This window comes from Ideonella sp., from assembly GCF_041287625.1.
Lineage (GTDB): Bacteria > Pseudomonadota > Gammaproteobacteria > Burkholderiales > Burkholderiaceae_C > Ideonella.
Genome location: NZ_JBGGNH010000052.1, coordinates 57,672 through 235,623 on the forward strand (window position 1 = coordinate 57,672; position 177,952 = coordinate 235,623).

The 177,952-nt window shown below is 67.8% G+C and carries 133 protein-coding genes and 1 tRNA gene (1 of these 134 running past the window's edge); 85 read left to right on the top strand and 49 right to left on the bottom strand.

Going from position 1 to position 177,952, the window contains the following annotated elements:
- From ACAH41_RS19480 to ACAH41_RS19520, 9 genes are all read left to right on the top strand, one after another.
- Window positions 1–1,411, top strand: the end of a protein-coding gene (locus tag ACAH41_RS19480) for an SDR family NAD(P)-dependent oxidoreductase (protein WP_325651673.1). The gene continues 3,071 nt to the left of window position 1, outside the view; the window shows 1,411 of its 4,482 coding nt (coding positions 3,072–4,482); the start codon falls outside the window, past its left edge; its stop codon occupies window positions 1,409–1,411.
- Between the two features lie 16 nt (window positions 1,412–1,427).
- The gene (locus ACAH41_RS19485; protein WP_325651671.1) at window positions 1,428–4,727 is read left to right on the top strand and encodes an amino acid adenylation domain-containing protein; all 3,300 of its coding nucleotides are present in this window, start codon (window positions 1,428–1,430) and stop codon (window positions 4,725–4,727) included.
- Between the two features lie 460 nt (window positions 4,728–5,187).
- Window positions 5,188–9,063 (top strand): hypothetical protein, encoded by a 3,876-nt coding sequence (locus ACAH41_RS19490; protein WP_325651669.1) that lies wholly within the window; start codon window positions 5,188–5,190, stop codon window positions 9,061–9,063.
- A 2-nt stretch (window positions 9,064–9,065) separates the two neighbouring features.
- Complete coding sequence (locus ACAH41_RS19495; protein ID WP_325651667.1) at window positions 9,066–10,013, top strand: phage exclusion protein Lit family protein; 948 nt, start codon at window positions 9,066–9,068, stop codon at window positions 10,011–10,013.
- Between the two features lie 741 nt (window positions 10,014–10,754).
- A complete protein-coding gene (locus ACAH41_RS19500) occupies window positions 10,755–30,512 on the top strand; it encodes a non-ribosomal peptide synthase/polyketide synthase (protein ID WP_325651666.1) in 19,758 nt (6,585 codons plus the stop codon).
- Window positions 30,513–31,066: 554 nt separating this feature from the next.
- Window positions 31,067–33,649: a TonB-dependent receptor domain-containing protein gene (locus ACAH41_RS19505; RefSeq protein WP_325651664.1), complete on the top strand. Its 2,583-nt coding sequence runs from the start codon at window positions 31,067–31,069 to the stop codon at window positions 33,647–33,649.
- A gap of 71 nt (window positions 33,650–33,720) precedes the next feature.
- Window positions 33,721–34,527 (top strand): hypothetical protein, encoded by an 807-nt coding sequence (locus ACAH41_RS19510; protein WP_325651663.1) that lies wholly within the window; start codon window positions 33,721–33,723, stop codon window positions 34,525–34,527.
- Window positions 34,528–34,855: 328 nt separating this feature from the next.
- Window positions 34,856–35,614 carry a hypothetical protein gene (locus ACAH41_RS19515; protein WP_325651662.1) on the top strand — a complete coding sequence of 253 codons (759 nt, stop codon included), beginning with the start codon at window positions 34,856–34,858 and terminating at the stop codon, window positions 35,612–35,614.
- 118 nt (window positions 35,615–35,732) lie between these two features.
- Entirely contained in the window at window positions 35,733–37,712 is a 1,980-nt protein-coding gene (locus ACAH41_RS19520) for a hypothetical protein (protein WP_325651660.1), read from the top strand.
- Window positions 37,713–37,739: 27 nt separating this feature from the next.
- Here the strand turns inward: ACAH41_RS19520 and ACAH41_RS19525 are convergent, their stop codons facing one another.
- The 4 genes from ACAH41_RS19525 to ACAH41_RS19540 all read right to left on the bottom strand — a co-directional run bounded on the left by ACAH41_RS19525 (window position 37,740) and on the right by ACAH41_RS19540 (window position 43,499).
- Window positions 37,740–39,914 (bottom strand): TonB-dependent siderophore receptor, encoded by a 2,175-nt coding sequence (locus tag ACAH41_RS19525; protein ID WP_325651659.1) that lies wholly within the window; start codon window positions 39,912–39,914, stop codon window positions 37,740–37,742.
- A gap of 118 nt (window positions 39,915–40,032) precedes the next feature.
- Entirely contained in the window at window positions 40,033–41,337 is a 1,305-nt protein-coding gene (locus ACAH41_RS19530) for a lysine N(6)-hydroxylase/L-ornithine N(5)-oxygenase family protein (RefSeq protein ID WP_325651658.1), read from the bottom strand.
- A 10-nt stretch (window positions 41,338–41,347) separates the two neighbouring features.
- Window positions 41,348–42,424, bottom strand: a complete 1,077-nt coding sequence (locus ACAH41_RS19535; protein ID WP_325651656.1) for a GNAT family N-acetyltransferase — start codon at window positions 42,422–42,424, stop codon at window positions 41,348–41,350.
- Window positions 42,425–42,551: 127 nt separating this feature from the next.
- Window positions 42,552–43,499 carry an alpha/beta hydrolase gene (locus ACAH41_RS19540; RefSeq protein WP_325651655.1) on the bottom strand — a complete coding sequence of 316 codons (948 nt, stop codon included), beginning with the start codon at window positions 43,497–43,499 and terminating at the stop codon, window positions 42,552–42,554.
- Between the two features lie 130 nt (window positions 43,500–43,629).
- Here ACAH41_RS19540 and ACAH41_RS19545 point away from each other — a divergent pair, with 130 nt between their 5' ends.
- Complete coding sequence (locus tag ACAH41_RS19545) at window positions 43,630–46,080, top strand: penicillin acylase family protein (protein WP_325651653.1); 2,451 nt, start codon at window positions 43,630–43,632, stop codon at window positions 46,078–46,080.
- Between the two features lie 69 nt (window positions 46,081–46,149).
- The gene (locus tag ACAH41_RS19550; RefSeq protein WP_325651651.1) at window positions 46,150–47,832 is read left to right on the top strand and encodes a cyclic peptide export ABC transporter; all 1,683 of its coding nucleotides are present in this window, start codon (window positions 46,150–46,152) and stop codon (window positions 47,830–47,832) included.
- An 84-nt stretch (window positions 47,833–47,916) separates the two neighbouring features.
- Here ACAH41_RS19550 and ACAH41_RS19555 read toward each other — a convergent pair whose 3' ends face one another.
- On the bottom strand, window positions 47,917–48,993 hold the full coding sequence (locus tag ACAH41_RS19555; protein WP_325651650.1) for an alkene reductase: 1,077 nt from the start codon (window positions 48,991–48,993) through the stop codon (window positions 47,917–47,919).
- Between the two features lie 61 nt (window positions 48,994–49,054).
- On the bottom strand, window positions 49,055–49,843 hold the full coding sequence (locus ACAH41_RS19560) for an SDR family oxidoreductase (protein WP_325651649.1): 789 nt from the start codon (window positions 49,841–49,843) through the stop codon (window positions 49,055–49,057).
- Window positions 49,844–50,019: 176 nt separating this feature from the next.
- On the opposite strand from ACAH41_RS19560, the gene ACAH41_RS19565 reads away from it, so the two are divergent.
- Window positions 50,020–50,640 (top strand): TetR family transcriptional regulator, encoded by a 621-nt coding sequence (locus ACAH41_RS19565; RefSeq protein WP_325651915.1) that lies wholly within the window; start codon window positions 50,020–50,022, stop codon window positions 50,638–50,640.
- Between the two features lie 161 nt (window positions 50,641–50,801).
- On the opposite strand, the gene ACAH41_RS19570 is transcribed toward ACAH41_RS19565, so the two are convergent.
- Together ACAH41_RS19570 and ACAH41_RS19575 are read right to left on the bottom strand one after the other, a co-directional pair.
- A complete protein-coding gene (locus ACAH41_RS19570; protein WP_325651647.1) occupies window positions 50,802–51,152 on the bottom strand; it encodes an RNA-binding protein in 351 nt (116 codons plus the stop codon).
- Between the two features lie 102 nt (window positions 51,153–51,254).
- Window positions 51,255–51,464 (bottom strand): hypothetical protein, encoded by a 210-nt coding sequence (locus ACAH41_RS19575; protein WP_325651913.1) that lies wholly within the window; start codon window positions 51,462–51,464, stop codon window positions 51,255–51,257.
- Between the two features lie 575 nt (window positions 51,465–52,039).
- Here ACAH41_RS19575 and ACAH41_RS19580 point away from each other — a divergent pair.
- From ACAH41_RS19580 to ACAH41_RS19710, 27 genes are all read left to right on the top strand, one after another.
- Window positions 52,040–52,726: a response regulator transcription factor gene (locus ACAH41_RS19580; protein WP_325651646.1), complete on the top strand. Its 687-nt coding sequence runs from the start codon at window positions 52,040–52,042 to the stop codon at window positions 52,724–52,726.
- Window positions 52,727–52,744: 18 nt separating this feature from the next.
- Entirely contained in the window at window positions 52,745–54,592 is a 1,848-nt protein-coding gene (locus tag ACAH41_RS19585; protein ID WP_370538425.1) for a hybrid sensor histidine kinase/response regulator, read from the top strand.
- Between the two features lie 199 nt (window positions 54,593–54,791).
- Window positions 54,792–55,805 (top strand): type VI secretion system protein TssA, encoded by a 1,014-nt coding sequence (gene tssA, locus ACAH41_RS19590; protein WP_325651642.1) that lies wholly within the window; start codon window positions 54,792–54,794, stop codon window positions 55,803–55,805.
- A gap of 67 nt (window positions 55,806–55,872) precedes the next feature.
- Window positions 55,873–56,376, top strand: a complete 504-nt coding sequence (gene tssB / locus ACAH41_RS19595; protein WP_325651640.1) for a type VI secretion system contractile sheath small subunit — start codon at window positions 55,873–55,875, stop codon at window positions 56,374–56,376.
- A gap of 24 nt (window positions 56,377–56,400) precedes the next feature.
- Window positions 56,401–57,900 carry a type VI secretion system contractile sheath large subunit gene (gene tssC, locus ACAH41_RS19600; RefSeq protein ID WP_325651639.1) on the top strand — a complete coding sequence of 500 codons (1,500 nt, stop codon included), beginning with the start codon at window positions 56,401–56,403 and terminating at the stop codon, window positions 57,898–57,900.
- A gap of 70 nt (window positions 57,901–57,970) precedes the next feature.
- On the top strand, window positions 57,971–58,450 hold the full coding sequence (locus ACAH41_RS19605) for a type VI secretion system tube protein Hcp (protein ID WP_325651638.1): 480 nt from the start codon (window positions 57,971–57,973) through the stop codon (window positions 58,448–58,450).
- 28 nt (window positions 58,451–58,478) lie between these two features.
- Window positions 58,479–58,982: a type VI secretion system tube protein Hcp gene (locus ACAH41_RS19610; protein WP_325651637.1), complete on the top strand. Its 504-nt coding sequence runs from the start codon at window positions 58,479–58,481 to the stop codon at window positions 58,980–58,982.
- 5 nt (window positions 58,983–58,987) lie between these two features.
- A complete protein-coding gene (locus ACAH41_RS19615; protein ID WP_325651635.1) occupies window positions 58,988–59,800 on the top strand; it encodes a type VI secretion system accessory protein TagJ in 813 nt (270 codons plus the stop codon).
- Entirely contained in the window at window positions 59,800–60,306 is a 507-nt protein-coding gene (gene tssE, locus ACAH41_RS19620) for a type VI secretion system baseplate subunit TssE (RefSeq protein WP_325651633.1), read from the top strand. Before ACAH41_RS19615 ends, tssE begins: the two co-directional genes overlap by 1 nt.
- A 39-nt stretch (window positions 60,307–60,345) precedes the next feature.
- A complete protein-coding gene (locus ACAH41_RS19625) occupies window positions 60,346–60,735 on the top strand; it encodes a hypothetical protein (RefSeq protein WP_325651631.1) in 390 nt (129 codons plus the stop codon).
- 11 nt (window positions 60,736–60,746) lie between these two features.
- A complete protein-coding gene (tssF, locus tag ACAH41_RS19630; RefSeq protein WP_325651629.1) occupies window positions 60,747–62,648 on the top strand; it encodes a type VI secretion system baseplate subunit TssF in 1,902 nt (633 codons plus the stop codon).
- Between the two features lie 27 nt (window positions 62,649–62,675).
- Window positions 62,676–63,752 carry a type VI secretion system baseplate subunit TssG gene (gene tssG, locus ACAH41_RS19635; RefSeq protein ID WP_325651627.1) on the top strand — a complete coding sequence of 359 codons (1,077 nt, stop codon included), beginning with the start codon at window positions 62,676–62,678 and terminating at the stop codon, window positions 63,750–63,752.
- Window positions 63,749–66,400, top strand: coding sequence for a type VI secretion system ATPase TssH (gene tssH, locus ACAH41_RS19640; protein ID WP_325651625.1), 2,652 nt, complete (start codon window positions 63,749–63,751; stop codon window positions 66,398–66,400). Before tssG ends, tssH begins: the two co-directional genes overlap by 4 nt.
- Window positions 66,401–66,444: 44 nt before the next feature.
- Entirely contained in the window at window positions 66,445–67,161 is a 717-nt protein-coding gene (locus tag ACAH41_RS19645) for a Rhs element Vgr protein (protein ID WP_325651624.1), read from the top strand.
- 23 nt (window positions 67,162–67,184) lie between these two features.
- Entirely contained in the window at window positions 67,185–67,676 is a 492-nt protein-coding gene (locus tag ACAH41_RS19650; RefSeq protein WP_325651623.1) for a hypothetical protein, read from the top strand.
- 99 nt (window positions 67,677–67,775) lie between these two features.
- Window positions 67,776–70,088 (top strand): type VI secretion system tip protein TssI/VgrG, encoded by a 2,313-nt coding sequence (locus ACAH41_RS19655; RefSeq protein ID WP_325651621.1) that lies wholly within the window; start codon window positions 67,776–67,778, stop codon window positions 70,086–70,088.
- A 19-nt stretch (window positions 70,089–70,107) separates the two neighbouring features.
- Window positions 70,108–70,590 (top strand): DUF6484 domain-containing protein, encoded by a 483-nt coding sequence (locus tag ACAH41_RS19660; RefSeq protein ID WP_370538426.1) that lies wholly within the window; start codon window positions 70,108–70,110, stop codon window positions 70,588–70,590.
- A 13-nt stretch (window positions 70,591–70,603) separates the two neighbouring features.
- The gene (locus tag ACAH41_RS19665) at window positions 70,604–71,662 is read left to right on the top strand and encodes a DUF2169 domain-containing protein (protein WP_325651618.1); all 1,059 of its coding nucleotides are present in this window, start codon (window positions 70,604–70,606) and stop codon (window positions 71,660–71,662) included.
- Window positions 71,663–71,664: 2 nt separating this feature from the next.
- On the top strand, window positions 71,665–72,693 hold the full coding sequence (locus ACAH41_RS19670; protein WP_325651616.1) for a beta-ketoacyl synthase N-terminal-like domain-containing protein: 1,029 nt from the start codon (window positions 71,665–71,667) through the stop codon (window positions 72,691–72,693).
- Between the two features lie 11 nt (window positions 72,694–72,704).
- On the top strand, window positions 72,705–73,793 hold the full coding sequence (locus tag ACAH41_RS19675; RefSeq protein ID WP_325651614.1) for a DUF4150 domain-containing protein: 1,089 nt from the start codon (window positions 72,705–72,707) through the stop codon (window positions 73,791–73,793).
- 53 nt (window positions 73,794–73,846) lie between these two features.
- Window positions 73,847–74,800: a type VI immunity family protein gene (locus ACAH41_RS19680; RefSeq protein ID WP_325651612.1), complete on the top strand. Its 954-nt coding sequence runs from the start codon at window positions 73,847–73,849 to the stop codon at window positions 74,798–74,800.
- Window positions 74,800–75,579 (top strand): hypothetical protein, encoded by a 780-nt coding sequence (locus tag ACAH41_RS19685; protein WP_325651610.1) that lies wholly within the window; start codon window positions 74,800–74,802, stop codon window positions 75,577–75,579. The genes ACAH41_RS19680 and ACAH41_RS19685 overlap by 1 nt, the downstream gene beginning before the upstream one ends.
- 12 nt (window positions 75,580–75,591) lie before the next feature.
- Entirely contained in the window at window positions 75,592–75,738 is a 147-nt protein-coding gene (locus tag ACAH41_RS19690; protein ID WP_325651609.1) for a hypothetical protein, read from the top strand.
- Window positions 75,735–75,899, top strand: coding sequence for a hypothetical protein (locus ACAH41_RS19695; protein ID WP_325651607.1), 165 nt, complete (start codon window positions 75,735–75,737; stop codon window positions 75,897–75,899). The genes ACAH41_RS19690 and ACAH41_RS19695 overlap by 4 nt, the downstream gene beginning before the upstream one ends.
- A 74-nt stretch (window positions 75,900–75,973) precedes the next feature.
- Window positions 75,974–77,935 carry a protein kinase gene (locus ACAH41_RS19700; RefSeq protein ID WP_325651605.1) on the top strand — a complete coding sequence of 654 codons (1,962 nt, stop codon included), beginning with the start codon at window positions 75,974–75,976 and terminating at the stop codon, window positions 77,933–77,935.
- 8 nt (window positions 77,936–77,943) lie between these two features.
- Complete coding sequence (locus tag ACAH41_RS19705) at window positions 77,944–78,984, top strand: polysaccharide deacetylase family protein (RefSeq protein ID WP_325651603.1); 1,041 nt, start codon at window positions 77,944–77,946, stop codon at window positions 78,982–78,984.
- Entirely contained in the window at window positions 78,981–79,910 is a 930-nt protein-coding gene (locus tag ACAH41_RS19710) for a hypothetical protein (RefSeq protein WP_370538427.1), read from the top strand. Before ACAH41_RS19705 ends, ACAH41_RS19710 begins: the two co-directional genes overlap by 4 nt.
- A 46-nt stretch (window positions 79,911–79,956) precedes the next feature.
- Here the strand turns inward: ACAH41_RS19710 and ACAH41_RS19715 are convergent, their stop codons facing one another.
- Entirely contained in the window at window positions 79,957–80,925 is a 969-nt protein-coding gene (locus ACAH41_RS19715; RefSeq protein WP_370538428.1) for a LysM peptidoglycan-binding domain-containing protein, read from the bottom strand.
- Between the two features lie 135 nt (window positions 80,926–81,060).
- Between ACAH41_RS19715 and ACAH41_RS19720 the strand changes: the two genes are divergently transcribed.
- The 3 genes from ACAH41_RS19720 (at window position 81,061) to ACAH41_RS19730 (ending at window position 84,815) form a co-directional block, all read left to right on the top strand.
- On the top strand, window positions 81,061–82,359 hold the full coding sequence (locus tag ACAH41_RS19720; RefSeq protein ID WP_325651599.1) for a TIGR02270 family protein: 1,299 nt from the start codon (window positions 81,061–81,063) through the stop codon (window positions 82,357–82,359).
- 63 nt (window positions 82,360–82,422) lie between these two features.
- Window positions 82,423–84,048, top strand: a complete 1,626-nt coding sequence (gene tagH, locus ACAH41_RS19725) for a type VI secretion system-associated FHA domain protein TagH (RefSeq protein ID WP_325651598.1) — start codon at window positions 82,423–82,425, stop codon at window positions 84,046–84,048.
- Between the two features lie 14 nt (window positions 84,049–84,062).
- Window positions 84,063–84,815 (top strand): protein phosphatase 2C domain-containing protein, encoded by a 753-nt coding sequence (locus ACAH41_RS19730; protein WP_325651597.1) that lies wholly within the window; start codon window positions 84,063–84,065, stop codon window positions 84,813–84,815.
- A gap of 213 nt (window positions 84,816–85,028) precedes the next feature.
- Here the strand turns inward: ACAH41_RS19730 and tagF are convergent, their stop codons facing one another.
- Genes tagF through tssJ form a run of 5 tightly spaced genes read right to left on the bottom strand, consistent with a single transcriptional unit; the run spans window position 85,029 to window position 92,471 of the window.
- Complete coding sequence (gene tagF / locus ACAH41_RS19735) at window positions 85,029–85,733, bottom strand: type VI secretion system-associated protein TagF (RefSeq protein ID WP_325651596.1); 705 nt, start codon at window positions 85,731–85,733, stop codon at window positions 85,029–85,031.
- Entirely contained in the window at window positions 85,733–89,290 is a 3,558-nt protein-coding gene (gene tssM, locus ACAH41_RS19740) for a type VI secretion system membrane subunit TssM (RefSeq protein WP_325651594.1), read from the bottom strand. The genes tagF and tssM overlap by 1 nt, the downstream gene beginning before the upstream one ends.
- Window positions 89,287–90,636 carry a DotU family type VI secretion system protein gene (locus ACAH41_RS19745; RefSeq protein WP_325651593.1) on the bottom strand — a complete coding sequence of 450 codons (1,350 nt, stop codon included), beginning with the start codon at window positions 90,634–90,636 and terminating at the stop codon, window positions 89,287–89,289. The genes tssM and ACAH41_RS19745 overlap by 4 nt, the downstream gene beginning before the upstream one ends.
- Before the next feature lie 15 nt (window positions 90,637–90,651).
- Window positions 90,652–91,989, bottom strand: coding sequence for a type VI secretion system baseplate subunit TssK (gene tssK / locus ACAH41_RS19750; RefSeq protein ID WP_310742449.1), 1,338 nt, complete (start codon window positions 91,987–91,989; stop codon window positions 90,652–90,654).
- A complete protein-coding gene (tssJ, locus tag ACAH41_RS19755) occupies window positions 91,986–92,471 on the bottom strand; it encodes a type VI secretion system lipoprotein TssJ (protein ID WP_325651584.1) in 486 nt (161 codons plus the stop codon). The genes tssK and tssJ overlap by 4 nt, the downstream gene beginning before the upstream one ends.
- Before the next feature lie 315 nt (window positions 92,472–92,786).
- Here tssJ and ACAH41_RS19760 point away from each other — a divergent pair, with 315 nt between their 5' ends.
- Window positions 92,787–93,362 (top strand): pseudouridine synthase, encoded by a 576-nt coding sequence (locus ACAH41_RS19760; RefSeq protein ID WP_325651582.1) that lies wholly within the window; start codon window positions 92,787–92,789, stop codon window positions 93,360–93,362.
- Between the two features lie 9 nt (window positions 93,363–93,371).
- Here the strand turns inward: ACAH41_RS19760 and ACAH41_RS19765 are convergent, their stop codons facing one another.
- Complete coding sequence (locus ACAH41_RS19765) at window positions 93,372–93,971, bottom strand: hypothetical protein (RefSeq protein WP_325651581.1); 600 nt, start codon at window positions 93,969–93,971, stop codon at window positions 93,372–93,374.
- Window positions 93,972–94,112: 141 nt separating this feature from the next.
- Here ACAH41_RS19765 and ACAH41_RS19770 point away from each other — a divergent pair, with 141 nt between their 5' ends.
- A complete protein-coding gene (locus tag ACAH41_RS19770) occupies window positions 94,113–94,898 on the top strand; it encodes a heparan-alpha-glucosaminide N-acetyltransferase (protein ID WP_325651580.1) in 786 nt (261 codons plus the stop codon).
- 183 nt (window positions 94,899–95,081) lie between these two features.
- Window positions 95,082–95,840 carry a 23S rRNA (guanosine(2251)-2'-O)-methyltransferase RlmB gene (rlmB, locus tag ACAH41_RS19775; protein ID WP_325651579.1) on the top strand — a complete coding sequence of 253 codons (759 nt, stop codon included), beginning with the start codon at window positions 95,082–95,084 and terminating at the stop codon, window positions 95,838–95,840.
- Window positions 95,841–95,864: 24 nt separating this feature from the next.
- Here the strand turns inward: rlmB and ACAH41_RS19780 are convergent, their stop codons facing one another.
- The 7 genes from ACAH41_RS19780 to ACAH41_RS19810 are packed head-to-tail and all read right to left on the bottom strand — an operon-like array spanning window position 95,865 to window position 105,034.
- Entirely contained in the window at window positions 95,865–96,401 is a 537-nt protein-coding gene (locus ACAH41_RS19780; protein WP_325651577.1) for a response regulator, read from the bottom strand.
- A 34-nt stretch (window positions 96,402–96,435) separates the two neighbouring features.
- The gene (locus ACAH41_RS19785; protein ID WP_325651576.1) at window positions 96,436–97,377 is read right to left on the bottom strand and encodes an ATP-binding protein; all 942 of its coding nucleotides are present in this window, start codon (window positions 97,375–97,377) and stop codon (window positions 96,436–96,438) included.
- Window positions 97,378–97,420: 43 nt separating this feature from the next.
- Complete coding sequence (locus tag ACAH41_RS19790) at window positions 97,421–98,281, bottom strand: HDOD domain-containing protein (protein WP_325651575.1); 861 nt, start codon at window positions 98,279–98,281, stop codon at window positions 97,421–97,423.
- The gene (locus ACAH41_RS19795) at window positions 98,274–98,486 is read right to left on the bottom strand and encodes a hypothetical protein (protein WP_325651574.1); all 213 of its coding nucleotides are present in this window, start codon (window positions 98,484–98,486) and stop codon (window positions 98,274–98,276) included. The genes ACAH41_RS19790 and ACAH41_RS19795 overlap by 8 nt, the downstream gene beginning before the upstream one ends.
- Entirely contained in the window at window positions 98,483–101,473 is a 2,991-nt protein-coding gene (locus tag ACAH41_RS19800) for an EAL domain-containing protein (RefSeq protein WP_325651573.1), read from the bottom strand. Before ACAH41_RS19800 ends, ACAH41_RS19795 begins: the two co-directional genes overlap by 4 nt.
- Complete coding sequence (locus ACAH41_RS19805; protein WP_325651572.1) at window positions 101,473–103,638, bottom strand: PAS domain S-box protein; 2,166 nt, start codon at window positions 103,636–103,638, stop codon at window positions 101,473–101,475. Before ACAH41_RS19805 ends, ACAH41_RS19800 begins: the two co-directional genes overlap by 1 nt.
- A complete protein-coding gene (locus ACAH41_RS19810) occupies window positions 103,631–105,034 on the bottom strand; it encodes an HD domain-containing phosphohydrolase (RefSeq protein ID WP_325651571.1) in 1,404 nt (467 codons plus the stop codon). Before ACAH41_RS19810 ends, ACAH41_RS19805 begins: the two co-directional genes overlap by 8 nt.
- 212 nt (window positions 105,035–105,246) lie before the next feature.
- Between ACAH41_RS19810 and upp the strand changes: the two genes are divergently transcribed.
- Entirely contained in the window at window positions 105,247–105,888 is a 642-nt protein-coding gene (gene upp, locus ACAH41_RS19815; protein ID WP_325651570.1) for a uracil phosphoribosyltransferase, read from the top strand.
- Between the two features lie 18 nt (window positions 105,889–105,906).
- Here upp and ACAH41_RS19820 read toward each other — a convergent pair whose 3' ends face one another.
- The 8 genes from ACAH41_RS19820 to ACAH41_RS19855 form a co-directional block, all read right to left on the bottom strand.
- The gene (locus tag ACAH41_RS19820) at window positions 105,907–106,914 is read right to left on the bottom strand and encodes a D-2-hydroxyacid dehydrogenase family protein (RefSeq protein ID WP_325651569.1); all 1,008 of its coding nucleotides are present in this window, start codon (window positions 106,912–106,914) and stop codon (window positions 105,907–105,909) included.
- A gap of 111 nt (window positions 106,915–107,025) precedes the next feature.
- On the bottom strand, window positions 107,026–107,553 hold the full coding sequence (locus ACAH41_RS19825) for a hypothetical protein (protein ID WP_325651568.1): 528 nt from the start codon (window positions 107,551–107,553) through the stop codon (window positions 107,026–107,028).
- A complete protein-coding gene (locus ACAH41_RS19830; RefSeq protein ID WP_325651567.1) occupies window positions 107,531–108,016 on the bottom strand; it encodes a hypothetical protein in 486 nt (161 codons plus the stop codon). The genes ACAH41_RS19825 and ACAH41_RS19830 overlap by 23 nt, the downstream gene beginning before the upstream one ends.
- Window positions 108,017–108,137: 121 nt before the next feature.
- Window positions 108,138–108,776, bottom strand: a complete 639-nt coding sequence (gene nth / locus ACAH41_RS19835) for an endonuclease III (protein WP_325651911.1) — start codon at window positions 108,774–108,776, stop codon at window positions 108,138–108,140.
- A 74-nt stretch (window positions 108,777–108,850) separates the two neighbouring features.
- Window positions 108,851–109,564 (bottom strand): electron transport complex subunit RsxB, encoded by a 714-nt coding sequence (gene rsxB, locus ACAH41_RS19840; protein WP_370538429.1) that lies wholly within the window; start codon window positions 109,562–109,564, stop codon window positions 108,851–108,853.
- 40 nt (window positions 109,565–109,604) lie between these two features.
- Window positions 109,605–111,047 carry a polyhydroxyalkanoate depolymerase gene (locus ACAH41_RS19845; protein ID WP_325651566.1) on the bottom strand — a complete coding sequence of 481 codons (1,443 nt, stop codon included), beginning with the start codon at window positions 111,045–111,047 and terminating at the stop codon, window positions 109,605–109,607.
- Window positions 111,048–111,286: 239 nt separating this feature from the next.
- The gene (locus tag ACAH41_RS19850; protein WP_325651565.1) at window positions 111,287–111,979 is read right to left on the bottom strand and encodes a DUF6445 family protein; all 693 of its coding nucleotides are present in this window, start codon (window positions 111,977–111,979) and stop codon (window positions 111,287–111,289) included.
- 127 nt (window positions 111,980–112,106) lie between these two features.
- Window positions 112,107–113,318, bottom strand: a complete 1,212-nt coding sequence (locus tag ACAH41_RS19855) for an amino acid aminotransferase (protein ID WP_325651564.1) — start codon at window positions 113,316–113,318, stop codon at window positions 112,107–112,109.
- 185 nt (window positions 113,319–113,503) lie between these two features.
- Here ACAH41_RS19855 and uvrB point away from each other — a divergent pair, with 185 nt between their 5' ends.
- The 8 genes from uvrB (at window position 113,504) to fdx (ending at window position 121,686) form a co-directional block, all read left to right on the top strand.
- On the top strand, window positions 113,504–115,633 hold the full coding sequence (gene uvrB / locus ACAH41_RS19860) for an excinuclease ABC subunit UvrB (RefSeq protein WP_325651909.1): 2,130 nt from the start codon (window positions 113,504–113,506) through the stop codon (window positions 115,631–115,633).
- A gap of 288 nt (window positions 115,634–115,921) precedes the next feature.
- Entirely contained in the window at window positions 115,922–116,455 is a 534-nt protein-coding gene (gene iscR / locus ACAH41_RS19865; RefSeq protein WP_141284715.1) for a Fe-S cluster assembly transcriptional regulator IscR, read from the top strand.
- A 123-nt stretch (window positions 116,456–116,578) separates the two neighbouring features.
- Window positions 116,579–117,799 (top strand): IscS subfamily cysteine desulfurase, encoded by a 1,221-nt coding sequence (locus ACAH41_RS19870; RefSeq protein ID WP_325651562.1) that lies wholly within the window; start codon window positions 116,579–116,581, stop codon window positions 117,797–117,799.
- A 119-nt stretch (window positions 117,800–117,918) separates the two neighbouring features.
- Complete coding sequence (iscU, locus tag ACAH41_RS19875) at window positions 117,919–118,338, top strand: Fe-S cluster assembly scaffold IscU (protein ID WP_325651561.1); 420 nt, start codon at window positions 117,919–117,921, stop codon at window positions 118,336–118,338.
- A gap of 1 nt (window position 118,339) precedes the next feature.
- On the top strand, window positions 118,340–118,663 hold the full coding sequence (iscA, locus tag ACAH41_RS19880; protein ID WP_325651560.1) for an iron-sulfur cluster assembly protein IscA: 324 nt from the start codon (window positions 118,340–118,342) through the stop codon (window positions 118,661–118,663).
- A gap of 235 nt (window positions 118,664–118,898) precedes the next feature.
- On the top strand, window positions 118,899–119,417 hold the full coding sequence (gene hscB, locus ACAH41_RS19885; RefSeq protein ID WP_325651559.1) for a Fe-S protein assembly co-chaperone HscB: 519 nt from the start codon (window positions 118,899–118,901) through the stop codon (window positions 119,415–119,417).
- 27 nt (window positions 119,418–119,444) lie between these two features.
- A complete protein-coding gene (gene hscA / locus ACAH41_RS19890) occupies window positions 119,445–121,304 on the top strand; it encodes a Fe-S protein assembly chaperone HscA (RefSeq protein WP_325651557.1) in 1,860 nt (619 codons plus the stop codon).
- A 43-nt stretch (window positions 121,305–121,347) separates the two neighbouring features.
- Entirely contained in the window at window positions 121,348–121,686 is a 339-nt protein-coding gene (gene fdx, locus ACAH41_RS19895; protein ID WP_141284680.1) for an ISC system 2Fe-2S type ferredoxin, read from the top strand.
- Between the two features lie 133 nt (window positions 121,687–121,819).
- Here fdx and ACAH41_RS19900 read toward each other — a convergent pair whose 3' ends face one another.
- A complete protein-coding gene (locus ACAH41_RS19900; RefSeq protein ID WP_325651933.1) occupies window positions 121,820–122,245 on the bottom strand; it encodes a hypothetical protein in 426 nt (141 codons plus the stop codon).
- Here ACAH41_RS19900 and tsaD point away from each other — a divergent pair.
- Window positions 122,232–123,269 (top strand): tRNA (adenosine(37)-N6)-threonylcarbamoyltransferase complex transferase subunit TsaD, encoded by a 1,038-nt coding sequence (gene tsaD / locus ACAH41_RS19905; RefSeq protein ID WP_325651555.1) that lies wholly within the window; start codon window positions 122,232–122,234, stop codon window positions 123,267–123,269. The two genes, ACAH41_RS19900 and tsaD, sit on opposite strands and share 14 nt — an antisense overlap.
- A gap of 11 nt (window positions 123,270–123,280) precedes the next feature.
- Here the strand turns inward: tsaD and ACAH41_RS19910 are convergent, their stop codons facing one another.
- Window positions 123,281–123,730, bottom strand: a complete 450-nt coding sequence (locus tag ACAH41_RS19910) for an Hsp20/alpha crystallin family protein (protein WP_325651553.1) — start codon at window positions 123,728–123,730, stop codon at window positions 123,281–123,283.
- A gap of 463 nt (window positions 123,731–124,193) precedes the next feature.
- Here ACAH41_RS19910 and rpsO point away from each other — a divergent pair, with 463 nt between their 5' ends.
- From rpsO to ACAH41_RS20025, 23 genes are all read left to right on the top strand, one after another.
- Window positions 124,194–124,463: a 30S ribosomal protein S15 gene (rpsO, locus tag ACAH41_RS19915; RefSeq protein ID WP_325651551.1), complete on the top strand. Its 270-nt coding sequence runs from the start codon at window positions 124,194–124,196 to the stop codon at window positions 124,461–124,463.
- A 212-nt stretch (window positions 124,464–124,675) separates the two neighbouring features.
- Window positions 124,676–126,955 carry a polyribonucleotide nucleotidyltransferase gene (gene pnp, locus ACAH41_RS19920; protein ID WP_325651549.1) on the top strand — a complete coding sequence of 760 codons (2,280 nt, stop codon included), beginning with the start codon at window positions 124,676–124,678 and terminating at the stop codon, window positions 126,953–126,955.
- A gap of 10 nt (window positions 126,956–126,965) precedes the next feature.
- Window positions 126,966–127,958 (top strand): NAD(P)H-quinone oxidoreductase, encoded by a 993-nt coding sequence (locus tag ACAH41_RS19925; RefSeq protein ID WP_325651547.1) that lies wholly within the window; start codon window positions 126,966–126,968, stop codon window positions 127,956–127,958.
- A gap of 39 nt (window positions 127,959–127,997) precedes the next feature.
- Window positions 127,998–128,738: a triose-phosphate isomerase gene (tpiA, locus tag ACAH41_RS19930; protein WP_325651545.1), complete on the top strand. Its 741-nt coding sequence runs from the start codon at window positions 127,998–128,000 to the stop codon at window positions 128,736–128,738.
- A gap of 59 nt (window positions 128,739–128,797) precedes the next feature.
- A complete protein-coding gene (gene secG / locus ACAH41_RS19935; RefSeq protein WP_325651543.1) occupies window positions 128,798–129,187 on the top strand; it encodes a preprotein translocase subunit SecG in 390 nt (129 codons plus the stop codon).
- A 278-nt stretch (window positions 129,188–129,465) separates the two neighbouring features.
- Window positions 129,466–129,550 (top strand) — tRNA-Leu (locus ACAH41_RS19940).
- Window positions 129,551–129,719: 169 nt separating this feature from the next.
- Window positions 129,720–130,079: an NADH-quinone oxidoreductase subunit A gene (locus ACAH41_RS19945; RefSeq protein ID WP_325651541.1), complete on the top strand. Its 360-nt coding sequence runs from the start codon at window positions 129,720–129,722 to the stop codon at window positions 130,077–130,079.
- Window positions 130,080–130,154: 75 nt separating this feature from the next.
- The gene (locus ACAH41_RS19950) at window positions 130,155–130,631 is read left to right on the top strand and encodes an NADH-quinone oxidoreductase subunit B family protein (protein ID WP_325651539.1); all 477 of its coding nucleotides are present in this window, start codon (window positions 130,155–130,157) and stop codon (window positions 130,629–130,631) included.
- A 21-nt stretch (window positions 130,632–130,652) separates the two neighbouring features.
- Window positions 130,653–131,252: an NADH-quinone oxidoreductase subunit C gene (locus ACAH41_RS19955; RefSeq protein ID WP_325651537.1), complete on the top strand. Its 600-nt coding sequence runs from the start codon at window positions 130,653–130,655 to the stop codon at window positions 131,250–131,252.
- Window positions 131,253–131,265: 13 nt separating this feature from the next.
- Window positions 131,266–132,519: an NADH-quinone oxidoreductase subunit D gene (locus tag ACAH41_RS19960; protein ID WP_325651536.1), complete on the top strand. Its 1,254-nt coding sequence runs from the start codon at window positions 131,266–131,268 to the stop codon at window positions 132,517–132,519.
- Window positions 132,516–133,049, top strand: a complete 534-nt coding sequence (gene nuoE, locus ACAH41_RS19965) for an NADH-quinone oxidoreductase subunit NuoE (protein WP_370538430.1) — start codon at window positions 132,516–132,518, stop codon at window positions 133,047–133,049. The genes ACAH41_RS19960 and nuoE overlap by 4 nt, the downstream gene beginning before the upstream one ends.
- A gap of 3 nt (window positions 133,050–133,052) precedes the next feature.
- A complete protein-coding gene (gene nuoF / locus ACAH41_RS19970) occupies window positions 133,053–134,399 on the top strand; it encodes an NADH-quinone oxidoreductase subunit NuoF (protein WP_325651535.1) in 1,347 nt (448 codons plus the stop codon).
- Window positions 134,400–134,415: 16 nt separating this feature from the next.
- A complete protein-coding gene (nuoG, locus tag ACAH41_RS19975; RefSeq protein ID WP_370538431.1) occupies window positions 134,416–136,731 on the top strand; it encodes an NADH-quinone oxidoreductase subunit NuoG in 2,316 nt (771 codons plus the stop codon).
- Between the two features lie 23 nt (window positions 136,732–136,754).
- The gene (gene nuoH / locus ACAH41_RS19980) at window positions 136,755–137,810 is read left to right on the top strand and encodes an NADH-quinone oxidoreductase subunit NuoH (protein ID WP_141285357.1); all 1,056 of its coding nucleotides are present in this window, start codon (window positions 136,755–136,757) and stop codon (window positions 137,808–137,810) included.
- A gap of 15 nt (window positions 137,811–137,825) precedes the next feature.
- A complete protein-coding gene (gene nuoI, locus ACAH41_RS19985; RefSeq protein ID WP_325655542.1) occupies window positions 137,826–138,323 on the top strand; it encodes an NADH-quinone oxidoreductase subunit NuoI in 498 nt (165 codons plus the stop codon).
- Between the two features lie 60 nt (window positions 138,324–138,383).
- Window positions 138,384–139,022: an NADH-quinone oxidoreductase subunit J gene (locus ACAH41_RS19990; RefSeq protein WP_325655543.1), complete on the top strand. Its 639-nt coding sequence runs from the start codon at window positions 138,384–138,386 to the stop codon at window positions 139,020–139,022.
- The gene (gene nuoK / locus ACAH41_RS19995) at window positions 139,019–139,333 is read left to right on the top strand and encodes an NADH-quinone oxidoreductase subunit NuoK (RefSeq protein ID WP_141285363.1); all 315 of its coding nucleotides are present in this window, start codon (window positions 139,019–139,021) and stop codon (window positions 139,331–139,333) included. The genes ACAH41_RS19990 and nuoK overlap by 4 nt, the downstream gene beginning before the upstream one ends.
- Window positions 139,334–139,358: 25 nt before the next feature.
- Window positions 139,359–141,410, top strand: coding sequence for an NADH-quinone oxidoreductase subunit L (gene nuoL / locus ACAH41_RS20000; RefSeq protein WP_325655544.1), 2,052 nt, complete (start codon window positions 139,359–139,361; stop codon window positions 141,408–141,410).
- 19 nt (window positions 141,411–141,429) lie between these two features.
- Window positions 141,430–142,905: an NADH-quinone oxidoreductase subunit M gene (locus ACAH41_RS20005; RefSeq protein WP_325655545.1), complete on the top strand. Its 1,476-nt coding sequence runs from the start codon at window positions 141,430–141,432 to the stop codon at window positions 142,903–142,905.
- Window positions 142,906–142,924: 19 nt separating this feature from the next.
- Window positions 142,925–144,427 carry an NADH-quinone oxidoreductase subunit NuoN gene (nuoN, locus tag ACAH41_RS20010; RefSeq protein ID WP_325655546.1) on the top strand — a complete coding sequence of 501 codons (1,503 nt, stop codon included), beginning with the start codon at window positions 142,925–142,927 and terminating at the stop codon, window positions 144,425–144,427.
- Window positions 144,428–144,440: 13 nt separating this feature from the next.
- A complete protein-coding gene (locus ACAH41_RS20015; RefSeq protein WP_325655547.1) occupies window positions 144,441–144,785 on the top strand; it encodes a DUF2818 family protein in 345 nt (114 codons plus the stop codon).
- Window positions 144,772–145,404 carry an NUDIX hydrolase gene (locus ACAH41_RS20020; RefSeq protein ID WP_325655548.1) on the top strand — a complete coding sequence of 211 codons (633 nt, stop codon included), beginning with the start codon at window positions 144,772–144,774 and terminating at the stop codon, window positions 145,402–145,404. Before ACAH41_RS20015 ends, ACAH41_RS20020 begins: the two co-directional genes overlap by 14 nt.
- A 7-nt stretch (window positions 145,405–145,411) precedes the next feature.
- The gene (locus tag ACAH41_RS20025; protein ID WP_325655549.1) at window positions 145,412–145,930 is read left to right on the top strand and encodes a DUF1178 family protein; all 519 of its coding nucleotides are present in this window, start codon (window positions 145,412–145,414) and stop codon (window positions 145,928–145,930) included.
- 18 nt (window positions 145,931–145,948) lie between these two features.
- On the opposite strand, the gene ACAH41_RS20030 is transcribed toward ACAH41_RS20025, so the two are convergent.
- Both ACAH41_RS20030 and ACAH41_RS20035 read right to left on the bottom strand, forming a co-directional pair.
- Entirely contained in the window at window positions 145,949–147,355 is a 1,407-nt protein-coding gene (locus ACAH41_RS20030) for an FAD-binding oxidoreductase (protein WP_325655550.1), read from the bottom strand.
- A complete protein-coding gene (locus tag ACAH41_RS20035) occupies window positions 147,352–147,765 on the bottom strand; it encodes a DUF2069 domain-containing protein (protein ID WP_325655551.1) in 414 nt (137 codons plus the stop codon). Before ACAH41_RS20035 ends, ACAH41_RS20030 begins: the two co-directional genes overlap by 4 nt.
- 19 nt (window positions 147,766–147,784) lie before the next feature.
- On the opposite strand from ACAH41_RS20035, the gene ACAH41_RS20040 reads away from it, so the two are divergent.
- Window positions 147,785–149,029, top strand: coding sequence for a YihY family inner membrane protein (locus ACAH41_RS20040; RefSeq protein WP_325655552.1), 1,245 nt, complete (start codon window positions 147,785–147,787; stop codon window positions 149,027–149,029).
- A gap of 6 nt (window positions 149,030–149,035) precedes the next feature.
- Here ACAH41_RS20040 and ACAH41_RS20045 read toward each other — a convergent pair whose 3' ends face one another.
- The gene (locus ACAH41_RS20045; RefSeq protein ID WP_325655553.1) at window positions 149,036–149,611 is read right to left on the bottom strand and encodes an XRE family transcriptional regulator; all 576 of its coding nucleotides are present in this window, start codon (window positions 149,609–149,611) and stop codon (window positions 149,036–149,038) included.
- A 145-nt stretch (window positions 149,612–149,756) separates the two neighbouring features.
- On the opposite strand from ACAH41_RS20045, the gene kbl reads away from it, so the two are divergent.
- Window positions 149,757–150,959: a glycine C-acetyltransferase gene (gene kbl / locus ACAH41_RS20050; RefSeq protein ID WP_325655554.1), complete on the top strand. Its 1,203-nt coding sequence runs from the start codon at window positions 149,757–149,759 to the stop codon at window positions 150,957–150,959.
- Between the two features lie 17 nt (window positions 150,960–150,976).
- Window positions 150,977–151,933, top strand: a complete 957-nt coding sequence (locus ACAH41_RS20055; protein ID WP_370538434.1) for an NAD-dependent epimerase/dehydratase family protein — start codon at window positions 150,977–150,979, stop codon at window positions 151,931–151,933.
- A 24-nt stretch (window positions 151,934–151,957) separates the two neighbouring features.
- Here the strand turns inward: ACAH41_RS20055 and ACAH41_RS20060 are convergent, their stop codons facing one another.
- Together ACAH41_RS20060 and ACAH41_RS20065 are read right to left on the bottom strand one after the other, a co-directional pair.
- Complete coding sequence (locus tag ACAH41_RS20060) at window positions 151,958–152,764, bottom strand: alpha/beta hydrolase (RefSeq protein WP_325655556.1); 807 nt, start codon at window positions 152,762–152,764, stop codon at window positions 151,958–151,960.
- On the bottom strand, window positions 152,764–154,095 hold the full coding sequence (locus ACAH41_RS20065) for an O-acetylhomoserine aminocarboxypropyltransferase (RefSeq protein WP_325655557.1): 1,332 nt from the start codon (window positions 154,093–154,095) through the stop codon (window positions 152,764–152,766). The genes ACAH41_RS20060 and ACAH41_RS20065 overlap by 1 nt, the downstream gene beginning before the upstream one ends.
- A 77-nt stretch (window positions 154,096–154,172) precedes the next feature.
- Between ACAH41_RS20065 and ACAH41_RS20070 the strand changes: the two genes are divergently transcribed.
- Window positions 154,173–154,640, top strand: coding sequence for a CBS domain-containing protein (locus ACAH41_RS20070; protein WP_325655558.1), 468 nt, complete (start codon window positions 154,173–154,175; stop codon window positions 154,638–154,640).
- 24 nt (window positions 154,641–154,664) lie between these two features.
- On the opposite strand, the gene ACAH41_RS20075 is transcribed toward ACAH41_RS20070, so the two are convergent.
- Window positions 154,665–157,055: an EAL domain-containing protein gene (locus tag ACAH41_RS20075; RefSeq protein ID WP_325655559.1), complete on the bottom strand. Its 2,391-nt coding sequence runs from the start codon at window positions 157,053–157,055 to the stop codon at window positions 154,665–154,667.
- 197 nt (window positions 157,056–157,252) lie between these two features.
- Here ACAH41_RS20075 and aroC point away from each other — a divergent pair, with 197 nt between their 5' ends.
- Window positions 157,253–158,347, top strand: a complete 1,095-nt coding sequence (gene aroC / locus ACAH41_RS20080; RefSeq protein ID WP_325655560.1) for a chorismate synthase — start codon at window positions 157,253–157,255, stop codon at window positions 158,345–158,347.
- Window positions 158,348–158,427: 80 nt separating this feature from the next.
- Here the strand turns inward: aroC and ACAH41_RS20085 are convergent, their stop codons facing one another.
- Both ACAH41_RS20085 and ACAH41_RS20090 read right to left on the bottom strand, forming a co-directional pair.
- Window positions 158,428–161,643 (bottom strand): efflux RND transporter permease subunit, encoded by a 3,216-nt coding sequence (locus ACAH41_RS20085; RefSeq protein ID WP_325655561.1) that lies wholly within the window; start codon window positions 161,641–161,643, stop codon window positions 158,428–158,430.
- A 3-nt stretch (window positions 161,644–161,646) separates the two neighbouring features.
- Entirely contained in the window at window positions 161,647–162,810 is a 1,164-nt protein-coding gene (locus ACAH41_RS20090; protein WP_325655562.1) for an efflux RND transporter periplasmic adaptor subunit, read from the bottom strand.
- A gap of 392 nt (window positions 162,811–163,202) precedes the next feature.
- Here ACAH41_RS20090 and ACAH41_RS20095 point away from each other — a divergent pair, with 392 nt between their 5' ends.
- Complete coding sequence (locus ACAH41_RS20095) at window positions 163,203–164,384, top strand: efflux RND transporter periplasmic adaptor subunit (RefSeq protein WP_325655563.1); 1,182 nt, start codon at window positions 163,203–163,205, stop codon at window positions 164,382–164,384.
- 23 nt (window positions 164,385–164,407) lie between these two features.
- Window positions 164,408–167,647: an efflux RND transporter permease subunit gene (locus ACAH41_RS20100; RefSeq protein WP_325655564.1), complete on the top strand. Its 3,240-nt coding sequence runs from the start codon at window positions 164,408–164,410 to the stop codon at window positions 167,645–167,647.
- A gap of 55 nt (window positions 167,648–167,702) precedes the next feature.
- On the opposite strand, the gene ACAH41_RS20105 is transcribed toward ACAH41_RS20100, so the two are convergent.
- The 9 genes from ACAH41_RS20105 to ACAH41_RS20145 all read right to left on the bottom strand — a co-directional run.
- Window positions 167,703–168,452 (bottom strand): hypothetical protein, encoded by a 750-nt coding sequence (locus ACAH41_RS20105; RefSeq protein WP_325655565.1) that lies wholly within the window; start codon window positions 168,450–168,452, stop codon window positions 167,703–167,705.
- Window positions 168,449–169,432, bottom strand: coding sequence for a GSCFA domain-containing protein (locus ACAH41_RS20110; protein ID WP_325655566.1), 984 nt, complete (start codon window positions 169,430–169,432; stop codon window positions 168,449–168,451). The genes ACAH41_RS20105 and ACAH41_RS20110 overlap by 4 nt, the downstream gene beginning before the upstream one ends.
- 203 nt (window positions 169,433–169,635) lie before the next feature.
- A complete protein-coding gene (locus tag ACAH41_RS20115; RefSeq protein WP_325655567.1) occupies window positions 169,636–171,966 on the bottom strand; it encodes a methyl-accepting chemotaxis protein in 2,331 nt (776 codons plus the stop codon).
- Window positions 171,967–172,162: 196 nt separating this feature from the next.
- Window positions 172,163–173,410, bottom strand: coding sequence for an AGE family epimerase/isomerase (locus tag ACAH41_RS20120; protein ID WP_325655568.1), 1,248 nt, complete (start codon window positions 173,408–173,410; stop codon window positions 172,163–172,165).
- Between the two features lie 64 nt (window positions 173,411–173,474).
- Window positions 173,475–174,551 carry an ABC transporter ATP-binding protein gene (locus tag ACAH41_RS20125; protein ID WP_325655569.1) on the bottom strand — a complete coding sequence of 359 codons (1,077 nt, stop codon included), beginning with the start codon at window positions 174,549–174,551 and terminating at the stop codon, window positions 173,475–173,477.
- Between the two features lie 18 nt (window positions 174,552–174,569).
- Window positions 174,570–175,445, bottom strand: coding sequence for a carbohydrate ABC transporter permease (locus tag ACAH41_RS20130; protein WP_325655570.1), 876 nt, complete (start codon window positions 175,443–175,445; stop codon window positions 174,570–174,572).
- 3 nt (window positions 175,446–175,448) lie between these two features.
- Window positions 175,449–176,327, bottom strand: coding sequence for a carbohydrate ABC transporter permease (locus tag ACAH41_RS20135; protein WP_231012979.1), 879 nt, complete (start codon window positions 176,325–176,327; stop codon window positions 175,449–175,451).
- Window positions 176,328–176,453: 126 nt separating this feature from the next.
- Window positions 176,454–177,695 carry an ABC transporter substrate-binding protein gene (locus tag ACAH41_RS20140; protein ID WP_325655571.1) on the bottom strand — a complete coding sequence of 414 codons (1,242 nt, stop codon included), beginning with the start codon at window positions 177,693–177,695 and terminating at the stop codon, window positions 176,454–176,456.
- Window positions 177,696–177,813: 118 nt separating this feature from the next.
- Window positions 177,814–177,952, bottom strand: a 139-nt coding sequence (locus ACAH41_RS20145) for a carbohydrate porin (RefSeq protein ID WP_370538298.1), incomplete at its 5' end; no start/stop codon positions are given.

Below are 177,952 nucleotides of genomic sequence, written 5' to 3' on the forward strand. Positions count from 1 at the left end.
GGCTGCGAAGCTGCGCGTCACCGTGCTGGCCAGCCAGCTGGACGACATCACCGGCATCGAGCCGCTGCACCCCGCCAAGGCCGCGCTGCGTGGCCCGTGCGCGGCGCTGCCGCAGGAGTGGCCGGACATCGAATGCCAGCTGATCGACGCGCTGGACCCGGCTGGCGACGGGCGTGCGCAAGCCCAGCTGGCCGCACAGGTGCTGGCCGAGCTGCAGTCGCCCGCGGCGCTGCCACAGCTGGCGCTGCGCGGCCCGCATCGCTGGGTGCAGCAGGCGGTCGCGGTCTCTCGCCCCAAGGCCGCGCCACCGCTGCGGCGTGGCGGCGTGTACCTGGTCACCGGCGGCCTGGGCGGCGTTGGCCTGGCGCTGGCCACGCACCTGGCGCGCCACTGGCAGGCCAGGCTGGTGCTGCTGGGCCGCTCGGCCTTGCCGGCGCAGGGCGACTGGCCGGCACTGCTGGCCGATCCGGCCACCCCCGCCGCGCTGCGCCAGCGCCTGCAGGCGCTGGCAGCGCTGGCAGGCGAGGGCGGCGAATGGCTGGCACTGCAGGCCGACGTGAGCGATGCGGCCCAGCTGCGCAGCGCGCTGCAGGCGGCGCGGCGGCGCTTCGGCACCGTGCACGGCGTGATCCACGCCGCGGGCCTGGCGGGCGGCGGCGTGATGGCCCAACGTGACCCTGAAGCGGTGGCTGCCGTGATGGCACCCAAGCTCGGTGGTGCCCGCGCGCTGGCGCAAGCCTGGGACGGGCCCGCGCCGGATTTTGTCGCCCATTGCAGCTCGATGGCCGCCATGGTCGGCGCCTTCGGCGATGCCGATTACGCAGCCGCCAACGCCTGCCTCGATGCCCACGCCCAGTGGCTGCGCCGCGAGCGCGGCTGGCCGGCCTGGTCGCTGCTGTGGGACAGCTGGCGCGAGGTCGGCATGGCCGCGCACCGCCACCTGGATGTCGCCACCAGCCTCTCGCCCGCGCAAGGCGCCGAGGCCTTCGAGCGCGTGCTGGCAGGGCCGCCCGCGGCGGTGCTGGTCTCGCCGCAAGGCCTGGCCGCCAAGCAGGCCGCAGCGCGCTCGCTGGACTTTGGCGACGCGCTGCCTGTCGCCACGCCGCGAGGCTCGGCTTCCCATGCGCGGCCCGCGCTTGCTGCGCCGTTCGCGGCGCCCGAAGGCGAGCTGGAGCAGGCGCTGGCGGCTTTGTGGGGCGAAACCCTGGGCTTCCACGGCCTTGGCAGGCGCGACAGCCTGTTCGAGCTGGGTGGCGATTCCTTGACCGCCCTGCAACTGCTGACCCAGGTGCGCCAGCGCTTCGGCGTCACGCTGCATCCGGCCGAGCTGTTCACCGAACCCACGGTTGCCGGCCTGGCCGCGCTGGTGGAGCTGCGCCTGATCGAACAGATCGGCGCCGACCTTTCCTGAAGAAACGCCTTTTCGCATGAGCACTTTGCACAACATTGCAAGCCGCCGCGCCAGCCTGACCCCCGAGCAGCAGGCCAGGCTGGCCGCGCAGCTCGCCGCAGGCCTGCGTGGTGATGCTGCGCCGGTGGCCGCCGGCATTCCGGCGCTGCAGCTGGCGCGTGCGCCGCTGTCGCATGCCCAGCAGCGGCAATGGTTCCTGTGGCAGCTGGACCCGCAGGCCACCACCGCGCACATGGCCGAAGTGCTGCGCCTGCAAGGCGTGCTGGACGCGGCGGCGGTGCGCGAGGCGTTCCAGTCCCTGGTGGCCCGGCACGCTTCGCTGCGCACCGTGTTCGAGGCAGGTGAAGACGGCTTGGCGCAACAGGTGATCCAGCCCGAGATGGCGATTGAGGTGCCCCTGATCGACCATCTCGGCGAGGCGCCCGATGCCGCATGCGTGCAGGCCACGCTGCAGCGCCTGCTGCTCACGCCTTACGACCTGGCGCGCGGCCCGCTGCTGCGTGTGGCGCTGGTTCGCCTGGGGCCAGAGGATCACCTGTTGGTGCTGGGCATGCACCACATCGTGTCAGACGGCTGGTCCATGCAGCTGCTGCTGCGCGAGTTTGGCCAGCTGTACGCGGGGCAGGGCGCGCTGCCGGCTTTGCCCATCGCTTATGCCGACTACGCCGCCTGGCAAACCCGCTGGCTGGCCGACGGTGAAACCGCGCGCCAGCTGGCCTACTGGCGCCAGCAGCTCGGCAGCGAACACCCGGTGCTGCAACTGCCGGCGGACCATGCGCGCCGCGCGGAAGCTGCCCACCGGCTGGCCCGCCTGGAACACCCGCTGCCACCCGCGCTGGTGCAGGGCTTGCGCCGCCTGGCGCAGCAGCAGGGCGGCACGCTGTTCATGGCCTTGCTGGCCGGGCTGCAGGCACTGCTCTACCGCTACACCGGCCAGCGCGACATCCGCATTGGCGTGCCCATCGCGAACCGGCACCGCGCGCAGACCGAGGGCCTGGTGGGCCTGTTCGTCAACACCCAGGTGCTGCGCAGCCAGCTGGACGGCAGGATGCGCCTGCACCGGCTGTTCGCCCAGGTGCGTGAAGCCGCGCTGGGCGCGCAGGCGCACCAGGACCTGCCGTTCGAGCAACTGGTCGAGGCCTTGCAGCCCGAGCGCCAACTCGGCAGCAGCCCGCTGTGCCAGGTGATGTTCAACCATCTGCGCGCTGACGGCAGCGCCCGCCCCACGCTGCCGGGTCTGACCGTGCAGCCGCTGGACCTGGCGCTGGACAAGCCGGCCCAGTTCGAGCTGAGCGTCACCGCGGTCGAAGACGCAAACGGCGGCCTGCGGCTGGACTTCGGCTACCCGCAAGAGCTGTTCGAGCGCGCCACCATCGCCCGGCTGGCCGAGCATGCCGAAGCGGTGCTGCGCGCCTTGGCCGAGGCACCCGAAAGCCGCCTCGCCGAGCTGCCGCTGCCGCATGTTGACGAACAGGCCTGGCAAGCTGCCGCCCACAACCCGCGCCGCTTCGCCGATGCGCCGCCGCTGCACACGCTGTTCGCCCGCCAGGCCGCAGCCACGCCAGAGGCCATCGCGCTGCGCTGCGCCGGCCGCAGCCTGCGCTACGCCGAGCTGGAAGCCCACGCCAACCGGCTGGCCCATGCGCTGGTCGCCCGCGGCGCCGGCCCCGAAACACTGGTGGCCATTGCCTTGCCACGGTCCATCGAGATGGTCGTGGGCCTGCTCGCGATCCTGAAGACCGGCGCCGCCTACCTGCCGCTGGACCCTGGCCTGCCGCCTGAGCGCCTGGCGCTGATGCTGCGCGACAGCGGCGCCAAGCTGCTGCTGGCCGCCCAGCCGGCGCCACCGGGCGCGAACCTGCCTGTCTTGATGCTGCAGGACCTGGAACTCACGCACGGTCCCGCTCAAGTGCCTGTCGCGCCGGTGCATGCCGAGCAGCTCGCCTATGTGCTCTACACCTCCGGCTCCACCGGCCGGCCCAAGGGCGTGATGGTGCGGCACCACGCGCTGTCGCACTTCCTGCTCAGCATGCGCGACGAGGCGCCAGGCCTGGGTCCGCAGGATGTGGTGCTGGCGCTGACCGCGCTGTCCTTCGACATTGCCGCGCTGGAACTCTGGCTGCCGCTGATCAGCGGCGCGCAGCTCGTGCTGGCCGATGCCGACACCTTGGGCGATGGCCGCGCGCTGGCGCAGCTGGTGGACGCGAGCGGCGCCACCGTGGTCCAGGCCACGCCTTCGGGCTGGCGCCTGCTGCTGGCCGCCGGCTGGCCCGCGAGTGGCCAGGCCAGGGTGAAAGCCTTGTGCGGCGGCGAGGCGCTGCCGCCGGATTTGGTCGCTTCGCTGCAGGCGCTGGGCGTGTCGCTGTGGAACCTCTACGGCCCCACCGAAACGACGATCTGGTCCAGCGCCGAGGCCGTGCCGCCGGGCGGCGAACCTGGCATCGGCCGCGCCATTGCCGGCACCAGGCTGCACGTCCTGGACGCGGACCTGCAGCCCGTGCCGCTGGGCGCCGCCGGCGAGCTGTACATCGGCGGCGTCGGCCTGGCCCGCGGCTACCTGCAGCGCCCCGGCCTCAGCGCCGAGCGTTTCATCGCCGATCCTTTTGGCCACGACGGCGCGCGCCTCTACCGCACCGGCGACCTGGTGCGCGCCAGCGCCGATGGCCGGCTGGCCTACCTCGGCCGCAGCGACCACCAAGTCAAGCTGCGCGGCTTCCGCATCGAGCTGGGCGAGATCGAAGCCCAGCTGCTGGCCCAGCCCGGTGTGCGCGCCGCAGTGGTCATGGCCCGCACAGGCCCCACCGGCCTGCGCCTGGTGGCCTACATCGCGCAGGGCGGCGAGCCGCTGGACGACGCGATGCTTCGCGCGGCCCTGGCCCGCGTGCTGCCCGAATACATGCTGCCCTCGGCCCTGGTGCAACTCGCCGCGCTGCCGCTGAACACCAACGGCAAGGTCGACCGCCACGCCTTGCCTGAACCCGGCGCTGCGCTGGACGCCGCTGCCCACGAGGCACCCGAAGGCGACACCGAACAGGCGCTGGCCACGCTCTGGCAAAACCTGCTGGGCCGGCCCCGCGTGGGCCGTCGCGACCACTTCTTCTCCCTGGGCGGCCACTCGCTGCTGGCCGTGCAACTCGTCGCACGCCTGCAGCAGGCCGGTCATGCTGACTTGGCGCTGAAGGACGTGTTCCGGCTGCCGGTGCTGCAAGACCTGGCTGCGCACCTGGATGGCCTGCGAACTGCGGCGAAAACGCAAGGACGAGATGCCGATCAGGCGCTGGCCGCGATGGATGCGTTTTTGGACAGTCTGGCTTGAACGGCTGCGTCAAAGGCGGGTGTTGCTTCGTGGAAATGACGCGAGTCAACGGCGCGCCTTGAGCCAAAAAGTGGATTGCCGACAGCTTCAGGCTGAATGCGGCCGGTCACCCGTCTGCGCGTAAATGACAGCTGCCAGAAACCTTCAGCTTCGAAGAACTACTTTTGCCGATACCGGACGCTGGGCGACTGGCGGCACGAGCGATCGCGATTGGTCTAAATCAGACGTCAGTCTCCACCTTGAGTGCAGGCGGGCTAACTACGCACCGCCACGACTCGGAGTTAGGGTTGGCGATTGAACGCCGACTCTGCCTTACTCAAGGCACTGACCATCTGCTTGGCTCCATCACCGCCCGCCACTCCGCACAGAGGCCGTCCCGACTTTGACACTGCCAAAGTCGCGAAAGCCGCTGCGGAGCGCGGCGCTCGGGAATGCGCCATACGTACGAAAATGGGCGTCGATGAGTACTCCAGAAGACCAACGTTGGGAGCAGACGCGCGCCGGAGCACGTGCTGGCCGCGGCTTCCGCTATCAGGATGCTGCCGCAGCCTTCCTACTTGTGGAGCAATGGAATCGGGGCACTACCGCCGAACTCGTGCCTGAAGGTCTGGACGACCTGGCCCTGTTCGTTGACGGAGTAGAGACCCGGATCCAGGCGAAGTCCATGCACGATCCGAAAGGCATGTTTCGCGCTTTGCAACTCGCCGAGTACCTGGCGAAGACTGCGGCCCTACTGTCGCAGGAAGAGTGGGTTCAGGGCAGTGTGCGTATCGCTGTGATCCTTGAGCGCGCTGTCATCGGCCTGGAGGCCAAAGGATGGGAGGTGCCTCTGTCGTCGTACGAGGATGTTGCTGTAGTCCGTCAGGCCCTGGACGCGCTGCCTCCCTCGGCGAGAAGCTTCACAGTGGAGCAGTTGCTTGAGCGTTCATTTCTCCTGGTCGAGAGCACTCCAATTGAGTGCTGCGTTCAGCTCCTCACCGAAAAGCAAGGCGCGCCCGCCTTCGCCTGCAGGCTCGTGGCACAACAACTTCGCGTGGACGCCGGCCGCTGCTCTGATGAGAACTATTCTGCGAAGGCATCCAACGCCGCAAACGTAACGACTGCCGACGTGGCTGGGGCAATGGAGCGCGTTCTCCTCGCCACTCAGGAAGGCGGACTGCAGCGCGCCATCCAGGACGGCATCTGTGAAATCGTCGACTTCTCCGTCAGGGTTCATGACGAAGCGTTCTACGCAGGCGTGAACGTAGTAGCTGGCCATGTCGCGGCCGGCCTGGTGTTCGAGCGTCCAGCCGTCACTGAGCAGGTCGAGACCGCTGTCGAAAGCGGAAGAGCGACCCTCATCGCCGGCCAATCAGGCAGCGGAAAGTCGGCCAGCGCATGGCTGTATGCGAACTCTACGCGGCACGATGTGATCTGGTACAGAGTTGCGAGACTCGCGTCGGATGAGTCCGCTCTTTTGCTACGTCTTGCGAGGGCCAATGAGGCGAGTCGGACTCGCAGGGTCGGATTCATCCTGGACGACGTAGGCAGAAACTTCGCCGACACCTGGGACGAGGTGGTCCGCATGGCCGGGGAGTCTGAAGGCGTCATCCTGATTGGCACGATTCGAGAAGAAGACCTCGATCTCCTATCTGACCTTCGGAGCACCACGGTCGTCAGGCCACAGCTGGACGAAGAACTCGCGACTCGGCTTTTCACTCAGTTGCCATCGCCTGAGGCGCGTCGCTTTCATCACTGGCGCGAACCATTCGAAGAGAGCAAGGGGCTGCTACTCGAATTCACGCACCTAGTGACCCAAGGGCAAAGGCTCGAAGCGGTGCTTCGCGACCAGTTGCGCCAGCGCGTCAAGGAGGCTCGTGACGATGAGCTATTGATCTTGCAGGCGGTCTCATTCGCCTCACGCTTCTCCGCAGCTATCGACAAGGAGCGTCTACGCGAAAAGACTGGCCTGACCCCAATCGCATTTGCCAGAGCTCTAAACCGCTTGGTTCAAGAGCACGCCGTCGCGTTAGTGGGCGACGACTCCATCGGCGGGCTCCATGAAATCAGGTCACGGCATCTGGACATCCTGCTTCGGGAGATAACACATCAGACTGAGCTATCCTCTCTGCACCTTGCTCTGACGTGTATCAGATTCAAGGATCTCGCCAGCTTTATTGCCAGTCTTTATCGCGAGCTACCCACAGTTCATGACGCCGTAGTACAAGACTTGGCCTCCTTGCTCCCAGGCTCCAAGATTGAGGCTTGGACTGCGGCGTTTCACGGCTTGGGATTGGTCACCTGCGATCTCGTCGGCAAGGCCTGGATGGAGATCTGCAAGGACGAGAAGATCGACGAACGCTTCGCGCACACGGTATTCGGGCTCACTATAGCGAATGCGAACCTGGAAGGGATGGACTTTTGGGAGAGGATTCGCGGTGCGATGAGCCGCTTCTCGGGCATCGGCATACCGGACAAGCGATTGCAGTTGTCAATGCAGCTCTCCAGCTCACCGCCACCTCCCCCCTGGAGTTTGCAACAGGCGGTCGAACTCGCAGCTGCACTAATGCCCCTACATGGCACAACGCAACCGCCGGCCACCCCCCAGTGGCTGGTGAGCACCCCTTTCAGCGAGCCCGCATCGGCTTCACAGGTGCTTGGCTTCATCAGCGTGCTGCGCGAGTTGAGCGAGCAACTTGCAGCGGAAGCTCTCACAACCCAGGGCGGCTCGGCTCACCTACTCGAGAGATTGCACAGTGATACCGCTTGGCTGACGAAGCCCACCCTTGAAGACAATGGCGAAGGTGTATCCGTCATCCGGGCCAACATCCGCCTGGTGAACGACACAGTCCAGTCTAATCTGCACGAACGCGCGGTTTCAATCTGCGACATGCTCATTGCCGCCGAGCCGGTCGCGCAAGCGGCCGCTGTCTCCGCAGTGCTCGGAGATGGCAGCGTTCTGAAGATAGGTGACTATCCGGTGGCTGACGTCCGATTAGACCGCAGCCGCATAGTCGTTCCGGCGCGGGTGGCTTGGAACCGGGCACAGCTTCGCAGCGTTCAGCAGGTTCAGGAGACGGACGGGGAAACGGCTCGCGCCAATAGCCTGGCGACAGCGCTTAGCGAGACGCTTTCGAATTTGCGCCGTGCCGCAGAGTGCTTCTGTCGCTTGGAGCCAGCACCCTCGAAGCTGCATGCGCTTGCTTCCATCCGACAGCTTCTTACAGGAATGATCCTCCCTGGTCGCGTTCGCTCGTCCGTCTCCGGAGTTCTGGACCAAGGAAGTTACGACACTTCAGATACCGTCGCCGATGTGGTGCAGGGAATCCAGGAAATCACAACAGACCTCGTGTCAGGGAAGGTCGAGCGACCTCTGCTAAAGGCGATCAACACGATAAAGATCTCAAACAAGATGCGTGCGGTGGCCTCTTCTGAGCTTTGGCGGTACACAGACCTGGCGAGCGATGTCGACTTCGAGGGTGCCGCACAGTTGCTCAAAGAGATTTCCTACGTGCTGGCGGATATGCACACGTGCCCCACCGAGTCGCACTCAAGTAGAGCCGCGCTATCGAAGCGGTCACGCAAGCACTCAGCTCTTGGCGCCGCTAGTGCTCTGGCCCTCTCCCGTGGTCAAGGCCTGATTGAGGCGCGTCGTCGAGAGCTCGAAGTCCAGTTTCGAGGAGCTGAGCCAGGATGTGTGGTGGTGGCCCGCAATGACCCGTTTGATCACCTGTGGCCTCCCGCATCGTTTGCCATTCTTTTGCCGTGCAACGAAATCGTCGAGTTTTTTCAAGCGATCGAGCGCTTTGCGAGCGAGCACACCTGGGACGGCCCTTACCTCCGCGTAGCGGCTCCTTTGTTACGCGGGAAGGTCGCCGCTCGGTTTGCCATGGGCGGAGTTTCGACTGTCTTTCCCCAATTCGAGTTCACGAAAGAATGGCAAGCGCTGCTTCAGTATCCTCTGCTCGATGACGTTGCGACTGCGGCATTCGACAGAATCCTTGGCGACTGCACCAGTATTTCTGCGGTGATGACGGGTCTTGACCGGGACCTGAACTCCGAGGAAGCGGACTACCTCAACGAACTCGTGGCACCGCTTGCAGGTCGTGTGGGGAGTTTTCTGACGCTCAGGAAGGGCGACGACGATGAAGTGATAGTGGCCACGGGCACGTTTCTCGCCGAGTGTGCGCAGAAGGCGATTAGCCAGGTCCAAGAGAACGGCGCCGGCCCGTCCATTGCACAGGACCAAGCCTCCCTCTTTCGCAACGAGATCACTGATGCGAACGCGCAAGTGTTGGGATACAGGCTGATGCTCGCAGATTGGGACGCTGCCTCCCAGCCAGTACAAGCAAACTAGAGATGAACGGATCCACTTCTCCCGTGCTCGCGCTTCGGTACAACATCCTCAGTGCATTTGAGAAAGCCAACGAGAGCTTCCAGGCACGGCTGCAAGCCGCCGTAGAGCAGGGCCGCATCAGCCCTGAGATCGAGCTCGATGAGCGACCAGGGATTCCGGTTGCGCCGAAGATTTCGCGCGAAAGCCGGGATTCAGCTCCCGAAATCCGGCTGCAGGTCACCTATCTGGAGATTCTTTGGGCGTTCATCTATGCCTGGATGATCTTGTACGAGGAGGGTGTACACAAACCACTGTTGCGAGGAGAGTCACCGGCACAGATTGATGACCGTACGCCGCTTTTGAGTCGCGCGCGTGAGTTGTTCGAATGGGCGTTCGGTTTACGCGCCTCGCATACCCCATGGCCCGCGCATCTGCCGTCGCCGGAGAATTATCAAAGCAGTCAGGAGCGCTGGTACGGCGAAAAGGCGAATCTTGTCTTTCAGGAAGCCACCAGCTTCATGCTGGTTCACGAGTTCATTCACGCTGAACAGAGGCACCTCGACATCCGGGCTGCAAACCCTCCTAAAGAGGTGATTCTTGAACTTGAGAAGGATGCCGACAACGGGGCGTTTGAGGCATTGGTCAATCCCATGCTTGGTGACACAGAGAAGCTGTCACGAGGATGGGCAATTCTCGCGGCGCTTCTGAGCTCATACTTGGTGAAGGGCGAAAGCACAGCCAAGCAACCGACAACGCACCTGCCGCTGCATCACCGGCTGGAGCATATGCTTCGCGGCCTGAACTTCGAAGGCGAAGCTGAGCGTGCCTACTTCGAGTATCTGATTTCCTTGGTGCTGCGGCACATTCTGCATAAGGATCTGGACGCACAAAGTCCATTCATTTTTGACACCGCCGCTGACGCCCTGACCGATAAACTGGATCGCCTCGATGGATTGAAACCACAAGCCTGATGCGCCCCCGGTGAGGACCAGCACGTGCCTTCGGCTTTCGCGGCAGGCGTTCTACCGACGCTTGCCGCGTGTGAAGACTACCGAGGTTGCCCTCACGACTGGAGACTTTACTTACGACGATGCGGATGCGGATGCGGCACGCAGGAGGGGGCCGTCTAAGGGGTACGGTTAAAGTCGTAGCCACGGATGGTGGCTTGCGCGGGCGCCATCGCGAGGACTTCATGTTCGATGGACGACGAGCGCGTATTCAGTTCTTGGATCCACGCGTTCTCGGAACCGTCCTTCGCCATGGGGCCTTGCCCACGTGAGGTCGCTTTGGACGCCCGGCCTCCGCGAGATTCGATATTCACAGCGGCTGGCCAGAACCATCGCCAATCTGCCGGACTTGCCTGGAAAGGTCTATCCGCACCGGCTCTTTATGCAACGTGTGCTCTTTTGGCTCCGCCAGTCTCCACAGGCTAATGGCAGCAATCCGCCCTGACGAGTCGGTCGGGACGCGTAGCTCAAGGACCGCACCCGCTGCGTAGTGGACATTCCGTCAACGCGGATGGCGGCGAATCGGCCGCGGCGGGCCCCGCCGAAACCGGGCCGTTCTCCTGCGTCAATCCCTGGCTCGCTTCGGCGGCTGCCCACGCTTTCGCTCTGGCCCTGAACTAAACACCAGCCCCCGGCTTTCGTCTTGGATATGTCCAGTCACGTGTCTCGCGTGCCTGGGTCATTTCTTCGAAGACACAGCCGACCATGCCCGCTTCCACGCCGAATCTCGCTGCCGCTCAACGCATTGCCGAACGTTTTGCTGCCCTGACGGACGCCCAGCGGCGTGCCGCCTACGCGAAGATGCAGGCAGAGGGGCTGCACATGGCGCAGTTCCCGGTGCCGCGGCGCCAGGCGGGGGCGGATGGGGCTGCGGCTTGTGCGCTGTCACATGCGCAGGAGCGCCAGTGGTTCCTGTGGCAGTTGGAACCGCAAGGCTCGGCTTATCACATGGCCGAGACGCTGCGCCTGCAGGGGCCGCTGGATGAAGCCGCCTTGCGCGCTGCGTTCCAGGCGCTGGTGGCCCGGCATGCGGTGCTGCGCACCGTCTTCCGGCCGGGTGAAGACGGCTTGCCGCAGCAGTTGGTTCAGCCGGCGCAAGCCCTGGACATTCCGCTGTGGGCGCATGACGGCGACACGCCGGACAGCGACGCGGTGCAGGCTCGCCTGCACACGCTGGTCCACACGCCGTTCGACCTGGCGCAGGGCCCGCTGCTGCGCGTGGCGCTAGTCCGCCTGGGCGCGCAGGACCATCTGTTGGCCGTGGTGATGCACCACATCGTCTCGGACGGCCGCTCGCTGCAGATCCTGGTGGCCGAATTTGCCGAGCTGTACCAGGCGGCCTGCGCCGGCCAGGCCGCTGCGCTGAAGCCCTTGCCCGTGACCTATGCCGACTACGCGCTCTGGCAGCGCCAGTGGCTGGCCGCGGGCGAGAAGGAACGCCAGCTGGCCTACTGGCGCGCGCAGCTGGGCGACGAGCATCCGGTGCTGCAACTGCCCACCGACCACCCGCGCCGCGCGGACGGCCGCTACACCGCGGCCCAGCATGGCCTGGACCTGCCGCAGGCGCTGGTGCAGGGCTTGCGCCGGCAGGCCCTGCAGCAGGGTGGCACCTTGTTCATGGCCTTGCTGGCGGGGCTGCAGGCCTTGCTCTACCGCCACACCGGCCAGGCGGACATGCGCTTGGGCGTGCCCATTGCCAACCGCCACCGCAGCGAGACCGAAGGCGTGGTCGGCTTTTTCGTCAACACCCAGGTGCTGCGCGGCCAGCTGCATGACGGCTTGCCGCTGCAGGCCTTGCTGGCGCAGGCCATCGAAGCCTCATTGGGCGCGCAGGACCATCAGGACTTGCCGTTCGAGCAACTGGTGGAAGCCCTGCAGCCCGAGCGCAGCCTGGGCAGCAGCCCGCTGTTCCAGGTGCTGCTGAATCACCAGCGCCAGGCGGCCACTGCCAGCGCGCAACCCCTTGCCGGGCTGCAGGTGCAGAGCCTGGCGCCGGCCGCGCCCGCGGCGCTGTTCGAGCTGATGCTGGACGTGGCGGAGGACGAAGCAGGCCAGCCGCGCCTGAAGTTCGTCTATGCCCGTGAGCTGTTCGAGCCGGCCAGCATCGCGCGAATGGCTGGCCACTACCTTGCGCTGCTGCAAGCGCTGGTGGATGCCCCCGCGCAGGCGCTGGGCCGGGTGCCGCTGCTGGGCGCCGCCGAGCAGGCGCAGCTGCGCCAATGGCGACAGCCGCTGCTGCAGGACGCGCCGGTGGCGCCGCTGCACGCATTGATCGAAGCCCAGGCGTTGCGCCAGCCCACGGCCATCGCGTTGACGCTGGGCGACGCGCATGTCAGCTACGCCGAGCTGAACCAGCGTGCCAACCGCATCGCGCACCAGCTGATCGCGCTGGGCGTGGGGCCGGAGTGCAAGGTCGGCTTGGCGGTGGAGCGTTCGATCGAACTGGTGGTCGGCCTGCTGGCCATCCTCAAAGCCGGCGGCGCCTACGTGCCGCTGGACCCGGACTACCCCGCCGAGCGCCTGGCCTACATGGTCGAGGACAGTGGCCTGGCGCTGCTGCTCAGCACCAGCACGCTGCGCGACAAGGTGCCGGTGCCGGCCACGCTGCCGGTGCTGTGCCTGGACGCGACGTCGCCGGCTGACGCCTACGCCGGCAACCCGGCCCGCGCTGCGCATGTGGACCAGCTGGCCTACGTCATCTACACCTCCGGCTCCACCGGCCGGCCCAAGGGCGCGCAGCTCAGCCATCGCCACGTGGCGCGCCTGCTCAGCGCCACCGCGCCGTGGTTCGGCTTTGGCCCGCAGGACGTGTGGACGCTGTTCCATTCCTACGCTTTCGACTTCTCGGTCTGGGAAATCTTCGGCGCGCTGTGCACCGGCGGCCGGCTGGTGGTGGTGCCGTACTGGGTCAGCCGTTCGCCTGCGGACTTCATGGCCTTGCTGCGCAGCGAGCAGGTCACGGTGCTGAACCAGACGCCTTCGGCTTTCCAGCAACTGGTGCACCTGCCGCACCTGCCCGAAGAAGAGGGTGCAAGGCCGCTCGCGCTGCGCCAGGTGATCTTCGGCGGGGAGGCGCTGGAGCCCGAAAGCCTGCGCCCGTGGCTGGACCGCCATGGCGATGAAACGCCGCAGCTGGTCAACATGTACGGCATCACCGAGACGACGGTGCACGTGACCTACCGGCCCATCACGCGCGCCGACCTTGCGGATTTGGCGGGAGGCAGAAGCCCCGTCGGCCGCGCCATCCCGGACCTGGGCCTGCAGGTGCTGGACGCGGCGCTGAACCCGCTGCCGATTGGCGTGCCGGGTGAACTGCACGTCAGCGGCGCCGGCTTGGCGCGCGGCTACCTCGGCCGCCCTGGCCTGAGTGCCGAACGTTTCATCGCCGACCCCTTCGGCCCGCCGGGCGCGCGCCTCTACCGCACCGGCGACCTGGTGCGCTGGCGCGCCGATGGCCAGCTCGATTACCTCGGCCGCATCGACCAGCAGGTCAAGATCCGCGGCTTTCGCATCGAGCTCGGCGAGATCGAGGCCCAGTTGCTGGCCCAGCCCGAGGTGCAGGCTGCCGTGGTGCTGGTGCGCAGCGCGGCCGGTGGCGACAGGCTGGTGGGCTACGTGGTGCCGCAGCCGGGTGCAGCGACCGATGCTGCACTGCTGCGCGAGCGGCTGGCCGCGCAATTGCCCGAGTACATGGTGCCGGCCGCGCTGGTGCTGCTGCCGGCACTGCCGCTGAACGCCAACGGCAAGGTCGACCGCAAGGCCTTGCCCGAGCCCGAGTTGGCCACCGCGCAGCAGGCCTTCGAGCCGCCGCAGGGCGAGGTGGAGCAGGCGCTGGCGGTGATGTGGGCCGAGCTCCTGGGCCTGCCGCAGGTCGGCCGTGCCGACAATTTCTTTGCGCTGGGCGGCCACTCGCTGCTGGCCATCCAGCTGCTGGAGCGCATGCGCCGCCAGGGCTGGAAGGTGCAGGTGCGCGAGCTGTTCCAGCACCCGCGCCTCGCGGACTTCGCCAGGCTTGTCGAGCCGGTGCCGGTGGATGAACCCGCCGCGCCCGTCGCGCAAGTGCTCGGCATCCCGCCAGGCTGCAAGTCGATCACACCCGCGATGCTGCCTCTGGTCGCGCTGCAAGCCCAGCACCTGCGCTTGATCGAATCCCAGGTGCCCGGCGGCGCCGCCAACATCCAGGACGTCTACCCGCTCGCACCGCTGCAGGAAGGCATCCTGTTCCACCACATGATGCAGGCCGAGGGCGACGTCTACGTCAATGCCTTCCTGCTGGGCTTCGACAGCCGCGAGCGCCTGCAGGCTTTTGTTGAGGCGCTGAACCAGGTCGTGGCGCGGCACGACATCCTGCGCACCGCCGTGCTGTGGGACGGGCTGCCCGAGCCAGTGCAGGTCGTGGCACGCCAGGCCACGCTGACCATCGAATGGCCGCTGGATGGTGCGGCGACCGCCGGGGACGACGTGGCCGCGCAACTGACTGCGCTGGTGCAGGCGCGGAACTTCCGCATCGACGTGCGGCGCGCGCCGATGATGCGACTGCTGTCTGCGCAGGATGCGGCCAACCAGCGCTGGCTGCTGCAGCTGCCCAGCCACCACCTGGCGCTGGACCATGCGTCCGAGGAGCTGCTGGTCGAAGAGATTGCGCAGATCCTGCAGGGCCGCGCTTCGCAGCTGCCGGCCCCGGTGCCATTCCGCCGTTTCGTGGCCCAGGCCCGCGAGGCCGCGGATCCGGCCGAGCAGGCGCGCTTCTTCAAGGCCATGCTGGCGGAGGTGACCGAGCCCACCGCGCCGTTCGACCTGCTGGACGTGCAGGGCGATGGCGCTTCGCTGGCCGAGGCTCGCCAGATGCTGTCACCCGCACTGGCTCAGGCCTTGCGCCAGCAATGCCGGCAGGCCGGCATTGGCGCGGCCACGCTGTTCCACCTGGCCTGGGCGCTGGTGCTGGGCAAGACGACGGCGCGCGACGACGTGGTCTTCGGCACCGTGCTGTTCGGCCGCATGCAGGGCGGCGAGGGCGCGGAGCGCGCGCTGGGCCTGTTCATCAACACGCTGCCGCTGCGCGTGAAGCTGCGCGGCCTGGGTGTGGCCGCGGCATTGCGGCAAACGCACGCCGCGCTGACCGAGCTGCTGCACCACGAGCACGCCAGCCTGTCGCTGGCCCAGCGCTGCAGTGGCGTGCCTGCTGGCACGCCGCTGTGCGCCACGCTGCTGAACTACCGCCACGTCACACCCGCGCAGGCCGACGCCGCGCAGGAAGCCCGCACCTGGCAAGGCATCGAAACCCTGGCCTTCCACGAGTCGTCCAACTACCCGTTTGGCCTGTCGGTGAACGACCAGGGCGAGGGCTTCGAACTGATCGCGCAGATCGACCGGCGCGTGTCCGCACAGCGCATCTGCGACGACATGCAGCGCGCGGTGCAGCAACTGGTGCAGGCCCTGACCACGCAACCCGACCAGCCGCTGCACACACTCGCGCTGCTCAGCCCGGTGGAGCAGGCGCAGCTGCAGCGCTGGGGCCGCGGCGACGCCAGTGGCTGTGACGGCCGGCTGGTGCACCAGCTGGTGGCTGAACAGGCCGCACTGCGGCCCGATGCGGTTGCGCTGATCATGGGCGAGCAGCAGCTCAGCTACGCAGAACTCGACACCCGTGCCAACCGGCTCGCGCACCGGCTGATCGCCGCCGGCGTGGCGCCCGAAGTGCGCGTCGGCCTGGCGCTGCCGCGCTCGCTGGACATGGTCGTCGCGCTGCTGGCGGTGCTGAAGGCCGGCGGCGCCTATGTGCCGCTGGACGCCAACTACCCGGCCGAGCGCCTGGCCTACATGCTGGCCGACAGCGGCGTGGCGCTGCTGCTGGCGCACACCCGCACCCAGCGCGGCCTGCCCGCACCGGCGACGCTGCTGCTGGACACGCTGGACCTGTCCGACCAACCGACGCACGCGCCCGAGGTGCCGCTGCACGGCGAGCACCTGGCCTACGTCATCTACACCTCCGGCTCCACCGGCCAGCCCAAGGGCGTGGCGGTGGCGCACGGGCCGCTGGCCATGCATGTGCAGACCATCGGCCTGGCCTACGGCATGCGACCCGAGGACCGCGAGCTGCAGTTCGCGTCCATCAGCTTCGACGGTGCGCACGAGCGCATCTGGGTGCCGCTGGCCTTCGGCTCGGCGCTGATGCCGCGGGACGAGGAACTCTGGTCGGTCGAGCGCACCTGCGAAGAGATCCAGCGCCACGGCATCACCATGGCCTGCTTCACGCCCAGCTACCTGCACCAGATGGCCGAGCTGATGGGCGAGGCCGCCAGCCGGCTGCCGATCCGCTCCTACACCGTGGGCGGCGAGGCCATGCCGCGCACCAGCCTGGCGCTGGTGCACGCGGTGCTGAAACCCGAGCGTGTGATCAACGGCTACGGCCCGACCGAAACCGTCATCACGCCGACCATTGCCAAGGCCGAGCGCGGCGAGAACTTCGACGCCGCCTACATGCCCATCGGCCGCCTGGTCGGTGACCGCACGGCCCATGTGCTGGACGCCGCGCTGCGGCCGCTGCCGCCCGGCGTGGCCGGCGAGCTTTACCTGGGCGGCAGCGGCCTGGCGCGTGGCTATCTTGGGCGCGCCGGACTGAGCGCCGAACGCTTCGTGGCCGACCCGTTCAGCGAAAACGGCGCGCGCCTCTATCGCACCGGCGACCTGGTCTGTTGGCGCGACGACGGTCAACTGGACTACCTCGGCCGCATCGACCACCAGGTCAAGATCCGCGGCTTCCGCATCGAGCTTGGCGAGGTCGAGGCGCAGTTGCTGGCCCAGCCGGAGGTGCGCGAGGCGGTGGCCGTGGCGCTGCCTGGCGGCGCCGGCCTGCGGCTGGTGGCCTATGTCTCGCTGCTGCCGGGTCAGCTGGTGGACGGTGCCACGCTGCGCAGCCGCCTGGCCGAGCTGCTGCCCGAGCACATGCTGCCCAGCCTGACGGTGGTGCTGCCCACGCTGCCGCTGAACCTGAACGGCAAGGTCGACCGGGCCGCGCTGCCGGCGCCGGCTTTCGAAGCCGCTGCCGAACACGCTGTGCCGCAAGGCCCGGCCGAAGCCACCCTGGCCACGCTGTGGGCCGAAGTGCTGGGCGTCCCGCGCGTGGGCCGGCACGACAACTTCTTCGAGCTGGGTGGGGACTCCATCCTCAGCCTGCAGATCGTCGCCCGGGCCCGCGAGCGTGGCTGGCGGCTCACGCCGCGCCAGCTCTTCGAGCGCCAGACCGTCGCCCAGCTGGCCCAGGTGGCCGAGCCGGTGCACGCGGCCGTGTCCGCTGCGGTGGCGGCCTTGCCCGAGGGCTGGCTGCCGCTGCTGCCCATCCAGGCCGACTTCTTCGCCCAGGCCGCGCCTTCGCTGCACTGGAACCAGGCGGTGCTGCTGCAGAGCCGCACCGCGCTGCAGCCCGAGCAACTGCGCCCCGCGCTGGCCGCGCTGTTGCGCCAGCACCCCAGCCTGCGGCTGCGCTTCGAGCGTTCTGCCGAAGGCGTCTGGCAACAACGCTACGCAGCCGCGGACGAGGCAGACGCCGCCGAGTTGCTCTGGCTGCGCCAGGCGGCCGATGCCGCCGAGCTGCAGCGCCACTGCGACGAAGCCCAGCGCAGCATCAGCGTGCAGCATGGCCCGCTGTTGCGCGCGCTGGCGGTGCAGTTGCCGGATGCCAGCTGGCGCCTGCTGCTGGCCATCCACCACCTGGCGGTCGATGGCGTTTCGTGGCGCATCCTGCTGCAGGACCTGGAAACAGCACTGCGCCAACAGGCTGCCGGCCAGCCGGTGGTGCTGGCGCCGGCCACCAGTCGCTACGACGAATGGGTGCAGGCACTGCAGGCACGCGCCGCGGACCATGCGGACGAGCTGCCGCATTGGCTCGCCCAGGCAGAAGCTGCCGAGCCCTGGCCCTGCGCCCGGCCGCAGGGCCGAAACCGCATGGCCGATCAGGCCGGCCTGTCGTTCACGCTGTCTCCCGCCACCACCCAGGCCGTGCTGAAGCAGGCGCCCGCCGCTTACCGCACGCAGGTCAACGACCTGTTGCTGACCGCGCTGGGCCGCGCGCTGTGCGCAGCCAGCGGCCGCAGCGAGCTGCAGGTCGACCTCGAAGGCCACGGCCGGGAAGACCTGGTGCCGGGGCTGGACCTGTCGCGCACGGTGGGCTGGTTCACCACCGTGCACCCGGTGCGGCTGGCGCCGCTGGGCGAGCCCGGCGCGGCCCTGCTGCGCGTCAAGGAAGCGCTGCGCCAGGCGCCGCACAAGGGCCTGGGCCACGGCCTGCTGCGGCATTTCGGAACGCCCGCGCAACGGGCCGCGCTGGCCGCTGCGCCCGCGTCGCCGGTGCTGTTCAACTACCTCGGCCAGTTCGATGGCAGCTTCGATGCCGAAGCGCCCTGGACACCGGCCGCCGAATCTGCCGGCGAATCGGTCGACCCCGAAACCCCGCGCCCGCACGAGTTCAGCGTGCATGGCCAGGTCTTTGAAGGCCGGCTGCGGCTGGAGGTGGCCTACAGCCGCGAGCGCCATGACCAAGCCGCCGTGCAGGCCTGGATGCAGGGCTTCGAGCAGGCGCTGGAAGCACTGGTGGCGCACTGCTGCAGCGGTGCACGCGGCGTCTCGCCTTCGGACTTCCCGCTGGTCCGCCTGACCCAGCCCGAGCTGGACGCTTTGCCCGTGCCTGCGGCCCGGCTGCAGGACTTGCTGCCGCTTTCGCCCATGCAGCAAGGCCTGCTGTTCCACAGCCTCTACGAGCAGCAGGGCGCCGCCTATGTGACCCAGCTGCGTGTCGATGTTTCCGGCCTGGATGTCGCCCGTTTCCATGCTGCCTGGCAAAGCGTGCTGGCTCGCCACGAGGTGCTGCGCAGTGGTTTCCTGGTCGGTGAACGTCCGCTGCAATGGGTGGCCACAGAAGCCACGCTGCCATTGGCGCAACACGACGCACGCGAGTTGGCCGACCCGTTGGCAGCGCTGGACGCTTGGGCCAGCGCCGACCTGGCCGCCGGTTTCGACCTCGCTTGCCCGCCGCTGATGCGGCTGACGCTGGCGCAGCTGGGCGCCCGGCGCCACCACCTGATCTGGACCCTGCATCACCTGCTGCTGGACGGCTGGAGCAGCTCGCGCCTGATGGGCGAGGTGCTGCGCTTGTACGAACGCCAGGCACTGGCGCCCACCGTGGCGCCCACCTTCGCACGTTACCGCGACTACCTGGCCTGGTTGCAGGCGCGGGACGCGGCGGCCGACCAGCGCTACTGGCAGGACCGCCTGGCGGCAGTGGCCGAGCCCACGCTGCTGGCCGACGCATTGCCGCGCCCCGCACAGCCCGAAGCAGGGCAGGGCACGCAGCTGCTGGACTTCGGCCCCGAGGTCACGCAAGCTCTGCTGGCGGCCACGCGCGCCGAGCGCATCACCCTCAACACGCTGGTGCAGGCCGCCTGGGCCCTGCTGCTGGCGCGGCACACGGGGCAATCGGTGGCGGTCTTTGGCGCGACGGTCGCCGGCCGGCCGGCCGAGCTGCCCGGCGCCGAGCAGATGCTGGGCCTGTTCATCAACACCTTGCCGGTTGCCGTGCCGCTGCCGGCCGCGCAGCGGGTGGGCGAGTGGCTGCGTGCGCTGCAGGCGCAGAACCTGGCCTCGCGCGAGCATGAGCATGCGCCGCTGTACGAGATCCAGCGCTGGGCCGGCCGTGCCGGCCAGCCGCTGTTCGACACGCTGCTGGTGTTCGAGAACTACCCCGTCGACCAGATGCTGGCCGAAGCCGCGCCTGGCGGGCTGCAGTTCGGCGACGTGGCGATGCAGGACGACACGCATTACCCGATGACGCTGTCGGTGCACCAGAGCGCCACGCTGACCATCGCGCTGGATCACTCGCGTTCCCACTTCAGCGCGACCGCCGCGGCGGCCCTGGCCGCGCAGCTGCGGCACCTGGTGCTGGCGCTGGCCGAGGCGCCCGAGCAGGTGCTGGGCGAGGTGCAGGCGCTGGACGCTGATGCCCGCGCCAGCTGGCTGCAACACGGCGCCGGCGCAGCCTGCCTGGCCGGCTTCGAGCCGGTGCACCAGCGCATGGCACGCCAGGCGGCGCTGCGCCCGCAGGCGCTTGCGTTGATTTTTGGCGAAGACACGCTGAGCCACGCCGAGCTGAACCAGCGCGCCAACCGCCTCGCCCACTGGCTGATGGCCCAAGGCGTGCGCGCCGAGGTCACCGTGGGCGTGGCGCTGGCGCGTTCGGTCGACATGGTGGTGGCCGTGCTGGCGATCCTGAAGGCGGGCGGCGCCTACGTGCCGCTGGACCCGGCCTATCCGCCGGAGCGGCTGGCGCACATGGTGGACGACAGCGGCATGGCGCTGCTGCTGTGCCACGCCGCGGTGCGCGGGCGTTTGCCGGCGCAGGCCGGCTGCCGCGTGGTCGAGATCGAATCCTTGCGCCTGGGCGACGACGCCAGCGATGACCCGCAGGTGCAGGTGCAAGCGGGTCAACTGGCCTACCTGATGTACACCTCCGGCTCCACCGGCAAGCCCAAGGGCGTGGCGATGGCGCACGGCCCGTTGGCGGACCATGTGCAGGTGGCAGAAGCCTTCTTCGGCTTGCGGCCCGAGGACCGCGTGCTGCAGTTCGCCACGCTGAATTTCGACGGCTTCGTCGAGCAGCTGTATCCGGCGCTGTGCGTGGGTGCCGCGGTGGTGCTGCGCGGGCCGGACGTGTGGGACGCCCACGCTTTCCACCGCGCGCTGCACCGCCACGGCGTCACCGTGGCCGACCTGACGACCGCCTACTGGTTCCTGCTGCTGCAGGACTTCGCGCGCCTGGGCCTGCGCGACCATGGCCGGCTGCGCCTGGTGCACGCCGGCGGCGAAGCCATGCCGCCCGAAGGCCTGGCCGCTTGGCGCGAGGCCGGGCTTACCCACGTGGCACTGCGCAACACCTATGGCCCGACCGAGGCCGCCGTCACCGCCACCGTGCTGGACTGCGCGCCCTATGTGCAGCAGGCCCTGCCGGCGCCGTCACGACTGCCCATTGGCCAGGCCTTGCCGGGCCGGCAGCTGTACGTGGTGGACGCCGAGCTGAACCTCGCGCCGCCAGGCGCCATTGGCGAGCTGTGCATTGGCGGTGAGCTGCTGGCGCGCGGCTATGCGCGCCGCGCCGGCCTGAGCGCCGAACGTTTCGTGGCGGATCCATTTGCCACCCATGGCGGCCGGCTCTACCGCACCGGAGACCTGGTGCGCTGGACCGAGACCGGCGCGCTCGAATACATGGGCCGCAGCGACCACCAGCTGAAGATCCGCGGCTTCCGCGTCGAGCTGGCCGAGATCGAGGCACAGCTCTTGGCCCAGCCCGGCGTGCGCGAAGCGGTCGTCGTGGCGCAGCCCGCGCCCACCGGCGCGCGGCTGCTGGCCTATGTGTCGGCGGACGAAGGCACGGCGCTGCACGGCGAAGCGCTGCGTGCTGCATTGACCGGTGTGTTGCCGGACTACATGCTGCCCGCCGCCATTGCGGTGCTGCCGGCCTTGCCGCTGAACGCCAACGGCAAGATCGACCGCCATGCGCTGCCGCAACTTGCGCTGGCCGAGGCGCAGGCCTTCGAGCCGCCGCAAGGCGAACGCGAATGCCTGCTGGCCGCGCTGTGGCAGTCCCTGCTGGGTCGCCCGCAGGTGGGCCGGCAGGACCACTTCTTCGCGCTCGGCGGCCACTCGCTGCTCGCCGTGCAACTGCTGGGGCAGCTGCGGCGCCAGGGCTGGCAGACGGACGTGCGCACGCTGTTCCAGCGGCCCCGCCTGGCCGAGCTGGCGGCCGTGTTGCAGCCGGTGGGCGAGGTGCAGGTTTCGGCAGATGCCGAGTCCGCCGTGCCGGCCGGTTGCAGCGCGCTGACCCCGGCGATGCTGCCGTTGGTGGCATTGGACGAGGCGCAGCTGCGCCTGATCGAGGCTGCCGTGCCCGGCGGCGCGCGCAATGTGCAGGACGTCTACCCGCTGGCACCGCTGCAGGAAGGCATCCTGTTCCATCACCTGATGCAGGAGACGGGCGACGCCTATGTCACGCCCTGCCTGCTGGCCTTTGACAGCGAGGCCAGGCTGCTGGCCTTCATCGCCAGCCTGAACCGCGTGATTGCACGGCACGACATCCTGCGCACAGCCGTGCTGTGGGAAGGCCTGGCCGCGCCGGTGCAGGTGGTGCAGCGCGAGGCCACGCTTTTGCTCGAATGGCTGGCGGAGGCTGAGGGCGACGCGGCCGAGCGCCTGAACGCCGCCGTGGACCCGGCGCGCCAGCGCATCGACGTGCGCCGCGCGCCGATGCTGCGCGCACTGGCTGCGCAGGATGCAGCGGGCCAGCGCTGGCTGCTGCAGCTGCCCAGCCACCACCTGGTGCTGGACCACACCACGCTGGCGCTGTTGATCGCCGAGATCGCCGAGGTTCAGCAAGGCCGCGAGGCCGCGCTGCCGGCGCCGGTGCCGTTCCGCCGCTACGTGGCGCAGGCCGTGCGCTCGCAGGACCGCGCCGCGCAAGAGGCTTATTTCCGCCGCACCTTGGGCGACCTGGACGAGCCAACTGCGCCGTTCCAGCTGCTGGACGTGCGCGGTGATGGCACAGGTGTTGACGAGTTGCGCCTGCCGCTGCCGGCCGCGCTGGCGGCCCAGCTGCGGCGCGAGGCGCAGCGCCATGGCGTGAGCGCCGCGGCGCTGTTCCACCTGGCCTGGGCCATGGTGCTGGTCCGCTGCACCGGGCGGCAGGACGTCGTCTTCGGCACCGTGCTGTTCGGCCGGCTGCAGGGCGACGCCGAGGTCGGCCGCGCGATGGGCCTGTTCATCAACACCTTGCCGCTGCGGCTGCGACTGGCCGGGCAGGACGCGCCACAAGCCCTGCAGCAGACGCACGAGGCGCTGGCCGAGCTGCTGCGCCATGAGCATGCCAGCCTCGCGCTGGCGCAGCGCTGCAGCGGCCTGCCCGGCGGCACGCCGATGTTCACCGCGCTGCTGAACTACCGCTACGGCAGCCCGGCCGCGGCCGAAGGTGTGTCGGCCTGGCAGGGGGTGGAGATGCTGGGTGGCGAGGAGCGCACCAACTACCCGTTCACGCTCTCGGTGGACGACCTGGTGGACCAGGACGGCGGCTTCGACCTCGTTGCGCAGGTGGTGCGCAGCGTTGGCGCCGAGCGCATCTGCAGCTTGACCGTGGCCTCGCTGCAAGGCCTGGCCGATGCCTTGACCGAGGGTGGCAGCCAGCGCCTGGGCGAACTCGCGCTGGCCACCCAGGCCGAGCGCGAGGCGCTGCAGCGCTGGGGCGTTGGTGAGCCGGCGTTGCCGGGCGCCGAGCCGGTGCACCGCCTGATCGAGCGCCGCGTGCGGGCCCAGCCCGATGCCCCGGCCGTGGTGTTCGGCGACACGGTGTTGAGCTACGCCGAGCTGAACCGCCGCGCCAACCAGCTGGCGCATCGCCTGATCGAGGCCGGCGTGCGGCCGGATGCGCGCGTGGGCGTGTGGATGGCACGTTCCATCGAGATGGTCGTCGCGCTGCTGGCGGTGATGAAGGCAGGCGGCGCCTACGTGCCGCTGGACCCGGAACACCCCGATGAACGCCTGGCCTACATGGCCGAGGACAGTGGCATCTCGCTGCTGTTGAGTGATCGCGACGTGGCGCCGTTTGCTGCCGGTCTGCCGAACTGGAACCTGCGCACGCTGGACGTGGCTGGCGAGGTGGGCGAGGTGGACCATGACCCGCAGTTGCTGCTGCACGGCGAGCACCTCGCCTATGTGATCTACACCTCCGGCTCCACCGGCCGGCCCAAGGGCGCGGCCAACCGTCACCGCGCGCTCTACAACCGGCTGGCCTGGATGCAGCAGGCCTACGCGCTGTCGCCGCGCGACACCGTGCTGCAGAAAACCCCGTTTGGCTTCGACGTGTCGGTGTGGGAGTTCTTCTGGCCGCTGATGGCCGGTGCCCGCCTGGCCGTGGCCGCGCCCGGCGAGCACCGCGACCCGGCACGCCTGGTCGCGCTGATCCGCCAGCACCGCGTCAGCACGCTGCACTTCGTGCCGTCGATGCTGCAAGCTTTCCTGGCGCATGAGGGCGTGGAGGCTTGCGATGGCTTGCTGCGCCGCATCGTCTGCAGCGGCGAGGCCTTGCCGGCCGAGGCCCAGCGCGAGGTCTTCCGGCGGTTGCCGGGCGCTGCGCTGTACAACCTCTACGGCCCGACCGAAGCCGCGATCGACGTGACCCACTGGACCTGCCGTGAAGACGGCCGCGGCCACGTCGCCATCGGTCGCCCCATCGCCGGCTTGCGCACCCAGGTGCTGGACGCGGACCTGAACCCCAGCCCGCCAGGCGTGGCCGGTGAGCTCTACCTCGGCGGCGTGGGTCTGGCGCGGGGCTACCTGGGCAAGCCGGCGCTCAGTGCCGAGCGCTTCATTGCCGATCCGCTGGGCGCGGATGGCGAACGCCTCTACCGCACCGGCGACCTGGCGCGCTGGCGCGAAGACGGCCAGCTCGAATACCTGGGCCGCACGGACCACCAGGTCAAGGTCCGCGGCTTCCGCATCGAGCTGGGCGAGATCGAGGCGCAGCTGCTGGCGCAGCCCGAAGTGCGCGAGGCCGTGGTGGTCGCGCGCAGCGGCCCGGGCGGCGCGCGGCTGCTGGGCTATGCCTCGCTGCATGTGGGACAGACGGCGGATGCCGCATTGCTGCGCGAGCGCCTGGCCACCGGCCTGCCCGAGTACATGGTGCCGGCCAGCCTGACGCTGCTGCCGCAACTGCCGCTGAACACCAACGGCAAGGTCGATCGCAAGGCCTTGCCCGAGCCCGAGGCCAGCACGGCCGGCGCGTTCGAGGCGCCGGTGGGCGAGGTGGAGACCGCCATTGCCGCGCTGTGGGCCGAGGTGCTGCAGCGCCCGCGCGTGGGCCGCCACGACAACTTCTTCGAACTCGGTGGCGACTCCATCCTCAGCCTGCAGATCGTCTCCCGCGCCCACCGCGCCGGCTGGCGCCTCACGCCGCGCCAGCTCTTCGAGCGCCAGACCGTGGCGCTGCTGGCGCCCGTGGTGCAGGCCGTGGGCCAGGCCACCGAGCTGCGCCGCGAGGTGCAGGGCACGCTGCCGCTGCTGCCCTTCCAGGCCGAGTTTTTCGCGGCCGACATTCCGGCCCGCCACCACTGGAACCAGGCCGTGCTGCTGGCCAGCCGCGAGGCGCTGGCGCTCGGCCCGTTGGCGGACGCGCTGGCCGCGCTGGCGCGCCACCATGAAAGCCTGCGCCTGCGTTTTGTCGCCGACGCGCACGGCCAATGGCAGCAGGCCTATGCCGAGCAGGTCGATGCGAGCGAGCTGCTGTGGCACCGCGAGGCGGCCGATGCCGCTGCGCTCGATGCGATCTGCAATGAGGCCCAAACCAGCCTGGACCTGGCACGCGGCCCGCTGCTGCGCGCCTGCGCCGTCGCGCTGGCCGATGGCAGTTGGCGGCTGCTGCTGGTGCTGCACCACCTGGTGGTGGACGGCGTCTCCTGGCGCGTGTTGCTGGAAGACCTGCAGACGGCTTATGCGCAATGCTGCGCCGGCCAGCCGGTCGCCCTGCCGCCGGCCACCAGCAGCGTGAAGGACTGGGCGCTGGCCCTGCAGGCGCATGCCGCGCAGGCAGGGGATGAGCTGGGGCACTGGTTGTCGCTCGCCGATGTGCCGGCGGCTTTGCCTTGCGATCACCCACAAGGCCGCAACACCGCGGCCGACCAGGCCAGCCTGCAGCTGCGGCTGGACCGGGCGCAGACGGAGGCCTTGCTGCGCCAGGCGCCTGCCGCCTACCGCACCCAGGTCAACGACCTGCTGCTGACCGCGCTGGGCCGCGCGCTGTGCGCCTGGAGCGGCCATGCACGCGTGCTGGTCGACCTCGAAGGCCATGGCCGCGAGGCGCTGGCCAGTAGGCCCGCGCTGGACCTGTCCCGCACGGTGGGCTGGTTCACCAGCCTGTTCCCGGTGGCGCTGTCGCCGCTGGGTGAACCTGGCGAAGCCTTGAAGCGGGTCAAGGAAGACCTGCGCCGCGTGCCGGCGCATGGCCTGAGCCATGGCGTGTTCAAGCACCTGGGCAGCGCTGCACAGCGCGAGGCGCTGCAGGCCCTGCCGCGCGCCGAGGTTGTCTTCAACTACCTGGGCCAGCTGGACGGCAGCTTCGAGGCCGATGGCGGCTGGCAGCCCGCGCCCGAGAGCGCCGGCCGCGTGGTGGACGACAAGGCGCCGCGCTTCCACCCGTTTTCCGTCGACGGCCAGGTGCTGGACGGCGAGCTCAGCCTCACCGTCAGCTACAGCCGCGCCCGCCACGAAGCGGTCAGCGTGCAGGCCTGGGTGGACGGCTTCGAGCAGGAGCTGCTGGCGCTGATTGCGCACTGCACGAGCGGCGCGCGCGGCATCACGCCGTCAGACCTGCCGCTGGCAGGCCTGGACCAGGCCCAGCTCGATGCTGCTGCGCTGCCGCTGGACCGGTTGGTCGACCTGTACCCGCTCTCGCCCATGCAGCAAGGCATGCTGTTCCACTCTCTTGTGGAGAGTGGCGGCAGCGCCTACGTGGCCCAGCTGCGCCTGGACATCGAGCGCCTGGACCCGCAGCGCTTCCACCAGGCCTGGCAGCAGGCGGTGCAGCAGCACGAGGTGTTGCGCACCGGCTTTGTCCAGCTGGGCGGCGCGCCGCGCCAGTGGGTGGCGCGCAGCGCCGAGCTGCCGATGTTGCTGCTGGACTGGCGCCGCCGGGCGGACCTGCCGCAGGCGCTGGACGAGTTGGCCCAGACCCAGCACCAGGGCCTGGCGCTGGACCAGCCGGTGCTGATGCGGCTGTCGCTGGTGCGCGTGGCCGACGACACGCACCATCTGATCTGGACCCACCATCACCTGCTGCTGGACGGCTGGAGTTCGGCCCGCTTGCTGGCCGAGGTGCTGCAGCGCTACCAGGGCGAAACCCCGGCCACGCCGCCGTCCCGCTACCGCGACTACATCGCGCTGCTGCAAAGCCGCGACGCCTCGGCCAGCGAAGCCTACTGGCGCACCCAGCTGGCCCGTCTGCCCGAGCCCACGCTGCTGGCCGACGCGCTGCCGCGCCCGCTGGCGGCGGACCTGGCGCCAGAAGGCTACGGCGAGATCGAAGCTGCGCTGGACGCGCCTGCCACCGCGCGCTGGTTGGCCTTCGCGCGCCAGGCGCGTGTCACGCCCAACACGCTGGTGCAGGCTGCCTGGGCGCTGCTGCTGGCACGCTACACCGGCCAGCCCGAGGTGGCCTTTGGCGCCACCGTGGCCGGCCGCCCGGCGGACCTGCCCGGCGCCGAGCAGATGCTGGGCCTGTTCATCAACACGCTGCCGGTCATCACCGCGCTGCCTTCGGGCCAGCGCCTGGGCGACTGGCTGCGTGCGCTGCAGGCGCAGAACCTGGCTTCGCGCGAACACGAGCACACGCCGCTGCACGAGATCCAGCGCTGGGCCGGGCAGGGCAGCCGCGGCTTGTTCGACAGCATCGTGGTGTTCGAGAACTACCCCGTCGGCGAGATGCTGGCCCGCTCAGCCGGCAGCGGCCTGGTGTTCCACGCGCCGCACAGCGTCGATGTGTCCAACTACCCGATGGACGTGGAAGTGCACCTGGCCGACACGTTGATGATCAAGCTGATCTACCAGCGCCAGCACTTCGGCCAGGCGCAGGTGCAAGCCTTGTCGCGCCATCTTTTTGTGCTGCTGCAGGCCATGGCCGAAGCGGGCGAGGGCACGCTGCTGCGCGAGTTCAGTCCGCTCTCGGCGACCGAACAAGGCGCACTGCTGCTGCAGGGCCGGCAGGCCCAGGGCCGTGCCGAGCCGGCGGCACCGCGCACAGCGGTGCATCGCCTGATCGAGGCCCGTGCCCGCGCGCAGCCGCAGGCCATTGCGCTGGTGATGGGCGAGCAGGAGTGGAGCTATGCGCAGCTCAATGCGCGTGCCAACCGCCTGTCGCGCTGCCTGCGCCAGGCGGGGCTGCGGCCGGGCGCGCGCGTGGGCGTGGCGATGGAGCGTTCGCTGGACACCATTGCCGCGATGCTGGCCATCCTGAAGGCCGGCGCCGCCTACGTGCCGCTGGACCTGGCCTACCCCGAAGAGCGCCTGGCCTTCATGGTGCAGGACAGCGGCGTGCAGGCCGTGCTGGCGCACCGCCAGGCCTTGCCGGGGCTGCGCCTGCCGGCAGGCGTGCGGCGCATCGAGCTGGAAACTTTGGACCTGCAGGCCCAGTCGGCGCACGACCTCGCGCTGCCGGTGCACGAGCATGCGCTGGCCTATGTCATCTACACCTCCGGCTCCACCGGCACGCCCAAGGGCGTGGCCGTGTCGCACGGGCCGCTGGCCATGCATTGCCTGGCGACGGCAGAGGTCTACGGCATGGGCCCGGGCTCCTGCGAGCTGCACTTCATGTCCTTCTCGTTCGACGGCGCGCACGAGCGCTGGCTCACCGCGCTCTGCGTGGGCGCCGGCCTGGCGCTGCGCGACAACGAGCTGTGGACCGCCGAGCAGGCCTACGACGCGCTGCACCGCTACGGCGTCACCAACGCCGCGTTCCCGCCGGCCTACCTGGGCCAGCTGGCCGACTGGGCCAGCACGCGCAACGACGCGCCGCCGGTCGAGCTTTACGTCTTCGGCGGCGAAGCCATGCCCAAGGCCTCGTACGACAAGGTGCGCCAGACGCTGCGGCCGCAAGTGCTGATCAACGGCTACGGCCCGACCGAAACCGTGGTCACGCCGCTGATCTGGAAGAGCGACGCGAGCGAAGGTTTCGACTGCGCCTACGCGCCCATCGGCAAGCCGGTGGGAGAGCGCGCGGTGTACGTGTGCGACGCTGAGATGCGCCTCGCGCCCGCCGGCGTGGTGGGCGAGCTCTACATCGGCGGCTACGGCCTGGCGCGCGGCTACCTCGGCCGCCAGGGGCTGACGGCCGAGCGCTTCGTGGCCGACCCGTTCAGCAGCGAAGGCGGCCGCCTCTACCGCACCGGAGACCTGGTGCGCTGGATGGCCGACGGCAACATCGAGTACATCGGCCGCGTCGACCATCAGGTGAAGATCCGCGGCTTCCGCATCGAGCTGGGCGAGATCGAAAGCCGCACCCGCGAGATGCCTGGCGTGCTGGACGTGGCCGTGGTCGCGCGAGACGCTGCTGCTGGTGGTTCGGGTGGCCGTCGCCTGGTCGCCTACCTGGTGCCAATGGCCGGGCAGGACGCGGGCCGCCTCGCCGCCCGCGTGCAACAGCAATGGCGCGAGCAGTTGCCGGACTACATGGTGCCGGCGCAGCTCCTCACGCTGGCTGCACTGCCGCGCCTGGTCAGCGGCAAGCTGGACCGTGCGCAACTGCCCGAGCCCGAGCTGGCGCAAGGCCGGGCCGTGACGCCGCCTTCCACGCCACAGGCTCGCCAGCTGGCGGCGATCTGGCAGGAAGTGCTGGGCGTGCAGGCGATTGGCGAAGACAGCAACTTCTTCGAATGCGGCGGCGACTCGCTGTCCAGCCTCAAGGTGCTGGCCAGGATGCGCGCGCTCGGCGACCCTGCGCTGGCCTTCAAGCTGCGCGACCTGATGCAGCGCCCCACCATTGCCAGCCTGCTGGGCCTGCACGGCAGCGCTGCGCAGCCCAGCGCTTCACCGGCAGGCCTGCAGCGCCTGGACGCAGGTGGCGCCACGACGAGCAGCGAACCGCTGTTCTGCCTGCACGCAGGTCTTGGCACCGTCTTCGACTACCGCCCGCTCGCCCGCCACCTGCAGGGCCAGCGCCCCGTCTACGGCATCCCCAGCCGCATGCTCGGCGACCCGGCGCACCGCGACGATTCGCTGCCGCAAATGGCCGCTGACTACGCCCGCATGATCCAGGCCCAGCAGCCGCAAGGCCCGCTGCACCTCCTCGGCTGGTCCTTCGGCGGCACGCTGGCCGCAGCCGTCGCCGCCGCGCTCGAACAAGCCGGCCGCCAGGTCGCCTTCCTCGGCCTGGTGGACCCGTTCATTCCCGCCAGCGGCGAGCATCCAGAAGCGATGGACGGCGACATCCGCCAGGCCCTGCGAGACTTCGCCCAGCTGGCACTGCCCGGCCAAAGCGAGCTTGATCCTGCCACCTTGCCCGCCACCGAAACACTGGGCGATGAAGTCACCATCGCCGCCTGGCTGGACGCCCGCATCGCGCTGCTGCGCGCCAGCAGCGCCGCGGCAACAAACGAAGCCGGCGATCTCGCCAGCCTGGACGGCAGCGAACTCGCGCGAGTCTTCAGCGTCGCGTTGAGGCTGCGGGAGATTGCCGCGCAGGCGAATGCGCTGGTGCCGGTGCAGTGCGGCGCGCAATGCTGGTGGGTGGCCGAGCGGCCGGCTTCAGATCGCGCGGTGCTGCCGGCACAGCTCGGTCGGGCCCTCGCAGCAGAGCAAGCCTTGCCCGTGGGGCACTTCGGCCTGCTGGCTCACGCGGGCTTGCTGGAGGGCGTGGCCGCTGCCTTGCGCGAGCGGCGGTAGTGGGCCGGCACGGATCGCAGGAGGGCCAAGCCGGTCCCTCCTGTGGGCCACCTTCGCTGGCCATTGAGGCTTCCCTCATTCGAGACGGTTCAAGTTGCATTGGGCTGGGATCCCAACAATTGGGAGCACTCGCAGGCCCAGCAAGCCCGTAGGGAATCCACTGACCAGTGAGCGGGAAATTTTCCCAATGCTTTCTGTGCATGGGCTCATATGGTGTGCACCACGGCGGCAATGCAAAGCGATGCCTGCCGTGACATCAGGGCGCGATCACAACGAGGTTCGAGGCGGCAATGCGGCTCGCCTCAAGCTCTGCCATGGCCGCAACGCGGTCGCGAACACGCCATCGAAATGGGTTCTTTCACATGCAGGTTCGGAGCTGTGCTTTACCGTATCGGACTGTCCAGAGGGTGGTGGCGATTGGACTCATTGCAGGGTGCAGCATCGCGGTCGCGCAGCAGACAGCGGCTCCGCCGGACACGGCTGCTTCTGCGACCCCCGCGCAAATTGTCCTGATTCGCGGCCAGCGCCCGGTCGACATCGGGCCTCTGCCTGGCTTGGGCGTCACCAAGGACCAGATTCCGGCCAACGTTCAAAGTGCCACCCGCACCGAGATCCGTGAATCGCGTGCGCTGAACATCGGCGACTACATGAACCGGGAGATGCAGGGCGTCAACGTCAACGACTACGCCGGCAACCCCTTCCAGATGGACGTGAACTACCGCGGCTTCACGGCCAGCCCGCAAATCGGCACGCCGCAAGGCCTCTCGGTATTCTTCGACGGCGTTCGCGTCAACGAGCCCTTTGGCGACGTCGTCAACTGGGACCTGATCCCCCTCAATGCCATTGAGCGTTTCGATCTCTTTCCAGGTTCGAACCCACTCTTCGGCCTGAACACGCTGGGCGGCGCGATTGCGGTGCACAGCAAGAGCGGCTACTCGGCGCCCGGCGTCGAGGCCTCGCTGCTGGGTGGGTCCTGGGGCCGCCGGCAGTTGCAACTCTCAGGTGGTGCCAATGACGACGGCCTCGCCGGCTTTGCCGCCCTGAACCTCTTCCATGAAGACGGCTGGCGAGACGCCTCGCCCTCGCGTGTGGCGCAGTTCTTCGGCCGTGGCGACGTTTCCGTGCCCTCGGGCACCCTGACCGGGACTGTGCTCGCATCGAACAACACGCTGGTCGGCAATGGCCTGATCCCCTCCGAGCTCTATCGCCAACGCCCCGAGAGCGTCTACACCTCGCCCGACGAAGCGCGGAACAAGCTGCTGCAACTCACCGTCTCGGGCACCTACGACCTCTCTGACACCACCAGCCTCACCGGCCGCGTCTACCGGCGCACCAGCAGCCGCCACGGCTTCAACGGCGATGTCTACGAAGGCTTCGAGGACATGAGCATCACCTACGACAAGGTGGCAGCGCCTCCCGGCAGCGAGGCCATCGTCGTCGGCCGCAACGGCGCGAGTGACCCGTTCAGTGCCGGCAGCGGCGTGATCGCGGGCACACCCATCGGGCTGATCAGCCGGACGCATCTCGACCAGACCACGGTGGGTGCCGCCGGCCAGCTCAACTGGAACCTCAAGACCCACGCCGTGATGGTGGGAGCCTCCGTCGACCGCAACAGTACCCGCTACGAGTTGTCGCAGCGCCTGGGCATGATCGATGCCTCCCACAAGGTTTACGCCGATCCCGACGCGATCGGCGACCAGTACTACGCCGCCGCCAACGACGTGCCGGGCAACGACTTCTCCGGCCACTCCACCACCGGCAGCGTCTACTTCAGCGACACCTGGACACCAGCCCCCGAGTTCACGCTGAGCTCGTCGGCCCGCTACAACTTCACCCGCGTCGGCAACCACCTGCTGGTGCGATCGTCCGAGGGCAACGTCGCGCTGCACGAGCTGCGCGTGAACAACAAGAACCTGGACAAGTACGTCTTCTCGACCAGCACCACCGAAGAGAGTTTCGACTACCGCTCGTTCAATCCCGCGCTGGGCATGAACTGGCGTCCCGCGGCCGGCCTGAACATGTTCGCCAACCTGAGCCGCGGTGCACGCGTGCCGTCAGTGGTGGAGCTGGGTTGTGCCTTCGACGACACGCCCGTGCCCATCGACCCCTCCCACCCGGAAGGCGGCACGATTGCGCGCAGCCTGCGCGGGCCCGGCTGCAACCTGCCGACCACGCTGTCCGGCGACCCCTACCTGCCGCAGATCCGCTCGCTCTCGGGCGAGCTGGGCGCGCGTGGCCAGTTCAGCCTCGCCACCGCCAACCTGCAGTGGAACCTCAGCCTGTTCCGCACCGACCTGCACGACGACATCTATTACGTCGGCGTGGCCGATGGCCGCAGCTTCTTCGACACCATCGGCAAGACCCGCCGGCAAGGTTCGGAGCTGGGGCTCAAGGGCAGCGCCGGGCCTTTTGAGCTGGGCGTCGACTACGCCTATACCGAGGCCACATTCCAGAGCCCGTTCTACGTCACCAGCCCGCACAACAGCAGCGCCGACTTCAACCAGAACTCGCAGGGCATCTCCAGCGCAGGCATCGTCTACCTGCCCTCGCCGACAGCCGCAGACAACAACGGCCTCGGCACCTACCGCACGATCTTGGTCAAACCTGGCGACCGCATGCCCGGCATCCCGCTGCACACGCTGAACCTGCAATCGCGTTGGCGCGTTGGTGAAAGCTTGAAGCTGGGCCTTGGCATGCAGTTTCGTTCGTCGACCTATGTGCGAGGCAACGAAAACAACCAGCATCAAGCCAGCGGCAGCGACCAGGAGACCGGCCTGTTTTCCTGCCAGCCGGCGCAGTGCGCCGCGACCGGCTTCCAACAGGACCTGGTGCCGGTCGGCCGGCCGTTCGCCAACTCGGGCCGGCTGGGCGGCTACGCGCTGTTCAACCTCGACGCCAGCTACCAGATCAACCGCCGCACCAGCCTGTTCCTGCAGGTCACCAACCTCTTCGACCGTGGCTATGCCTCGGCCGGCCGGCTGGGCGTGAACCCCTTCGCACCCTCTGTGAACGGCGCCATCGGCGCCAGCGGCTGGAACTACAACTCCAGCGAATGGCAAAACAGCACCTTCGTCGGGCCAGGCGCGCCGCGCGGCATCTTCGTCGGGCTGAGCTACGACTTCGACGCCCGGCCGTGAGGCGCGTGCGCCTCTCCAAACCACTTCACCAACGCGCGGGCAGTTCCTGCGCACCACACGAAGGAGACACCATGACATCCCGGTTCCTGCTCTCTGCCATTGCCGCCGCCGGCCTGCTCTGCCATGCGGGCGCGCAGGCCGGCTGGGTCACCGTCAGCGACTCGGGCAGCCCCGTGCTCTCGACCTGCAATCCGAAGAGCGCGAGCGGCAGCCAATCGGCCACGCTGGCCACCTGCAAGATCACCGCGCTGCCGACCTATGCAGCAGACGGCTACATCGTCGCGACCTCGGTGCCGCAGCGCACGACCAACATCTCGGTCACCGGCGACACGGGCACCGCCGTGGTCGGCAAGCTTTACGAACGGGTCTGGTGCCACAGCACCAACGGCAGCAGCTGCGACACCACCAACAAGTTCATCTTCGGCATGCGAGCGAACCTGAACACGACATCGACCTGGAACTCGGATGGCGAGACCTTCGAGATCAACGACATGTTCCATGCCGTGCCCACCGGCGCGACGGTGGAGATCGCCTACTTCATGGGAACGGTCGCTGGCGGCACCAATGTGGACACGGCCCAGGCCAACAAGTACCTCGAGTATTCGGGCCGCACGAAGAAGGGCCTGGGCGAATACGCGGGCTCGCCGAGCGGCGTGAACCCGACGCGCGACAACACCTGGATCAACTTCCGGGCCGACACCAATGCACTGGACCCTGACGGCATCAGCAGCCCGTGGTCACCGTGGGTCTTCGCGCGACTGACCTGCACCAGCGGCATCGATACGGTGGCTCGCACGTCCAAGCTGCGGGTGCATGAAGGCGGCGAGGAAGGCCAGTCGGACATCGAGGTCCTCATGTCGGGCTACGTCTGCCAGTGACGCGCTGCCGCAGCCGGAACAGGCGATGAGCGCGATCGAGATGCAGGGATCCAGGCGGGCAGGTGGGCTGGCCATCGCCAGGTTGGCAGTTGCCGGGTTGGCAGTCGCCGGCCTGGCGCTGTCGCTTGCATGGTGGTGGCGGGCCGGGACGGAAGATTCGCCCCGGCCTTCGCAACCCGCCGCCGCGGTGCGTTCCGAAGCGGCGCCATTCGTAGCCCTCACTGCCTCGCCGCTCGCCGAAACAGCGCCGCCGTTGGCACGCGCACGCGCTGCCTCGGAATCGTCACCTGCCTGCGCGGCCCAAAGCATCGGGCTGGCGCTTGGCGCCATGCCGCCTGAACCTCGATGCGCCACGCCGACCCGCACGCGGCGCAGCGGCGAAACCCTGATCCACGAGGTCCAGACCATCGGCGGTACCTCCGCCTGGACGCTGCGTGCAGAGACCATCGGCCCCATCGTGCATCGGCTCACGTTGACGAGTGCACAGGGAGCGCGCTACGGCTGCAGCCAGGACGAGGCAGGCTGCACAGGCGTGAGCTTCGATCGGCCCCAGCCGAACTCGACCCACCGCATCGTGCTCGCCGACACGCTGTTGCGGGCACTGCCACCGCAGCGCCCAAAGGGCATGCGCGCCGCCGACTTCGCGCCGGCGATGGTCGACGCCGATGCCACAGCGGCCCCGATCCGGGTGAGCGCAGCACTGGCCGTCCCGGCCGCAGATGAGGCGGCCTGCGCTGGGGAGGCGCTCACGCTGGTTGCCAGCAGCGGCCAAGTGAGCAAGTTCTGCGCCGATGCCGGCAACGAGCAGGGCAGCCTGCCGGGCGGCGGTGCACACATCGGCTACCTGCCTTACGCAGGGCCGGCGCTGCGCATTCGCGTTGACGAGCACGGGCGGGTCTCGCGCGTCGAGATGGGCTCGCTCGCCTGCGAAGGCGGCGGCTGCGCGGGTGTTTCCATTGAGGATGCCGAGCCTGGCGCACCCCCAGGACCGCGCAGCATCGCGTTTGCCGGCACGACGCTGATGCCGAGCGGCACCGGGGGGTCGGCCGAATCCGTGGTTGTGAACGGCCGGCTGCCCATGCCATGAACACCCTGCCAACCAACCGAGTCGTCGTCGCGTGAAACCTCACCTCAGCTCCAACCCCGTCGCAACCAGCCCTCGATCAGCGCCCCGACCTCGCTCGATTGCGCGCAGCGCGGCGTGCATGATCGCGCTGGCACTGTGCGGCTGCGGAGGGGGCGGTGATGGCGGCAGCGAGCTGCCCTCCGCGACCGTGCCGCCCGCGATGAGCGGCACGGTGAGCGGCGGCGTGGTGATGGACATGGGCAACTTTCGCGGCCTGGATGTCGGTGTGAAAGGCAGCGCAGGCATCGCGCGCGAAACGAGCGCCGTCACGGTCACCACCCACTACGGCGTGACCTTGGATCAGTTGGCGCCGCCCTACCTGTTGTCGGCCAATGTGCTGGACGGCATTCGCCTTCTCGCCCCGGCAACCAAGGACGGCACGGCCAACCTGACGCCACTGACGACGCTGACAACCGCCTGGCTGCTCGGGACCGACCCCGCCGCCTACTTCGACAACACCCTCGCGGGGCAAGGTGGCGTGCCGGCGTTCACTGACGCCGATGTGGCGACCGCTCAGGCCGAGGTGACGCGTTACCTGGCACGCGTGAGCCAGGTCGAGCTGAGCTCGTCCATCGCGAGCCAGAACTGGGTCACCACGCCGATGCAGGACACACCGGGTGATGCGATGTTCGACCAGATCGTCGTGCTCAACAACGCGCTCGCCGCGGCCACTTCGAGCCTGGCGCAGTTGGCCGGCGACGTCGCTGCCCAGAAGCAGCGCTGCGGTCGCACCAGCGTGGCGGTGACGGGCGGCATTGCTGCCAACCACTTCTGCCAGAAGGACAGCAGCTCGCAATTCATGAGCGGCAACCTCGTCCGCGTTTTCAACTTCGCCGACGTCGAGGGATCGACGCTGGCCCTGAGGGTGAACAACGGCGCCGTCATCAGGGTCGCCTACGTCACCCGGGAAGGCACTTTTGGCTGTGACAGCCAGACCGCCTGCGCCGGTGCCACGGTCGGCGCGTTGACCGCGGACGACACGGTGCCGATCACGCTGGCCGGCGTCCAACTGCGCGCGCAGGCTGGCACCAAGGTCGCCCTTGACGGTGCACTGGCCGGCGCGGGAGCCTTGCCCACCTTGCCCTGCGACAACGACAAGTTCTACCTGCTCGATCCCGCTGGCGGCGTACGAGGCCTTTGCATGTACGAGGCCGGCGCCAACAAACGAGCGTCTCAGGCCGACTACAACTGGGGCAGCCAGGACGGCGACCAGCCCTACTACCTGGAACTGGTGAGCGACGGCACGAGCGTCGCCAGCATCGACGTGTGGTGGTACGACCCCGAGACTGGCAACCCCCTGACGCTGTACCGCTGCGAGCACGCGGCCTGCACCGGCGTCACCATCGGCGAACCGGTCGACAGCGTGGACGAATATGGCGACCCGCTGCGCGCGCGCAACTTCGCGCTGCACAACGTGCCGATGTCAGCGGTTGACAGCGAAGGCCGTCTGGGCAGCGCCGTGGCGATGACCGTCACTGCCACTCTGAGCAACCGGGTGCCCGGCGCGGGATTCACCCCGGACTGCAGCACCAGCATCGAGCACAACGCCGTCACCTTCAGTGACAGCACGCCGGCACTGGACGTCTGCCCACCGCCCCCCAGTTCCGACGACTACTACACCTTCAAGAGCGCCTACCCGTATTACGTCCCCGGCATCGATGATGCGGTCGACTTCAGCGTCTCGACCTACGTGCACCCGATCGACGGCAGCGTGTCGCCCCTCAACACCCTCCACGTGGTCCTGTCCGGCGACACCGTGCTGAAGATCTTCCTGCAAACCGCGGGCGATACGCGCAGCTTCTCGTGCCAGGCGGATGCCTGCGCGGGTGTCACGGTCTCGGCGCTCGACGATCAGGGCCAGCGGACCATGGGGTTCAACGGGACGGTGCTGCTGGAAGACCCGGTCCGCCAGATCCCCGGCACGGGCACCACGGCGGTCATCACCGGTGGATTCCTCTCGGTGTCGGATCCGTATTTCGTTCCCTTGTCGGTGGGTGGGCGCCGCGCCGCGGCCACGCTGCCGTCGCGTCCCCGCCAGGCGAGTGGCGCCCATCGGTGAAGGCCCTCATCGGCAGCGCTGCGCAACTCAGAACTTCACATTCGCCGAGAACGCCACGTTGCGTGGCGAACCGACGTAGTACGAGTTCTGCCAGTAGCTCTTGTTGGTGACGTTGCTGGCGTAGAGGTTCAGGGTCACGGGGTGGCTGGCGGCGGTGGTGGTGTAGCGCAGGCCGAGGTCGAGGGTGGTGTAGGCGGGCAGGCGGTCGGTGTTGCCGTCGTTGGCCCATTGCTTGCCGGTGTAGAAGACGCCGCCGTTCAAGCTGAGGCCGGGGATGACGCGCAGCTGGTATTCGGCGTAGACCTTGGCCAGGACCTTGGCCACGTTGATGGGCTGCAGGCCGCTGAGTGCGCCGCCGTGGACCTTGGGCGCGAGCCAGGTGAAGCCGCTGAAGACGGTGAGGTCGCTGGTGGCTTTGCCGGTGGCGCCGAGTTCGATGCCGCGGTGGCGTTGCCGGCCGTCCTGCCTGTAGACGTTGTCGTCGTCAAGGAATTCGTAGGCCTTCTCGATGTCGAACAGCGCGCCTGTGAGCAGCATGCCGCCGAGGTCGGCCTTGATGCCGATTTCCTTCTGTTCGCTGACCATGGGCTGCATCACCGCGTTGGCGTTGGCCGCCGTTTCAGGCGCGGTGCCGCCTTGCTCCAGGCCTTCGATGTAGGTGGCGTAGGTGGTCAGCCAGGGCATGGGCTTGAAGATCAGCGAAACGGAAGGGGAGTTGCGCGACTTGTCGTAGTCCTTCACGACCTTGCCGAGGTCGAAGTCATAGTCGCTGGTGACGATGCTGCTGTGGCTGATGCCCAGCAGGGCCGACCACTGCTCGGTGAAACGGACCTGGTCGCCGATCAGCCAGTTGCTGTTGCGCACCTTGGCCGCGTAGACGGGCTCGGTGGTGTCTTCGGGAAAGGTGGGCTCGGCGATGTGGTGCGGCGCGTCCAGCGGGAACGGGCCCATCCAGCCGGTGTTGGGGTTGAAGGTGGTGGCGTAGTACTTGTCCTGATACATGGCGTAGCCCAGGGTGAGCTTGTGCTGCACGCTGCCGGTGTCGAGGTTCAGGTCGGCCATGGCCTGGGCGGCGTCGAAGCGGTCCTTGGTGCGGCCGGAGCGGATGCCGATCTGCTCGTAGCCGGCGGCCACATCGCCCACGTAGTTCTGCGCGTGGTCCTGCTTGGGCCTGTCGATGTTGTCGCGCATGTAGGCGCCGCGCAGCGTGAGCTGGTCGTTGAGCTTGTAGCTCAGCTTGCCCATCAGCTTGGTGTTCTCGAACTCGTCCTGCACCCAGGGCTGGCCCCAGAGCTTGTCGGCGTCCGGTGCCTTGCCGTGTGGCGCGTCGTAGAACCAGTAGGCCGACGGGCCATCGGTGTGGTACTTGTTGTAGACGCCGTTGAGCTCCAGCAGCAGCTGGTCGGTGATGTGCCAGTCCAGCGCGCCGCTGACCAGGCTGCGGTTGATCTTCTGCTGGTCGACCGAGGTTTCGCCGTCCTGCTTGACGAGGTTCAGCCGATAGCCGAACTGGCCTTCGCTGTCGATCATGCCGCCGAAGTCCCCGTGCACAAACCACTGGCTGCCGCCGTAGTTGCCCACGGTGACGCTGTTCAGCCGCTCGGTGGTGGGGCGCTTGTAGACGTAGTTCACCATGCCGCCCGGCGAGGCCGCGCCGAACAGGAAGCCCGAGAGCCCGCTCAGCACTTCCACACGCTCCTTGTCTTCCAGCACGGCCGCGTGGTTGTAGATGCGGCGCAGGCCGTCTTCGGCGGTGTTGCTGCCGTCGAAGCCGCGGATGTTGACGACGGGCGTCCAGCCGGTGCCTTGGGGTGTGGCGCTGCGGCTGGAAGGGGTGAGCTTGAACAAGTCGTCAGGCGACTGGGCCTGCAGGTTCTCGAGCAATTGCAACGGCAGCACGCTGATGGCAAACGGTGTGTCCTGCAGCGAGACGCTGCCCAGCGCGCCGACGGAAGACACGGTCTTGGTCTTGTAGCCGTCCTTGGCATCGCCTTCGCGCTGCAGCGCGGCGCCGTCCTTCACCGGCGCCTTGCCGGTCACGCGCACGACGGGCAGCGTGGTGCTGGTTTCGGTGCTGCTGTCAGCCGGCACCGGGGCGGGGCTGGCCTGGGCAAGGGCCGAGGTGCCGCTGGAGGCCAGCAGGGTGCCGAAGGCCGCGCCGAGGGCGGCGCAGAGCAGGCGGGGACGGTGCAGCGAACGCATCAAGAACTCCTGGATCGGTGAAAAGAAGGAAGGAAAACGAAGGGAAAAAGCGAGAGGGAAAAACGAAAACGCCCCGGCGGGCCGGGGGCGTGGTGCACAAGCGCAAGCGAGGCGTGCTTCAGTGGGTCGGCACCTCGTGCAGCCGCGAGGGCGGCGCGCTGCGCTCGCCCGCCAGGGCTTGCAGCAAGGCCTGGCCGATCTCATCGGAGCGGATGGCGAGCACCGAGAGCAGCGTGTCGCTCAGGCCATGGCTGGACTCGCAGGCGCCTTGCAGGAAGACGGCGGGCTTGAAGTCCGGCGTGGTGCGCAGCCGGTAGTTGCGGTCCACCTCGAAGCGGCCGAAATGTTCGCGCAGCGGCTTGAGCAGGCGGCGATGGCCGTCGCGCTCGTAGCCGGTGGCCAGCACCACGGCGTCGTAGGTCTTGTGCTGCCGCTGGTCGTGGTTGAGGTCGCGCAGCGTCAGCGTCACGCCTTCGCGGCTGGCCTGCACTTCGGCCACTTCGTGGCGGCGCAGGAAGCGGTGGCGGTCCTGGCCGCTGACGCGCTGGCGGTAGAAGACGTCGAAGATCTGCTGCACCAACGCAAGGTCGGGTGCCGCGTAGTTGGTGTGCCAGAACTCTTCGAGCAGCTCGGCGCGCTCGGCGTCCGGGCGGCTGAAGACGAAGTCGGTGAAGTCTGCGTTGAAGATCTCGTTGGCAAACGGGCTGTCGTCCGACGGGCGGATGGCGCGGGCGCGCATCACCAGGTCGATCTCATGCGCCGGGCTGCGGCCCTGCAGGTCCATGAAGATCTCGGCCGCGCTCTGGCCCGCGCCGATGACAGCGATGCGCCTGGCCTCGGGCACGCGGGCAATGGCGCCCAGGTACTGGCTGGAATGGAAGACGCGGCGGTCTTCCTTCAGCGGCTGGAAGCCGGCCGGCACATGCGGCGCGCCGCCCATGCCGATGGCGAGGTGGCGCGTGAGGCGCTCGCGGGTCTGGCCACGGGCGTCCCGCGTGCGCACGCACAGCAGCTCGACCTGGCCGGCGCGGCCTTCGGGCAGCACCTCCAGCACTTCCTCGCCATAGGCGCAGCGGTCCTCGAACTGGGCCGCTGCCCAGCCCAGGTAGTCGTTGAACTCGTGGCGGCTGGGGAAGAAGGTCTTGAGGTTGATGAAGTCCTGCAGGCGATCCTTGTCATGCAGGTAGTTCAGGAAGGTGAAGCGGCTGGCGGGGTTGCGCAGCGTGGCCAGGTCCTTCAGGAAGGAGATCTGCATGTGGGCCTGGTCCAGCAGCATGTTCTGGTGCCAGACGAAGCCGGGCTGCTTCTCGATGAACAGCGTGTCCGGCGCGCGGCCGCCGGCGGCGCGGCGCTCTTCGAGCGCAATGGCCAGTGCGATGTTGGACGGGCCGAAGCCGATGCCGATCAGGTCGTGAATGTGCATGGAGGCAACCTCAAAGGGACGCGCCGGGACGCGCGGGAATCCACAGGGCTTCGCCGAAGAAGCGCTCGCGCAGCAGCTGGCCCAACATGGCGCGCTTGTGCGGGAAGTCGAACTCCTTCATCAGCGCATAGCCGCAGCGCGAAAGGCTGCGGATCATCCTGGCGTTGTCGGCGCGCGGCTCGATGACGATGCGCTGGGTGCGGCAGTCGTCCAGGAAGAGGCAGTGCGACATGCCGGGCATCCACGCGGTGAGCCAGGGCGCGCCGCGAAAGCGCGCCTCGCCGACCAGCGCGTGCCAGCCGCGGTCGAAGTCCTGCGCGTCACAGAACGGGGCGATGCGGTCTTCCTTGGCCCAGTAGGCTTCGAAATAGCCGAAGGGCTGGCGGTCGAAGCAGCCGATCAGGCTCAGCACACGCGGGTCCACGGCCAGGCCTTCGAGGTAGGCGCGGTGCCTGGCCAGGTCGCCTCCTTCCTGCCAGAACTCGGCCACCACCGGGTCGTTCATCCAGCGGCTGAACATTGGCAGGTCCTGCGCAATGTCCACGGTGCGGAAGGACAGGCTCTGGCCCAGCCAGGGAATGTGGCGCTGGTAGACCGTGCCGCTTGGCTTGGCTGGGCGGCGCGGATGGCGGCGGCCCTGGCTGAGCGTGTACTGCAGCGGATGCGGCGCGGGCTGCGGCTGGGCCAGCCACAGCGCAGGGTGCTGCCACAGGGCCTCGCGCCAGAGGGTGGGCGCGTCGGCCCGCTGGTCCGCCCGCAGCAGGCCGGCCTGGGCCAAAGGCGCGAGCAGCGCGGCAGGCAGGGCCAGCGTGATGGCGGCGTGTTGCGGATGGGCGCTGAACGCGGCTTCCAGCGCGGCCCACAGGTGGACGGCCGGCACGGCGGCTTCCGGGCGGGGCGCGCTGAGCTGCAGGCTGCCGGCAGTCTCCGTCAGCCGCCACTGGCTGCGGGCGTCGTCGCCATGGCCGTCACCATTGCGTTCCGCTGCCTGCACCGCCAGGTGCGGCAGGTCCAGCGTCACGCGCAGCGGCTGGCCGCCGGGGCGGGCCAGGAAGTCGGAGAAGGGCGGCAGGTCGGAATGGGGCAAGGGGGTTGTCCTCGGTCTGGGCCGGTGCAGGTTCAGGTTGAAAAGCACGTGCACCCAGGAGCCATGACGAAGCGGGGCGGCAGATGTTTAGTCCGCTTTGTGCGTTGGGCGTTGGGCGTTGGGCGCTTCAGCCGAAGGCGGCGCGCAACTGGGCGGCCAGGTCCTGGCGCAGCTGCAGTGCGGCGTCCGGCACGATCTGGCCCAGGCGCGCGAAGTCGTGCACCATGCCTTCGTAGACCTTCAGCGCCACCGGCACGCCGGCCGCGCGCAGGCGCCCGGCATAGGCCAGGCCTTCGTCCACCAGCGGGTCGTGCTCGGCCAGCGCGATGCCGGCTGGCGCCAGCCCGGTCAGGCTGGCGGCCTGCAGCGGGGCGAAGCGCCAGTCCTGCCGGTCGGCCTCGCTGCTCAGGCAATGTTGGAACATCCATTGCAGCGTGTCCTGTTCCAGCAGGTGGCCGGTGGCGTAGCGCTGGTGCGAAGGGCTGTCCTGCCAAGCGGCGGTGCAGGGGTAGAGCAGCAGTTGCAGGCATGGCTGCGGCCGGCCGGCCTCGCGCGCGGCCAGGCAGAGCGCGGTGGCCAGCGTGCCGCCCACGCTGTCACCGCCAACGGCCAGGCGCCGGGTGTCCAGCTGCCAGTCGGCGCCATGCGCCAGCAGCCAGCGGTGGGCGTCTTCGGCGTCTTCGAAGGCGGTGGGGAAGCGGTGTTCAGGGGCGAGCCGGTAGTCCACGCTGAGCACGGCGCACTGCGCCGTGTGCGCCAGGTCGCGGCACAGCGCGTCGTGCGAATCGCAGTTGCCCAGCACGTAGCCGCCGCCGTGGAAAAACAGCAGCACCGGGCTGGGGCCGGCTGCCGCCCTGGGGGCGCCCAGGTAGAGGCGGGCGGGCAGGCGGGCGCCGTCTCGGCAGGGCAGGGTCGGCGCTTCCACCGGCAGCTCCGCGCCGGGCAGGTCCAGCAGCAGGCTGCTTTGTGCATAGGCATCGCGCGCCTGGGCCGGGCTCAGCGCGCTCATGGGCGTGCGCGAGGGTGCGGCCGCCAGTTCGAGGAAGGCTTCGAGGTCAGGGTGCAGGGGCGGCATGGCCGGGCGCAGGGCAGCGCAAGCGGTGGGTGGTCTTCTGGGAGACGGGCCAGGCGCGGGTTTGTTTAGCCTTAAACCCCAGCGGTCCCAGTTCGTCAGCACACCATCGCCACGGACAACGAAGCCAAGCATGAGGAATGAACCAACTTCCGCGAGGAATGCGCAAGCAGGGCGCCAGCGTGCGGGTCGACTGTCAGCGGTGCTGCGTGCCGCGATCGCCGGCGCGGTGCTGCTCTGGATCGCCATCAAGTCGCTGCATGCGTTTGCTGCGCCGCTGCCGGTCGAAATCCGCCGCACGACGGATGGCATTCCGCACATCAAGGCGGCCGACTGGCGGGGGCTGGGCTACGGCATCGGCTACGCGCAAGGGCAGGACGCGCTGTGCACGCTGGCCGAGGCTTTCACGACCTACGAAGGCCTGCGCTCGTTCCACTTCGGGCCGGAGAACCGGCCGACCCGTGAATCGACCTTTGGCCGGTCGCGCAATCTCGATCTGGACTTCTTCTTCAAGGCCTTTGCGGACGACGCAATGGTGGCCCGCTACCGGGCCGCGCAACCGGCCGAGCTGAACGCCGCTGTTGACGGTTTTGCTGCGGGCTACAACCGCCAGTTGCGCGAGGCCCGCATCGGCCATGCCAGTGCCAGCCAGCAGCTGTGCCTGCACGAGGCCTGGGTGCACGACATCGCGCCAGAGGACCTCTACCGCCGCTTCTACGCGGCCCAGGTGGCGGCGGGTTACGCACGTTTCATCCCGGAGATCGTCAACGCGCAGCCGGGTGGCGCTGCGCAGGCTGGCACCGCTTGGCTGTCGAGCCGGCTGGCGCACCGCGTGGGCGACCAGGACGGCCTGGGCAGCAACATGATGGCGTTTGGCCGCCAGGCCACAGGCGAGGGCGGCGGCGTGCTGCTGGGCAACCCGCACTGGTACTGGGGCGGGCCGGACCGTTTCTACCAGATGCAGCTGACCATTCCCGGCAAGGTCAATGTGGCGGGCGTGGCCTTCCTGGGCGTGCCGCTGGTGATGATCGGCTTCAATGCGCATGTGGCCTGGAGCAACACGGTGTCCACCGCGCGGCGCTTCGGCCTGTTTGATCTTTCGTTGGCCGAAGGCCGGCCGACGGACTACCTGGTGGACGGTGCTGCGCAGCCGCTGCAGTCGCGCGAGGTGCAGGTGACGCTGAAGGGCGAGGCCGGCCAGGCGCGCACGCTCAGCCGGCGGCTGTACCGCAGCGCGCAAGGGCCCATCGTCGACCTGGGCGCGCAGAACGCGGCCTTCGGCTGGTCGGCCACGCATGCACTGGCCATCCGCGACGCGAATGCCGAGAACTTCCGCGCCTTTCGCACCTTCTGGGCGTGGAACCAGGCCGCCTCGCTGGACGAGTTCATCGCCATCCAGCGCAGCGAGCTGGCGCTGCCGTGGGTGAACACTGCGGCCGTGGACCGCAGCGGGCGCGCCTGGTATGCAGACTTCGGTCCCGTGCCGAATGTGCCCGACGCGCTGCGCGAGCGCTGCAGCACGCCGCTGGCCCAGGGCTTCGCGCAGCTGGACGCTTTCACGCCGTTCCTGGACGGCAGCCGGGCCGAATGCAACTGGCAAGCCGACGCGGCCGCCGTGCAGCCCGGCACCTTGCCGGCAAGGTCCTTGCCCAGCCTGCTGCGCAGCGACCAGGTGGCCAACATGAACGACAGTTACTGGCTGGCCAACCCGGCGCAGCCCCTGCAGGGCTTTGCGCGCGCGCTGGGTGGCGAGCAGCAGGCGCTGTCCCTTCGGGCGCGCCAGGGCCACGCGATGGCCCAGCGCCTGGCGGCGATGCGGCCGGGTTCGGCTCGCGCACTGGCGGCCGAATTGCGCGAGGCGGCGCTGGGCGCGCAGGCCGAATCGGCCCTGCGCTTCAAGGCCGAGCTGCTGCACCACGCCTGCGCACAACCGAAGGTGAACCTGCCGGCGACCGAGGCCAGCCCGGCAGCGCAGGTGGACGTGACGGCGGCCTGCACGCTGCTGGCGAGCTGGTCTGGCCGGGCGGACGAGCAGGGCCACGGCAGCTTGCTATGGGAGCTGTTCTGGGCGCAGTGGCTGCATGCGGTGCCGGCCGAGGCGCGTTTTGAGGTGCCTTTTTCCGCCGCGGCGCCGCTGGACACACCGCGCGGTCCGCGTGCCGAAGGTGTGGCGCAGGCATTGGCTGCGGCCGTGCAGGCCATGGCCGCGCAAGGCACTGCGTTGTCTGCCACCACCACCAGCCGGCGCCTGGTGCAGACCGGCGCCGGGCCACTGCCGGTCTATGGCGGTTGCGACGACGTGGGCTACTTCACGACGGCCTGCAACGACGACGGCAGCGACCCGCTGGGCCCCAACACCTCGGCCAACAGCTACCTGCAGGTGGTGAGCTACGGCCCGCGCGGCCTGCAGGCCCACACGCTGCTGGCGCATGGGCAGGACGAGCAGGCGGTCAGCGGTGGGGCAGGGCTGGCAGGTGCCGCGCCGGTGCAGCGCTACGTGCGGCGCGACTGGCTGGCCTTCCCGTTCACCGAGGCCGAGATCGCGCGCGACCCCGCGCTGACCAGGACCGTGTTGAGCCCCTAAACATCTCGCCGGCCAGATCGTCTGGTTCAGGGATGACTGCCACCTTGAGGATCCATGACTGCGCGCGCCATGAACGATGAACCCCGCCGTCCGGCCAGCGAGATGGGCCGTCTGCTGCGCCCGTTCCTGCCCTGGATCGTGCTGTCTGCGGTCACCGGCATCGCAGCCGGTGCCGCCACCGTCGCCTTGCTCGGCACCATCAACCAGGTGTTGAACCGGCCGGGCGGGCTGGCCGGCGGGCTGCTGCTGACCTTTGTCTCGCTGTGCGTCGCCGCGCTGGTCGGCCGCGCGCTGTCGGACATCTCGACCAACTGGGTCGGCCAGCAACTGGTGGCCCAGGTGCGCACCGGGCTGGCGCAGAAGATCCTCGCGGCGCCCATCGACGCGCTGGAGCGCTACCGCACGCACCGGCTGATGCCGGTGCTGACGCAGGACGTGGACATGATCAGCGACGTGGCCTTCGCGTTGGCGTCGACCACCATCGCGCTGGCCGTGGCGCTGGGCTGCCTGGCCTACCTGGCCTGGCTGTCACCGGCGCTGTTCGGCCTGGTGGTGGTGGCGCTGGTGATCGGCACTGCGGTGCAGACGCTGGTGCAGTCGCGCGGCGTGGCCGGCTTCTGGCAGGCGCGCGAGAGCGAAGAGGCGCTGCACAAGGCCTACCGCGGCATCAGCGAAGGCGCCAAGGAACTGCGCATGCACCGGGCGCGCCGCTCGCGGGTGTTCGACGGGCAGATCGAGGGCACGGTGCACCGCATCCGCGACATCAACAACCGCGCGATCAACATCTACGTGCTCGGCACGGCCTTCGGCTCGGCGCTGTTTTTCCTGCTGATCGCGGTGATCCTTGGCTGGGCGGCGATGCGCCCGATGGCGCCCGAAGTGCTCAGCGGCTTTGTGCTGGTGCTGCTGTTCCTCAAGGGGCCGGTCGACCAGATCACGTTGACGCTGCCCAACGTCGGCCGCGCCAAGGTGGCCTTCGAGCGCATTGCCGACCTGTCGCTGCGCTTTGCCACGCCCGAGCCGCATCTGCACCTGGCGCGCCCGCCCAGCGAAGTGCACTTTCGCGAATCGCTGGCGCTGCGTGGCGTGCGTTACGCCTTCGCGCCGGCCGAAGGCGCCGAGCCCTTCACGCTGGGCCCGATCGACCTGACGCTGCACCCTGGCGAGCTGGTCTTTGTCGTGGGCGACAACGGTTCCGGCAAGACCACGCTGATCAAGCTGCTGCTGGGCCTGTACTCGCCGCAGCAGGGCGACGTGGTGCTGGACGGCCTGCCGGTGAGCGACGAGCGCCGCGACGATTACCGCCAGTTGTTCACCACCGTCTTTTCGGACTTCTACCTGTTCGAGGACCTGGCCGCCGCAGACGGCGAAACCGGCGGCCGCGCCAGCCTGCCCGAAGCCGCACGGCCCTACCTGGAACGGCTGGAGATCGCCCACAAGGTTTCGGTGGTGGACGGCTCGTTCAGCACGACGGACCTGTCCACCGGCCAGCGCAAACGGCTGGCGCTGGTGCATGCCTACCTGGCGCAGCGCCCGGTGATGGTGTTCGACGAATGGGCCGCCGACCAGGACCCCAGCTTCCGCCATCTCTTCTACACCGAGCTGCTGCCCGAACTGCGCGCCCGCGGCCACCTGCTGATCGTCATCTCCCACGACGACCGCTACTTTCATCTGGCAGACCGGGTGCTGAAGATGGCCGACGGCAAAGTGGAAGAGACCGACCAGAGCCGGGTGGTGCCGCTGCGGGCTTGAGTGGCCGGGACCGGGGATCTCGCCCCGTCTCAAGGGAGAGCGTCGCGCCGCTGCGCCGAGGCCGATCACGAGGCCTGTTGGTTCTCAACCCGCGAGCGCTGGATAGTCCATGTAGCCCTTGGCACCGGGGGTGTAGAAGGTGTCCGGGTCAGGGGCGTTCAAGGGCGCGTCCTGGCGCAGGCGGTCCACCAGGTCAGGGTTGGCGATGAAGGCCCTGCCCATGGCCGCCAGGTCCGCGCGGCCTTCGCTCAACGCTTGTTCCGCGCCGGCTTTGTCGAGCCCGCCGGCGAGGATGAAGGGGCCGTCGAACGCAGCCCTCAGATCGGTCTTCAGCTTTGCCGGGACAGGCGGGGCGCCCATGGCCGAATGGTCCAGGACGTGCACATGCATCAGGCCGAGCGCGGAGAGTTGCTTGACCAGCGCCAGGTACTGTTCGTCCACGCCTTCGAATGCACTGGTGCTGTTGACCACGCCGTGAGGCGACAGACGGATGCCGACTCGCTCAGCGCCGATCTCCTTCACCGCTGCACGGGCGACCTCGAGCACCAGCCGGTTGCGCCCTTCGGCGGAGCCGCCGTGGCCATCGGTGCGGCGATTGACGTTGGCGTTCAGGAATTGCTCGAGCAAGTAGCCGTTGGCCGCGTGCAGTTCGATGCCGTCGAAGCCGGCCTGGATGGCAAGGCGCGCGGCGGTGGCGTACTCGCCGATCACGGCGTAGATGTCGGCCTCGGTCATGGCGCGCGGCGGCGTGTGCGGCTGGCTGCCTTGGGTATCGGTCCACATCTCGCCAGGGCAGGTCTCGGGTGACGGTGCAAGCACTTCGGCGCCGGCCGGCAGGTTGGCCTGGTGGGACACGCGGCCGGTGTGCATCAGCTGCACGACGATCTTGCCGCCCCTGGCGTGCACCGCGTCGGTCACCAGCTTCCAGCCTTGCACCTGGGCATCATTGAACAGGCCTGGGATGCGGGCATAGCCCAAGCCGTTGGGTGACGGTGAGGTGCCTTCCGTGATGATGAGGCCGGCGCTCGCGCGCTGGGCGTAGTAGGTGGCCATCAAGCTGTTGGCCGTGTTGTTGTCGCTCGCACGGCTGCGCGTGAGCGGTGACATCACGATGCGATTGCTGAGCTGGGTGGCACGCAGGGAGAAGGCTTCGAAAAGCATGGGGCTGTCCTGGGGAAAATGGAGAACGGGGAGGGACTCCAGGGTGCGGTCAAAAAGGCATTCAGGCCTGCGGCTGGTAGCGCTCGGCTGCGCGCGCTTGCCGGATGTCCGACAGCAATCCCTGGCGCGCGCCGTCCAACGCATCCCAACGGCCAGCCACATGCAGCGGCGGGATCGTGACCAGCTCGCGACGGTCGAAGCCGACCAGGGCCGCGTCGACCAGTTCCTCGACATCCATGACTTCAGGCAGGGTGTTGACGTCGATGCCGGCGCGCGCCCAGATCTCGGTGCGCGTCGCTGCCGGCAGCACTGCCTGCACATGGACACCCTTGGGCGAGAGTTCCAGGTTCATCCCCTGCGACAGGAAAAGCACGAAAGCCTTGGTGGCGCCATAGAGCGTCATGCCGAACTCGGGTGCAAAGCCCACGACGGAGCCGATGTTCACGATGGAACCCGCGCCAGCCTGCGCCAGGCGCGGGGCAATGGCTGCAGCCAGGCGCGTGAGCGCTGTGGTGTTGAGGGCGATCAGCCTGTCGATGTCCTGAGCGCTTTGCTGGACGAAGCCGCCTGACTGCGCCATGCCGGCGTTGTTGATCAGGATGCCGATGCGGGCGTCGGTGCGCACGCGGGCTTCAACCGCTTCCAGGTCGATCTGTTGGGTGAGGTCCGCCGGAAGCACGTCGATCGCCACCTTGTGCGTTTCCCGCAGGCGTGCCGCCAATGCGTCCAGGCGCGACTTGTCGCGCGCCACCAGCACAAGGTCGTGGCCGCGCTGCGCGAAGCGTTCGGCGTAGACGGCGCCGATGCCGCTGGACGCGCCGGTGATGAGGACGGTGGGAAGGGTGGTCATGTTCAAGGGTTCCTGAGCAGTGGTTGCCGCTTGTCGAGGGAGTTCGATTTCCGGCGGGATCGGGTTCACATGGATCAATGATGACGATCGTAATCCAATACGTCAAGATTTTAATGACGACCGACATCAATATAGAATCGAGGCCGGCAAATGCATCACTCCAGGGCGAACAAGCGATGAGAGTCACCAAAGCGCAGGCGCAGGCGAACCGGGCGCATGTGGTGGAAACAGCTTCCCAGCTGTTTCGTGAGCGCGGCTACGACGGGGTTGGCGTGGCCGACCTGATGGCTGCCGCGGGCTTCACCCACGGCGGCTTCTACAAGCACTTCGGCTCCAAGGCCGACTTGATCGCGGAGTCGACGGCCTGCGGTCTCGCTCAGACCATGGCGCTGACGGAGGGCGTGGCGCCATCAGAATTCGTCAGGCACTACCTCTCTCGCGAGCATCGAGACGGCCGCGCGGGCGGCTGCACGATGGCCGCACTGAGCGGGGATGCCGCACGCCAGCCGGACGCGGTCCGTGCCACGTTTGCGGCCGGCATCGAGCGTCTGATTGCTGGGCTGAGCGCCCCAGGCGCTTTGTCGGGCGCCGCGGACGCTGGACAGGCACGGGCCAGGATCCTCGATGTGCTGTCGCACGCCGTGGGCGCCCTCGTGATGTCGCGGGCCTGCCCGGACGACTCGCCACTTGCCGATGAGATCCTTGCGGTCAATCGGGACGCAATCCTTGCACTGCTGGAATCGTCCGAGACGCAGATGGGTCCCCGCCCGGACTCGGCAGTGCCCTCGAATCGCTGACGGGTTGACCAGCAGGCCCTGCGGCCGCTGCAACCGCTTCGGCTTGTGCCCCGTCGCGCCAGGGTAGCGATTCGGGCCGCTGCCGGACGCTGCCCCGGCGGTGCGACGGACGAAAAAAAGCCGGCCTCTCGAGGCCGGCTTTTGCGTGCGCCCGAAGGCGCTCAATAACGACCGCCGCCGAAGCCCCCGTTGCCGTAGCCAACATCGGCGCGCTTGCTGGCGGTGAAGCCGCCAGCCCCATGGCCGCTTGCGCCACCATTGGCCTCGCGGGGGCGAGCCAGGTTGACCACGATGGCACGTCCATCCACCGCCATGCCGTTCAGTGCCGCGATGGCGGCTTGTGCCACCTCAGGGCTGGACATTTCCACGAAGCCGAAGCCCTTGGATTTGCCGGTGTCGCGGTCCATCATGACCTTGGCGGACGACACCTCACCAAACTCCGAGAAATTGGATTTCAGGCTGGCGTCGGTGACGGAGTAGGGCAGGTTGCCTACGTAGATTTTGCTGCTCATGATTGAGTCTTTCTGGAAAATAAGGGGCGCACGTTCAAGTGCGCATCTGCGAAAACTGGTTCCGCAGTTGGGCTGCTGGTGGGAATGTCTCCCGCCCAGTTGTCAGCAGACTGGCGGCTGAGCCATGCTGGTTTGCAGCCAGCCCTGGGACACGGCAAACAGCCGGGCCGCATCACGGGAGGCAAACGTCTTGTCAAAGCGGAAGACACGGCAGTAGCTGCCGTTGCCTTGTGACCGCTGAACCGAGATCGACCCGCGAAAGCGGCCGCATTCGGTCGGGTGTGTCGTGGGCGAAACGACAAATTGGCCCATGGAAATGGCAGAGAGGAGAATCTTGATCAATCAAAGCTGCAGGCTCGAACAGCACTGCAGGTAAACGGCCGCTCGGATGGCTGCGGGCAGCTCGAACGGTCATGGCAAGTCGTTGGGGCGACCTGTAGCAGGCGATGGAGGATTTGCTGGTTCTCAACAAATTTTCGCCGCCGAAGCTTGAGGCTTTTCTGGAAGCAGGTCAATGACTTTCTGATCGGGTAGATGTCCGTCGCGATGAAGTCGGTGGGTTGGCCCGAACCTGCGACGCCCTGGAAAGCGCCGCTGAAGTGGCGCGGGATGAGTTCGTCCGATTGCGCGGGGGCAGTCCGATCGCCGGCGCAATCAGGCTTGTACGAAATTCGCTGAAGCGAGTGGACAGCACATCACATTTTTTAACAACCTCACCCAAAATCGGGGATGAAGCGAAGAACTGGATCCTTTGTCGCCTATCGATGGGTCATCCCCCATTTGCGGGAGTGCGCCGTGCTGCGGTGGGCCTATGATCCGGCTCCTCCGGTACCCAAGGGTTTGGCGGCTGCCCAGCCGGAGGTTTCTCCTGCCGCCAGGAGGCTCCCATGGAAGCAGTAACCGATCTTCGCTTTCAATCGGTGAGCAGTGACCTTCGTTGCGCCGTGCCGGCAACGCGGCGTGTGCTGCTGATTGACGACCACGAGCTGGTGCGTGCCGGCATCCGCACGCTGTACCGGCTGCTGGACGACCTCAGCATCGAGTGGCTGGAAGCCGCATCCTTGCAGGAAGGCCTGCAGGTCTACCGCGACAGCGGGCCGGTCGACGTGGTGCTGCTGGACCTGAACCTCAGCGACTGCAAGGGCCTGCAGGGCCTGCGCCAGTTCCTGCAGGCCTTTCCCGAGGCCAGGGTGGCCGTCTTCAGCGGCACGCAGGACGAGTTCGTCGTGCGACAGGCGAGGGCGCTGGGCGCCGTGGGCTACGTGCCCAAGGGCGCGATGATGGTCGAGATGCGCAACACGCTGACCGCCCTGGTCGGCGACGCGCGGCGCAACCGGTCTGCATCGCCCGGCGCCTTGTTCCCGCGCTTCCCGTCTTCTGCCATGTACGACCGCGTGGCCGAGCTGGGCCCGCGCCACCTGGAGATCCTGGAACTGGTGCTGTCGGGCTGCAGCAACCAGGAGATCAGCAACTCGACCCAGCTGTCGCTGGGCACGGTGAAGAACTACGTGTCTTCGCTGTTGCTGGCACTGGATGTGAAGTCCCGCTCGCACATGATCAGCCTGTTCCGCTGACGGCTGCTCCGGACCAAGGTGGCGTCACAAGCGGCCGGCTCGCCAGCGCAATGGGCGGTGCACGTTGCCGTTGCGGGCCCCGCCCGTGGTGAGGACGATTCACCGGCCGACGGCCGCTGGCACGAGCGCCGCGCGCGCGCCAGGCGCCTGAAGGACGCCGCCTTCGACGAGGCCTGGACCCCTGGCGTCCACCTGCTGGCCGGCCTGGCCTTGCTGCTGCTCGTCTGCCTGTTGGTGCAGGCTTTTGGCCGCCCGCTGGAACCGGTGCAGGGCCTGTGGCTGCTGGCGGTTGCGGTGGCGGCCGGCAGCAGCGTGTGGATGGCGGCGCGCCTGCGGCGCCGCACCCGGCGCAGCCTCGGCAACCCGCGCGCCACGCGCCGTTGGCTGACCGCACTGGCGGTGGCCTGCCTGCTGTTGCTGAGCCTCTACCCCTGGCTGGCCAGCATGCCGGTGCCGCGCCTGCCCTGGGCCGAGGCCTTGCAGATCGCCCTGACGATGCTGCTGGCGCTGGCGCTGGCCCCATTGCGGCGGGTGGCGACCATGGCTGCGCTGCTGCCCATGTCCGACGGGCTGGCGGCACTCGCCAAGGCCGTTGCCATGGGCGTGTCCTGGCAGGACGCGGTGGACCCCGCGCCGTTCGGCCTGGCACTCGGCGCCGTGGGCCTGGCTTGGTGGGGCCACCGCCGTTGGCACCGCATGCGCGAAGCGCTGATGGCACGGGACGACCGGGTCGAAGCGCTGGCCGGTGCGCGTGACGCCGCGCTGCGTGCCGACCAGGAGAAGAGCCGTTTCCTGGCGATTGCCAGCCACGACCTGCGCCAGCCGGTGCATGCACTTGGGCTGTTCGCCGCCACGCTGGAGCAGCGGCTGCAGGGCACGGCCGAAGAGCCGCTGGTGCGCAACGTGATGCGCTCGATCGAAGGTCTGGAGCAGTCGTTCAATGCAATGCTGGACATCTCGCGGCTGGACGCCGGCACCATCGAGCCCAACATCCAACACTTCCCGCTGCGCGACGTGTTCCGCCGCCTGCACATGCACCATGCCGGCCAGGCCGAGGCCCTGGGCCTGGGCTTGCGTTTTTCACCGGGTGGCAAGTCGGTCAGCAGCGACCCGCAGCTGCTCGAGCGCATCCTCGGCAACCTGGTGCAGAACGCGCTGAAGTACACCCGGCAGGGCGGCGTGGTGGTGGTGGCACGCTCCACCGCCACGCACACCAACGTGGAGGTCTGGGACACCGGCGCCGGCATGCGTGCCGCCGACCTGCCGCGCATCTTCGTCGAGTTCCTGCAGTTGGGTGACGGCCAGCGCAGCCGGGCGCAAGGCCTGGGCATGGGGCTGGCCATCGTCAAGCGGCTGGCGCAGCTGCTGGGCTACCGGCTGGTGGTGGCTTCGCGGCCGGGCAAGGGCACGATGTTCCGCCTCAGCATCCCGCTTGGCGGCCTGCCCGAGATCCAGGACGCCACCGCCGCCGCCGACACCGTGCCCATGCCGGTCATGGAGCCACGTTCGGTGCTGGTGATCGACGACGAGGAGCCGATCCGCGAAGGCCTGCGCATCCTGCTGGAAGAGTGGGGCTACGAGGCCAGCGTGGCGGCCAATGCGATGGAGGCCGAGCAGTCGGTGCAGGTCCGCGGCCTGGCGCCAGACCTGATCCTCTCGGACCTGCACCTGGGCGCGGGCCGGGACGGCATCGCCGCCATCGAGGCCGTGCGCCGCCTGTGCGGCCAGCAGGTGCCCGCCATCCTGGTGACCGGCGACACCACGCGCGAGGAGCTGCGCCGCGCCACCGACAGCGGCCATCCCGTGCTGTTCAAGCCGCTGCAGCCGCGCCGCCTCTTCGACGCGATGCGCGGCATGGTGCCCTGAGCGCATGGCGACAGGTCTTTGGAGGCGCGCGCATGAGTCAACGCCGGGCCGTCCCAAGTTGACTCATCCCCCTCGGGGGGCGGGCCGGGCGCAGTCCGGTCCTGGGGGCACCATCTCGCCAAAGTGACTTTCGACCACTGCGTCACGGCGGTCGGATCTCTAGAGTGCAGGCATCCCATTCCCATGGCCCGCACACGCGATGGCTGACCTGGACCTCGACTCGCTGCTCGCTCCGCTTCAGCATGACGCACCTTGTGGCGCGGACCTGGAGTACGACCCGGTTTTCCTTGCACTGCAGACAGCAGGCGCCGGTCGGCCCGAGCAGCAGTATGGCGACACCCTGATTGCCGCCGAGGAACCCGACTGGCCCAAGGTGCGCGAGCTGGCGCTGTCGCTCGCGGCCCGCACCCGCGACCTGCGCGTGGCCGTGTGGCTGTTGCGCAGCGGCGCGCGGCTGCAGGGCTGGCACGGTGCGCTGCAAGGCCTGCAACTGCTGCAAGGCCTGCTGTCGCAGCACTGGGCCCAGGTCCATCCGCAGCTGGACGCGAGCGATGGCAACGATCCCACCGCGCGCCTGAATGCGCTGCAGCCCTTGGTCAGTCCCGCCGAGGTGCTGGCAGACCTGCGCGCCGCCAGCCTCACCGGCCAGCGCGGCGGCCCGCGGGTGCGCGAAGCCGAGCTGGCCGCCGGGCTTGCCGAAGCCGCACCTGGCGAGGCCGTGCCTTCGCCGCAAGGCCTGCAGGACGCGCTGGCGAAACACGCCACCGCGGTGCCGGCGCTGGCCCAGCACCTGGGCGCCGGCTTGCCGGTGGTGCAGGGCATCGCCGCCGCCATCGAGCAGCAGCTTGGTGCCACCCACGGGCCGGACTTTGCGCCGCTGCTGCGCCTGCTGAAACCGCTGGCCGCGCTCGGTGCGCAGCTGCAAGGTGTCCCGGCATCGCAGGTGGTCGCTGTGGCAGGCGACGGCGCCGCAGGGCCAGTTGCTGCGGCAGCGCCGGCGGCCAGCGGCGTCATCGCCTCGCGAGAGGACGCGATGCGCGCATTGCAGCGCGCCTGCGAATGGATAGAGCGCAACGAACCCAGCCACCCGGCACCGCTGCTGATCCGCCGCGGCATGCGGCTGATGAGCAAGAACTTCATGGACATCGTGCGCGACCTGGTGCCAGACGGCGTGCGAGAGCTCGAAAAGCTCGCTGGCGCAAGTTCCGATTGAGAGTCCTCTTTTCACACCGACCACCTGACCCGCCAGCGATGGCGATGCAGCCAACCAAGGAGCCAGCATGGCCACCAGCAGCCAGAAGTTCATTGCCCGCAACCGCGCGCCGCGGGTGCAGATCGAATACGACGTCGAGCTCTACGGTGCCGAGAAGAAGGTCCAGCTGCCGTTCGTGATGGGCGTTCTGTCGGACCTCTCGGGCAAGCCGACCGAGCCGCTGCCGCCAGTGTCGGACCGCAAGTTCCTGGACTTCGACGTGGACAACTTCGATGCCCGCATGAAGGCCATGAAGCCGCGCACTGCCTTCACGGTGCCCAACACGCTGACCGGCGAAGGCAACCTGATGGTCGACATCACCTTCGAAAGCCTGGACGACTTCTCGCCCGCCGCGGTCGCCGCGAAGGTGGACGGGCTGCGCCAGCTGCTCGAGGCACGCCAGCAGCTCGCCAACCTGATCACCTACATGGACGGCAAGGCCGGCGCCGAGCAGCTGATCGCCAAGGTGGTCAAGGACGAGGCACTGCTGAAGTCCCTCGCCGCCCACAAGCCGGCGGACGCCGCGCAGTGAACACCCATCCCGCAGGAGACCTCCATGGCTGAAGACACCCTCGTGCAGCCCGCCTCGGCGCTGCAAGGCATCGAATACGAAGGCGGCGAATTCGCGCAGCTGCTGGGCAAGGAATTCAAGCCCAAGACCGACGACGCGAAGAGCGCCGTCGAGCAGGCGGTGCTGACGCTCGCGCAGCAGGCGCTGAGCCAGACGCAGCTGATCGGCAGCGACGTGATCATGTCGATCGAAGCCATGATCGCCGAGCTGGACAAGAAGCTCTCCGACCAGGTCAACGCCATCCTGCACCACGCCGAGTTCCAGCAGCTCGAAAGCGCCTGGCGCGGCCTTCACTACCTCGTCAACAACACCGAGACCGACGAGATGCTGAAGATCCGCGTGATGAGCATTTCGAAGCTCGACCTGGGCAAGACGCTCAAGCGCTACAAGGGCACGGCCTGGGACCAGAGTCCCATCTTCAAGCGCGTTTACGAAGAGGAATATGGCCAGTTCGGCGGCGAGCCTTTTGGCGCGCTGGTCGGCGACTATTACTTCGACCACAGCCCGCCGGACGTGGAGCTGCTGGGTGAGATGAGCAAGGTGGCCGCGTCGGCCCACGCGCCCTTCATTGCCGCGGTCAACCCTTCGCTGATGCAGATGGGCTCCTGGCAGGAGCTGGCCAACCCACGCGACCTGACCAAGATCTTCACGACGCCGGAATATGCCGCGTGGAAATCGCTGCGTGAGTCGGACGATGCGCGCTACCTTGGCCTGGCGATGCCACGTTTCCTTGCGCGCCTGCCGTATGGCGCGAAGACCAACCCGGTCGAGGAATTCAATTTCGAGGAAGAGACCGCCGGCGGCGACCATGCCAGCTACACCTGGGCCAATTCGGCCTATGCGATGGCGGTCAACATCAACCGTTCGTTCAAGCTCTACGGCTGGTGCACCCGCATCCGCGGCATCGAGTCCGGCGGCGCGGTGGAAGGCCTGCCGGCCCACACCTTCCCGACCGACGAAGGCGGCGTGGCGATGAAGTGCCCGACCGAGATCGCCATCAGCGACCGGCGCGAAGCCGAGCTGGCCAAGAACGGCTTCATGCCGCTGGTGCACCGCAAGAACTCCGACTTCGCCGCCTTCATCGGTGCGCAGTCGCTGCAAAAGCCCTTCGAGTACGACGACCCGGACGCCACGGCCAACGCCAACCTGGCCGCGCGCCTGCCGTACCTGTTCGCCTGCAACCGCTTCGCCCACTACCTGAAGTGCATCGTGCGCGACAAGGTGGGCTCGTTCAAGGAGCGGGCCGACATGGAGAAGTGGCTGAACAAATGGATCATGAACTACGTCGATGGCGATCCGGCGAATTCGTCCGAGGTCACCAAGGCGCAGAAGCCGCTGGCGGCCGCCGAGGTCACCGTCGAAGAGATCCCCGGCAACCCGGGCTACTACAGCTCCAAGTTCTTCCTGCGGCCGCACTACCAGCTCGAAGGGCTGACGGTGTCGCTGCGCCTGGTGTCCAAGCTGCCGTCGCAGAAGACGCAGTGAAACCGTGCCGGCGGCCTGACCGGCCGGCCGTGCAACCCATTCCCCCGCATCCACTCAGGAGAGACACGACATGACCATCGACACCAACCTCAAGATCGCCGGCGTCGACGGCGAATCCGGCCACAAGGACCACAAAGGCGAGATCGACTTGCTCGCCTGGTCCTGGGACGTGCGCCAGGAAAGCACCGCCGCCGCGGGCACCGGCTCCGGCAAAGGCAAGGGCATTCCCGGCCAGCTGGTGTTCGCCCATTACTACGACAAGGCCTCGCCGGTGCTGGCCAAGAGCTGCGCGAGCGGCAAGCACTTCGACTCGGCCATCATCACCTGCCGCAAGGCCGGCGAGGGCCAGCTGGACTTCCTGAAGGTCACGCTCAAGCAGGTGCTGGTCACGTCGGTCGCGCCGTCGGCCAGCAGCGGCGGCGAGATCTCTGAAAGCGTGGCGCTGAGCTACGCCGACATCGAGTTCGAATACAAGCCGCAGGACGACAAGGGCGCACTCGGCGGCTCGGTGAAGTTCGGCTGGAACGTGGCCAGCACCGAAACCCGCTGAGCCCGATCCACCCTGCCTGGAGCTGAAGATGGTCCATGCCCCCAGCGCCTTGCGAGCGACCAGCGCCGACATGTACCTCGCCCTGACGCTCAAGCGCGCCGGCAAAGTCAAGGGCGAAGCGGTGGCCACCGGCCACCAGGACGACATCACCGTCATCGGCTTCAGCTGGGGCGTGGGGGCGGTGGGCGACGCGGTGGCCGGCCTGGCGACAGGCCGGCGCAGCTACCGCCAGCTCGTCATCACCAAACACCTGGACAGCGCCAGCACCGCGCTGATGAGCGCGGTTGCCACCAATGACGAAGTGCGCAGTGCGGTGCTGAGCCTGCGCAAGGCCGGTGGCGAGCCGCAGGACTTCTGCAGCATCACGCTGGAGAAGGCCCGCGTGGCGACCTATGACGTGGAAGCCGGTGCCGATGGCGACACCGTCGAGAGAGTCGCGCTGAGCTTCCAGAAGGTGGCGATCGAATACCGGCCGCAAAGCGCCAGCGGCCAGCTGGGCGCGAGCCACAGCTTCAACGACGACCTGAGCTGAGCACCATGGACACGATCAAGGAACTGGTCGCCGCCGGCAGGCCGCGCGAAGCGCTGGCCCAGGCGCAGCAGCAGGTGCGCGCCAAGCCGCAGGACGCCAAGCTGCGGGTGCTGCTCTTCCAGCTGCTGGCCATCACCGGCCAGTGGCAGCGCGCCAGCACGCAGCTGGCGGTGTGCGGCGAACTGGATGCCGAAGCGCTGCCGATGGTCAACACCTACCGCGAGGCGCTGAAGTGCGAGCTGGTGCGTGAAGCGGTGTTCGACGGCAAGACCACGCCGATGCTGCTGGGCCAGCCGGCCGAATGGGTGGCCCTGCTGGTGGAGGCGCTGCGGCTGCAGGCCGAAGGCCAGGTGCAGGCCGCGCGGGCGATGCGCGAGCAGGCGCTGGGGCAGGCGGAGACTGTGGCCGGCTCGCTGGACGGCGCGCCGTTCGAATGGATTTGCGATGCCGATTCGCGCCTAGGCCCGCTGCTGGAAGCGGTGGTCAACGGGCGTTACGCCTGGGTGCCATTTTCGGCGCTGAGCAAGGTGCAGATCGAGGCGCCGAGCGACCTGCGTGACCTGGCCTGGCTGCCAGCCCACCTGTGCTTTCCGAACGGCGGCGAGACGGTGGCACTGATCCCCACCCGCTATCCGCGCAGCACCACCTGGGACGACGAGCGCGTGTGGATGGCGCGGCGCACCGAATGGACGCCGCTTGCCGCGCCGGGGGCCGAGCAATACGCCGGCGTCGGCCAGCGCGTGTTCGCGACCGACGCCGGTGAGCATTCGCTGCTGGATGTGCGGTGCATCGAGCTGGGCCGGTTGAAAGCAGACTGATGGCCACCAGCCCGCGTGACCGCCTGCAGCCGGCGCTGCTGGACCGACTGACCGATGACGACCCGCACCATCGTGAGGAGGCCGAACACCACCGCGTGATGAACAAGTCGCAGCTGCGCCAGGCCGTGTTGCGCGACCTGGGCTGGTTGTTCAACGCCGTGCAGCCGCTGGGCAAGGAGGCCGAGGCCTGGCCAGGCCTGGCCGCCAGCGTGCTGAATTTCGGGCTGCCGGCGCTGTCTGGCCAGCTGGCTTCCCGGGTGGACGTGAGCCTGCTGGAAAAGTCCATCCGCGCCGCGATCCTGCGCTACGAGCCGCGCATCCTGCCCGAGAGCCTGGCGGTGCGCGCGCTGGAAGCCACCAGCGTGCTGGACACCCACAACATCATCGAATTCGAGATCCGCGGCCACCTCTGGTCGCAACCCGTCCCGCTGGAGATCCTGCTGCGCACGCAGTTGGATCTGGAGGCGGGGCAGGTGGAAGTGCGGGAAGGGCGAACGGCTCTCTGACCGTCATCTACATCGAAGTATTTTTTCCAGGGGAATCACATGTGGCTTTATTGGTCGTTCTACCCAAAGGATACGAGGGCCTCCTTCAGTTTGGCCGGGCGAGTCAATGAGATCTTCGCTGGCCAAAACGTGAATGAGCACAAAAGAAACTACTCACGGCACCAAGGCTTTGGCAACGGCCAGCCTACATCGAACAGCTGGGAGGATCGCGCCATCAAGGACGGGCGTGCACTTACCGTATTGCCGAACGCCCATCACACCAACTCGCCCTACGTCGAGGTGGTTTGGTCACCGCCAGGTTTCCCGCCAGGCCAAACGCGCTTCATCTGCAACCAGAACAACTGGGACGAGATGTATTTCACGGACAGCCACTATGCTGTTTATTGGAAGGTTTGGGGGCAAGAGAACACGCATGTGGTCTTCGCGTAAGGGGTAGTTGCTTGGACCCCCGCCTCCTCCGCCACTACACCGACGAACTCGCGCACCTGCGCGAGGTCGGGGCCGAGTTTGCGCGGGAGTTTCCGAAGATCGCGTCGCGGCTGGGCATGGAGGGCATCGCGGTCACGGACCCGTATGTCGAGCGGCTGCTGGAGGGCTTTGCCTTCCTGGCTGCGCGGGTGCAGCTGAAGCTGGACGCAGAGCACCCGCGGCTGATCGCGCACCTGCTGGAATCGATCTACCCGAATTTCCTCGCGCCGCTGCCTTCGATGATGGTGGCGCGGCTGGAAGCCGACCTGGCCGACCCGAACCTGCTGGGTGGCTACACAGTGCCGCGTGGCAGTGCCATCGCCGCCGAGCTGACACGCGGGCAGGACACCCGCTGCGAATTCCGCACGGCGCATGCGGTCACGCTGTGGCCAGTCGAGATCGCTTCGGTGCAGTTCTTCACCCACGGTGCGGACCTGCCGCTCAAGCAGCTGCCGCCCGCGCTGGGCGCCAAGGGGGGGCTGCGCATCCGGCTGCGCTGCGGCGGCGGTGCCAGCTTCCGGCAGCTGCGGGGACTGGACCGCCTGAGCTTTCACATCAGCGCGCCGGACGACGTGGCCCACCGGCTGCACGAGTTGATCCAGAGCGCTGCGATGGGCAGCTGGGTGCACGTGACGGGCTCGCCCGCCGCCCACGCACTGCCGCAATGGTGCGACGCCGCGAGTGTCCGCATGAAGGGCTTTGGCGCCGACGAAGCCTTGCTGCCCGAGCTGCAGCGCAGCTTCTCTGGCCACCGCCTGCTGCAGGAATTTGCCGCGCTGCCGCAGCGCTTGCTGTTCTTCGAAGTGGGCGGCCTGTCCACGCGGCTGGCCCGCGTACCGGGCGACGAGGTGGACCTGGTGCTGCTGTTCTCGCGCGGCGACGCCGCCCTGGAGCCGCTGGTGGACGCGGGCAGCCTGTCGCTGTTCTGCACCCCGGCGATCAACCTGTTCCGCAAGCGGCTGGACCGCATCCAGCTCGGCCCCGGCGCCTGGGAATACCACGTGGTGGCGGACCGCACGCGGCCGATGGACTTCGAGCTGCACAGCCTCGAATCGGTCGTTGGCTTCGGCACTGCACGTGCCGGCCAGCAGGCCTTCCAGCCGCTGTATGCCAGCGCGCACGTACAAGGGCAGGGCGAAGGCGCGGCGCCTTCGGGCTTCTACACGCTGCGCCGCGAGCCGCGCCTGATGTCCGAGCGGCAGAAGCAGCACGGCCCGCGCTCGGGCTACATCGGCGAAGAAGCGTTCCTGTCGCTGGTCGACCCTCAGCACGCGCCGTACCGCGAGGACGTGCGCCAGCTCTCGGTCTCCGCCTGGGTCACCAACCGCGACCTGCCAACGCTGCTGCCGCCCGGCCAGGCGAGTGGCCTGTCGCTCTGGCGGCTGGACTCGCCCGGCCCGGTCAAGCGGGTGACGGCGCTGCGCGGCCCGACCCGCCCGCAGAGCCGCCGGCCGGTTGGCGAGCTGGGCTGGAGCCTGGTCAGCCTGCTCACGCAACGCCAGTTGCCGCTGGCCGGCGACGATCCGGGCCAGGCCGCGGCCATGCTGCGCCGCCTGCTGGTGCTGCACGGCCCGCCGGAAGACCCGGCCTGGTTGCGCATGGTGGAAGGCGTGCGCGCGCTGCGTGCCGGCACCGTGGTGCGCCGCCTGCCGGGCGGTGGCCGGCTGACTTTCGGCAGCGGCGCGGAGCTGGTGCTGGAGCTCGACGAGCTGGCTTTCCAGGGCGGCAGCGCGGTGCTGTTTGGCAGCGTGCTGGAACACTACTTCGCGCGTTATGCGTCGATCAACACCTTCACCCAGCTGACGCTGCGCTCGGCCCAGCGCGGCGAGCTGATGCGCTGGCCGCCGCGCATGGCCAGCGAAGGCGCGCTGTGAACGGGTTTTGTTTCTCGTGAGCCCGCCATGAAGACGCACGAAAGGGCGGTGGAACAGGCTGCAGCGCTGCGGGCCTTGTTCGATTCGCTGGAGGCCGCACCCTACGCGCACGACTTCTTCGCGCTGCTGCGCCGAATCGAAGGCCTGTCGCCCAGCGCGCCGCGCTTCGGCCGCGCGCTGCGCCCTGGGCAGGAGCCGCTGCGCCTGGGCCAGGCGGCCGAGCTGCGTTTCCCGCCGGCCATGCTGGCGAGCTTCAGCCGCGAAGGCAGCGTGCCACGGCTGGCGGTGCATTTCTTCGGCCTGCTGGGCCCGCAGGGCCCGCTGCCACTGCACCTGACCGAATACGTGCGCGAGCGCCTGCACCAGCGCAGCGACCCCACGCTGCAGCGTTTCCTGGACATGTTCCACCACAGGCTGCTGTCCTTGTTCTACCGCGCCTGGGCCCAGTCCCAGCCCTGCGTGCAGCTGGACCGCCCGGCCGACGACCGCTTCGCCACGTGGCTGGGCGCCAGCACCGGGCTGCACGAAAGCATCCGCCCGCAGGACAGCCTGCCGCACCACGCGCGGCTGTTCCATGCCGGGCTGCTGGGGGCGGCCAGCCGCTCGCCCGAAGGCCTGGTGAAGATCCTGCAGCAGCACTTCGGCGTGTCAGCGCGCATCGAACAGCACGTGCCGCACTGGCTGCCAATGGCGTCGTCCGAACGCACCCGCCTGGGCCACGCGCGCAACCGCAGCGAGCGCGTCGGCACGGTGCCGGCGGCGCTGGGCCGCAATGCCAACGCCGGCCGCCAGGTCTGGGACCGGCAGTTCAAGTTCCGCGTGGTGCTGGGGCCGCTGACGCTGGCGCAGTACCAGGCCTTCCTGCCCGGCGGCCCGGCCTGGCGGCCGCTGGTGGACTGGGTGCGCGAATACGCCGGCCTGCACCTGCTGTGGGACCTGCAGCTCACGCTGCAGCCGCGCGAGGCGCCCGCACCGAGGCTGGACCGCCGGCTGCGCCTGGGCCTGAGCAGCTGGATCGGCCGCGCCGGCACTTCGCCGCTCGCCGAGCTGCGCCTGCGGCCGCAAACCTCATTCGTTGCCAAAGCCCATGGAGGCCTTTCATGACCGAGATTTCCCGCGTTGCGCTGTTCGGCAAGCTGAACCCGCTGGCCTACAAGGCCATTGAGGGCGCCACGGTGTTCTGCAAACTGCGTGGCAACCCGTTTGTCGAGCTGCAGCACTGGCTGTACCAGATCCTGAACACACCCGATTCCGACCTGCACCGCATCGCCAAGCACCATGGCCTGGACGCCTCGCAACTGGCCGCGGACCTCACCGCTTCGCTGGACCGGCTGCCGCGCGGGGCCAGTTCGGTGACGGACCTGTCGAGTTGGGTCGAAAACGCCGTCGAGCGCGGCTGGGTCTACGGCTCGCTGATGTTCGGCGACAGCCAGGTGCGCACTGGCCACCTGGTGATCGGCCTGCTGAAGACGCCTTCGTTGCGCAATGCGCTGCTGTCCATCTCGAAGCAGTTCGAGCGCATCAAGGTGGACGACCTGGCCGACAACTTCTCCCGCATCGTCGAAGGCTCGCCCGAGCAGCAGATGCGCGCGACCGACGGCAGCGCCGAGCCGGGTGAGGCCAGCGGTGCGGTGGCGCCCGCGGCGATGGGCAAGCAGGAGGCGCTCAAGCGCTACGCGGTGGACCTGACCGAGCGCGCCCGCAACGGCGAGATCGACCCGGTGGCCGGCCGAGACGAGGAGATCCGCCAGATCGTCGACATCCTGATGCGACGGCGCCAGAACAACCCCATCCTCACCGGAGAGGCCGGCGTGGGCAAGACGGCGGTCGTCGAAGGTTTTGCGCTGCGCCTGGCGCAGGGCGACGTGCCGCCGCAGCTGAAAGAGGTTTCTCTTTATTCGCTGGACATCGGCCTGCTGCAGGCTGGCGCCAGCATGAAAGGCGAGTTCGAGAACCGGCTGCGCTCGGTGATCGACGAAGTGCAGGCCTCGCCCAAGCCGATCATCCTGTTCATCGACGAGGCGCACACGCTGATCGGCGCTGGCGGTGCTGCCGGCACCGGAGACGCGGCCAACCTGCTCAAGCCCGCGCTGGCCCGCGGCAAGCTGCGCACCATTGCTGCCACCACCTGGGCCGAATACAAGAAGCACATCGAGAAGGACCCAGCGCTCACGCGCCGCTTCCAGGTCGTGCAGGTCGGCGAGCCGAGCGAAGAAAAAGCGGTGCTGATGCTGCGCGGTGTCGCGTCCATCCTGGAACAGCATCACCGGGTGGCGCTGCTGGACGAGGCGATCGACGCGGCGGTGCGGCTGTCGCACCGCTACATCCCGGCGCGGCAACTGCCGGACAAGGCCGTGAGCCTGCTGGACACCGCCTGCGCCCGCGTGGCCGTGAGCCAGCACGCCACGCCGCCTGCGCTGGAGGACAACCAGCGCCGCATCCAGGCGCTCGAGGTGGAGCAGGCCATCATCGGCCGCGAGGCGGCCATCGGCATCGAAGTGGCCGAGCGCAAGCGCCGCGTGGCCGCTGCGCTGGACGAAGCCCACACCGAGCACGCGGTGCTGGCAGAGCGCTTTGGCAAGGAGAAGGCGGTGGTGGACCGCCTGCTGGCCCTGCGCGCCAGGCTGCGCGAGGATGGCGAAGGCGCGCCCGGTGTCGCCGAGCGCGATGACCTGCTCGCGGAACTGCAAGGCCTGCAGGTGCAGCTGGGCGAGCTGCAGGGCGACGCACCGCTGATCCTGCCGACGGTCGACGAAGCGGCCGTCGCCAGCGTGGTGCAGGACTGGACCGGCATTCCGGTTGGCCGCATGGTGAAGAACGAGGTGCAGGCGGTGCTGCAACTGGCCGACACGCTGAACCAGCGCGTGGTCGGCCAGCAGCATGCGCTGGAGATGATCGCGCGCCGCATCCAGACCTCGCGCGCCCGGCTGGACAACCCGAACAAGCCCATCGGCGTGTTTCTGCTCTGTGGCACCTCCGGCGTGGGCAAGACCGAGACCGCGCTGGCGCTGGCCGAGTCGCTCTACGGCGGCGAGCAGAACGTCATCACCATCAACATGAGCGAGTTCCAGGAGGCCCACACCGTCTCCACGCTGAAGGGCTCGCCGCCCGGCTATGTGGGCTACGGCGAAGGCGGCGTGCTGACCGAAGCCGTGCGCCGCCGGCCGTACAGCGTGGTGCTGCTGGACGAGGTGGAGAAGGCCCACCCGGACGTGCACGAGCTGTTCTTCCAGGTCTTCGACAAAGGCTGGATGGAAGACGGCGAGGGCCGCGGCATCGACTTCAAGAACACCATCATCCTGCTCACCAGCAACGTCGGCAGCGAGCTGATCATGAAGCTCTGCGCCGATCCCGAGCTGATGCCCGAGCCCGAAGGCATTGCCAAGGCCCTGCGCGAGCCGCTGCTGAAGGTTTTCCCCGCCGCGCTGCTGGGCCGCGTGGTCACCATCCCGTACTACCCGCTGAACGAACAGATGATGGCGCAGATCGTCCGCCTGCAGCTGGGCCGGATCCAGCGCCGCGTGCAGGACCACCACGGCGTGCCCTTCAGCTTCGATGACGAGGTCGTCAAGCTGGTGATCAGCCGCTGCGGCGAAGTCGAAAGCGGCGGCCGCGTGATCGACGCGATCCTGACCAACACCGTGCTGCCGCGCATCTCGGTGGAATACCTGACCCGGCTGTCGACTGGACAGGCCATGAAGGGGGTGAGCCTGGGGGTGAGCGAGGGCGACTTCAGCTATGCCTTCGATTGACCCCGATCCGATGAACGGCTCTGCAGCTTGAGCAAAATCGCCCGATGGCAGGCCAACGCATTCCCGGTGCCACCAGCCCCACGCTGCGCGAGCCAGCGGGCTGGGGAGAACCGTTCGATCTTCGCTCGGCGCTGCCCGGGCCCACGGGCCTGGTGGCCACCGGCATCGGCGCCGGCCTCGACGGGCTGCCGGACAAGCGCGGCCAGTCGCCGCGACCGCAGGTGCAGCCGGTGCGCCGCCCCACGCCGGAGGGCGAGTCGCGTGGACTGACGGTCAACGAACGCGACATGGCACGCACGCTGTTCGGCAATTCGGTCGACTACAACCGCGTGAAGGTGCACAACGAGGAGTACCTGTGGTTCGGCCTGCAGCCGGACGACACGGCGATGACGCCCAACGGCGAGATGTATTTCAACCCCAAGCACTTCAAGGAAGACTTCGCGCTCGCCGGTTTCAGCGATTCGCTGTGGTTCATGCACGAGATGGTGCACGTCTGGCAGCACCAGCTGGGCTACCCCGTGATGCTGCGCGGCGCCATCCGCATCGGGCTGGGCTACGACTACACGCTGGATGCAAAGAAGACGCTGGGCGACTGCAACATGGAAGCGCAGGGCGACCTGCTGTCCGACTATTGGGCCGTCAAGAACTTCAGCCACCCGCCCGAGATGCATCAGTCCAAACACATCAACGACCGTGCCCTGTTCGAGACCGTGCTGCGCCTGTTCATTGCCAACCCTTCGGACAAGCGCAACCTGCCATGAGACGCGTCGGGTTTCACCTTGTCTTGTCCATTGCCTTTGTGCTGGCTTCGGGCGGCAGCCTGGCCACTTCCAGCAAGGGCTCGGTCGAAGTCACTGCCGAAGCAGGCCTGCCTTGCTTCGCGCTGTCGCAGCGCGAGCTGGCCGGCCCGATGCGCGTGTGGACCCTCAGCGTCAGCCACGGCGAGCGCACCGACTGGCGCTCGCTGCCGCCCGAGGACTGGGGCTTTGCGTTCGCTCCGCCCGGTGGCTCGCTGCAACTACGAGCGGGCGCCTGCCTGCGTTATGGCGCGCTTCCGCCCGGTGCCATGCAGCGCACCGCCGCCGCGCCGCTGCAGCCCGGCACGCTGTACCGCATCGAGCTCGGCGCGCAACCTGAAGCCGGTGCCGACGGCACCGTGGCCTACGAGGCCCGGTTCTGCGTGAAGCCTGGTGCGGCCAACGCCGGCGCGGTCCAGCCGGTGCTGTGGGACGAAGCCGCCCTGCGATGGCGCACCGAGGCCTGCGCCGCGCCTTGAAGATGGCCGGTGCATGAAGCGGCCGGGATGACTTTGGTCGCTTTCGCATGCGCAGCGGCCTGCGTACCGTGAGGACCTCACTCGCGCCTGCGCCGCTTCATGCCGTCTGCCTCGATCACGCTCAGCTCCCCGCTGCCCCCTGATGACCTGCTCTTCGAATCGATGTTCGACGGCTGCGGACTCAGCGTGCTGGGCGAGACGCAGCTGGGCCTGCTCAGCGAGAAGCCGGACATCCAGTCCACCGACCTGCTGGGCAAGACGGTGAGCGTGGCCGTCACGCTGCGCGATGGCGGCAAGCGCTACTTCCATGGTCATGTGACCCGCTTCGGCATCGGACCGCACCGGGGCCGTTACCACGCCTACCAGGCCACCGTGCGCCCTTGGCTCTGGTTCCTCACCCGCACCACCGACTGCCGCATCTTCCAGGACCTGACGGTGCCCGACATCGTCAAGAAGGTCTTCGAGGACCACACCGCCATCGCCCATTTCGAGTTCAAGCTCTACCGCAGCTACCGGCCCTGGGTGTACTGCGTGCAGTACCGTGAGACCGACTACAACTTCATCGCCCGCCTGCTGGAGCACGAGGGCATCTACTGGTACTTTGAGCACACGGCCACCGAACACAAGCTGGTGCTGGTGGACGCCTATTCCGCCCACGACCCTGCACCGAACTGCGAGCGCCTGCCGTACCACGAGAACACCGACCAGCTGCCGCCCGATGCCGACTACGTGTCGAACTGGTCTTTCAGCTGCGGCGTCAAGACCGGCCAGGCGGCGCTCACCAGCTACGACTTCGAGCGTCCGGCCACCAGCCTCGCGGTGAAGGCCAGCCAGCCCCGCGGGCATGACCTGGACAAGCTGGAAGCCTTCGACTTCCAGGGCGACTACCTGCAGGTGGCCGATGGCACCCAGTACAACGAAGACCGCCTGACCGAACTGCAGACGACCTACGTCAGCATGCGCGGCGCCTCCAACGCGCAAGGCCTCACCACTGGCCATGTGCTGACGCTGGAGAAGCACCCGCGCGAAGACCAGAACATCAAGTACCTGATTTCGGCGATGCGCACCAACGCCGTGATCGACGGCTACGAAAGCCAGGGCGGCGCGCCCGGCGGCTACCAGTGCACTTTCGACGCCATCCCGGCCGACCAGCAGTTCCGCCCGCCCCGGCAGACGGCCAAGCCCTTTGTGCAAGGTCCGCAGACCGCCGTCGTGGTCGGCCCGTCCGGCGAAGAGATCTACACCGACAAGTACGGCCGGGTGAAGGTGCAGTTCCACTGGGACCGCTACGGCCAGCACAACGAAACCAGCTCCTGCTGGGTGCGCGTGAGCCACCCGTGGGCTGGCAAGAATTTCGGCGTGATGCACGTGCCGCGCATCGGCCAGGAGGTCGTGGTCGACTTCCTCGAAGGCGACCCGGACCAGCCGCTGGTCACCGGCCGCGTCTACAACGCGATGCAGATGCCCCCCTGGGACCTGCCCGCCAACGCCACCCAGTCCGGCATCCTGACCCGTTCCAGCAAGGGCGGCGCCTACGGCACCGCCAACGCCATCCGCTTCGAGGACAAGGCCGGCGCAGAGCAGCTGTGGATCCACGCCGAGAAGAACCAGGACATCGAGGTCGAAAACGACGAGACCCACTGGGTCGGCCATGACCGCACCAAGACCATCGACCACGACGAGACCGTGCACGTGAAGCACGACCGCACCGAGACGGTGGACAACAACGAGACCATCACCATCGGCGTGAACCGGACCGAGAAGGTGGGCAGCAACGAGAAGATCACGATTGGCGTCGACAGAAGCGAGAAGGTCGGCAACAACGAGACCATCGTGATCGGCGTAAACCGCAACGAGACGGTTGGTTCAAACGAGACCATCAGCATTGGCTCGAACCGCAGCATCACCGTTGGCAGCAGCGAAACGGCGACCGTCGCGATGCAGCGGACGCACACCGTGGGCGTCAACGAGACGATCACGGTCGGTGCCGCGCAGGAGGTCACCATCGGTGCCATTCAGGCCATCACGGTTGGCGCGAGTCAGACAACGACTGTCGGCTTGAACCAGAGCAATTCTATTGGCGCGAACCAAAGCACCGACGTCGGTGGTGCGCAGGAAGTGACGGTGGGCAAGGACGTAACTCTGAAGATCGGCGGCGCGCAGAACCTCGATGTCGGCAAGGCGCGTGCAACCTCGGTCAAGGAGGACGATGCCCTGAACGTTGGAAAGAGCCTCGTGATAGAGGCGGCTGAGGCCATCGAGCTGAAGTCCGGGGAGGCCAGCATTGTGATGAAGAAGGACGGGACCATTGTCATCAAGGGCAAGGACATTCTGATCCAGGGTTCCGGCAAGATCGCCGCGAAGGCCAGCAGCGACATCACACTCAAGGGGAGCAAGGTTGGAATCAACTGAGTTTCAAGACCTGGCTGACTTGTTTGCGCCGACGTCCGCCTCGCGGGCCGCGGTGGCGTCACCTTCGGCGGCGCTTGTCGGCGGCATGGCGGTGGTTGGTCGCCTGCACGGCTTTGCGGCTGATGAAAGCCCTCTGATCTCGAACCTGGTTTGCGCGCCCGGCCGCGTCGTTGCCGGCCGCACAACGGTGTCGCTGCGCAGCTCGATGCGAGGACTTGACGTCGTCGTGCTGTTCGAGAACGGCGACGTGGACAGGCCCATCGTGGTTGGCGTGATCGGCGGTGATGCGTTGCAACAGGTGCAGGCTTTGCCGGCAGCTGCTCTTGTGGAAATCGACGGCGAACGCCGGGTCATCAGCGCGGAACGCGAGATTGTCCTGCGTTGTGGCAGCGCCAGCATCACGCTCACGCGCGCTGGCAAGATCGTCATCTGCGGCACCTATCTTGTCAGCCGCTCAACCGGCCCGAACAAGATCAAGGGCGGCAGCATCGACTTGAACTGAGGCGCACCAGGCCGTGTGGCAGATCGAGAATCACACCCCCTTCGGCGCCGAGCGAGCTTGGGCGCGCGACCGTGATGGTGCCGAGGTTTGGCTGGTCGCGATCAAGGCGACCTTCGACATTGCGCCTGACGGCGGGCTGACCATCGCCGACCAGCAGCCACCCCCTGAGAAGACGACCGTCTACTTCGGCGAGCCGGGCCGCAGCAGCGTCCGCTACGAAAGCGACCTGGTATTGACGAAGAAGACCACTGACATCGTGGTCGTCGGGCACGCGCACGCCCCTGAAGGCAGGCCGGTGTCGGAACTCGATGTCGGTCTGCGCGTCGGTGGGGTGCGCAAGGTCATCAAGGTCTTTGGCGACCGCCTCTGGGGCGACTTCGGCGCTGGTTCTGGACGACCCTTCGTGAAGATGCCGCTGGTCTACGAGCGTGCGTTCGGTGGTGCCGCCGTGGACCCTGAGGACCCCGAGCGCGACTGGGACTGGCGCAACCCTGTGGGGTGCGGCTACGCGCGGCGCGGCGGTGCGGCCGTCGGCGTGCCGCTGCCGAATCTGGAATCGACCGACCGGCTGATCAACGCCTGGACTGATCGGCCGGCGCCCGCGGGCTTCGGCGCGATCGGCTGCCACTGGCAACCACGTCTGCGCCACGCCGGCACCTACGACCAGCACTGGCTGGACGAACGCCAACCGTTGTGGCCCGAAGATCTCGACGACCGCTACTTTCAGTGCGCACCCGAAGACCAGCAATCGCCCGCATTCATGGTGGGTGGAGAGCCTGTTGCGCTGCTGAACATGACGCAGGGTGGCGGCCTGCTGCGCTTTCAGCTGCCACGCTTGCACCTGGGCTTCGAGACTCGATTCCAAAGGGGCGAGCGTGAACTGCACACCGTGCGGCGCCTTCACACGGTGATTTTCGAGCCCGATGCGCCGCGCGTGTCGCTGGTCTGGCATTCCGCGCTTCCGTGTCACCAGAAGGTCTACCAACTCGACCGCACGGTGGTGACGCTGAAGACTGCACTCAACACGCGCCGCTGGGTCGAAGACGACCGGGACGACGGGCTGCTCGGCTGATCATGGACATCGCGCTCTTTGGCATGGGAGCCTGCACGGCGGTGGGTCACGACCTGGCGTCGACGGCCGCGGCCGTAAGGGCTGGCATCAGCGGCTTTGCGGAGCATCGCTTCGCCATGGACTCGCTTGGCGAGCCGATCCGGGTCGCGGCTGCACCTTGGCTCGAATCGACACTGAAGACCGAGCAGAGGCTCGAGATCCTGCTGTTCACGGCGATCGATGAAGCGCTGGGCGAGATGCGTCGCAAAGGCGTGCGGCTCGCGCTGTCGGTGGGCTTGCCGGAGCCCAGGCCGGGCCTGCCTTCGCTGGCTGCCTGGAGTCAGCAGATTGTCGGTGCCCGCTTCAAGGATGTCTTCACCGGTGCAGCGTTCGCCGAGCGCGGGCATGCGGCGGCGCTGATCGCGCTGCAGGCGGCGCAGGCATCCATCCTCGCCGGCGACTGTGACGCCTGCGTCGTCGCTGGTGTCGACAGCTGGGTGAACCCGGTCACGTTGGCATGGCTGGAGTCGACCCACCAGTTGCACGGCGTCGGCCGCTACAACAACGCCTGGGGGTTCGTTCCCGGCGAGGCCGGCGCGGCGCTGCTGATCGCGCGAGTCGATCTTGCCGAAACGCTGCACACCAAGCCGCTCGCGCGGCTGTTGAGAACGTCCAGCGGCGAAGAAAAGAACTGCATCAAGACGCCAACGGTATGCACCGGAGTTGGCCTGACTGCGGTGATGCGAGAGGTGCTGGCCGCGCGTCCAGGCGGCGCGCGCGTCAGCGACCTCTACAGCGACATGAACGGCGAACCCTACAGGGCCGACGAGTTTGGCTTCGCCATCGCTCGCACGTCGCAGTCTTTCGTTCATGCATCTGCGGTCGTGACCCCGGCAGACTGTACGGGCGATGTCGGCGCAGCCAGTGGTGCGCTACACCTGGCGCTGGCGGCGACGGCCGTTCGGAAGCGTTACGCCAGCGGATCGCTGGCGCTTACCTATGCGGGTTCCGAGGGTGGTGCGCGCGCTGCGGCTTTGATCGGGTTCGACTGAAGCACATCGACATGTCTCTGACGATCAAGATCAACGGCGACGACAACTCGCTGGCGCACAAGGGCTGTAGCGGCTTCGCGAAATCGACGCTGCCCGATGTCTGCAAGACGCCGAGCCCGGCCGGCCCGGTGCCGATCCCGTACCCCATCATCCTGTCCATGGCGTCGGACCTCGCCAACGGAACGACGACGGTCAAGGCCGACGGCGGCAACATGTGCGCGATCAAGGGCTCGGAACTGAGCCGCTGCAGCGGTGACGAGCCGGGCACCGCCGGCGGCGTGAAGTCATCGACCAACATGAAGGAGTCGACCTGGATCCTCTACGCGTTCACCGTCAAGATGGAAGGCAAGAATGCGTGCCGCCTTGGCGACAAGCTGTTCATGAACCACGAGAACACCGCGTGTCTGGGCGGCTGGATGGCGCTGCCGGTGATTCCGCAGAATCTGACAGCCGAACAGGCCGTTGCGTGCGCCATCATGTGCTGCGACAAGATGCCATACCGGCAGACGCGCGGCAAGTCGAGCAAGAATGACTGCCAGCGTCTGGCAACGAAGAAGCACTCTTGCGTGCATCATTCGCTGACCATGCTGAACAAGAGCACCAAGGCTGAGGGCAACACCCAAAGTGGCGGCGACATCGTCTCGGCGCCTCGGTTCAAGGAAAAGGGCTCGCCGTACCACGCGCCGGCTTCCACGCTCGCGCAGGCGAAAGCGCTGCGTGGGCCTGCTTTCCTCAAGAAGAATAAAGAGGTGAACTTCCTCTCCCCGGACGTGCTGATCCGATCCGATCCACCGAAGATCATTGACGCGAAGTTCATTCCCTGTGCGTCGCGCGACGAGATCAAGAAGAACCTCCGTCCTGACGGTCGGATCGTCATGAATGGACACACGCTGGAAACCGCCGCCGCGGCAGGCCCCATCAGCGGCAAGAAGGAGCAGCAGTTGTACCGGCAGCTCACTGTCGACGGGAAGCAAATCGACCCAGGCAGGAATGGCGTGAAGACCATGACACCGGAAAACGCCAAGAACGCCCTTGAGCCCAATCCCGGGTGCGACTGCAGCAAGACTGCTCCCGGCACCAAGGAAAACCTGCCCTACTGATCGCGTGCTGCAAGCACCGTCAGCTCGAAATCGACCCCATTCAGGAACTCCCGATGCAAGCCACTTCCGAGGGGCTGGGCCCACAGCTGACCTTCACCATCCGCGATACACCGGTCGTGATGCCGTGTTTCGGTATCGCGCTATACACCGGCGAGATGCTGTCCAAGCACGGTGATGCGGTCCTGAAGGCCTTCGAGCGATTTGGCCAATGGGTGCCTGCTTCGGAATTGCGCTGGTACATCACCGAAACCATGAACAAGCGCAAGCAGGTAACGGCAAAGACGCTGAACCTGCTGCCCACTTGGCTGCGGCCCGGCGCGCCCAGGCGCGAATACATCGCGCTGGACCTGAACGGTGGCAAGGAGTGGTGGGAAAGCTCGGACATCAACTTCTCGGTCTTCGGCCAGGAAGAGGATGCGCCGGCGCTTTCTCTGGGTGACGCCAACTGGGTGCGCATGTCGTTTCCGCTGGGCTGGATGCTCGACCGCCTGCCGGAGCTGGAAGCGCAGGCGCTCGAGCTGTTCGCTTCGATGCCCTTTGTCAGCGGTAGCGCCGGTCCGATGTTCGAGCTTTGTCCTTCCTACCGCATGGAGTCGCAGCGCTTTGCCTGGCCCACCGTGATGCGCTATCGCGGATTCGACATTTGCGATCCGGAAGCCGACTGCGGCGGTGTTCGCAGCGACGGCCTGCGCAGCGTCGGCTGGCTGACCTTCCTCGGAACCAGGCTCGCAGACGAATTCGGAGGGGCCGCGGGCCTGCGCCTGCGGCTGGCGAAGACGGTGGAGATTCAGGAGCTGGCGACCGGCCTGTGTCTGAAGGCCGGCTCGCGCCCGGCATTGGGTGATTGGGGTACTGGCGAGCGCCTGACGGACTACGAGTCGGTGTTCCGGGCGTGCGAGCCCGCCATAGAACGGATGGCGCAGCGCTATTCGCCGATGGACCTGGGACAGGACGAGAAAGAGAAAACCCGCAGGCTGATGCGCAGGTATGCGTATGAGGACGCCTGATGCGCATGGACTTTCCGGCGTTAAGTTGGACAACGCAGGCCAGCGATCCGGCCCGCACGCTGCTGCGAGTCGATCTCGCGACCCCCGTGGACGCGCACGGTGCCGCGGCCGTCATCGACACGGTGGCAGGCTTCTGCGCCGTGGCCGGGCTGGGTGCCTTCATCGATTCGGCCGCGGCCGGACCGGCCGTGTGTCGCCTGCTCTCCGCGGAGCCGCATCCCTTGAGCCTGCGATTCGAGCTCGATTGCAATGGCCTTGACCTGCGGTCGTTCCAGGTGCTTCGCAACATGATGGCCAAGCTGCGTGAAGGCCACATCGATGTTCAGGCGATCTCGGTATCTGGGGCCCAGCTGCGCTTTCCGAGCGACCCCGACGTGCCGCTCATCGATGAAGACAACGAGGCCGGGGCCTACCCGCAAGTCCATGGCGCCGTCCGCATGGGCCGTGCCGACGAGGACGACGACATTTTTGCCGGTGCACGGCGCTGCCTGCTCGTGCTGCATGCGCCGGTGACACAGGCGCACCTCGACGCCTTGCAGTCGATCCTTCGCCCCTGGTTCATGCTGCTGGAAGCCGGCGGGTACGCACTGCCGCTGGGCTGGCCCTGGCAACTGGAATGCATGGGCGATACCGCCGCGCAGTTCGACGAAAAATCGATCGAGATCAACGTGCTGCGCTTTCGCGCGAGCGAGGAAGCTTGGTCGGCGCTGGCGAACATGGTGTGGGTGAACGCACGGGAGCTGGGCCTCCCGGTCTCGCACATCGAAATCGATTTTTGAGAAACCGAAGCCATGCCGGTCATCGCCTCCTTCGTCCGCCACCACGAGCGCCCGGCAGCGCATCTGGACGGCATTGCGGTGGCAGGCGAATATGGTGACCAAAGGGCGCAGGCCATGCTGGAATTGGCGTGGCTTGGCGGATGGAGCGTTGCTGCATGAAGCTCGACGTGCGCTTGTTGATGACTGCGTTGGCCGTCTTCTTTCTTGTCATCGGCGTTGCGCGCGGCATCTTCGCGAAGCGTGTGGTGCCGCAAGCCCAGGCTTGGCTTCTGACCGGAACCATGTTCGGTCTGGTGTCACTCTGGTTGCACTTTGCTTGAGTCACGCCGCTCCGGCGTCGCCACCATGACTTTCGTACATTGCCCCCTCGCCCCATCCGCGGAACCATGCCCGAATGTCTTCCGCTCCCCGTCAAGACGGCCGGGCCGGCCATTCGTCTTCCCTGCCGGACGATGAGGCAGGCAATGTCGACCCCGATGCCACCCGCATCGCGCCCGCCGCCGCACCTCTGGCGCAAATGTCCGAGCACACCGCGGCCAACAGCAAGTCGGTCGGCGGCAACACGGCTTATCCGCAGACCCAGCGCCTGTCCGGCGATACCGCGTCGCCCGCCCCGGTCACCGGTACCCTGCCCGGCGGTCGCATCGCCCCCGGAAATGAGGCACCCGTTCGCCAGGTCGGCCGTTATGAAATCTCGGAACGCCTGGGCCGGGGCGGCATGGCCAGCGTGTTCCGGGCGCATGACCCGGGCATCGGGCGGGATGTGGCGATCAAGTTCCTGCATGCGTCGCTTTGCGAGGACGAGGAGTACCGGGCGCGATTCCTGAGGGAGGCGCGGGCTTCGGGTGGGTTGTCGCATCCGAACATCGTGACGGTACACGATGTGGGCGAAATCGACGGGCGGCCTTACATGGCGATGGAGCTGCTGGACGGCGAGTCGCTGGCGGAGGTGCTGGCGCCAGGGCAGCCGCTGCCGGTTCGGGACGTGGTGATCATGGGCATGCAGCTGGCGCGGGCGCTGGACTATGCGCACAAGCGCGGCATCGTGCACCGCGACATCAAGCCGGGGAACATCGCCCGCGTGCGCAACACGCTGGACATCAAGGTGATGGACTTCGGCATTGCGCACATGGAGTCGACCAAGGGCGAGCAGCGCACCCGCGTGGGCGACGTGCTGGGCACGCCGCAGTACATGGCGCCCGAGCAGATGCAGGGCGAGAAGATCGATGGCCGCTCGGACCTGTTCTCGGCCGGCATCGTGCTGTACCAGATGCTCACCGGCCAGCGGCCGTTCCAGGGCGACAGCGTGGTGAACCTGGCGCTGAAGATCGCCAAGGAAGACCCGACGCCGATGGCCAGGCTGCGGCCCGGCCTGCCGGCTTCGCTGCGCCGCGTGGTGGACCGTTGCATTGCCAAGGCGCCCGAGCATCGCTTCCAGACTGGCGCCGAGCTGGCCGAGGCGCTGGGCCGTGTGCTGGTGGAGATCGACGAGGAGGCAGGCGCGGCGAACCGGCCGCGCATTGTGTCGCTGCGCGTGAAGTGGGCCGGCATGATGGCGCTGATCGTCGCGGTGGTGATGGCGCTGAGCGCCTCGCTGATCATCCAGCGCCAGTACGCCGCGATGATGACCCAGGTGGCCGACTACGGCGCGGCGCTGGCGCGTTTCATCGCCGCGCAGAACGCGGTGGCGGCGCTCAGCGAGGACTGGGTGGCGGTGGACGTGTCGCTGCAGGAAGTGATGAAGACGGGCGACTTCCAGAGCGTGACCGTGGCCGACCGTGGCGGCGTGGTGCGCGCCTCCAGCCAGCCGGCGCTGCAGGGCCAGCCGTACCAGCCGCTGCCAGGCGAATCCCTGGGCGAGAGGGGCGGCGTGAAGCTCTCGCGCTACTTGGCCGGGGGCGAGCCGGTGCTGGGGTTCGAGTCCACCATCACCTTCCAGGGCAAGCCGGTGGGCCGGGTGGCGCTGGGGTTGCCGGAGCGGCCGCTGGAGCGCGTGGCCCGGCTGTCCATCACGCTGATGATCGGGCTGGCGGTGGTCACGGTGCTGGCGGTGGCGGTGGCGATGTTCTTCGTGGCCAACTGGTTCGCCCGGCCGATCAAGCTGATGGCCGAGGCGCTGGGCGAAATCTCCCGCGGCCGCTACGACTTCCGCATCCGCGAGCAGCGCAAGGACGAGTTCGGCCTGCTGTATGCCACCTTCGACCAGATGGCCCAGTCGCTGCAGGAGCGGCACGCGCCCGCGCCGCCGGCCTCCACGCTGGCGGCGGCCAAGGAGGTCGTCTCCGCCGGGGAGAAGAAAGAGGCGGCCGATGCGGGCGGTTCGACCGCCGGCGCCACGACAGACTTGCCGCTCTGAGCCTCGCGATGAACACCGTGGTGGCATGGCGCTGGAAGGCGCTCTTGGCAATGGCCTTCGTGCTGGCAAGCTGCACTTCGACGCCACCCGCGCTGCAGAGCTCTCCGCAAGTGGCGACCGAGCCCACGGCGGCGACCGGCGTGGTGGCGCGCAGCGAGCTGCTGCTGGTCTACCTGCCAGTGGCGGGCGACAGCCTGCGCAGCATCGCGGGCCGGCTGCTGGGCGACGAAGGGCGCGACTGGCAGATCGCCGAGGCCAACGCCGGGCTGCCCAAGCCCGAACCGGGCCGGCCGCTGGTGGTGCCGCTGCAGCCGCTGAACCCGCTGGGCGTGCGTGCCGACAGCTACCAGACCGTGCCGGTGCTGTGTTACCACCGGCTGGGCACCGGCGGCGGCAAGATGAACGTCTCGCCGGCCCGCTTTGCCGCGCAGATGGAATGGCTGGTGCGCAACGACTACCGGGTGATCCGCCTGGGCCAGCTGGCCGACTACTTGGCGGGCCGCGAGGCGCTGCCGCCTCGCGCGGTGGTCCTCACCTTCGACGACGGCTATGAGTCGACCTACCGGCATGCCTTCCCGGTGCTGCGCCGGCTCGGGCTGCCGGCCACGCTGTTCGTCTACACCGACTGGATCGGCGCCGGCGAAGCGCTGAGCTGGGCGCAACTGCAGGAGATGGCGGCTTCCGGCCTGGTGGACGTGCAGGCGCATTCAAAGAGCCACCGCAACCTGATCGAGCGCACGGCCGGCGAGGGCGATGAGCGCTACCGGCAAAGCCTGGACCAGGAGATCCGCGGCCCGCGCGAGCTGCTGGAAAAGCGTCTGGCGGTCCAGGTGCAGCAATACGCCTACCCGTATGGCGATGCCAACGACCTGGTGCTGGACCTGCTGGCCCGCCAGCGCTACAGCCTGGCCGTGACAGTGAACCCCGGCGGCAACGCCTTCTTTGCGCAGCCGCTGATGCTGCGCCGGACCATGATCTTCGGCGACCACGACCTGGAAGCCTTCAAGGCGAGGCTGCAGACCAGCCGGCGCTTCGGGCCGGTGCCATGAGGTGGACCAGCATTGGATCTGCGGTGCTGCTGGCCCTGGCGGGCTGCGCAGGCACGCCGACTGCGGTGCCGCCCGCGGAAGGCGGCGGCATCGCGGTCTTGCCGGACGCGCTGACCGTCTTCGAGTCGGCGCAGCGGCAGCGCGCGCAGGAGCTGGAGCGCAAAGAGCAACTGGCCGATGCGGCCTGGACCTGGGAAGTACTGGCCACGCTGCGGCCGGGCGAAGCGGAGTACCGCGAGCGCGTTGCCGCGCTGCGCCGGCGCATCGACACGGCGGTCGCCGAGCGGCTGCAGCGCGGCCAGCAGGCCCAGAAGCGGGGTGACCTGGAGGCCGCGAGCGCGCAGTACCTGGCCGCGCTTGCATTGCAGCCGCAACCCGCCCAAGCGGCCCAGGCGGCCGACGCACTGCGTGCCATCGAGCGCGAGCGCAACCGCCGCAACTTCCTCGGCCAGCCCTCGCGCATCACCATCACGCGGCGCAACCCGGCCGAGTTCCTCCAACCCACGACGCCGGCCGCACCGGGCCGTGCGGACAACGGGACACCGGACCGCAACGAGTTGGAACACATCACGATGTTGGCCGCGCAAGGCGAGCTGGACGAAGCGCTGGCGCTGGCAGAGCAACGTGTGGCGGCCGACAAGCGCGACGCCGCAGCGCGCCAGTTGCTGGCCGACCTGTATGTGCAGAAGGCCGAGCAACTGGCCGCACGCGAGCAGAAGCCCGAGGCCATCGCCTGGCTGCAGAAAAGCCTGAAGTTGCCGGGCAACCATGCGCGGGCCACGGCGCTGATGAAACAGCTCAAGTCTGCCGCGCCGGTGGCGGCCGGTGGCGTGCCCGCCAAGGCTGCGGATGCCGCCCGCTCTGCGGGCACCGCGGTTGGCACGGCCGTCAGTTCGCAACCTGACGCTGCGCCGGTGGATCGCTGACGCAACCGATGCGCTCCCGCGCCCCGGCTGCGAGCCTCGCTTCAGCTCATTTCAGCTGATCGACCTTCAGCTTCAGCTGCACCGCTTTCTGGCGTTCCAGCTTGGCCAGTTCGTTGTTCGGGTCCAGCGCCAGCACGCTGTCCCAGCTGCGGATCGCACCGGCCAGGTCCTGCTTGGCAAAGGCCGTGCGCGCGGCCTGGGTGTTCTTGTCGACCAGGCGCTTGCGCACCGCTTCGGCCTTGGCCTGCGCGCCGGGCTGGTCCAGCGAGGCGGCACGCCGGTATTCGTCCAGCGCCTGCTCCAGTTTGCCGGCGCGCTCGGCGGCCTCGCCGTTGCGCAGCGCGCGTTCGCCGGGCGAGGGTTCGGGCGGTGGGGCGGGGGCGGCAACCGGGGGCGGCGTGTCGGGCATGGCCGGTTTGGCGGCATCGCTGCCCTTGGTGCCGGGCGTGCCGCGGCTGGGTTCCTTCGGTTCCAGCGAGCCAGGGGGCGGCGCCTTGCCGGGCACGCGGATCTGCTGGCCGCCGGCCACCTGCTTGGGCACGCGGATGTCGTTGTAGCGGGCCAGGATGTAGAAGGCGTAGATGTCGCCCATGAAGCGCCCGGCAATGCGCGAGAGCGAATCGTTGGGCCGCACGGTGTAGACCCAGGACTCGCGGCCCAGCGTGGCGACCGGGTCGGCGGTGATTTGGCGCATCAGGTTGTTGGCCAGCTTGTTCGCGTAGTCCAGGCCCAGGGCTTTTTGCAACTCGGCGCGCGCGTCGTCCTCGCGGCCGGCTTCCAGCAGGTCCACCGCGGCCAGCGCGATCTTCTGCGCCTGGGCCTGCGCGGCGGGGCCGGCGGGTGGTGGCGGCTCGGGCGGTGGCGGAGGCGGTGGTGCGGGTTGCGAGGCGGCCGAGGCTGCTGGAGCGGGTGCCGTGGCCGCCTGGCCCGCGGGCCGGCCGCCGTCGGCAGCACAGGCGGCCAGCAGGGCCAGCAGCGTCAGCGCCGGCAGGGCGCGCGAAGGGGTGTGGAGCATGGGCATGGCGGCAGGCGCTGGGGCGATCCTGCGTGTCCTCAGGAGACCAATGTGCAGTATGGGAGAAGCGCCGCGACTGCGCAGGTGACTTTCGGACATTGCAGCCGCAACCATGGGACAGGACCATCGGCCGCGATGCAAGCTGCACTTCATTCCGTCACGCCCGCTGCCCCGCCGCGCCTGCTGCGGCCGCCCATCCCGGCCATCGTGCAGCAGCATGCCGACGATGCCGCCCACCTGCGCCACCTGCGCTCGGTGCTGGTGCGTGGGCCGCACGTGAAGCTGCTGCAGTTGCAGCGGCTGGATGACCGGCTCGAAGCTCACCTGGACGGCTTGGCCGTGGCCGGCGCCTATGGCCTGGCGCGGGCGCAGGAGGCGCTGGAGCGGCCCGGCTGCGGCGAGGTCTTCGCGGCGCTGGTCTGCGCGCTGCAGCTGCCGGACGAGGCCGCGGTGGATCGCCTGCTGAGCCTGGCGCCGGTGCTGCCCGAGGCCTGGCGCGGGGCGGTCTCGGCGCTGGGCTGGGTCTCGCCTGCGCAGTTGCGCGAACGGGTGCGCGGGCTGCTGGCCTCGCCACAGCCTTGGCGGCAGGCGCTGGCCATCGAAGCCTGCCGGCTGCACCGTGTGGACCCGGGGCCCGCGCTGGCCGCGGCGCTGCGGCAGGACGATGCGTTGCTGCGCGCTGCTGCATTGCGCGCTGCCGGCGAACTGGGCCGGACCGACCTGTTGCCGCAGGCGCTGGCACTGCTGGATGCCACGCCCGAAGCCGCACGTGCAGCCTGCCTGCTGGGCGACCGCGCCGACGCGCTGCGCGCCGCCGAGCTGGCGGCTTTCGCCACGCCGGCACCGCACGCCTTGCGCAGCCTGGCCGTGCAGGCGCTGGACTGGTTGCGGGCACGCGACGCGGTGCGCACGCTGGCGCAGGACCCGCAGGCCGTGCGACAGCTGATCCGCGGCATTGGCTGGCTGGGCGACGTGCGCCTCGTGCCCTGGCTGATCGAGCGCATGGCCGAACCGCGGCTGGCGCGCCTGGCCGGCGAAGCCTTCAGCCTGATCACCGGGGCGGACCTGGCGGCACGGGACCTGGAGCGCGAGCCGCCGGAGGACTTCCAGTCCGGCCCGACCGACGACCCCGAGGACGAGGACGTGGCGATGGACGAGGACGACAGCCTGCCATGGCCGGACGTGGACCGCGTGCAGCGCTGGTGGCAGGCCGAGGCGGCACGCTTCCCGGCTGCGCAACGCGTGTTCGTGGGCGGGCCGGTGACACCCGCGCACTGCCTGCAGGTGCTGCGCGAAGGCTCGCAGCGGCAGCGTGCGCTGGCGGCGCAGCAGCTCGCGCTGCTGGCGCCGGGCGGGCAGCTGTTTCCGGTCGCCGCGCCGGTGTGGCGGCAGCGCAGGCTGCTGGATGCGCCGGGAGCCGAACCCGCACGGTGACTTTCGTTCATTGAAGCCTTCCGGATCAGCCGCGAACATGGCGGGCAAGGAGCACGTTCCACCATGACCCTCACGCTGCGCGCGGTGTCGCTGAACGACCTGCCCCTGACCCAGCCCATCACCGCGCAGTTCGACGCGCAAGGCGGCACCATCGGCCGGTCCGACCAGAACACCATGGCGCTGCCGGACCCGGAGCGCCACATCTCGCGCCAGCAGGCCGAGATCCGCACCAGCGGTGGCAGCTACCTGATCTGCAACGTCGGCAGTGCCAACCCGATCACCGTGCATGGCCAGGCGCTGGGACAAGGCCAGTCCGCGCCGCTGGCGCATCACGACCGGGTGCGCATCGGCGGCTACCTGCTGGAGGTGATCGACGAATCGCTGGCACCGGACGTGGGGGCCACCGTGATCCAGCGCTCGCCCGAGACCCCCACGCGCATGAACGGGCTGAGCCCTGTCACGCCGGTGCACATGGCCAACCATGCGCTGCAGGGCGCGCTGTCCAGCACCAACCCGTTTGCCGACCTGATGGACCGGCAGCAGGCCCCGCCAGCGCCCGCGGCTGCCGCGCCATCGCCTTCACCGGCCAGTGCACGCCTGCCCGACGATTTCGATCCGTTTGCCGCGCCTGCCGCCTCGCCCCCGCCGGCCTCTCGGCCAGGTTTCGGCGCCGATCCCGGCGGTGTCTTCGCCGACCTGATGCCCGACACCGGCCCACGCTCCATCGACGACCTGCTGGGCCTGCAGCCCGGTGGCAGCAGCGACCCGCTGGCCGCCTTCATGGCTGGCGCTGCGCCGGTGCCGCAGGCCGGCGGCAGTGCGCCATTGCCGACCGATCCGCTGGCGTTGTTCGGCGCGCCCTTGCCAGCTGACACGCAGGGGCCGATGACCACGGCGCTGCCCGACCACACGCCGGCGCTGCAGACGGTCTTCCAGCCGCCGCTGGCGGCCGCACCCCGGGCGCAGCCGGAGCCGGACACGCTGTCGCGGCAGCCGGTGGTGGCGCCAGCCGCGCCAGCGATGAGCGGCGCGAGTGGTGATACGGCTGCACTGTGGCGCGCGTTTTCCGAAGGCGCCGGCATCCGGCTGGACCCGCCGCAAGGGCTGAACCCGGAGCTGATGCGCGTCATCGGCCAGTTGCTGCGCTCAGCCGTGGAGGGCACGCTGCAGATGATGGCGGTGCGCGCCGCCACCAAGCAGGAGCTGCGCGCCGAGGTCACGGTGATCCGCTCGCGCGACAACAACCCGCTGAAGTTTTCGCCCGGCGCGCAGTCGGCACTGGAGCAACTGCTGCAGCCGCCAGTGCGCGGCTTCCTGCCCGGCCCGGCAGCCATGGCCGACGCGATGCACGACCTGGTGGGCCACACCATCGGCACCATGGCCGGCACGCGGGCCGCGCTGGAAGGCGTGCTGGGCCGCTTCAAACCTTCGGCGCTGGAGGCCAAGCTGGTCGGCCGCTCGATGCTGGACAGCGTGCTGCCGCTGGGCCGCAAGGCCAGGCTCTGGGAGCTGTACCTGCAGCATTTCGAGGCCATCCGCGAGGAAGCGCAGGAGGACTTCCACACGCTGTTCGGGAAGGCCTTCCTCGAAGCCTACGAGGACCAGCTGGAGCGCCTGGGTGAACTGGCGCGCGACAATGCCCGGCCAGCCGGGAAAGAGGTGCCTCAAGATAGCGCCCGCGCAGGCTGAGTCCGGGCTCCCCGATGTTGAACATCCGCATGGCCGTCTGCAGCGAGCCCGGCACGCGCAGCAGCAACGAAGACGCGCTGGCCACCGGTGACTGCGGCCCCGGCTGGTTTGCCGTGCTGGCCGACGGTGCCGGCGGCCACCGCCACGGCGCCGAAGCCGCACGCCGCGCCGTCTACCGCCTGCAGACCTGCCTGGGTGACGCCACGCTGCCGTGGCGTCCCGAACTGTTGACCGGCGCGGTGCTGGCCGCCCACGACGACGTGCGCCGCGGCCAGGACGGCGAGGGCCTGGCGCGCATGCACACGACGGTGGTTGCGCTGTGCGTGGACGCGCAGCGCGGCGTGGCGCTGTGGACCCACGTCGGCGACTCGCGGCTCTACCGCCTGCGCGGCGGCCGCATCGACACGGTCACGCAGGACGACAGCCTGGTGCACTCGCTGCTGCAGGCCGGTCTGCTCACGCCGGACCAGGCGGAGGTGCATCCGCACCGCAACCAGCTGCTGGCCGCGCTGGGCATCGAAGACGCGCTGGAGCCGCACACCACGGCCTTGCAGCCCTTGGTGGCGGGCGATGTGTTCCTGCTGTGCAGCGACGGGTGGTGGGGCAGCGCGGGGGAGACGGTGATTCCGGCGACCTTGGGCGAGGCAGCATCACCGGATGAATGGTTGGCCGCGATGCGCCAGGCCATCGAACAGCGCGGCCTGACGGACCAGGACAACTTCAGTGCGATTGCGGTGTGGGTGGATGCCGAGGCGAACGGTGTTTGAGATGGGTTGCTCGATGCCGCGCCGAGGTGGCGTGAAAACAAATGGGGTCAGAGTCAATTTATCTGGCGACAGGAGGGGCGTCGCATTGAGGCATCTCAAGATAAATTGACTCTGACCCCATTTGTTTTGGGCACCGTGGGTGGCAGTGCGAGCCGGGGAAGTAGCGGGGCGAGATCATTGCGCTCGGGCGTTTGGCGAGGCGGCCCAGGCCGCTCAGGTCCGCCCGTCCGCCCTCAGCAGGCCCGCAAAGTTCGAGACCGCTGGCAGCCCAGGCCCCCAGCGCAGGTTCGCCGGTGCCGGCGCAGGCAGCGCGGGCGACCACAGCGTGCAGCCGGCCAGGCGTTCCAGCAGTTCGCCTGCGGCCAGTAGCGGCACGGCCTCGCGCCAGCTGGACGACCCAGCGGTGAACTGTTGCCACGGGCCGTCGGCCAGCGGCGCGGGCGGCGGCATGCCGGCCAACGGCCACGCTGGCGCGCCGGCCAGGGCCTGCTCGAAGCCATCCACCGAAGCGCCGTCGCCCAGCGTCTGCAGCGCTGCCCTGGCCACCACCGTGTACCAGCGCTCCAGGTGATCCAGCGACTGGCGGTCCAGCGGCGGGTGCACGCGGGACTGGGTGATGAGCAGCGGGAAGTAGCGGCCGACGTTGTCGCAGCTGGGCATCAAGACGCCGAACCACCAGCGCATGTCGACCACGCCGGGCGCCCAGGCGAAGCGCAGCACCGGGGCGGTGAGGTAGGTGTCCAGCCAGTGCGGGCCCAGGGCCGTGGGCAGTTCGCGCATCAGGCTGGCGAGCCAGGTGTCGCAGTGGCGCACCCAGTGCGGCGGCAGGCGGCGCTGCGCGAAGTCGCCCAGCGAGGCGAGCTTGCCGTACCAGCCGGGCGGGCCGTGATCGAAACTTTCGGTTTCGGCGGCGGCCATCACAGGCCAGTCGGGCAGTTGAACTCGTTGAGCTCGCGCAGCTTGAAGGGGTTGCGCACGCTGCTGGTGGTCACGTCGAACACCGCCTTGCGGCCGTCGACCTCGAAGGTGGCGCGGAAGCGTTCGGGCGCGTTGCCGGGCTCGATGCGCACACGGTCGAACATGCGAAACAGCGCCCAGGGGCCGTCGGTGATGGGGCCGGAGCCGCTGGCGCTGGGTGGGCTCATCTGCACCCGCACCTGCTGGCTGCCGCGTGGGCCGGGCCACTGGACCGACATGGGGATCTGCGGGCCGTGGGCGTAGCGCACGATCTGGCCGTCCACGTCGAGGATGAACTGGGTGATGGACGGGTCCATTTCCACCGGCTTGAAGTCCAGCCGCAGCGAGGGCGTGTTGCCGCCGGGAAACAGCGTTTCACGGATGGCCGCGGCACGCTGGAATTGCGGCAGCGTGCCGGCGTCGCCACCCAGCGGCGTGCCTTCGACCGGCCGGAAGCGCCAGGGCCGGCTGCTGGTGTCCACATAGGTTGCGAGCTTCTGCTGGAACAGCTGGTCGATCTTGCCGCCGGGGGCGAACAGCATCGCGAAGTCGGCCTGCGTGGCGTCTCGCGTCGAGTTGCGGTCCAGCGGGTAGCGGCCGGCCACTGCTTGCAGGCAGAACTCGCCCACCTGCGAGCGCACCTCCTGGCCCAGCGTCTGCCGCATCAGGCCTTGCGAGATGCGCGAGCTGCTTTGCGAGAGGTCGTCCAGCATCGTGCGCAGCGGCTGCGGCATGCGCGCGGCTTCGGCCTTCACGCGGTTGGGCACCGGTGAGGGTGGGGGCGCGGCGCCGCCTTGCAGCGCGGTCTCGGCCGAGTTCAGCAGCAGGTTGACCTCGGCGACCAGCGCGAGCGTGTCGTCCAGCGGCGCCTTGCCGCCGCCGGCTGGTGGCGTGACCAGCTGGCGCAGGCCGGCGAAGCGGTCGTCGACGATGGCTTCGATGCGCGGGCCGTTGGCGACCGGGCTGGCTGCGCCGTTGCTGAAGATGCCGGCCAGCTTGTCGCGCGACTGCTGCACCAGGTCGGTGGCGCGGCGCTCGGCGGTCTCCAGCGTGGAGCCGCCACTGGCCAGCGTGGTCTCGCGCGAAATGGCTTTCATCAGCGGCGGCAGCGGGCTGTCTGGCGCGGACAGCAGGCGCGAGCGTTCGACCGACTGCGACAGGCTGCCCATGGGCTGCAGCCGCAGGTCGGCAATGAACGCTTCCCAGGCGGCGGCGTAGTCGTTCAAGTAAAGCCGGCGCACGTCGTCGACCAGCGGTGCGTTGGCGCGCACCTGGGCGGCGGCGTCCTTGGGCGCCTCGGCCACGCCCAGCACCCAGGGCTGCTCGGCGGCCAGCTCGTCGGCTGCCTTGCCGACCATGGGCTGGAAGCCGCGCAGGTAGCCGTCGCGCGAGTACAGGCCGGGCACGCCTTGCGTGAGCGGCGCGCCGCTGGCGCGGGTGAAGACCAGCGCGGCGTTGTTGCCCGCCGCGCGGATCACCGTGAACTCGGGGAAGTCGTTGCCCAGACCCTGGGCGCGCAGCCGGTTGTAGATGCGCTGCGGCAGCGGCAGCGTGGCCAGCTGGGTGCGGGTGGCATCCAGCAAAGGCTTGTCTTCCGGCAGCGGTGAGGCCACGCCGCCCTGGGCCAGCAAGGCGTCCAGGTGGCCGCTGAGCTGGCTGCGCTGCTCGGGCGTCAGTTCGCGGCGCGTGGCCTGCCAGTCGCCCTCGAAATGCTGCTTCAGCGCCGGCGGGTCGAAGTGCGTCGGGTCGTGCAGCATCACGTAGGCCTTCAGCGCTTCATACAGTGTTTCCGGCGTGGCCGCGCCCTGGCGCAGCTGCTCCTCGATGCGCAGCGCCAGCCGCGGCAGCAGCGCGTCGCCCAGCATGCGCTGGTAGGCGGCGCGGGCGGCGCTGTCGAGCTTGCGGCCCTGGAACAGGCCCATGCGCAGCGACCACGGGATGGGGCCTTCGGTGGCCGCCAAGGCGCGTGTGGCCTCCAGCGCGGGCACGATGGGCAGGATGTCGGCGCTGGCCCGGTTGGGCGTGGCTTGCAAGAGTTGCCTCACTTGCTCGGCCCGCGCCGAGACCTCGCCCACGTAGCGCCGGTTCTGCACATAGCTCAGGCCCCAGGCGCCCAGCAGGCCCAGGCCGACGATGCCGACCAGCGCGTAGCCGCCCACGGCCAGCGCGGTGCGCTGGCGCTCCCAGCGGCGGTTGGTGCCGCCCAGGCCGGCTTCGGCGAACACGACCTCCTGCAGCAGCCGGTTCAGGAAATAGGCCCGGCCGCTGGCCTGGTTGGGCGGGATCAGCGCATGTTCGAGCCGGTAGCTGCGCGCCACCGCGCCCAGCACCCGGTCAATGGGCGTGCCTTCCTGCGTGCCGCTGACGAAATACACGCCGCGCAGCTGCGCGCGCGTGGCCTCGAAGGACGAGGGCGCGAACACAGCTTCGACAAACTCCTGCAGCACCTGGCGCAGGCCGGCGAACTGCTCCGGGAAGCCGTAGATGCGGGCGCGGCGTTGCGGGTCGCGCTCCAGCTGCAGCCGGTCGACCAGCCCGTCCAGCAGGCGCTGCTGCAGCGCTTCGAACTCCGGCCCGAAGGCGGCCAGCGGCGCGGCGCTTTCGCGGCCGAAGGTGAAGCCCCAGGGTGCCGCGCGCTGGTCCTTGTCCAGCGTGGCGAAGTAGTCCATGAAGCCGGCCAGCAGGTCGGCCTTGGTGACCAGCAGGTAGATCGGGAAGCGGATGTCCAGGTCCTGGTGCAGCTCCTGCAGCCGGGCACGCACGGTGGCCGCGTGCTGCGCGCGCTCGGCCGGGCTGCGCGAGAGCAGGTCCGAAACCGAGACGGTGACCAGCGCGCCATTGAGCGGCTGGCGCGGGCGCGAGCGGCGCAGCATCTGCAGGAAGCCGCTCCAGGTGGCGCGGTCGGTGCCGGGGTCGCTGTCCTGGGTGGTGAAGCGGCCGGCGGTGTCGATCAGCACCGCTTGGTCGGTGAACCACCAGTCGCAGTGGCGCGTGCCGCCCACGCCGCGGATGGCCTGCTCGCCCATCTGCTCGGCCAGCGGGAACTTCAGCCCGCTGTGGCGCAGCGCGGTGGTCTTGCCCGAGCCGGGCGCGCCGATGATCAGGTACCACGGCAGCTCGTACAGGTAGCGCCCGCCCAGCTTGCCGGCCCAGCCCTTGAGCCGGCTGCTGCTGCCGAAGCGGGCGCGCTGCAGTGTCAGCATGGCTTGGCGGAAACGCTCGCTGACGGCGGCCATGTCCGGGCTCTCGCGCTCTGCCGCCTGGGCTGGCGGCTGCATCAGCTGCTGCACCACGGCGGTGTTGCCGCGCCGGGCGCGCCAGCGGCTCCATGTGATCCAGATGGCCACCAGCACGACCAGCGCGCCGATGGTGGTCCAGCGCGAGGCTTCGGTTTCGAGTGGCCGCTTCTCGCCAATGGCCACCATCGGCCCGACGATCCAGACCAGCAGCGAGACCGCCAGCAGCAGCACCGCGAGCAGCACCCAGCGGTTGAAGATCCAGCCGAGCACGCGTTTCATTTGGCGGCTCCATTGCCGGCCGATGCGGCCTGCGCAGCCGGTTCAGGGCTGCGGGCATTGACCATCAGGCTGATCTCCACGCGCCGGTTCATGGCCTTGTTGGCGGGGCTGTCGTTGGGCACCAGCGGTTCGGCGTCGGCCCGGCCTTCGGCGCGCACCCGTTCGGGCGCGACCTGGTGCGACACCAGCAGCTGGCGCACGGCCTGGGCACGCTCGTCGGACAGGTGCCAGTTCGACGGGAAGCGCGGCGTGCGGATCGGCGAGCTGTCGCTGTGGCCGGTGACCAGCACCGCGCCGGGCATCTGGGCCAGCGCTGCGGCAATGCGCAGCATCAGCGCCTCGCGCTCGGGTGCCAGCGTGGCGCTGGCGGGCGGGAACAGGCCGTCTCCGCGCAGCGTGATGACGCTGCGGTCCACCTCGTCGCGCACGACGACCTGGCCGCCCTTGATGTCCGGCTGCAGGAACTGCGCGAGGCGCGGCTTGGCGGGCGGTGGGGGCGGCGCGACGACCGGCGGCGTGAGCCGCAGCGACTGGATCTGGCCGAACACCGGGTCCGAGCGCTCGGCCAGCGACAGCGAAAGCGCGAGGTACACGCCAACCAGCAGCAGCGCCATGACCGCCGCAGATGCGGCCAGCGGCAGCCAGCCCAGGTGGCGGCGCTGGCGCGTGGCCTCGACCTGCCAGTGCTGGGCCAGCGCGGGCGCGTGGTCGCCGCGCTGGGTCTTCACGATCTGCGCCAGCCGGTCGCGCACGGCTTCGAGCTGCGCGCGGCCGTTGTCGATCACCCGGTAGCGGCCTTCGAAGCCCAGCGTGAGCACCGCGTAGATCAATTCCAGCAGGTCGCGGTTGACGTCCGGCTTCTCGGCCAGCCGGGCCATCAATTGAAATACCTTTTCGCCGCCCCAGGTCTCGTTGTGGAACATCGACAGCAGGCTGTGGCTGGCCCAAACGCCGGAGCCGCCCCAGGGCGTGTCGGCGGCGGCCTCGTCGATCATCGTGCACAACACGTAGCGCGTGGCCATCACGCGCTCGGGCGCGATGCCGGCGGCAGCGGCTTGCGCCGCAAAGTCGCGGATGCCCTGGGCCAGCGCGTTGCGCAGCGCAGCAGGGTCGTCCACGCGGCGGGTGGCGCGCAGCTGCGGCACCAGCAGCAGCAGGCGGTTGGCCAGCGTGAGCAGCGGGTTCAGGCCGGGGGCGGTGCTGGCGGCCTCGTCGGCCGTGTCCTGCTGTGCTGGCGCGGCGGGTGTGTTGCGCAGCGCCGCAGCGGCACCGCCGGGGCGCGGCTTGATGAAGGTGCTCTGGTCGTCGAAACCGGCGAAGGGGTCATTTAAGGCGGAGGGGTCCATGGCGGTTCCCGTGGCTTACTGCCGAATGGCCCACAGCTCGAGTTCCAGGCCGGGGAAGTCACCGGCCACGTGCAGCGCCAGGCTGCCGGCGCGCTCCAGCTGCTTCCACAGCTCGCCGCCGCGGTCCAGCTCGAAGTAGTGGAACCCGGCATGGAAGGGCAGCTGGCGTGGCGCCACCGGCAGCGAGCGCAGGGCCACGCCGGGCAGCTGCAGGTTGACCAGGTCGCGGATGCGGTCCACCGGCCCGAGCTTGGACTGCGCCGGAAAGCGTTGGCGCAGCTGCTCGGCCTGCAGCTGCGCGTTCACGGCGAGCACGAAGTTGGCGCTGCGCAGCAGGCTGGCGTCCGGCACCACGGCCGTGCGCACGCCGTGCGAGCGGTCCACCAGCTCGATCTGCTGCGCATTGCGCTCCAGCACCACCGAGAGCATGCGGCGCAGCTCGTCCAACAGCGGCGCGAAGCTGGCGCGCAGGTCGTCGTGCCGGTAGAGCGGGTACTCGGTGGCCAGGCGCGATTCGCTGACCAGCGTGGCCAGGTCGCCGGCGAGTTGCAGGCAGTCGCGGTGCAGGGTTTCGGGGTGCGCGCTGGGCGCCTGCGCGTGCTGGCGGAACAGCGGCGCGGCGCGGTTCAGCGCCTGCAGCATCAGGAAGTCCGCCAGCTCGGAGACGCCGTTGCCGAGCTGGCCCATGCGCGAAGCCAGCAGCTGCGCGCGCTGCTGCACCAGCCCGTGCAGCAGCGAGGCCATGGCCGAGAGGTGGCCGCTGGCGTCGATGCGGGTCTGCGGCGCGATGTAGGCGCGGTCCAGCACCAGTTGCTGGTCGCTGCGGCGCTCCAGCACGCGGGCCACGCCGAGCGCGGCATGGCCATCGCCCAGCTCGCGCGAGGGCATCAGCCGCAGGCACAGCGCGCCGGTCTGCACCGGCTCGGGTTCGTCGCTGGCGTTGGTGAGGTCGCGCAGCGTGTGGTCGGCGACACGGTAGCGCAGCAGTTCGCCGGTGGGCTCGCCGTCGAACGCGACCTGGTTCACGCCTTCGCGGGCCATTGGCGCGGCCAGGCAGATGGTGTCGCCCTTCAGGTCGGCCGGCACGTCCAGCGGGGCGGGGGCGGCGTCGGCCTGCGGGATCAGGAAGGGCGTGCCGTCGGGCAGTACGCCGCTGGCGCGCAGCACGCCCAGCCGGCCGGTGGACAGCAGCGCCTCGTCCAGTACCAGCTCGGTGAAGCCCCAGCCGTGCGGCGCCAGCGCGCGCACGCGCAGGTCCACCAGGTGTTCGAGGTAGCGGGTTTCCTGCTGGAAGTGGTGCGGCAGCAGGAACATGCCCTGCGTCCAGACGACCTTGTTGCGGTGTGAACTCACGGTTGCACGACCGCGCTGACCGCCAGCTCGTCTGCCTGGATCAGCAACTGCTGCTGCTTGCCGGGGGTGACGGCAACGACGCCGCGCCACTTCGCGTGTTCGATGTCGCGGTAGGCCGCGAAGACGGCGATGAAGCGCGTCTCGGGGGCCAGCGTCTTGTTCAGCGCGCGGCGCTCGCCGGGCGCCAGCGTGAACTCCTCGCGCGCCACCACTTCGGTGCCCAGCTCGGCCTGGTCGCGCTGGTAGAGCGAGACGAAGTCGGCGGCGTTGAAGGCATTGGCGGTCTTCAGCTCATAGACCCGCAGCAGCAGCGGCGAGGGCCGCTGGCTGACGCTGGGGTTGACCCGCGCCGAGGCCGCGATGCTGCCGGACACGACGGTTGGCTTGGGCGGCGGCGGCGCGGACGCGCAGGCCGCCACCAGCAGCGCCGCGGCGCAGGCGCTGCATGCCGAACCCGCGAAGCCGTGACGCACGTTGACCATCTGGAATGCCTTTGGAGACCGGTGTCCAGAATAGCCAGCCGGGCAGGTTGCGCCGCGTGACCAAGGTCATCGGCGCAACGCCAGGGTCGCACCGGCAGCTGCTGCTTCGCCGGCTTGCGCCTGGCTGCCTTCGCCGCCGTGTTGGCCTCCACCCGGCGCGGATCAGGGCCTTGAGTGCGGCTTCATTCGGCTTCGAGGGCGTTGGGCTTGCCCACCGAGGCGCTGTGCCGGGCAGGATGAGCCGTTCCACTGCCCGAGAATCCACGCTGGCCTCGCGCCTTGACCCGACCCACCTTGCGACGTGAACCTTCCGCCATGACCCCTGACGGCCCACCGCGCCTGATCTGCTTCAACAAACCGTATGGCGTGCTCAGCCAGTTTGGTGCCGAGGGGCGCTGGCGCGGCCTGAAGGACTTCATTGAACTGCCGGGGGTGTACGCGGCCGGTCGGCTGGACGCCGACAGCGAAGGCCTGCTGCTGCTCACGTCTGACGGGCAACTGCAGGCCCGCATTGCCGACCCGCGCTTCAAGATGGACAAGACCTACTGGGTGCAGGTGGAAGGCTTGCCGGACGAGGCGGCCCTGGCCCGGCTGCGCCAGGGCGTGACGCTGAAGGACGGGCCGACCTTGCCGGCGCAGGCGCGCCTGATGCTGCCGCCACCGGCGGTGTGGCAGCGGGACCCGCCCATCCGTGTGCGCCAGGCCATTCCCACGGCCTGGCTGGAACTGGTGATCCGCGAAGGCCGCAACCGCCAGGTGCGGCGCATGACGGCCGCCGTGGGCTTCCCCACCTTGCGCCTGATCCGCGCGGCCATCGGCCCCTACACGCTGGGACAGTTGGCGCCTGGGAAGTGGCAGGCGGTGCAGGCGCCGTTGGCGCCGACTCGCTGATCCGCGGGATCAGTCGGCCGCGGGCGAAGCGGTGCTGGCTGGCTGTGGGTCGAACAAGGCCATGGCCTGCTTGGCGACCTGACGGGTGTCGTGCCAGGCATAAGCGCCCACGCCGACCGCGCCGGCCACCGGCACCCAGCGGCTCACGCCATGGCCCAGTGCACGCTGGCTGAGGTGCAGCCCGATGGCACCGGCCACGCCTTTGAGCACCTGCGCGCTGGCTTCCTTGACGAGCACGCGCTGGCCCATGCGCACGGCGAGGTCGCGCACCGCCTGCGCAGCCGTGTGGCGGAACAGGCAGTACAGCATCTGTTCGCGTGTCGGCGCATGCCGGGTGCCGTAGACCGCGGCAATGTCGGCCACCATCTGCGCCTGGATGCGCCAGACCGCCACCAGCTCCGGCAGGATGGTCAACCAGCCCAGCGGGCCCGGCGGCAGTGCCAGCGAGCCGGCCGCGATGCCGGCCTTGCGGGCGGCACGCTGCGCCAGCTGCCAGGCGGCATCGGCCGGCTGCGCGCTGGCCACCTCGCGGGTGGCCGGCGCGCTGCTGACCAGGTTCAGCACGGCTTCACCGAGCCGGACGGCGACAGAGGACGAATCGCTGCTCATTTCGCGTCAACTGGGGGCGTTCGGGGCGACTGCAAGCCTTGCGCAACGATTCTTGACAGCCCGGCAGCCTTGCTCAGCGTGGCGGCAACTGGCCGGCGGCGGGGCTGCGGTATCGTCCCCAGGCTGATGAATGCAAGCCTCATGTCCTCTGAAACGTCCCCTGGAACTGCTGTTGCCAACCGCCCGCGCGGCGAGCGCTTCGATCGCCTGGATGCCTTGCGTGGCGTCGCCATCCTGTGGATGGCGGGCTTCCACTTCTGCTTCGACCTGAACCACTACGGCCTGCTGACGCCGCACCAGCGCTTCCTGTCCGACCCCTTCTGGACCACGCAGCGCACGCTGATCGTCACACTGTTCCTGACCTGCGCCGGACTGGGCCAGGCGGTGGCGCTGGCGGCCGGGCAGGGCTGGCCGCGCTTCTGGCGGCGCTGGGCGCAGGTGGCGGGCTGCGCGGTGCTGGTGTCGGCCGGCTCGGCGCTGATGTTCCCGCGCAGCTGGATCAGCTTTGGCGTGCTGCACGGCATTGCGGCCATGCTGCTGCTCACGCGCTGGCTGGCGCCTGCGCTGATGCGGCGCGGTGCCGCCGGGCTGTGGACCCTGGCCGGCCTGGGCGTGGTGGCGCTGGCCTTGCCACGGCTGTGGCAGTCGCCGCTGTTGAATGGCCGCTGGCTGAACTGGACCGGATTGGTCAGCGAGCTGCCGTTCACCGAGGACTATGTGCCGGTGCTGCCATGGCTGGGCGTGATGCTGCTCGGCGTGGCCGCCGGCCTGTGGCTGCTGGCGCACCGGCGGCACTGGCTCGCGGGCGCGGTGCCGCGGCCGCTGCAGCCGCTGGCGGTGCTGGGCCGCTGGTCGCTGAGTTTCTACATGGTGCACCAGCCGGTGTTGATCGGGTTGGTGATGGCATGGATCGCACTGCGCCACTGAGCTGGCACGGCGCCGCCCGGCGAGATGTGGGCCACTGCGGCGCGCAAAGCTTCAGCCACCGCGGCTTCAGGTTCTGAGCGCCTGCTGTGGCGGGCTCAGGTGGTAGCCTTGCCGGTTGGCGGGCGCATTGGCGCCTGTCCCCGTCTGCTGTCTCCACCGGGGCCTTCCAAGGCCATTTTCTCCATGTCCACCAGCTTTCTCTACGGCTTCCATGCCGTCACCGTGCGCCTGAAGACGGCGCCCGAATCCATCCTCGAGATCCACCTCGACGCCAGCCGGCGCGACGCGCGCATGCGCGGCTTCGCGGACCGTGCCCGTGAGGCCGGCATCAAGCTGGTGGACAGCGACGACGACCGGCTGAGCAAGATGTCCGGCGGGCCGCGCCACCAGGGCGTGGTTGCGCGGGTCAATCCGGTCAAGCAGCGGCATTCGCTGGACGAGGTGCTGGAAGAGGTGGAGGCCGCGAAGGCCGACACCGCGCTGGTGCTGGTGCTGGACGGCGTGACCGACCCGCACAACCTCGGCGCCTGCCTGCGCGTGGCCGACGGTGCCGGCGCCCAGGCGGTGGTCGCGCCGACCGACCATGCCGTGGGCCTGAACGCCACGGTCGCCAAGGTGGCCTCGGGCGCGGCCGAATCGGTGCCGTACCTGATGGTGACCAACCTGGCGCGTGCGCTCAACGAGATGAAGGAGCGCGGCGTGCGCATCATCGGCGCCAGCGACGACGCGACGCAGACGCTTTACGACGTGGACCTGACCGGCCCGGTGGCCATCGTGCTGGGTGCCGAAGGCCCGGGCATGCGCCAGCTCACGCGCAAGACCTGCGACGAGCTGGTCAGCATTCCGATGGCAGGTGCGGTCGAGAGCCTGAACGTGTCGGTGGCTGCGGCGGTGCTGCTGTACGAAGCGCGCCGCCAGCGCCTGAAGGCCAACCCGGCCTGATCGGTCCGGCCGGCGAGCGCGCGGTCAGTCCAGCGAGGGCATGATGACTGCGCCGTCGGTGTCCCACTCGACCAGGGTCAGCCCGGGTTCGAGCGCCTCCAGCCGCCGCAGTTCCAGCGCCTGCGGCGAGAGCTGGCCCTGGCTGGACGCCCAGGCATCGGCGGCGTCGCGCTGGCTGCGCAGGCTGTCGGCATGCGCCAGTGCGGCCCGCATGTGTTGCCCCAGGTCGTCTTCCTGCCAGGGCTTGGTCAGGTAGCGGAACACGCCGATCTCGTTGACCGCCCGCTGCGCGGTGCCGAAGTCCGCCGAGCCGGTGAGCATCATGCGGGTGGAATGCGGCTGCAGCTTGGCGAAGCGGCACAGGAAATCCAGGCCGTCCATGCCGGGCATGCGCAGGTCGGAAATGACGATGTCGTAGCGCCGTTCCAGGCCCATGGCCAGCGCCTGTGCGCCGCCCGGCGAGGTGTCCAGCCGCAGCTGCTTGCCGAACTGCAGGCGCAGCGCGCGTTGCAGTGCATTGAGGATCGCGGTTTCGTCGTCGACCAGCAGGACGTTGTGCATGTGGGTTGCTCCGGGAGGCGGGCGCGGATGGGGGTCAGGCGGCGGTGCCGGCGGCGCCGGGCTGCTGCAGCGGAATGCTGAGCTGGAAGCAGGTGCGGCCGGGCAGGCTTTGCACTTCCAGGCGGCCACCGTGCTTCTGCACGATGCCGTAGGACAGCGACAGGCCCAGGCCGGTGCCCTGGCCCACGGGCTTGGTGGTGAAGAAGGGGTCGAAGATGCGGCCAATGTGCTCGTGCGGGATGCCGGCGCCGTTGTCCTCGACCTGCACCCAGACCTGCTGCTCGTCGCAGCCGGTGCGCACGATGATCAGGCCGCGTTCCTGCTTGATGGCCTGAGCGGCATTCACCAGCAGGTTCATGAAGACCTGGTTCAGCTCCGAGGGCAGGCATTGCACCTCGGGCAGCACGCCGTATTCGCGGTGCACGTCGGCCTTGTACTTGATCTCGTTGTTGACGATGTTGAGCGTCGATTCCAGGCCCTTGTGCAGGTCGCACCATTCCCATTCCTGCCGGTTGTCGACCCGCGAGAAGTCCTTCAGGTCCTGCACGATCTTGCGCACCCGGGAGATGCCCTCGCGCGACTCGGCCATCAGGCTGGGAATGTCCTGCTTCAGGTAGTCCAGCTCGATCTCCTCGCGCAGCGCGCGCAGCTCGCCGGCCAGCACCGGGTCGACGATGCCGGCCTCGGCCCGCTCATAGGCTTCGAGCATGCGGAACAGGTCCGCCATGTAGCGCTCCAGCGTGCCGAAGTTGGAGAACACATAGCCCACCGGGTTGTTGATCTCATGGGCCACGCCGGCCGCCAGCTGGCCAATGGAGGCCAGCTTCTCGGACTGCATCAGCTTGTCCTGCGCCTGGGCCAGCCGCTGGTTGAGCTTGCTGAGCTGCTCATTGGCCAGCAGCAGCGCGCGCACCTTCTCGGGCGTGAGCGTGGCTTCAGCGTCGGCCACGGCGGGTGGAAGGACGGGCGTGTTCATGGTGGGGTCGAAGAGCCTGCTGGTGGTCACGTCGGGTGGTGCTTCAAAGCGAGAGCGCGGCGCACATTTCGCGCACGCCACTCTCCACGCTGGCAAACAGCCGCATGGCGCGGGCTTCGTCCAGCCGCAGCCGCGTCCAGACGGAAAGGTCGATCTCCGGCACCGCCTCTTCGGCCAGGCCGGCGAGGTCCAGCGCATGGGCCACGGCGTCGCAGGCGTGCACCAGGCCGGTCAGGTCCAGCGCGGCCGGGGCCGAAGCCTCTGCAGGCGGCGGTGCATGGTGCTGGGCGATGGCCTCGACGATGGGCTTCGGGAAGCGCCAGTGAACAGCCAGCAGCGCGCCCATCTGGCAATGGTCCTGTCCGAGCAGGGCCTGCTCGGCCCGCACGCGCGGCAGGTCCGCGCTTTTCACCAGTGCCTGCACGGCGCTGCCGGCGGCGGGGAAGTGGGCGGCCAGCACCAGTTGGCCGATGTCGTGCATCAGGCCGGCCAGGAAGGCCTGCTCCGGATCGAGGTCGCAATGCGATGCCAGCGAGCGGGCGCACATGGCCACTGCGAGGCCGTGGCGCCAGTAGGCGGCGAAGTCGAAGCCGGCACAGGCGCTGGCCGGGAAAGCCTGGGTCAGCGCGGCTGCGGCGAGCACGCCCGAGACGGTGCGCAGGCCCAGCATGCTGACGGCATCTGCAATGCGCGCGACCCGGCCTGGTGCGCCATAGAAGGCCGAGTTGGCCAGGCGCAGCGTGCGTGCGGCCAATGCCGGGTCCTTCTCGATCAGCTGGATGCAGCGGTCCGCGGACAGGTTGTCGTTGCGCAGCACCTGCAGCACTTCCAGCACCGCCTGGGGCAGCACCGGCAGGTCCTTGACCTTGTGCTGCAGCTGCGACAGGCCATAGGTGTCAAGCATGTGGACCCTCTTCTTCGGTGTTTGGCGCGGTTGGCGTGCACAGGCTGCGGTAACGGCGCAGCAGGGGCGCCAAGGGGTGGATGCGGCTCTCGCGCAGGGTGTGGCGGAACAGCTGCTGCTGCCGCGCGTCTGCGGGGGCGACAGCGGCTTGCGGTTCGGGCGCGGGGGGTGGCGAGGCAGGGCGGGGCAAGGTGGGGTCGGTCATCGGGCGGTCTCGGAAACAGTGGCCTGCAACAGCGGTCCGGCGGTGGAAGAGGCGGGCGTCGGTGGGCACATCAGCACCAGCATTTCGCCGCGCGGTCGGCCGTCGGGTGTGTAGACGCTGCGCTTCCAGGCCCGGCAGCGCTGGCCGTGCACGAGCAAGGTGCCGGTGCCGCCAGGCGGCAGGGCCAGCGCCGGTGCCAGCAAGGGCCCGGGCGGCATGCCCAGCGGCAGCTGTTCGGCCGGCAGCCACTGGCGGGCGGTCTCGTTGACATAGGCCAGCAAGCCCTCCGGGTCCAGCCCCAGCACCGCTTGCGGCAGGCCGTCCAGCAGTTCGTGGGCACCGCCGGCGCTGGTCTGCAGCAGGGCCGCCTGTTCGCGCTGCTGGCCGAGCAGGCGCTCCAGGCGGGCGTTCAGCTCGGCCATCTCGCGGTTGGCGCCGGTGACCTCGCGGTCCAGCCGGCGGTTCTCGTCGGCCAGTTCCTTGCGGCGGAAGGCTTCGACCACGTGGGCGCGCAGGCGCTCGTCGTCCCAGGGCTTGGTGAGGAACTTGTAGACCGCGCCTTCGTTGACCGCGTCGATGATGGACTGCAGGTCGGTGAAGCCCGAGAGCGTCATGCGCACCGTGTCCGGGTACAGCGCCTTGGCCTGGCGGAGGAACTCGACGCCTGTCATGCCCGGCATGCGCTGGTCGGAAATGATCACGTCGACCTCGGTTTCGGCCAGGCGCAGCAGGCCCTCGGCGGCGCTGCAGGCGGTGACGATGCGGTAGCCGTCGCGCCGGAACAGGCGCTTCAGGGCCGAGACGATGTTTTCCTCGTCATCCACCAGCAGCAAGGTGCGCGGGCGGCTGCGCCGGGTGGTCAGGTGCTCGGGCAGGCAGCGTTGCTCGGCCAGCATGCGTGCCAGCTGGTCGGCCGGCACCGGCGGGCTGAACCAGTAGCCCTGGATCTGGTCGCAGCCCTTGGCCAGCAGCAGGCTGAGCTGGGCCTCGGTCTCCACGCCTTCGGCGATCACCCGCATCTGCAGGCCGTGCGCCATGGTGATGATGGAGCGGGTGACCGAGGCGCTTTCCGGGCCGGCGGTCACGTCGTTGACAAACGAGCGGTCGACCTTGACCACGTCGATCGGCAGGCTGCGCAGGCAGCTGAGGCTGGAGTAGCCGGTGCCGAAGTCGTCCAGCGAGATCTCGATGCCGATGGACTTCAGCTCGCGCAGCATCGTGGCGGCACGCGCCGGGTCGTCCATCAGCGTGCTTTCGGTCAACTCCACGCCCAGGCAGGACGGGTCGGCGCCGGTGTCCAGCAGGGCTTTTTGCACCTGCTGGGCCACGTCTCCCTGCTGGAACTGCAGCGGCGAAAAATTGACGCCGATGCGCACCAGCGGCAGGCCCTGGCGCTGCCAGGCCAGCGACTGGGCACAGGCCTGGCGCAGCACCCAGTCGTCGATCGCGCCGATCAGGCCGGCGCGCTCGGCGACCGGGATGAACTCCGTTGGCGGGACCTGGCCCCAGTCCGGCGAGTGCCAGCGCAGCAGGGCTTCGGCGCCAATGATGTGGCCGCTGGCCAGGCTGACCTGCGGCTGGTAGAGCACCGTGAGCTCGTTGCGCTCGATGGCGTGGCGCAGCGCGGCCGCCAACTGCAGTTCGCGCACCGCCTGGGCATTCGCCTCGGGCCGGAAGAAGGCCACGCCGCCGGTGGCGGCAGCGCCCAGCCTGGCGGTCTGCGCGGCCTCCAGCAGTTCCTCGGCGCCGGCACCGTCGGCCGGAAAGGCGGCAATGCCGATCAGGCACAGCGGGAAGACATCGGTGGCACCGAGCAGGACGGGCTGCTGCAGGCAGGTCTGCAGCGCCTGCGCGCGGGCCCGGGCGGCCGCCACGTCATGCGGCCCCTCGTGGCGCTGCAGCAGCGCGAACTCGCTGTCGCCCAGGTGGGCCACGGCCTCGCGCTCGTCGGAAAACTGGCGCAGCCTTGCGGCGATGGCCATGGCCAGCGTGTCGCCTGCGCCAAAGCCCATGCTGGCCTTCAGCTCGACGATGCGCGGGACCTCGATCACATGCAGCGTGAGGCCGCATTCCTCGCGGCGGGCGGCTTGGGTATGGGCATCGATCTGGTCGAGGAAATTCGTGCGGTTCGGCAGGCCGGTGACTTCGTCGAAGTTGGCCAGCTCGTGGATGCGGTGCTCGGCCAGGCGCTGCTGCGTGATGTCCTGCAGGATGGCGATGCCGCGCTGCCCGACCTGCCCGTCCTTGGCCCGGTGCAGCACCCCGCGGTGCAGCACGGTCAGCAACTGGCCATCTGCACACAGCACGCGGTGCTGGAACTCGAACGGTTCATCGAGCACCGCATGGCGCCAGATCGTGGCCACCAGGCTGCGCTCGTCGGCGGGCACCCAGGCCAGCGCGTCGATCAACTCCGGCCCGGCCGCGGGCGTGACCTCGCCGACCAGCATGCGCAAGCCGCTGGAGCTGACCACCTGGCCGCTGGGCCACGCCAGCTCGAACGAGCCGCTGCGGCACAAGGCCTCGCTGCGGGCCAGCATCTCGGCATGCCATTCGGCACGCCTCAGCGCGTCCTTCTGCTCGCTCACGTCGAACAGGGTGAGCAGGTTGGCCGGCCGGCCATCGATGTCCACCAACTGGCCGCACACCCTGCCGTCGAACTCGCTGCCGTCCGGGCGCACGCAGCGCACGTCGTAGGCCTTGCCGGGTTCGCCGGCCAGGCGGCGCTGCCTTTGCGTCAGCACCTGCAGGTGGTCGGCCTTGGCAATGAAGCGCAGCCAGGGCTGGCCGATCAGCTGCTGCGGTTCACAACCGAACATGCGCGCCATGGCGGGGTTGGCCAGCCGCACGTTGCCGCCATCGAGCAGCACCAGCCCGGCCTGCGTCTGGGCCAGCAGCTGCGCTGCATGCTGCGGCGCGAGGCTGCCGAAGGCCTGCGTTCCAGGGACGGGCGGCGGCGATGCGGGCAGGGCGGTGTCACGCGAGCGCATCAGAAGGTTCCCGGCGGGGTCAACAGGCCGCCTTCGGTCGCGGGGCCTGCCACCGGGATCCAGACCCGGAAGGCACTGCCCTGGCCGGGGGCCGATTGCAGGCGGATGGTGCCGCCATGCCGCTGCACGATGGAGAACGACAGCGACAGGCCCAGGCCGGTGCCCTTGCCCACCGGCTTGGTGGTGAAGAAGGGCTCGAAGATGCGCCGCTGCACCTCCTCGTTCATGCCGCAGCCGCTGTCGCGCACTTCGACCCAGACCCAGTCGTCCTGGGTGCCGCTGGACAGCGTGATGATGCCGCGGCCGTCGATGGCGTGCGAGGCGTTGACGATCAGGTTCATGAAGACCTGGTTGAGCTGTGCGGCCAGGCAGCGCACCGGTGGCAGCGGCTTGAGCTGCTTGATCACCTCGGCCTTGTACTTGACCTCGTGCATGACGACGTTGAGCGTCGATTCCAGGCCGGTGTTGAGGTCGGCTTCCTGCCAATCGGCCTGGTCCACGCGCGAGAAATCCTTCAGGTCCTGCACGATCTTCTTGACCCGCGCCAACCCGTCCTCGCTTTCGCTGAGCAGCTGCGGCAGGTCTTCGCGCAGGTAGTCCATCTCCACGCTTTTCTTGATGCCGGCCAGGGTCGCGCGCGTCTCGGCGCCAAAGCCTTGCAACTCGGCCTGCTGGTAGCCGTCGATCAGGCGGATCAGGTCCTGCACATAGGTCTTGAGCGAGTTCAGGTTCGAGCCGACGAAGCCGATCGGGTTGTTGATCTCGTGCGCCACGCCGGCCGCGAGCTGGCCGATGGAGGCCATCTTGTCGGATTGCAGCAGCTGGTTCTGCGCTTCTTCGAGCTTGCGGTTGGTTTCCTGGATGCGAGCGAAGTTGCTTTGCAGTTCGTCCTGCGTGCGGCGGAATTCGGTGCGGTCCTGCACCAGCCACCAGGCCCCGGCGCTGAGGTCCTGGATGTCGGCCACGTAGGCGATCATCTGCACCCACAGGGCCGAACCGTCGCTGTGGCGCAGCCACATCTCGTGCTGCACCGGCAGGCCCTGGGCCAGGCGCGGCTTGGCCAGCTGGGTCAGGGCTTCGTGATCCTCGGCGCTGAGGAAGAAGTCGGCCCCGGCCATGCCGACGGCCGAGCCGCCTGGCAGGCCGAAGATCGCGGCCAGGGTCTGGTTGTTGTGCACCACCTGCCCGTCCATGGTGTGCATGATGCCGATGGGCGAGTTCTCCATGAAGGCGGCCAACTGGCGCACCGTGCCGCCCAGCTCGGCCGAGCGCTCCTCCACCAACTGTTCGAGTTGGTTGCGGTGGCGCGTCAGCTCTTCCTCGGCCTTGCGCCGCTGGGTCACGTCCTGCAGTGTTTCGATCGCACCGATCAGCTCGCCTTGCGGATCGCGCAGCGGTGCCGCGGTGAAGAACAGCCAGCGGCCTTCTTCGCCTTCCTTGAGCGCAGGGAAAAAGGTTTCGCCTTCGTAGGCATCCTGTAGTTCCTGCGATGGCTTGACGGCGTCCTGGTAGTGATTCTTGAGTTCGTTCAGCTTGACGCCGTCGACGATCATGTCGGCCAGCAGCGGGCGTTCGTGGTTGTAGAACGCGCGCCAGTACTCGGTGCGGCCCAGCATCTCCCACGCCAGGCGGCCGGTCAGCCGCTCGCAGGCCTTGTTCCAGTGGGTGACCCGGTGATCCTTGTCGATCACGAAGGTGGCCACCGGGCCGCCGTTGATGATCTGATTCAGCAACTGGCTGACCTGCAGCAGGCTGCTCTGCACGTGCTGGATGTCGCTCAGGTCCTGGCAGGTGACGATCACGCAAGGCTGGCCGTCGAACATCACGCGGCGACCGTTGATCTCGACCTGGCGCGTCGCACCGTGGGCAGTGATCAACTGCAGCTCCATGGCCGGCGGATCGCCTGCCGGGCTCAGGCAGGCCTCGCCATAGGCCTGCAGGCCCGGCTGGCCGGCTTCGTCGCAGAGCGCTGAGTGGTGGAAGCCGCGCAGGGCGTCCAGTCCGTGGCCGGCCAGGCGCAGCATGGCCGGGTTGGCATGCAGGATGGGGCCGCCGGCATGCACATACGTGGGCACGGTGACGGCGTCCAGCAGCAGCGGCAGCAGGCCGTGCGGGCCGGGGGAAGACAGGGTGCACGATGCCGGCGAGTGAAGGTCGTCAGGCATGTTGCTTGTCCTGGGGCGAGGTGCCGTTGCTGCCGTTGCTGGTCAGTGCAGGCGCGCTGGGCAGCGAGTCCTTGCGGATGCGCAGCGCCAGTTTCAGGCCCTCGCTGCCAACGAAGTCACGCACCTGGCGGATCACCCGCGCGTCGAACACATAGCCGGCCGCCAGCAGCAGCGAGCCCTTGGGCGAAAGCAGGTCGCGCGCGAGCACCATGCCGGGCTTGAGGTCCGAGGCTTCGACCGCAAGGTCATTGCTTTCGGAGGGGTCGGGGGTCTGCAGCGCCAGCTCCAGCGCCGCCACGACGCGGGGGTCGTAGCGCGTGCCGGCGCCATTGGCCAGGGCACGCAGCGCGGAGTCGGGGCTGAAGCACTTCTCTGCCAGTCCGCCATGCACCATGCCGTCGTAGTCGCTCGCGGCCGAGACGATGCGCGCGCCGATCAGGATCTCGTCACCGGCCAGGCCGTCGGGGAAGCCGTTGCCGTCCAGTCGCTCATGGTGCTGGCGCACGATGCGGCCCACGGTCTGCAGCTGGGCCAGCGGCATCAGCGCGGCTTCGCCCTCGCGCGGGTGCTTGCGGTAGCGGGTCATCTCGTCGGGCGAGTAGGTCGAGACCGGCTTGCCCAACATCTTGTCCGGAAAGCCGATCTTGCCGATGTCGTGCAGCAGCGCTGCGAGGTAGATGTCCTGCTGGGAACGCTCGTCGAGCTTCAGGGCGACGGCGGTGCGGCGTGCCAGCGAGGCGACCCGGCGCGAGTGGCCGGCAATGCCGTCCTGGCGCATTTCCATCAGGCCGCTGAACACCGTGACCGCGACCATGAAGTTCTGGTTCAGCTCTTCATAGGCCTTGTTCAGCATCGCGTTGATCTGCTCGATCTCGGCGGTGCGGGACTTGACGCGGGCTTCCAGCCCCTGGTTGAGCTCGGCCAGGGCCTGGTTCTGGCTTTGCGTGAGGGCCAGCAAGCGGGTGTTCTGCTGCTCCAGGTCGCGCCGGGTCAAGGCTTCGCGCACCACCAGCAGCAGGTCCTGGTCGTCCCAGGGCTTGGCAATGTAGCGGTGGATCTCGCCGCAGTTGATGGCGGCAATCGTGGCGCTGATGTCGGCATAGCCGGTCAGCAGGATGCGCACCGTGCCGGGGCTCTGGCTGCGAACCCTTTCGAGGAACTGGGCGCCGTCCATCTCGGGCATGCGCATGTCGGAGATCACCAGGTCCACGGTCTCCTGCTGCAGCAGCGCCAGGCCGTCGGCACCACTGGTGGCCTGCAGGATGCGGTAGCCCTGGGTGCGGAAGAGGCGCCGCAAGGCGCTCAGCACCGAGGCTTCATCGTCCACCAGCATCAGGGTGACCGGTGGTGCGTCGAGCGCGGCGCCGGCTGGCACGGGGTTCAGGACATCGGGCATGCTGGAAGCGTCACGGCTGAGCGGTGCGAGGGGCGCGGGGCGCGGGGAAAGCGGATGCAGCCAGACTTCGCCGCAGTTACTGGACTATCGGCACGAGGCGGGCCGACCTTTGTTCGCGTCTGTGAACTTGTGCCGCCGCGGCGTCGGGGACAACCCCAGGATGGGGCCACTACACTCGGCCCATCCCGTTGCTGAGCCGTCGCATCGCCACCATGACCGTCATCGCCGTTCCCCATCCGCTGGTCCGCCACAAGGTGGGCCTGCTGCGCGAGTCCGACATCTCGACCAAGAAGTTCCGCGAGATCACCGGCGAGCTGGCACGCCTGCTGGCCTACGAGGCCACGGCCGACTTTCCGCTCGAAAACGTGATGATCGATTGCTGGAGCGGCCCGACGCAGGTCGAGCAGATCGCAGGTCGCAAGGTCACCGTGGTGCCCATCCTGCGGGCGGGCCTGGGCATGCTGGACGGCGTGCTGGACATGGTGCCGAACGCCAAGATCAGCGTGGTCGGCCTGGCGCGCGACCACGAGACGCTGCAGCCGGTGCACTACTTCGAGAAGTTCGTTGGCGCGCTGGAGCAGCGCACCGCGCTGATCGTCGACCCGATGCTGGCCACGGCCGGCTCGATGATCGCGACCATTGACCTGCTCAAGCGCCGCGGCTGCAAGGACATCCGCGCGCTGGTGCTGGTGGCCGCGCCCGAGGGCATCAAGGCGCTCGAAGCGGCGCATCCGGACGTGCGCTGCTGGGCGGCTGCCATCGACAGCCACCTCAATGAGCAGGGCTACATCATCCCGGGCCTGGGCGACGCGGGCGACAAGATCTTCGGCACCAAGGACGAAGGCACGCGCTGAGCCGTGCCGGGCCTGCGCTCAGCGCAGGACCTTCAGCGCGTCCGGGTTGACGATGTTGGACGGCGTGCCGCCGACGAAGTTGACGACGTTCTCGAATGCCGCGGTGAAGTACAGCTCGTAGCTGTCCTGCTCCACGTAGCCGATGTGCGGCGTGCAGACGGCGTTTTCCAGCCGCAGCAGCGGGTGGCCCTGCAGGATGGGTTCGGACTCGAACACGTCCACCGCCGCCATGCCGGGCCGGCCGCGGTTCAGCGCCGAGACCAGCGCAGCGTCTTCGACCAACTCGGCGCGCGAGGTGTTGACGAACAGCGCGGTCGGTTTCATCTTCGCCAGGTCGGCATGGGTGACGCCGTGGCGGTTGCGGTCGGACAGGCGCTGGTGCACGCTGAGCACGTCGCTCTGCTCGAACAGCGCGTCGCGGCTGTCGAAGGTGGCCCAGCCGTCAGCCTGCGCGCGCTCGCGGCTGGCTTCGCTGGCCCAGATGCGCACGTCCATGCCAAAGGCCTTGCCGTAGCCGGCCACCAGCGCGCCGATCTTGCCGTAGCCCCAGATGCCGAGGATCCGGCCGCGCAGTTGCAGGCCCAGGCCGAAGTTCGGCGGCATCGAGGCCGACTTCAGGCCGGATTGCTGCCAGGCGCCATGCTTGAGGTTGCCGATGTACTGCGGCAGCCGGCGCATGGCGGCCATGATCAGCGCCCAGGTCAGCTCGGCCGGCGCATGCGGCGAGCCGACGCCTTCGGCCACCGCAATGCCCAGCCGGGTGCAGGCGTCCACGTCGATGTGCGGGCCGACCCGGCCGGTCTGCGAGATCAGCCTCAGCCTGGGCAGCTTTTCGAGCAGGGCGCGGTTGAACTGCGTGCGTTCGCGGATGGCCACCAGCACCTCCGCGTCGCGCAGGCGCACCGACAACTGGCCTTGGCCCTTGACGGTGTTGGTGAAGACCTTGGCCTGCAGATGATTCAGTGCCGATGCGCAGTTGAGCTTGCGCACGGCGTCCTGGTAGTCGTCGAGGATGATGATGTTCACCCTTCGATTTTGCACCGTGATGCAGCCCCCGCCCGGGCTGTGGGGCCTCAGGGCGTTACTTCAGCAGCAGGAAGCTATACCAGCTGTGTCAGGTGTATCGACAGCGCGGCCTCAGCGGCGCGCGGCCTTCTGGTGCTCGGCCAGGCTGCGCATCGCGTCCATGGCCTGGATGGCCCAGGGTTCGGGCAGGTTCAGCGGCGGCAGCGTGACCGGGCCACCGATGGCGGCTGCAGCGGACGTGCCGTGGCCGTGGGCGTGCGGGAACAGGCTGTCCAGGCCGCGGTAGAGCTCTGCGCGCAGGCCACGGGTCTCGCCGTCGGTCTGGCGCAGGGCGGCCAGCACCGGGCCGCGCAGCAGCCACAGGTCCAGCGGTTCGTTGGCCAGCCGCACCTGGTTGCGCAGCCATTCACCCTTGCGGTCCTTCATGGTCGCCACGGCGCGCATGAAGATCTGTTTCATCTCGACGAAGGCGCGGCGGGCGGCAATGCGGGCGGCGCGTTCGGCCGGCAGGCCGGCGGCCGCCAGCTCGGCGTCGAAGGCGCTGGGCATCACGCTGTCGAGCTCGCTGAGCAGCGAGGACTCGGGCAAGGTGTTGGCAAAAGCCGGTGCGCGGCGCTCAGGAATTGTGGCGTTGGGCATGGCGATCAGTCGACTGCAAGACATTCGTGGCCGTGCCCGCGGCGCGGGCTGGGAAATGACGGTTGACCTGCGCCAGCCGGCGATCGGCCTCGGTCTGGTTCAGGTGAAACGCGATCAGGCTGTAGAGCTCGGCACGCAGGTGCCACAGCTCGCGCAGCGAGCGGGCGTGGCTGGCGCGGCGCGACAGGTCATGCGTGGCCTCGCCGTGCAGGTCGCCGAGCGCGGCGCAGAAGTCCTGCCTGGCCTTGTCCAGCACGCTGGGCCGGGCACCGCCGGTGACAGGCGACTGGCGCATCCAGCTCCACACCGACTGCCAGACCGGTTCGGCCTGACCCCACAGTGCGGGCGGCCGGATTTCGATGCGGCTGGGCGGCACCGTCGCCGAGGGGCGGCGGCGCAGCAGGCGTTGAAGCAGGCGTGTCGGGCTCATGCGGGTTTCATCGGTCAAAGGCAGTGAGAACATGAGGGGATTGTTGAGATTCACCCTCGCGTTCAAAGCCCGGAAAAGACCGGGAAACAAGCCGGAAAGCCTTTCTGGCGGCGGCAAGCCTTCGGGCGCCATGGCGGCGCCGGTGTTCAGCGGCTCAGCGTGCCGCCGTCTTGGGCTGGAACTGGCAGTCCACCGCCACCTGGCAGGCTGCGCAGCGCGGCAGCCGGGCCTGGCAGATGTAGCGGCCGTGCAGGATCAGCCAGTGGTGCGCGTCCACCCGGTAGGCCGGCGGCACCCGGCGCAGCAGCACCTGCTCGACCGCCAGCGGGTTCTTGCCCAGCGCCAGCCCGGTGCGGTTGCCCACGCGGAAGATGTGCGTGTCGACCGCCATCGTCGGCTCGCCAAAGGCCACGTTGAGCACCACGTTGGCGGTCTTGCGGCCGACGCCGGGCAAGGCCTCCAGCGCCTCGCGCTCGCGCGGCACCCGGCCGCCGTGGAGCTCGACCAGCATGCGGCAGGTCTGCAGCAGGTGCTTGGCCTTGGTGCGGTAGAGGCCAATGGTCTTGATCTGCGCTTCCAGGCCTTCCAGCCCGAGTGCCAGCATGCGCTGGGGCGTGGGCGCCAGCGCGAACAGCTTGCGCGTGGCCTTGTTGACGCCCACGTCGGTGGCCTGGGCCGAGAGCAGCACGGCGGCCAGCAGCTCGAACACGTTGGTGAACTGCAGTTCGGTCTCGGGGTGCGGGTTGGCGGCGCGCAGCGTGGCGAAGAAGTGTTCGACCTGGGCGTCCGTCATCGGCGCTGAGCTGCCGGGCGTGGCCAGTGCTTCGGCGGCAGCTGCCGGTGGGACGGGATTGCGGCGGGTGGCGTTCATCGGGCCTTGTCGTCAGGAGGGGTGGGCTGGCGCTGGGCGCGGGCACGGGCCAGTGCGGCTTCGACGATGGCACGCTTGCGGTCCAGTGCGGCCGGGTCGGTGAGCTGGCTGGCGGCGGCCAGGTCGGCCAGCTTGTGCGCGGCCTTGGCGGCCAGGCGTTCGTCGTTCTCGCGCTTGTCGCGCGCGGTGCGGAACTGGTGGAAGGCATAGCGCTGGCGGGCCTCGTCGGCCAGCTGGCTGTCCCAGGCGGCCCAGCCGGTGGCTTCGCCCGTGATCGGCAGCATGGCAATGCAGTCCACCGGGCAGGCCGGCACGCACAGCTCGCAGCCGGTGCACTGGGCCTCAATGACGGTGTGCATGCGCTTGGCGGCGCCGCTGATGCAGTCCACCGGGCAGGCCTTGATGCACAGCGTGCAGCCGATGCACCAGGCTTCGTCGATGACGGCCACCGCACGCGGGCCTTCGTGGCCATGCTCGGGGCTCAGCGGCAGGACGGGCAGGCCGGTCAGCGCAGCCAGCCGGGCCACGCCTTCTGCGCCGCCAGGCGGGCACTGGTTGATGCCGGCCTCGCCGGCGGCGATGGCGTTGGCATAGCTGCGGCAGTCCGGGTAGCCGCAGCGGGTGCACTGGGTCTGCGGCAGGGCCGCATCAATGCGCGCGGCCAGCGTGGCCACAGGGGAAGCGGGGGGCGGGAAGGGCGCGAGCGTCACCCGCGGATTATCCCGTGGGCGGGCCCGGCGCCGCTTTCTCTCAGGCCTGCGGTTTCTTGCGCGGCGCGGCGCGCTTGGCGGCCGCTTTCGCGGGCGGTTTGGCGCCCACCTTGACGACGGCCTTGGCTTCGGTCTTCGCGGGCGCCTTGGCTGCCGCCTGCGCGGTCACCTTGCGCGCGGGCCGGGGTGTTGCGGCCGGCTCGTCCGCGGTGACGGCCTGGGGCGGGACCGGCACCGGTTCAGCGGGGTTGAAGCGGCGGATGAAGTCGCGCACTTCCGGGTAGACCTTCTCGCGCCAGCGGCGGCCGGAGAAGATGCCGTAGTGCCCGGCACCGACCACGTCGTAGTGCTGCCGGTTTTCCGGCGCAATGCCGGTGCACAGCGCATGCGCGGCACGTGTCTGGCCGGCGCCGGAGATGTCGTCCAGTTCGCCTTCGATGGTCAGCAGCGCGGTGTCGCGGATGTCCTGCGGCCGGACCTGGGTGCCGTCGACTTCCCAGGTGCCGTTGACCAGTGCGAAGTCCTGGAACACGGTCTTGATGGTGTCCAGGTAGTACTCGGCCGGCATGTCCAGCACGGCGTTGTATTCGTCGTAGAACTGGCGATGCGTCTCGGCGCTGTCGTCGTCACCGCGCACCAGGTCCAGGAAGTAGTCGTAGTGGGAGGTGAGGTGGCGGTCCGGGTTCATCGCGACAAAGCCGGTGTGCTGCAGGAACCCCGGGTAGACCTCGCGGCCCGCGCCGGGGAAATTCTGCGGCACGCGGTAGATCACGTTGTTCTCGAACCACTCGAAGCTCTTGTTCATCGCCAGGTTGTTGACCGCGGTGGGCGACTTGCGGGCGTCGATGGGGCCGCCCATCATGATCATCGTGCGCGGCGTGAATTCCTTGTGCGTGGCCAGCAGCGAGATCGCGGCCAGCACCGGCACCGTGGGCTGGCAGACCGAGATCACGTTGACCTCGGGGCCGATGTGGTGGATGAATTCCTGGATGTAGGCGATGTAGTCGGCCAGGTGGAACGGGCCGGCTTCCAGCGGCACCATGCGGGCGTCGGTCCAGTCGGTGATGTAGACCTTGTGGCTCTGCAGCAGGCTCTTGATGGTGTCGCGCAGCAGCGTGGCGTGGTGGCCCGACAGGGGGGCCACGACCAGCACCACCGGCTGCGCCTTCATGTCGCCCAGCGCGGTGGCGTCGTCCGAGAAGCGCTTGAAGCGCACCAGGCGGCAGAAGGGCTTGTCGACCGCGACCTGCTCCTGCACCGCCACGTCCACGCCGTCCACGCGCACGGTCTGGATGTTGAAGGTGGGCTTTTCGTAGTCCTTGGCCAGGCGGTGCATCAGGTCCAGGCCGGCGGCCACGCGCTGGGCCATGGGGGTGTGCGTGAACGGCGACAGCGGATGGCTGTACAGCTTGGCCGAGGCACTGGCGAATTCGGCAAACGGCGCCATCAGCGCGCGTTGGGTTTCATAGAGCTGGTAGAGCATGCGGGCTCCTGTTGGGTTGGCCCGGCGAGGCGAGCCGGCGGCTAGCTTTGGCAGCGCGCCAGCGTCCTCCATGGACCGAATTCTGCAATTGTGCACTGCAGCAAAAAATTGCGCATCGGTAGTGCCACGATCAGCACTTGCACCGATTGGCAGCGACTTGGCACCTCCATTGGGCAGCAGCTGCAGGCATGTTGCAGCGCAGAAAAGCGGCGCCTGGACGGGTCAGTTCAGCCGCTCGCTCAGGCCATCCAGAACATGACCACGCTCATGCGCTTGGTTTCCGGCGTGTTGCCCCAGTAGGCCGTGGCGCTGTGGATCAGGTCGGCCTTGTAGACCAGCAGGCGGTTGAAACGGTGGTCGATGGCCACGTCTTCGACGAACAGGTTGGGCGGCACGAAACGGGTGTCCAGCGCCTCGACCAGGTTGGCAAAGCGGGCGGGCAAGGTGTTGCCGCCCAGCGAGCCGTCCGGCAGGCGCACGCGATAGAGCGCGGTCCCGCAGTGGTCCGGCACATCGGGGTTCAGGTACAGCACCGCGGCGTATTTGCACAGGCGGCGCGAGTCAGTGTGCGGCTTGGCGCCGCTCTCGCTGGCGCCCACCAGCTGCACGCAGTTGTGGTTGAACTGCGGGCCGGTCTTGCCCGGCAGGCTCACCGCAAACAGCTTCTTCTGGCCCGTCTGCTGCCGTGCCCAGGCTTCCAGCGGAGCCAGTTCTTCGGCGGTGAGGGCCGGCTGCGCCCGCTGCCCCGGCCAAGCCTCCGGCCGGTGCGGCGCGCCCAGCACCCAATCGTCCCGCTGCAGCAGTCGCTGGCGCACCGCCAGCGGGTCGGGCAGGGCGTTGTCGAGGACCCAATAATCCCGGCCGAGCAGCGGCGGGCGGTAGATCAATCGGTGGGCCTTGGGCACACCGGGTGTGGGGGAAAGCACAGCCATGCGGTGATTGTGCCTTTCCTGCTTACTGAACCGTGCCGGCCGCGAGCAAGTTGCCGCCGGGCCGCCCCAAGGCAACTTGCTCCCCCTCGGGGGGGCGGGCCGGGCTTTGCCGGCCCTGGGGGTTCACTCAAAGAACGGCTGCGATCGACTTGGTGACGTAGCCGATGTTGTGCTCGTTCAGCGCGGCCACGCAGATGCGGCCCGAGTCGACGCCGTAGACGCCGAACTCGTTGCGCAGGCGTTCCATCTGGGGCTTGGTCAGGCCGGAGTAGCTGAACATGCCGCGCTGGGTGGTGATGAAGCTGAAGTCGCGGGTCACGCCGGCTGCCTTGAGCTGCTCGACGAACGCGCCGCGCATCTTCTTGATGCGGTTGCGCATGCCGGCCAGCTCTTCTTCCCACTGGGCGCGCAGCGCGGGCGTGGTCAGCACGGTGGCGACGATCTGCGCGCCGTGCGTCGGTGGGTTGGAGTAGTTGGTGCGGATGGTGATCTTCAGCTGGGACAGCACGCGCGCCGTTTCTTCCTTGCTGGCGCAGACGACCGACAGGCCGCCAACGCGTTCGCCGTAGAGCGAGAAGCTCTTCGAGAACGAGGTGGAGACGAAGAAGTCGATGCCGGCGGCAACGAACTGGCCGATGACGGCACCGTCTTCCTCGATGCCGTCGCCAAAGCCCTGGTAAGCCATGTCAAGAAAGGCCACCAGGCCGCGCGCCTTGACGGCGGCGATGACCTGTTCCCACTGGACCGGCAGGATGTCGTAGCCGGTCGGGTTGTGGCAGCAGGCGTGCAGCACGACGACGGTGCCTGCGGCGGCGCTGTTCAGCGCGGCCAGCATGCCGTCGAAGTTCACGCCTTGCTTGTCGGCGTCGTAGTACGGGTAGGTGTCGACGGTGAAGCCGGCGTTGGTGAACAATGCGCGGTGGTTTTCCCAGCTCGGGTCGCTGATCAGCACCTTGGCGGTGGGGTTCAGCTTCTTCAGGAAGTCGGCCCCCAGCTTCAGGCCGCCGGTGCCGCCAATGGCCTGCACCGTGGCCACACGACCTTCGACCAACAGGGGACTGCCTTCGCCGAAGACGAGGGCCTGCACGGCCTTGTCATAAGCGGCAATGCCATCAATTGGCAGGTAGCCGCGGGCGCGGGCGGCTTCGACCAGTTGCGCCTCGGCAGCCTTCACGCAGGCCAGCAGCGGCAGCTTGCCGTTGGCATCGGTGTAGACGCCCACGCCCAGGTTGACCTTGGCGGGGTTGGTGTCGGCGTTGAACTGTTCGTTGAGGCCGAGGATCGGATCGCGAGGCGCCATTTCAACGGCGGCGAACAGCGACGAGGCGGAGGAAGACATGGAATCAGTCCTGTGGATCGGAGGAGGCGCCGGGGCGGCGAAGGCATCGACAGTCGGCGCGGCCGTTTGGGATGCGCTACGCTGTCAGGTTGGCCCGGCGTGCAACTCGCCGAGCCTGAGGATTTTAAGCGTTGAAGGGGAAAAACCCGATGTCGGAACTCACTGGCGTGGGACGAGGTGTGGCAATGGATGCAGGTGCAGCGGCAGGCGCGAACGCAGGTTCGCCGGATGGCGAAGGCTTTCCCGAGGGCGAGTTCATCAGTTTCCCGGATTCGCCGTTCCAGCTGTACCAGCCCTACCCACCAGCGGGTGATCAGCCGACGGCGATTGCGCAACTGGTCGAAGGCATCCAGGACGGGCTGGCCTACCAGACGCTGCTGGGCGTGACCGGTTCGGGCAAGACCTTCACGATGGCCAACGTGATCGCCCGCATGGGCCGACCGGCCATCGTCTTTGCGCCGAACAAGACGCTGGCGGCCCAGCTGTACAGCGAATTCCGCGAGTTCTTCCCGAAGAACGCGGTCGAGTATTTCGTCAGCTACTACGATTACTACCAGCCCGAGGCCTATGTGCCGCAGCGGGACCTTTTCATCGAGAAGGACTCTGCGATCAACGAGCACATCGAGCAGATGCGGCTGTCGGCCACCAAGAGCGTGCTGGAGCGGCGCGACACCATCGTGGTCGCCTCGGTCAGCGCGATCTACGGCATCGGCAAGCCGGAGGATTACACGCAGATGCGCTTCATTTTGCGCAATGGCGACAAGATGGGCCAGCGCGACGTGATCGCGCAGCTGATCCGCATGCAGTACACCCGCAACGAGACGGATTTCTCCCGTGGCAGTTTCCGCGTGCGCGGCGACACCATCGATGTCTTCCCGGCCGAGCATTCGGAACTGGCGGTGCGCATCGAGCTGTTCGACGACGAGGTGGAGGCGCTGTCGCTGCTGGACCCGCTGACCGGCAGGGTCCAGCAGAAAGTGCCGCGCTTCACGATCTACCCGTCCAGCCACTACGTGACACCGCGCGATCGCGTGCTGGCGGCCATCGACGCCATCAAGACGGAGCTGCGCGAACGGCTGGCGTTTTTCGTCAAGGAAGGCAAGCTTGTGGAGGCGCAGCGCGTGGAGCAGCGCACCCGCTTCGACCTGGAGATGCTGCAGGAGGTTGGCCACTGCAAGGGGATCGAGAACTACAGCCGCCATCTTTCGGGCGCCGCGCCCGGCGACCCGCCGCCGACGATGGTGGACTACATGCCAAAGGACGCGCTGATGTTTCTGGACGAGAGCCACGTGCTGATCGGCCAGTTCAGCGGCATGTACAACGGCGACCGGGCGCGCAAGACCACGCTGGTCGAATATGGCTTTCGCCTGCCCAGCGCGCTGGACAACCGGCCGCTGAAGTTCGCCGAGTTCGAAACCAAGATGCGGCAGTGCGTGTTCGTGTCGGCCACACCGGCCGACTACGAGAAGCAGCACGCAGGCCAGGTGGTCGAACAGTTGGTGCGGCCGACCGGTCTGGTCGACCCCATCGTGGAAGTGCGGCCGGCGCAGCAGCAGGTGGATGACGTTTTGCAGGAGATCCGCGAGACGGTGGAGAAGGGTGAGCGGGTGCTGATCACCACGCTGACCAAGCGCATGTCCGAGCAGCTGACCGACTACCTGACCGACAACGGCGTGAAGGTGCGCTACCTGCACTCGGACATCGACACGGTGGAACGCGTGGAGATCCTGCGCGACCTGCGGCTGGGGGTGTTCGACGTGCTGGTGGGCATCAACCTGCTGCGCGAAGGGCTGGATATCCCCGAGGTCAGCTTGGTGGCAATCCTGGATGCCGACAAGGAAGGCTTCCTGCGCGCTGAGCGCAGCTTGGTGCAGACCATTGGCCGGGCCGCGCGCAACGTCAATGGCCGCGCCATCCTCTACGCGGACCGCATCACCGATTCAATGCGCCGGGCAATGGACGAAACCGAGCGCCGCCGTGCCAAGCAGGTCGCGTTCAACGAGGCCAATGGCATCGTGCCGCGCGGCATCCGCAAGCAGGTGCGCGAGATGATCGACGGCGTGGTGGCCGAAAAGTCAGGCAAGGACGACCTGCGTTTTGCCCAGCAGGCAGCCGAGGTCGAGGCGATGAGCGAGAAGGACCTGAGCAAGCGCATCAAGCTGCTGGAAAAGCAGATGCTGGAGCACGCCAAGAGCCTGGAATTCGAGAAGGCGGCCCGGATCCGCGACCAATTGGCCCTGTTGCGCGAACAGGCATTTGGCGGCGGCAGCACGCACGACAGCAGCGCCGTGAGCTTGGTCGCCGCCAGCCGCTGAGCCCGGTTTTCCCTGGGAGCGTGCCATTTCCGTTGCTTTTCCGTGGCGCCGCATGACCGGACACCTGGTAAGGAAATTTCCTGGCGGCCCACGGAACCTTTGGCCGGGATACACGACTAAAAGACTCGGCTTCGCCTATAATCGAGCAAATCACTCGGGATCTTCCGAGGGTTAACCCGGCGCCACAGTGGTCATCCGCTTTGGCAACCGGGCGCTGGTGACGAAGCCGGCCGCGGGGCGCGATGTTCCGCTGGCATGTGTCGCCAACCGAGAAGACAGGAGAGTCTCATGCGTCTGACCACCAAAGGCCGCTTTGCGGTAACCGCCATGATCGATCTGGCGCTGCGTTCGAACAACGGGCCCGTGGCCCTGGCTGCGATCAGCCAACGTCAGCAGATCTCCTTGTCGTATCTGGAGCAACTGTTCGGCAAGCTGCGTCGCCACGAGCTGGTCGAAAGCACGCGTGGCCCGGGCGGCGGCTATTCCCTGGGCCGCAAGGCCGAGGAAATCAGCGTCGCCGACATCATCGTCGCGGTCGATGAGCCCATCGACGCGACCGGCTGCGCCGGCAAGGAAAATTGCATGGGCGAGGATGCCGGTCGCTGCATGACCCACGAACTGTGGGCCAATCTGAATGCGAAGATGATCGAGTACCTTGACTCCATCAGCCTGCGCAAGCTGGTTGATGATCAGCTGGACAAGGGCCTGTCGATCGAGGAAGCGCCGATCAAGCGTGCCATCTCGACCGTGCCTGTCGTCAAGCCGATCAAGGTCACCGCGCCGAACTCCGTGTTCGCGCTGGGCAACGCCTTTTCCAAGTAAGCCAGGCGTTGGCCTGCATCACGCCAGCCGCTGGGCGGCTCGGCCGGCGTGGTGAATGGTGCTGCCCTGCAGCGCCCTTGTTTCCCTCACTGCCGTGCATTTGAAGCGCAAGAAGACCCGATCATGGACATGACCCCGCACTTCCCAATCTACATGGACTACGGCGCGACCACCCCGGTGGATCCGCGTGTTGTGGACGTGATGGTGCCGTGGTTGCGCGAGCATTTCGGCAACCCGGCGTCTCGCAGCCATGCCTGGGGCTGGGAAGCGGAAGAGGCGGTCGAGAAGGCGCGCGTGCAGGTGGCTGACCTGATCGGCGCCGACCCGCGCGAGATCGTCTGGACCTCCGGCGCCACCGAGTCCAACAACCTGGCGCTGAAGGGCGCGGCCCACTTCTACCAGAGCAAGGGCAAGCACCTGATCACGGTGAAGACCGAGCACAAGGCCGTGCTGGACACCACGCGCGAGCTGGAGCGGCAAGGCTTCGAGGTGACCTACCTCGACGTGAAGGAAGACGGGCTGCTGGACTTCGAGGCCTTCAAGGCGGCGATCCGCCCTGACACCATCGTCGCCTCGGTGATGTTCGTCAACAACGAGATCGGCGTGATCCAGGACATCGCGGCGCTGGGTACGCTGTGCCGCGAGCGCGGCGTGATCTTCCACGTCGACGCGGCCCAGGCCACTGGCAAGGTCGAGATCGACATGAAGACCTTGCCGGTCGACCTGATGAGCCTGGCCTCGCACAAGACCTACGGCCCCAAGGGCATCGGCGCGTTGTATGTGCGCCGCAAGCCGCGTGTGCGACTGGAAGCGCAGATGCACGGCGGTGGCCATGAGCGCGGCCTGCGTTCGGGCACGCTGCCCACGCACCAGATCATTGGCATGGGCGAAGCCTTCCGCATCGCCAAGGAAGAGATGGCGAGCGAACACGCACGCATCTCGGCACTGCACCAGCGGCTGTTGAAGGGCCTGTCGGAGATCGACCAGACCTTCATCAACGGCGACCTGACCCGCCGCGTGCCGCACAACCTGAACATCTCGTTCAACTACGTCGAAGGCGAGTCGCTGATCATGGGTGTCAAGGGACTGGCGGTGTCGTCCGGCTCGGCCTGCACCTCGGCCAGCCTGGAGCCCAGCTACGTGCTGCGCGCGCTGGGCCGCAGCGATGAGCTGGCGCACTCCAGCCTGCGCATGACCATCGGCCGTTTCACGACCGAAGAAGAGATCGACTACGCGATCAGCGTGCTGAAGGATCGCGTGGCCAAGCTGCGTGACCTGTCGCCGCTGTGGGACATGTACCGCGACGGCATCGACATCTCCAGCATCCAGTGGAGCGCGCATTGACGGCATGACAACCCCCGGCTGCGGGCCTACCGCAGCCACCCCCCGAGGGGGTGCGGGGCCGCTTGGGAGCGGCCCGGCGCCGGCCCTGCGGCAGTGATCAAGACAGACAGGAGTTCGAAATGGCATACAGCGACAAGGTCATCGACCACTACGAAAACCCGCGCAACGTGGGTGCCTTCGACAAGGGCGACGAAAGCGTTGGCACCGGCATGGTGGGCGCACCGGCTTGCGGCGACGTGATGAAACTGCAGATCAAGGTCAACCCGGTGTCGGGCCTGATCGAAGACGCGCGCTTCAAGACCTACGGTTGTGGCTCGGCCATCGCCTCGTCGTCGCTGGTCACCGAATGGGTGAAGGGCAAGACGCTGGACCAGGCGCTGACCATCAAGAACACCCACATCGCCGAAGAACTGGCGCTGCCGCCGGTGAAGATCCACTGCTCCATCCTGGCCGAAGACGCGATCAAGGCTGCGGTGGACGACTACAAGGCCCGCCACGCCACCGCTTCGGTCCCGCAGGTCGCCACGGAAGCGAACTGACATGGCGGTGACCCTCAGCGAGGCCGCAGCGCGCCATGTGACGCGCTACCTGGCGCGCCGTGGCAAGGGCGTGGGCGTGCGCCTGGGCGTGAAGACCACCGGCTGCTCCGGCCTGGCTTACAAGCTGGAATACGCCGACGACATCACTCCGGAAGACGTGATCTTCGAGGACCATGGCGTGAAGGTGCTGATCGACCCGAAAAGCCTCCCTTACCTGGACGGGACCGAGCTGGATTTCGTGCGCGAAGGCCTGAACGAAGGCTTCAAGTTCCACAACCCGCGCGAGAAAGACCGCTGCGGCTGCGGAGAGTCCTTCCGGGTTTGAAGTGCATGCGGGCCAACCGGCCTGCGTTGCGACGAAAATCCGCCGGCTTTGAAAGCTGGCAATCCTGAGCGCGGAGCCCCTGGCCGCGCTCTTGGTTTTTTGAAGCGCCTCTTTCCTCCCATCCGTTGTTTGACATGACCCACGCCTCGCCCGTGAGCATTCGCCCCGAAGCCCTTCTTGGTCGCCAGGGCAGCGGCACGCGCCTCTGCGGTGAAATCCAGCCGGCCTTTGCGCCATGAACCTGCAGGACGACGATTTCACACTCTTCGGCCTGCCGGCCCGCTTCGCGCTGGACCGTGCCGCGCTGGACCAGCGCTGGCGTGAGCTGCAGGGTCGCGTGCACCCCGACCGTTTTGCCGCCGAAGGCGCCGCTGCGCAGCGCGTCGCGATGCAATGGTCGGTGCGCATCAACGAAGCCTACCGTCGCCTGAAGGACCCGCTGGCCCGTGCGCAATACCTGTGCGAGCTGCGCGGCGCGGCCATCGAGGCCGAGAGCAACACCGCCATGCCCACCGGTTTCCTGATGCAGCAGATGGCCTGGCGCGAGGCGCTGGACGATGCGCCGGACGCCGCCGCCGTGCAGTCGCTGGACGACGAGGTGGCCGGCGACGAGCGCCGCCTGCAGGCCGACATCGGCCGCCTGCTGGACGAGGCCAACGACGCCCCCGAAGCCGCCCGCCAGGTGCGTGCGCTGATGTTCGTGAACCGCTTCCGCGCCGACCTGGCGCGCCGGCTGGACGCGCACGACCGCTGACTTCCCTGACTTTTCGCTGTACCGCTCATGGCTCTGCTCCAGATCTCCGAACCCGGCCAGGCGCCGGACCCGCACCAGCGCCGCATCGCGGTGGGCATTGACCTGGGCACCACCAATTCGCTGGTCGCCGCGCTGCGCCATGGCGTGGCCGAATGCCTGCCGGACGTGCAGGGGCGCACCATGCTGCCGTCGGTCGTGCGCTACCTGGAAGGCAACGGCCGCCAGATCGGCGTGGACGCCGCGGCCGCTTCAGCCGAAGACCCGGAAAACACCATCGTCTCGGTCAAGCGCCTGATGGGCCGCAAGCTGGCCGACGTGGCTGGCCACAGCCGGCTGCCCTACCAGTTCATCGACCAGCCCGGCATGGTGGCGATCCAGACGCGGCAGGGCGCAAAGACACCGGTGGAAGTGTCGGCCGAGATCCTGGCCACGCTGCGCTTCCGCGCCGAAGACACCTTCAACGACGATGTGTTTGGCGCCGTGATCACCGTGCCGGCGTATTTCGACGATGCCCAGCGCCAGGCGACCAAGGACGCCGCACAGCTTGCGGGCCTGAACGTGCTGCGCCTGATCAACGAGCCCACCGCGGCTGCGGTCGCCTACGGGTTGGACCACGGCAGCGAGGGCCTGTACGCCGTCTATGACCTGGGTGGTGGCACGTTCGACATCTCGCTGCTGCGCCTGACGCGCGGCGTTTTCGAAGTGGTCGGCACCGGTGGCGACGCCGCGCTGGGCGGCGACGACTTCGATCATGCGATTGCCGACTGGGCTGTCAGCGAGGCGGGCCTGACGCTTTCCAGCGCGCAGGACAAGCGCAGCCTGCTGGTGGCGGCACGCGTGGCCAAGGAAGCGCTGACCGATGCGGCCGAGACCACGCTGCGGGTCGTGCTGTCTGGCACCGAGCGGGTGTTGCCGCTGAGCCGCGAGCAGTTCGAGGCGCTGACCAAGCCGCTGCTGGACCGCACCTTGTCTGCCGTGCGCAAGGTGCTGCGCGACGCGAAGCTGGGCCGCGATGAGGTGCAAGGCGTTGTGCTGGTCGGTGGCGCCACGCGCATGCCGGCGGTGCGTGAGGCCGTGGGCGCACATTTCGGCCGCCCGCCGCTGGTCGACCTGAACCCTGACGAAGTGGTGGCGCTGGGCGCTGCGATCCAGGCCAATGCGCTGGCCGGCAATGCGCGTGACGGCGACGAGTTGCTGCTGCTGGACGTGATCCCGCTGTCGCTGGGTCTGGAAACCATGGGTGGCCTGGCCGAGCGCATCATCGAGCGCAACACCACCATCCCCGTGGCCAAGGCGCAGGACTTCACCACCTTCAAGGACGGCCAGACCGCGATGGCGCTGCACGTGGTGCAGGGCGAGCGTGAGCTGGTCTCCGAATGCCGCTCGCTGGCCCGCTTCGAATTGCGTGGCATTCCACCGATGGTGGCCGGGGCCGCGCGCATCCGCGTGACTTTCCAGGTCGATGCCGACGGGCTGCTGGGCGTCAGCGCGAAGGAGCTCATGTCCGGCGTCGAGGCCTCGGTGCAGGTCAAGCCGAGCTATGGCTTGGCCGACGATCAGATCGCGCAGATGTTGCAGGATGGTTTTGCCAGCGCCGAGACCGACATGCGCGCCCGTGCGCTGCGCGAGGCCAAGGTCGAGGCCGAGCGCATGCGCCTGGCCACGCTGGCCGCAGTGGCGGCTGATGGCGACCTGCTGAGCCAGGCCGAAGGCGCCGAGCTGCAGCGGCTGCTGGCCGCTTTGGCCGAAATCGCCGCTGGCGACGATGCCGACCGCATCACCCAGGCCGTCGAGGCACTGGCCGAAGGCACCGAAGCTTTTGCCGCCGCCCGCATGAACCGCGGCATCCAGGCCGCGTTGACCGGCCGCAGCCTGGACACGCTCTGAGCGCCGCGGCGCTGCGCCAACGCCTGAATACTTTCAAGACACCATGCCCATCATCCGCATTCTTCCTCATGCCGAGCTGTGCCCGCAGGGCGCCGAGATCACCGCGCCCGAAGGCACCTCGATCTGCGAGGCGCTGCTGGACCATGACATCGAGATCGAGCACGCCTGCGAGATGAGCGCCGCCTGCACCACCTGTCACGTGGTCGTGAAACAGGGTTTCAACTCGCTGGGCGAGATTGATGAGATCGAGGAGGACCTGCTGGACAAGGCCTGGGGCCTGCAGCCGACCTCACGCCTGTCCTGTCAGGCGATGCTGGCCAAGGAAGACGTGACGATCGAGATTCCGAAGTACACGATCAACCATGCACGCGAACGGCACTGAGCCGACGGGCGTGGTGGCAGCGCTTCAGTCGCCGCGAATGCCGGCATTGCGCCAGCGCGGCCACGGCGGTTGAGCGGTTCGAATCAACGAGGATGCTGGCGGGGCAGGGCGTCATGCCCTTCGGCCAAAGTCCTCAGCCGACGCGGCTGTGCCCGATGTGGAAGGGCCAGCTGACTTTCCAGCGGCTGGGCTTGGGTGGCTCGGCTTCCCGGTCTTCCAGCAATTCGCGGGAGTGCAGGTACTGCAGCAGGTTTCGCACTTCCGTGGTCGACACGCCACTGCACTTCTGCAGGTGCGGTTCGGTCACATGGCGCTGCGACAACTCGCTCACCATGCGGCGGTAAGCAGTTCTGCGAAATTCGGCCGGCAGATCCGGCCAAGCGACGAGCTTGTATTCCTTCATGGCCCCAACGACTTTCGTTTTTGAATCTGCGAAAACTTGCCCGCTTGTGGTGCGGCTGGGCCATTCTCCACAAAGTTCGTGAAAATGCACAGTCCTGCAATGGCTGATCGGAAAAAATTTCCTGTCTAGAGTGAGAACTACCGTGTCGACGACCATTTTGGGCTTTGAATCCTCTTGCGACGAAACTGGTGTCGCCCTGGTGACATTCGCGCCGGGGCAGGTGCCGGTGCTGCGATCGCATGCCTTGTTCAGCCAGGTCCAGATGCACCAGGCCTATGGCGGCGTGGTGCCGGAATTGGCGTCGCGCGACCATGTGCGGCGAGCCTTGCCGTTGGCGCGCGAGGTGCTGGAAAAGGCGGGAGCCGATCTTGCCGAGGTGGATCTGGTCGCGTACACACAAGGGCCGGGCCTCGCGGGCGCGCTGCTGGTCGGGGCCGGGGTGGCCAGCGCGTTGGGCGCGGCGCTTGGCAAGCCGACGTTGGGCGTGCATCACCTGGAAGGCCACTTGCTGTCGCCGTTCCTCTCGGCCGATCCGCCGGAATTTCCTTTTGTGGCACTGCTGGTCTCAGGCGGCCATACGCAGCTGATGCGGGTGGATGGCGTTGGCCAATATGCTTTGCTGGGCGAAACCATCGACGACGCCGCCGGAGAGGCTTTTGACAAATCCGCAAAGCTGCTGGGCCTGGGTTATCCCGGAGGGCCGGCCTTGTCTCGGCTCGCGCAACAAGGCAACGACCAGGCATTCGAACTGCCACGGCCCTTGCTGCATCAGCCCAACCTGGATTTTTCGTTTGCCGGTCTGAAAACCGCGGTGATGATTGCGCTGCGCAAGCTGGGGCCTGCGCCTACCGAGCAGCAAAAGGCGGATCTGGCGGCCAGCACCGAAGCCGCCATCGTCGAGGTGCTGGTACGCAAGTCGCTGCGCGCGCTCAAGGAAAGCGGGCTGCAGCGCTTGGTGGTGGCGGGCGGCGTGGGCGCCAATTCGCGTCTGCGGCGGGATCTGAATGCCGCGGCCCGGCACCGCGGCTTGCGCATGCACTACCCAGAATTGGAGCTCTGCACAGACAACGGCGCGATGATCGCAATGGCCGCGGCGATGCGCCTGCAGGCCGGGCTGGCCCGGCCCACTTGCGACTATCGCTTCGAGGTCAGGCCGCGCTGGGAACTGGGCGCGGCCTGAGGCGCATCAACTCAGTTGACGGTCAGCTGCGAGGCTTCGGTCGGTTGGCGCTTTTGCAGCGTCAAGGTCAGCACGCCGGCTTCCAGCTTGGCTTGCGAACTGGCCTGGTCGATCTCGACCGGCAGCACGAAACTGCGGGCGAAGTTGGCCAGGGTGCGTTCGCGGTAGATCACGCGCACACCTTCTTCGGCCGCAGGCGCGGCCGGCAGCGGCGCTTCGATGCGCACGCGGCGGCCTTCGACTGCAATCTTGATGTCTTCCTTGCGCACGCCCGGCAGGTCCAACTGCACGCTGTAGGCCTTGTCGGATTCGCTCACGTCCAGCGCTGGGCTGAGGGTGCTGTCCTGGTTTTGTGTCGTCACGCCCAGCAGGCGGTTCAAGGTGTCATCGACCACGCGGTCAATGCCGCGGCTCAGAGGCGAGGTGCGGGTAGTGGTGCGGGTCAGCGGAACGAGCAGCATGGGAAACTCCTGAGAGGTCAATGAATTCGGGCTGTCTGGCTGCGCCGGGAATCGGCGGGCTCACGTCCCTTGTGGCTGCAGTTGGCAGCGGCCGAATGCATTTCAAGGGCTTGGATGGCCTGGCAAAAATATGCCGCAAAGCGGCTTGAAACGGGGTCCTGCGGCGCCACCGTGGACCGATTGGGCGCGCCGTGGGCGCCTGGTACAGGCAGGCAAGTCCAGGCGCACTCGCCGCGGGGCAGCGGGCGGGAAATCGTTTCGGGCTATAATCTTTGGCTTCCGCCTTTTATGGCAACTGGCGAGCAAGGCTTTCGGGCGCTTGTTCATCGCTTGCCGGGCTGGTGGATGCATCGCACGGCGTGGGTCGGTTTCACCCGCGACCGCAAGTCAAAACCGGAAACCGTTGGTCTGCTTCGTGATTGATCGAAGGCAGCGGCGGCATTCCAAAACAAAGGAAATCGCCATGTCCGTGGCTGAAATGAAGAAGTCTGACATCGTCCAGGCACACGCTCGCGGCCCAGCCGACACCGGCTCGCCTGAAGTCCAGGTGGCCCTGCTGACCGCTCGCATCAACGAGCTGACTCCCCACTTCAAGACCCACGCGAAGGACCATCATGGCCGCCGCGGCCTGCTGAAGATGGTCAATTCGCGCAAGAGCCTGCTGGCCTACCTGAAGGCCAAGGACGCCGACCGTTACACCGCGCTGATCCAGAAGCTGGGCCTGCGCAAGTAATCTCCCATCAGTGACCAAGAGCCTGTCTGGAACCATCGCCAGCACAGGCTCTTTGTTTTTGGAGCCAACCGGAATCGGGGCATTGCTGTGTCATTCCAACAGGCGGCTGCAGTCCGCCGCCCGTTGGAATGGCATCCCGCCCGAAGCCGTCTGACTCCCGGTCCAAAAGTGCCGCCGAAAGTGCGCTCGTCCCTCCCAAGGAGACCAATAACATGAGTCTGTTCAACAAAGTCACCAAGACCTTCCAGTGGGGCCAACACCAGGTCATCATGGAAACCGGTGAAGTCGCCCGCCAGTCCACCGGCGCCGTGCTGGTCAACATCGAAGACACCGTGGTGCTCGCCACCGTGGTGGCCAAGAACGATCCGAAGCCGGGCCAGGATTTCTTCCCGCTGACCGTCGATTACATCGAGAAGACCTATGCCGCCGGCAAGATCCCGGGCAGCTTCTTCAAGCGCGAAGGCCGTCCGAGCGAACTCGAAACCCTGACCAGCCGCCTGATCGACCGTCCGATCCGCCCGCTGTTCCCGGAAGGCTTCTTCAACGAAGTCCAGGTCGTCATCCATGTGCTGAGCCTGAACCCTGAAGTCCAGGCCGACATTGCCGCGCTGATCGCCACCAGCGCCGCGCTGTCGATCTCCGGCATCCCGTTCAATGGCCCGATCGGCGCTGCGCGCGTGGGCTACATCAACGGCGAATACGTGCTGAACCCGGGTCAGACCCAGCTGACCGAGTCCAAGATGGACCTGGTCGTCGCGGGCACCGAAGCCGCCGTGCTGATGGTCGAGTCCGAAGCCGACCAACTGGCCGAAGACGTGATGCTGGGCGCCGTGGTGTTCGGCCACGAGCAAAGCCAGGTCGCGATCAACGCCATCCACGCGCTGGTGCGCGAAGCCGGCAAGCCGGTGTGGAACTGGCAAGCCCCGGCGAAGAACGAGCCGTTCATCGCCAAGATCAACGAACTGGCCGAAGGCCCGCTGCGCGCGGCCTACCAGATCCGCTCCAAGCAGGCCCGCACCCAGGCTTGCCGCGACGTCACCAGCAACGTGCTGGCTTCGCTGAAGGCCGAAGGCCTGGAGTTCGACAAGGTCGAAGTCGAAGGCCTGCTGTTCGAGATCGAAGCCCGCATCGTGCGCGGCCAGATCCTGGCCGGCGAGCCCCGCATCGACGGTCGCGACACCCGCACCGTGCGCGCCATCGAGATCCGCAACAGCGTGCTGCCGCGCGTGCACGGCTCTGCGCTGTTCACCCGGGGTGAAACCCAGGCGCTGGTCGCAGCCACGCTGGGCACCGAACGCGATTCGCAGACCATCGATGCGCTGGCTGGCGAGTACAGCGAACGCTTCATGCTGCACTACAACATGCCGCCGTTCGCCACTGGCGAAACCGGTCGCGTCGGCAGCCCGAAGCGCCGCGAGATCGGCCACGGCCGTCTGGCCAAGCGCGCCCTGGTTGCTGTGCTGCCGAACAAGGAAGACTTCCCGTACACCATCCGCGTGGTCTCGGAAATCACCGAGTCCAACGGCTCGTCGTCGATGGCTTCGGTCTGCGGCGGCTGCCTGTCGATGATGGACGCTGGCGTGCCGCTGAAGGCGCACGTGGCCGGCATCGCGATGGGCCTGATCAAGGACGGCAGCCGCTTCGCGGTGCTGACCGACATCCTGGGCGATGAGGATCATCTCGGCGACATGGACTTCAAGGTGGCCGGCACGACCACCGGCGTCACCGCGCTGCAGATGGACATCAAGATCCAGGGCATCACCAAGGAAATCATGCAGGTGGCATTGGCCCAGGCCAAGGAAGCTCGCATGCACATCCTGGGCAAGATGGTCGAAGCCATGGGCAGCGCCAAGACCGAACTGTCGGAATTCGCGCCGCGCCTGTACACGATGAAGATCAATCCGGAGAAGATCCGTGACGTGATCGGCAAGGGCGGCGCCACCATCCGTGCGCTGACCGAAGAGACCGGCTGCCAGATCAGCATCGAGGAAGACGGCACCATCACCATCGCCTCGACCGATGGCGACAAGGCGGCCTTCGCCAAGAAGCGCATCGAAGAGATCACGGCCGAAGCCGAAATCGGCAAGGTCTACGAAGGCGCGGTCACCAAGATCCTCGACTTCGGCGCGCTGATCAACATCCTGCCCGGCAAGGACGGCCTGCTGCACATCAGCCAGATCGCGCACCAGCGCGTCGAGAAGGTCACCGACTTCCTGACCGAAGGCCAGGTGGTCAAGGTCAAGGTGCTGGAGACCGACGAGAAGGGTCGCATCAAGCTGTCGATGAAGGCGCTGCAGGAGCGTCCGGAAGGCATGGAAGAGGAGCGCTTCGAACGTGCACCGCGCCGTGAATACGGTGACCGCCCGCCGCGCAGCGACCGTGGCGACCGGCCTGACCGTCCGCGCCGCGAGCGCGCCGAGCAGCGCCCGGATGCCGTGCCCGCCGAAGGCGGCGAGGGCGAGGCCCAGCAACAACAGCAGCAACAGCAGTAAGCCAAGGCTGATGCGCGCCATTGCGATCCAGGGCTTCGGCGGCCCGGAAGTGTTGGTCGAGACCACGCGTGTCGACCCGCAGCCGGCGGCTGGTGAATTGCTTGTGCGCGTCAGCGCATCGGGCATCAACCGGCCGGACGTGCTGCAACGCAAGGGCGCCTATGCGCCGCCTGCAGGTGCGTCCGACCTGCCGGGCCTGGAGATCGCGGGCACCATCGTCGGCGGCGACGCTGCCGAACTGGCCGCTGCTGGCTGGCACCTGGGCGACCGGGTCTGCGCGCTGGTGGCGGGTGGTGGTTATGCCGAGCTGTGCGTGGCGCCCATCGTGCAGTGCCTGCCTGTCCCGGCCGGCCTGGGCGACATCGAGGCGGCCACGCTGCCCGAGACCTTCTTCACCGTCTGGGCCAACGTGTTCGACCGGGCCGGTTTGCAACCAGGTGAAAGCCTGCTGGTGCAGGGCGGCACGAGCGGCATTGGCGTGACGGCGATCCAGCTGGCCAAGGCCATGGGTTCGACCGTGCTGGCAACGGCCGGCAGCGACGAGAAGTGCGCTGCGTGCCTGGAGCTCGGTGCCGACCATGCGATCAACTACCGCACGGCTGACTTCGCGGCCGAGGCGCGGCGCTTGACCGACGGCCGTGGCGTCGACGTGGTGCTGGACATGGTGGCGGGCGACTACGTGGCGCGAGAGATCAGCTGCCTGGCCGACGATGGTCGCATTGCGATCATCGCTGTGCAGGGTGGTGTGAAGGCCGAGTTCAATGCTGGCGCCTTGCTGAGCCGGCGCCTGACCATCACCGGCTCGACGCTGCGGCCGCGCTCGGTGGCCTTCAAGGGCCGCATTGCGGCGGCGCTGCGCGAACGCGTTTGGCCACTGATCGAGGCGGGGCATGTTCGACCCGTGATCGAAAAAGTGTTTCCGGCAGCCCAGGCGGCTGCGGCGCACGCGCTGATGGAGTCTGGTCAGCACGTGGGCAAGATCGTGTTGGACTGGTCGGCCTGAGGGCGGTCTGTCCCTGAGCAACTGAAAGACGAACACACAATGCGACGCAAACTCGTGGTGGGCAACTGGAAGATGCACGGCAGCCACCAGGCCAACGCCGAGCTGCTGGCAGGCATCACTGCCGCCCGGCCGTTTGGCTGCGACCTGGCGGTCTGCGTGCCGTTTCCGTACCTGTCCGAAACCGCAGTGACGCTGGCCGCCAGCGACCTTCGCTGGGGCGCGCAGGACTGCTCGGCGCATGCGCAGGGCGCCTACACTGGTGAGGTGTCGGCACCCATGCTGCGCGAGTTTGGTTGCCGCTACGTGATCGTTGGCCACTCCGAGCGCCGCGGCTACCACGCCGAAAGCGATCAGTTGGTGGCCGACAAGGCCAAGGCAGCGCTGGCGCATGGCATCACGCCCATCGTCTGCGTGGGCGAAACGCTGGCGCAGCGCGAGGCTGGCGAAACCGATGCGGTGGTCAAGCGCCAGTTGTCGGCCGTGATCCACACGCTGGGCCACTGCGCCGGCGAGATGGTCGTGGCCTACGAGCCTGTGTGGGCGATCGGCACCGGCCGGACCGCCTCGCCGGAGCAGGCGCAAGCGGTGCACGCACTGCTGCGTGCCCAGTTGCAGGCGGCCACGGCCCATGGCGACACCATGACGCTGCTGTATGGCGGCAGCGTCAAGCCGGACAACGCCAGCACCTTGTTCGGCCAGCCGGACATCGATGGCGGGCTGATTGGCGGCGCGGCGCTGAAGGCATCCGACTTCGTGGCCATTTGTCGAGCGGCGGGCTGATCCGGCGCAAGTCCGGCCCCCGCCAAGAAGATTCAAGTCATTCCTGGAGTTTTTCCCAAATGCATATCTGGTTGAACCTGTTGGTGGTGTTGCAGATGGTTGCGGCCATCGTGATGATCGGTCTGGTGCTGGTGCAGCACGGCAAGGGTGCCGACATGGGCGCGTCGTTCGGCTCCGGCGCGTCCGGCAGCCTGTTCGGCGCCACTGGCAGCGCGAACTTCCTGTCGCGCACCACGGCGGTCTGCGCCTCGGTCTTCTTTGTTGCCACGCTGGGCCTGGCCTTCATGTCCAACAGCGTGGGCCGTGCCGCCCCCACCGAAGGCACCAGTGTGCTGGAGCGCGCCGCGCCAGCTGCGCCGAGTGCACCGCAGATTCCAACCGGTGAATCTTCTGCGAGTGTGCCCGCCGCGGTGGCGCCGGCCAGCATGCCCGCCAGTGGCGCGAACTGACTTGGTGCGAAGCAGGCAAAAACCCTAGGAAGCCCTTTTATTTCGGGCTAGAATCCAAGGCTGGTCAGGGCGCTATTCCTCACGCGCAGTGACCAATGAACCTGGCCCTCCGAGAACCCGTGTTTCCTGTTCCGTGAGCCGAGTTCAGAAGAAGTTTCAGAGCTGCCGGACAAGCAGCGCCTGGCCTGGAAAGGCCGGGTGAGCAAGTCCGAAAGCTGCCGGTGGTGCGCAACAGACAGTTGACTGGCTGTTGGGTGCCGCGGTGACGAACAAGATGTGCCGACGTGGTGAAATTGGTAGACACGCTATCTTGAGGGGGTAGTGGCGAAAGCTGTGCGAGTTCGAGTCTCGCCGTCGGCACCAAGAAGTTTTTTCGGCAAGGCCTTCATCCGGCGCCTTGCCGGGCGCCCTGCTAAAACAGGGGACAAACTGGGCGCGTCAGGTTCTGCTTTCTGGTTCTCCAGAGGGTGAGGGCGGCGCGCTTTTTTGTTGCCGGATGAGACTTTTGATGACTGCTGGGAACCCGCCGACCATGGACCTGCAACCGTATTTGCCCGTCATCCTTTTCATTCTGGTCGGCGTCGGCGTCGGCGTTGCGCCGCAGCTGCTCGGCTTCCTCCTCGGGCCCAATCGCCCGGACGCGGAGAAAAACTCGCCCTACGAGTGCGGCTTCGAAGCCTTCGAAGACGCCCGCATGAAGTTCGATGTGCGCTACTACCTGGTGGCCATCCTCTTCATTCTTTTCGACCTGGAAATTGCCTTCCTGTTTCCGTGGGCGGTGTCGCTGCGTGACATCGGCGCGTCAGGCTTCTGGGCCATGATGGTCTTCCTGGCCATCCTGGTGGTGGGCTTTGCCTACGAATGGAAAAAAGGCGCCCTCGATTGGGAATGAGGGGCATCACCCCTGGCCAGTTATTTGGGGCAGGGCGCGTGGCGCCGCTGACCTCGCTGCGAGAGGCACACAAGCATGGGTATTGAAGGCGTTTTCAAAGAGGGCTTTGTCACCACTCAGGTGGACACCCTCATCAACTGGTCCAAGACCGGTTCCTTGTGGCCGATGACCTTTGGTCTGGCCTGCTGTGCGGTGGAGATGATGCACGCTGGCGCCGCCCGTTACGACATCGACCGCTTCGGCATGCTGTTCCGGCCCAGTCCGCGCCAGTCCGACCTGATGATCGTGGCCGGCACGCTGTGCAACAAGATGGCGCCAGCGCTGCGCAAGGTCTACGACCAGATGGCCGAACCACGCTGGGTGCTCTCGATGGGCTCCTGCGCCAACGGCGGCGGCTATTACCACTACAGCTATTCGGTGGTGCGCGGCTGCGATCGCATCGTGCCGGTCGACGTCTACGTGCCGGGCTGTCCGCCCACGGCCGAGGCGCTGCTCTACGGCATCCTGCAACTGCAGGCCAAGATCCGCCGCGAAAACACCATCGCCCGCTGAAGGCAGCAGGCAAGGCATCCCATGACGCAGAAACTCGATACCCTGCAAGCGGCGCTGGAATCGGTGCTGGGCGAGCGCATCGTGCGCCTCCAGCGCGAGCGCGGCGAACTCACCCTCACCGTCAAGGCGGCCGACTACGCCGACGTGGCCACCACGCTGCGCGACCATCCGCAGCTGAAGTTCGAACAACTCATCGACCTGTGCGGCCTGGACATGTCCTCGTACAAGGACATGCCCTGGGACGGCCTGCGCTACTGCACCGTCTCGCACCTGCTGTCGGTCACGCTGAACTGGCGTTTGCGCCTGAAGGTCTATGCGCCTGACGACGACGTGCCGGTGGTGGCTTCGTTGACGCCAGTGTGGAACTCGGCCAACTGGTTCGAGCGCGAGTCCTTCGACATGTACGGGATCATCTACGAAGGCCACGACGACCTGCGCCGCATCCTGACCGACTACGGCTTCATCGGCCACCCGATGCGCAAGGACTTCCCGGTGTCGGGCCATGTCGAGATGCGCTACGACGCCGAGAGCCGCCGCGTGATCTACCAGCCGGTCACGATCGAGCCGCGCGAGATCACGCCGCGCGTGATCCGTGAAGACAACTACGGCGGCCTGCACTGAGTCCGGGAACGTCATGGCAGAAATCAAGAACTACACCCTGAACTTCGGTCCGCAGCACCCGTCCGCGCACGGGGTGCTGCGCCTGGTGCTGGAGCTGGACGGCGAAGTCATCCAGCGCGCCGACCCGCACATCGGCCTGCTGCATCGCGCCACCGAGAAGCTGGCCGAGACCAAGACCTTCATCCAGTCGCTGCCCTACATGGACCGGCTGGACTACGTCTCGATGATGGCCAACGAGCATGCGTATTGCCTGGCCATCGAGAAGCTGATGGGCATAGCCGTGCCGGTCCGCGCGCAGTACATCCGCGTGATGTTCGACGAGATCACGCGGTTGCTGAACCACCTGATGTGGCTGGGTGCGCACGGCATGGACTGCGGTGCGATGAACATGCTGATCTACTGCTTCCGCGAGCGGGAAGATCTGTTCGACATGTACGAGGCCGTCTCCGGCGCCCGCATGCACGCGGCGTACTACCGGCCGGGCGGCGTCTACCGTGACCTGCCGGACAGCATGCCGCAGTACAAGGTCAGCAAGATCAAGAACGAGCGTGCCATCAAGGCGCTGAACGAGAACCGTCAAGGCTCGCTGCTCGACTTCATCGACGACTTCTGCAGGCGCTTCCCGAAGAACGTCGACGACTACGAGACCCTGCTGACCGACAACCGGATCTGGAAGCAACGCACGGTCGGCATTGGCATCGTCACGCCCGAGCGCGCAATGAACCTGGGCTTCTCCGGTCCGATGCTGCGTGGCTCCGGCATTGCCTGGGACCTTCGCAAGAAGCAGCCGTACGACGTCTACGCCAAGATGGATTTCGACATCCCCATCGGCGTCAATGGCGACACCTACGACCGCTACCTGGTGCGCGTGGCGGAGATGCGCCAGTCCAACCGCATCATCCAGCAGTGCGTGGAATGGTTGCGCAGGAACCCTGGCCCTGTCATCACCGACAACCACAAGGTGGCGCCGCCTTCTCGCCTGGACATGAAGTCCAGCATGGAGGAGTTGATCCACCACTTCAAGCTGTTCACCGAAGGCTTCCACGTGCCCGAAGGCGAAGCCTATGCGGCGGTGGAGCACCCCAAGGGCGAGTTCGGCATCTACCTGGTGAGCGACGGCGCCAACAAGCCGTACCGCCTGAAGATTCGCGCGCCCGGTTTCCCGCACCTGGCGGCGCTGGACGAAATGGCCCGTGGCCACATGATTGCCGACGCCGTCGCCGTGATCGGCACCATGGACATCGTGTTTGGCGAGATCGATCGATGATGACTGACACCGTCACCCACCAGACGCCTGCGGCTTCGCTGAGCGAAGCGACGCGGGCGCGATTTGCGCGTGAAGTCGCGAAGTACCCGAAGGAGCAGGCGCAGTCGGCCGTGATGGCCTGCCTGTCCATCGTGCAGCAGGAACAGGGCTGGGTTTCGACCGAGGCCGAGGCGGCGATCGCTGTCTACCTGGGCATGCCTGCCATGGCGGTGCACGAGGTCACGACCTTCTACAACATGTACAACCAGCAGCCGGTGGGGAAGTTCAAGCTGAACGTCTGCACCAACCTGCCGTGCCAACTGCGCAACGGCCAGGGCGCGTTGGAGCACCTGTGCAAGTCGCTGAACGTCGAGGACGGTGGCACCACCGCCGACGGCCTGTTCACCGTGGCCAAGTGCGAATGCCTTGGCGCCTGCGCCGACGCGCCGGTGATGCTGGTCAACGACCGGCAGATGCTGAGCTACATGAGCAACGACAAGCTCGACGAGATGGTTGCAATGATGCGCACCGAAGCTGGAAAGGCGGCCTGAACCATGGCACTCGATCTTTCCCGTTTCCAGACCACCGGCAACGCCACCTGCTTCCATGACCGCCACATCGGCGCCCAGATCTATGCCGGCCTGAACGGCAGCAACTGGGGCCTGGCCGACTACCAGGCGCGCGGCGGCTACCAGGCCCTGCGCAAGATCCTTGGCGTGGACGGCGGCGAGCCAATGACCCAGGACCAGGTGATCGCCGAGGTCAAGGGTTCCGGCCTGCGCGGCCGTGGCGGCGCGGGTTTCCCGACCGGCCTGAAGTGGAGTTTCATGCCTCGCGCGTTCCCGGGCCAGAAGTACTTGGTCTGCAACTCCGACGAGGGCGAGCCGGGGACCTGCAAGGACCGCGACATCCTGATGTACAACCCCCACATCGTCATCGAAGGCATGGCGATCGCCGCCTACGCGATGGGCATCTCGGTGGGCTACAACTACATCCACGGCGAGATCTTCGAGGTCTACGACCGCTTCGAAGCCGCGCTGGAAGAGGCCCGCGCTGCCGGCCTGCTGGGCGACAACATCCTGGGCAGCAAGCACAGCTTCCAACTGCATGCCTTCCATGGTTTTGGTGCCTACATCTGCGGCGAGGAAACCGCGCTGCTGGAGTCGCTCGAAGGCAAGAAGGGCCAGCCGCGCTTCAAGCCACCGTTCCCGGCCAGTTTCGGCCTGTACGGCAAGCCGACCACGATCAACAACACTGAGACCTTCGCGGCGGTGCCCTGGATCATCCGCAATGGCGGCCAGGCCTACCTCGAATGCGGCAAGCCGAACAACGGCGGCACCAAGATCTACTCAATGGTCGGCGACGTGGAACGTCCCGGCAACTACGAGATCCCGATGGGCACGCCGTTCTCCAAGCTGCTGGAGCTCGCCGGTGGCGTCAAGGGCGGCAAGAAGCTCAAGGCCGTGATCCCCGGTGGATCGTCGGCCCCGGTGCTGCCGGCCCACATCATGATGGAATGCACGATGGACTATGACTCCATCGCCAAGGCTGGCTCGATGCTGGGCTCGGGGGCCGTGATCGTGATGGACGAAACCCGCTGCATGGTCAAGAGCCTGGAACGCCTGGCCTACTTCTACGCCCATGAATCCTGCGGCCAGTGCACGCCGTGCCGCGAAGGCACGGGCTGGCTGCACCGCCTGGTCCACCGCGTGGAGCACGGCGAGGGCAGGGCCGACGACCTGGCGCTGCTGGACAACGTGGCCGAGAACATCATGGGCCGCACCATTTGCGCGCTCGGCGATGCGGCCGCCATGCCGGTGCGCGGCATGCTCAAGCACTTCCGGGACGAATTCGTCCACCACGTTGACCACAAGACCTGCACGGTCCCGTCCTACGTCTGACCGGGGCAAACCCAACATGCTCGAAATCGAACTCGACGGCAAGAAGGTCTCGGTGCCGGAAGGCAGCATGGTGATGCATGCAGCCGATGCTGCCGGCACCTACATCCCGCACTTCTGCTACCACAAGAAATTGTCCATCGCGGCCAACTGCCGCATGTGCCTGGTGGACGTGGAGAAGGCGCCCAAGCCGATGCCGGCCTGCGCCACGCCGGTCACGCAGGGCATGATCGTCCGCACCAAGAGCGACAAGGCCCTGAAGGCCCAGCGCTCGGTGATGGAGTTCCTGCTGATCAACCATCCGCTGGACTGCCCCATCTGCGACCAGGGCGGCGAATGCCAGCTGCAGGACCTGGCCGTCGGCTACGGCGGCTCTTCTTCGCGCTACGAGGAAGAAAAGCGCGTGGTCTTCCCGAAGGACGTGGGCCCGCTGGTCTCGATGCAGGAGATGAGCCGCTGCATCCACTGCACGCGCTGCGTGCGCTTTGGCCAGGAGGTGGCCGGCGTGATGGAGCTGGGCATGCAGCACCGCGGCGAACATTCGGAAATCACGACCTTCGTCGGCCAGACCATCGACTCCGAGCTGTCGGGCAACATGATCGACATCTGCCCGGTCGGCGCGCTGACCAGCAAGCCTTTCCGCTACAGCGCCCGGACCTGGGAACTGTCGCGCCGCAAGAGCGTCAGCCCGCATGACTCCACCGGTGCGAACCTGATCGTCCAGGTCAAGAACCACCAGGTGCTGCGCGTCGTGCCGCTGGAGAACGACGACGTCAACGAATGCTGGATCGCCGACCGCGACCGCTTCAGCTACGAGGCCGTCAACAGCCCGTCGCGCCTGACCACGCCGATGATCAAGCAAGGCGGCGAGTGGGTCAGCGTCGACTGGAACACCGCACTGGGTTATGTGGCCGACGGCCTGAAGCGCGTGAAGGGTGAGTTCGGCGTTGCCGGCATCGGCGCGCTGGGCTCGGCCCACAGCACCGTCGAGGAACTGCACCTGCTGGCCAAGCTGGTCCGCGGCCTGGGCAGCGACAACGTCGACCACCGCCTGCGCCACGCCGACTTCACGGCAGGCGAGGGCGCGCGCTGGCTTGGCGCCTCGATCGCCTCGCTGTCTTCGCTGGACCGCGTGCTGGTCGTCGGCTCGTTCCTGCGCAAGGACCATCCGCTGTTCGCGCAGCGCATCCGCCAAGCTGCGCGCCGCGGCGCCCAGGTCTTCAGCCTGAACGCCGTGCAAGACGACTGGGCGCTGGCACTGGCTGGCTGCCTGACCGCCGCGCCGGACGCCTGGGCCCAGTCGCTGGCCGACATCGCCGGCTACGTCGCCAGTGCGAATGGCGTGACGGCACCGGCCAACGCAATGGTCTCGGCCGAAGCCGAAGCCATCGCGCAAGCACTGCTGACCGGGTCGCAAAAAGCCATCCTGCTGGGCAACGCCGCCGCGCAGCATCCGCAGGCCGCGACGCTGCTGTCGCTGGCCAACTGGATTGCCACGCAGACGGGCGCCAGCGTCGGCTACCTGGGCGAAGCCGCGAACAGCGTCGGCGCGCAACTGGTGGGCGCGATGCCGCGCAACGGCGGCCTGAACGCCGGCCAGATGCTGTCGCAACCGATGAAGGCGCTGCTGCTGCTGAATGTCGAGCCGGTGCTGGACGCGGCGGATGCCGCCGCCGCCCGCGCTGCGATGCAGGCCTCCGGCCTGGTCGTCGCGCTGACGCCGTTCAAGGACGCTGCGGTCGACAACGCCGACGTGCTGCTGCCGATCGCGCCATTCACCGAAACCGCTGGCAGCTACGTCAATGCCGAAGGCCGCCTGCAGGCCTTCCACGGTGTGGTGAAGTCGCTGGGTGACAGCAGGCCGGGCTGGAAGGTGCTGCGCGTGCTGGGCAGCCTGCTGGGCCTGGACGGCTTCTCGCAGGAGACGGTCGAAGAAGTGCGCAATGAAGCGCTGGGCACGGTGGCTTCGCTGGCCGAGCGCCTGTCCAACGCCAGCAAGGCTTCCGCCACACCCCTCGCGCCTGCCGCGTCCGGCCTGCAGCGCCTGGCCGACGTGCCGATCTACAGCATCGACAGCCTGGTGCGCCGCGCTTCGTCGTTGCAGCTGACGGCTGACGCGAAGCCGCCGGTTGCCAGCCTGCCAGCCGTGCTGTGGGCCGAGCTCGGCCTGCGCGACGGTGCCAAGGTGCGCGTGACGCAGGGCGGCGCCTCGGTGCTGCTGCCCGCCAAGCTGGATGCCAGCCTCGCCGCGGGCACGGTGCGCGTGCCGGCAGGCCATCCGGACACGGCCGGCCTCGGCGCGATGTTCGGCTCCCTCACGGTCGCCGCGGCCTGAAAGCCACGCAGGAACCAACGCTCATGATCGACAACTTCAACCAAGCCGGACTGGCGCTGATGGGCGGCGTGCTCTGGCCCATCGTCTGGTCCCTGATCAAGATCATCGTGGTGATGCTGCCGCTGCTCGGCTGCGTCGCCTACCTGACGCTGTGGGAGCGCAAGGCCATCGGCTGGACCCAGATCCGTCCAGGCCCGAACCGCGTGGGCCCGTTCGGCCTGCTCACGCCGATTGCCGATGCGGTCAAGCTGATCTTCAAGGAAATCATCCGCCCGACGGCGGCCAGCAAGGGCCTGTTCTTCATCGGCCCCATCATGACCATCATGCCGGCGCTGGCCGCATGGGCTGTCGTGCCGTTCGGCCCTGAAGTGGTGCTGGCAGACGTCAACGCCGGCCTGCTGTTCCTGATGGCCATCACCTCGATGGAAGTCTATGGCGTGATCATCGCCGGCTGGGCTTCGAACTCGAAGTACGCCTTCCTCGGTGCGCTGCGCGCGTCGGCGCAGATGGTGTCCTACGAAATCGCGATGGGCTTTGCGCTGGTCATCGTGCTGATGGTGTCGGGCAGCCTGAACATGACCGACATCGTGATGCAGCAGGGCCGTGGCCGCATGGCGGACATGGGTGTCGGCTTCCTGTCGTGGAACTGGCTGCCGCTGCTGCCGGTGTTCTTCGTGTACTTCATCTCCGGCCTGGCCGAGACCAACCGCCACCCGTTCGACGTGGTCGAAGGCGAGTCGGAAATTGTTGCCGGCCACATGATCGAATACTCCGGCATGTCGTTCGCGATGTTCTTCCTGGCGGAATACGCGAACATGATCCTGGTCTCGATGCTGACCGTGCTGCTGTTCCTTGGCGGCTGGCTGAGCCCGGTGAGCTTCCTGCCGAACGGCTGGGGCTGGCTGGCCGTGAAGGTCTTCGTGGTCGTCACGATGTTCCTCTGGGTCCGCTCCACTTTCCCGCGCTTCCGCTACGACCAGATCATGCGTCTGGGCTGGAAGATCTTCATCCCTGTCACGCTGGTGTGGCTGGTCGTCGTGGGTCTGTGGATCCAGTCGCCGCTGAACATCTGGCCATAAGGGGAGCGAGCACACATGTCTACTTTTGCTGCCATCAAGGACCTCTTCACCAGCTTCCTGCTGCTGGAGTTGTGGAAGGGCTTGGCCGTCACCGGCCGGCACTTCTTCTCGCGCAACATCACCATCCAGTTCCCAGAGGAAAAGACGCCGGCTTCGCCGCGTTTCCGCGGCCTGCATGCGCTGCGCCGCTATGAGAACGGCGAAGAGCGCTGCATTGCCTGCAAGCTCTGCGAAGCCGTCTGCCCTGCGCTGGCCATCACCATCGAGTCCGACGTGCGGGACGACGGCAGCCGCCGCACCACGCGCTACGACATCGACCTGACCAAGTGCATTTTCTGCGGCTTCTGCGAAGAGAGCTGCCCGGTGGACTCGATCGTTGAGACCCACATTTTCGAATACCACGGCGAAAAGCGCGGCGACCTGTACTTCACCAAGGACATGCTGCTGGCCGTGGGCGACCGCTACGAAAAAGAGATCGCCGCCAACAAGGAGGCCGACGCCAAGTACCGCTGAACCACGCGGCCGGTTCCTGCCGGCCAGCGGGTTCGGCGTGCCCTTCCGGCGCGCAACAACATGAACACCACCTCCGCCCTGTTCTACCTCTTCTCAGCCGTGCTGCTGGTGTCGGCCTTCATGGTCATCACCGCACGCAGCACCGTGCATTCCGCGCTCTACCTGGTGCTGGCCTTCTTCAACGCCTCGTGCGTGTGGATGCTGCTGCGCGCCGAGTTCCTGGCCATCACGCTGGTGCTGGTCTACGTCGGCGCCGTGATGGTGCTGTTCCTCTTCGTGGTGATGATGCTGGACATCAGCACCGACAAGTTGCGAGAAGGCTTCTGGAGCCACTTCCCGCTGGCCGGTTTTGTCGGCGTGCTGATCGCGCTCGAGATGTACCTGGTGATGAAGAGCGGCTTCAACCTGCCGGCCGCCAGGGCCATGCCGGAAGCCGTGATGAAGCTGGGCAACACCCGCGCGTTGGGCGTCGAGATCTACACCCAGTACCTCTACCCGCTGCAGGTCGCCGCAGTGCTGCTGCTGGTGGCCATGATCGCCGCCATTGCGCTGACCATGCGCCAGCGCAAGGACAGCCGCTCGCAGAACCCGTCGGAGCAGGTGCGCGCCAAGGCGGCCGACCGCTTCCGCATCGTCAAGATGGACCCGGTGATCGAAGCGCCTTCGGTTCCGAAGACGCCTGAAGGAGACAAGGCATGAGCGCCGGCATCACGCTGTACCACTACTTGACGCTGGGCGGCTTCCTGTTCGCGCTGTCGGTCGTCGGCATCTTCATGAACCGCCGCAACCTGATCGTGCTGCTGATGGCCATCGAGCTGATGCTGCTGGCGGTGAACATGAACTTCGTCGCCTTCTCGCACTACCTCGGCAACATGGACGGCCAGGTGTTCGTGTTCTTCATCCTCACTGTCGCGGCGGCCGAGTCGGCCATCGGCCTGGCCATCCTGGTCGTGCTGTTCCGCAACCGCTCCACCATCGCGGTGGACGAACTGGACACCCTGAAGGGTTGAGTCGCACCACGGAGTCCAGAAGAACATGTCAACACAACTCTCCCAGAACCTGCTGCTCGCGGTGCCCCTGGCCCCACTGGTCGGCTCCATCATCGCCGGCCTGTTCGGCAAGGCCGTCGGCCGGCGTGGCTCGCACGTCCTGACCATCCTCGGCGTGCTGGTTGCCTTCCTGATCTCTGCCAGCGTGCTGAAGTCGGTGGCCATCGACGGTGCCCGCTTCAACGCCACGATCTACGAGTGGATGAACGTCGGCGGCCTGAAGATGGAAGTCGGCTTCCTGATCGACGGCCTGACCGCGATGATGATGTGCGTCGTGACCTTCGTGTCGCTGATGGTGCACATCTACACCATCGGCTACATGGAAGAGGATCCGGGCTACCAGCGCTTCTTCTCGTACATCTCGCTGTTCACCTTCTCGATGCTCATGCTGGTCATGAGCAACAACTTCCTGCAGCTGTTCTTCGGCTGGGAAGCGGTGGGCCTGGTGTCGTACCTGCTGATCGGCTTCTGGTTCAAGAAGCCGACGGCGGTGTTTGCGAACATGAAGGCCTTCCTGGTCAACCGCGTCGGCGACTTCGGCTTCATCCTGGGCATCGGCCTGCTGCTAGCCTATGGCGGCTCGCTGAACTATGCCGAGGTGTTTGCCAAGTCCGGCGAGTTGGCCAAGCTGGGCTTCCCGGGCACTGACTGGGGCATGCTCACGGTGGCCTGCATCTGCCTGTTCATCGGTGCGATGGGCAAGTCGGCGCAGTTCCCGCTGCACGTCTGGCTGCCGGACTCGATGGAAGGCCCGACACCGATCTCGGCGCTGATCCACGCGGCCACGATGGTGACCGCCGGCATCTTCATGGTCACCCGCATGTCGCCGCTGTTCGAACTGTCTGACACGGCGCTGAACTTCGTGCTGGTCATCGGCTCGATCACCGCGCTGTTCATGGGCTTCCTGGGCATCATCCAGACCGACATCAAGCGCGTCGTTGCGTACTCCACGCTGTCGCAGCTGGGCTACATGACCGTGGCGCTGGGCGTCTCGGCCTACAACGTGGCCGTCTTCCACCTGATGACGCATGCCTTCTTCAAAGCGCTGCTGTTCCTCGGCGCCGGCTCGGTCATCATCGGCATGCACCATGACCAGGACATCCGCAACATGGGCGGCCTGCGCAAGTACATGCCCATCACCTGGATCACCTCGCTGCTGGGTTCGCTGGCGCTGATCGGCACGCCGTTCTTCGCGGGCTTCTACTCGAAAGACTCGATCATCGAGGCCGTTCACGCCAGCCACTTGCCGGGTGCCGGGTTCGCCAGCTTCGCGGTCACCGCGGGCGTGTTCGTCACGGCGTTCTACAGCTTCCGGATGTATTTCCTCGTCTTCCACGGCAAGGAGCACTTCCACCACAAGCCCTTCCCGGGCGAGCACGACGAGCCCGACACGACGCACGCTGACCATGAGGACGACCATGGCCACGCGCATGCGCACACACCGCATGAGTCGCCGTGGGTCGTCACCGCGCCGCTGGTGCTGCTGGCCATCCCCTCGGTGGTGATCGGCTGGCTGACCATCCAGCCGATGCTGTACGGCGACTTCCTGAAGGATGCGATCTTCGTGAACCCCGAGGCGCACCATGCGATGGAATCGCTGGCCGAGGAATTCCACGGTGCGGCGGCGATGGGCGTGCATGCCTTCACCTCGCTGCCGTTCTGGCTGGCGCTGGCCGGTGTCGTCACCGCCTATGTGTTCTACATGGTCAGCCCGAGCATCCCGGCGGCGATCGGCCGGGCGCTGTCGCCGGTCATCCGCGTGCTGGAGAACAAGTACTACATGGACTGGTTCAACGAGAACGTGCTGGCCGCAGGCGCCCGCCTTCTCGGCGTGGGCCTGTGGAAGGGCGGCGACATCGCGCTGATCGACGGTGTGCTGGTCAACGGCTCGGCGCGTGCGGTGGGCGGTTTTGCCTCGGTCGTGCGCACGGTGCAAACGGGCTACCTTTCCTGGTATGCCCTGGTGATGGTCCTGGGCGTCTTCGGTCTGATGACCTGGCAGCTGTGGCCCTATCTGATGAGCCTGATCGGCCATTGAACGAGGGCGGAGAACAAGAATGGGTCTTTTGAGCGTTGCCATCTGGCTGCCGATTGCTTTCGGCGCCTTGTTGTTGGCTGTGGGGCGGGAGCAGAACGCCAATGCGGCGCGTTGGATCGCGCTGGTCGGTGCGGTCCTGAGTTTCCTGGTCACGCTGCCGCTGATCACAGGGTTCGACACCGGCACTGCGGCGATGCAGTTCGTCGAGAACGCCAGCTGGATCGAGCGTTTCCATGTTCGCTACCACCTGGGCGTCGACGGCCTGTCGGTCTGGTTCGTGCTGCTGACGGCTTTCATCACCATCATCGTGGTGATCGCCGCCTGGGAGGTCATCACCGAACGCGCGCACCAGTACCTCGGTGCGTTCCTGATCCTGTCCGGCCTGATGGTCGGCGTGTTCAGTGCGATGGATGGCTTGCTGTTCTACGTGTTCTTCGAGGCCACGCTGATCCCGATGTACATCATCATCGGCATCTGGGGCGGTCCGCGGCGCGTCTATGCAGCCTTCAAGTTCTTCCTGTACACGCTGCTCGGTTCGCTGCTGATGCTGATCGCGCTGACCTACCTGTACTTCCAGTCGGGTGGCAGCTTCGAGATTCAGCAATGGCACAAGCTGCCGCTGCCGATGGACGCGCAGACGCTGCTGTTCTTCGCCTTCTTCGCGGCCTTCTCGGTCAAGGTGCCGATGTGGCCGGTGCACACCTGGCTGCCGGACGCCCACGTGGAAGCGCCGACCGGGGGTTCCGTGGTGCTGGCCGCCATCATGCTGAAGCTGGGCGCCTACGGCTTCCTGCGCTTCTCGCTGCCCATCGCCCCCGACGCAGCGCACCACTTCTCGTGGCTGATGATCGCGCTGTCGCTGATCGCGGTGATCTACATCGGCCTGGTGGCGATGGTTCAGCAGGACATGAAGAAGCTGGTCGCCTATTCGTCGATCGCCCACATGGGCTTCGTCACGCTGGGCTTCTTCATCTTCAACGAGCTGGGGGTCTCCGGCGCCATCGTGCAGATGATCTCGCACGGCTTCGTCTCCGGCGCGATGTTCCTGTGCATCGGCGTGCTGTATGACCGTGTGCACTCGCGTGAGATCGCGGCCTATGGCGGCGTGGTCAACACGATGCCGAAGTTCGCCGCCTTTGCGCTGCTGTTCGCGATGGCCAATTGCGGTCTGCCGGGCACCGCGGGCTTCATTGGCGAGTGGATGGTGATCCTGGGCGCCGTGGGCTTCAATTTCTGGATCGGCGCGCTGTCGGCCACGGCGCTGATCTTCGGCGCGGCCTACACGCTGTGGATGTACAAGCGCGTCTACTTCGGCGAAGTGGCCAACGACCATGTGCGCGAACTGACCGACATCAACGCGCGCGAATTCCTGATGCTGGGGCTGCTGGCCGTGGCCGTGCTGGCCATGGGCCTGTACCCCAAGCCCTTCACCGACGTGATGCATGTCTCCGTGACCGAGCTGCTCAAGCACGTGGCTGTCTCGAAACTGCCTTGATGCGCCGGGAATGCACACCATGACTCAAATGAACTGGCTCGTCGTCTACCCTGAAATCCTGCTGCTGATCGCGGCTTGCGTGGTCGCACTGGTGGACCTCGGCGTCACCGAGCCGCGCCGGCGGCTGACCTTCTGGCTGACCCAGGCCTCGCTGGCCGGCGTGGCCGTGATGCATGCCTTGGCGCTGAAGAGCGGCCTGGGCACTGAAGGCGCGGCGGCTTCGGTCTATGCGATGCAGGGCCTCGTCGTGTCCGACCCGATGGGGCACCTGCTGGCCCTGTGCGCGGCGCTGGCCATGATGCTGACCATTGCCTACGCCCAGCCCTACAACGGCCCGCGCGAACTCCTGAAAGGCGAGTTCTTCACGCTGTCGATGTTCGTGCTGCTGGGCATCTCGGTGATGATTTCGGCCAACAACTTCCTGGTCATCTACGTCGGCCTGGAGCTGATGAGCCTGTCGCTGTATGCGCTGGCGGCCTTGCGCCGGGACCATGGCGTGTCCACCGAAGCCGCGATGAAGTACTTCGTGCTGGGCGCGTTGGCCAGCGGTTTCCTGCTGTACGGCATGTCGATGATGTACGGCGCCACCGGCTCGTTGCAGATCGATGAAGTCTTCGACGTCATCAGCAAGGGCGGCGTCAACCCGACCGTGTTGACCTTTGGCGTGGTGTTCATCGTCGCCGGCCTGGCGTTCAAGCTGGGGGTCGTGCCGTTCCACATGTGGGTGCCGGACGTCTACCAGGGCACGCCAACCTCGGTCACGCTGCTGATCAGCGGCGCGCCCAAGCTGGCAGCGTTCGCGATCACGCTGCGCCTGCTTGTCGAGGGCCTGAGCGGCCTGGCGCAGGACTGGCAGGAGATGCTGATCGTGCTGTCGGTGCTGTCGATGGCGCTGGGCAACCTGGCTGCAGTGGCGCAGACCAACCTGAAGCGCATGCTGGCCTATTCGGCCATCGCGCAGCTGGGCTTCATGCTGCTGGGCTTCACGCCCACGGTGATCCAGGGCGACACCGCCTCGGCCGCCAACGGCTACAGCTCGGCACTGTTCTACATCATCACCTACGTGATGACGACGCTGGCGACCTTCGGCTTGATCATGTTCCTGAGCCGTCAGGGCTTCGAGAGCGAAGAGGTGAGCGATCTGGCCGGTCTGGCCAGGCGCAACCCCTGGCTGGCAGGCGTGATGACGGTGCTGATGTTCTCGCTGGCCGGTGTGCCGCCGATGGTCGGCTTCTATGCCAAGTTCGCGGTGGTCCAGGCGCTTGTCAGCACCAACGTGGCCGGCTACATCGTGCTGGCCATCGTTGCGGTGCTGCTGTCGCTGATCGGCGCGTTCTACTACCTGCGCATCGTCAAGGTCATGTTCTTCGACCCGCCTAAGGACGCGACGCCCGTCGCCTCGCAAGGCGGCGTGGGTGTGCTGCTGGCTTGCAATGGCGCCGCGGCGCTGCTGCTGGGCCTTTTGCCGGACGGCCTGATGGGCTTGTGCCGCGACGTGATCCTGGCCGCGCTGGCCGGGTGACCGACGACGGTCGATGACACAGGCTGCGGCTGTCTGGCTGGTGCTGGTGGTGGCCATCGTCGCCGCCAACCTGCCGTTTTTCAGCGAGCGCCTGCTGGTCGTCGGCCCGCGGCGCGCGCCCAAGGCGTTTGCCTGGCGCTTGCTGGAGCTGCTGATCCTGTGGGGCCTGACGCTGGCGCTTGGCTTTGCGCTTGAAGCGCAGCTCGGGCAACGTTCGCCGCAGCAGTGGGAGTTTTTCGTCGCCACCGGCTGCCTGTTCCTGACGCTGGCCTCGCCAGGCTTTGTCTGGCGCCAGCTGCGCAAGCCGGCCAAGCCTGCGTTCCAGACCGCCAAGGAGCTGCATGATGGCATCGTCTGACAAGCCGCAAGGCCAGGCATCAGACGCAGCCGAGGCACACCTGGTCGAGCGCACCGTGTCGAGCAAACAGGCTTACCTCGGCCACTTCCTCGACGTTCGTGCCGACAAGATCGCGCTGCCCGATGGCGGCGAGGCCTCGCGCGAATACATCGTGCACCCTGGCGCTGTGGTCATCGTGCCGATGCTGGACGACGGCCGGCTGGTGTTGGAGCGTCAGTACCGCTACCCGCTGCAGCAGGTGCTGCTGGAATTCCCGGCCGGCAAGCTGGACCCGGGCGAGTCGCGTGCTGTCGCTGCGATGCGCGAGCTGGCTGAGGAAACCGGTTACCGCGCGGCCGAATGGGCCTGCGCTGGCGTGCTGCACAACGCGGCCGCCTATTCCAACGAATTCATCGAGATCTGGTTCGCCCGCGGCCTGACGCCGGGCGAGCGCCAGCTGGACCATGGCGAGCTGATCGACCTGTGCCTGATGCAGGAATCCGAGCTGGACGCCCTGGCGGCCCGCGGTGAGCTGACCGACGCCAAGACGCTGATCTGCCTGTTGTGGTTGCAAAAGTGGCGTTCCGGCCAATGGACTTTGGACTGGCAGGCTGCTGCGCAGTTGGGCAACTGCCCATAATGCGCAGATGAAGGTGTGGAACCTCCGCTGCGCAGGCGGACATGGATTTGAAGGCTGGTTCGGTTCGGAACAGGATTTCGTTGACCAGCAGCACAAAGGTTTGCTCAGCTGCCCGATGTGTGGCAACGCCCAGGTTGCACGCCTCCCCAGCGCGCCGCGCCTGAACCTGTCCGGTGCCAAGCCGCCGAAGCCTTCGCGGGCCGTTGCCGAGAAGACGCAGTCCTTGCCTGAAGCCACGCCTCAAGCGACGGGCGGCGGCATGCCGCAGCAGCAACCCACGGTGTCCGCCGAAGGCCTGGCTGCGCTGCAAACCGCCTGGATGGGCATGGTGCAGCAGGTGCTGAGCAAGACCGAAGACGTCGGCACGCGCTTCCCCGAAGAAGCCCGGCGCATGCACTATGGCGAAACCGAGAGTCGTGGCATCCGCGGCCAGGCCACGCCGGAGCAGCGTGCCGAGCTGAGTGAAGAAGGCATCGAGGTGCTGGCGCTGCCGATGCCTGAAGGACTGGCAGGCCCGCACCACTGAGCGCGAACCGGCGTTGCGCTAAAGCATGCGCCCCGGGTTCAGCCGTCCATGCGGATCCAGCGCCAGCTTGATGGACCGCATGAGACTCAGCGCCACTGGCGACTTGTAAAGCGGCAAGGTGTCGCGCTTGAGTGCGCCAATGCCGTGCTCGGCCGAGATCGAGCCACCGTGGCGCTTCACCGCGTCGTACACCAGCGTGTTGACCGCCGGCTCGTGCGTGGCCAGGAATTCCGCCGCTGAACCGCCCTTGGGCGCCTGCACGTTGTAGTGCAGGTTGCCATCGCCCAGGTGGCCGAAGTTGACCAGCCGCGCGCCGGGCACCAGCCGTGCCAGCGCCGCATCGGTTTCGGCCACGAAACCGGGAATCGCCGAGACGGGCAGGGCGATGTCGTGCTTGATGTTCAGGCCTTCTTCGGCCTGCGCCAGCGGAATGGACTCGCGCAGGTGCCACAGCGCCGACGACTGCGCCAGGCTTTCGGCCACCACCGCGTCGTCCACCATGCCTTGTTCCATCGCCTCGCCCAGCAACGTTTCCAGCGCTTCGCGGGCCTGGGCTTCGTCCTGGCCGGAAAGCTCCAGCAGTACGGACCAGGCAGCGTTGGGCAAGGGTCGGGGCAACTGCGGGAAATGCGTTGCCACGAGTTGCAGCGCGAAGGCCGACATCAATTCGAAGCCGGTGAGTCCGGCATGCAGACGTTCGCGGGCCAGCGTGAGCAGGCGCACCGCGGCCGGCACGTCGGCGCAGGCGGCCAGTGCGGTCATGCGCGCGGCGGGCTTTGGGAACAGCTTCAGCGTGGCGCCGGTGATGATGCCCAGCGTGCCTTCGCTGCCAATGAACAGGTCGCGCAGGTCGTAGCCGGTGTTGTCCTTGCGCAGGCCTGAAAGGCCGTCCCAGACCTCGCCATCCGCCGTCACCACCTCCAGCCCCAGGCACAGCTCGCGTGCGTTGCCATAGCGCAGGACCTGCGTGCCGCCAGCGTTGGTTGCCAGGTTGCCGCCAATGGTGCAGCTGCCTTCGGCCGCGAGGCTGAGCGGGAACAGCAGATCGGCCGCGTCAGCCGCGTTCTGCACCGCCTGCAGCACGCAACCAGCGTCCACCGTCATCGTCAGGTTCGCGCTGTCCAGCTGCCGCACACGCTGCATGCGGCCCAGGCTCAACAGCACCTGCGTGCCGCTGTCGTCCGGCACGCCGCCGCCCACCAGGCCGGTGTTGCCGCCCTGCGGCACCAGCGCCGCGCCGTGGACCGCACAAGCCTTCACGACTGCAGCCACCTCGGCGGTGTCCGCCGGCAGCACCACGGCCAGCGCCTTGCCGCGGTAGCGCTTGCGCCAGTCCAGCTCCCAGGCGCTCAGGTCGCCCTCAAACAGCACGTGGCCACTGCCGACGATTGCGGCCAGTCGTTCGAGCAAGGCTTGTTGTTTCATGCGGCTTGCTCGCTGGCCAGGGTCTTGAACTTGGCCTGGCTCAGCCGCCAGCGCACCTGCAGCGCGCAGGCCACGAACAGCAGCAGGCACAGCAGCACTTCCAGCGTGGCCAGCCATTGGCCCATGCCGCGTTCGCTGGTCGCGCGCACCAGGCCTTCGGTGCAGTACAGCCAGACCAGCAGGCTCAGCCAGCGGTAGGTGTAGAGCCGGTGGCGCAGCAGGCCTGCCAATGGCAGCAACAGCGGCAGCACCTTCAGCGCCAGCAAGCCGCTGCCGGTGCGGGCCAGCCACAGCTCCCAGGCCAGGCCCAGCGCGATCAGGCCCAGCAGGCTGCCGAGGGCCAGCGCGCGGCTCGCGCGCACCACTTGGTCGGGCGCCTGTGGCGCGGACGAAAACGACGCATCGGACATGGCTGGCATCATAGTCGCCATGATTTCCAAAACTGCCCTGCGCGGGCACTGGCAGGCTGGCGTGGCGGCCACGCTGGAGGCGTTTCGCACGTGGCCCTGGTATGACACCTTGCGCACGCTGCGCGAGCGTTTTCGCGAGGACCGCCTGGGCCTGAGCGCCGGCAGCCTGACCTTCACGACCTTGATCGCGCTGGTGCCGCTGGTCACGGTGATGCTGGCCTTGTTCACCGCGTTCCCGATGTTCGGCAAGTTCCAGGACTCGCTGCAGAAGTACTTCCTGCAGACCCTCGTGCCGGACGCGATTGCCAAGCCGGTGCTGGGTGCGCTGACGCAGTTCGCCGCCAAGGCCAACCGCCTGGGCAGCGCCAGCCTGGCGGTGCTGCTGTTCAGCGCCTTGTCGTTGATGCTGACCATCGACCGCACGCTCAACGGCATCTGGCGCGTGCGCAAGCCGCGGCCCATCGCGCAGCGTGTGCTGGTCTACTGGGCGGCCATCACGCTGGGGCCGTTGATGCTGGGCATCAGCCTGAGCCTGACTTCCTACGCGCTCACCGAATCGCGCGGCATGGTCAGCGCCATCCCGGGCGGGCTGAAGCTGGTGCTGGACATCATCGAGTTCTGCCTGCTGGCCCTGGCCATCGCCGCGCTGTTCCGCTACGTGCCGAACACGGCCGTGCGCTGGCGCCACGCGATGTTCGGCGGCCTGTTCGTGGCGGTCGGTTTCGAGGTGGCCAAGCGGGCCATGGCCTGGTACGTTGGTTCGGTCGCCACCTTCTCGGCCATCTACGGGGCTTTCGCCACCGCACCCATCTTCCTGCTGTGGCTCTACCTCGGCTGGGTCATCGTGCTGATGGGCGCGGTCATTGCAGCGTATGCGCCCAGCCTGCAGATGCGCCTGGTGCACGCGCCGCGCCGGCCGGGCCGCATGTTCACGTTGGCCACGCGGCTGCTGCAGACCCTGCACGAGGCGCGCAGCGGGCAGGGGCATGGCGTGTCGCTGGCGGCGCTCGGCGAGAGCTTGCAGACCGACCCGCTACAGATCGAGCCGGTGCTGGACACCTTGATCGCACTGGACGTGGTGGCCAGGCTGGACGAAGAGAACTCGCCGCAGGGCGCGCGTTACGTGCTGCTGTGCGACCCCGAGCGCACGTCGGCCAGTGGGGTGATCGACGAGCTGCTGCTCGGCCCGGCCGACAGCGTACAGGCCTTCCGCGAGAAAGCCGGGTTGAACCAGATCAGCGTGGCCGACCTGCTGAAGCGTTGAGCGCGTTCAGGCTGGATGCAGGACCACCAGCAATCCGAGCGCAGGCGAGTCGCCGGGGTTCCGGATCGCATGCGGCTGATCCACCGCATAACGCGCCGTCTCGCCCTCGGCCAGCTCGGCCCGGCTGTCGCCGGCTTCGACCGTCAAACTGCCTGACAGCACCGTGAGGTGTTCGCGCGAGCCGGGTTCGTGCGGCTCGGACGCCAACGCGCCGCCGGGCTGCACCGTCAGGTGATACCACTCGAACTGGCCGGCCAGCTCGATGGGCCCGAGGATGCGCAACTCGCAGGAGCCATCCGGGCTGCGCATGGCGGGCGTGGAATGCGCCGGCACGGTCACGATGCTGGGCGTTTCCGGCTTGTCGCCGCTCAGCAGCTCGGCCATGGTCACGCCCAGTGCGTTGGCCAGCCGCCAGACCACGGCCACCGTGGGGTTGGCTTGGTTGCGCTCGATCTGTGACAGCATCGATTTGGACACGCCCGCCTGGCGCGACAGTTCGTCCAGCGACAGCGCGCGCGCCTGGCGCAGGCCGGCCAGCGTGGCACCCACGCGTGGGGGTTCCGGGGGCAGGCGAGATGACATGGGCAGCGAAGCTTTCGGCAGGTTTTTCGGGGCGATGGCGCTTGACGCCGTCCGCTGGCGTACACGATACTGCATTCGTGTTCGATATATCGAACGTCTATTTCCGCAGTGAACACGCATTGTGCTGCAAGACAAGGACATGACCATGGCCAGCGCCACCGATTTCTACGCCCACCTGCGCACCGAGCTGCAAGGCATCCGGGAAGCCGGCCTGTACAAGGCCGAGCGCATCATCGCCACGCCGCAGGGGGCCGAAGTGCGCACCACCGATGGCCGCGAAGTCATCAACCTGTGCGCCAACAACTACCTGGGCCTGTCCAGCCATCCGCAGGTCATTGAGGCGGCTCACGAGGCGCTGCGCACCCACGGCTACGGCCTGTCGTCGGTGCGCTTCATCTGCGGCACCCAGGACCTGCACAAGACGCTGGAAGCCCGCATCGCCCGTTTCCTGGGCACCGAAGACACCATCCTCTATGCCGCGGCGTTCGACGCCAACGGCGGCCTGTTCGAGCCGCTGCTGGGCGAGGACGACGCCATCATCAGCGACGAACTGAACCACGCCTCCATCATCGACGGCATTCGCCTTTGCAAGGCAAAGCGCTTCCGCTACAAGCACAACGACATGGCCGACCTGCAGCGCTGCCTGCAGGAGGCCGAAGCCGCTGGCGCCCGCTTCAAGCTGGTCTTCACCGACGGCGTGTTCTCGATGGACGGCACCGTCGCCAAGCTCGACGAGATGCGCACGCTGTGCGATCAGCACGGCGCGCTGCTGGGCATCGACGAATGCCATGCCAGCGGCTTCATGGGCGCCACCGGCCGCGGCACGCACGAACACCGCGGCGTGTTCGGCAAGGTCGACATCATCACCGGCACGCTGGGCAAGGCCCTGGGCGGCGCCTCCGGCGGCTTCACCACCGGCAAGAAGGAAGTGATCGAACTGCTGCGCCAGCGCTCGCGACCTTACCTGTTCTCGAACACCGTGGCGCCCAGCATCGTCGGCGCCTCCATCGCGGTGCTGGACCTGCTCGAAGCCTCGACCGCGCTGCGCGACAAGCTGGCCGACAACACCGCGTATTTCCGCGAAGCCATCCAGGCGGCGGGCTTCGAGATCAAGCCGGGCGATCACGCCATCGTGCCCATCATGGTCTACGACGCGGTGGTGGCGCAGAAGCTCGCGGCGCGGCTGCTGGAGCTGGGCGTCTACGTCGTCGGCTTCTTTTTCCCGGTGGTGCCCAAGGGCCAGGCGCGCATCCGCGTGCAGATGAGCGCCGCGCATGACCGCCACCACCTTGAGCGCGCCGTTGCCGCGTTTGCCCAGGCCGGCCGTGAACTCGGCCTGGTGAAATGACCTTCAGCAGTACCGACATCGTGAGCAGCACTCCCAAGATCCTCATCATTGGCGCCAACGGCCAGATCGGCACCGAGCTGGCCGAAGCACTTGCGGCGCGCCATGGCAATGGCGCCGTCGTCACCAGCGACCTGTCGCCCAAGGGCCGCGTGGCCGGCCTGACGCACGAGGCGCTGGACGTGACCGACGCGGCTGCGCTGACGCAGATCGCCGAGCGCCACGGCATCACCCAGGTCTACCACCTTGCGGCAGCGCTTTCGGCGCGTGGCGAGCAGCACCCGATGTGGGCCTGGGACCTGAACATGAAGGGCTTGCTGAACGTGCTGGAGCTTGCCCGCACGCACAAGCTGGACAAGGTCTTCTGGCCCAGCTCCATCGCCGCGTTTGGCCCGACCACGCCGCGCGACCAAACGCCGCAGAAAACCGTGATGGAGCCGACCACGGTCTACGGCATCTCCAAGCTGGCCGGCGAAGGCTGGTGCGCCTGGTACCACCGCATGCATGGCGTGGACGTGCGCAGCATCCGCTATCCGGGCCTGATCAGCTGGAAGACCCCGCCCGGCGGCGGCACGACCGACTACGCGGTGGAAATCTTCCACGAAGCGCTGAAAGCCAAGCGCTACACCAGCTTCCTCGGTGCCGAGACCGCGCTGCCGATGATGTACATGGACGACGCGATCCGCGCCACGCTGGAGCTGATGGATGCGCCAGCCGAGCAGGTCAAGGAGCGCCACGCCTACAACCTGGGCGGCATCAGCTTCACGCCGGCGCAGATCGCCGAAGCCATCCGCGCCGAGTTGCCGGGCTTCGAGATCGGCTACGCGCCGGACTTCCGCCAGGCGATTGCCGACAGCTGGCCGCGTTCCATTGACGACAGCACGGCGCAGGCCGACTGGGGCTGGAAAGCGCGCTTTGACCTGAGGGCCATGGTGCGCGAGATGCTGACCCAGCTGCGCCCGCTGCTGGCCGCTTGAACCCGTCAACCGGGTCCCGGGTACTCAATCGATTGCGCCGCGAAGGGCTTGCAGGACCTTGTCCGGCTGCTCCTGCATCAGCGAATGTCCGCCGGGCAGGCGGTGCACGCGCGCTTTCAGCGCCGCGGCCAGTTCGCGCGTGGCCTTGGGCGGCGTCATCTGGTCGGCATCACCCAGGATGAAGTCCACCGGGCAACGCACGTCGGCCGCAGCTTCCAGCCCGCGCCGGTAGGCGTTGCAGCACTGGAAATCATGCAGGAAGACGTTGGCCTCGGGCTGGCTGGCCTGCACCCGCGCCATCAGCGCCAGGCCGGCGCCGTGCAACCAGCTGCCGGGACCGGGGTGGCTCGGCTTGGCGGCAAGGCTGGACAGCGCGAAGCCGTTGATCATGGCCATGCCTTTGGCTGGCGTATCCCGCGCGGCGGCCAACAGCGCGTCTGAAACCTGCATTGGATACGCGGTGGCGATCATCACCAGCCGGGCAATGCGGCCCGGGCTGCGCGCTGCGGTTTCCAGCGCGATCAGCGAGCCCATGCTGTGGCCCGCGACCAGCGTGTCCTCGCGCCTGGCACCAGCCGCGTCCAGCAGCGCGAGCGTCCAGTCCGCCATCGCTTCGACGCTGTCGAGCAGCGGGCCTTCGGAGCGGCAGTGGCCGGGCAGGTCCGGCGCCAGTACGCTGTGGCCATGGTGGGCGAACCAGCGCGCCAGCAGCGTCCACACGCTGTGGTCGTTCAGCGCGCCATGCAGGAAGACCACGCAGGGCAGGTTGGGATCGAAGGGCTTGCCGCCGGTGTAGGCATAGGCTTGGCGGCCCTGAACGTTGACTTCCATCAGGCGCCTGCCTTTTCTGCGACTTTGAGCGCCCGCTTCAAGTCGTCGATCAGGTCGGCCGCATCTTCCAGGCCGATGGACAGCCGGATCGTGCCCGGTGTGATGCCCGCTTTGGCCAGTGCCGCGTCGTCCATGCGGAAATGCGTGGTGGACGCCGGGTGGATCACCAGCGAGCGGCAGTCGCCCACGTTGGCCAGGTGAGAGAACAGCTTCAGCGCCTCGATGAACGCAACACCCTGGGTTCGGGTGCCCTTCAGGTCGAAGCTGAAGACGGCGCCACAGCCGCGCGGCAGCAGCTGCTTCGCCAGCGCCTGGCTGGGGTGGCCGTCCAGCTCGGGGTAGCCCACATGCGCGACCATCGGATGCGCCGCCAGGAACTGCACCACGGCGCGGGTGTTTTCCACGTGTCGCGCCATGCGCAGCGCAAGCGTCTCCAGCCCCTGCAGCAGCAGCCACGCGGTGTGCGGGCTCATGGAGGCGCCAAAGTCGCGCAGGCCTTCGCGGCGGGCGCGCAGCAGGAAGGCGCCCACGGTGCTTTCCTCGGCGAACACCACGTCGTGGAAGCCGTGGTACGGCTCGCAGAGCGTGTCGAACAACCCGTGCTTCGCATGCGCCGCAGCCCAGTCGAAGCGGCCTGAATCGACCAGCACGCCGCCGACCACCGTGCCGTGGCCGCCAATGAACTTGGTGGCAGAGTGAAACAGCAGGTCAGCGCCGTGCGCGAAAGGCTTCAGCAACCATGGCGGCGTGAAGGTCGAGTCGACCAGCAACGGCAGGCCGGCCGCGTGCGCAATGCTGCTGATGGCCGGGATGTCCAGCACGTCCAGCCCGGGGTTGCCCAAGGTTTCGCCGAACAGCAGCCGCGTGTTGGGGCGGATGGCGGCCCGCCAGCCGGCAAAGTCGCCGGGCTGGACAAACGTGGTCTCGATGCCGAAGCGGCGCAGCGTGTAGTCCAGCAGGTTGTGCGAGCCGCCATACAGCGCGGCGCTGGCCACCAGGTGCGAGCCGGCACCGCACAGCGTCATGACCGCCAGGCTGAGCGCGGCCTGGCCGCTGGCGGTGGCGATGGCGCCCACGCCGCCTTCCAGGGCCGCCATGCGCTCCTCGAAGACGGCGGTGGTCGGGTTCGAGATGCGGCTGTAGACATGGCCAGAGCGCTCCATGTTGAACAGCGAAGCCGCGTGCTCGCTGGACTCGAAGACGAACGAGGTGCTGAGGTACAGCGGCACCGCACGGGCACCGGTCGCAGGGTCCGGCTGGGCGCCTGCATGCACCGCCAGCGTGTCGAAACCGGGGGCTGAGATGCCTGGCGGCATAGGTTCTTTCGCCATGTAGGATGGCGCCGGATTGTGTGCTATGTTGGTCACCTCAAGGTCAGAGGAAGTACCAGCGGAGCGAGAGGAACCAAATGAAAGTCACCGACATCCTGCGCGTGAAGGGCAACACCCTGTTCACGATTTCGCCCGACCAGCCGCTGGCCCAGGCCGTGCAGACCATGGCCGAACACGACATCGGTTCGCTGGTCGTCATGGAGCATGGTGACCTGACGGGCATGCTCACGTTCCGCGAAGTGATTTCGGCCATCGTCTCGAACGACATGGCCATCGGCACGCGCTTGGTGCGCAGCGTCATGGACGACGCGCCGCTGACCTGCACGCCTGAAACCGAGATCGACGAAGTCCGCCGCATGATGCTGGGCCGCCATGCGCGCTACATGCCGGTGCTCAATGGCAAGACGCTGATGGGCGTGGTCTCGTTCTACGACGTGGCCAAGAGCGTGGTGGACGCGCAGGACTTCGAGAACCGCATGCTCAAGGCCTACATCCGCGACTGGCCGCTTGAGGAAGAAGCAACGCCCGGCGCGCAGCCGAGCTGAAGCGGCGCCGTTGCCGGGGGGTGTTCAGCCCAGCGCGGTGACGTCGATGATCGTCGGCAGCGACACCGCTGCCGACTTTGCCGCGGTTTCCGCGGCACGCTGGCGCTGGCCCAGGATCCAGGCGAGTGCCTCGGCCGGCGGTTGTGGCCGGCAATAGCGGTAGCCCTGCACCATGTCGCAGCCGTGCGCGCGCAGGAAGTCGGCCTGGGCATCGGTTTCCACGCCCTCGGCAATGGTGGTCAAGCGCAGCGCATGCGCCATCTGGATGATGGCCTGCACGATGGCGCCGTCGTCGGCGTCGGTGGTGATGTCTCGCACGAAGGACTGGTCGATCTTCAGCGTGTGGATCGGAAAGCGCTTCAGGTGGTTCAGCGACGAAAAGCCAGTGCCGAAGTCGTCGATCGACAGGCGCACGCCCAGCGCATGCAGCCTGTCCATCATTGCGCAGGCGGCCTGCGGGTTGCCGGCGGCCACGCTTTCGGTCAGCTCCAGCTCAAGGTACTGGGGCGGCAGGCCTTCTTCTTGCAGCACCGCCTGCACCAACTCCGGCAGGCCCGGGTCGCGGAACTGCAGTGCCGACAGGTTCACCGCCACCACGCAGGGCGCCAGGCCTTCGCGCAACCATGCGGCCATTTGCCGCACCGCCGTGCGCAGCACCCAGGTGCCAATGGCCAGGATCTGCCCGCTGCTCTCGGCCAGCGGAATGAATTCGCCCGGCGAGACCATGCCCAAGTCAGGGTGCTGCCAGCGGATCAGCGCTTCGACGCCAATCACCTGGCCGGCGATCTCGCCACTGCTGCTCACCGCCAGCTGCGGCTGGTAGTGCAGGCGCAATTCGTCGCGCTCCTCGGCGCGGCGCAGCGCCGCTTCCAGCTGCATCTGGCGCACCGAGCGCTGCTGCATCTCGGTCGTGTAGAAACACCACTGGCCGCGGCCCTCTTGCTTGGCGCGGTACATCGCCGTATCGGCGCAGCGCATCAGCGCTTCGGCGCTGTCGGCATCGTTGGGGTAGATGGCCACTCCCATGGAGAGCGTGAGGCTCAGTTCCTGGCCGACCGGCTCGCCCGCCGCATTGCGCAGGTCGCCCACGTGGCAGGGCTGGGCCAGGCGTTCCACCAGCTTGGTTGCGACCTGCTGCGCGCCTTCGGCTGGCGTGCCGGGCAGCAGCACCGCAAACTGGTCGCCACCGAGGCGGGCCACGGTGTCTACGTCGCGCAGGCCGTCGCGCAGCCTGCCGGCCACCTCGAGCAGCACCGCGTCTCCGGCGCTGTGGCCGAAATGGTCATTGATGTCGCGCAGCCGGTCCAGGTCCATGTACAGCAGCGACAGTGAATCGCCGTTGCGCCGGGCGGTGTGCATGGCCTGCACCAGCCGGTCGCTCAGCAGGTGGCGGTTGGGCAGGTCGGTCAGCGTGTCGAAATGGGCCTGGCGCAGCAGCTTCTGCTCGGTCTGCTGGCTTTGCGTGATGTCGTTGACGATGGCGATCAGGTGGCTGGTCCTGCCGCTCGGATCCAGCCGGCGGGCCAGCGAAACCCAGGCCGCCAAGGGCGTGCCGTCCTTGCGCAAGGTGCGCAGCTCGCCGCGCCAGTGACCGCAACGCGCCAGGCTGCGGTACATGCGCGCGGCCAGCCGCGGGTCGTCCAGTCCGGCCTTCAGCGCCGCAGGGAACTGGCCCTGGATTTCATCGGCGCCGTAGCCGGTGATCTTGCAGAACGCCGGGTTGACCGACAGCACGACGCCGTGAGCGTCGGTGATCAGGATGCCTTCGTGGGTCTGCTCCAGCACCGAGCCGGCCAGCATCAGCTTGTCCTCGGCCTGGCGGCGCACGGTCACGTCGCGGGCTTCCAGCAGCAGGTAACGGGCGCTGCGGTTCGGGCCGGTGGGCACCGGCCGCAGCGAAAGGTCGGCCAACCGGGTGCCGGCCGCGCCATGGTCCAGGCGCAGCTCGAACCGGCAGGTGGCGCCTGACGCCGCCTGGGCCACGGCCTGGCGCAGCCGCTCGGCCTGCTGCGGCTCTGCGCCCCAGGCGGGGTGCAGCCAGATGGGTTCGCGGGTCAGCGCCGCTGCGTTGTCACCCATCCATTGGTGGGCGACCAGGTTCATGCGGCGCACGCGGCCGTCAGCCGTCATCAGCGCGATCAGCTGCGGGCTGTGGTCCAGCATCGCCCGGCTCAGCGTGTCTTCCTCCTCGTGCCGGCGGGCCAGGCGGCGCACGCGCCAGGCCAGCGCCAGCAGGCCCAGCAGCGCAGCGGCCTGCGCCACGGCCCACAGCGGCAGTGGCTGTGGCACGGTTTGCGCCCCGTTGCGCAGCGCCGGGGCCGCCCACGCGCCGGCATTCCCGAAGACCGCGGCAACGCTCCCTGCCGCCACCAGCAGGCGGCGCAGAAAGAGTGGGGGCAGGGCGGAAACAGGCATGGGCAGGGACAAACGCACGCGAAGCATCGGGATGGCAACACTTTCGCCCAGTTCGGTCCAGCGCAATGGCCCGAGCCGGTGGTGAAAACCGGTGCTGTTTCACGCCGAGGCAGGCTGCAGACAGGGCGGGCCGATAAAATCAGCGCCTTTCCCACCTTGCATCGTGTGCGGGCCCGCTGGCCGGCCGCGACCTTCGCATGTCCGGCAGCACCCTCGGCGAACTCTTCCGCGTCACCAATTTCGGCGAAAGCCACGGCCCGGCCATCGGCTGCGTGATCGATGGCTGCCCGCCCGGCATGCTGCTGTCCGAGGCCGACATCCAGCCCGAGCTGGACCGCCGCCGCCCTGGCACCTCGCGCCACGTCACCCAGCGCAACGAGGCCGACGCAGTCGAGATCCTCTCCGGCATCTACGAAGGCAAGACCACCGGCACGCCGATCTGCCTCTTGATCCGCAACACCGACCAACGCAGCAAGGACTACGGCAACATCGCCCAGACCTTTCGCCCCGGCCATGCCGACTACACCTATTGGCACAAGTACGGCATTCGCGACCCGCGAGGCGGTGGCCGCAGCTCGGCCCGGCTGACCGCGCCCACGGTGGCCGCCGGCGCTGTCGCCCGCAAATGGCTGGCCGACCAGTTCGGCGTGAAGCTGCGGGGCTGCATGACGGCCATCGGCGAGGTCGAGATCCCGCGCGACGACTGGAGCCAGGTCGACCAGAACCCGTTTTTCGCCGCGACCGCGAGCAAGACGACCGAGCTCGAGGCCTACATGGACGCGCTGCGCAAGTCCGGCGACTCGGTTGGTGCGCGGCTGTATGTGGAAGCCAGTGGCGTGCCGGTCGGCCTGGGCGAGCCGCTGTATGACCGTCTGGACGCCGACATTGCCCACGCGATGATGGGCCTGAACGCGGTCAAGGGCGTGGAGATCGGCGCAGGCTTCGACAGCGTGCGCCAGCGTGGCAGCGAGCATGGCGACGAACTGACGCCCGAAGGCTTTGCCAGCAACCATGCCGGCGGCGTGCTGGGCGGCATTTCCACCGGGCAGGACATCACGGTCAAGCTGGCGATCAAGCCGACCAGCTCGATCCGCACGCCGCGCCGCTCGATCGACCTGGCCGGCACGCCTGCCAGTGTCGAGACCTTCGGCCGCCACGACCCTTGCGTCGGCATCCGCGCCACGCCGATTGCCGAGGCGCTGCTGGCGCTGGTGCTGATCGACCACGTGATGCGGCACCGCGCGCAGTGCGGCGACGTGCGGGTGAGCACGCCCGACATTGCCCGCGGCTGAAGCCGGCGCAATCCAGCAAGCAAAACGGCGCCTGAACAGGCGCCGTTTTGCGTTGGGAAGCCGGCGGTTGCCGGCCTCGCTCAATGGGCTTCTTCCCAGGCTGCGCGAGGTCCGCTGCCGGTCACGCGGCGGAACACCCAGCGCAGTGCACGGTAAAGCGCCCGCAGCCAGACCAGCGTGGCCAGCGTTTCAAGGAAAGTCACGAAGCCAGCGACGATGGCAGGCCAGCGCTGCGCGCGCGCATGGAACTTCAGGCCGGCGTTGGCCGTCTTCAGCTCGATGGTGTCGTACAGGCAGGGCACGACCAGCAGTGTCAGGAAGGTCGAGGTGATGGTGCCGCCGATGATGGCGACGGCCATCGGCCGGTAGAACTCGCCGCCTTCACCGACCCCGATGGCCACCGGCAGCATGCCGGCGATCAGCGCGAAGGTCGTCATCAGGATGGGCCGCAGCCGCCGCTGGCCGGCGATGTGCAGCGCATCCTCGCGGGCCATGCCTTCGGCTTCGCGCGCCCGCGCGGCGTCCAGCAGCAGGATGGCATTTTTTGCTACCAGGCCGACCAGCATGATGATGCCGATGAAGCTCATCAGGTTCAGCGTGCTGTGCGACAGCAGCAGCGCCAGCACCACGCCGATGGAGGTTCCCGGCAGCGACAGCATGACCGGTATCGGCGCGGTGAACGAACCGAACTGGATCACCAGCACCAGGAACATCAGGGCAATGCCCATGATCAGCGCGAACAGCATGCGCGAGAACACTTCCTGCTGGTCCTTGGACGCACCGGCCAACTCCAGGCCGTAGCCTGCGGGGAAGTTGATGGACTTGGCCAGCTTCAGCGCGTCTGCCGTGACCTCGCCGGACGAACGGCCTTGCGCATTGGCCGTGACGGCCATCATGCGCTTGGTGTCCGAGTGCTGGATCTGCGACGGACCCTTGCCGGTGGTGATGGTCGCGATCTGGTCCAGCGGCACCACCATGTTGCTGCTGCCCACGGCCACCGGCAGGCGCTCGATGTTGCTGGCGTCGACCCGGTCGTTGGGGTGCAGGCGCACCGCCACGTCGCGGGTCTCGCCGGTCGGGTCCACCCAGTCGCCCACTTCCACGCCGGCAAACGCCACCCGCAGCGCCTGCGCCGCGTCGTTCACCGAAATGCCCAGCTGGTTGGCCAGGCCGCGGTCCAGTTCGATCTTCAGCTCGTTCTGCGGGTCCTGCTCGGACAGGCCGATGTCGACCGCGCCGGGCACGCCGTGCAGCTTGTCCATGAAGTCGCTGGTGATGCTCTGCAGCGTGCGCGAATCGGCACCGTGGAAGCGGATCTGCACCGGTTTTTGCGCGCCGTTGTTCAGGTCTTCCAGCACCACGTATTCGGCACCGACCAGGCGCGCCACCTTCCTGCGCAGCTCCTCGGCCACTTCGACGCCAGAGCGCTTGCGCTCGGTGCTCTTGCCGATGTCCACGTAGATGCGGCCGCCGTTGACGTTGATGTAGCTGTTGGTGGCCTTGGTCTCGGGAATGCCGCGGGCCAGCTCGGCCGCCGCTTCCAGCTTCAGCCGCGAGTATTCGAGGCTGCTGCTGGGAGGGGTGCGGACCTGGATGGCCAGCGTTCCCCAGTCGCCAGTGGGCAGGAAGCTCGAGCCGCCGAACTTGCTGAACAGGCCCAGGGATGCGACCAGGCTCAGCAGCGCCAGGAAGTAGATCCAGCCGCGGTGGTGCAGGGCCCAGTCGATCACCTTGCCGTAGCGGCTCGCCTGGTGATCAAACCAGTGGTTGAAGTTGGCCAGCAGCTTGCTGATGCCGCGCTTGGGCGCATCGTGGTGGCCGGGCGGGTCGCCCCAGAAGGCCGAGAGCATGGGGTCCAGCGTGAACGAGATGAACAGGCTGACGATCACCGAGGCGACAACGGTCAGGCCGAAGGGGCGGAACCACTGGCCCGAGATGCCGGGCATGAAGGCCACCGGCACGAAGACGGCAACGATGGAGAAGGTGGTCGCGGCGACTGCCAGGCCGATCTCGGCCGTGCCGTTCAGTGCCGCGGTGCGCCGGTCCTCGCCCATTTCCATGTGGCGCACGATGTTCTCGCGCACCACGATCGCATCGTCGATCAGCACTCCGATGGCCAGCGACAGTCCCAGCAGGCTCATGAAGTTCAGCGTGAAGCCGCACAGCCAGACGGCGATGAAAGCCGCGATCACCGAAGTCGGCAGGCTGAGCGCGGTGATCAGCGTGGAGCGCCAGGAGTTCAGGAACATGTAAACCACGAAGATGGTCAGGCCGGCACCGAAGATCAGCGCATGAACGACATTGTTCAGGCTGCTCTCGGCGTCCTTGCCGCCGTCCTGCGTGACTTCCAGCTTGGTGCCTTCGGGCAGGGTCTTGTTGATCTCGCCAACCAGCTTGCGCACCTCGTTGGCCACGCCCACGGTGCTCGAATCCCGCGCGCGGGTGACCGAGATGCTGACGTTGTTGCGGCCGTTGCGCATCGAGTGGGTGATCAGTTCGGCAAAGCCGTCATTGATCTCGGCCACCTGGCCCAGGCGCACCGTCTGGTCCGCGCTGCGCTTGATGACGACCTGCTCGAAGCCGGCCGGCGACTCGATGCGGCCGACCAGCCGGATGCTCTGGTCTTCCAGCGTGCCGCGCACCTTGCCGACCGGCGCGGTGGCGTTCTGCACCCGCAGCGCATTGACGACGTCGGCCACCGAGACATTGAACTCGCGCAGCTTCTCGGCATGCAGCAGCACCGACAGCTCGCGCTGCAGCCCACCGTTGATCTCGACCACCGCCACGCCGGACACGCCGCGGAAGCGGTCCGCCAGGTCGTCGTCGGCCAGCTGGGAGATCTGCGCGTGGGTCAGCTTGCTGGACGACAGCGCCATCTGCATGATGGGCTGGGCGCCAGGGTCCACCCGCTCCAGCACCGGCTCGCGCATTTCGGAGGGCAGCTTGTAGCGCACCGTGGCGATCGCGTTGCGGACCTCGTCGGAGGCTTCGATCAGGTTCTTGGTGAACTCGAACTCGATGACGATCTGCGCGGCGCTTTCATTCGCCGTCGAGCGCACTTCCTTGACGCCGCTGATGCTCTGCAGCGCCTTCTCGATGCGGTTGATGATTTCGCGCTCGACGGTGTCCGGCGAGGCGCCGGGGTAGTCGATGCTGATCACCAGCACCGGCGGCTCCACGTCCGGCATCTGGTTGACGCGCAGCTGCTTCAGGGCCATCAGCCCCATCGCCATCAGGCCGATGATGATGACGATGGTCGCGATCGGCCGCTTGATGCTGAAGTCGGAAAGAAACATCGGTCACCCCTTGCTGGGTTGCGAAGCGGTGGACGCGGCGGCCGCCGCACGCTCCACCTTCTGGCCGCTCACCAGCGAAGAGCCGGGGTGGCGCAGGATCTCGTCGCCGTCGGCCAGGCCGGAAGCCACCGGGTAATCGCCGCTGCGCATGTCGCGCTGGCCGACCTTCACCGGCACCTTGGCCAGCGTGTTGTTGCGCACCCGCCAGACGCTGGTGGCATCGCCTTCGCGCACCAGCGAGGCTTCCGGCAGCATCAGCGCCGTGCTCTCGCCGGTCAGGACCCGGCCTTCGGCGTACAGCCCGGCCACGCGTGGCTGCTTGTCGCCGGTGAGGGCCACCAGCACTTCGACCTGCCGGGTGGTGGCATTGGCCGAGGCGTCCACGCGGCGCACCTTGCCCTGGAAATCCACGCCCGGGTAGCCGTTGATGCGGAAGACGACCGGCTGGCCGGGCTGCAGGTCGTGCACCCGGTCGGCCGAGACCAGGCCTTCGAAGCGCATGCTGGCCGGGTCGATCACCTTGATCAACTCCTTGCCGATCTGCGCCGTGTCGCCGGCCGAGACCTTGCGGTCGCTGACCACGCCGTCGAACGGCGCCCGCACCTCGGTGCGCTGCAACTGCTGGCGGGCGGTGACCACGCGGGCGTTGGCCGCCACGCGGTCGCTTTGCGAATTGTTGCGGCGGATCTCGGCGTCCTCGGCCGCCTGGATGGAGCTCATTCCCTGGGCCTGCAGCGTCTTCAGGCGCTGGTATTGGCGTTCGGCCTGTTCGAAACTCTGGTTGGCTGCGCGTTCGGCTTCTTCGGCAGAACGCAGGCTGTCGCGGATGGAGGTGTCGTCCAGCCGCACCAGCAGGTCGCCGCGCTTGACCTGCTCACCGTTGTCGCGCACCACCTGCAGCACGACGGCCGCCACTTCGGCCCGCAGGTCGGCCTTGCGCTCGGGTTCGACGGAGCCGGTGATCACCGCACCCGTGGCCTGGCTGCCGGTGCGCACCGGCCGCAGGTCTTCCGGTGCCAGCAGCAGCACCGGGGCGGAAGCGGCATTGGCCGCGGTCGTGGCCGAGGCGGCTGAAGCCGGGCTTGCCGGGCCGGCCGGGCCGCCGCCCTTGTCGCAGGCGGCAAGCAGACTGGTGGCAATCACCACGGGCAGGACGATGAGACGCATCGGTCGACTCCTCAAGATCAATCTTGTAGACGGGCAGCGCAATGCAGGCGCATGTCGGTCATGTGCAAAAAGTGGCGCGAGCTTATCTCGGCAGTGAGGGTTTGCAGCAGCACGTGCGACAAATCGACGCCAGGCCGGGATGAAGCGCAGCCGGCGCGCGCAGACGGCAGCCGGGCGTGATGCGCTGCAGCATGCCGGCGCGATCGTGGCGCGGCTGCAGCGCGGGTGCCAGCCGGTGCAGAACGTCACGTCCTGCGCTGCCGTTCGTCCGTCGCGGCTGCAGTTCGTCAGCCGGCGCAACGGCTCGTCGCGCCGGTACTTGAGGCCTGGAAACGCGGACCTACACTGCGGCCGCTCCAGCACAGGGCTGGGCCAAACAAGCAGGTGACGACATGCAAAAGCGCAGGGTGGTGATAGGGGGTGTGGTGGCCGTGTTGGTGCTGGGCTCGGTCGGCGGGGTGGTGGCCATGCGCAAGGCCGGTGGCCATGATGACGCAGCCAAGGCGCCGGAAAAGCCGCTGGCCTTCACGGCGCGCGAGGTGGTGCGGCCGCAGGCGCTGGCGCTGCCCGCCAATGTCAGCTTTTCCGGGCCGCTGGTCGCGCCGTCCACGGTCGTGGTGCGGGCCAAGGCCGCCGGCACGCTGGTCAACCTGCAGGTGCAGGAAGGCAGCCGCGTGGCGGCAGGCCAGCGCCTGGGCGTGATCGACCTGGCCGAACTGAATGCGCGCATGAACGAACGCGAGGCCAATGCCGAAGCGGCACGCGCCACGATGGCCCAGGCAGAGCGCATCCACGGCTCCAACCTGCGCCTGGCCGAGCAGCACTTCATCTCGCCCAACGCCGCCGACGCGTCCAAGGCCGCGCTGGACACCGCCCGCGCCCAGTACAACGCCGCGCAGGCCCAGGTCGAGACGGTGCACATCCTGCAGCGCGACGCGGCGCTGGTCGCGCCGATCTCCGGCATCGTGGCCAAGCGGCATGCGCTGCCGGGCGAAAAAGTGGCGGCCGAGCAGCAACTGCTGACCATCGTCGACCTGCGCACGTTGGAAATGGCAGGCAGCGTCGGCACGCACGAGGTTTCCCAGTTGCGGCCTGGCATGCCGGTGACGGTGCAGGTCGAAGGCATGTCCGAGCCGATGCAGGGCATGCTCGCGCGCATTGCGCCGGCCGCCGAGGCCGGCACGCGCTCGATTGGCGTCACGGTCACGCTGGCCAATCCGAAGGAAGTGCTGCGGGCAGGGCAGTTCGCCAGCGCCCGGGTGGTGCTGCCGGCCGGCGAGCCGAAGCTGACGGTGCCGGTCACGGCCATTGCCTCGGCCTCGGGCCAGGACTATGTGTGGACGCTGGAAGCCGGCAAGCTGATGCGCCGCACCATCGTCACCGGCCGGCGCGACGCCGAGCGTGGCCTGGTCGAGGTGGCCGAAGGCCTGCCGGCAGGTGCGCAGGTGCTGGGCGCCCGCTTCGACAACCTGCGCGAAGGCGCGGCGGCCGTGATCGCCAGCGACCCTGCCAGCGCCTCCGCGACGCGGGCGGCCCAGGCAGCGCCGGCCGCCTCGGCGCCACGCGCACTCTGAACATCCCCTGAAGGACATGCATCATGTGGATGACCCGCGTCGCCATCAACAACCCCGTGTTCGCTGCCATGGTGATGGTGGCACTGTGCGTGCTGGGGCTGTTCTCCTACCAGCGGCTGGGCGTGGAGCAAATGCCCGACGTTGCCCCGCCGGTGGTCTTCATCCAGATCGCCTATCCCGGTGCTTCGCCGGCCGCGGTGGAAACCGAGATCACCAAGCCGGTCGAATCTGCGGTGAACGCGATTGCCGGCGTCAAGATGATCCGCTCGAACAGCGTGGAAGGCCGCAGCGAGACGGTGATCGAGTTCAGCCTGGACGCCGACATCAACCAGGCCACGCAGGACGTGCGCGACAAGATGTCAGCCGTGCAGGCCACCTTGCCCAAGGACGCCAAGCAGCCGTTCATCGGCCACTTCGACAACGACAACGCCCAGCCCACCGTGGTGCTGGCGCTGATCGCCCATGACCGCAGCGAACGCGAGCTGTCGCTGATCGCCGACCAGACGGTGGTCAAGCGCCTGGAGCGCAGCGAAGGCGTGGCCCGCGTGGTGGCCAATGGCCTGAACGTGCGCCAGGTGCGCATCGACCTGGACGCCGCCCGGCTGCGCGCCGCCGGCCTGACGCCGGCCGACGTGGCCACTGCGCTGCAGCGCGCCAACGCGGACGAGCCGGTCGGCCTGGTGACCAACGGCACGGCAGACGCCATCGTGCGAGTCGAAGGTCGCGTGCGGGATCCGAAGGACTTCGCCCACATCGTCGTCTCGCGAAACACCAGCGCCGGCGTGACCACGCTGGGCGACCTGGGCCAACTGGTGGAGGCAGACCGCGAGCCCGACGCGATCTCGCGCCTGAACGGCAAACCGGCCATCAACATCCAGGTCTTCAAGCAGAAGGACGCCAACATCGTGCGCGCCGGCGACGCGATCAAGGAAGCCGTGGCCGACATGCAGCCCGGCCTGCCGCCCGGCGTGGAGCTGAAGGTGGTCTATGCCAACAGCGACTGGGTGAAGAACTCGCTCACTGGCGTGCAGCACACGCTGATCGAAGGCGCGCTGTTGACGGTAGGCATCGTCTTTCTGTTCCTGCACAGCTGGCGCTCGACCATCATCACCGGGCTGACGCTGCCGATCTCGGTGATCGCCAGCTTCATTGCGGTCTACATGTTCGGCTTCACGCTGAACTTCATGACCATGATGGCGCTGAGCCTGTGCATCGGCCTGCTGATCGACGACGCCATCGTCGTGCGCGAGAACATCGTGCGCCATGTGGCGATGGGGCGGGACCACCACAGCGCCGCGCGCATCGGCACCGACGAGATCGGCCTGGCCGTCATGGCGACTACCTTCGCGATCTGCGCGGTGTTCGTGCCGGTGGCTTTCATGAAGGGCATCGTCGGCAAGTTCTTCTTCCCGTTTGGCATCACTGTCACGGTCGCAGTGCTGGTCAGCCTGTTCGTCAGCTTCACGCTGGACCCGATGCTGTCTTCCATCTGGCCTGATCCGCCCGGTGACCGCATCCGCAAGCTGCCGGTGATCCGCCAGCTGATCGGCGGGCTGGACTGGGCGATGGACCACCTGCACGCGATCTACGACCGCCTTATCGTCTGGTCCTTCAGCGGCCGGCGCTACCGGCTGATGCTGCCGCCGGTGCCGGCTTACGGTCGCCTGTTCGACGCGGAAGGCCGGCGCGACAAGACGCAACCACGCCGCCTGCGCTGGGCCACGCTGACGCCGCGCGGCATCGTGGTCAGCTTGGCCGCCCTGAGCTTCGTCGGCGCGATTTTCCTCACGCCGTTCATCGGCGCCGAGACCATTCCGCAGAACGACCAGGGCTACACCCAGATCCAGGTCAAGCTGCCGGTGGGCAGCAGCCTGGCGCGCTCGGACGACAAGATCCGCCAGGTCGAGGACATCGTGCGCCGCTTCCCTGAGATCGACACGATGAGCACCACCGTGGGCGGCGAGGCGGGGCGCAACGCGGCCGAGATTGGCCTGGGGCTGAAGCCGCGCAAGGAGCGCAAGCGCAGCCAGCAGGAGATCGAGGACGCGATCCGCGAGGCGCTGAAGGGCGTGCCCGGCATCGACATCGCGCTGGGCTGGAACCGGCCGATCTTCATCGCCGTTCTGGGGCCGGACCCAACGGTGCTGGACCAGATCACCAATGACCTGTCGGCCAAGATCAAGCAGATCAAGGGCGTCACCGACCTGGAAACCTCGGTCAAGCCCGGTGTGCCGGCCTTCGCGGTGCGCATCAAGCCGGATGCCGTGCGCGAACTCGGCCTGTCCACCACCGACCTGGCCGCTTCGCTGCGCACCTTTGTGAACGGCGACGTGGCCACCTACTGGACCACGCCGGACGGCCAGCAGGTGGAGGTGCAGCTGCGCCTGGGCAGCGAAAACCGCCAGCAGGTGGCCCAGCTGCGCCAGCTACCGGTGGCCTACGCGAAGGACGGCACGCCGATCCCGCTGGAGCGGGTGGTGACCATTGAGCCGGTCGAAAACCCGGTCGTGATCAAGCGCCAGAACCTGGAGCGCCGGCAGGCCATCTATGCAGGAGTGGACAAGGCCTCCGGCCGCGCGGTCGGCGACGTGGGCTCGGACGTGCAGAAGCTGGTCAAGGCCACCGTGCTGCCGCCGGGCTACCGCTTCGACGTGGGCGGTCAGACCAAGGAGCAGGGCGAGATCTTCGGCAACATCCTGGCCGCGCTGGGCCTGGCCGTGGTCTTCATCTACATCGTGCTGGCCAGCCAGTTCGGCAGCTTCCTGCAGCCGATTGCGATCATGGCCTCGCTGCCGCTGTCCTTGATCGGCGTGATGCTGGCGCTGCTGATCACCGGCTCGACCATCAACCTGTTCTCGATGATCGGCTTCATCATGCTGATGGGCCTGGTGACCAAAAACGCGATCCTGCTGGTCGACTTCGCCAACCACGCGGTGCGCGCCGGCAAGAGCGTGGCCGAGGCCATCCGCGAAGCCGGCTCGATCCGCCTGCGCCCCATCGTCATGACGACGGCCGCGATGGTCTTCGGCATGCTGCCGCTGGCACTGGCTTTCAACGAAGGCGGGGAGCTGCAGGCGCCGATGGGCCGCGCGATCATCGGCGGCGTCATCACCTCCACGCTGCTGACGCTGCTGGTTGTGCCGGTGATCTACAGCTACCTGGTGCGGCCGGAGCAGCTGCGGGCCGCTGCCAGGGCCAGGCAGCAGGCCGGCGGAACCGGTGCCGCTGGGGTGGAGGCCGGCCTGCCTCAGGCTAACTTCTGAGCCAGTGGCGTGTCGTGGGAAGCTGTTCGCTGCGGCCCGCGGTCAAGCGCTCCGCTCAGGCGGCGAGGGCGTCCTCGCGTCGAGGCGCCGCCTCTGCCGCCTGGGCCTCGCTGCTGACAAATGCCTGCAGCTTGTCCAGCATCAGCAGGCCGTATTCCTCGCTGCCATGGTGCTGATCGCCGGCCTTCACGGAACGGAACGCCGGCAGCATGAAACCATCGGCATCTAGCCACGAGGGGTCGTTCTCGATCACCGGGATGCCAAGGCGGTTGAGTTCGTCCATCAGGTAGGCGCGGTGGCGTTGATGCAGCAGCATCAGCTTGTCCGCGCCGCTGCGGGCCACGGACCGATGATGGCGGAACGGGGCGGGGGACTCGATCACCAGCACCTTGCCCATGCGCTGCAGCACTTCCAGGAAGCTCAGCACCTGGGCGAGGTCATCCTCGATCATCTGCCGGACGACCGACTGAGACAGCACGGCGCCGGGCCCCGGCAGTGGCCACGGCGCGTGCGCGGACCAGTCCTTGCGCCAAATCCGGCTCGAATGGAACGGCCCGCTGAGGCCATACCAGTCATGGCCGCCGCCGATGATGGGCAGCCGGTCCAGCCGGGGCCGGAAACCGGGTTCGGTGATCTCGACATGGTCGCCGCGGTCGGCAAAAAACGGCTTGGGAAAGAGGTCGCCCCGGCCCAGCGGTTGTACCTCGACCTCGAAGTCCGCCGTGGCCAGGCCGGCTTTCTTGCGGGCCTTGTGGGCCGTCCGCATCGAACCGGTGTGGCTGTCGCCAAAGATGAAGACCTTCATGGCTGCTCTCCAAACGCTTCCAGCAGCACTTCATCGCAGGCAATGTCGTCCGGATCGTCTTCCTCCGCAGGTTCCTGCTCCCGCACCTTGGCCTTCTTGCTTGGCACGTGCTCGGAGAAGAATTGCGCCATCACATGCGCCACGCCGGGTTCGACCACCGTGCGCATGTCGGGGGCGTAAAACGTGCCTCGCATCACATGGGAGGAAATGATTTCGAAGGAAGGGAAATAATCGACGTGGTCGTATTTCTGCGCCAGGTGACCGGCCACCGCGCGCAGCACCGATTTTGAATAGCAACTCGCCACCACGACCTGCTGGTCGGTTGCCGTTGCGGTCAACGGCACGGGGCTGACGGTGTAGAGAAAGCGCATGTTGGGATTGAGCTTCCTGGCCTTCGTCATGAACGTCTCCAGGTCCTGGCACACGGCCGGATATTGGAGATTGGCAAAGCGGTATTGCGCCGCGTCGAATGCGCCGCCATGCGTGCCGGGGCAGATTGGAAATGCCGCGCCGTCCGCTTCGGAAATCCAGCCCTCGGTCAATCCCAGCGTGAACACGAAAACATCGGCTTGCTCGAACATCCGGGCCACAGCGGCCAGATGGTCCTTCCGCGAGGCCTCCAGCTCCGCCACCGAACCGAATGGCTGCATCTCGATGGTCGGGCGGAACGGGTCCACCACACCACCGTCCTTTTCCCAGGCGGCTTCCTTGGGCGTGAAGTCCCCGGTCGCGCGCTTGAGCAGTTGCAGCAACTGGCGCGAGGTGTACACGTTGCCGAATCGTGCTGAATACATGCCATAACCGTTGCCCAGCCAGCGGTCCTTGCGCAGGCCGCGCGGCGGCGGTTCGACATCCAGGAAATTGAAGCCGCTCTGCTTCAGGAAACGGCCGATGTGCTGCGCGAAGCAGCTGCCGGCGGTGGCGATGGTCGCATCGGCGATCGACCATTTTTTGCGGTACCAGCCCGGAATCTCCAGCATGTGCTGGCTTCCAACCGTCTGTCCCCAAAAGGCGCTCGGCGGTTGGGATTTATAAGGATGGGGGCTCTGAGACATGCTGCGGCAACACTCTGGACTGCGAACCCCAGAATGCGGTCCGGCTGTTGGCAGTATGCCCGTTGTCGACCCAACGCCTGGCAGGTGCGGGGCGCTGCGGGCGGCAAACTTTCCGCTTTTCCGGCGCCTCAGTGACCTTTGACCCGGTACACGCCGCATCCCACCAGCAAGCGCGAGTCGATGGCCTGCACAAAGCTGGCCTTGGGCATCACGCCGCCGGTTTCGGGGTTGACGATGTCGTATTCCACCCAATGGCTGCCTTCGCTGGCTTGCCATGCTTCGCGGGTGAAGCGGTCGCCGTCGATGCCGGGCACGTCGTGCACCCGCTTGCCGTTCATGGCTGGCTTGGCGCCGTGGGTGCGGTAGCGGCCTTCGCGGTCCACGATGAAGACATAGAGGTCGCGGTCCAGGAAGCCGCCGTCCGGCTGGCAGAAGACCTGGGACGCGGCGTCCAGTCCGCGTGACTCGATCAGTTTCATGGCTTTGGTGACCATGGCATAGGCTTCGTCCGCGCTGCCTTGCCGCAGCCGGATGGCGGCCACGGCCTGGCCGAGCGCGCCCGCACGGGAGACCAGCTCTGTCGAGGCGGTGGCCGACTCGACCACCATCTCGGCGTTCTGGCGGGTGATCTCTTCCATGCCGGAGACGCTGGTGCTGACCTGCGCCAGCCCCTCGCTTTGCACGGCGCTGGCCTGGGCGATGGAGCGCAGGCGATGGGAGACGTCGCGCACACCGGCCACGACCGTCTGCAGCGTGCCGCTGACCGACTGGATGCTGGCGACCGAGCTGCCGACCTGGGTGGTGGAGCTGCCGATCAGCTGGCGGATTTCGCCGGCCGCTGACGCGCTGCGCTGCGCCAACTGGCGGACTTCGGTGGCCACGACGGCAAAGCCACGGCCAGCCTCGCCAGCGCGGGCGGCTTCGACGGCCGCGTTCAGCGCGAGGATGTTGGTCTGGAAGGCGATGCCGTCGATCACGCCGATGATTTCGGCCATGCGGCGGGAGCTGGCTTCCAGCTGGCCCATGGCCTCCACCGAGTTGCGCATCGCATCGCCACCGGCCTCGGTCTGGTCGCGCAGGCGGTCGGTCAGGTGGTCCAGTTCGCGCGAGGCTTCGGCATTGCTGCTCACCGCCTTGCTCAGTTCACTGACCGTGGCCATGGTCTGCTGCAGGCTGGCGGCCTGGGCATCGGTGCGGGTGGACAGGGCGCCGCTGCTGGCAACCAGCTGCTGGCCGGCCAGGCCGACACGCACGGCGCTGCTGCGGATTTCCGCCACCATGGACGAGAGCTGGTGGCTCATCTTTTCGACCAGTGCACCGATCTCGGCCACTTCGTCATGACCTTCGATGCGCACCGAGTGGGCCATGTCGCCGCGCTCCATCGCCGCCACGCCCAGGCGCAACGCATTCAGGCCGCTGATGAAGCTGGCATACAGCGATGAGGCCAGGTAGACCCACAGCAGCATGCCGAGCGCGCAGGCGCCGAGCTGGAGCCAGAGGCTGCGCCGCACTGCGTCGATCCGGTCGACCAGCGAAGCGTCCAGTTTCTGGCTCACTTCATGCTGCAGGGCCAGGACTTGCTGGATGGCCTCGGTGCCTGCGGCAAAGTAGCGGCCTGGGTCGCCTTCGATGGCGTCGGAAGAGAAGATTTGGCTGACCAAGTTGGCGTAGGCATCCGACCGCTGCTTGGCGGCCTCCCATTGGCTGGGCATGGGGGCACCGGCACGTTGCAATGCATCGACCCGGAACTGCATGTCGGCATCGATCGCTGCCAGCGCTGCAGCCCGGCCCAGCACGCTTGCCCTGTCGGCACTGGAGGCTTCGCCGCGCTTGATCAACGCGGCGCCTTCGCCACGCATCACGCCCAGGTTCTCGGACCAGGGGATGATGCGCTCGACGACGATGTCCATCAGGAAGAAGGTCTGGGCCTCGGGATCGAGCAGCAACGTGGAGCGTTCACCGGTCAGCAGCACCAGCTGGCGCAGCGCATCGATGCTGCTGCTGTGCTCGACGAACAAGGCCGCCCGTTGCGTGCCTGCGGGTGCCGGCAGGGCGAGCGCCTGCAGTGGCGGGCGCAGCGCGTTCCATTCAGCGCGCAGGGGGAAGCTTTGCAATTCGCCGACGACGGCATCGACCTCGGCAAGGCGCTGCTGCAGCCGGCCGTGGCTCTCCTGCAATGCGGTCTGCGCGCTCTCGTCGCCGCTGAGCATCCGGTTGCTCAGGCCGCGGTGGGCCTGGGTTTCGGCCACCAGGTCCGACAGCGCGCCCACCACGCGCACGCCTTCACGCTCGGTGTTGGCCAGCTCGACCTCGGCCAGTTTCTGGCGGGTCTGGTTCACCATCACCAGCACCATCGGCAGCAGCAACATGGCCGCCATCAGGCCGAGCTTGGTCGGCATGCGCAGCCGGCGCATCAGTCCAATGCCAGGCTGCAGCAGGCGTTTCATGGGCGTCATCATGGTTCTTCTCTCCTGGGCGACGGCGCGAGAGCCGATTCGGGGCCCGCGAATCTTGCCGCGGTCGGCCCAGCCGCAATGCCGGAAAAGAAGGCAGGCAGACGCCTTGCTCGCTGCATTCGGCGGCCCATGATGTCGCGGTGCAGCTTGTCCGTGCCGCGTGCGGAAGCAGGCTTCCGTGCAGCGTGTTGACGCTGGCTCAGCGCGCCAGCGCGTCCAGCACCTCGTGGCAGGCGCCCATGTTGTGGTAGTCCACCTTGCCCGCGGGGCTCTTGTCGTCGCTGATCTTGCGGTTCTCCGCATTCAGGATGCGGAACCATGCGCCGTGCGTGTGGTCCACGAAGCTGGCCCACGCGTGGCCCCAGATCCGGTCGTACCAGTCCCAGTAGGCGCCGTCATGGGTGCGCTGGGCCAGCACCGCGGCGGCGGCCAGCGATTCGGCCTGCACCCAGTGGTATTTGTCGCCATCGCAGACCAGCAGGTGCCGGTCGGTGGCGGGGTCGCCCGCGGGTGCCAGGCCATAGACCAGGCCGCCATGCGTTCGGTCCCAGCCCTGCAGCGTGGCAACGCCAAACAACTCCTTTGCCCGTTGCAGCATCCAGCTGCTGTCGTCTTCCGGCTCGCCGAGGTTGCGCTCCAGCTGCAGCAGCAGCTTGGCCCATTCGGTCTGGTGGCCAACCTGGAAGCCCCAGGGCCGGAAGATGTTGGTCTTGTCGTGGCGGTTGTATTCCCAGTCGGGCGACCAATCGGCGTGGAAGTGTTCCCAGACCAGGCCGCCAGCATGCTCGGCCAGGCGCTGGGTGACCGACTGGGCCAGTTCGGCTGCGCGCAGCAGGAACTGCGGCGCCTCGGTTGCCTCGTACGCGGCGAGCATGGCCTCGCAGGCATGCATGTTGGCGTTCTGGCCACGGTAGGGCGAGAGTGTCCAGTCGGGCGTCGCCTCGTCGGCATACAGCTTGGCGGCCGGCTCCCAGAAGCGCTTTTCCATCAACTCGGCCGTCTCGAACAGGCCGGCGCGGGCCTCCGCGATGCCTGCGCGCAGCGCCTGGACATGGGCCAGCAGCACAAAAGCCAGGCCGTAGCAGTGGTTGGTCGCGTCCAGCACCTTCTTCTGGCCGTTGTCCCAGTGCAGCAGCCAGGCGTAGCCGCCGGTGGCCGGGTCGCGGTGCACGTCCTGCACGAAGCGCAGCGCGTGGCGAGCGTTGGCGAGCCATTCGGCGGCGCGCGCATGACCAGGGAAGCGCCTGGCCATGGTCGCGTGCGTGATGACGAAACGCGTGCTGCTGACCAGGTGACGGGTGTGCGGGTCATAGACCCGGCCGTCGTCCTTGTAGAACTGGTAGAGGCCGCCGCTGGGATCCACACAGCGGTCGTCGTAGAAGGCCTGCGTCTGCAGCAGGTGTTCCTCCAGGAACTCGGCGCGACGGAAGTCGGGATCTTGCTTCATGAGGCAATGCTAAGTCGGCAAAGGGTGCCAAGCCAAGCCCTGATGGGCTGGGCGTCCCAGGTCTTCAGGCCAGACGTTGTTCGCTCTTGGCGTCGAACAAGTGGGCAGAAAGTGGCGACCATTGCAGTGCGACGGCGTCGCCGACGCGTTGGACCACCTTGCCCGGCACGCGGGCGGTCAGCACGCCCAGCGCGGTCTCGACCAGCGCGTAGGTTTCCGGGCCGGTGGGCTCGAGCATGCTGATGCGGCCGGGCAGGGCGCCGGATTGATCGGCGCCGACCAGCGCGATGTCTTCCGGGCGGATGCCGTAGCTGACCTCGTTGGCGGCGCCAGCCGAGATCGAGGCGCGCTGGTCCTCGGCCAGCGGCAAGGCCACGCCGCTGGCGGCCAGGCCGGCGGCTGCGCGCTGGGCCGTCATGAGGTTCATCGCTGGCGAGCCGATGAACTCGGCGACGAAGCGGGTGGCAGGGCGGCTGTAGATGTCGTCCGGCGTGCCGAACTGCTGCACCTGTCCATCCTTCATCACCGCGATGCGGTCGCCCAGCGTCATGGCTTCGACCTGATCGTGGGTGACGTAGACGGTGGTGGTCTGGGTCTTCTGGTGCAGGCGCTTGATCTCGGCCCGCATTTCGACGCGCAGCTTGGCGTCCAGGTTGGACAGCGGCTCATCGAACAGGAACAGCTTGGGGTCGCGGGCCAGGGCACGGCCCATGGCCACGCGCTGGCGCTGGCCGCCGGAGAGCTGGCCGGGCTTGCGGTCCAGCAGGTGGCTGATCTGCAGCATGCTGGCCACGCGCTGCACGGCGGCTTCGCGCTGGGCCTTGGGGACCTTGCGCATCTCCAGCGCGAACGCGATGTTCTGCGCCACGCTCATGTTCGGGTAGAGCGCGTAGCTCTGGAACACCATCGCGATGTCGCGGTCCTTGCTGGGCAGGTGGGTGATGTCGCGGTCGCCCAGCAGGATCTTGCCGGAGGTTGGCACGTCCAGGCCGGCGATCATGTTCAGCAGCGTGGACTTGCCGCAGCCCGAGGGCCCGACGAGGATCAGGAATTCGCCGGCTTCGATGTCGATGTCGATGCCCTTGAGGATCTCGACGTTGCCGAAGGTCTTGCGGACCTGTTCAATGGTGAGTGCGCCCATGATGTGCTCTTTTCCTTCTTAGCCTTTGACGGCGCCAGCCGTCAGGCCACGCACGAAATACTTGCCTGCCACAACGTAGACGAACAGCGTGGGCAGCGCAGCGATCAGCGCAGCCGCCATGTCGACGTTGTATTCCTTGACGGAACTGGTGGTGTTGGCGAGGTTGTTCAGGCCCACGGTGATGGGCTTGCTGTCCGCGCCGGAGAAGACGACGCCGTACAGGAAGTCGTTCCAGATGTTGGTGAACTGCCAGATCAGCGTCACGACCAGGATGGGCGTGGACAGTGGCAGCACGATGCGCCAGAAAATCTGCCAGAAGTTCGCGCCGTCCAGCATCGCCGCCTTGACCAGTTCATCCGGCAGGCCGACGTAGTAGTTGCGGAAGAACAGCGTGGTCGACGGGATGCCGGCCAGCACGTGGATCAGCACCAGGCCCCAGATCGAGCTGGCAATGCCGAGCCAGCCCAGGATCTGGCTCATCGGCAGCAGCACGACCTGCATCGGCATGAACACGCCGAACAGCATCAGCGCGAACATCAGCTCGCTGCCGCGGAAACGCCACTTGGACAGGACATAGCCGTTCAGCGAGCCGATCAGCGTGGAGATGCTGACGGCTGGCACGACCATCATCACCGAGTTCATGAAAAACGGCTTCAGGCCGCCGCAATCGGTGCCGGTGCAGGCCCCGGACCAGGCCCTGGACCAGGCCTCCAGTGTCGGCGACAGGGGCAGCGACAGCAGCGTGCCGTTGCGGATCTCGTCCATGCTCTTCAGCGCGGTCGAGAGCATCACGTACAGCGGCGTCAGGAAGAACAGGGCGAACAGCCCGAGCGCCGTGAAGAGCGCGATGCGGCCGAGGTTCAGCCGCGGTGCGAGAGAGGAGGGAGCACTCATGGCTTACTTCTTGGTCCGCAATTCGGAATACAGGTAGGGCACGACGATCGCGGCCACCGTTGCGAGCATGATGGTCGCGCTGGCGGCGCCCAGGCCGATCTGGCCACGAGAGAAGGCCATCGTGTACATGAAGGTCGCTGGCAGGTCGGTGGCGTAGCCGGGGCCGCCAGCGGTCAGTGCCATCACCAGGTCGAAGCTCTTGATCGCGAGGTGGCTGACCACCATCAGCGTGGAGAAGAACACCGGACGCAAGGTCGGGATGATGATGCGCCAGTAGATGCGCGGCAGGCTCGCGCCGTCGACCTGGGCAGCCTTGATGATGGAGTCGTCGATGCTGCGCAGGCCGGCGAGGAACAGCGCCATCACGAAGCCGGCCGATTGCCAGATGCCGGCGATGGCGACGCAGTAGATGGCCTTGTCGGGGTCGACCAGCCAGCCGAATTCGAAGTTCGTGAACCCCCATTCGCGCATCAGGTGCTCGATGCCGAGGCCGGGGTTCAGGATCCACTTCCAGGCGGTGCCGGTGACGATGAAGGACAGCGCCATCGGGTACAGGTAGATGGTGCGCAGCACGCCTTCGGCACGCACCTTCTGGTCCAGCAGGATGGCCAGCAGCAGGCCCAGCGCCATGCCGCCGAAGATGAACAGGCCGCCGAAGATGCCCAGGTTCTTCAGCGCCACCCACCAGCGGTCGTTGTCGAACAGCTTGACGTACTGCTCCAGGCCGACGAAGTCGTAGTTCGGAAGCAGGCGCGAAGCGGAAAGCGAGAGATAGCCGTTCCAGGCGATCAGCCCATAGATGAAGAAAAACGACAGCACAAACGACGGTGCGATGACCAGTTTGGGCAGCCAGGGTGTGCGCAGGGCGGAAGGGGCTGACATGGAGACGGACAGTAGGTCAGAAAAACGACCGCGCCAATGGCGCGGTCGAAACGGCTTGGAAGGACTTCGGCTGCCAAGCCGCCCGGAGACCGGTGAGCGCCGTCGCCAGCGCTCACCGCATCACGCTCACTTGGTCTTGGCAGCGCTGGCGATCTTGTCCATCGCTTCCTTGGCGGTCATCTTGTCGGTGTTCCAGAACTGGCTCACCGCATCCTTGATCGCGCCTTCGGCGGCGGACGGCACGGCCATGCCGTGGGCGATCGACGGCACCAGCGCGCCGGTCTTGGCGGTCGAGACGAAGTCGGCCGACGAGGTCTTGGCGCACTCGTCGAACTTGTCCATCTTCACGCCCAGGCGAACCGGGATCGAGCCCTTGTTCAGGCTGAAGGTTTCCTGGAATTCGGGCGACATGATCGCCACGGCCAGGTCCTTCTGGGCCTTGATGTTGGCTTCGTTCTTCAGCTTGAACATCGCGAAGGAGTCGATGTTGAAGGTGTAGGACTTGGCAGTGCCAGGCGCAGCGCTGCAGGAGAAGTCCTTGCCCGGCACCTTGCCGGCTGCCAGGAATTCGCCCTTGGCCCAGTCGCCCATGATCTGCATGCCGGCTTCGCCCTTGATGACCATCGCGGTCGCCAGGTTCCAGTCGCGGCCCGGGGCGTTCTTGTCGGTGTAATCCTTGACCTTCTTGAAGGTCGTCAGCACCTTTTCCATGGTCGGGCTGCTCAGCGTCTTCGGGTCCAGCTGCACCAGGGCCTTCTTGTAGAAGTCCACGCCGCCGACGCCCAGGGCGACCGCCTCGAAGGTGGTGAAGTCCTGCCAGTTCTGGCCACCGTGCGCGACCGGGATCACGCCAGCCTTCTTCAGGCCTTCGGCGGCGACGAAGAACTCGTCCCAGGTGGTCGGCACTTTGACGCCGGCCTTCTTGAAGACTTCAGGGTTGGACCACAGCCAGTTCACCCGGTGCACGTTGACGGGGGCGGCAATGTAGTGGCCCTGGTACTTCATCACGTCGCTGACGACCTTGGGCAGCACGGTGTCCCAGTTCTCGGCCTTGGCGACGTCGTCCATGTTGGCCAGCACGCCTTCGGCGGCCCACTCCTGCAGCGAAGGGCCCTTGATCTGGGCAGCGGCCGGAGCGTTGCCCGAGACCACGCGCGACTTCAGCACGGTCATGGCGGAATCGCCGCCGCCGCCAGCGACTGCGAAGTCCTTCCAGGTGTCGCCCTTGGCTTGCAAGGTGGCCTTCAGCGAGGACACGGCCTTGGCTTCGCCGCCGCTGGTCCACCAGTGCAGCACTTCAACTTCACCCGCCTGAGCGGCAGACGCCACGACGCTGGCGCAGGCCAGCACGACGGCGCTCAGGGGCATTGCACGAAAGTTATTCATCAGACTCTCCAATTTGCGAAGGGCCCGTGCTGCATGGTTACTCCGCAACACGGGCCTGGAAACAGGTTCACACGAGGTTCAGCACGGCATCAAGCCGCGATCAGAACCACCATTCGATCTGGGCGCCGAAGCTGTTGCCCGAGGTCTTGTCGTTGAAGGCGTCCTGGCCGGTCACGTTGCCAGCGGCCTTGTTCCACTTGGCGAACGTGGCGTACAGGCGCAGCTCCGGGCGGTTCCAG

What these genes read in the sequence shown, in the direction of transcription:
- ACAH41_RS19485 (WP_325651671.1), top strand. Translation starts at nt 1,428, where the DNA reads ATGAGCACTTTGCACAACATTGCAAGCCGCCGCGCCAGCCTGACCCCC.
- ACAH41_RS19490 (WP_325651669.1), top strand. Translation starts at nt 5,188, where the DNA reads ATGAGTACTCCAGAAGACCAACGTTGGGAGCAGACGCGCGCCGGAGCA.
- ACAH41_RS19495 (WP_325651667.1), top strand. Translation starts at nt 9,066, where the DNA reads ATGAACGGATCCACTTCTCCCGTGCTCGCGCTTCGGTACAACATCCTC.
- ACAH41_RS19500 (WP_325651666.1), top strand. Translation starts at nt 10,755, where the DNA reads ATGCCCGCTTCCACGCCGAATCTCGCTGCCGCTCAACGCATTGCCGAA.
- ACAH41_RS19510 (WP_325651663.1), top strand. Translation starts at nt 33,721, where the DNA reads ATGACATCCCGGTTCCTGCTCTCTGCCATTGCCGCCGCCGGCCTGCTC.
- ACAH41_RS19515 (WP_325651662.1), top strand. Translation starts at nt 34,856, where the DNA reads ATGCCGCCTGAACCTCGATGCGCCACGCCGACCCGCACGCGGCGCAGC.
- ACAH41_RS19520 (WP_325651660.1), top strand. Translation starts at nt 35,733, where the DNA reads ATGATCGCGCTGGCACTGTGCGGCTGCGGAGGGGGCGGTGATGGCGGC.
- ACAH41_RS19525 (WP_325651659.1), bottom strand. Translation starts at nt 39,914, where the DNA reads ATGCGTTCGCTGCACCGTCCCCGCCTGCTCTGCGCCGCCCTCGGCGCG.
- ACAH41_RS19530 (WP_325651658.1), bottom strand. Translation starts at nt 41,337, where the DNA reads ATGCACATTCACGACCTGATCGGCATCGGCTTCGGCCCGTCCAACATC.
- ACAH41_RS19540 (WP_325651655.1), bottom strand. Translation starts at nt 43,499, where the DNA reads ATGCCGCCCCTGCACCCTGACCTCGAAGCCTTCCTCGAACTGGCGGCC.
- ACAH41_RS19545 (WP_325651653.1), top strand. Translation starts at nt 43,630, where the DNA reads ATGAGGAATGAACCAACTTCCGCGAGGAATGCGCAAGCAGGGCGCCAG.
- ACAH41_RS19550 (WP_325651651.1), top strand. Translation starts at nt 46,150, where the DNA reads ATGAACGATGAACCCCGCCGTCCGGCCAGCGAGATGGGCCGTCTGCTG.
- ACAH41_RS19555 (WP_325651650.1), bottom strand. Translation starts at nt 48,993, where the DNA reads ATGCTTTTCGAAGCCTTCTCCCTGCGTGCCACCCAGCTCAGCAATCGC.
- ACAH41_RS19560 (WP_325651649.1), bottom strand. Translation starts at nt 49,843, where the DNA reads ATGACCACCCTTCCCACCGTCCTCATCACCGGCGCGTCCAGCGGCATC.
- ACAH41_RS19565 (WP_325651915.1), top strand. Translation starts at nt 50,020, where the DNA reads ATGAGAGTCACCAAAGCGCAGGCGCAGGCGAACCGGGCGCATGTGGTG.
- ACAH41_RS19570 (WP_325651647.1), bottom strand. Translation starts at nt 51,152, where the DNA reads ATGAGCAGCAAAATCTACGTAGGCAACCTGCCCTACTCCGTCACCGAC.
- ACAH41_RS19575 (WP_325651913.1), bottom strand. Translation starts at nt 51,464, where the DNA reads ATGGGCCAATTTGTCGTTTCGCCCACGACACACCCGACCGAATGCGGC.
- ACAH41_RS19580 (WP_325651646.1), top strand. Translation starts at nt 52,040, where the DNA reads ATGGAAGCAGTAACCGATCTTCGCTTTCAATCGGTGAGCAGTGACCTT.
- tssA (WP_325651642.1), top strand. Translation starts at nt 54,792, where the DNA reads ATGGCTGACCTGGACCTCGACTCGCTGCTCGCTCCGCTTCAGCATGAC.
- tssB (WP_325651640.1), top strand. Translation starts at nt 55,873, where the DNA reads ATGGCCACCAGCAGCCAGAAGTTCATTGCCCGCAACCGCGCGCCGCGG.
- tssC (WP_325651639.1), top strand. Translation starts at nt 56,401, where the DNA reads ATGGCTGAAGACACCCTCGTGCAGCCCGCCTCGGCGCTGCAAGGCATC.
- ACAH41_RS19605 (WP_325651638.1), top strand. Translation starts at nt 57,971, where the DNA reads ATGACCATCGACACCAACCTCAAGATCGCCGGCGTCGACGGCGAATCC.
- ACAH41_RS19610 (WP_325651637.1), top strand. Translation starts at nt 58,479, where the DNA reads ATGGTCCATGCCCCCAGCGCCTTGCGAGCGACCAGCGCCGACATGTAC.
- ACAH41_RS19615 (WP_325651635.1), top strand. Translation starts at nt 58,988, where the DNA reads ATGGACACGATCAAGGAACTGGTCGCCGCCGGCAGGCCGCGCGAAGCG.
- tssE (WP_325651633.1), top strand. Translation starts at nt 59,800, where the DNA reads ATGGCCACCAGCCCGCGTGACCGCCTGCAGCCGGCGCTGCTGGACCGA.
- ACAH41_RS19625 (WP_325651631.1), top strand. Translation starts at nt 60,346, where the DNA reads ATGTGGCTTTATTGGTCGTTCTACCCAAAGGATACGAGGGCCTCCTTC.
- tssG (WP_325651627.1), top strand. Translation starts at nt 62,676, where the DNA reads ATGAAGACGCACGAAAGGGCGGTGGAACAGGCTGCAGCGCTGCGGGCC.
- tssH (WP_325651625.1), top strand. Translation starts at nt 63,749, where the DNA reads ATGACCGAGATTTCCCGCGTTGCGCTGTTCGGCAAGCTGAACCCGCTG.
- ACAH41_RS19645 (WP_325651624.1), top strand. Translation starts at nt 66,445, where the DNA reads ATGGCAGGCCAACGCATTCCCGGTGCCACCAGCCCCACGCTGCGCGAG.
- ACAH41_RS19655 (WP_325651621.1), top strand. Translation starts at nt 67,776, where the DNA reads ATGCCGTCTGCCTCGATCACGCTCAGCTCCCCGCTGCCCCCTGATGAC.
- ACAH41_RS19670 (WP_325651616.1), top strand. Translation starts at nt 71,665, where the DNA reads ATGGACATCGCGCTCTTTGGCATGGGAGCCTGCACGGCGGTGGGTCAC.
- ACAH41_RS19675 (WP_325651614.1), top strand. Translation starts at nt 72,705, where the DNA reads ATGTCTCTGACGATCAAGATCAACGGCGACGACAACTCGCTGGCGCAC.
- ACAH41_RS19680 (WP_325651612.1), top strand. Translation starts at nt 73,847, where the DNA reads ATGCAAGCCACTTCCGAGGGGCTGGGCCCACAGCTGACCTTCACCATC.
- ACAH41_RS19685 (WP_325651610.1), top strand. Translation starts at nt 74,800, where the DNA reads ATGCGCATGGACTTTCCGGCGTTAAGTTGGACAACGCAGGCCAGCGAT.
- ACAH41_RS19690 (WP_325651609.1), top strand. Translation starts at nt 75,592, where the DNA reads ATGCCGGTCATCGCCTCCTTCGTCCGCCACCACGAGCGCCCGGCAGCG.
- ACAH41_RS19695 (WP_325651607.1), top strand. Translation starts at nt 75,735, where the DNA reads ATGAAGCTCGACGTGCGCTTGTTGATGACTGCGTTGGCCGTCTTCTTT.
- ACAH41_RS19700 (WP_325651605.1), top strand. Translation starts at nt 75,974, where the DNA reads ATGTCTTCCGCTCCCCGTCAAGACGGCCGGGCCGGCCATTCGTCTTCC.
- ACAH41_RS19705 (WP_325651603.1), top strand. Translation starts at nt 77,944, where the DNA reads ATGAACACCGTGGTGGCATGGCGCTGGAAGGCGCTCTTGGCAATGGCC.
- ACAH41_RS19710 (WP_370538427.1), top strand. Translation starts at nt 78,981, where the DNA reads ATGAGGTGGACCAGCATTGGATCTGCGGTGCTGCTGGCCCTGGCGGGC.
- ACAH41_RS19715 (WP_370538428.1), bottom strand. Translation starts at nt 80,925, where the DNA reads ATGCTCCACACCCCTTCGCGCGCCCTGCCGGCGCTGACGCTGCTGGCC.
- ACAH41_RS19720 (WP_325651599.1), top strand. Translation starts at nt 81,061, where the DNA reads ATGCAAGCTGCACTTCATTCCGTCACGCCCGCTGCCCCGCCGCGCCTG.
- tagH (WP_325651598.1), top strand. Translation starts at nt 82,423, where the DNA reads ATGACCCTCACGCTGCGCGCGGTGTCGCTGAACGACCTGCCCCTGACC.
- ACAH41_RS19730 (WP_325651597.1), top strand. Translation starts at nt 84,063, where the DNA reads ATGTTGAACATCCGCATGGCCGTCTGCAGCGAGCCCGGCACGCGCAGC.
- tagF (WP_325651596.1), bottom strand. Translation starts at nt 85,733, where the DNA reads ATGGCCGCCGCCGAAACCGAAAGTTTCGATCACGGCCCGCCCGGCTGG.
- tssM (WP_325651594.1), bottom strand. Translation starts at nt 89,290, where the DNA reads ATGAAACGCGTGCTCGGCTGGATCTTCAACCGCTGGGTGCTGCTCGCG.
- ACAH41_RS19745 (WP_325651593.1), bottom strand. Translation starts at nt 90,636, where the DNA reads ATGGACCCCTCCGCCTTAAATGACCCCTTCGCCGGTTTCGACGACCAG.
- tssJ (WP_325651584.1), bottom strand. Translation starts at nt 92,471, where the DNA reads ATGGTCAACGTGCGTCACGGCTTCGCGGGTTCGGCATGCAGCGCCTGC.
- ACAH41_RS19760 (WP_325651582.1), top strand. Translation starts at nt 92,787, where the DNA reads ATGACCCCTGACGGCCCACCGCGCCTGATCTGCTTCAACAAACCGTAT.
- ACAH41_RS19765 (WP_325651581.1), bottom strand. Translation starts at nt 93,971, where the DNA reads ATGAGCAGCGATTCGTCCTCTGTCGCCGTCCGGCTCGGTGAAGCCGTG.
- ACAH41_RS19770 (WP_325651580.1), top strand. Translation starts at nt 94,113, where the DNA reads ATGTCCTCTGAAACGTCCCCTGGAACTGCTGTTGCCAACCGCCCGCGC.
- rlmB (WP_325651579.1), top strand. Translation starts at nt 95,082, where the DNA reads ATGTCCACCAGCTTTCTCTACGGCTTCCATGCCGTCACCGTGCGCCTG.
- ACAH41_RS19780 (WP_325651577.1), bottom strand. Translation starts at nt 96,401, where the DNA reads ATGCACAACGTCCTGCTGGTCGACGACGAAACCGCGATCCTCAATGCA.
- ACAH41_RS19785 (WP_325651576.1), bottom strand. Translation starts at nt 97,377, where the DNA reads ATGAACACGCCCGTCCTTCCACCCGCCGTGGCCGACGCTGAAGCCACG.
- ACAH41_RS19790 (WP_325651575.1), bottom strand. Translation starts at nt 98,281, where the DNA reads ATGCTTGACACCTATGGCCTGTCGCAGCTGCAGCACAAGGTCAAGGAC.
- ACAH41_RS19795 (WP_325651574.1), bottom strand. Translation starts at nt 98,486, where the DNA reads ATGACCGACCCCACCTTGCCCCGCCCTGCCTCGCCACCCCCCGCGCCC.
- ACAH41_RS19800 (WP_325651573.1), bottom strand. Translation starts at nt 101,473, where the DNA reads ATGCGCTCGCGTGACACCGCCCTGCCCGCATCGCCGCCGCCCGTCCCT.
- ACAH41_RS19805 (WP_325651572.1), bottom strand. Translation starts at nt 103,638, where the DNA reads ATGCCTGACGACCTTCACTCGCCGGCATCGTGCACCCTGTCTTCCCCC.
- ACAH41_RS19810 (WP_325651571.1), bottom strand. Translation starts at nt 105,034, where the DNA reads ATGCCCGATGTCCTGAACCCCGTGCCAGCCGGCGCCGCGCTCGACGCA.
- upp (WP_325651570.1), top strand. Translation starts at nt 105,247, where the DNA reads ATGACCGTCATCGCCGTTCCCCATCCGCTGGTCCGCCACAAGGTGGGC.
- ACAH41_RS19825 (WP_325651568.1), bottom strand. Translation starts at nt 107,553, where the DNA reads ATGCCCAACGCCACAATTCCTGAGCGCCGCGCACCGGCTTTTGCCAAC.
- ACAH41_RS19830 (WP_325651567.1), bottom strand. Translation starts at nt 108,016, where the DNA reads ATGTTCTCACTGCCTTTGACCGATGAAACCCGCATGAGCCCGACACGC.
- nth (WP_325651911.1), bottom strand. Translation starts at nt 108,776, where the DNA reads ATGACGGACGCCCAGGTCGAACACTTCTTCGCCACGCTGCGCGCCGCC.
- ACAH41_RS19845 (WP_325651566.1), bottom strand. Translation starts at nt 111,047, where the DNA reads ATGCTCTACCAGCTCTATGAAACCCAACGCGCGCTGATGGCGCCGTTT.
- ACAH41_RS19850 (WP_325651565.1), bottom strand. Translation starts at nt 111,979, where the DNA reads ATGGCTGTGCTTTCCCCCACACCCGGTGTGCCCAAGGCCCACCGATTG.
- ACAH41_RS19855 (WP_325651564.1), bottom strand. Translation starts at nt 113,318, where the DNA reads ATGTCTTCCTCCGCCTCGTCGCTGTTCGCCGCCGTTGAAATGGCGCCT.
- uvrB (WP_325651909.1), top strand. Translation starts at nt 113,504, where the DNA reads ATGGATGCAGGTGCAGCGGCAGGCGCGAACGCAGGTTCGCCGGATGGC.
- iscR (WP_141284715.1), top strand. Translation starts at nt 115,922, where the DNA reads ATGCGTCTGACCACCAAAGGCCGCTTTGCGGTAACCGCCATGATCGAT.
- ACAH41_RS19870 (WP_325651562.1), top strand. Translation starts at nt 116,579, where the DNA reads ATGGACATGACCCCGCACTTCCCAATCTACATGGACTACGGCGCGACC.
- iscU (WP_325651561.1), top strand. Translation starts at nt 117,919, where the DNA reads ATGGCATACAGCGACAAGGTCATCGACCACTACGAAAACCCGCGCAAC.
- iscA (WP_325651560.1), top strand. Translation starts at nt 118,340, where the DNA reads ATGGCGGTGACCCTCAGCGAGGCCGCAGCGCGCCATGTGACGCGCTAC.
- hscB (WP_325651559.1), top strand. Translation starts at nt 118,899, where the DNA reads ATGAACCTGCAGGACGACGATTTCACACTCTTCGGCCTGCCGGCCCGC.
- hscA (WP_325651557.1), top strand. Translation starts at nt 119,445, where the DNA reads ATGGCTCTGCTCCAGATCTCCGAACCCGGCCAGGCGCCGGACCCGCAC.
- fdx (WP_141284680.1), top strand. Translation starts at nt 121,348, where the DNA reads ATGCCCATCATCCGCATTCTTCCTCATGCCGAGCTGTGCCCGCAGGGC.
- ACAH41_RS19900 (WP_325651933.1), bottom strand. Translation starts at nt 122,245, where the DNA reads ATGGTCGTCGACACGGTAGTTCTCACTCTAGACAGGAAATTTTTTCCG.
- ACAH41_RS19910 (WP_325651553.1), bottom strand. Translation starts at nt 123,730, where the DNA reads ATGCTGCTCGTTCCGCTGACCCGCACCACTACCCGCACCTCGCCTCTG.
- rpsO (WP_325651551.1), top strand. Translation starts at nt 124,194, where the DNA reads ATGTCCGTGGCTGAAATGAAGAAGTCTGACATCGTCCAGGCACACGCT.
- pnp (WP_325651549.1), top strand. Translation starts at nt 124,676, where the DNA reads ATGAGTCTGTTCAACAAAGTCACCAAGACCTTCCAGTGGGGCCAACAC.
- ACAH41_RS19925 (WP_325651547.1), top strand. Translation starts at nt 126,966, where the DNA reads ATGCGCGCCATTGCGATCCAGGGCTTCGGCGGCCCGGAAGTGTTGGTC.
- tpiA (WP_325651545.1), top strand. Translation starts at nt 127,998, where the DNA reads ATGCGACGCAAACTCGTGGTGGGCAACTGGAAGATGCACGGCAGCCAC.
- secG (WP_325651543.1), top strand. Translation starts at nt 128,798, where the DNA reads ATGCATATCTGGTTGAACCTGTTGGTGGTGTTGCAGATGGTTGCGGCC.
- ACAH41_RS19945 (WP_325651541.1), top strand. Translation starts at nt 129,720, where the DNA reads ATGGACCTGCAACCGTATTTGCCCGTCATCCTTTTCATTCTGGTCGGC.
- ACAH41_RS19950 (WP_325651539.1), top strand. Translation starts at nt 130,155, where the DNA reads ATGGGTATTGAAGGCGTTTTCAAAGAGGGCTTTGTCACCACTCAGGTG.
- ACAH41_RS19955 (WP_325651537.1), top strand. Translation starts at nt 130,653, where the DNA reads ATGACGCAGAAACTCGATACCCTGCAAGCGGCGCTGGAATCGGTGCTG.
- ACAH41_RS19960 (WP_325651536.1), top strand. Translation starts at nt 131,266, where the DNA reads ATGGCAGAAATCAAGAACTACACCCTGAACTTCGGTCCGCAGCACCCG.
- nuoE (WP_370538430.1), top strand. Translation starts at nt 132,516, where the DNA reads ATGATGACTGACACCGTCACCCACCAGACGCCTGCGGCTTCGCTGAGC.
- nuoF (WP_325651535.1), top strand. Translation starts at nt 133,053, where the DNA reads ATGGCACTCGATCTTTCCCGTTTCCAGACCACCGGCAACGCCACCTGC.
- nuoG (WP_370538431.1), top strand. Translation starts at nt 134,416, where the DNA reads ATGCTCGAAATCGAACTCGACGGCAAGAAGGTCTCGGTGCCGGAAGGC.
- nuoH (WP_141285357.1), top strand. Translation starts at nt 136,755, where the DNA reads ATGATCGACAACTTCAACCAAGCCGGACTGGCGCTGATGGGCGGCGTG.
- nuoI (WP_325655542.1), top strand. Translation starts at nt 137,826, where the DNA reads ATGTCTACTTTTGCTGCCATCAAGGACCTCTTCACCAGCTTCCTGCTG.
- ACAH41_RS19990 (WP_325655543.1), top strand. Translation starts at nt 138,384, where the DNA reads ATGAACACCACCTCCGCCCTGTTCTACCTCTTCTCAGCCGTGCTGCTG.
- nuoK (WP_141285363.1), top strand. Translation starts at nt 139,019, where the DNA reads ATGAGCGCCGGCATCACGCTGTACCACTACTTGACGCTGGGCGGCTTC.
- nuoL (WP_325655544.1), top strand. Translation starts at nt 139,359, where the DNA reads ATGTCAACACAACTCTCCCAGAACCTGCTGCTCGCGGTGCCCCTGGCC.
- ACAH41_RS20005 (WP_325655545.1), top strand. Translation starts at nt 141,430, where the DNA reads ATGGGTCTTTTGAGCGTTGCCATCTGGCTGCCGATTGCTTTCGGCGCC.
- nuoN (WP_325655546.1), top strand. Translation starts at nt 142,925, where the DNA reads ATGACTCAAATGAACTGGCTCGTCGTCTACCCTGAAATCCTGCTGCTG.
- ACAH41_RS20015 (WP_325655547.1), top strand. Translation starts at nt 144,441, where the DNA reads ATGACACAGGCTGCGGCTGTCTGGCTGGTGCTGGTGGTGGCCATCGTC.
- ACAH41_RS20020 (WP_325655548.1), top strand. Translation starts at nt 144,772, where the DNA reads ATGGCATCGTCTGACAAGCCGCAAGGCCAGGCATCAGACGCAGCCGAG.
- ACAH41_RS20025 (WP_325655549.1), top strand. Translation starts at nt 145,412, where the DNA reads ATGAAGGTGTGGAACCTCCGCTGCGCAGGCGGACATGGATTTGAAGGC.
- ACAH41_RS20030 (WP_325655550.1), bottom strand. Translation starts at nt 147,355, where the DNA reads ATGAAACAACAAGCCTTGCTCGAACGACTGGCCGCAATCGTCGGCAGT.
- ACAH41_RS20035 (WP_325655551.1), bottom strand. Translation starts at nt 147,765, where the DNA reads ATGTCCGATGCGTCGTTTTCGTCCGCGCCACAGGCGCCCGACCAAGTG.
- ACAH41_RS20040 (WP_325655552.1), top strand. Translation starts at nt 147,785, where the DNA reads ATGATTTCCAAAACTGCCCTGCGCGGGCACTGGCAGGCTGGCGTGGCG.
- ACAH41_RS20045 (WP_325655553.1), bottom strand. Translation starts at nt 149,611, where the DNA reads ATGTCATCTCGCCTGCCCCCGGAACCCCCACGCGTGGGTGCCACGCTG.
- kbl (WP_325655554.1), top strand. Translation starts at nt 149,757, where the DNA reads ATGGCCAGCGCCACCGATTTCTACGCCCACCTGCGCACCGAGCTGCAA.
- ACAH41_RS20060 (WP_325655556.1), bottom strand. Translation starts at nt 152,764, where the DNA reads ATGGAAGTCAACGTTCAGGGCCGCCAAGCCTATGCCTACACCGGCGGC.
- ACAH41_RS20065 (WP_325655557.1), bottom strand. Translation starts at nt 154,095, where the DNA reads ATGGCGAAAGAACCTATGCCGCCAGGCATCTCAGCCCCCGGTTTCGAC.
- ACAH41_RS20070 (WP_325655558.1), top strand. Translation starts at nt 154,173, where the DNA reads ATGAAAGTCACCGACATCCTGCGCGTGAAGGGCAACACCCTGTTCACG.
- ACAH41_RS20075 (WP_325655559.1), bottom strand. Translation starts at nt 157,055, where the DNA reads ATGCCTGTTTCCGCCCTGCCCCCACTCTTTCTGCGCCGCCTGCTGGTG.
- aroC (WP_325655560.1), top strand. Translation starts at nt 157,253, where the DNA reads ATGTCCGGCAGCACCCTCGGCGAACTCTTCCGCGTCACCAATTTCGGC.
- ACAH41_RS20085 (WP_325655561.1), bottom strand. Translation starts at nt 161,643, where the DNA reads ATGTTTCTTTCCGACTTCAGCATCAAGCGGCCGATCGCGACCATCGTC.
- ACAH41_RS20090 (WP_325655562.1), bottom strand. Translation starts at nt 162,810, where the DNA reads ATGCGTCTCATCGTCCTGCCCGTGGTGATTGCCACCAGTCTGCTTGCC.
- ACAH41_RS20095 (WP_325655563.1), top strand. Translation starts at nt 163,203, where the DNA reads ATGCAAAAGCGCAGGGTGGTGATAGGGGGTGTGGTGGCCGTGTTGGTG.
- ACAH41_RS20100 (WP_325655564.1), top strand. Translation starts at nt 164,408, where the DNA reads ATGTGGATGACCCGCGTCGCCATCAACAACCCCGTGTTCGCTGCCATG.
- ACAH41_RS20105 (WP_325655565.1), bottom strand. Translation starts at nt 168,452, where the DNA reads ATGAAGGTCTTCATCTTTGGCGACAGCCACACCGGTTCGATGCGGACG.
- ACAH41_RS20110 (WP_325655566.1), bottom strand. Translation starts at nt 169,432, where the DNA reads ATGCTGGAGATTCCGGGCTGGTACCGCAAAAAATGGTCGATCGCCGAT.
- ACAH41_RS20115 (WP_325655567.1), bottom strand. Translation starts at nt 171,966, where the DNA reads ATGATGACGCCCATGAAACGCCTGCTGCAGCCTGGCATTGGACTGATG.
- ACAH41_RS20120 (WP_325655568.1), bottom strand. Translation starts at nt 173,410, where the DNA reads ATGAAGCAAGATCCCGACTTCCGTCGCGCCGAGTTCCTGGAGGAACAC.
- ACAH41_RS20125 (WP_325655569.1), bottom strand. Translation starts at nt 174,551, where the DNA reads ATGGGCGCACTCACCATTGAACAGGTCCGCAAGACCTTCGGCAACGTC.
- ACAH41_RS20130 (WP_325655570.1), bottom strand. Translation starts at nt 175,445, where the DNA reads ATGAGTGCTCCCTCCTCTCTCGCACCGCGGCTGAACCTCGGCCGCATC.
- ACAH41_RS20135 (WP_231012979.1), bottom strand. Translation starts at nt 176,327, where the DNA reads ATGTCAGCCCCTTCCGCCCTGCGCACACCCTGGCTGCCCAAACTGGTC.
- ACAH41_RS20140 (WP_325655571.1), bottom strand. Translation starts at nt 177,695, where the DNA reads ATGCCCCTGAGCGCCGTCGTGCTGGCCTGCGCCAGCGTCGTGGCGTCT.